At 44.0% G+C, this 230,686-nt stretch carries 198 protein-coding genes, 3 tRNA genes and 3 rRNA genes; 97 read left to right on the top strand and 107 right to left on the bottom strand.

The annotated features are described in order from the left end of the window. Positions 1-5 precede the first annotated feature (5 nt). The 5 genes from rrf to PATL_RS06830 all read right to left on the bottom strand — a co-directional run bounded on the left by rrf (position 6) and on the right by PATL_RS06830 (position 5,354). Positions 6-121 (bottom strand): 5S ribosomal RNA (rrf, locus tag PATL_RS06850). Between the two features lie 162 nt (positions 122-283). Then, positions 284-3,168: ribosomal RNA gene (locus PATL_RS06845) — 23S ribosomal RNA — on the bottom strand. Between the two features lie 379 nt (positions 3,169-3,547). Then, positions 3,548-3,624 (bottom strand) — tRNA-Ile (locus PATL_RS06840). Positions 3,625-3,642: 18 nt separating this feature from the next. Then, positions 3,643-3,718, bottom strand: a tRNA-Ala gene (locus PATL_RS06835). Between the two features lie 103 nt (positions 3,719-3,821). Continuing rightward, positions 3,822-5,354: ribosomal RNA gene (locus PATL_RS06830) — 16S ribosomal RNA — on the bottom strand. The 16S, 23S and 5S rRNA genes sit together here with 2 tRNA genes alongside, the layout of an rRNA operon. 137 nt (positions 5,355-5,491) lie before the next feature. Between PATL_RS06830 and PATL_RS06825 the strand changes: the two genes are divergently transcribed. Beyond that, positions 5,492-5,785: a hypothetical protein gene (locus tag PATL_RS06825; RefSeq protein WP_157043398.1), complete on the top strand. Its 294-nt coding sequence runs from the start codon at positions 5,492-5,494 to the stop codon at positions 5,783-5,785. Positions 5,786-6,223: 438 nt separating this feature from the next. Here the strand turns inward: PATL_RS06825 and pssA are convergent, their stop codons facing one another. Further along, entirely contained in the window at positions 6,224-7,048 is an 825-nt protein-coding gene (pssA, locus tag PATL_RS06820; protein WP_011574187.1) for a CDP-diacylglycerol--serine O-phosphatidyltransferase, read from the bottom strand. 378 nt (positions 7,049-7,426) lie between these two features. Between pssA and xdp1 the strand changes: the two genes are divergently transcribed. Both xdp1 and prsT (PATL_RS06810) read left to right on the top strand, forming a co-directional pair. Beyond that, a complete protein-coding gene (gene xdp1 / locus PATL_RS06815) occupies positions 7,427-8,191 on the top strand; it encodes an exosortase-dependent surface protein XDP1 (RefSeq protein WP_011574186.1) in 765 nt (254 codons plus the stop codon). 157 nt (positions 8,192-8,348) lie between these two features. After that, on the top strand, positions 8,349-11,144 hold the full coding sequence (prsT, locus tag PATL_RS06810) for an XrtA/PEP-CTERM system TPR-repeat protein PrsT (protein ID WP_011574185.1): 2,796 nt from the start codon (positions 8,349-8,351) through the stop codon (positions 11,142-11,144). 108 nt (positions 11,145-11,252) lie between these two features. On the opposite strand, the gene clpB is transcribed toward prsT (PATL_RS06810), so the two are convergent. From clpB to rluD, 3 genes are all read right to left on the bottom strand, one after another. After that, positions 11,253-13,829: an ATP-dependent chaperone ClpB gene (gene clpB / locus PATL_RS06805; RefSeq protein WP_011574184.1), complete on the bottom strand. Its 2,577-nt coding sequence runs from the start codon at positions 13,827-13,829 to the stop codon at positions 11,253-11,255. 120 nt (positions 13,830-13,949) lie between these two features. Beyond that, positions 13,950-14,684, bottom strand: coding sequence for a peptidoglycan editing factor PgeF (pgeF, locus tag PATL_RS06800; protein ID WP_011574183.1), 735 nt, complete (start codon positions 14,682-14,684; stop codon positions 13,950-13,952). Positions 14,685-14,690: 6 nt separating this feature from the next. Further along, complete coding sequence (gene rluD / locus PATL_RS06795; protein ID WP_011574182.1) at positions 14,691-15,674, bottom strand: 23S rRNA pseudouridine(1911/1915/1917) synthase RluD; 984 nt, start codon at positions 15,672-15,674, stop codon at positions 14,691-14,693. Between the two features lie 172 nt (positions 15,675-15,846). On the opposite strand from rluD, the gene PATL_RS06790 reads away from it, so the two are divergent. Continuing rightward, entirely contained in the window at positions 15,847-16,614 is a 768-nt protein-coding gene (locus PATL_RS06790; RefSeq protein WP_011574181.1) for an outer membrane protein assembly factor BamD, read from the top strand. A 79-nt stretch (positions 16,615-16,693) separates the two neighbouring features. On the opposite strand, the gene PATL_RS06785 is transcribed toward PATL_RS06790, so the two are convergent. From PATL_RS06785 to PATL_RS06775, 3 genes are read right to left on the bottom strand one after another with little or no spacing between them, the layout of a single operon-like run. Next, positions 16,694-17,365 carry a ChrR family anti-sigma-E factor gene (locus tag PATL_RS06785; RefSeq protein WP_011574180.1) on the bottom strand — a complete coding sequence of 224 codons (672 nt, stop codon included), beginning with the start codon at positions 17,363-17,365 and terminating at the stop codon, positions 16,694-16,696. After that, positions 17,358-17,972 (bottom strand): sigma-70 family RNA polymerase sigma factor, encoded by a 615-nt coding sequence (locus PATL_RS06780; RefSeq protein WP_011574179.1) that lies wholly within the window; start codon positions 17,970-17,972, stop codon positions 17,358-17,360. The genes PATL_RS06785 and PATL_RS06780 overlap by 8 nt, the downstream gene beginning before the upstream one ends. A gap of 55 nt (positions 17,973-18,027) precedes the next feature. After that, positions 18,028-18,594: an LON peptidase substrate-binding domain-containing protein gene (locus PATL_RS06775; RefSeq protein ID WP_011574178.1), complete on the bottom strand. Its 567-nt coding sequence runs from the start codon at positions 18,592-18,594 to the stop codon at positions 18,028-18,030. Between the two features lie 162 nt (positions 18,595-18,756). Between PATL_RS06775 and PATL_RS06770 the strand changes: the two genes are divergently transcribed. The 7 genes from PATL_RS06770 to PATL_RS06740 are packed head-to-tail and all read left to right on the top strand — an operon-like array spanning position 18,757 to position 24,257. Next, positions 18,757-19,179: a nuclear transport factor 2 family protein gene (locus PATL_RS06770; RefSeq protein ID WP_011574177.1), complete on the top strand. Its 423-nt coding sequence runs from the start codon at positions 18,757-18,759 to the stop codon at positions 19,177-19,179. After that, positions 19,176-19,892, top strand: a complete 717-nt coding sequence (locus tag PATL_RS06765; protein ID WP_011574176.1) for an SDR family NAD(P)-dependent oxidoreductase — start codon at positions 19,176-19,178, stop codon at positions 19,890-19,892. The genes PATL_RS06770 and PATL_RS06765 overlap by 4 nt, the downstream gene beginning before the upstream one ends. A gap of 16 nt (positions 19,893-19,908) precedes the next feature. After that, positions 19,909-21,180, top strand: a complete 1,272-nt coding sequence (locus PATL_RS06760; protein ID WP_011574175.1) for an NAD(P)/FAD-dependent oxidoreductase — start codon at positions 19,909-19,911, stop codon at positions 21,178-21,180. Beyond that, positions 21,180-21,908, top strand: coding sequence for a DUF1365 domain-containing protein (locus tag PATL_RS06755; RefSeq protein WP_011574174.1), 729 nt, complete (start codon positions 21,180-21,182; stop codon positions 21,906-21,908). Before PATL_RS06760 ends, PATL_RS06755 begins: the two co-directional genes overlap by 1 nt. Position 21,909: 1 nt before the next feature. Continuing rightward, positions 21,910-23,163, top strand: a complete 1,254-nt coding sequence (locus PATL_RS06750; RefSeq protein ID WP_011574173.1) for an SAM-dependent methyltransferase — start codon at positions 21,910-21,912, stop codon at positions 23,161-23,163. A 3-nt stretch (positions 23,164-23,166) separates the two neighbouring features. After that, on the top strand, positions 23,167-23,691 hold the full coding sequence (locus PATL_RS06745; RefSeq protein WP_011574172.1) for a chalcone isomerase family protein: 525 nt from the start codon (positions 23,167-23,169) through the stop codon (positions 23,689-23,691). Between the two features lie 8 nt (positions 23,692-23,699). Further along, a complete protein-coding gene (locus PATL_RS06740) occupies positions 23,700-24,257 on the top strand; it encodes a DUF3833 domain-containing protein (RefSeq protein WP_011574171.1) in 558 nt (185 codons plus the stop codon). Positions 24,258-24,370: 113 nt separating this feature from the next. Here PATL_RS06740 and PATL_RS06735 read toward each other — a convergent pair whose 3' ends face one another. After that, complete coding sequence (locus PATL_RS06735) at positions 24,371-25,288, bottom strand: flagellar motor protein MotB (protein ID WP_011574170.1); 918 nt, start codon at positions 25,286-25,288, stop codon at positions 24,371-24,373. Between the two features lie 3 nt (positions 25,289-25,291). Continuing rightward, positions 25,292-26,056 carry a flagellar motor protein PomA gene (pomA, locus tag PATL_RS06730; RefSeq protein WP_006992184.1) on the bottom strand — a complete coding sequence of 255 codons (765 nt, stop codon included), beginning with the start codon at positions 26,054-26,056 and terminating at the stop codon, positions 25,292-25,294. Between the two features lie 337 nt (positions 26,057-26,393). On the opposite strand from pomA, the gene xseB reads away from it, so the two are divergent. From xseB to dxs, 3 genes are read left to right on the top strand one after another with little or no spacing between them, the layout of a single operon-like run. Next, positions 26,394-26,645: an exodeoxyribonuclease VII small subunit gene (xseB, locus tag PATL_RS06725; protein ID WP_011574169.1), complete on the top strand. Its 252-nt coding sequence runs from the start codon at positions 26,394-26,396 to the stop codon at positions 26,643-26,645. After that, a complete protein-coding gene (ispA, locus tag PATL_RS06720; protein ID WP_011574168.1) occupies positions 26,645-27,535 on the top strand; it encodes a (2E,6E)-farnesyl diphosphate synthase in 891 nt (296 codons plus the stop codon). The genes xseB and ispA overlap by 1 nt, the downstream gene beginning before the upstream one ends. 45 nt (positions 27,536-27,580) lie before the next feature. Then, positions 27,581-29,446 carry a 1-deoxy-D-xylulose-5-phosphate synthase gene (gene dxs / locus PATL_RS06715; RefSeq protein WP_011574167.1) on the top strand — a complete coding sequence of 622 codons (1,866 nt, stop codon included), beginning with the start codon at positions 27,581-27,583 and terminating at the stop codon, positions 29,444-29,446. 84 nt (positions 29,447-29,530) lie between these two features. Here the strand turns inward: dxs and PATL_RS06710 are convergent, their stop codons facing one another. The 9 genes from PATL_RS06710 to nrdR form a co-directional block, all read right to left on the bottom strand. Then, positions 29,531-29,974, bottom strand: a complete 444-nt coding sequence (locus PATL_RS06710) for a YaiI/YqxD family protein (protein ID WP_011574166.1) — start codon at positions 29,972-29,974, stop codon at positions 29,531-29,533. A 102-nt stretch (positions 29,975-30,076) separates the two neighbouring features. Beyond that, complete coding sequence (locus tag PATL_RS06705) at positions 30,077-30,565, bottom strand: phosphatidylglycerophosphatase A family protein (RefSeq protein WP_011574165.1); 489 nt, start codon at positions 30,563-30,565, stop codon at positions 30,077-30,079. Next, complete coding sequence (thiL, locus tag PATL_RS06700) at positions 30,565-31,575, bottom strand: thiamine-phosphate kinase (RefSeq protein ID WP_011574164.1); 1,011 nt, start codon at positions 31,573-31,575, stop codon at positions 30,565-30,567. Before thiL ends, PATL_RS06705 begins: the two co-directional genes overlap by 1 nt. A gap of 72 nt (positions 31,576-31,647) precedes the next feature. Then, entirely contained in the window at positions 31,648-32,070 is a 423-nt protein-coding gene (gene nusB / locus PATL_RS06695) for a transcription antitermination factor NusB (RefSeq protein WP_011574163.1), read from the bottom strand. Continuing rightward, positions 32,071-32,547: a 6,7-dimethyl-8-ribityllumazine synthase gene (ribE, locus tag PATL_RS06690; RefSeq protein WP_006992174.1), complete on the bottom strand. Its 477-nt coding sequence runs from the start codon at positions 32,545-32,547 to the stop codon at positions 32,071-32,073. It abuts the gene before it with no gap. Between the two features lie 249 nt (positions 32,548-32,796). Continuing rightward, positions 32,797-33,894 carry a bifunctional 3,4-dihydroxy-2-butanone-4-phosphate synthase/GTP cyclohydrolase II gene (ribBA, locus tag PATL_RS06685; RefSeq protein WP_011574162.1) on the bottom strand — a complete coding sequence of 366 codons (1,098 nt, stop codon included), beginning with the start codon at positions 33,892-33,894 and terminating at the stop codon, positions 32,797-32,799. A gap of 95 nt (positions 33,895-33,989) precedes the next feature. Beyond that, positions 33,990-34,655, bottom strand: coding sequence for a riboflavin synthase (locus PATL_RS06680; protein WP_011574161.1), 666 nt, complete (start codon positions 34,653-34,655; stop codon positions 33,990-33,992). A 143-nt stretch (positions 34,656-34,798) separates the two neighbouring features. Beyond that, positions 34,799-35,917: a bifunctional diaminohydroxyphosphoribosylaminopyrimidine deaminase/5-amino-6-(5-phosphoribosylamino)uracil reductase RibD gene (ribD, locus tag PATL_RS06675; RefSeq protein WP_011574160.1), complete on the bottom strand. Its 1,119-nt coding sequence runs from the start codon at positions 35,915-35,917 to the stop codon at positions 34,799-34,801. Positions 35,918-35,975: 58 nt separating this feature from the next. Then, complete coding sequence (gene nrdR, locus PATL_RS06670) at positions 35,976-36,425, bottom strand: transcriptional regulator NrdR (protein WP_006992170.1); 450 nt, start codon at positions 36,423-36,425, stop codon at positions 35,976-35,978. A gap of 184 nt (positions 36,426-36,609) precedes the next feature. Here nrdR and PATL_RS06665 point away from each other — a divergent pair, with 184 nt between their 5' ends. The 9 genes from PATL_RS06665 to PATL_RS22200 all read left to right on the top strand — a co-directional run bounded on the left by PATL_RS06665 (position 36,610) and on the right by PATL_RS22200 (position 47,005). Continuing rightward, positions 36,610-37,206 (top strand): FlgO family outer membrane protein, encoded by a 597-nt coding sequence (locus PATL_RS06665; RefSeq protein WP_011574159.1) that lies wholly within the window; start codon positions 36,610-36,612, stop codon positions 37,204-37,206. Positions 37,207-37,215: 9 nt separating this feature from the next. Beyond that, entirely contained in the window at positions 37,216-37,992 is a 777-nt protein-coding gene (locus PATL_RS06660) for a FlgO family outer membrane protein (protein WP_011574158.1), read from the top strand. 932 nt (positions 37,993-38,924) lie between these two features. Further along, on the top strand, positions 38,925-39,632 hold the full coding sequence (locus tag PATL_RS06655; RefSeq protein WP_011574157.1) for a hypothetical protein: 708 nt from the start codon (positions 38,925-38,927) through the stop codon (positions 39,630-39,632). A 10-nt stretch (positions 39,633-39,642) separates the two neighbouring features. Next, positions 39,643-40,284: a hypothetical protein gene (locus tag PATL_RS06650; RefSeq protein ID WP_011574156.1), complete on the top strand. Its 642-nt coding sequence runs from the start codon at positions 39,643-39,645 to the stop codon at positions 40,282-40,284. A gap of 86 nt (positions 40,285-40,370) precedes the next feature. Beyond that, positions 40,371-41,135 (top strand): hypothetical protein, encoded by a 765-nt coding sequence (locus tag PATL_RS06645; protein ID WP_011574155.1) that lies wholly within the window; start codon positions 40,371-40,373, stop codon positions 41,133-41,135. Next, complete coding sequence (locus tag PATL_RS06640) at positions 41,135-41,893, top strand: hypothetical protein (RefSeq protein WP_011574154.1); 759 nt, start codon at positions 41,135-41,137, stop codon at positions 41,891-41,893. The genes PATL_RS06645 and PATL_RS06640 overlap by 1 nt, the downstream gene beginning before the upstream one ends. A gap of 13 nt (positions 41,894-41,906) precedes the next feature. Beyond that, on the top strand, positions 41,907-45,197 hold the full coding sequence (locus PATL_RS06635; RefSeq protein WP_011574153.1) for an SPOR domain-containing protein: 3,291 nt from the start codon (positions 41,907-41,909) through the stop codon (positions 45,195-45,197). Between the two features lie 96 nt (positions 45,198-45,293). Beyond that, entirely contained in the window at positions 45,294-45,710 is a 417-nt protein-coding gene (locus PATL_RS06630) for a hypothetical protein (protein ID WP_232283296.1), read from the top strand. Then, a complete protein-coding gene (locus tag PATL_RS22200) occupies positions 45,707-47,005 on the top strand; it encodes a hypothetical protein (RefSeq protein ID WP_011574151.1) in 1,299 nt (432 codons plus the stop codon). The genes PATL_RS06630 and PATL_RS22200 overlap by 4 nt, the downstream gene beginning before the upstream one ends. 182 nt (positions 47,006-47,187) lie before the next feature. Here PATL_RS22200 and PATL_RS06620 read toward each other — a convergent pair whose 3' ends face one another. The 4 genes from PATL_RS06620 to PATL_RS06605 form a co-directional block, all read right to left on the bottom strand. After that, complete coding sequence (locus PATL_RS06620) at positions 47,188-47,829, bottom strand: FlgO family outer membrane protein (RefSeq protein WP_011574150.1); 642 nt, start codon at positions 47,827-47,829, stop codon at positions 47,188-47,190. 378 nt (positions 47,830-48,207) lie between these two features. After that, positions 48,208-49,464 carry a serine hydroxymethyltransferase gene (gene glyA, locus PATL_RS06615; RefSeq protein WP_011574149.1) on the bottom strand — a complete coding sequence of 419 codons (1,257 nt, stop codon included), beginning with the start codon at positions 49,462-49,464 and terminating at the stop codon, positions 48,208-48,210. A 269-nt stretch (positions 49,465-49,733) separates the two neighbouring features. Continuing rightward, positions 49,734-50,783 carry a Gfo/Idh/MocA family protein gene (locus PATL_RS06610; protein WP_011574148.1) on the bottom strand — a complete coding sequence of 350 codons (1,050 nt, stop codon included), beginning with the start codon at positions 50,781-50,783 and terminating at the stop codon, positions 49,734-49,736. A gap of 23 nt (positions 50,784-50,806) precedes the next feature. Further along, positions 50,807-52,111 (bottom strand): M20/M25/M40 family metallo-hydrolase, encoded by a 1,305-nt coding sequence (locus tag PATL_RS06605; RefSeq protein ID WP_011574147.1) that lies wholly within the window; start codon positions 52,109-52,111, stop codon positions 50,807-50,809. A gap of 273 nt (positions 52,112-52,384) precedes the next feature. Here PATL_RS06605 and ettA point away from each other — a divergent pair, with 273 nt between their 5' ends. Both ettA and PATL_RS06595 read left to right on the top strand, forming a co-directional pair. Beyond that, positions 52,385-54,052: an energy-dependent translational throttle protein EttA gene (gene ettA, locus PATL_RS06600; protein WP_011574146.1), complete on the top strand. Its 1,668-nt coding sequence runs from the start codon at positions 52,385-52,387 to the stop codon at positions 54,050-54,052. 174 nt (positions 54,053-54,226) lie between these two features. Then, positions 54,227-57,898 carry a PAS domain-containing protein gene (locus PATL_RS06595; RefSeq protein ID WP_011574145.1) on the top strand — a complete coding sequence of 1,224 codons (3,672 nt, stop codon included), beginning with the start codon at positions 54,227-54,229 and terminating at the stop codon, positions 57,896-57,898. A gap of 140 nt (positions 57,899-58,038) precedes the next feature. On the opposite strand, the gene cyoE is transcribed toward PATL_RS06595, so the two are convergent. The 6 genes from cyoE to PATL_RS06565 form a co-directional block, all read right to left on the bottom strand. Further along, positions 58,039-58,929, bottom strand: coding sequence for a heme o synthase (gene cyoE, locus PATL_RS06590; protein WP_011574144.1), 891 nt, complete (start codon positions 58,927-58,929; stop codon positions 58,039-58,041). A gap of 13 nt (positions 58,930-58,942) precedes the next feature. Beyond that, complete coding sequence (cyoD, locus tag PATL_RS06585; RefSeq protein WP_011574143.1) at positions 58,943-59,260, bottom strand: cytochrome o ubiquinol oxidase subunit IV; 318 nt, start codon at positions 59,258-59,260, stop codon at positions 58,943-58,945. Next, entirely contained in the window at positions 59,260-59,904 is a 645-nt protein-coding gene (cyoC, locus tag PATL_RS06580) for a cytochrome o ubiquinol oxidase subunit III (protein WP_011574142.1), read from the bottom strand. The genes cyoD and cyoC overlap by 1 nt, the downstream gene beginning before the upstream one ends. Beyond that, entirely contained in the window at positions 59,901-61,895 is a 1,995-nt protein-coding gene (cyoB, locus tag PATL_RS06575; RefSeq protein ID WP_011574141.1) for a cytochrome o ubiquinol oxidase subunit I, read from the bottom strand. The genes cyoC and cyoB overlap by 4 nt, the downstream gene beginning before the upstream one ends. Before the next feature lie 2 nt (positions 61,896-61,897). After that, positions 61,898-62,806: a ubiquinol oxidase subunit II gene (cyoA, locus tag PATL_RS06570; RefSeq protein WP_041713461.1), complete on the bottom strand. Its 909-nt coding sequence runs from the start codon at positions 62,804-62,806 to the stop codon at positions 61,898-61,900. 202 nt (positions 62,807-63,008) lie between these two features. Next, a complete protein-coding gene (locus tag PATL_RS06565) occupies positions 63,009-63,410 on the bottom strand; it encodes a hypothetical protein (protein WP_011574139.1) in 402 nt (133 codons plus the stop codon). A gap of 359 nt (positions 63,411-63,769) precedes the next feature. Here PATL_RS06565 and PATL_RS06560 point away from each other — a divergent pair, with 359 nt between their 5' ends. From PATL_RS06560 to PATL_RS22375, 6 genes are all read left to right on the top strand, one after another. Beyond that, positions 63,770-64,405: a TetR/AcrR family transcriptional regulator gene (locus PATL_RS06560; RefSeq protein ID WP_011574138.1), complete on the top strand. Its 636-nt coding sequence runs from the start codon at positions 63,770-63,772 to the stop codon at positions 64,403-64,405. 80 nt (positions 64,406-64,485) lie between these two features. Further along, positions 64,486-65,769 (top strand): NRAMP family divalent metal transporter, encoded by a 1,284-nt coding sequence (locus tag PATL_RS06555; protein WP_011574137.1) that lies wholly within the window; start codon positions 64,486-64,488, stop codon positions 65,767-65,769. Between the two features lie 135 nt (positions 65,770-65,904). Next, entirely contained in the window at positions 65,905-66,315 is a 411-nt protein-coding gene (locus tag PATL_RS06550) for a GFA family protein (protein ID WP_011574136.1), read from the top strand. A gap of 548 nt (positions 66,316-66,863) precedes the next feature. Then, positions 66,864-67,625: a PRC-barrel domain-containing protein gene (locus tag PATL_RS06545; RefSeq protein ID WP_011574135.1), complete on the top strand. Its 762-nt coding sequence runs from the start codon at positions 66,864-66,866 to the stop codon at positions 67,623-67,625. A gap of 114 nt (positions 67,626-67,739) precedes the next feature. After that, positions 67,740-70,463 carry an aconitate hydratase AcnA gene (gene acnA / locus PATL_RS06540; RefSeq protein WP_011574134.1) on the top strand — a complete coding sequence of 908 codons (2,724 nt, stop codon included), beginning with the start codon at positions 67,740-67,742 and terminating at the stop codon, positions 70,461-70,463. A 363-nt stretch (positions 70,464-70,826) separates the two neighbouring features. Beyond that, entirely contained in the window at positions 70,827-70,988 is a 162-nt protein-coding gene (locus PATL_RS22375) for an entericidin A/B family lipoprotein (protein WP_232283295.1), read from the top strand. A gap of 747 nt (positions 70,989-71,735) precedes the next feature. On the opposite strand, the gene PATL_RS06535 is transcribed toward PATL_RS22375, so the two are convergent. The 4 genes from PATL_RS06535 to radA form a co-directional block, all read right to left on the bottom strand. Further along, positions 71,736-73,847, bottom strand: coding sequence for a putative bifunctional diguanylate cyclase/phosphodiesterase (locus tag PATL_RS06535; protein WP_011574133.1), 2,112 nt, complete (start codon positions 73,845-73,847; stop codon positions 71,736-71,738). After that, entirely contained in the window at positions 73,847-74,314 is a 468-nt protein-coding gene (locus tag PATL_RS06530) for a YfiR family protein (protein ID WP_301547053.1), read from the bottom strand. Before PATL_RS06530 ends, PATL_RS06535 begins: the two co-directional genes overlap by 1 nt. Positions 74,315-74,414: 100 nt before the next feature. Further along, positions 74,415-75,482 carry a hypothetical protein gene (locus tag PATL_RS06525; RefSeq protein ID WP_011574131.1) on the bottom strand — a complete coding sequence of 356 codons (1,068 nt, stop codon included), beginning with the start codon at positions 75,480-75,482 and terminating at the stop codon, positions 74,415-74,417. Positions 75,483-75,667: 185 nt separating this feature from the next. Continuing rightward, positions 75,668-77,032 carry a DNA repair protein RadA gene (radA, locus tag PATL_RS06520; RefSeq protein WP_011574130.1) on the bottom strand — a complete coding sequence of 455 codons (1,365 nt, stop codon included), beginning with the start codon at positions 77,030-77,032 and terminating at the stop codon, positions 75,668-75,670. Between the two features lie 213 nt (positions 77,033-77,245). Between radA and PATL_RS06515 the strand changes: the two genes are divergently transcribed. Next, a complete protein-coding gene (locus PATL_RS06515; protein WP_011574129.1) occupies positions 77,246-79,768 on the top strand; it encodes a PilZ domain-containing protein in 2,523 nt (840 codons plus the stop codon). A gap of 41 nt (positions 79,769-79,809) precedes the next feature. Here PATL_RS06515 and serB read toward each other — a convergent pair whose 3' ends face one another. Next, positions 79,810-80,883: a phosphoserine phosphatase SerB gene (serB, locus tag PATL_RS06510; RefSeq protein ID WP_011574128.1), complete on the bottom strand. Its 1,074-nt coding sequence runs from the start codon at positions 80,881-80,883 to the stop codon at positions 79,810-79,812. Positions 80,884-81,106: 223 nt separating this feature from the next. Here serB and tsaA point away from each other — a divergent pair, with 223 nt between their 5' ends. The 4 genes from tsaA (at position 81,107) to PATL_RS06490 (ending at position 85,953) form a co-directional block, all read left to right on the top strand. Then, positions 81,107-81,862 (top strand): tRNA (N6-threonylcarbamoyladenosine(37)-N6)-methyltransferase TrmO, encoded by a 756-nt coding sequence (gene tsaA, locus PATL_RS06505; RefSeq protein ID WP_011574127.1) that lies wholly within the window; start codon positions 81,107-81,109, stop codon positions 81,860-81,862. Between the two features lie 94 nt (positions 81,863-81,956). Further along, positions 81,957-83,672: a proline--tRNA ligase gene (locus PATL_RS06500; RefSeq protein WP_011574126.1), complete on the top strand. Its 1,716-nt coding sequence runs from the start codon at positions 81,957-81,959 to the stop codon at positions 83,670-83,672. A gap of 284 nt (positions 83,673-83,956) precedes the next feature. Beyond that, positions 83,957-84,796, top strand: coding sequence for an MBL fold metallo-hydrolase (locus PATL_RS06495; protein WP_011574125.1), 840 nt, complete (start codon positions 83,957-83,959; stop codon positions 84,794-84,796). 26 nt (positions 84,797-84,822) lie between these two features. After that, positions 84,823-85,953 carry a patatin-like phospholipase family protein gene (locus PATL_RS06490; protein ID WP_011574124.1) on the top strand — a complete coding sequence of 377 codons (1,131 nt, stop codon included), beginning with the start codon at positions 84,823-84,825 and terminating at the stop codon, positions 85,951-85,953. A gap of 47 nt (positions 85,954-86,000) precedes the next feature. Here the strand turns inward: PATL_RS06490 and PATL_RS06485 are convergent, their stop codons facing one another. From PATL_RS06485 to PATL_RS06465, 4 genes are all read right to left on the bottom strand, one after another. After that, the gene (locus PATL_RS06485) at positions 86,001-86,474 is read right to left on the bottom strand and encodes a DUF1456 family protein (RefSeq protein ID WP_011574123.1); all 474 of its coding nucleotides are present in this window, start codon (positions 86,472-86,474) and stop codon (positions 86,001-86,003) included. 104 nt (positions 86,475-86,578) lie between these two features. After that, the gene (locus tag PATL_RS22195) at positions 86,579-87,616 is read right to left on the bottom strand and encodes an AraC family transcriptional regulator (RefSeq protein ID WP_198136260.1); all 1,038 of its coding nucleotides are present in this window, start codon (positions 87,614-87,616) and stop codon (positions 86,579-86,581) included. Between the two features lie 86 nt (positions 87,617-87,702). After that, a complete protein-coding gene (locus PATL_RS06470) occupies positions 87,703-89,505 on the bottom strand; it encodes a carboxyl transferase domain-containing protein (protein ID WP_011574121.1) in 1,803 nt (600 codons plus the stop codon). A 108-nt stretch (positions 89,506-89,613) separates the two neighbouring features. Beyond that, positions 89,614-91,587, bottom strand: coding sequence for a monovalent cation:proton antiporter family protein (locus tag PATL_RS06465; protein WP_011574120.1), 1,974 nt, complete (start codon positions 91,585-91,587; stop codon positions 89,614-89,616). A 128-nt stretch (positions 91,588-91,715) separates the two neighbouring features. Here PATL_RS06465 and PATL_RS06460 point away from each other — a divergent pair, with 128 nt between their 5' ends. After that, positions 91,716-92,579: a GGDEF domain-containing protein gene (locus PATL_RS06460; RefSeq protein WP_011574119.1), complete on the top strand. Its 864-nt coding sequence runs from the start codon at positions 91,716-91,718 to the stop codon at positions 92,577-92,579. A 195-nt stretch (positions 92,580-92,774) separates the two neighbouring features. After that, positions 92,775-94,418, top strand: coding sequence for a response regulator (locus PATL_RS06455; protein ID WP_081429926.1), 1,644 nt, complete (start codon positions 92,775-92,777; stop codon positions 94,416-94,418). Between the two features lie 226 nt (positions 94,419-94,644). On the opposite strand, the gene PATL_RS06450 is transcribed toward PATL_RS06455, so the two are convergent. The 19 genes from PATL_RS06450 to rpsB form a co-directional block, all read right to left on the bottom strand. Beyond that, positions 94,645-95,430, bottom strand: coding sequence for a lipase family protein (locus tag PATL_RS06450; RefSeq protein ID WP_011574117.1), 786 nt, complete (start codon positions 95,428-95,430; stop codon positions 94,645-94,647). 159 nt (positions 95,431-95,589) lie between these two features. Then, positions 95,590-96,984 (bottom strand): tRNA lysidine(34) synthetase TilS, encoded by a 1,395-nt coding sequence (gene tilS, locus PATL_RS06445; protein ID WP_011574116.1) that lies wholly within the window; start codon positions 96,982-96,984, stop codon positions 95,590-95,592. Between the two features lie 96 nt (positions 96,985-97,080). Further along, positions 97,081-98,037, bottom strand: a complete 957-nt coding sequence (gene accA / locus PATL_RS06440; protein WP_006992121.1) for an acetyl-CoA carboxylase carboxyl transferase subunit alpha — start codon at positions 98,035-98,037, stop codon at positions 97,081-97,083. Positions 98,038-98,085: 48 nt separating this feature from the next. After that, complete coding sequence (dnaE, locus tag PATL_RS06435) at positions 98,086-101,553, bottom strand: DNA polymerase III subunit alpha (protein WP_011574115.1); 3,468 nt, start codon at positions 101,551-101,553, stop codon at positions 98,086-98,088. Beyond that, on the bottom strand, positions 101,554-102,147 hold the full coding sequence (rnhB, locus tag PATL_RS06430; protein ID WP_011574114.1) for a ribonuclease HII: 594 nt from the start codon (positions 102,145-102,147) through the stop codon (positions 101,554-101,556). Beyond that, positions 102,148-103,314, bottom strand: a complete 1,167-nt coding sequence (lpxB, locus tag PATL_RS06425; protein ID WP_011574113.1) for a lipid-A-disaccharide synthase — start codon at positions 103,312-103,314, stop codon at positions 102,148-102,150. A 3-nt stretch (positions 103,315-103,317) separates the two neighbouring features. Next, the gene (gene lpxA, locus PATL_RS06420) at positions 103,318-104,088 is read right to left on the bottom strand and encodes an acyl-ACP--UDP-N-acetylglucosamine O-acyltransferase (protein ID WP_011574112.1); all 771 of its coding nucleotides are present in this window, start codon (positions 104,086-104,088) and stop codon (positions 103,318-103,320) included. A gap of 1 nt (position 104,089) precedes the next feature. After that, positions 104,090-104,536: a 3-hydroxyacyl-ACP dehydratase FabZ gene (gene fabZ, locus PATL_RS06415; protein WP_006992116.1), complete on the bottom strand. Its 447-nt coding sequence runs from the start codon at positions 104,534-104,536 to the stop codon at positions 104,090-104,092. Between the two features lie 41 nt (positions 104,537-104,577). Next, positions 104,578-105,612 carry a UDP-3-O-(3-hydroxymyristoyl)glucosamine N-acyltransferase gene (gene lpxD / locus PATL_RS06410; RefSeq protein ID WP_011574111.1) on the bottom strand — a complete coding sequence of 345 codons (1,035 nt, stop codon included), beginning with the start codon at positions 105,610-105,612 and terminating at the stop codon, positions 104,578-104,580. A 42-nt stretch (positions 105,613-105,654) separates the two neighbouring features. After that, on the bottom strand, positions 105,655-106,170 hold the full coding sequence (locus PATL_RS06405; RefSeq protein WP_011574110.1) for an OmpH family outer membrane protein: 516 nt from the start codon (positions 106,168-106,170) through the stop codon (positions 105,655-105,657). A 54-nt stretch (positions 106,171-106,224) separates the two neighbouring features. Next, complete coding sequence (bamA, locus tag PATL_RS06400; RefSeq protein WP_011574109.1) at positions 106,225-108,699, bottom strand: outer membrane protein assembly factor BamA; 2,475 nt, start codon at positions 108,697-108,699, stop codon at positions 106,225-106,227. Positions 108,700-108,760: 61 nt separating this feature from the next. Continuing rightward, positions 108,761-110,113, bottom strand: a complete 1,353-nt coding sequence (gene rseP / locus PATL_RS06395; protein ID WP_011574108.1) for a sigma E protease regulator RseP — start codon at positions 110,111-110,113, stop codon at positions 108,761-108,763. After that, entirely contained in the window at positions 110,113-111,306 is a 1,194-nt protein-coding gene (ispC, locus tag PATL_RS06390; protein WP_011574107.1) for a 1-deoxy-D-xylulose-5-phosphate reductoisomerase, read from the bottom strand. Before ispC ends, rseP begins: the two co-directional genes overlap by 1 nt. After that, entirely contained in the window at positions 111,306-112,169 is an 864-nt protein-coding gene (locus PATL_RS06385; protein ID WP_011574106.1) for a phosphatidate cytidylyltransferase, read from the bottom strand. Before PATL_RS06385 ends, ispC begins: the two co-directional genes overlap by 1 nt. A gap of 49 nt (positions 112,170-112,218) precedes the next feature. Continuing rightward, positions 112,219-112,959, bottom strand: coding sequence for a polyprenyl diphosphate synthase (gene uppS / locus PATL_RS06380; RefSeq protein ID WP_011574105.1), 741 nt, complete (start codon positions 112,957-112,959; stop codon positions 112,219-112,221). 14 nt (positions 112,960-112,973) lie between these two features. Then, positions 112,974-113,531, bottom strand: coding sequence for a ribosome recycling factor (gene frr, locus PATL_RS06375; RefSeq protein ID WP_006992108.1), 558 nt, complete (start codon positions 113,529-113,531; stop codon positions 112,974-112,976). Positions 113,532-113,546: 15 nt separating this feature from the next. Next, positions 113,547-114,290 (bottom strand): UMP kinase, encoded by a 744-nt coding sequence (pyrH, locus tag PATL_RS06370; protein ID WP_011574104.1) that lies wholly within the window; start codon positions 114,288-114,290, stop codon positions 113,547-113,549. Between the two features lie 267 nt (positions 114,291-114,557). Further along, complete coding sequence (tsf, locus tag PATL_RS06365; RefSeq protein ID WP_011574103.1) at positions 114,558-115,430, bottom strand: translation elongation factor Ts; 873 nt, start codon at positions 115,428-115,430, stop codon at positions 114,558-114,560. A 132-nt stretch (positions 115,431-115,562) separates the two neighbouring features. After that, positions 115,563-116,294, bottom strand: a complete 732-nt coding sequence (gene rpsB, locus PATL_RS06360) for a 30S ribosomal protein S2 (protein WP_011574102.1) — start codon at positions 116,292-116,294, stop codon at positions 115,563-115,565. Positions 116,295-116,605: 311 nt separating this feature from the next. Between rpsB and map the strand changes: the two genes are divergently transcribed. From map to PATL_RS06340, 4 genes are all read left to right on the top strand, one after another. Continuing rightward, positions 116,606-117,397: a type I methionyl aminopeptidase gene (map, locus tag PATL_RS06355; RefSeq protein WP_011574101.1), complete on the top strand. Its 792-nt coding sequence runs from the start codon at positions 116,606-116,608 to the stop codon at positions 117,395-117,397. A 147-nt stretch (positions 117,398-117,544) separates the two neighbouring features. Further along, on the top strand, positions 117,545-120,157 hold the full coding sequence (gene glnD, locus PATL_RS06350; RefSeq protein ID WP_011574100.1) for a [protein-PII] uridylyltransferase: 2,613 nt from the start codon (positions 117,545-117,547) through the stop codon (positions 120,155-120,157). 135 nt (positions 120,158-120,292) lie between these two features. Further along, on the top strand, positions 120,293-121,111 hold the full coding sequence (locus PATL_RS06345) for a UDP-2,3-diacylglucosamine diphosphatase (protein WP_011574099.1): 819 nt from the start codon (positions 120,293-120,295) through the stop codon (positions 121,109-121,111). A gap of 110 nt (positions 121,112-121,221) precedes the next feature. Further along, on the top strand, positions 121,222-122,997 hold the full coding sequence (locus PATL_RS06340; protein ID WP_011574098.1) for a GNAT family N-acyltransferase: 1,776 nt from the start codon (positions 121,222-121,224) through the stop codon (positions 122,995-122,997). Between the two features lie 158 nt (positions 122,998-123,155). On the opposite strand, the gene PATL_RS06335 is transcribed toward PATL_RS06340, so the two are convergent. The 11 genes from PATL_RS06335 to PATL_RS06280 form a co-directional block, all read right to left on the bottom strand. Then, the gene (locus PATL_RS06335) at positions 123,156-123,446 is read right to left on the bottom strand and encodes a YebG family protein (protein WP_011574097.1); all 291 of its coding nucleotides are present in this window, start codon (positions 123,444-123,446) and stop codon (positions 123,156-123,158) included. A gap of 138 nt (positions 123,447-123,584) precedes the next feature. Next, positions 123,585-123,923 carry an ISC system 2Fe-2S type ferredoxin gene (gene fdx / locus PATL_RS06330; protein ID WP_006992099.1) on the bottom strand — a complete coding sequence of 113 codons (339 nt, stop codon included), beginning with the start codon at positions 123,921-123,923 and terminating at the stop codon, positions 123,585-123,587. 46 nt (positions 123,924-123,969) lie between these two features. Then, positions 123,970-125,838 (bottom strand): Fe-S protein assembly chaperone HscA, encoded by a 1,869-nt coding sequence (gene hscA / locus PATL_RS06325; RefSeq protein WP_011574096.1) that lies wholly within the window; start codon positions 125,836-125,838, stop codon positions 123,970-123,972. A 20-nt stretch (positions 125,839-125,858) separates the two neighbouring features. Next, entirely contained in the window at positions 125,859-126,386 is a 528-nt protein-coding gene (hscB, locus tag PATL_RS06320; protein WP_011574095.1) for a co-chaperone HscB, read from the bottom strand. A 134-nt stretch (positions 126,387-126,520) separates the two neighbouring features. Further along, entirely contained in the window at positions 126,521-126,844 is a 324-nt protein-coding gene (gene iscA, locus PATL_RS06315) for an iron-sulfur cluster assembly protein IscA (RefSeq protein ID WP_006992096.1), read from the bottom strand. Positions 126,845-126,869: 25 nt separating this feature from the next. Beyond that, positions 126,870-127,250, bottom strand: a complete 381-nt coding sequence (gene iscU, locus PATL_RS06310; protein ID WP_011574094.1) for a Fe-S cluster assembly scaffold IscU — start codon at positions 127,248-127,250, stop codon at positions 126,870-126,872. Between the two features lie 63 nt (positions 127,251-127,313). Further along, positions 127,314-128,537: an IscS subfamily cysteine desulfurase gene (locus tag PATL_RS06305; RefSeq protein WP_011574093.1), complete on the bottom strand. Its 1,224-nt coding sequence runs from the start codon at positions 128,535-128,537 to the stop codon at positions 127,314-127,316. Between the two features lie 16 nt (positions 128,538-128,553). Then, positions 128,554-129,039 carry a Fe-S cluster assembly transcriptional regulator IscR gene (iscR, locus tag PATL_RS06300; protein WP_006992093.1) on the bottom strand — a complete coding sequence of 162 codons (486 nt, stop codon included), beginning with the start codon at positions 129,037-129,039 and terminating at the stop codon, positions 128,554-128,556. Between the two features lie 125 nt (positions 129,040-129,164). After that, on the bottom strand, positions 129,165-129,968 hold the full coding sequence (cysE, locus tag PATL_RS06295; RefSeq protein ID WP_011574092.1) for a serine O-acetyltransferase: 804 nt from the start codon (positions 129,966-129,968) through the stop codon (positions 129,165-129,167). Between the two features lie 2 nt (positions 129,969-129,970). Beyond that, positions 129,971-130,696 carry a tRNA (cytosine(32)/uridine(32)-2'-O)-methyltransferase TrmJ gene (gene trmJ, locus PATL_RS06290; RefSeq protein WP_011574091.1) on the bottom strand — a complete coding sequence of 242 codons (726 nt, stop codon included), beginning with the start codon at positions 130,694-130,696 and terminating at the stop codon, positions 129,971-129,973. Positions 130,697-131,078: 382 nt separating this feature from the next. Next, a complete protein-coding gene (locus PATL_RS06280; protein WP_011574089.1) occupies positions 131,079-131,462 on the bottom strand; it encodes an SMU1112c/YaeR family gloxylase I-like metalloprotein in 384 nt (127 codons plus the stop codon). Positions 131,463-131,698: 236 nt separating this feature from the next. Between PATL_RS06280 and suhB the strand changes: the two genes are divergently transcribed. Further along, a complete protein-coding gene (gene suhB / locus PATL_RS06275) occupies positions 131,699-132,478 on the top strand; it encodes an inositol-1-monophosphatase (protein ID WP_011574088.1) in 780 nt (259 codons plus the stop codon). Positions 132,479-132,742: 264 nt separating this feature from the next. Here the strand turns inward: suhB and secF are convergent, their stop codons facing one another. The 6 genes from secF to PATL_RS06245 all read right to left on the bottom strand — a co-directional run bounded on the left by secF (position 132,743) and on the right by PATL_RS06245 (position 138,864). Beyond that, positions 132,743-133,684 carry a protein translocase subunit SecF gene (gene secF / locus PATL_RS06270; protein ID WP_011574087.1) on the bottom strand — a complete coding sequence of 314 codons (942 nt, stop codon included), beginning with the start codon at positions 133,682-133,684 and terminating at the stop codon, positions 132,743-132,745. A gap of 10 nt (positions 133,685-133,694) precedes the next feature. Then, entirely contained in the window at positions 133,695-135,539 is a 1,845-nt protein-coding gene (secD, locus tag PATL_RS06265; protein ID WP_011574086.1) for a protein translocase subunit SecD, read from the bottom strand. A gap of 77 nt (positions 135,540-135,616) precedes the next feature. Further along, positions 135,617-135,955 carry a preprotein translocase subunit YajC gene (gene yajC / locus PATL_RS06260; RefSeq protein ID WP_006992085.1) on the bottom strand — a complete coding sequence of 113 codons (339 nt, stop codon included), beginning with the start codon at positions 135,953-135,955 and terminating at the stop codon, positions 135,617-135,619. A 30-nt stretch (positions 135,956-135,985) separates the two neighbouring features. Next, the gene (gene tgt, locus PATL_RS06255) at positions 135,986-137,098 is read right to left on the bottom strand and encodes a tRNA guanosine(34) transglycosylase Tgt (RefSeq protein WP_011574085.1); all 1,113 of its coding nucleotides are present in this window, start codon (positions 137,096-137,098) and stop codon (positions 135,986-135,988) included. Between the two features lie 180 nt (positions 137,099-137,278). Next, entirely contained in the window at positions 137,279-138,319 is a 1,041-nt protein-coding gene (queA, locus tag PATL_RS06250) for a tRNA preQ1(34) S-adenosylmethionine ribosyltransferase-isomerase QueA (RefSeq protein ID WP_011574084.1), read from the bottom strand. A gap of 236 nt (positions 138,320-138,555) precedes the next feature. Beyond that, positions 138,556-138,864, bottom strand: a complete 309-nt coding sequence (locus tag PATL_RS06245; RefSeq protein ID WP_011574083.1) for a DUF6471 domain-containing protein — start codon at positions 138,862-138,864, stop codon at positions 138,556-138,558. 186 nt (positions 138,865-139,050) lie between these two features. On the opposite strand from PATL_RS06245, the gene PATL_RS06240 reads away from it, so the two are divergent. The 9 genes from PATL_RS06240 to PATL_RS06200 all read left to right on the top strand — a co-directional run bounded on the left by PATL_RS06240 (position 139,051) and on the right by PATL_RS06200 (position 145,710). After that, the gene (locus tag PATL_RS06240) at positions 139,051-139,440 is read left to right on the top strand and encodes a YjfI family protein (protein ID WP_011574082.1); all 390 of its coding nucleotides are present in this window, start codon (positions 139,051-139,053) and stop codon (positions 139,438-139,440) included. A 15-nt stretch (positions 139,441-139,455) separates the two neighbouring features. After that, positions 139,456-140,136: a PspA/IM30 family protein gene (locus PATL_RS06235; RefSeq protein WP_011574081.1), complete on the top strand. Its 681-nt coding sequence runs from the start codon at positions 139,456-139,458 to the stop codon at positions 140,134-140,136. 177 nt (positions 140,137-140,313) lie between these two features. Then, a complete protein-coding gene (locus PATL_RS06230; protein ID WP_011574080.1) occupies positions 140,314-141,363 on the top strand; it encodes a potassium channel family protein in 1,050 nt (349 codons plus the stop codon). 1 nt (position 141,364) lies between these two features. Continuing rightward, positions 141,365-142,012 (top strand): YjfK family protein, encoded by a 648-nt coding sequence (locus tag PATL_RS06225; RefSeq protein WP_011574079.1) that lies wholly within the window; start codon positions 141,365-141,367, stop codon positions 142,010-142,012. Between the two features lie 26 nt (positions 142,013-142,038). Beyond that, a complete protein-coding gene (locus PATL_RS06220) occupies positions 142,039-142,455 on the top strand; it encodes a DUF350 domain-containing protein (RefSeq protein ID WP_006992077.1) in 417 nt (138 codons plus the stop codon). An 8-nt stretch (positions 142,456-142,463) separates the two neighbouring features. Further along, the gene (locus PATL_RS06215) at positions 142,464-143,078 is read left to right on the top strand and encodes a DUF1190 family protein (RefSeq protein WP_006992076.1); all 615 of its coding nucleotides are present in this window, start codon (positions 142,464-142,466) and stop codon (positions 143,076-143,078) included. An 8-nt stretch (positions 143,079-143,086) separates the two neighbouring features. Further along, positions 143,087-144,250, top strand: a complete 1,164-nt coding sequence (locus tag PATL_RS06210) for a glutathionylspermidine synthase family protein (protein ID WP_011574078.1) — start codon at positions 143,087-143,089, stop codon at positions 144,248-144,250. A gap of 67 nt (positions 144,251-144,317) precedes the next feature. Next, positions 144,318-144,896 (top strand): rhomboid family intramembrane serine protease, encoded by a 579-nt coding sequence (locus tag PATL_RS06205; RefSeq protein WP_011574077.1) that lies wholly within the window; start codon positions 144,318-144,320, stop codon positions 144,894-144,896. Positions 144,897-145,011: 115 nt separating this feature from the next. Then, positions 145,012-145,710, top strand: a complete 699-nt coding sequence (locus PATL_RS06200) for a VC0807 family protein (protein WP_011574076.1) — start codon at positions 145,012-145,014, stop codon at positions 145,708-145,710. 168 nt (positions 145,711-145,878) lie between these two features. Here the strand turns inward: PATL_RS06200 and PATL_RS06195 are convergent, their stop codons facing one another. Beyond that, positions 145,879-147,168 (bottom strand): alkaline phosphatase, encoded by a 1,290-nt coding sequence (locus PATL_RS06195; protein ID WP_011574075.1) that lies wholly within the window; start codon positions 147,166-147,168, stop codon positions 145,879-145,881. 434 nt (positions 147,169-147,602) lie between these two features. Between PATL_RS06195 and PATL_RS06190 the strand changes: the two genes are divergently transcribed. From PATL_RS06190 to PATL_RS06180, 3 genes are all read left to right on the top strand, one after another. Next, on the top strand, positions 147,603-149,204 hold the full coding sequence (locus tag PATL_RS06190; RefSeq protein ID WP_011574074.1) for an isocitrate lyase: 1,602 nt from the start codon (positions 147,603-147,605) through the stop codon (positions 149,202-149,204). Positions 149,205-149,467: 263 nt separating this feature from the next. Further along, positions 149,468-150,412, top strand: coding sequence for a LysR family transcriptional regulator (locus tag PATL_RS06185; RefSeq protein WP_006991473.1), 945 nt, complete (start codon positions 149,468-149,470; stop codon positions 150,410-150,412). 98 nt (positions 150,413-150,510) lie between these two features. Beyond that, the gene (locus tag PATL_RS06180) at positions 150,511-152,685 is read left to right on the top strand and encodes a malate synthase G (RefSeq protein WP_011574073.1); all 2,175 of its coding nucleotides are present in this window, start codon (positions 150,511-150,513) and stop codon (positions 152,683-152,685) included. A gap of 21 nt (positions 152,686-152,706) precedes the next feature. On the opposite strand, the gene PATL_RS06175 is transcribed toward PATL_RS06180, so the two are convergent. The 4 genes from PATL_RS06175 to PATL_RS06155 all read right to left on the bottom strand — a co-directional run bounded on the left by PATL_RS06175 (position 152,707) and on the right by PATL_RS06155 (position 156,494). Then, entirely contained in the window at positions 152,707-153,843 is a 1,137-nt protein-coding gene (locus tag PATL_RS06175; protein WP_011574072.1) for a nucleotidyltransferase family protein, read from the bottom strand. Further along, a complete protein-coding gene (locus PATL_RS06170) occupies positions 153,840-154,751 on the bottom strand; it encodes an HprK-related kinase A (protein WP_011574071.1) in 912 nt (303 codons plus the stop codon). The genes PATL_RS06175 and PATL_RS06170 overlap by 4 nt, the downstream gene beginning before the upstream one ends. Before the next feature lie 274 nt (positions 154,752-155,025). Then, on the bottom strand, positions 155,026-155,568 hold the full coding sequence (locus PATL_RS06160; RefSeq protein WP_011574069.1) for a hypothetical protein: 543 nt from the start codon (positions 155,566-155,568) through the stop codon (positions 155,026-155,028). Positions 155,569-155,711: 143 nt separating this feature from the next. Then, a complete protein-coding gene (locus PATL_RS06155) occupies positions 155,712-156,494 on the bottom strand; it encodes a S1 family peptidase (RefSeq protein WP_011574068.1) in 783 nt (260 codons plus the stop codon). Between the two features lie 111 nt (positions 156,495-156,605). Between PATL_RS06155 and PATL_RS23035 the strand changes: the two genes are divergently transcribed. The 26 genes from PATL_RS23035 (at position 156,606) to PATL_RS06030 (ending at position 190,163) form a co-directional block, all read left to right on the top strand. Then, positions 156,606-156,776 carry an NAD-dependent epimerase/dehydratase family protein gene (locus tag PATL_RS23035; protein WP_011574067.1) on the top strand — a complete coding sequence of 57 codons (171 nt, stop codon included), beginning with the start codon at positions 156,606-156,608 and terminating at the stop codon, positions 156,774-156,776. Positions 156,777-156,849: 73 nt separating this feature from the next. Then, positions 156,850-157,605 carry a YdcF family protein gene (locus PATL_RS06150; protein ID WP_011574066.1) on the top strand — a complete coding sequence of 252 codons (756 nt, stop codon included), beginning with the start codon at positions 156,850-156,852 and terminating at the stop codon, positions 157,603-157,605. A gap of 91 nt (positions 157,606-157,696) precedes the next feature. Beyond that, positions 157,697-158,536 (top strand): patatin-like phospholipase family protein, encoded by an 840-nt coding sequence (locus PATL_RS06145; protein ID WP_011574065.1) that lies wholly within the window; start codon positions 157,697-157,699, stop codon positions 158,534-158,536. A gap of 31 nt (positions 158,537-158,567) precedes the next feature. Then, complete coding sequence (locus PATL_RS06140; RefSeq protein WP_011574064.1) at positions 158,568-159,377, top strand: PEP-CTERM/exosortase system-associated acyltransferase; 810 nt, start codon at positions 158,568-158,570, stop codon at positions 159,375-159,377. A 376-nt stretch (positions 159,378-159,753) separates the two neighbouring features. Then, positions 159,754-160,590, top strand: a complete 837-nt coding sequence (locus tag PATL_RS06135) for an Npun_F0296 family exosortase-dependent surface protein (RefSeq protein WP_011574063.1) — start codon at positions 159,754-159,756, stop codon at positions 160,588-160,590. Positions 160,591-160,828: 238 nt separating this feature from the next. Next, the gene (locus PATL_RS06130; RefSeq protein ID WP_232283294.1) at positions 160,829-162,445 is read left to right on the top strand and encodes an FAD-binding oxidoreductase; all 1,617 of its coding nucleotides are present in this window, start codon (positions 160,829-160,831) and stop codon (positions 162,443-162,445) included. Between the two features lie 109 nt (positions 162,446-162,554). Beyond that, entirely contained in the window at positions 162,555-165,353 is a 2,799-nt protein-coding gene (prsT, locus tag PATL_RS06125; protein WP_232283293.1) for an XrtA/PEP-CTERM system TPR-repeat protein PrsT, read from the top strand. Between the two features lie 36 nt (positions 165,354-165,389). Next, positions 165,390-166,526, top strand: a complete 1,137-nt coding sequence (locus PATL_RS06120) for a GNAT family N-acetyltransferase (RefSeq protein WP_011574060.1) — start codon at positions 165,390-165,392, stop codon at positions 166,524-166,526. Positions 166,527-166,533: 7 nt separating this feature from the next. Then, complete coding sequence (locus tag PATL_RS06115; RefSeq protein WP_011574059.1) at positions 166,534-169,146, top strand: hypothetical protein; 2,613 nt, start codon at positions 166,534-166,536, stop codon at positions 169,144-169,146. 30 nt (positions 169,147-169,176) lie between these two features. Next, a complete protein-coding gene (locus tag PATL_RS06110; protein WP_011574058.1) occupies positions 169,177-170,133 on the top strand; it encodes a glycosyltransferase in 957 nt (318 codons plus the stop codon). Between the two features lie 12 nt (positions 170,134-170,145). Then, on the top strand, positions 170,146-171,261 hold the full coding sequence (locus PATL_RS06105; protein WP_041713447.1) for a glycosyltransferase: 1,116 nt from the start codon (positions 170,146-170,148) through the stop codon (positions 171,259-171,261). Beyond that, positions 171,261-172,268, top strand: coding sequence for a polysaccharide deacetylase family protein (locus tag PATL_RS06100; protein WP_011574056.1), 1,008 nt, complete (start codon positions 171,261-171,263; stop codon positions 172,266-172,268). The genes PATL_RS06105 and PATL_RS06100 overlap by 1 nt, the downstream gene beginning before the upstream one ends. Then, on the top strand, positions 172,265-173,332 hold the full coding sequence (locus tag PATL_RS06095; protein ID WP_011574055.1) for a GNAT family N-acetyltransferase: 1,068 nt from the start codon (positions 172,265-172,267) through the stop codon (positions 173,330-173,332). The genes PATL_RS06100 and PATL_RS06095 overlap by 4 nt, the downstream gene beginning before the upstream one ends. Positions 173,333-173,405: 73 nt before the next feature. Further along, positions 173,406-175,310 (top strand): asparagine synthase (glutamine-hydrolyzing), encoded by a 1,905-nt coding sequence (asnB, locus tag PATL_RS06090; protein WP_011574054.1) that lies wholly within the window; start codon positions 173,406-173,408, stop codon positions 175,308-175,310. A gap of 13 nt (positions 175,311-175,323) precedes the next feature. Beyond that, complete coding sequence (locus tag PATL_RS06085) at positions 175,324-176,439, top strand: glycosyltransferase (protein WP_011574053.1); 1,116 nt, start codon at positions 175,324-175,326, stop codon at positions 176,437-176,439. A gap of 3 nt (positions 176,440-176,442) precedes the next feature. Continuing rightward, positions 176,443-177,492: a sulfotransferase gene (locus tag PATL_RS06080; RefSeq protein WP_011574052.1), complete on the top strand. Its 1,050-nt coding sequence runs from the start codon at positions 176,443-176,445 to the stop codon at positions 177,490-177,492. After that, positions 177,489-178,643, top strand: a complete 1,155-nt coding sequence (locus PATL_RS06075) for a glycosyltransferase family 4 protein (protein WP_011574051.1) — start codon at positions 177,489-177,491, stop codon at positions 178,641-178,643. The genes PATL_RS06080 and PATL_RS06075 overlap by 4 nt, the downstream gene beginning before the upstream one ends. A 25-nt stretch (positions 178,644-178,668) precedes the next feature. After that, the gene (locus PATL_RS06070; protein WP_011574050.1) at positions 178,669-180,141 is read left to right on the top strand and encodes an oligosaccharide flippase family protein; all 1,473 of its coding nucleotides are present in this window, start codon (positions 178,669-178,671) and stop codon (positions 180,139-180,141) included. Positions 180,142-180,235: 94 nt separating this feature from the next. Next, positions 180,236-182,116 carry a DUF5672 family protein gene (locus PATL_RS22190; protein WP_011574049.1) on the top strand — a complete coding sequence of 627 codons (1,881 nt, stop codon included), beginning with the start codon at positions 180,236-180,238 and terminating at the stop codon, positions 182,114-182,116. 43 nt (positions 182,117-182,159) lie between these two features. Beyond that, complete coding sequence (locus tag PATL_RS06060) at positions 182,160-183,242, top strand: glycosyltransferase (protein ID WP_011574048.1); 1,083 nt, start codon at positions 182,160-182,162, stop codon at positions 183,240-183,242. Continuing rightward, the gene (locus tag PATL_RS06055) at positions 183,239-184,705 is read left to right on the top strand and encodes a lipopolysaccharide biosynthesis protein (RefSeq protein WP_011574047.1); all 1,467 of its coding nucleotides are present in this window, start codon (positions 183,239-183,241) and stop codon (positions 184,703-184,705) included. Before PATL_RS06060 ends, PATL_RS06055 begins: the two co-directional genes overlap by 4 nt. 2 nt (positions 184,706-184,707) lie before the next feature. Beyond that, positions 184,708-185,625, top strand: coding sequence for a glycosyltransferase family 2 protein (locus PATL_RS06050; RefSeq protein ID WP_011574046.1), 918 nt, complete (start codon positions 184,708-184,710; stop codon positions 185,623-185,625). A 143-nt stretch (positions 185,626-185,768) separates the two neighbouring features. Beyond that, positions 185,769-186,827: an acyltransferase family protein gene (locus PATL_RS06045; RefSeq protein WP_011574045.1), complete on the top strand. Its 1,059-nt coding sequence runs from the start codon at positions 185,769-185,771 to the stop codon at positions 186,825-186,827. 50 nt (positions 186,828-186,877) lie between these two features. After that, complete coding sequence (locus PATL_RS06040; RefSeq protein ID WP_041713441.1) at positions 186,878-188,233, top strand: O-antigen ligase family protein; 1,356 nt, start codon at positions 186,878-186,880, stop codon at positions 188,231-188,233. Then, positions 188,230-189,822, top strand: coding sequence for a GMC family oxidoreductase (locus tag PATL_RS06035; protein WP_011574043.1), 1,593 nt, complete (start codon positions 188,230-188,232; stop codon positions 189,820-189,822). Before PATL_RS06040 ends, PATL_RS06035 begins: the two co-directional genes overlap by 4 nt. Then, positions 189,819-190,163, top strand: coding sequence for a hypothetical protein (locus PATL_RS06030; RefSeq protein ID WP_011574042.1), 345 nt, complete (start codon positions 189,819-189,821; stop codon positions 190,161-190,163). The genes PATL_RS06035 and PATL_RS06030 overlap by 4 nt, the downstream gene beginning before the upstream one ends. Here PATL_RS06030 and PATL_RS06025 read toward each other — a convergent pair. The 3 genes from PATL_RS06025 to PATL_RS06015 all read right to left on the bottom strand — a co-directional run bounded on the left by PATL_RS06025 (position 190,156) and on the right by PATL_RS06015 (position 193,268). Next, positions 190,156-191,361 carry a hypothetical protein gene (locus PATL_RS06025; protein WP_011574041.1) on the bottom strand — a complete coding sequence of 402 codons (1,206 nt, stop codon included), beginning with the start codon at positions 191,359-191,361 and terminating at the stop codon, positions 190,156-190,158. The two genes, PATL_RS06030 and PATL_RS06025, sit on opposite strands and share 8 nt — an antisense overlap. Positions 191,362-191,393: 32 nt before the next feature. Beyond that, positions 191,394-192,209, bottom strand: a complete 816-nt coding sequence (locus PATL_RS06020; RefSeq protein WP_011574040.1) for a sulfotransferase family protein — start codon at positions 192,207-192,209, stop codon at positions 191,394-191,396. A 132-nt stretch (positions 192,210-192,341) separates the two neighbouring features. Beyond that, the gene (locus tag PATL_RS06015; RefSeq protein ID WP_011574039.1) at positions 192,342-193,268 is read right to left on the bottom strand and encodes a glycosyltransferase family 2 protein; all 927 of its coding nucleotides are present in this window, start codon (positions 193,266-193,268) and stop codon (positions 192,342-192,344) included. 387 nt (positions 193,269-193,655) lie between these two features. On the opposite strand from PATL_RS06015, the gene PATL_RS06010 reads away from it, so the two are divergent. From PATL_RS06010 to PATL_RS06000, 3 genes are all read left to right on the top strand, one after another. Continuing rightward, entirely contained in the window at positions 193,656-194,897 is a 1,242-nt protein-coding gene (locus tag PATL_RS06010; protein WP_041713437.1) for a TIGR03087 family PEP-CTERM/XrtA system glycosyltransferase, read from the top strand. Between the two features lie 86 nt (positions 194,898-194,983). Continuing rightward, positions 194,984-195,475 (top strand): acyltransferase, encoded by a 492-nt coding sequence (locus tag PATL_RS06005; protein WP_367643727.1) that lies wholly within the window; start codon positions 194,984-194,986, stop codon positions 195,473-195,475. Positions 195,476-195,503: 28 nt separating this feature from the next. Then, positions 195,504-196,637, top strand: a complete 1,134-nt coding sequence (locus PATL_RS06000; RefSeq protein WP_011574036.1) for a right-handed parallel beta-helix repeat-containing protein — start codon at positions 195,504-195,506, stop codon at positions 196,635-196,637. A 35-nt stretch (positions 196,638-196,672) separates the two neighbouring features. On the opposite strand, the gene PATL_RS05995 is transcribed toward PATL_RS06000, so the two are convergent. The 5 genes from PATL_RS05995 to PATL_RS05975 are packed head-to-tail and all read right to left on the bottom strand — an operon-like array spanning position 196,673 to position 202,393. Then, positions 196,673-197,689 (bottom strand): acyltransferase family protein, encoded by a 1,017-nt coding sequence (locus PATL_RS05995; protein ID WP_011574035.1) that lies wholly within the window; start codon positions 197,687-197,689, stop codon positions 196,673-196,675. 17 nt (positions 197,690-197,706) lie between these two features. Next, a complete protein-coding gene (locus PATL_RS05990) occupies positions 197,707-198,606 on the bottom strand; it encodes an FkbM family methyltransferase (RefSeq protein ID WP_011574034.1) in 900 nt (299 codons plus the stop codon). A gap of 11 nt (positions 198,607-198,617) precedes the next feature. Continuing rightward, a complete protein-coding gene (locus PATL_RS05985) occupies positions 198,618-200,111 on the bottom strand; it encodes an EpsI domain-containing exosortase (protein WP_011574033.1) in 1,494 nt (497 codons plus the stop codon). 21 nt (positions 200,112-200,132) lie between these two features. Next, complete coding sequence (locus tag PATL_RS05980; protein ID WP_011574032.1) at positions 200,133-200,978, bottom strand: XrtA system polysaccharide deacetylase; 846 nt, start codon at positions 200,976-200,978, stop codon at positions 200,133-200,135. 2 nt (positions 200,979-200,980) lie between these two features. After that, positions 200,981-202,393 (bottom strand): TIGR03013 family XrtA/PEP-CTERM system glycosyltransferase, encoded by a 1,413-nt coding sequence (locus PATL_RS05975; protein WP_011574031.1) that lies wholly within the window; start codon positions 202,391-202,393, stop codon positions 200,981-200,983. A 173-nt stretch (positions 202,394-202,566) separates the two neighbouring features. Here PATL_RS05975 and PATL_RS05970 point away from each other — a divergent pair, with 173 nt between their 5' ends. Genes PATL_RS05970 through PATL_RS05955 form a run of 4 tightly spaced genes read left to right on the top strand, consistent with a single transcriptional unit; the run spans position 202,567 to position 207,321 of the window. Continuing rightward, the gene (locus PATL_RS05970) at positions 202,567-203,202 is read left to right on the top strand and encodes an XrtA/PEP-CTERM system exopolysaccharide export protein (protein WP_011574030.1); all 636 of its coding nucleotides are present in this window, start codon (positions 202,567-202,569) and stop codon (positions 203,200-203,202) included. A gap of 29 nt (positions 203,203-203,231) precedes the next feature. Beyond that, on the top strand, positions 203,232-204,815 hold the full coding sequence (locus tag PATL_RS05965; protein WP_011574029.1) for an XrtA system polysaccharide chain length determinant: 1,584 nt from the start codon (positions 203,232-203,234) through the stop codon (positions 204,813-204,815). Continuing rightward, positions 204,812-205,711 carry an XrtA-associated tyrosine autokinase gene (locus PATL_RS05960; protein WP_011574028.1) on the top strand — a complete coding sequence of 300 codons (900 nt, stop codon included), beginning with the start codon at positions 204,812-204,814 and terminating at the stop codon, positions 205,709-205,711. The genes PATL_RS05965 and PATL_RS05960 overlap by 4 nt, the downstream gene beginning before the upstream one ends. Then, positions 205,711-207,321 (top strand): outer membrane beta-barrel protein, encoded by a 1,611-nt coding sequence (locus PATL_RS05955; RefSeq protein ID WP_011574027.1) that lies wholly within the window; start codon positions 205,711-205,713, stop codon positions 207,319-207,321. Before PATL_RS05960 ends, PATL_RS05955 begins: the two co-directional genes overlap by 1 nt. 3 nt (positions 207,322-207,324) lie before the next feature. On the opposite strand, the gene PATL_RS05950 is transcribed toward PATL_RS05955, so the two are convergent. Continuing rightward, positions 207,325-209,082, bottom strand: coding sequence for a monovalent cation:proton antiporter-2 (CPA2) family protein (locus PATL_RS05950; protein WP_011574026.1), 1,758 nt, complete (start codon positions 209,080-209,082; stop codon positions 207,325-207,327). 172 nt (positions 209,083-209,254) lie between these two features. Between PATL_RS05950 and PATL_RS05945 the strand changes: the two genes are divergently transcribed. From PATL_RS05945 to PATL_RS22640, 3 genes are all read left to right on the top strand, one after another. Continuing rightward, positions 209,255-209,812, top strand: coding sequence for a hypothetical protein (locus PATL_RS05945; protein ID WP_011574025.1), 558 nt, complete (start codon positions 209,255-209,257; stop codon positions 209,810-209,812). Between the two features lie 227 nt (positions 209,813-210,039). Continuing rightward, the gene (locus tag PATL_RS05940) at positions 210,040-210,675 is read left to right on the top strand and encodes a peptidylprolyl isomerase (protein ID WP_011574024.1); all 636 of its coding nucleotides are present in this window, start codon (positions 210,040-210,042) and stop codon (positions 210,673-210,675) included. 205 nt (positions 210,676-210,880) lie between these two features. After that, positions 210,881-211,051, top strand: a complete 171-nt coding sequence (locus PATL_RS22640) for a DUF6435 family protein (RefSeq protein ID WP_011574023.1) — start codon at positions 210,881-210,883, stop codon at positions 211,049-211,051. Positions 211,052-211,064: 13 nt separating this feature from the next. Here the strand turns inward: PATL_RS22640 and PATL_RS05935 are convergent, their stop codons facing one another. Then, complete coding sequence (locus tag PATL_RS05935) at positions 211,065-211,985, bottom strand: histone deacetylase family protein (protein ID WP_011574022.1); 921 nt, start codon at positions 211,983-211,985, stop codon at positions 211,065-211,067. 102 nt (positions 211,986-212,087) lie between these two features. On the opposite strand from PATL_RS05935, the gene PATL_RS05930 reads away from it, so the two are divergent. After that, positions 212,088-212,780 carry a YceH family protein gene (locus PATL_RS05930; RefSeq protein ID WP_011574021.1) on the top strand — a complete coding sequence of 231 codons (693 nt, stop codon included), beginning with the start codon at positions 212,088-212,090 and terminating at the stop codon, positions 212,778-212,780. Positions 212,781-212,901: 121 nt separating this feature from the next. Here PATL_RS05930 and PATL_RS05925 read toward each other — a convergent pair whose 3' ends face one another. Continuing rightward, complete coding sequence (locus PATL_RS05925; RefSeq protein WP_011574020.1) at positions 212,902-213,468, bottom strand: phosphoribosyltransferase; 567 nt, start codon at positions 213,466-213,468, stop codon at positions 212,902-212,904. Between the two features lie 147 nt (positions 213,469-213,615). On the opposite strand from PATL_RS05925, the gene PATL_RS05920 reads away from it, so the two are divergent. Then, positions 213,616-214,197: a phosphoribosyltransferase gene (locus PATL_RS05920; RefSeq protein ID WP_041714273.1), complete on the top strand. Its 582-nt coding sequence runs from the start codon at positions 213,616-213,618 to the stop codon at positions 214,195-214,197. Positions 214,198-214,265: 68 nt separating this feature from the next. Here the strand turns inward: PATL_RS05920 and PATL_RS05915 are convergent, their stop codons facing one another. Both PATL_RS05915 and PATL_RS22635 read right to left on the bottom strand, forming a co-directional pair. Further along, positions 214,266-215,159: a sugar phosphate isomerase/epimerase family protein gene (locus PATL_RS05915; RefSeq protein WP_041713432.1), complete on the bottom strand. Its 894-nt coding sequence runs from the start codon at positions 215,157-215,159 to the stop codon at positions 214,266-214,268. A gap of 53 nt (positions 215,160-215,212) precedes the next feature. Further along, the gene (locus tag PATL_RS22635; protein ID WP_157043397.1) at positions 215,213-215,353 is read right to left on the bottom strand and encodes a hypothetical protein; all 141 of its coding nucleotides are present in this window, start codon (positions 215,351-215,353) and stop codon (positions 215,213-215,215) included. Positions 215,354-215,765: 412 nt separating this feature from the next. On the opposite strand from PATL_RS22635, the gene PATL_RS05910 reads away from it, so the two are divergent. Next, on the top strand, positions 215,766-216,512 hold the full coding sequence (locus PATL_RS05910) for an AraC family transcriptional regulator (protein WP_011574017.1): 747 nt from the start codon (positions 215,766-215,768) through the stop codon (positions 216,510-216,512). Positions 216,513-216,636: 124 nt separating this feature from the next. Here PATL_RS05910 and serA read toward each other — a convergent pair whose 3' ends face one another. From serA to PATL_RS05860, 10 genes are all read right to left on the bottom strand, one after another. Continuing rightward, on the bottom strand, positions 216,637-217,866 hold the full coding sequence (gene serA / locus PATL_RS05905; protein ID WP_011574016.1) for a phosphoglycerate dehydrogenase: 1,230 nt from the start codon (positions 217,864-217,866) through the stop codon (positions 216,637-216,639). A 133-nt stretch (positions 217,867-217,999) separates the two neighbouring features. Then, positions 218,000-218,665 (bottom strand): TlpA family protein disulfide reductase, encoded by a 666-nt coding sequence (locus PATL_RS05900; RefSeq protein ID WP_232283292.1) that lies wholly within the window; start codon positions 218,663-218,665, stop codon positions 218,000-218,002. 138 nt (positions 218,666-218,803) lie between these two features. Continuing rightward, on the bottom strand, positions 218,804-219,235 hold the full coding sequence (gene ruvX, locus PATL_RS05895) for a Holliday junction resolvase RuvX (protein ID WP_011574014.1): 432 nt from the start codon (positions 219,233-219,235) through the stop codon (positions 218,804-218,806). Positions 219,236-219,317: 82 nt separating this feature from the next. Beyond that, the gene (locus PATL_RS05890; RefSeq protein ID WP_033186426.1) at positions 219,318-219,875 is read right to left on the bottom strand and encodes a YqgE/AlgH family protein; all 558 of its coding nucleotides are present in this window, start codon (positions 219,873-219,875) and stop codon (positions 219,318-219,320) included. Positions 219,876-219,903: 28 nt separating this feature from the next. Next, a complete protein-coding gene (gene gshB / locus PATL_RS05885; protein ID WP_011574012.1) occupies positions 219,904-220,866 on the bottom strand; it encodes a glutathione synthase in 963 nt (320 codons plus the stop codon). 232 nt (positions 220,867-221,098) lie between these two features. After that, positions 221,099-221,929, bottom strand: coding sequence for a LytR/AlgR family response regulator transcription factor (locus tag PATL_RS05880; protein WP_011574011.1), 831 nt, complete (start codon positions 221,927-221,929; stop codon positions 221,099-221,101). Continuing rightward, positions 221,926-223,065, bottom strand: coding sequence for a sensor histidine kinase (locus tag PATL_RS05875; protein WP_011574010.1), 1,140 nt, complete (start codon positions 223,063-223,065; stop codon positions 221,926-221,928). The genes PATL_RS05880 and PATL_RS05875 overlap by 4 nt, the downstream gene beginning before the upstream one ends. Positions 223,066-223,092: 27 nt before the next feature. Next, positions 223,093-223,812, bottom strand: a complete 720-nt coding sequence (locus PATL_RS05870) for a LytR/AlgR family response regulator transcription factor (RefSeq protein WP_011574009.1) — start codon at positions 223,810-223,812, stop codon at positions 223,093-223,095. A 438-nt stretch (positions 223,813-224,250) separates the two neighbouring features. Continuing rightward, positions 224,251-227,274, bottom strand: coding sequence for a TonB-dependent receptor (locus PATL_RS05865; protein WP_011574008.1), 3,024 nt, complete (start codon positions 227,272-227,274; stop codon positions 224,251-224,253). Between the two features lie 269 nt (positions 227,275-227,543). Then, positions 227,544-227,858, bottom strand: a complete 315-nt coding sequence (locus PATL_RS05860) for a DUF3718 domain-containing protein (RefSeq protein WP_011574007.1) — start codon at positions 227,856-227,858, stop codon at positions 227,544-227,546. 277 nt (positions 227,859-228,135) lie between these two features. Here PATL_RS05860 and PATL_RS05855 point away from each other — a divergent pair, with 277 nt between their 5' ends. After that, positions 228,136-228,801: a hypothetical protein gene (locus tag PATL_RS05855; RefSeq protein WP_011574006.1), complete on the top strand. Its 666-nt coding sequence runs from the start codon at positions 228,136-228,138 to the stop codon at positions 228,799-228,801. Positions 228,802-228,918: 117 nt separating this feature from the next. On the opposite strand, the gene PATL_RS05850 is transcribed toward PATL_RS05855, so the two are convergent. Continuing rightward, on the bottom strand, positions 228,919-229,248 hold the full coding sequence (locus PATL_RS05850; protein ID WP_006991390.1) for a hypothetical protein: 330 nt from the start codon (positions 229,246-229,248) through the stop codon (positions 228,919-228,921). Between the two features lie 418 nt (positions 229,249-229,666). On the opposite strand from PATL_RS05850, the gene PATL_RS05845 reads away from it, so the two are divergent. Both PATL_RS05845 and PATL_RS05840 read left to right on the top strand, forming a co-directional pair. Then, positions 229,667-229,743, top strand: a tRNA-Ile gene (locus tag PATL_RS05845). A 489-nt stretch (positions 229,744-230,232) separates the two neighbouring features. Next, positions 230,233-230,610: a Dabb family protein gene (locus PATL_RS05840; protein WP_232283324.1), complete on the top strand. Its 378-nt coding sequence runs from the start codon at positions 230,233-230,235 to the stop codon at positions 230,608-230,610. The last annotated feature ends 76 nt before the right edge of the window (positions 230,611-230,686 follow it).

The following is a 230,686-nucleotide window of genomic DNA, read 5'->3' as shown; positions in this document are numbered from 1 at the left end:
TGGGAGTCTGGCAGTGTGCTACTCTCGCATGGGGAAACCCCATACTACCATCGCCGCTAATGCGTTTCACTTCTGAGTTCGAGATGGGATCAGGTGGGGCCGCATCGCTATGGCCGCCAGACATAAACTGTTATCTATCAAGCCGCAGCTTAATAAATCAATATGTAAAAGCTGATGCCGCGCCTATTAAGGTCTGGCTGTAATCATCGCTAAATCTCTTTAGTCTTACTCTTGATTTCAATACTTGTCATACAAACAACATCCAAAGTCATTTGGGCGTTGTATGGTTAAGCCTCACGGGCAATTAGTACAGGTTAGCTTAACGCCTTGCAACGCTTCCACATCCTGCCTATCAACGTCGTAGTCTTCAACAACCCTTTAGGACAGTTAAACTGCCAGGGATGACTCATCTTGGGGCTCGCTTCCCGCTTAGATGCTTTCAGCGGTTATCGATTCCGAACGTAGCTACCGGGCAATGCTTTTGGCAAAACAACCCGAACACCAGCGGTTCGTCCACTCCGGTCCTCTCGTACTAGGAGCAGCTCCCCTCAATCATCCAACGCCCACACCAGATAGGGACCGAACTGTCTCACGACGTTCTAAACCCAGCTCGCGTACCACTTTAAATGGCGAACAGCCATACCCTTGGGACCGACTTCAGCCCCAGGATGTGATGAGCCGACATCGAGGTGCCAAACACCGCCGTCGATATGAACTCTTGGGCGGTATCAGCCTGTTATCCCCGGAGTACCTTTTATCCGTTGAGCGATGGCCCTTCCATACAGAACCACCGGATCACTATGACCTACTTTCGTACCTGCTCGACGTGTCTGTCTCGCAGTTAAGCTGGCTTATGCCATTGCACTAACCTCCTGATGTCCGACCAGGATTAGCCAACCTTCGTGCTCCTCCGTTACTCTTTGGGAGGAGACCGCCCCAGTCAAACTACCCACCAGGCACTGTCCGCATTCCCGATAAGGGAACAACGTTAGAACATCAAACGTACAAGGGTGGTATTTCAAGGTTGACTCCACGCAAACTGGCGTTCACGCTTCAAAGTCTCCCACCTATCCTACACATGTAGGGTCAATGTTCAGTGCCAAGCTATAGTAAAGGTTCACGGGGTCTTTCCGTCTAGGTGCGGGTACACAGCATCTTCACTGCGATTTCAATTTCACTGAGTCTCGGGTGGAGACAGCGTGGCCATGGTTACACCATTCGTGCAGGTCGGAACTTACCCGACAAGGAATTTCGCTACCTTAGGACCGTTATAGTTACGGCCGCCGTTTACCGGGGCTTCGATCAAGAGCTTCGCTTGCGCTAACCCCATCAATTAACCTTCCGGCACCGGGCAGGTGTCACACCGTATACGTCATCTTTCGATTTAGCACAGTGCTGTGTTTTTAATAAACAGTCCCAGCCACCTTTTCACTGCGGCCCCCATTCGCTCAAAGAGCAAGTCTCATCACAAACAGGGGCGTACCTTCTCCCGAAGTTACGGTACGATTTTGCCGAGTTCCTTCACCCGAGTTCTCTCAAGCGCCTTAGTATTCTCTACCTGACCACCTGTGTCGGTTTGGGGTACGGTTCGATATATCATAAGTTTAGAGGCTTTTCCTGGAAGCAGGGTATTTGCAACTTCAATTCCGTAGAATCTCGTCTCGTGTCTCAGGCATGTAGAATCCCGGATTTACCTAAGATTCAACCCTACACACTTTCACATAGACAACCAACGCTATGCTTGCATAACCTTCTCCGTCCCCCCATCACTGATATACCAAGTACGGAAATATTAATCCGTTTCCCATCGACTACGCATTTCTGCCTCGCCTTAGGGGCCGACTTACCCTGCCCTGATTAGCATGGGACAGGAAACCTTGGTCTTCCGGCGTGCGGGTTTTTCACCCGCATTATCGTTACTCATGTCAGCATTCGCACTTGTGATATGTCCAGCAAACCTCTCAGTTCACCTTCAGCCACTTACACAACGCTCCCCTACCACGCAAAGTAAACTTTGCGTCCGCAGCTTCGGTATATTGCTTAGCCCCGTTACATCTTCCGCGCAGGCCGACTCGACTAGTGAGCTATTACGCTTTCTTTAAAGGGTGGCTGCTTCTAAGCCAACCTCCTAGCTGTCTTAGCCTTCCCACATCGTTTCCCACTTAGCAATAATTTTGGGACCTTAGCTGGCGGTCTGGGTTGTTTCCCTCTTCACGACGGACGTTAGCACCCGCCGTGTGTCTCCCGGATAGTACTCACTGGTATTCGGAGTTTGCAAAGGGTTGGTAAGTCGGGATGACCCCCTAGCCTTAACAGTGCTCTACCCCCAGTGGTATTCGTCCGAGGCGCTACCTAAATAGCTTTCGGGGAGAACCAGCTATCTCCCGGTTTGATTGGCCTTTCACCCCCAGCCACAAGTCATCCGCTAACTTTTCAACGTTAGTCGGTTCGGTCCTCCAGTTGATGTTACTCAACCTTCAACCTGCCCATGGCTAGATCACCGGGTTTCGGGTCTATACCTTGCAACTAAAACGCGCAGTTAACACTCGCTTTCGCTACGGCTCCCCTATTCGGTTAACCTTGCTACAAAATATAAGTCGCTGACCCATTATACAAAAGGTACGCAGTCACAGAACAAGTCTGCTCCCACTGCTTGTACGTATACGGTTTCAGGTTCTATTTCACTCCCCTCACAGGGGTTCTTTTCGCCTTTCCCTCACGGTACTAGTTCACTATCGGTCAGTTAGGAGTATTTAGCCTTGGAGGATGGTCCCCCCATGTTCAGTCAAGATAACACGTGTCCCGACCTACTCGATTTCACTTAAAATTCGCGTTCGTGTACAGGGCTATCACCTTGTATCGCTGTGCTTTCCAACACCTTCCACTCGCTTATCATTAGCTTAAGGGCTAATCCCCGTTCGCTCGCCGCTACTAGGGGAATCTCGGTTGATTTCTTTTCCTAAGGGTACTTAGATGTTTCAGTTCCCCTCGTTTGCCTCATACAGCTATGTATTCACTGTATGATACCGCCGAAGCGGTGGGTTTCCCCATTCGGACATTTGTGGATCAAAGCATTTTGTCGGCTCCCCACAACTTTTCGCAGACTTACACGTCCTTCATCGCCTCTAACTGCCTAGGCATCCACCGTATACGCTTAGTCACTTAACCATACAACCCCAAATAACCTTTAATATTTGACGTATAGACGTTACTCATAACCGAAGTTATCAGCGTATCTACTTTGTATGCGTGACAAGTATTCATTTTCAAATCAGATAGAGTAAGCTCTTAAAGAGTTCTCTTAGTTTTGATTACTTTTATCAGCTTTCCATATTGTTAAAGAACATGTGTTTGCGTTTGCACGCATTCACGTAGGGTTTAAAAAACCCTAATCAATAAATACTGAATCAGTACACATTGATTAAGGCTAATCTTTTCTACTAAAACCGAGTCTCCTATGCCGCTGTAATCTTTTCTAATCAAAGCATGTAGTGAGGACGTTTAGCCTGCTAAACGACGAACTACATAACGCAGAGTAGGAAAGATTTGGTAGGCTTGGGCAGACTTGAACTGCCGACCTCACCCTTATCAGGGGTGCGCTCTAACCAGCTGAGCTACAAGCCTATTATTGCGCAAGCAATTTGGTGGAGCTAAGCAGGATCGAACTGCTGACCTCCTGCGTGCAAGGCAGGCGCTCTCCCAGCTGAGCTATAGCCCCTCTTAAATCGACATCAGTCTTTTTAAAGAGTCTCTCGGTTCTTCTTTACTAACAACAAAACAATCTGTGTGAACACTCAGCCTGATGAGGCCTAACCTAATAGTAAGGAGGTGATCCAACCCCAGGTTCCCCTAGGGTTACCTTGTTACGACTTCACCCCAGTCATGAATCACAAAGTGGTAACCGTCCTCCCGAAGGTTAAACTAGCTACTTCTTTTGCAACCCACTCCCATGGTGTGACGGGCGGTGTGTACAAGGCCCGGGAACGTATTCACCGCAACATTCTGATTTGCGATTACTAGCGATTCCGACTTCATGGAGTCGAGTTGCAGACTCCAATCCGGACTACGACGAGCTTTAAGGGATCCGCTTACTCTCGCAAGTTTGCTTCCCTCTGTACTCGCCATTGTAGCACGTGTGTAGCCCTACTCGTAAGGGCCATGATGACTTGACGTCGTCCCCACCTTCCTCCGGTTTGTCACCGGCAGTCTCCTTAGAGTGCCCAACTTAAGGCTGGCAACTAAGGACAGGGGTTGCGCTCGTTGCGGGACTTAACCCAACATCTCACGACACGAGCTGACGACAGCCATGCAGCACCTGTATCTAGATTCCCGAAGGCACCAATTCATCTCTGAAAAGTTTCTAGTATGTCAAGAGTAGGTAAGGTTCTTCGCGTTGCATCGAATTAAACCACATGCTCCACCGCTTGTGCGGGCCCCCGTCAATTCATTTGAGTTTTAACCTTGCGGCCGTACTCCCCAGGCGGTCTACTTATCGCGTTAGCTTCGCTACTCACGGATTAAATCCACAAACAGCTAGTAGACAGCGTTTACGGTGTGGACTACCAGGGTATCTAATCCTGTTCGCTACCCACACTTTCGCACATGAGCGTCAGTTACTGACCAGGGAGTCGCCTTCGCCACTGATGTTCCTCCAGATATCTACGCATTTCACCGCTACACCTGGAATTCCACTCCCCTCTCCAAAACTCTAGCCTGCCAGTTCTAAATGCAATTCCCAGGTTGAGCCCAGGGCTTTCACATCTAGCTTAACAAACCGCCTGCGTGCGCTTTACGCCCAGTAATTCCGATTAACGCTCGGACCCTCCGTATTACCGCGGCTGCTGGCACGGAGTTAGCCGGTCCTTCTTCTGTTGCTAACGTCACAGCTAACGGGTATTAACCGCCAACCTTTCCTCACAACTGAAAGTGCTTTACAACCCGAAGGCCTTCTTCACACACGCGGCATGGCTGCATCAGGGTTTCCCCCATTGTGCAATATTCCCCACTGCTGCCTCCCGTAGGAGTCTGGACCGTGTCTCAGTTCCAGTGTGGCTGATCTTCCTCTCAGAACAGCTAGAGATCGTCGCCTTGGTGAGCCTTTACCTCACCAACAAGCTAATCTCGCTTAGGCTACTCTTTGCGCGGGAGCCGAAGCCCCCTTTGGTCCGAAGACGTTATGCGGTATTAGCTATCGTTTCCAATAGTTATCCCCCACACAAAGGCATATTCCTAAGTATTACTCACCCGTCCGCCACTCGTCATCTTCTAGCAAGCTAGAAATGTTACCGTTCGACTTGCATGTGTTAGGCCTGCCGCCAGCGTTCAATCTGAGCCATGATCAAACTCTTCAATTAAATATTTATCGAACATGAATTTTTTTTGGTAGACACTCATCAAGTGAGTGCCCACACAGATTGTCTTGTTATTAATTGTTAAAGAACAGTGCTACCGAAGTAGCGTGCTTCCTTGGAAGCGGCTTAAGATGCTGTCCGTGGACCCTCTTAAGCGGGAGGCGTATAATACGCTCTCAAGTTTCGATGTCAAGGCGTTATTTTTATTTAATTTTAAATCAATTTTTGACGTGGATCACAAACTGAAAAACCAAACTAAACTGCCTTACATCACGCTGATTAAAGTCTTTATAAAAGGCTTACATTACCTGGTGAAAACCAGTGTCGGTGCAGCTGTTTTAGCGGCTGTCCCGAAGCGAGAGGCGCATTATAGAGATCCCTTTTTTGATCGCAAGTGTTTATTTCAAAAAAATGTTCAACTGCTCAACTTATGACCATTAAGCACGCAGAAGGTACAAATTGGTCGATTTTCCAACGTTTTGCTTTTTGTCTTTTGTCTTAGAATCCCTAACTTGCAATCCACCCTATAACGCCAGATTTTTAGTATCAGATTTAGACAATTAACTGCCCTGTATTATCCAAAAAGCTGTGTATATAAGAACGCAAAACATGAATGAGTTTACTAGCGGGTTATGTCTTGTTGAAAATCAGGAAGAAAATGAAACGTAAATTAAGGAAAGTATGTGTGCGATCTGGAAAAGCTAACGACTAATCACTAGCCTACATACTACACGAGATAATTATTCTATTGAGAGTTAAAGAACACAGCGGTGGATTTTGAAGCAGACGACAGGGCTTAGTTCTCTAATTAGCCCTGCCATCTTTATATAAGATTATGACTTTGATTTTATGAACGTCATAGCCACAAAGCGCTACTGCTTGTTCGTTGGTTCCTCAACGTCATCATCTGTGGTGCTCTCAGATTGCTCATCACCTTGGGTAAAATCGGCATCGTTTTCATCTGCATCCCCTACTACATGTTCTAACTTGACCTTATCTACACTCCTAAAGGTGTTGATAGGCCCAGCGAGTGCGTATAAGGCAAAAACCACGAATAGAACTAAAGCAGGCTCAGTCGCTACCACTACAAAAATCAGCATCACTAGAAGTAAAGCAACAAATGGCACTTTACCGTGCCAGTTTACTTCTTTGAATGAATTGTATTTAAAATTACTCACCATCAATAGGCCTGCCAAGCTAGTGACCAAGGCAACTAGAACGCCGTAGTCGTCACCATTGACGTCATACTCTCCGCCTACCCAAACGAGACCTGCCACCAATGCAGCCGCCGCGGGGCTGGCTAAACCTTGGAAATAGCGTTTATCGGCAATACCAATTTGAGTATTAAAACGCGCTAAACGCAAAGCTGCTCCAGCTACGTATATAAAGGCAGCTAACCAACCTATTTTACCTAAACCGCTTAATCCCCAGTTGTAGGCAACCAGCGCTGGCGCCATACCGAATGACACCATATCTGCCATAGAGTCGTATTCGGCCCCAAATTCACTTTGGGTATTGGTCATACGAGCAACACGGCCATCAAGGCCGTCAAAAATCATTGCGATGAATATCGCTACAGCCGCAGCTTCGAAGTGTCCATTCATTGACGCAACAACAGCATAGAAGCCAGAAAATAAACCGGCAGTGGTTAATAAATTAGGTAAAAGGTAAATACCTTTACGCTTAGATTCGGGCATAACAGCTCCTTAGATAAAATAACGGCGCCAAGATAACATAAACGTTTGATGGTAGTTATTGGGCAATCCAAAAAAACTGCAAGATCAATCCATTACTAAATTTTCTTTCAAACTATGTTGGCGTATTTTTAAGCATACCTATTATACGTATTTCCTATATTCGCTCCCACAAATAAATGTATAATTAGCGTAATGTATATGGATTGAGTCACTGGTCAGCTCAGCTGTCGAACTTCTTTACAATAAAACTAAAGTGCGATTCTAAAATCAAACAACCAATTGAAATAGAAGCATTTTTATAAGTGGCTTAATTTATGCTTAGAGTGAAAATATATAATTGATAACACTCAGCATCTTTTACGGACTGGAAGGTTAAATATGAAAAAACAACTTATTTTGCGCAGTGCAGCGATTGCGGCATCGTTAATGACTATGTCATTTGCCAGCTTTGCTACCGATACCACCGAATGGAATTTTAGATCCTACGGTGGTAACGATTATGGGACTGGCAACAGCACTAGTTCATACGGCAATACTTTGAATTTTAGTTCATCAAGCAACAGTTTGTCGGTAACAGCTTGGGCAGATACTAATGAAATCAGTGGCCCGGATACTGTAGAGAACGCTACCGCAGCAAATAATGGTTATGGTTTGCTCAATTACAACCGTAACAGCGACGGACACACTGTTGATAATAGTGGTGATACAGACATGCTGTTATTTTCTTTTGATGATTTAGTGTCTATCACAGGTATTAACATTGGTTATTACTCTAACGATTCGGATATATCCATTGCTGCATTTGACGACTTACCTACACTTCAAGGGCAGAGTTGGGAAAGCGTTGCAAGCACAGCATCATTTAGTGCAAGCTTTGCCAATATAGGTAATGGTTGGAGTTCTTTAGATACTGAATCAACAGAAGCACAATACTGGATCGTTGGTGCCTATAACAGCTCCTTCGGTGGCGCAAGTGGCGCAGGCGCAGGATGGAGCGATAATCTTAAGATCGCAGGTTTATCTACCGTTGCCGGCATTGGCCCAGATCCTAAGCCACCTACAGATGTTGCAGAGCCAAGTTCATTAGCAGTGTTAGCTTCGTTTGGTTTATTCGCTGTATGGCGTCGTCGTAAAACTGCATAAACACGTTTAACGTTTTGAAAACCTCACCTTGTGAGGTTTTTTTTTGCCTTGAAATATACATTAGTATATTTGTGTCCATCAAATACCTAGGGTATTCAGGTAAAATATACCGTAGTATTTTAGCCATGCATTCTATGGAAAAGAGTCAATCCAATATATGAAACTTCGTTCACTTCCCATTTCGCTTCGTGCCATTGCTTTTTGCGCAGTATTACCTTCATTGGCGTTCGCCGATACATCTGAAAACTATGAAAAAGCGCTCTCTGCGTTTAATCAAGAAGCATTCTCTGATTCTTATATTCATCTTAAAAATGCCCTGCAAGAGTCCCCGTCTCATTTACCGTCGAAACTGCTAATGGGTCGTGTTTTATTAGTAGACGGTTATATCAATGACGCTATCACAGAATTTGAAGAGGTTATGGATGCAGGCGCAGATTTAAACTTAGTGCTAGTGCCATTGGCAAATGCTTACCTGATTAGTCGAAGATTTGACGCACTTATCGATTTGCCGACACCTCGCAGTTTATCTTCATCCGTAAAGCTCGATGTTCAGCTATTAAAAGCGGCGGCGCATATTCAGAAAAAGGAGTTAGATAAAGCAAAATCTATTTATCAGAATGCCCAACTTCAGCTCGGTGAAAACAGCAATGTATTAAACGGATTAGCGCAGATAGCACTTTTGAATAAAGAATATGCTCAAGCTAACCAATATCTAGATGAAGCCCTGTCAATTGACCATAACAATGCCAAAAGTCTAATGATGCGTGGCTTAGTGTTGCAAAGCCAGGGCAAAAGTGACGAAGCTCGAACCCAATTTGAGCTTGCCTATCAGTTTGATGACTTCGACCCAACCATTAAACGCGCTCTTGCCAATAGTTACGTAGAAGCGAATATGCTCAGTAAAGCACAGGAGATGATTGCCCTTATTGAAGAACAAACCTCTGGTGACTTGCAAACGCAACTATTAAAAGCCCGCGTATTAGCGATGCAAGAAAAAAGCTCAGAGGCTGATGCACTACTCGCTCAACTTAATCAAATGTTGAGCTTGGCCACCGAAGAAAATAAAGAACAAACAAGCTGGCTCAGCTTAGTTGCTGGCATAACCGCTTATATTAACAAAAATTACGAAGTCACCGTGCGAGAGCTAAGCCGCTATATTAAAAGTGGCTCAGCTCCTCCAGAATTATTAGGTATGTTGGCCGAAGCGCATATTCGTCAAGGTGACGCTAAAAAGGCCATGGAATTGCTCGAGCTCAACGAGCGTATCGTGCTCAGTAGTGTTCCTGTATCGTCTTTATTATGCGACCTGTATTTAGCAAATAACAAAGTATTTAAGTGCGATAGCCTAGTTGAAGAATTGAAACAGGTGCATGACAGTAATCATACGATTATTTTATTAGAGGCAAAGCTGCTAGTACGTAGAGACAAAATTGATGACGCCCTCGCTCTTTTAGGTAACAGCCTTCTTGATGCTAATGCACAAGACGTTCTACTTTTTAAAGCGACACTTGAAGCTAACAATCAACGCTATGAAGACGCATTACTGTCTGCTAATAAATTGATTGAATTAGCACCCGAAAATGTAGATTACAAAAATCTACATGCAGATCTGCACATCCGCTTGGGTCACTTTGCCCAAGCAAAATCCTCTTTAAACAAAGTGCTCGCGACAGATCCTAACAACATAGCGGCGCTAATGAATTTGTCCCGAGTTCAATTTGCACAACAAGCGCTATCAGAGTCTCGTCAAACAATTGAAAAAGTCATTACTATTCAACCGACGAATATATCGGCACTTGTTTTGCGCGCTCAAATATTAGTCAAGCAGGGAAATCTTGATGATGCAGTAGAGGCACTACTCACGGCGAAAGCCGCAGCCCCTAATAAGGCGGCTCCCCATGAACTTCTTGCCAATATTTATCGTGTGCAACAGAAGTACGCTATTGCATTAGATGAAATTAATGCTCTGCTGAAAATAGACCGGTTAAATTCAGCTTACATATTCGAAAAAGCGAATTTGCTGATAGCATTAGATGAACCGCAAAAAGCCAAGAACCAATTGGATATCTTATCCGCACAATGGTCAGATGATGCCTCTCAACTCGTTGAATTAAGTCGTGTTCAATTACAAGCAAACGACATAAGCGGTGCAAAATTGAGCTTAGAAAGAGCATCTGTTATTGCCCCGCAATATGCGTTAGCGAAACTTGAGTACGGTCAATTACTTATCAATCAAGGGAATTTAACCGACGCAAAATACGTTATTGATAATATGCAAAAAAGCTTTACTAATAACCCGAATGTATATGTATTACAGGGGAATTACTTTAAAGCCTTGAACGATGATGACCAAGCTTACAGCGCTTATTTTGAGGCCGTCACGCTTAACCCTAACTTTACCCTGCCGCTTATCGAGTTATATCAAATAGCCAGTCACGGTAAACATCAACAAGACTTTAAAGAGTATTTGAAGCAGCACTTATTGACGAATGAGGATGCACACTTTCAAAGACACCTTCTTGCGGATTTACTCTACATTGAAAAAAGTATGCAACGCGCAGAGGCTCATTACCTCAAACTTATCGCGGTTGAAGACTTGCCCAACAAAGCCCGTATATATAATAACCTCGCTTTAATCAAAGTCCGTTCCCAACCAGAACTAGGCTTAGAGTACGCTCAAAGCGCAGTCGAACTAGCGCCGAACTCTGCCGCTATCTTAGACACCAAAGGTTGGTTATTGGTTAATAACGCACGCTATCAAGAAGCACTAACGACACTGCGAACAGCTTTTACCATGCGTTCGAATGATCCCTCTATCCGATATCACTTAGCTACCGCATTAAAAGGACTGGGTAAAATTGACCAGGCGAAAAATGAATTGAAACAAGCATTGGCAAGTAATAAAACGTTTCCTGAAAAACGAGATGCTCAAGCGTTGCTTCAAACGCTGTAACCGCTCAAAGTTTTTTTAACCAATTGAGTTTTAAACATGAAAAACGGCTACCTAGGTAGCCGTTTTAGTTTTTATATGAAAATGATTGATTGCTCTACCGCAATATAGCTAGTCGATGATTAGCCCATTCTCATCGGCATCAATGCTTACCACACCTTCTGACACCAATTTACCTGACAGAATTTTTTGTGCTAATGGGTTTTCAATTTCCATCTGGATCGCGCGTTTAAGTGGGCGGGCTCCATACACGGGATCAAACCCTGCTTCAGCGATTTTCTTAAGGGCAGCGTCGGTTAACTCCAACCCAATCCCCTTCTCTTCTAAACGGTTGCGCAAAAACTGTAATTGCTTACTCGCAATTGATGTAATTTGCGCCAAGCCGAGTGGGTGGAACACAACCGTTTCATCAACACGGTTCAAAAACTCAGGTCTGAAGTGCGTGCTCAGCACGTTCAGTACAGATTGCTTCATTTTCTCGTAATCATTTTCACTGTGCTGCTCTTGAATGATGTCAGAGCCCAAGTTAGAGGTCATGATGATAACGGTATTTTTGAAATCAACCGTACGCCCTTGCCCGTCGGTCAAACGGCCGTCATCTAGCACTTGAAGCAAAATGTTAAACACATCAGGGTGGGCCTTCTCGATTTCATCTAGCAAAATGACTGAGTAAGGTTTACGTCTAACTGCTTCGGTTAAGTACCCCCCTTCTTCATAGCCAACATAGCCTGGAGGTGCACCCACTAACCTGGAAACGGAGTGCTTTTCCATAAACTCTGACATGTCGATACGCACCATGGCGTCTTCTGTGTCAAACAAGAAATTAGCCAAGGTTTTGCAAAGCTCAGTTTTACCTACACCGGTTGGCCCTAAAAACAAAAACGAACCAATCGGTTTATTCGGGTCCGCAAGGCCAGCTCTAGAGCGACGTATCGCATTAGACACCGCATTCACGGCTTCACTTTGCCCCACTACACGCTCATGCAAGGCCGCTTCCATACTCATAAGTTTGTCTTTCTCACCTTCAAGCATTTTCGATACTGGGATGCCTGTCCAACGTGAAAGCACATCAGCAATTTCACTTTCTGTTACTCGATTTTTAAGAAGTTGGTGCTCCAGTGGTTGCGATTCAGATTCTGTGGCTAGCTCTAACTTACTTTCAAGTTCAGGGATCCGGCCATATTGCAGTTCAGACATACGGCTTAGATCGGATGCACGGCGCGCAATCTCCAAATCTAATTTCGCTTGGTCTAACTCTGCACGAATATTTTGTGTCCCTTGCATGGCTTGCTTTTCTGATTTCCAAATTTTCTCTAATTCAGAAAACTTAATTTCCGCTTGTTCTCGCTCGATCTCGATCAGCTCTAAGCGTTTGTGACTCGCTTCATCCTTTTCTTTGGCCAGCGCTTGCTCTTCCAATTTTAACTGAATGATACGTCGCTCTAGCCTGTCCATGTCTTCAGGTTTAGAATCCATTTGCATACGAATGCTTGACGCTGCTTCATCGATAAGATCAATCGCTTTATCTGGTAATTGACGATCACTTATATAGCGGTGCGATAACGACGCCGCTGCCACAATAGCAGGGTCTGTTATCTCTACCGAATGGTGTAATTCATAACGCTCTTTTAACCCGCGTAATATCGCAACGGTGTCTTCAACACTCGGCTCATCTACCAGTACTTTTTGGAAGCGACGCTCTAATGCTGCATCTTTCTCGATAAACTGCCTGTACTCATCTAGTGTGGTAGCACCAACACAGTGTAGCTCGCCGCGAGCCAGCGCAGGTTTTAGCATGTTACCGGCATCCATTGCGCCTTCACCTTTACCTGCACCGACCATGGTATGCAATTCATCGATAAACAGAATAACGCGGCCTTCTTCTTTAGCCAGCTCGTTTAGAACGGCTTTCAAACGTTCTTCAAATTCACCGCGAAACTTAGCACCCGCGATTAATGCGCCCATATCAAGAGATAACACTCGCTTGTTTTTGAGCCCCTCAGGTACTTCAGAGTTAATGATACGCTGGGCAAGCCCCTCAGCGATGGCAGTTTTACCCACACCAGGCTGTCCAATCAGTACGGGGTTGTTTTTGGTACGACGCTGCAAAACTTGGATAGTACGGCGAATTTCATCGTCTCGACCAATCACAGGGTCTAGTTTGCCCTGCTCTGCGCGCTCAGTCAGATCAGTCGTAAATTTCTCGAGTGCTTGGCGCACATCTTCAGCATTCGGATCATTGACGGTTTGCCCGCCACGCATTGCTTCGATTGCTTTGTCGATAGACTCTTCAGTGGCGCCAACTTGGCGTAAGATCTCGCCGAGCTTGCCTTTATCTTGTACTGCAGCCAAAACGAAAATTTCAGAGGTAATGTATTTATCTTTACGTTTTTGGGCGATTTTGTCGCTCAAATTTAACAGCACTACCGTTTCTTTCGCTAACTGAACGTCACCGCCTACGCCTTCAACACGCGGTAGGTGATCTACAGCCTCTGCTAACGCCGATCGTAAGGTATTCACATTCAATTTGGCATGATCGAAAAGCGAACGCACTGAGCCGCCTTGTTGGTTTAACAAAGCCGTCATCAAGTGCACGGGTTCAATATATTGATGGTCACGCCCAAGCGCTATTGATTGAGCATCGGAAATGGCAAGTTGAAACTTGCTGGTAAAACTATCTAAACGCATATGCCACTCACTTTAATGGATTATTAATTAACCTATTAATGGTGCGTTGCCGTCAATATTCAAGCTGGAAATGCGACATTCGTCACTGAATATTGCGCTAGATCAATTTTTCCAAGGTCGTCAGGGCTGCAAACAAATGCCCGACACCATACGCCCTGTTTGAGAAAGGCCTTGATGGGTGGCACGTCGGTGAGAGAAGAATTGCTCTTCAAGTTCATAAGTACACTTATTGGCGGTAAATACGCCGCTCACGCCCAGACGCGACAGTTTTTCTATGGCGATTTGCTGTAGATCAGCGTGATACCTGCCAGCAACATTGCCTTGAGTAAAGCAATGGTCATATTGCTGAAAACGACTTAACACTGCTTCATTAACTTCGAAGTTCTTCTGACTAATATGCGGACCAATCCAAGCTATCAACTCTGAAGCAGAGCTGTTCATGTGATGGCAACAGTTTTCAATCACCCCGTCAGCCAACCCTTTCCAGCCAGCATGGACGGCCGCAACTTCACTGCCTTTTTTGTTGCATAACAAAATGGGCAAACAGTCTGCCGTCATGACTGCGCAGACAACACCGGCATCTAGCGTCGTACTGGCATCAACGCTTTGATTTTGTTCGCTGCTGGCGTCAACTGAAACGCATGCATTACCATGAACCTGATTCAACCATTTTATATGTTGATGCTTTGGCAGTAACGCGCGATTCCCCTCCACAGTGGATAGATCGTCTCCTACATGTGCTCCCACATTGAGTGAGTCGTATGGATCTTCGCTCAAGCCACCTGTGCGCGTCGTTGAGAAAGCCCGCACATTATGTGGTGCGGGCCACTGGGGGATAATCAGATCTAGTGCCATGATGTGTTAAACAAGATCATCCGGATTTTGTGCCGTGTCTTCTTTTAACACGTCCAACAAGTTAACAAAATCGTCGGGCAACGGCGCTTGAAAAGACATCCACTCTCCTGTGATTGGATGTTCAAGCTCTAACTGGATGGCGTGTAAAGCTTGGCGCTTAAAGCCACGAATCGTTTCTATCATCAATTCGCTTGCCGCTTTTGGTAATCGAGGACGACCACCGTAAGCTTGGTCGCCCACCAAAGGGTGACGTAAATGTGCCATGTGCACGCGTATTTGATGGGTACGACCCGATTCTAGTTTTAAGCGTAAATGCGTATGCGCCCGGTACTTATGTTTAACCCGATAATGGGTTAACGCTGGCTTACCAGATTGCACTACTGCCATGCTGGTGCGCTTAGTCGGATGACGACCGATAGGCTCATCAACACTGCCACCAGCAATCAAGTTACCGTATACGACAGCTTCATACTCGCGGCTGATTTCACGCGCTTGCAGCTTTTCAACTAAATGTGTTTGTGCTGGTATCGTTTTGGCTACCACCATCAAACCCGTGGTGTCTTTATCTAATCGATGGACGATACCAGCGCGGGGCACACTGGCAATCTCAGGCACGTGGCTTAGCAATGCATTTAAAATAGTGCCACTCGCATTGCCCGCCCCCGGATGAACAACCAAATTGGTTGGTTTGTTTATGACTAAAATATGCTCATCTTCGTAAACAATGTTTAGCTCAATTTCTTGTGCGCTGTGACGCTCTTGTATCTCAATACTGGCATCAATTTCAATTAACTCTTCACCAAGCAATTTTTCTCTTGGCTTGTTCACTATCTGACCATCAACGGCAACTTGATCCGCCAAAATCCAATCTTTTATACGAGATCGCGAATAATCAGGGAACATTTCAGCCAAAGCTTGATCCAAACGTTTACCTAATAACGTTTGCGGCACCACGGCCTGTAGTTGTATTTTTTCATAGCTGGTAGACATGCAAAGGAGACCCTAGTAGTGTTTCGGACGATTTATATGTGCATAGCCCAATACGCTGGGTTAGAATATGCAGTTGTTATCGGTTCGGTAAAACCCTATTCTAACGGATTTTTGCCAGCAATGAATCGGCGAACGCTTATCGCAAGCATAAATAAGAGCAAATAAGACAAATATGATGAGAAAGTTATCGTTACCCAAGATTTTTCTAGCCGCTGCGATCATCGCACTAGGTGGCTGTTCGTCCTCTCCAGATGAAGAAGAAGTCGTAGTCAACAACCGTAGTGCTCAGTCTTTGTATGAAGATGCGAAAGAAAAAATGGCAATTGGTAACTTCAATGCCGCGACTGCAACACTCAGCGCATTAGATTCCAGATACCCCTTTGGTCCTTTATCCAATCAGGTTCAGTTGGACTTGATTTATGCATATTACAAGTCAGGTAAAGTAAATGAAGCGATATCAACTATCGACCGTTTCACTCGCTTGAACCCAAACCATGCTGACGTTGATTACGCTATTTATATGCGTGGATTAACCAACATGGAATCCGATAAAAACCTATTCCAAGAATTGGTCGGTATAGACCGCTCAGATCGCGATCCAAGTAAGTCTCGTGAAGCTTTCGAAGATTTCAGGCGTTTAATCGACAAATACCCTGACAGCAAGTATGCCGCTGATGCACAAAAACGTATGTTGCATATCAAAAGTCGCTTAGCAAAATATGAAATTGCTATTGCACGCTTTTATATGCGCCGTGAAGCGTTTGTTGCTGCAGCCAACCGCGGGCGCTATGTTTTAGAGTACTACCCTGATACAGATCATGTACAAGAAGCACTAGAGATTATGGTGGAGTGTTACGACCAACTTAAGTTAGACGAATTGAAAAATAACGTCATGAAAACACTTAAGTTGAACTACCCTGATAGCAGCTTCATTAGCTAACAATCCGGTAAATTTCACAAAAAAAAACGCGCCATGAGCGCGTTTTTTATTGTCTGTTATTGGGTAAATCAGGCCAACTTTATTTGAAAAATAATTGACTGAACGGATTCAAAAGACGGGCTAAGCCTGACGTAAAATGTAACGGCTTGTCCACCATAGTAAACACCAAACATCCCTCGTCAGCTTCTGAAAACGGCATATGCTTCTTGGTGCTATCCATGATAGTGAAGTCTCCGCAATCGTAATCAGCTAATCCATCACTAAATTGACCATCAATCACTAACGTAAATTCGGTTCCCTTGTGAGTATGCTCTGGTACTTTGCCGCCCTTTTCCATGTAGATGAAGTTAGCTTGTCCGACCTGACCTAAATCAACCGGCGCCTGCCATAGCTTACCTACAAGCCGTGACCAATTACCCGTTTTGTGGGTGTATCGAGCAAGCGCTCTTGGCAGGGCAAAGTGCTTTCCATCCAACTCAAGCATGTTATTAACGGGCTGAAGAACCGGAGCTTCAACGTTGGGAGTTTGCATTATTTGCAACATCATATCGTTAAAATCAGGTTGTGGTTCAACCGCTTCTAGGTTGGTTGGAAAAACCTCAAGTCCCACCTCTTCTTGTGCCTGCATGGTTATTGCTTGGCAGCGAGGGCACATATCTACGTGGGCGGATATCATCAAAGCTAAATTTGTTGGGCAGGTTCCTTCAGCGAAAGCGCGAAGATGCGCCAAATCTGGGTGAAAATTAATCATTATCTTTTAACATCTCTTTCAATCGCTGCAAAGCAAGACGGGTTCTGGATTTGACCGTCCCCAGAGGGATGTCAAATTGGTCAGCGACTTCCTGCTGAGATTTACCTTCAATATAAATTGCTTCAATCACTTCGCGTTGCTTTTTCGGCAGGTCTTCGAATATAACCCCGAGCTGCTGAAGTGTTATTTGCTCATCTAATGAGACTTCGTTTACATCAGCGGTTTGCTCGCAAAGCACTGGCCATAGATCGTCAGCGCAGATATCTTCTTTACGGTTACGCTGTTTGCGCAACATGTCGAAGCGGATATTACGTGCAATAGTGAAAATCCAAGTGGAGGGAGCACCTTTCTCGGCATTGAATAAGTGAGATTTCTGCCACACATTCGACATGGTGTCTTGCACCAATTCCATAGCTAAAGCCTCATTACCCATTTGTTTTAGGGCATACGAGCGAAGACGTGGCGCGAAATAATTAAATATCTCTGCGAAAGAACGTTTGCAACGAGACTGCCCTACCAACACAAGATACGATGACATTTCATCCGCACAATCTTTTGGTACAACAGCATGTGAATGTTTTGATTCCAAAGGGATTCCGACTAGCATCACTTTCCACCGGTATTTAATAATAATCTTTATACTGGCTGTGATGCGAAAAAGATCATTTCACTAATTGTGTCAAATAATCGATCGTTTTGACATAGTCCCTTTGCTGAATAAAATGTTGTTTCTGTTCTGCTGATACTGGCAGTAATTCTAGCCAACGGTAGATGACCCACATGGGATCATTAAAAAGAGGCTCAGGATACAACTCTTGGATTTCCGGATACTTGTTAAATACATCCATCAAACGTTGCTTAACTAGCGCAACATTCGCTTCTGGCTCAGGTTGCCAAATTGGTGACCAACTGCACTGCCCTACATGCAAGCCGTCTTCCTCAGTGGTCACTTTTTCGATATTGAAACACCGGTCACCCTCAACGGTTATACCTAACAAACCATCACTAAGCATATCAAAGTCAACGACAGTTACATGCGTGCCTACAGGGTGAATATGCTCATTTCGGTCTTTGTCACCCTTTGCGTTTAACATGCATATTCCAAAACCAGTTTGTGTGGCGCAGGCATTTTTGACCATACGCACATAACGTGGTTCGAAAATGCGCAAATCCATACGTCCTTGGGGTAGAACGTGTGCTGATAAAGGAAATAAAGGTAGAGTTATCATATTCACTGTAAACAACGATTTTTTGTGGTTGATAGCAATAGTACGTCTGAGTTGAAATTAGGATCGCTCTTGTAACACGGCGCTATACGAGTGATCTAAAACGCGTCTATCGCGTTACTATAATATAGCTAACAATATTCATACTTTTGAAGAGCATAACAGATGGAAGTAGTAACGCTTTTTGTCAATTTTTATAAATCACTAGACACCCAATCACTCAGTGAGCTTAAAAACATATACAGCGATGATGTAGTGTTCGTTGACCCTGTCACTGAACATAAGGGTTTTGCTGCTGTTCATCGTTATTTCGAGCAATTATTAGCAGATGTCAATGAGTGTACCTTTGATATTTCACAGATAAAAGAAGCTGACTCAACTGTGTTTGTGAACTGGAAAATGTATTTTAGACACCCTAAATTAAAGGCAGGTAAGCTTATTAGCGTTGAAGGCATCAGCCAGCTGATAGTGAAGAAACAAAAAATTTGCTACCAGCGAGATTATTACGATTTGGGCAGTATGCTCTACGAACAAGTGCCGCTGTTAGGCACAGTGATTAAATATCTTAAAAAGCGACTCGCATCATGAAACGTATACTGATTACCGGCGCCACGTCAGGAATAGGCGAAGCCTTAGTAAAGCACGCCGCCCAAAGTGGATATGACGTTATAGCCTGTGGCAGAAATGCCGATAAACTAAAAACATTTGAGGGCGTTCCGGCTGTGACCACATTACAATTTGATGTCACTAACCGGCAGCAAACGAAGCTCAAATTAGAGGCGATCAGCGCCGACATTTATGTGTTAAATGCGGGGGTATGTGAATACGTCGAATTAGATTCATTCGACCCAGATATGTTTAAACGTGTATTCGAAGCCAATTTTTTTGGCGTTGTCCACTGTATTGATGCCCTGCTTCCAAAGTTAAGCACTGGCTCACAACTTGTACTAGTAGACAGTATGGCCAGATTCCTGCCGTTTACTCAAAGTCAGGCATATGGTGCCAGTAAAGCGGCACTGCATTATTTGACTAAAACCATGGAAGTGGATTTAGCGGACAAAGGCGTTGTCGTGCAAAGTATCTCCCCCGGCTTTGTAGAAACCCCGTTAACAGACAAGAATGACTTTGATATGCCGATGAAGATTTCCGTACATGAAGCAGCAAAAAGCTTGCTAAAAGGCATAGAGCGTCAATCTGCCAGTGTCTATTTCCCCACGATGTTCGGTTTATTACTGCGTTTTCTTTCCCGCTTACCAAGCTCACTGAAAGTCGCCTTAAGCAAAAAAATGAAAAATAATTAACAGGAAACGAACCAAGATGTCTAAACGAATTGCCATTATCGGCAGCGGTATTTCAGGTTTGACCTGCGGCTACTTATTAAATAAAAATCACGATATCACCGTGTTTGAAGCCAACGATTATATTGGCGGTCACACGGCCACCAAGGATGTCACCGTTAATGGCCGAGAATATGCTATCGATACCGGCTTTATTGTATATAACGATTGGACCTATCCGAATTTCATCAAGTTGATGGATTCACTCAATGTAAAAAGCCAACCCACCGAGATGAGTTTCAGTGTCAAAAATCCAGCGCAGAATCTTGAGTATAACGGCAATACCATCAACAGCTTGTTTGCCCAACGACGCAACATTTTCCGCCCGTTCTTTTGGCGTATAGTAAGTGATATTTTGCGCTTCAATAAATTATGTAAAGCACAAGATTTGGATGGCATCTCCGCTGACCAGAGCCTGTTTGGTTTTTTGACGGAACAGCATTTTAGCGACGCGTTTATTTATAATTACATATTGCCCATGTGCGCTGCGATTTGGTCCACTAGTGTCGAAGATATAAAAGCATTTCCATTCAAGTTTTTTCTACGATTTTTCAATAATCATGGCCTATTGAATGTGACGGATCGCCCTCAATGGCATACGTTAATCGGCGGCTCAAGAGAGTATATTGGTCCCCTGACCAGAGGCTTCACAAATAAAATATTATTGAATACCCCCGTCACGTCTGTGACCAAAACAGCGCAAGGCTATGAGCTGACCAGCTCTAAAGGCAGTGAATACTTTGATGATGTTATTTTTGCTTGCCACAGTGATCAGGCGCTTCGCCTATTAGACAATACCAGTATTGTGCAGCATGCTTCGGTGAAGAGCATTTTAGGCGCCATAAAGTACATGCCCAATGAGGTCATATTGCATACTGATGAAAGCGTTTTGCCCAAACGTAAACTGGCATGGGCCAGTTGGAATTACGCCATAGCCGATGAAAAACACGCTCATCAATCCCCCGCCGTGCTGACCTACAATATGAATATACTGCAATGTTTGCGTACTGATACGACATTTTGTGTGACGTTGAACGACCGAGCCTCAATCGCAGATGACAAAATACTAGGCGTGTACCAATACGCTCACCCCCAATTCGATAATGCAGCAATAGCCGCTCAATCCAGACGCAAGGAAATATCAGGTGTTGACGGCCTACATTTCTGTGGCGCCTACTGGTATAACGGCTTTCATGAAGATGGCGTGCTGAGTGCGTTAGACGTATGCCAGCACTTTGGTGAAAGTCTGTAATGCAAAGCGCTATTTACAAGGGCCGGGTGTTTCATGCCCGGCATTATCCCAAAAAGCATGCCTTTAATTACGATATTTTTCTTATGTGGTTAAAGCTCGATGAGATAGAAAAAGTCGAAAAAGACGTGCGTTTTTTTTCCGCCTCTCGCTGGGCGCCGCAACGTTTCAAACGAGAAGATTACTTAGGCGACAACAACACCACATTACAAGACAGCGTGCTGGAACGCATGTCTGAATTAGCCGAAAAACCGCTGCAAGGCGACGTCTATTTTCTTGGCCAAGTGCGCACGTTTGGATTGTATTTCAGCCCAGTTAATTTTTACTACTTACGTCAACCTGACGGCACATATAGCCATATGTTAGCTGAAGTCAGTAATACCCCTTGGAATGAGCGGCATCATTATTTGGTTGATTTACACGACCAGAAAAATTCACAAAAAGCGTTTCACGTTTCCCCCTTCAATCCGTTGGAGATGCAATATCAATGGTCGGTTATGCAACCAAATCAAAAACTTAACTTGACCTTGAAATGCGTGAAAGATATTACTCATTTAGACACCGGGTTAAATTTAACGCGGATTGAATTGAACTCAAAATCCCTCTTTCGCGTATTAGTATCAATACCCCATATGGCCATAAGAACCGTCGTTGGTATTTATTGGCAGGCACTAAAACTATTTATAAAACGTGTGCCGTTTTACGCTCACGCAACACAAGGTAAGAAGTAATATGGTTAACAGCGAACAGACACTCGAAGCGGTGGATTCTCTCTCTTGGCAAGACAAAATTAGCCGCCAAATCATGTTGAAAATATTTGCTAGCCTGCCGGAAGGCGAAATGGTGATAAAAGAAAATGGTGTGCTCGTCGATGTTTTCGGTGAAAAGGGCTCTGACTTGCATGCTGAGATAAACTTTATCGATTTACGCGCTTATCGCCATTTGCTTTTTGGTGGCAGCGTTGCTTCAGGGGAAACCTACACCGATGGCATGTGGACGACTCCCAATTTGACCAACGTTATTCGAATATTTGCCCGAAACCTGCCTATGCTTGACCGCTGGGAAGGTAAAATGGAATGGCTCGCCCTGCCCCTCAGGAAATTAAGCCACCTTGCAAGACGTAATTCCACCAGCCAGGCGAAGAAAAACATCGCAGATCATTACGATCTAGGCAACAAGCTTTATACACGCTTCTTAGATCAAACCATGATGTACTCCTCGGCAATCTATCCTCATCAAGATGCAGACTTACATCAGGCGCAACAACATAAACTAAAAACAATTTGTGAGAAGTTACAGCTGACCGAAGACGATCATCTTCTTGAAATTGGTACCGGCTGGGGTGGTCTAGCTGTGTATGCAGCCAAACACTACGGTTGCAAAGTGACCACGACCACTATTTCAGAGGAGCAATACCAGTTTGCCGAACAGTGGGTGGCTCGGGAAAATCTAGAGCAGCATATTACATTGCTAAAGAAAGACTATCGCTTGCTTGAAGGCCAATACGACAAATTGGTCTCCATTGAAATGATTGAAGCAGTAGGCAAAGAGTACTTACCCACTTTCTTTCAGCAGTGCTCAAACTTGCTCAAAAAAGACGGCATTATGCTGTTACAAGCGATCACCATCAGTGACCAACGCTTGAACAGTTACGCCAAGAGTGTTGATTTTATTCAAAAGCATATTTTCCCCGGCGGTTTTTTACCCTCACAGCTTTTAATCAATCAACATCTGAAAAAACATACCGATATGATGATCCGCGACCTGCATGACATAGGCCTGGATTACGCGAGAACCTTACAGCATTGGCATCAAGCGTTTAACGATAATATCGAAGCGCTAGCAAAAGACGGCTACGACGAACGCTTTGGCAACATGTGGCGCTATTACTTTAGTTATTGCGAAGGCGGTTTTCTTGAGCGCACCATTAGTACGGTGCAGCTAGTGCTGAGCAAGCCCGCTTACAATGCACAACTTAGTCGATAAACGATGAAAAAGTTGCTCACATTTACATTCATAAGCGCGTTGCTGTTGCCTTTGAGCTTAAGTGCGTCGCCCATCGATGCACTCAAACCTGTAGGCAGCGCTAAGTTGTCGGTCGTATTTTGGGATATATACCAATCAACGCTCTACAGTGATGACGGCACGTTTACCAGTGATGACCTGACGCAAGAAAGTCAGAGCCCTCTCGCCCTAAATATTCAGTATTTGCGGGATATTGAGGCAGATGAACTGGTAGAAGCCACTGCCGATGAATGGAACAAGCTAGGGTTAGGCGAAGCAATCTACCAACCATGGCTTACACAACTTACGGCAATATGGCCTGATATTCAGGAAAACGATGAGCTGTTGTTTGTCTTAAACCACACTGATGGTGGCGTCTTCTATTTTAACCAAGAAGAAATTGGGCGTATTGATGATCGCAGCTTTGGCGTCAATTTTTTGCGCATCTGGCTAGACAAAAAAGCCAGTTACCCGAAACTGCGTAATAAATTAATAGGCCAGTCACAATAGGAACGTATATGACGATATTAAAAACATTGGCATTAACCGCCGGAGCCGCCCTGCTTGCAGGCTGCAGTGCCTCTATCGATGATTATCGTGACACTAGGCCTACATTTTCACTCAAAAACTATTTTGATGGTGAAATAACAGCTTGGGGAATTGTGCAAGACTATTCAGGAAAGCTAACTCGCCGATTCTGCGTTGACATCGTCGCCACGTGGCAAGGTAACAAAGGGCAACTTCACGAGTCATTTTTCTTTAACGACGGTACCCGCCAGACCCGTATTTGGAAGGTAAATGTCGCGCAAGACCAAACAGTGACGGGCACTGCCGGTGACGTTGTGGGTCAAGCTTCTGGCTCATCCCAAGGTAGCGCGTTTAATTGGCAGTACACTTTAACCGTGCCCATTGATGGCACCGAGTATGATTTTGCCATTGATGATTGGATGTACGCTCTCGACGACCAGCGCATGATGAATCGTTCGTATATGAAAAAGTTTGGCGTGACGGTGGCAGAGTTCTCTATCTTCTTTGACAAGAGCGCACGTATTCCCTCTTGTGAATCACAAATGTAGGTTAGTACACAGAAATGAGGAAATCTAAAAAGCGGCATATGTGCCGCTTTTTAGATTTGAATTTATAGACTAAGCTAGCCCTACTCTACTGCCTCCGCTTAGGTCACTACCGGTTATTCTACGACCGAGATAGGCTCTGATTCTTTCGCCTTACCCTGTTTAATCGCAATTTCCACGCGGCGATTGCGGCTTCTTGCTTGAGCATCGTCTTCACCTAACAATGGGGCGGTATCCGCTTTCCCAATGACCGCCATGCGCCCCTCATCAAACCCTGGGGCTTTACGTAGCTCCTCAGCTACCGCAACTGCGCGCTGAGCTGATAAATCCCAGTTAGAACGATACAGCTCGTTAGAAATAACCAAACTGTCACTATGACCGGATATCTCAATATCCCCAGGCATATCAGCCAACAAGGTTCCAATTTTACGCAGGATAGGCTTAAACTGCGGCTGCAAGAAAGCAGAGCCCGCTGAGAAAGAGCCGTTCTCTCGAATACGGATGATCAGTTGTTGCCCAAGTGACTCCATCTCGATGGCACCATCAAGAATTTCTTTCTCAAGCTGCTGCGCCACCTTCTTCATTTGCTTATTGGCTTCTTCTTGACTCGCTGTGGTTTTGGCACTGGATTGTTCACTCGCCGTTTGCTGGGCAGCCCCGCCTTTTTGTTCACCACGTTGTTTTTGACGCCCACCAGCGGAATCTTCATTACCCGCTTGAAACTCCAACATTTGCTGAGTCATTTCTATGGTTTGCTGCTGAATGGTTTCAATAGGGGTAGGATCGGGTCGACCCGGTCTGAATTCCATGGCGATAACACTGGTGCCTTTGGGAATATCTTTGACTTCAATTTTATTTTGAACGCCAAACGCAAACTTCATCGAACCCGCGATCTGTTTGAACTTCAGTACATCCATTTCTGAAAACGACAGCAATAACACGAAGAAGCACATCAACAGTGACATCAAATCCGCGAATGTCCCCATCCACGCGGGTAATCCGGCGGGGGGGCATTTAGGGCATTCGTCTTCCATCAGTTATGCGTCTTCTGTCGCGCTACCGCGCTTACTGGCTGCAAGATAATTTTTCAAAATACCTTCAATAACACGAGGGTTCTGGCCGTCGGCTATGCCAATTATGCCATCGAGGATTAAGCTCTGGTTTAGTTTCTCTTCCACTGCTCTGTTACCTAGCTTCTCAGCAATAGGCAAACACACAACGTTCGCTAACACCGCGCCGTAAAGCGTTGTTAATAGCGCAACCGCCATTGCTGGTCCAATGGACTTAGGATCATCCATGTTTGACAGCATGGCAACCAAACCAATCAGCGTACCAATCATCCCCATGGCGGGAGCAACATCCCCCATCCCTTTAAAGATAGTAGCACCGAATTCATGCCGCTCTGTGGTCATAGATATGTCCTTGGCCATAGTGGCGCGCACAACGTCGACGTCGTGACCGTCAACCAACATATCAACGCCTTTTTGCATAAATTCGTTTTCTATTTGTGCTTCTTCTAGCGCTAAAAATCCGCCTTTACGCGCGGCATCCGCCATTTCAACGATTTTTTCAATCTGAGACTCAGGCGATTCGATTTTGAACATAAAGGCTTTACCGGCCACTTTACCTGCACCAAAGAATTGCCCAAGGGTGAATTGAGATAAAACGACAAAAAGACTACCGCAGACCACAATCAAAATGGATGGAACGTTAAAGAACATCCCCAAATCACCGCCCAGCACCATGGCCATGATCACGAAGCCGATTGCGCCAATCATGCCTATAAGGGTTGCTAAATCCACATTGTACTCCCATCAAAAAAGTGTGTTACGCGAAATATCAAATGGCCCAGCTCTAAAAACGCCTGCTTTAAAAAGCGAAAATTCGCAGGAGGTGCATTTAGGTTGTTGACTTGGTTAATCATTTTATCGACAAAGTTAAAATAATCTATAGTACTTAGCTATAAACCTGCCTAAAGAAATCCAAATTAACGCATTCGTCGTAAGATAATGATTCTATCTCGGAACAATCTTTTGTACGTTGGCCCTATGCGCCATGAAAAAGGTTTGACCACTATTTACCCCTCAGGTAAGGTGCGCTCAACTCGCAAAAGAGCAAGATATAAAAGAAGCAAAACCTATGACCAGTCGCAAAAAAACCGAAAACTTAAGCTTTGAAGAATCAATGCAAGAGCTCGATAGCATAGTCAATCAAATGGAAGAAGGTGAGCTAAGTTTAGAAGACGCTTTAGGGCGCTTTGAGCGAGGCATTCAATTAGCCCGCCATAGTCAAAATAAACTAAAACAAGCCGAACAGAAAGTTCAGATCTTAATGGGTCAAGACGAGCAAGCTCCACTGGCTGACTTCGACCCCAACAATACCCAAGACTAATGACATTTGAGACTCAACAGAAGCGTGTGCATCAACACGTTGACGCCTTACTACAAGCGCAGATTGGCAAACTTGGTGACCATGCCCCAACGTTAAAAAATGCCATGCAGTACGCCTTGCTAATGGGCGGAAAACGCATGCGACCTTTTTTAGTGTATGCTGTCGGCGAAGCTTTAGGGATTGAACAGTCTGATCTTGATGCCCCCGCCCTCGCATTAGAATGTATCCATGCTTATTCCTTGGTACACGATGACTTGCCTGCGATGGACGACGACGATTTACGCCGCGGGCACCCCACGTGTCACATTCAGTTTGATGAAGCCAACGCTATTTTAGCCGGCGATGCCCTGCAAACTTTGGCCTTTGAGATCATCGTTAATTACCCATTATCAGATTTTGCCAATGCGCAACGTATCGAATTGGTGCGTATTTTAGGTCAAGCATCTGGTTACGACGGCATGTGTGGCGGACAAGGAATTGATTTAGCGTCCACCAATAAGCTGATCACTCAAACACAACTGGAGTTGCTGCATAGCAAAAAAACCGGGGCGCTTATCACTGCAGCGGTAAAAATGGCATCCGTGTTGTGCCCGTCAGTTAGCGATGAAAGCAAATCGCTATTGCAGCAATATGCGTCCACCATTGGTTTGGCGTTTCAGGTGCAGGACGATATTTTGGATGTGGTCGGTGATTCACAAACCTTAGGTAAACCCCAAGGTTCAGACCAAGAGCAGAATAAAAGTACCTATCCTGCACTGCTTGGTTTAGAAGGTGCTCAGGGCTATCTCGCTCAACTTCATCAAGAAGCGCTTCAAGCTTTGGACGCTTTACCTTACAATACACAGGTGTTGAAATCATTTACCGATTTCGTCATTCATCGTAATCATTGATTACGAACGATACATCATCAAATAATAATAGTAGAAACGTACCTCATGACCCTGGATTTAGCCCACTACCCGCTTCTGGCTTTAGCGGACACGCCCGAGCAATTGCGCGAGCTTCCTCAAGACAAACTAAAGCAAGTCGCCAAAGAATTACGTCAATATTTGTTAACCAGCGTAAGCCAAAGTAGTGGTCATTTTGCCTCTGGGTTGGGCACAGTCGAATTAACCGTCGCCCTGCATTATGTTTACAACACCCCGTTCGACCGCCTTATCTGGGATGTGGGCCATCAAGCTTATCCCCATAAGATTTTGACAGGCCGTCGTGATCGTATGCCTACCATTCGCCAAAAGAACGGTTTGCACCCTTTCCCTTGGCCGAATGAAAGTGAGTACGATACCTTTGCCGTAGGTCACTCATCTACCTCCATCAGCGCTGCAGTAGGTATGGCCGTTGCTGCAGAAAAAGAAGCATTGGGTAGAAAGGTCGTTGCCGTTATCGGTGATGGCGCAATGACCGCAGGTATGGCATTTGAAGCGCTAAATCATGGCGGTGACATCGATAAAGACATGCTGGTTATTTTAAATGATAACGAGATGTCAATTTCAGAGAATGTGGGGGCATTAAACAGTCACCTAGCCCGTTTACTTACAGGTAACTTCTTTAACTCTATTCGTGACGGCGGCAAGAAACTCCTCAGCAGCGTTCCGCCTATTAAAGAGTTCGCCAGCCGAGCCGAAGAACATATCAAAGGCATGGTAGTACCAGGCACCATCTTCGAAGAATTAGGGTTTAATTACATTGGGCCGATTGATGGTCACGATGTAAACGGTGTGGTCGACACATTGAAAAACATGCGCAACATCAAAGGGGCGCAAATTCTTCACGTGGTCACCAAAAAAGGTAAAGGCTATGAGCTAGCCGAGAAAGACCCGATTAAATTTCATGCCGTGCCTAAATTCAACCCATCTGCTGATGGTTTGCCTAAGGCTGCGCCGAGCGATCCAACGTTTTCAAACATTTTTGGCCGTTGGTTGTGTGACATGGCACAACAAGATCCTAATTTAATGGCTGTTACCCCTGCCATGCGCGAAGGCTCAGGTATGGTCGAGTTTTCACAAAAATTCCCAGCACAATATTTTGACGTCGCCATTGCCGAGCAACACGCAGTGACATTCGCTGCGGGCCTTGCCAAAGAAGGCCAAAATGCCGTAGTGGCTATTTACTCAACGTTTTTGCAGCGCGCCTACGATCAGCTGATCCACGATGTGGCTTTGCAAAACTTACCCGTGTTGTTCGCTATTGACCGCGCAGGTTTAGTCGGTGCTGACGGGCCAACGCACCAAGGCGCATTCGATATCCCATTTTTACGCTGTATTCCGAACATGGTTATCATGACACCTGCGGATGAAAATGAATGTCGCCAAATGCTATACACAGGGCACAAGCTGAACAAACCGGCTGCAGTCAGATACCCAAGAGGTTCAGGCACAGGTGTTAAGCCCGATAACACCATGCAAGCATTGGAAATCGGTAAAAGCAGAACCATACGCCAAGGCGAAAAAGTCGCTATATTGAATTTTGGCGTGTTACTGCCTTATGCAGAAAAAGCCGCTGAAGTACTCAATGCCACTGTGATTGATATGCGCTTCGTCAAGCCCTTGGATACTGAAGCGGTGGCCAATGTGGCCAAAAATCATGAACTGCTTATTACCCTTGAAGATGGCGCTACCACAGGTGGTGCTGGCGGCGCGGTGGCTGAATACCTACTGAGTACAGTACACACCAGTCGCTTACTGCAAATCGGTTTGCCTGATGAGTTTATAATGCAGGGCACCCAAACTGAGATGTATGCTGAAATTGGAATGGATGACGCGGGTATAATCGCTAAAGCACACACTTTCTTGGCCCAGTAAAAGCCCTCTATTCCCAATCTATTAAGCCGCTTTATTGCTACTCAGTAAAGCTAAAAGCGGCCTTGGTATTAGCCACCCACAAACCTATCGCTGAGCCAGTAACCTATCTAGATTATTGGCAAACGCTTGTTTCTCTTTGTTGCCATAAGCGCCAGGACCACCTGTTTGAACGCCGCTGCTACGCATGGTGTCCATGAAGTCACGAATATTCAATATGCTACCGATACTTTCTTTGGTGTAAAGCTCACCACGTGGGTTGAGCGCATGAGCGCCCTTAGCAATGACCTCGGCGGCAAGCGGTATGTCGGCGGTGATCACCAAGTCGTTCGCTACGCATTGCTCAACAATATAATCATCAGCCATGTCAAAGCCACTTTGTACCTGAATACTGGTAATGTTTTTATCAGGCGGTACAGGAATGTGTTGGTTTGCCACCAAGGTCATTTCAACCTGAGTGCGCTGCGCCGCTTTAAACAAGATTTGTTTTACAAGAACGGGACACGCGTCCGCATCAACCCAGATTTTCATGGAGTACCTTTTCGATTAACAAACAACAAAGAATCAACAAAACAGAATAAAAAACAAAGAGTATGAAGCGTTAGCGCGCATAACTGTATCGTTTAGAAGCGGCTACAGCCAGCCAAAATACAGCGTGATGTGCATCAGAATGAGGGCGAAAAAACCTGCTAAAATATCGTCAATCATAATGCCGAACCCACCATGTACCCGCGCATCTAAATAACTGATCGGCCAAGGCTTCAAGATATCAAAAATACGAAACAGAACAAAACCGAGCAGCAATGTTTGCCAACTCAGCGGTACGGCAATCATAGTGATAAGTAAACCTGCAATTTCATCCCATACTATGGATGAATCATCATGCACCATCATGTCTTTGGCTGTTTTACCGCATAACCAAATACCGATGACTGAGGCTATCAAAGTCACCAGCAAATAGCCTGTTAGCGCAGTGCTATAAGCAAGCAAACACACCAATGGAACAGCCGCAACCGTACCGAATGTGCCAGGCGCTTTTGGCGCTAAACCGCTGCCAAACCCCAAGGCTAAGAAGTGAATGGGGTTGGCTAGTGAAACGCGCTTACGAATATGTCTATCCATTATGCTCGCTTCGCGTGGTTAGGTTGTTCTTTCGTTAATTCAGCTGAATTGAAATGCTCAAACCCCGTTTGGCTGTATGCATAGCTTTCATCATTGAGTTTCAAATCAATTTTGCCAACCGCACCGTTAATTTGGCCGATGCAGGTTGCTGGCACATTGCTGCAAGCCAATACACGCTCTACATTGTTTTTTTGCTCTTCACTCACAGTAAACAGAAGCTCGTAATCATCACCAGAACTCAAAGCGTAATGAAATGCGGCATCTCGATCTGCGGACTCGAGCATCGCTTTGGACAACGGCAGTTTATCGAGTTGCAAGCACGCCCCACATTGGGATGCCTTTAATATATGCTTAATGTCCGCTAATAAACCATCAGAGATGTCGATACAGGCACTCGCCACACGGCGTAAACTGGTGCCTGCAAATACTCTTGGTGTTGGGTAATGTAAACGTTTCAGCAAGTACTCACTGTGCTCGGTACTTTTAACCTCAGCACGATTAAGCAGAATATCGAGCCCTAAGCCAGCATCCCCTAATGAGCCCGTCACATAAACGAAATCCCCCGGTTTAGCACCAGAGCGCTTCAAAGCTTGATCAGCGGCAACAAACCCTTGCGCGGTAATGGTGATCGCCAGTGGACCTTGCACCGTATCGCCGCCAATAAGCTGAACAGAGTAATACTCAGTAAGTTCTCTAAAGCCTTCAGAGAACGCTTTAAGCCACTGCTCATCCACGTTAGGTAAAGATAAAGATAGACTCAACCAAGCTGGCTCAGCGCCCATGGCTGCCAAATCACTCAAATTTACCGCAATAGCTTTTTGGGCGATGGCTTTAGGGTCGGCGTCAGGCAAAAAATGCACACCACTCACTAAGGTATCAGTCGTGGTGGCAAGGGCTTGACCGGCAGGAATTTGGGTAATAGCGCAATCATCGCCTATGCCTAACAGTACATCCTTGCGCTGAAAGCTTACATCGCGAAAATAGGTATCGATCAAAGAAAATTCTTTCACATTTTTATTTTAATAACTCTAAGATTAAAGGGAATACATGGCCTGTGTAACTCCCTAAAATATAACGATCTTTTATGACAACTCGTGTTTACGAAGGGTTTTTATGGCTTTATCAAGCACCCCATTCACAAACTTGTGGCTCTCTTCAGCACCAAACGACTTAGCAAGCTCAATGGCCTCATTAATGACCACTTTATAAGGGACATCAATACGCTCAACAAGTTCGTAAGTAGCCAGTCGTAAAATAGCGTTTTCAACAGGATCAAGCTCTTCCGGTAAACGCCCCAAATAAGGTTTGATTTTCGCATCCAGCTCGGCCGTTCTGCGCACAACGGCGCGCAACAACTCTAGAAAGTACTCGGTGTCGACATCTTGCATGTTATTGCTCGTGACGATACTCAGTTCTATCTGGTCAAGTGGATTTTTTGACATCTGCCAAGAGTAAACGGCTTGAACCGCTAATTCTCTAGCTTTACGACGGGCTGCTGGTTTCACCTACTCTGCCCCTTCGATATTGGCCATAACGTTAACCATTTCAAGTGCACCTAATGCTGCTTCAGCGCCTTTGTTACCTGCTTTAGTACCAGAGCGCTCAATAGCCTGCTCGATACTGTCAGTGGTGATAACGCCAAAAGAAACCGGAATACCGAATTCAAGTGACACCTGAGCTAAACCTTTGTTGCATTCACCAGCAACAAATTCGAAGTGTGGTGTACCGCCACGGATAACAGCGCCTAGAGCGATGATCCCATCAAAGGTTCCTTTTTCCGCTAGCTTTTTAGCCGCGATAGGCAACTCGTATGCACCAGGCACGCGAACCAAAGTGATATCTTGGCTGTTTACTTCACCGTGACGCTCAAGTGTATCTAATGCGCCTTCAACCAAACTCTCAACAACGAAACTGTTGAAACGTGACACAACCAACGCAAATTTTTTGCCTGTTGCGCGAATATTACCTTCAATGATATTCATGCCTAATAAGCCTTATCTGTAAAAAATGGCGCGTATGATAGCACAGCACCATATGATCCCAAACAGCTTAATGCGCTGTTTATAAAATAGTCATTATCGATGGCAAAGTATTTTGCTGCTCAAGGCGAAATCAAACATCGAGGAGGCGTTTAAGCGGATAGCATTCATCAACCAATGTATAATGTGTAAAAACTAAAAAACGCCTGACAAGCAGGCGCTTTTTTAGCGTTTGTAATTAACTATATTTAGCTAATCTACGTATTCAACCACTTCTAAGCCGTAACCAGATAGGGCATGATATTTTTTAGGTCGACTTAGCAAGCGCATTTTTTTCACGCCTAAGCTGGCAAGTATTTGACTACCGACACCCACAGTGCGAGACGTGCCGCTCCATGCTGCGCCAACAGGCTTTTCACCATTATCTTCGGCTTCAAACTGTTTTACTTGCGTCAGCAAATCTTCATCTTTACCCAGTAATACTAGAACACCACCTTCGGCAGCGATGCGTTTTAGTGCTTGGGGTAAATTCATGCTGCGCTCAATTGCTCGCTCTGAACCCAGCAAATCACTCAAGGTATTGTGCAAATGTACACGCACCAACGTTGGCTCATCAGGACTAATTTCGCCTTTACTCAACGCGAAATGTACTTGGTTATCAATCGAGTCTTTAAAAGTAACCAAATCGAACTCACCGTACTCAGTCGGCAATTTGCATTTTGCCACTTGCTCGATGGTGGTTTCATTTAAGTTACGATATTCAATCAAATCAGCGATTGTGCCAATTTTCAGGTCATGCTTTTTAGCAAACTCTTGTAACTCAGGGCCACGGGCCATGGTGCCGTCTTCGTTGAGTATTTCAACGATAACTGAGGCAGGCTCCAAGCCAGCTAAACGCGGTAAATCAACACCCGCTTCGGTATGCCCAGCGCGATTTAGCACCCCACCTTCTTTGGCAATAAGAGGGAATATATGCCCGGGTTGCACAATATCGTTGGCCGTGGCATCCGTAGCAACCGCCGCTAAAATAGTGCGCGCACGATCCGCAGCAGAAATACCCGTGGTGACCCCTTCACGAGCTTCGATTGATACCGTAAAGTTAGTCGAGAACTGTGCACCGTTGTTATCCACCATCAAAGGCAAATTCAAGCGTTTACAACGCTCCGCTGTCATGGGCAAGCAAACCAACCCCCGAGCGTGAGTCACCATAAAGTTAATGTCTTTTGGGGTGACGCACTCAGCGGCCATAATTAAATCGCCTTCGTTTTCACGGTCTTCGTCATCCATCAAGATAACCATTTTGCCAAGACGAATGTCTTCGATAATTTCTGCTGTTGTGTTCATTGCCATAATATTGTGATTCTTTTTGGTTGTGTCTTAAATGAGCAGCTATCTGCAAATGTCATTGTGTGCAATAAGCCCACGACTGTTGTTCAGCATGTGTCCTAACGTAAAAAGCCATTTTCAGCTAAAAATACCATGCTGATATCTGATTTTTGTTGGCCTGTTTCAGCGGCTTTGTCGCCGAGCATTAATCGCTCTAGGTAACGGGCAACCACGTCCACTTCTAAATTAATTTTAGTGCCCTTCTTGTAGCCACCAATAATCGTTTCTTCCAGGCTGTGGGGAATAAGAGTAATCAAGAATTTGGCACCCTCTACAGCATTCACCGTCAAGCTGACACCGTCTACAGTAATCGAGCCTTTTTCCGCTAAGTAACGGGCTAAATCTTTTGGTGCTTGCACCCAGATTTCTACGTAACGCCCAACAGGGTTGACGGAAACGACTTCGCCCACACCATCAACATGCCCGCTGACGATGTGCCCACCAAAGCGGGATGTCGGTAACATGGCCTTTTCTAAGTTCACCTTACTACCCGCTTTATAATCGGCAAAACCGCTGCGCTTGATGGTCTCGTGCGACACGTCAGCACTAAAGCCGCTCGAGTTCATGTCTACCACGGTTAAACACACACCGTTATTGGCGATACTGTCGCCAAGGGCCACATCCGACATATCCAGTTTATTTACCCGTATGCGCAAGCGAATGTCATCGCCCGTTGGGGTTAAGGATTCGATGTGCCCCACATCTTCAATTATTCCGGTAAACATAATGTCTTTTCACTCATATTAACTGTGTAATCTGTTTGAACATCGCGCTGATTTGAAACGAACAGGCTAGGTTAAACGAACACCCTATATTAAACACGCCCGTTATTTCCGTTATGTACGGGTCACTTGGCGTGGGTAGTAAATTATGTAAAGCGCGCCGTCAGCTTTAAATCTGGGCCGACTTGGCGTACATCCTGCCATTGTAATTCAAAAGCTTGCTGCATTTGGGTTAATTCGTCCACAGCAAATAAATCTCGGCCTTTATCTCCTAATAGTTTGGGCGCTTGGTACAAAATCAATTCATCTATCAGTTTATTCTGTAATAACGCCCCTGCAAGCTTCGCCCCTGCCTCTACCCATATATGGTTAAACCCGCGCTGGCCAAGGTGTTTCATTACATCTTGCAGGTCAAGTTGCGCACCGTTTGATTGGGCTTGATATTGCTCAACATGATCTGGAAATTCAGCTGTATTTGGCTGGCTATTGATAATCACAATGGGAGACGATAAAGCAAATAAATGCAGATCAGGGCGCATCTGGTTGCGCCCATCGAGCAAAACTCGCACAGGTTGGCGTAAATTCACTTCTGCTAACGCATTTCTTGCAAAACCCAATTCGCTGTAACGCACATTCAATGAAGGGTTATCCGCCAGGACCGTGCCCGAGCCAGACAATATCGCGCAACTCTGCGCTCGGTGGCGTTGCACATCTTCACGGGCTAAGGGCCCGGTTATCCACTGGCTTTCACCATTATTTAACGCGGTTTTGCCGTCCAAGCTTGATGCCAGCTTAACAGTAACCCAAGGCTTGCCTGTTTGCATGCGTTTGATAAAGCCGCGATTAAGCGCTTTGGCTTCACTTTCAAGTAAACCACTGCTTACCTGAACACCCGCGTCACTGAGCTTTTGTAAACCACTGCCGGCTACGAGTGGGTTTGGGTCAACCATAGCGGCAACAACGCGTTTCACCCCTGCGTCTAATAATGCTTCGGAGCATGGGCCGGTACGCCCGTGATGATTGCACGGCTCTAATGTGACGTAAGCGGTCGCGCCTTTGGTGCGCTCACCCGCTTGGGCAATGGCATGAATTTCTGCATGGGGGGTCCCGGCTTTTTGATGCCAGCCTTGGCCGACAATATTGCCTTGGGCATCAGTAATAACACAGCCCACATTGGGATTCGGCGAAGTTGTGTATTGGCCTTTTTCAGCCAAGCGGATGGCCAAAGCCATCATTTTTGCGTCAAGCGCAGAGAATTGCGTCACTCTACAACCTTATCAATTTAACTCTAGGGCACAGGAAAAACGTAAATCATTCGGCATGTTAGTCACCCAAACGTGCGATTTCTTCGCCAAATTCGCGAATATCTTCGAACGAGCGATACACAGAAGCAAAGCGTACATAGGCCACTTTATCCAGCTCTTTGAGAGCGTCCATAATTAGATTGCCCAAGTATTCACTAGTGATCTCACGCTCGCCTGTGGCACGCATAGCCGATTTAAGACGACTGATACACTGCTCCACTTGCTCGGTACTCACGGGGCGTTTTTCAAGGGCACGCTGTAAACCTGCCCGCAACTTATCTTCGTTAAACGGCTCACGAGAGCCATCACGTTTAACCACGCGAGGCATCACCAATTCAGCCATTTCAAAGGTAGTGAAACGCTCTTTACACATAGTACATTCACGACGGCGGCGCACTTGGTGCCCGTCAGCCACTAAGCGAGAGTCAATCACCTTGGTTTCTTGGATAGAACAGAAGGGACAAAACATAAAATATTCTTCAACCAAGTAATAGTAAGGTCATAGTATGCCGACCCAATAAATAAAAAGCCAGATTTGCGCGCTTACCACGGCCTTAATTCACTAAAATCTGCTGCCAAAAGGTTATATGGCACAAAAATCGCTTTGTTCTAATGCAAAGCCATTTATGGTGTCAAATTCAAGGCGATAACCGGTGAAAAAGATTAGTGTATGTATCATAGGGGCAGCGGTATCATTTCTATCAGCTTGCTCTGTATTAAGCTCTGACGACGCTGACATCGAGCAAACAAAGGTAACCGGCCCACAGTACAGCACCCATCATTATGTTGCCGTATTGGCTAAGCAATTATTTTTTACTGCTAAACCTATTTACATGGAAAAGAGCGTTGCTGTCGGCACGTTTTTGCCAACAGAAAGTATTGATGGCAAGAACATGCCCTCAACCAATGAGTTAGGCCAGCAAATTCAAGAAAGCCTAGTAACCTTGGCAACCCAGGCGGGGTTAAACGTAATCGAATTTAAAACGGCTTCTGCCATTAAAATTCAGCACAATCAAGACCTGATGCTCTCTCGGCAAATTGACGAGATAAACGCCCAAGTACAAACCGATTACTACCTTACCGGCACCTACTCATTACAGCAAAAGAACATCGCCATTAACGCACGGCTTATTGAAGCCAGCTCACAAAAAGTGATTGCTGCCGCCACAGAAGTATTCCCCAGTAACGTGATGTGGGAACAAGAAAAAATCATGCTGAAAAATAACGGTTTATACCGTAACGCCTACTAGGAGCACCAGATGAAACCTCTACTATTAGCAACTTTATGCACGGGTCTTCTGGGTGGTTGCTCCTCTATGTCCTCAATCATGCCCTTTTCAGATGATGACGACGCAGGCCGAGACTACGCCAACGCATCTTCAGATGCCCAAGCTGTGCAAGCACAACCTCTTTCGCTTTCTGCCATCGAAACTAGTGCTGAATTTAATCAAGACGTGCAACAAAAACTCATCAGCAATCAGCCAGCAGCCGTGCAACATAAGTTGCTAGAAATGGCAAAAAAGCCCAAGGGATACGACAAAGACATTAATTTTTATGTACGTGGTTTAATGCAAGATTTAGCCGGCAATTTACAATACGTGAACAATACCACTCCTGTGGCCGTCACCAGCTTTGTATTACTAGACAGTGATTACAGCAAAACGAATTTAATCGGCACACAAATGGCCGAGAGCGTCATGCACGAAGTGCACAAATTAGGTATTCCTGTGATTGATTTTAAAACCACAGATTATGTTCGCGTGACGCCCGACGGGGATTTCATCTTTAGTAAGGACTACGAAGAATTAAACGGCGACTCACCTATTCGTTACGTGTTGGGCGGCACCCTAGTCAAATACAATGATGGCTATTTAATTAACGCCAGAATGGTCGGTATTGATTCAAAAGCCGTGGTCGGCTCGGCGCAGAGCTTCATTCCTAACAACGTAGTCAGCGCTATGATGTCGAATGAAAAAAGCATGCAAGACGTCGAAGCGGATAAAGGTATGGCTAAAAAGACCATTGTTCAGGGCTGACAACACTGCTATCAATTTGAATAACGCCAAGGCGCGTCATCAAGGTTAATACACTGCCGAAAATGTGCTTTGTATTTAATCGATTGGATTATTCAGTTGATTCAATATTTAATAATTTAAAACAATACTTTGTGTCGAATAGTCCCTCTAACTTACTTTTTAGATCGTTAAGAGACTTAGGGGTCGCGTCATCATTGGCCAGCGGCTGTTATGAGCATAATGATTCGCATGTTTAAAACAACAGCTCAACGTATGCTAATTAGAGCGCTTACGTTAATCAGATTTGTTCTTCAAAGCCTCTAACAACATAATACTCAGTCGCCTATTTCTATACGCATATCGGGCCTTATCCTCAGTATTCCCAGTTGCTCTAGGGCGAATATCTTTATTGCTCACGCCAAATAAAAGACAGTATCCGAACCCTAAATCAATAAAAATTTAATGTTATGAATAAAAATTCTCCAAATTTCAATAATAAGATTACATTTATGACTAAAGGCATTGTTTTGCCAATTACGAATAAAATCTAATCTGAAAGCGGCAAAATTTAACCTTTAGCTAACATAAGAAAAATATAATGCCGCCAACAATGCCGTACTAACTGACTAATTCAACTCAATAAATATTGATAGGTAATAATGGGTAAAATTGTAGGTCACAAGAGAAAATTGATTTTTATCAATGCCAATCAAACAGCTGTACAAAAAAACAACCTATTAATGAATAAAGAAAAATACTAAAAATCTGACAAATCGGTAACATCGTAAGTGTCTACCAATCGGTTTACACCTTTTATAGAGGTCAACAGCGCAAGTTATTTACAATAAAGACTAAAACTAATCAAAAAAGTGTCGATAACTTATTCGAGAAAGTTAAAAACGTCTTTTTACTTTCCAAGTCATTACTAAATTTTAAGAATCAGGAGGGTTGTTATGCAACCAAATAAAAGATTGAGGAAAACAGTACTAGCAGGCGCTTTTGTATTAAGCGCAGGTAATGCTTTTAATGCTAGTGCTGATCTTTTTCCCGTTACAGCAGGCGCTATCCCAGATGTAACAGCAGGTTTAGTCGCTGGATACACGGAGCTGTCATTCGGTGAAGGTATTATCGGCTCAAAAGTGGGAGAAACCTGTACATTGAGTGGATTTGCAAGCGTTCCTGAGGATGATTTGCAATTTGATATTGGCGCAAATGGCACCGATAATGCGGATGGAACGTACGGAGATTTGACAGGAGAGGCTTGTGTTGACTCAACTGGCGAAGGCTCATTAGTACTCATTGAGATAGAAGGAGCTGCTGGCTCAACCGTAGCTGTGAGCGTCCCCGATGTAACAGGTACTGGTTACACTTATTCAGCAACAGCAAATAGTTGCGTTATTGATTTCGATGGCGGCACTACTGATACACTGGACTCCTGCCAAACATTTTCGTCTGAGACAGTTATTAATGTCGGTGTGTCAGGCACCCAATCGGACGGTGTAAATACTAATGCAGATGAACTTCCGAATGCTGCAAAAGGTTATGCTGCAATGGTCGGTAAAACTCGCATGGTGCTAGCAGGCGCAATTACTGTTGACAGTGAAATTGCCGCAGGCACTACTATTAACGACAATATTATTGTTCAAGTGACGTACGAATAGGAAGCAGAAAATGAAATACGCAAATAAATTTAAGAAAGCCGCGCCTTTACTGTTATTACCTATAATGGGCGTTGCATCGGCAACCGATGTCACTGTCCCCCTTAGCTTTACCACTTTACCAGTGATAGAAATAGAAGAAATTCAGCCGCTAGCATTTGGTGACGTACTGACACTGGCTCAAGCCGCGACTTGCACAATGTCAACAAATGCTGGCACTGCATTGACCCCAGCTCAAGAAGGATCGGATTTAACAAGTGCAGCTATTTTCGGCACCGGCGCCTTACTGGCAAATAGCGCTGGTGAATTGTCGAATGGTTGCGATGGGGATGATGGCCAAGTTGGTATATATAAAATAACCTCCTTCGCAGACGCAGACATTACAGTTTCACTTTCTTCAGGAACTGATTCCGAGATTAACTTCGTTCCGGCTGGCTATGTGACAGACTTAGTTGAAGGAGCGCCAGGTACGCCTGCTAGGACTCCGATTGCTAACGGTGGTGATGTAGATGTAAACGCAAGTGCTGCTACAACGGCATTTGGAGCTGCAGGTACAAACAGAGCAATTATCGGTGGCACTATCACTAACTTTGCTCCCTTAACTGCTGGGGGGCAATATGCTACTGATTTTAACTTAAACGTGGTATATCAATAGCATAAAGTCAATTAAAAACTGGTTTACTTCTTGCTTCTCGTTGCCATAAGACAAAAAAATGGCAACGGTTTTTTTTTGAGGTAAACATGAAGAAGTGGATAGTATTAAGTTGTTTTATTGGTTTAGAGGTGCATGCCGCTTCTTTGGGCACCTACCGTATCTATTTAGACAGTGAGCATCGGCAAGAGAAATTCATTGTTAAAAACAGCAACGCTATTCCAGAAAAATGTGATGTTTCCTTTTCTTACATGGCATACGATGATAAAGCGGGCGTCAAAAAATTAACGGCTAATGAGCAAGCGGTTCTATCTCAACCTGCGATATCACATTTGCGCTTTTCCCCTAAGAAATTCACCATAGAACCAAAATCTTTTCAATACATCGCCTTTACCTATCGCCGTCAAATAAATGACGAACCGGCTGAGCATCGCACATACGCTAATATCCAGTGTGTTCAGTTAGACGAGCGAGCTAAAAAAGGTGTCAACCTCAAACCCACGATTATGCACTCGGTCCCCCTAGTCATCCGCACCGGAAAGCCTCAAGATTTAAACGCGAACCTAAATTTCAGCCACGTAGAGCAACAACAAGACACTATTTATTTTCGACTTAGCCATACAGGTAATCGCTCAGTTTACGGTGATATAAAGCTAGTGAGTGAAGAGGGGAAAGAGCTCAAAGTACTCCAGCGAAATGTAGTGATTTACCCTGAGATGAAATACAAGGATTTCAGTTTCTCGCTAGCAAGTGCGGGCGAAACATTAAGCAAAAAATTGAAAATCGTCTTTCAAGAGACCGGTGTATACAGCGCTAAAAAACAATTTGAATTACCGATAGAAGAGGTATTGTAATGAAAAGAATATCAAGTTGTATTCGCCATTTTACATTATTCTGTTTACTCAATATTGTAGTAATTGATGCTTTTGGGATATCTATTACTGCCCGAAGACTTTATCTGGATCCAAAAAGCGACTCAACCAATATACGAGTGCTTAACATGGACGCTGAAGCTCAGCGCTGCACAGTGCAAGTGAGAGATGTTCTTATTAATGAGAAAGGATTAATCGAATTAGCGGCTAACGGAACGACCACTGAAAACAGTGCCAAGCCATTAATCAGACTCGCCCCCAGACGCTTTGACCTTGGGATGCGAGAGCATCAAATGGTAAAGCTATTATACAGACGTAAACCTGGCATTAAAAATGGTGAATACCAAGGGGTATTAGCTATTAAGTGTATCGCGAAAAAGCGAAGTAATGATGAAGCAGTAAATATTGATGCGGCCTTAGTGCACAATGTGCCGGTTATCGTGCGCACTGGTAGGCTGCCTCTTCAAGCTGAGTTTACCTCCAGCAACATCCAAGGTGACCACCTACAGCTTGAACTAACAATAACGGGTAACCGCTCCCTGACGGGAAACCTTGAAGTGATTGACCGCTCTTCAGGTGACGTTGTTTATAAACGCAAAGACTTGTCGATTTATTCACAACAACCTAAAAAACCATTGGATGTGCCCCTCGGTGAATATCGAGACTCCCCTTTACTCTTAAAGTTCACAGAAAACGCTAATTTCGGTGGCGACCTCGTTATTCAAAAGCAAATTGATTAGTTAAGGACTATACGTGCTTTCTAAATTCCAAAGCATCGCTTGGTTGCTGGTTGTTGTGTCCTGTGCGTTGATCAGACCAGCAATAAGTCAACCGCTGGAAAACCTCGCGACCATCGACTTTGAGCAAGCTGACTTTTATTTGCTTGATGTAACCGATCATAACGCTAGAGTTGTCCCATCGGTGGATGCTTATGTGCATCAAGGGGATTTGTACTTGGCCATCGTCCCCCTATTTGAAGGGTTGCGGCTTAAATATTCGATAATTGGTGATACCTTGTCAGTCACTTATAACGACACCGTCTCTGAATTTGAATTTGAGGGTGTTCAAACTAGCAATGGGCAATGGTTCAATGATGGTAGCTTTTTGTTTGTTAAGGCCTCGGTGTTAGAGCAACTGTTTGCTACCAAAATCACGCTTAACACCAACAGCCTTAAAATGGATTTAGCGGGGCATAAAGCAGACTTTCCTTACAAAACTATTAAAAACCAGCAAAAGCAGCGTAAGCTCAACAACTATGTTATGGGCGAAACAGAGCCAGAAAAAAACAACCCTAGCGGCGCGGTGATAACCGTTAAAGACCAATATAGGTTAGCCACGGTACCAACGGGTTATGCCAGTATTGAATATCAAACCAACAACACTGACAACAGCTATGATGCAACCTTTCAAACTGAATCAGATTTAGCCTACCACTCGGCGAGTATTACTTTGGTGCACGATGATGAAGAAACCAATTCAAGGGTATTACTGTCACGTTACCCGCAATTTACTGGCGACAAAATATTAGGGATTTGGGATCAGTACAGTGTAGGTGATTTATGGCTTAGACAATCTGCGTCTACCAGCGGCACATCTAGAGGTTTAGGCATCAACTTTTCTGCCAATACCACCGACAATTACACTGAGAATATGACCACCAGTTTTGCTAAAACAGCAAGACCAGGATGGGATGCCGATATTTACCATAATGGCGTGTTCTTAGAAACACGTGTAGTGCCTGCAGACGGTTTGATGGAGTTTAATAATCTAGAGGTTTATTACGGCTCCAATGAATTTAAAATAGTGTTATATGGCCCATTTGGGGAACAAGACACACTTTTTGAACGAGTCGATGTAAGAAGCAATAGCTTAGGACGAGGCGACCTGTCATACGGTTTGTCAATCAAAGAGAATGACAGTTCTCTACTCGATGTTGATTTATCAGAATTTGACATTGACGCCATAGGCGGAAATATTAGTGTAGGTTTGCTAAATAACTGGCAACTAGGCTTGGCCGTCGACTTTAACGATATTCACGCCCCAGATGGCGGCAGTGAGTCATATTTGATTACTAACCAAGTCACCCTACCTGGCTGGTTTTTTCAAAATAATTTAGCCATCAACACCAATAGTATCGATCAAACCTCTTCTTTAGCCACGTCATTCTTAAATAATGATTCACTGACCTTGAGATACAATTCAGCTTGGCAGAAAGGGGATGATAATTCACAGCTTGATTTCAGTACTATTGAAGCAAACTACAATATCAACTTCGACTTTATTACTAACAATATTAATTATAGTTATGACGAATACGGTGATTCGAAAAGCGAGAGCTTCCGCTATTTACTGACCTTTTTTCACAAGTACTTAAATATATCTAACGCAATAAATTATAATCGTAGCGATAATTTTAATGATCGCTTTTTTGGCTCACTAAATATCACTACTCGTATCAATAATGATCTGCGCTTTGTAGCTTATATTCCCTATGACATCAATGGCGACAAGGTATTCGACTCAGAATTTATTACTGCCAGTGTTTTATATAATTACCGAACTGAAAATTATAATCACTCTTTTAGCGCGTCTAATAGTTCATTCTTCAAAGACAATTTATGGTCTCTCGGTTACAACCTGGCCTATAACGCCCCAACACATCAGTTCACGCTAAGAACCCAATACGATTCGCAGGATAACTGGACAGTTCGTGCTGGCATCACAGTTAATTTTGGTTACGATTATTTTAATGATGCCATGGTGTTTAGCAGTAAGACTCTACGAGGCGCGGGCTCTGTAGATGCCCATGCCTATTTAGATCGCCGATTAAACGGTATACCTGATGTACTCGATTATGACTTACCAGGTGTTACCTTTACTGGGGGCGCAGACTGGGAAAATGTGACAACCAATGAAGACGGCCGCGCACGTTTGTTTGGTGCAAATAATGGTACTACCGCCCTCAGTGCAAACTGGGAGTCTGGCGGAGCCACCTTAAATAACGACTATCTGATATACAGCCACCCAGGCTCATTGCAGCGTGTAAATTTGCCGTTTTACCTGACCACTGAATTAGAGTTATTTGTACTTCTGACGAGCGGTGATCAAACCACTACCTTGGCGCACGTACCATTGGTTGCCAGCAATATATCAACTGGTGATACTTACGCCTTAGAAAGTGATTTCGATGGTTACGCAAGCTTTACCGATTTGCTGCCGGGGAAATACCAAGTGTATGTGGACAAGGAATATATGTCGGAAAAAGGCCTACAAGCCGAAATAGGTGGCTTCGAATTTAGTAGCCCCCTCAAAGGCGGCTTTGTAGTACTCCCCAACATAGAATTATTCCGCAGTGAAAACGGCTCATTAGGGGAAAATAAATTACTTCAGGTGACATTAGATGAAACTAACTATGAACCGTTAATCAACACTGATAATGACAAATTAATTCACTTGCCGCCCAAAGGTGGTATGAAAGCACCGTATTCATCAGATGAGCTGGATCGAGCAGTTTTTAAAACTATTCGCATGGAAAGGACTGAGCAAGAACGCAAGGCACTTAGATCAAGGTTAACAGCTGCGTCCGAGTCATTCCAACAGCCTGAGCAAGTGCAACAGAAAGTTAACTCACCTGTGCAAGACGTCATTGTAGAGCCCGCGCAGGACGATAGTCGTTCCTTGATAGAAGTGCAGGAAGAGGTGAATGAAGAAACCCCGAGTGTTTTACCGGTTGTTGAAGCCGCTCAGATTAACACACCAAACTCTCAGCGAACGAGCACTCAAGCAATTGATTTATCAGCAGGCTTCGCAGTGCAAATTGCAGCATTTGGCAACCTGGATCGAGCAATCAATAAAGCACAAACCTTTACTCAGCTAGAAGAACTTTACATCGTACGCAAGGTAATGGATGGCGCGTCGTTTTATTGTTTAATCACAGGCGTGTACCCAGACTCAGCTTCTGCAAGAGCATCTTTAAAATCAGTTGATGTTGATGGTTTTATTGTCGATGCAACGAAATTTATTGAACCACTTTGGAGTAAGTAACAAGTGAAAATAGCGACTAGATATCAACTTTTTATATTACTTCTATTATTCGGTCTTGTTTCCAAGCAGGTGTTGGCAGCACCTTATGTTATTACCATGAGCGAATTAGACTTTTCAGATTTTCTCCCCATCACTGGTAACTGTGAGATGGATTTGACTGGTGATGTAACTGATTTACCAGGCTCTCAAATGTGCATTAGCCCAGAATCGGGTACCGTAGCTCACTACAGAATTATTGCTCCCAAAAACACCAACTTTAACATTAGAATTAACTCTAGACCCGCTGAAAATAGTGATGGATTGACCTTCACTCCCGTTGGGAAAATAACGTCAGAAGTAGATGATATCGATATTGTGCCAGGCCAAACACATGTTGCTAACAGTGGTTTGCTAGGCAGAATTGACATTCAGTTTGGCGGACAAGTTATCTTATCGAATGCATTCGCTTTTAGAGCTGACCAGTTTCACGAAATTGAAATGGAGGCCTTGTTAACATGGTCAGAAGTGCCATGAAACATTTAAAGTCTATTACCGCGATTGTTCTCTTCAGCGCAGCGTTAACTGGCTGTCAGTCGAATATCGACAAAATTGGACAAGAGCATGCAAAAGAAGTCATTAAATGGCAAGAGTTAGCCCGATATGCTGGAAACGAATTAAAATACCTAGGGTTAACGGTTACTGCTGGCGTGCAAATCGAACAAACAGTTGATGAAACGACATATTCTATTATTAATGTTCATCTAGACCGAAATACCAATAATACCGAGATTGATTTGTTATCCCCTGAGTTTGCTGAAAAGCTCGCATGTGGTGCTGAATGTCATAGACTGAGCATTTACAACGCGAGTTTTGCCACGCCAGAAACCCAACTGACCCATTTTTTTCTTGAGCAAGAAGGCAGATTTTTTGAGTTCTACGGTCGATTAACCTTGCTGAATGAAACATTGGCCTATTACCGAAAGAGCTCGCCTGATATTTTCAAGCAGTATATAAACTGGATGGTAAGTCAACAGCTCTCGTTTGACTCACTATCAGAGTTTTTTGACTACTTGGACACATACATCACAGAAGATAAACTGCTGGCATTTTCTAAAAATGGATTTATTTCCCCCGTGCAAGATAGGTTGAGCCCTGCATTTTTAGATGACATGATTGCTGCGCTTCCCCAAGAGCAGCAAATTTCCGCTGTAAAAACGCCTGATAGTGACTGGCAACTTGATAAATTGATCCCTCCAACAAGTGAAACTAAATTAGCAGCGGCACTGCCAGTAAAGATTAGTGTAAAGTCGATTGATACTAGCTCGGCAGATACAGAAAAGCGGTTAAAAGAATCGAAGCCTACAACTGTTCACTTGGATACACGTCGCCTTACAAGACCAGACCAAAACTGGAATAGCAGCGACGCCAAAATGCCGTCGGAAGAATGGAATGTTAGTCAATTAACCCCCGAATTGCAGTTCGTATCGAGCTCACGGTCGTCCATTCCTGTAGAAGAAAAGTGGCAACAAGCCAAAATGCGATCACTACAAGTCGGTTCAATCGCGTGTACATTTTCAGATAATAGCTTCGGCGTCGTTAAAGAAATCGAAAATAGCAATGCATTGCTGAAGGTAATCGGACGAACTCAAGATATGGTAGATGGTGTCAAACTTTCTCCAAAGCCGGGGCACCTATTCTCTTCTAATGAATCATTTTACTTTGTGAAAGATTCAGAAACACAGAGCTACCCTATCAGTGACATTGCCACTTGTGACATTCGCCGTCTGAAGCAGGCGCATTGGGTAAACAAAGTTATTGCCGCTAACTAGCTGCCACAGAAGCATTTTAGCTAAGTTAAATGTGCTGAGTTATATGATTAAACCAAAGGGAGAAAGCTAAAAATTGTCATCAGCTCTGATTAATAAGCGCTGAAGAAATTAGGCCTGTTGCAAAAGTAAGAGCACTGAACTTTGTACACGTGCACAAAACATTAAACAGCTAACAGGGCCACCTAATGAAATCCTGACGTGACCATAGAAGGAATTAACTTGCTGTTTGAAGCAACAACGCTATTGGTCTGCAGTGATATCACTCTTACATTAACCATGGTTCCCCGCGGATCTTGAATAAGAGAGCCTGTTAATACGTAGCCGATTTCATGTTTTTGCTCGACTCTTTTAGGGATAGCAAATGCACCACTTGTATTAACTTTAATAAAACCACTGCCCGTGTAGTCACTTACAGGTAAACCTACGTTTTTTAGTTCATTAGTGAAATACTCACTAAGGTGTATTCCTAGTATGCTGCTATCTACCGTTGGATCAAGATTTACAAACGTAGTCACTGCGATAGGGGAAGAAACAGTTTCCTCACCAAGACTATGTTTTAAGTCAATCGTTAGTTTCTCAATATATTCACTCAAAAGCTGAGAGTTTATATTCGATTTAGAGGCAACTTTTAGGTATTGCGTTTCATCATCAAATTCCTTCTCTAAGCTACTTGTAGATAAGTTTGAATAATTAGTAAATTCGCTACAATCCAGCGCCTTTCCGATATCGCTAAAACAAATATTACTGTCTGATACGAAGAATGAACTACATCCGGCAAGCTGCATTGAGGCAAGAATCGCTATATGCGAAGATCTAAATTTCATAAAATTATCCCAGTGAGTCAATCGTCATTCTTCTTTAGTTCTTAATAAAAGCAAAATACAGACCATTAGTAACGTTTAATTAATAAAGATTAAAATGAATATTCAGTTCCAGCGAAATGCCGTTTGTTTATTCCTTTGAAACCAATGATATATTCGCTAAACGCAGCGAATATACATAGAGTGCGTAGGTCATTGAATGCTTGGCTTAGAAGGTTTCACTCTAAAAATCACGTCTTAAGGGCTTATTTATGCACTTCAGTCAAATAATTGACATGCAACTCAATCAGTTGTCTAGGGAATTACAAAGCTTTTATACAAAAAAACGCACCTAAAAAGGTGCGTTTTTGGCTTGTTTACTCGTTAGAAACGAACTAAAACCTACGCGTATACCGGGAACTTACCGCAAAGGGTTAGTACTTCACCTTTTACGCGTTCGATCACCGCTTCGTCTTCGATGTTGTCGATAACGTCACAAATCCACGTAGCCACTTGCTTCGCTTGTTCTTCTTTAAAACCACGGCGGGTAATGGCAGGTGAGCCAATACGCAAACCACTGGTCACAAACGGAGAGCGTGGGTCGTTAGGGACTGAGTTTTTGTTCACTGTGATGTTAGCGCGCCCTAGCGCTGCGTCAGCATCTTTACCTGTGATATCTTTGCTGATCAAATCAAGCAAGAACAGGTGGTTATCGGTGCCGCCAGATACGATGTCGTACCCGCGCTCTTGCATCACGCTGACCATGGCTTTCGCGTTAAGCAATACTTGCTGTTGGTATGCTTTAAAATCTGGCTGTAATGCTTCTTTAAACGCAACGGCTTTCGCTGCAATCACGTGACACAAAGGACCACCTTGATTACCAGGGAATACTGAGCTGTTTAGTTTTTTGTAAATCGCTTCATCGCCACAAGCTGATAAAATCAAACCGCCACGTGGCCCAGCTAAGGTTTTATGCGTAGTGGTGGTCACCACATGCGCATGAGGTAATGGGTTAGGGTATAAACCAGCGGCCACTAAACCTGCAACGTGAGCCATATCCACTAATAAGTAAGCACCTACTTTGTCCGCGATTTCACGGAAACGCTGCCAATCAACAATACCTGAGTACGCTGAGAAACCACCGATGATCATTTTTGGCTTATGCTCAACCGCGAGCGCTTCAACTACGTCGTAATCGATTTTGCCAGTTTGCTCATCGATACCGTACTGCACTGCGTTATACGTTTTGCCCGAGAAGCTAACATGTGCGCCGTGGGTTAAGTGACCACCGTGTGCCAAGCTCATCCCTAGCACGGTATCACCAGCGTCAAGTAACGCCATAAATACCGCTGAGTTAGCTTGTGAGCCAGAGTGAGGCTGCACGTTAGCGTAGTCAGAGCCGAATAATTGGTTAGCACGCTCAATGGCTAAATCTTCTGCGATATCAACGTATTCACAACCGCCGTAGTAACGCTTGTGCGGGTAACCTTCAGCGTATTTATTGGTTAGTTGCGAGCCTTGGGCTTCAAGTACGCGCGGGCTACAGTAGTTTTCAGAGGCGATCAGTTCAATGTGATCTTCTTGGCGCTGGGTTTCTTGCGCGATAGCTTGACTCAACTCAGGATCAAAATCGGCAATATTCATGTCACGTGATAACATCAGTTCTCCTCGGGGCCGCTACAATTGCGCGATAAAAGTCGCTTAACTGCGTGCGCTTTGGCCTGTCAAAAATACATAATTTCAACAGACACTTAACGCCGTAGCTGCATTTTTCATCAAACGCTATGTTGGCTGGCAATTTAAGTGCTAACTAAAAAGAGCGCACATTCTAGTCATTTTGCACTTTTTGTACATAGCTTTTATGCAATGTTCTATAACCTAAAAGTGTAAAGAAGGATCACCACGGCTTAGGTGGTGAGCCAGTCGTGCTACATACGCTCTGCGTCAGGGCTGAATTTCAGGCCAATTTGGCGGCGAATTTCATCCATGGTTTGCATAACCGCTAGGCTATCGCCGTGGGGCATAAAATCACTGCATACTTGATTTTTCTCAATCATGTTCATGGCTTCTTCAATTTGATACTCAAAACCATTTACCCGATGGGCAAACTCAATCACCTCGTCTTGCACGTCTTCTTGCTGCAAAGTCGCTTTATTGCCGTTCCAAAACATATACGGCAATACAATACGGCCTTTACTGCCCATTAACGTCATTGAATTACTCGCCTGTGCAGCGATCGTGCAAGTAAACTGAGCGCAGCGCCCAGACGGATAGCGCATATTCACGATCGTGTTTTCATCTACTTGCAGGTTACCAAAATGGCTCATGGCGTTAATTTCACTGGGGTGCTCTTGCATCAAACATTGGCTCAAAGTAATGCTGTAAACGCCTAAATCGAGTAATGCGCCACCACCCAAGGCAGGGTTATGTAATCTGTGCCCTTCTCTGTCACCAAAAGAAAAACCAATGTCAGAGCAAATATATTGCAGCTCGCCAATTCGCCCCTCATCAAGCCATAATTTTACTTGCTCGAAGCATGGCATAAAGCGGCTCCACAGCCCTTCTTGCAGTAATAACTGCTTTTCTTGTGCTAGTGCTATTAGCGCCTCGGTTTGCGCCGCGTTAATAGTCAGTGGCTTTTCCATCAATACATGTTTGCCAGCTTCTAAGCACATTTTCGCTTGCTCATAGTGAAGGCTTTGCGGCGTAGCGATATACACCACGTCGACCTCAGGATCAGCCAGCATCTGTTGATAGCTGCCGTAGGGTTTCGGAGGGGTGCCGTCAGCTTGATGAAAAGTGCCGTCAGCTTTATTAGGAACGCCGTCAGCGCTGTATTTGTCAGCAAAGGCCTGTGCTTTATTAATATCGCGACTGGCCACAGCGTAAAGAATGCCTTTTTGTGACGGCATCAACGCTTCTGCAAACCTATCTGCAATCGAGCCTGGGCCCATAATGGCCCAATTAAATTTTTTCATGTTTCTTCCTAAATAATCTGCGACTAAGGATTGGATAAGCGATACATCAACACCGCGGTTTTCTCGATATTCTGTTTAAAGGTACGCATATCTGCCACTTCATCTTTGGTATGACCGCCCTCGCCCATCAGGCCTAACCCATCGATGGCCATTTTCACGTGCCCTGCGGTAAACGAGATATCTGCCGCCCCGGCATTTCGCGGGTTAACCGCTGTTACCGGACCATAGCCTAAATCAACGCTGACTTGACTGTACTGAGCCAGCAGTGATTTATTGCCTTTGGTTTCTTTCATGGGCGGGTAGCCCTCATCAAAGGTGAAAGTGGCATCGGTTTGCGCTAAGTGTTGCTCCACTACCTGGCTCATAATTGCTTTGGCTTGTTCTATCTGCTCTTGAGATGCCGCCCGCAGGCCGCCTTTTACCGAGGCATCTTTGGCGACAACGTTTGTTTTGCCAAAGGCGACCACTTCATCGCCGCCCTTACTCGTTGTTACCCGCGTACCACCTGCAATCACACCAGGGTTAAAGCTAAGCAAAGGCAAATCGGTCAGTTGTAAACGGAATTCTTGTAAAATACGCGCCATTTCAAATATCGCCCCATCACCCACTTTGTCGGTGAATATTTGTGACGAGTGGGCAGCGTTGCCAGATGTGGTCACTTGCCACGTAGATGCACCGCGCCGTGCAGTAACCGCTGTACGAATATCGCCATCGGCATCTTCAAAACCAAGGGCGACGTCAGCCCAAATAGCCGCATCGATTAAGGCTTTTTTAGATTGACTCAACGGGCGACCGCTGGACTCTTCATCACCGGTAAGCACCACTTTAATATTTAAGCGGTCAAGCATGCCTTTGGCTTTTAGGGCTTTAATGGCGGTCAGCATGATCACATTGCCGCCTTTCATATCTGAAATGCCCGGCCCGGCAATATGTTGCTCGTCTATTTCTTTGGCTTGCTGGAAGTCATCGTCTTTAGCAAACACCGTATCCAAATGGCCGATTAACAAAAGCTTTTGGCCGCTTGGATGAGTCGGAGATTCATAGGTAGCAACAAGATGCCCTGCCCGGTTAAATTCACTGCCATCGACCCACTGGGTGTCAAAGCCTAGGGCGTCATACTCTTTGCGCATGATGTCACCGACTTCTTTCACGCCAGCAAAATTCATGGTGCCACTGTTAATATTGACCGTTTTTAACAGTAACGCTTTGGCGCTCGCTAACTCTTGGCTTGTTTGCTCTACCAAGGCATTTTCAACCAGGCGGCTGGCCAATGCTGGCTGACAAAATAACCCAGCGCACATAAGTAAAACAGATGATTTTTTTAACATAGCACTCTCTTTTTAATCCCTAAGACGATGCAAATACTACGCGAGTGATGCAAGGGATGCACACCGAAATTTGTCAAGGAATGTGTGCTCATTCAGCGCGTTTAAATCAATCAGTAAAAGATAGAAATATAGTTAAATATCAATTAGATAAAAAACAAACTCTGTTTAGCTGCGAGCACAAAGTAAACAATTACAAAAATAGTCTCAGCTAGCGCTTTCATCGCTCATGTGCAGTGTTTACAATAGGCAAAATTTTATGGAGTTGTTTTCATCATGGCGCAATACGTATATAGCATGAATCGTGTGGGCAAAATCGTGCCCCCGAACAAGTTTATTCTTAAAGATATTTCACTGAGTTTCTTCCACGGCGCCAAAATCGGCGTTCTCGGTTTGAACGGCTCAGGTAAATCTACCCTGCTTCGGATCATGGCCGGAATCGATAAAGACATCGAAGGGGAAGCCATTCCTCAAGCGGGCTTAAAAATTGGTTACTTACCACAAGAGCCACAGCTAGACGAAAGCAAAGACGTGCGCGGCAATATCGAAGAAGCCGTCGCCGATGTAGCTCATGCCCTCAAGCGCATTGAAGAAGTGTACGCTGCCTACGCAGAAGAAGACGCCGACTTTGACGCACTGGCTAAAGAGCAAGGTGAGCTTGAAGCCATTATTCAAAGTAAAGACGGTCACAATCTTGAAAATGCTCTTGAGCGCGCCGCCGATGCCTTGCGTTTGCCGCCTTGGGATGCAGATGTGAGTAAATTATCTGGTGGTGAGCGCCGCCGCGTTGCTCTATGTCGCTTATTACTTGAAAAGCCCGACATGCTGTTACTGGATGAGCCTACCAACCACTTGGATGCAGAATCAGTAGCCTGGTTAGAGCGCTTCTTACACGACTATGAAGGCACAGTGGTCGCTATTACCCACGACCGTTATTTCTTAGATAACGTCGCCGGTTGGATTTTAGAGCTTGACCGTGGCCAAGGTATTCCTTGGGAAGGCAATTATTCTTCTTGGTTGGAGCAAAAGGACGCGCGTTTACAACAAGAAGAAAAAACCGAAAGTGCGCGTCAAAAATCGATTAAAACTGAATTGGAATGGGTACGTTCAAACGCCAAAGGTCGTCAGTCTAAAAGCAAGGCGCGTATGGCCCGCTTTGAAGAGCTCAACACCGGCGATTACCAAAAACGTAACGAAACCAATGAATTGTTTATCCCACCGGGCGATCGCTTAGGCGAGCAAGTCATTGAAGTAAACAATTTACGTAAAAGCTACGGTGATCGTTTGCTTATTGATGATTTAACCTTCGCCATGCCCAAAGGTGCCATTGTCGGTATTGTCGGGCCAAACGGCGCGGGTAAATCGACCCTATTTCGCATGCTAAGCGGCGAAGAAAATGCCGATTCAGGGGAAGTCATTGTCGGTAAAACAGTAAAACTGGCCAGTGTTGATCAGTTTCGCGATCACATGGATGGCAATAACACGGTTTACAAAGAAATTTCTGATGATTCTGACATTATTCGTATCGGCAACTTCGAGCTAAACAGCCGCGCCTATTGCAGCCGTTTTAACTTTAAAGGCAACGACCAACAGAAGTTTGTCAAAGACTTATCAGGTGGTGAGCGTAATCGTGTGCACTTGGCCAAGTTATTAAAAGCCGGCGGCAACGTGTTGTTACTGGATGAGCCAACCAATGACTTGGACGTTGAAACGTTACGCGCCCTTGAAAACGCGCTGCTTGAGTTCCCTGGTTGTGCCATGGTTATCTCGCACGATCGCTGGTTCTTGGATCGCATCGCCACCCACATCATGGATTACCGTGACGAAGGCAAAATCAACTTCTTCGCGGGTAACTACACTGAGTACGCCACTTGGCTCAAAGAAACCCAAGGTAAAGATGTGGTTGAGCCTCATCGCTTGAAATACAAAAAAATCAGTAAATAACAGGTTTTGCCGGTGTTTTAAGCGCACCGTTACCGCAATAAAACAACACGCCGCTGATGGGAAACCTAAGCGGCGTTTTTATTTACCAACAATGCTTGAATTAGTGGAAAAACAGTGCAAAATCGGCCAAATATTAAGACAGGGATCCCCCCTCTCTTCAAACGGATTTTGCTGATGTTTTTTAGCACTCATTTACGCTTTTCTACACTCAACTTTAATGGCTGGCTAAGTACATTTACCGCATTTTTTTTAGCCGTCATTCTTGCCTCTTTTTTGGCCAGTGTATTTAGCCCAGGTGAAGCGTTGTGGTTATTTTTACCTGCCGTATTACTGGCTGCTTATCGGAAAAATTCGGCGCTGGCCTACCTTAGTTTCATCGGCGCAATTTGCGTTGTGAGTTACCTGTTTCGCCACCATATTCCCTATGCGCTATTATCTGTTTTTTCATTGCAAATCAGCTGGTTTTCACTGCTCAGTATCGCCTTGATACAGCTGCTTACTAAATTGACACGACTTCAGCAACCCGTGTCAGCGTTTGACGACGACAGCAAAGTATTGACCACTGACAGCAACGGCAAAGTCGTCACTGATGTATTAGAGCGTTTTGCGGTGTTTATGGGCGTATTGACCCCCGACGGTATTTTGCGCGAAGCGAACAAGACCGCCCTTGTTTCAGCGTCACTGCAGGAAGATGAAGTCATCGGTCTGCCGTTCGAGCAAACGTTCTGGTGGTCACACAATAGCCAAGTGCAGCAATCGATCCGCAAAGCGATAAACAAAGCAAAGCACGGTGTGTCTTCTCGTTTTGATACCACAGCAAGGTTGGCTGACGATGTACTCATCGATATAGATTTTATGCTGCACCCCATTTTTGATGAACATGGCAGTGTGGTGCAGATTATTCCTTCAGGCATCGACATCACCACCAGAAAACGTGCTGAGCGTAATTCGGCCATGTTGACGCAAGTCAGTTCTGACTTACTCAGTGCTGGCAGTTTAAAAAGAATCAAATCAATCATTACCGAAAACTTAGCTGCACACCTAGATTTAAGTGCCTGCATTTTTTGTGAAACTCATCCCGTTTCAGGAAGGCTTGGGATCACGCATGTATGGCAGCACGCATCGCTAGCAGAAATGCCTAAAGCTAAGATGGAACTGCCCTTTGAAATTGCCATGTGCGAAAAAGAAAACCTCACCTTGATCGTGAATAATGTCGCCACGGATCCCAGATACACAGACGGTCAGTTTCAGGAAAGAGGCATAGGTGCATTTATTTGTGTGCCTATCAGCTTAGATAAGAAGAACCATTTTGTATTAAGTGTTTATCGTAGCGCTTCACATGAGTGGCGTGATGACGAAATTGAATTAGTGATCGAGTTTGCTCGGCGTTTTTGGGTACGCACAGAGCACTTAAGAATTCTTGAAACTTTGCGTGCCAGCAAAACCACCTTAGACATCACCCTTGAGGCCGCTCAAGTGGGTGACTGGGAGGTGGATTTAGTCACAGGCTTAACCCGACGCTCTTTGCATCACGACAAATGCTTTGGTTACGAAGCCCAAATACCTGATGCTCAATGGGGAATTGAAGGCTTTTACGCCCATATTCACCCCCAAGACAGAGATGAAGTGAAATATAAATTCGAAAAGTCGTTGAGAGACGGCAGCGACTTTCGCGCTGAATTTCGCGTTATCTGGCCAGACAAAAGCATTCACTGGTTAGCGTCATACGGCAGTTTATACGGCGACACGGACGGTAAACCTACGCGCGTGCTAGGTATTGTGGCAAACATAAGTGAGCGCAAACGAACCGAAGCGTTGCAGATTGCGCAAACCAACGCCTTGGAGCAAATGGCCCAAGAGGCACCACTTAATAATGTGCTGGAAACCCTCATATTGTCTTTAGAGGAGCATTCTAAAAATGGCATGATTGGCAGCATTATGCTGGTTGATGAACACGCCCAATGTTTGCACTTTGCTGCCGGGCTCAGTCTTCCAAAAGCCTATGTGCAACACATTGATGGCCTGAAAATAAACCAACAAAGTGGCGCTTGTGGTACGTCTGCGGCTACCAAGCAAGCTGTGTTTGTAGCGGATATTGCGTCTGATCCACTGTGGGTAGAGCACCGAGACTTAGCACTTGCTCACAATTTACGGGCGTGCTGGTCGTTGCCGATAATTTCAGGCAAAGACGTGCTGGGCGTATTCGCTATGTATTACAGTTCACCTCAAGCCCCTGCACAAATGGACTACGACAGCCTTGATATCATCATGCGTACCGCTGAGCTCGTTATTAAGCGTAGGCAAAATGAACAATCTGTCAGGTCAAGTGAAGAACGTTTTCGCGCGGTCGTCGACAATGTGCCCCAGCTAGCATGGATGGCCAATGCTCAAGGCGAAATAGAATGGTTTAATCAGCGCTGGTTGTCTTATACCGGTACCACCATGGAGCAAAACTTAAACGGTGGGTGGAAGGCGTACCATCATCCTGACCACCAAGAGGCGGTATTCAATAAATTTTCCGACTGTTTAGCCAAAGGTATCGACTGGGAAGACACCTTTCCGCTGCGGGGTGCAAACGGTAAATATCGCTGGTTCCTATCCCGAATGAATGCGATCTATGCCCAAGATGGCCAGCTAATCCGCTTTTTTGGTACCAATACCGATATCACTGAACAGCGTAAAATGGCTGAAAAACTCACCAAATTAACAAACAAGCTATCAGTGGCTGATAAGCGCAAAGATGAATTTCTTGCCACATTAGCCCATGAACTTCGAAACCCCTTAGCGCCCCTAAGAAACTCGATGGAATTGATACGCAATGTCAAGACCGATCCCGCCATGATGCAGACCGCAGTGGCAACCATGGATCGCCAAGTTGCGCAAATGGTACGCCTAATTGACGATTTACTGGATATTAGCCGTATATCAAAAGATAAACTGTCTTTGAAACGCCAACGTATTGATCTTAAAGACATCGTTGAGCAAGCAGTAGAAGCTGTGAGCCCCTACGCCAAACGCTTGGGCCACTCGGTACAGGTTAATATGCCACATGAAGCCATTTCTTTATTTGCTGACCCTGCACGTTTAGCGCAAATACTTGGTAACCTGCTCAACAATGCGTGCAAATACACCCCTAAAAACGGGTTTATTTGGGTCACAGTCAACTTAGGTGGTGAGCAACAAGTCAGCATTAGCGTGAAAGACAGTGGCTTGGGTATTGCTGAGCATATGCGCTCACAAGTATTTGAATTGTTTACCCAAGTAAGCAATCAGCTTGAGCAAGCTGAGGGTGGTTTAGGTATCGGTCTGTCATTGGTCAAACGCTTAGTTGAAATGCACGGCGGGCACGTCGAATGTAAAAGCGAGGGCTTAGGCCATGGTGCAGAGTTTATTGTCACCCTACCGAGCACACCTGCTAGACCAAGTGGCACGCCAAAAACTGTCGGCGTGAATCGCGCGGTGCAAACAGAAGCGTTAAATGTGCTGATAGTGGATGATAACCAAGACAGTGCAGACAGCATGCAGATGTTGCTTAACGTACATCAGCACACCACACACGTGGTTTATGATGGTGAGCAAGCAGTTATCGCTGCAGCGCAACACAAACCGGATGTCATTCTACTCGACATAGGCCTGCCTATTCTGGATGGTTACCAAGTGTGCAGCGCAATTCGTAAAGAGACATGGGGCAAAAATATAACGATCATTGCCCTAACGGGTTGGGGGCAGGATGAAGATAGACGTAAATCGAAAGAAGCAGGTTTTGACCATCATATGGTTAAGCCGATTTCATTAAACGCACTGTTAAACCTTTTGGCTCAAGTAAGCCCTGCTAACGGATCGTAGCAGAGGCGTTAAAAGGGCTTGTTCACAAGCTCAAGCTGATAGTTGCTAAGCCGATATTCGTTGGGCTGCGATTCACTCGGCTAAAAATAAAGGCCATTGAGTTAACGCGTTTGAATACGTTAACGTGATAGCCTTGATGTTCAGCTAAGCATCACTAGCAAACTCGGTGGCAAGGCCTGAAAATCAAAGGCCATGCCGATACTAAGAGCAGTGATGGTTAAGATAGAAAAGCCAAATACTTGCCTTGCCCAAACCACTAACTCGATGTTTTTGCGATAGCCACGCAATGCCATAAACAGCCACCACAAGCTAGTCACACAAGCCACCGCCATAAACGTCAGCCCGGTGTAACCGCTTAGCGGCAGAAGCGCGCTGACAATCGCAAATACAGCGATATACAATACAATATGCAATTTGGTTTTTGCGATCCCCTTTGCTACTGGCAATACCGGTATATTGGCTTTGGCGTAATCGTCAAAACGAAAGATGGCGATGGCGTAAGAATGCGGCATTTGCCACAAACTAAACATCAATAATAGGATAGCGGCACCGGCATCAAATTGGCCACTTGCGGCGCAGTAACCGACCACAGGTGGCACCGCGCCTGACAAACTGCCCACTAACGTGCCATACACTGATTTGCGTTTCATATATAAGCTATACACGCCCACATATACTGCGTAACCCAGTACAGCGAAACCCACCGCAATACTATTGGTATAACGAATAAGCAAACCAAAACCGAGCACCGCCAAGGCCAGACCAAATTGCAGCGCACGTGCAATGGACACATCTCCTGTGACAGTAGCGCGATTGCGGGTGCGCTGCATTTTGGCGTCAATGTCCGTATCAATACAATTATTGAGCACACAACCCGAGGCCACCACGAGCGACAAACCTAACACCGTCATGAGCATCAACAACCCGTCAACCTCCCCTCGCGAGGCGAGCAAAAAACCACCGGCAACAGAGATTAAATTACCCATGATGATGCCGGGCTTAGTGATGTTGATATAACGTTTTACTTTCATGGTGGCCTCCTTATTACATCATCATCGCGTTTGCGCTGTAGATAATCCAAATGGACAACCCAACCACCATCACAATAATCAGTGCGGTAAACAGAAACGCAAATGTGTCCAAACGCCCTTTGACTGAAAAATTCAAGTGCAAAAAGTACTTCAAGTGCACCACAATTTGCACCAACGCAAAGGACACCACACTGTAAAACAGGACTGATTTACCAAAGTGTCCACTCATCACCATCCAAAACGGAATAGCCGTGAGAATGACTGATAAAACAAACCCAATAAGATAGGACTTTACGCTGCCATGGGCAGTCGCTTCAGCAGAATGACTCATCACATTGCTCCTAATAAATATACGACTGTGAATACACAGACCCATACGATATCCAAGAAATGCCAAAATAAGCTTAGGCATCCAAGGCGCGTAACGGTTTGCGCACCTAAACCGCGCTTGAGTACCTCAAGCACCATGACCAGCATCCACACTAGCCCAGCGGTTACATGCAAACCGTGCATGCCGACTAGCGCAAAGAATGAACTTAAAAACGCACTGCGATCAGGGCCATTTCCTTCAACGATGAGATGATGAAACTCATACACTTCCATGGCAATAAACACACAACCAAGGGCCATAGTGACCAATAACCACAGTAACGTACCTGCACGTTGTTGCTTGTGAGCGCACAAGAGTGCAAAGCCATAGGTAATACTGCTCACCAATAACGCGGCGGTTTCAACCAGCACAAAGTTAAGGTCGAATATGTCTTTACCTGATACGCCACCGTCGGTGTTCATGTACAACACGGCGTAGGTAGCAAAAACAGAAGCAAATAAAATGCAATCGGTCATTAAGTACAACCAAAACCCGAACAGCGTATTGCCGCCGGTGTCATGGTGTTCGTCATGCCCGCCCCCATGATCATCTGCATGCAAGCCGTGATCAGAGGCGAGTTTTAGGGTGTCTGGTACGGCGCTCATAACGCTTCCTCCTTCACTGTGGCCACACTGGCTAAGTGTGCTCGTTCAATTTCAGCCACTTCTTGCGGCTCAACATAATAGTCCACGTCTTTGGCATAACAGCGTGCAATTAACGCGACTACCATACCCAGTGAGCCAACGATGGCTAACCACCAAATATGCCAGATCAAGGCGAATCCAACGACGCCAGCCGCCCCCGCGATTTGCATACCCGCAGCGGTATTCCGTGGCATGTGAATTGGCATATATTCATCGGGTGCCTGATACTCAATACCTTTTTCTTTCATGTCTGTGAACGCGTCTATGTCATGTACCTTAGGTAGAACGGCAAAGTTATAGAACTGAGGTGGTGACGCTGTTGACCATTCGAGTGTGTGACCATTCCATGGATCGCCATCTACATCTGGGTTTTGTTCACGATCGCGAATACTCACGTAAAGCTGCACAAATTGCAGAATGATACCTACAAAGATAATCACTGCGCCTAACGCCGCGATATACAACCAAATGTTCCAATCTGGGTTGTTGGTATGATTTAAACGACGGGTCATACCCAGGAAGCCAAGCACGTAAAGCGGCATAAACGCCACGTAGAAACCAATTTGCCAGCACCAGAAAGAGTATTTACCTAAACGCTCGTTCAAATGAAAACCTGTGGCTTTTGGGAACCAAAACGCAAAGCCCGCCATGTAACCAAACACCGCACCACCTATGATGGTGTTATGAAAATGAGCCACTAAAAATAAGCTGTTATGTAATACGTAATCAGCACCAGGCACAGCAAGTAACACCCCTGTCATACCACCGATACTGAAAGTAACCATAAAGCCTAAGGTCCATAAAACCGGCACTGTTATGCGTAAGCGACCACGGTACATAGTGAACAACCAGTTGAATAACTTCACCCCCGTGGGTATGGCAATGATCATGGTCATTACCCCAAAGAAGGCATTTACGTCAGCACTTGAACCCATGGTAAAGAAGTGATGCAGCCACACCACGAAGCCTAAAATCGAAATCGCGCCACTTGCCCACACCATTGAGGTGTAGCCAAACAAGCGCTTACCGGTAAAGGTTGAAATAACCTCAGAGAAAATACCAAATGCAGGCAGCACCAATATATACACTTCAGGGTGACCCCACGCCCAAAACAGGTTGATGTACATCATAGCGTTACCGCCACCATCATTGGTGAAGAAGTGAAAATCTAAATAACGGTCAAGTGTCAGTAAACCGAGCACCGCGGTTAGAATCGGGAACGAGGCCACAATTAATATATTCGCCCAAGTACAGGCCCAAGTAAAAATGGGCATTTGCATCAACTTCATGCCAGGGGCGCGCATTTTAAACACGGTGGCTAAAAAGTTGACGCCGGTAAGCAATGTTCCGATCCCGGATATCTGCAAGGCCCAGATATAATAATCGACCCCCACCCCAGGGCTAAAGGACATCTCCGATAATGGCGGATAGGCCAACCAACCGGTTTTGGCGAACTCACCTAAACCCAAAGAGATATTGATCAACACAGCACCTGCAGCGGCTAACCAGAAACTCAAGTTGTTCATAAAAGGGAATGCCACGTCTCGCGCGCCAATTTGCAGCGGCAGTACAATGTTCATTAAACCAATCATAAAAGGCATGGCCATGAAGATGATCATGATAATGCCATGGGCGGTAAATATTTGGTCGTAGTGCTCTGGGGGCAAATATCCCTCAGCACCGTTAGTCGCCATAGCGAGTTGAGTGCGCATCATTATCGCGTCAGAGAAGCCACGGATCAGCATGACTAATGCAAGAATAATGTACATGATACCTAAGCGTTTATGATCAACTGACGTCAACCAGTTGTGCCAAAGCACGCCCCACTTTCGATATTTAGTAATAAGACCAACAATGGCCAAGCCAATGACACCAATGACTGCCAGCGTTACCATGATAATAGGTTCGTGGTACGGAATGGCCTCCAGGGATAAATTTCCTAATAGCGACATAGTTACTCCTCCGCCTGCATGTGCATTTGAGCAGAATGCTCTTGATGGTCTTCATGCATATCATGGGAATGCATGTTGCCCATAAACTGCATCACAATATGTTGGAACAGTTGACTGTCCACCGAGCCGTAATAATTAACGGGATTATTTTCACTTGGCTTTGCTAACTGGGCATAACTCACATCACCCAGTTTTGCAGGGCTGTGTTTAACCGCGCTGACCCATTGCTCAAAGTCCTGTTCGCTGTTTTTAGCGATGGCTTTAAATTTCATTCCGGTGAACCCGGCACCACTGTAGTTGGCTGAAATGCCGTCAAACTCGCCCGCTTCGTTGGCGATCAGGTTAAGACGTGTCGTCATACCTGCCATAGAATAAATCTGGCTACCAAGCTGAGGAATAAAGAACGAGTTCATGGTGGTATCAGATGTGATCTTAAATTCCACGGGCACATCTTTGGGAAACACCACTTCGTTAACCGTTGCGATACCTTGCTCTGGATAGATGAATAGCCATTTCCAGTTCAAAGACACCACTTGAATAGTGATGGGTTTATGCTCGTGATCTAACGGCTTGTAAGGGTCGAGCTCTTGAGTGGAGTACCAGGTCAAGGTGCCCAATATCGCAATAATCACAATGGGGATTAACCACACAACCACTTCAATTTTGGTTGAGTGTGCCCACTTTGGGTCATAAATTTCATGCTCGCGACCTTCACGATAACGCCAAGCGAAATACAAGGTCATGCCAATAACAGGAATAACCACCAGCAGCATCAGTACCGTTGCTACAACGATCAAATACTTTTCATCGATGCCCACCTGACCTTTAGGATCAAGCACACCACCTTCACAGCCCGACAGCAATAATATGCTTGCCGTCAACGCTGAATAACCTAACTTACGGATCAACAAAGGATTTCCCCTACCCATAGTTTTCAAAGCACTGCCCAAGTGATTCTGGCAGCATTAAACACCGGACAAACCGGATTTATTGGGTGAGCGGGCTCAAGGTAGATAAGTGGTCAGACTGCTTAGCGCTAGCTGAACCTGTGCATGTGACTTGGTGCTATCGCTAGCACACTAACAACAGTGACTTATTTAATGACTTGAACCGCTACAAAAATAGGGGGGGAGCACGAGAGCCATGTGCGCTGGGCACAGGGCTGATAACAGCGGGAACAGTAAACAACGGCTTAGATTTAGCCGCCAAATGACGAAGTACATAATCAGGTACAAGATTCAAAAGCCATAAAGCATGTTTCGCGAAATAACCGCTTAGCGCCAATAACCAAAGAAAAAATGCACTGCTAAGCACATCGAAAGAAGAAAAGTCGAGGGCGAAGCCGACTAACTCAGCCCCCTCGTAGATGCCGCCAAGCAATACACTGAAACCGCTTAAAAAAGCCATTACCCCAGACACCAAGCACACTTTCGCAAAAAACGACGAGCTCGATAGGTTCACCAACGCCTTGCTGCGCTGAATGAAGTTATCTCTATGGTAAGTAATTCGGTTCAATGTAAAATCCGGCGTTTATCACACGTTAAATACTGGGTATTGAGCAAGATCAATTTGTGCTCAATTTTGATGCGCGGATACTAGCAAAAGCCATTCAAGGCTACAAAGCGATGTTAGTCTTAAATTGTAAATATTCATTATTAAAATCATGGCATTACAAAATAAATACATTTTTAACACATTATAAAAACAAATCAGTAGACACAGAGATCGCAACCTCATGAACATGGCCCCGTTCCTTAAAATCGGCAACAAGCCACATATCTTGTATTGCTGTTTTCGGTCAAAAACGGCATGATTCTGGCGCTCTTTCAGTCGCAAGCCTGTGATGTATATGTGATTTAAGGTAAAAGTTAATTATGCCAACCCCAAGTGTTATCCCAGCCAAACAAATACGCAGTCAAGACACTCAGCGAAAACTTATGGCTGCTGTGCACCACTGCCTGCAAAGTAAATTTTTTGAGCACATCAGCATCAAAGAATTGTGCGATCACGCTGGCGTTTCGGTTGGTACCTTTTATCGGCGCTTTAAAAACAAAGAAGCCCTACTACCGCTGCTATACCAAGATTTTGGCCGCGAGCTTACCCAGTGGATTGAACAATTAGAGCAGATGCCGTTTGAGACGTTAGCTGAAGCAGTGAAAGAGATAACCCGCAAGACCCATGATTTTTTCATCGCCAATCGTAGCTTGTTTCGCACCATTCACCTTAATTCACGCTTGCATACCCACATTGTGGCAGGTGAAGCTTTAATAGACAGACAAGTTATGTATAAGCGTATGAGTCAGATATTGCTCAGGTTCAGTGATGACATTAATGCTGCTGATAGATCATCGGTAGCGAATATGGTGATCTTCACCATGATCACTGCTCTGCTCGATAAAGTGCTGTACCCCGACATTACCCCATCGATCGCATGCGAGTTAGATTCTGTCGCTTTATGCGATGAACTAACAAAAATGTTGCTTTTGTATTTGGGTCACTCAAACGTGTAGTAGCCCGCGGCTCAGAGCAGTGGCAAAAAGCAAAATAGTGAATACCTCGAAACCATAATGATAACGTGAGAAAAACGAGCATGAAATTAGCGAAAACAATGGCCATATTAGGCCCAGGTATCGTTTGGGCCGCCACCAGTATTGGTGTATCACATATAGTGCAGTCAACCCGAGCAGGAGCAGATTTCGGTTTTGCCTTATTGGGCTTTATTTTACTGGCTCACGTGGTGAAGTACCCCTTTTTTCTATTTGGCCCTAAGTACGCTGGGTTAACAGGCAAGAGCTTACTCGATGGCTATCGCTCAGTAGGCAAATGGGCATTTTACCTGTTTCTCTGTTTGACCTTTATCACCATGTTTTTTGTTCAATCAGGGGTTACCATAGTCACAGCCGCATTAGCCATGAATCTATTTGGTGAGGTGCTTACCCTTTCCCAATGGGCAGCCTTGATATTGGGTGTGGTATGCGCGGTGCTCTTGATAGGCCATTACAAGCTTCTCAACACGCTATTAAAATGGATGATGCTGGTATTGGTCATTTGCAGCATTATCGCTTGGTTTGCAGCAATCGGGCGTTTGGGATTCAGCCCAGCCGAAGGGGTGCCGACTATCGAAGTTGGCTCTATGGCAAGTATCGCCTTTATCGTGGCATTGATAGGCTGGATGCCCACCGCCGTTGAAGTATCGGTTTGGCATTCGTTATGGATATTATCTCGCGGGGCCAAACCTGGTGTTCAAAACGCGAAAAATGCGACCTTAGACTTCAACATCGGTTATGCGGCGAGTTTATTGTTAGCCATCATCTTTTTATGGTTGGGCGCTTTGCTCATGTTTGGCCAAGGCGAAGGTTTTGCCAACTCAGCAGCAGCATTTGCTGGGCAACTTGTCGGGATTTACAGCAATGCCTTGGGGGACTGGAGCTGGTTGCTCATGGCCATTGTTACCTTTGTGGCGCTATTTTCATCTACCTTTGCGGTTGCCGATGGTTTTCCACAAGTATGGAAGCGTGCATATCAGCTCAACCACTCACATGATGCCCCCTTACCCCTTGATAGCGCCAGTGATACGCCGCACGCTCGAAAAGGAAATGTGGTTTATATCGCCGCACTTTGCGTACTCGCCTTAGGCAGTTGGTGGATAATTTCTGACTTTAGCGCTGACATTAAAGCCCTCTTGGATTTTGTGACGACAGTGTCTTTTGTCAGTGCGCCTATCTATGCTTGGCTAAATTATAAGGTCATGATGGGGGCAGATGTTGACGCCCAATATAAGCCCCAAGGTATATTTCGTATCTACACTTTATGCTGCTTAAGCGTGCTAACACTCTTCAGTATGTATTATCTTTTTTGGAAGTTTGTAGCTTAAATATAAGAGTTTTAGTCATAGGCTTTACTGACGTTACTTAGCCCAACTAGGTATTGTAAAAACGTCCTAAAATGACTGCGTTGCACGGGCAGCTATAGGCTGACGTGATGCACATATTCACCCTGAGGAAATAGAATGAAAGTAACCGGCCGTTGCCATTGTGGCGAACTTGTATTTGACGCCGTTATCGATCCTGAAAAAACCATGATTTGTCATTGCACAGACTGTCAGCTGTTATCAGCGACCGCATTTCGCACTGTGGTTGTCAGCGAAGTAGGCGGGCTAACGTTTTCTAGCGGTAAGCCGAAAGAGTACGTGAAGGTAGCGCAAAGCGGTAACCCGCGAGCCCAAGGGTTTTGTGAGCACTGTGGTACAGGAATTTATGCATCAGCTGTGGGCGATGAGCCCAAGGTATACAATTTGCGTATAGGGGCTATCGATCAACGAAATGACTTAATACCAAAGCGTCAAATTTGGTCAAGCTCTGCGCAAAAATGGCTGGCGGATATTGCTACGCTTCCTAGTTTTGAAAAAGGCCCTGTTTAACACTTTTCAGTGCTGGCTTAGCCATTCATAAAATGGGCGTTTGACTCATCTAAGCGCACCCAAAGCATCGCCCTCGACTAGCCCCTGCTACAGTGGTGATCCGCTCGAGGGAGATTGCCTTATATCGCAGTTCGTCCCTGAACTGAATGTGCTAGAAATATCGTGTATTAAAAGAGCCTAAACGCTTATAAACTCGCGCTGACATCCCCTACTCTTTCCTACGACTTCCCTAAATCAACGCCTGACTCGCAATACCTATAAGCCTCGTATTTTAACTTGTAATTCTTACAGCCTGAACGTAATAGTTACTGTTTATCAATGGCTTTGCATTGCTACACCTTTGTTTCTAAGCGCGTGAAGTACAGCAACCGCCGTTACTTAGGGCATAAAAATGAGCTGGCGTGCTCTTTGCGTAATCCTACTGCAACAGCTAATTTTAGAATAGCCAAGATGATTATTGTATTAGGCTAAATGTGCGCGCCATCTGTGCACAGCTACAGCCGATACCTTCCATCTTGCCTATCACATCTACGAGTAGGGAGAACATCATGTTAGCAGGCTTACGAGACATTCAACGATTCACTATTGCAGCCACAGACGGTGACATTGGCATCATCAAAGATTTCTTGTTTGACGACCGTGCATGGACAATTCGTTATATGTACGTCGATACCCATAAATGGTTACCCCTAGGGGAAAAGGTGCTGATCTCCCCTATTTCGTTACGAGAAATAGACACAGATGACGAAAAAATTCACGTTGCTTTGAGTAAACAGCAAGTGAAAGACAGCCCATCGATTGATGAAGAAAAAACTGTCTCCAGAGAGTACGAAGAAATACTGTTTTCTTATCTGGGTTACGGCTATTACTGGACGGGCCCTGGTGCGTGGGGCGAATATGCTCATCCAACAGCCTTGGTAAACCAACAAGCACTGGAGCAAGCAAACAGCAATTTAGAGGAGCATGACAAGAGCAAAGCTAACCACTTACGCTCAATCGATGAATTGCAAGGGTATGACGTCATCTCAGGTGGTGAAACGGTAGGCCACATCCATGACCTGATTTTAGACACGGACAATTGGGAAGTGCCTATGTTGATTATAGATACCCACAATTGGCTACCCGGTGGAGAGAAGCTATTACTGGCGCCAAAGCACATTGATGATATCAATTGGCTTGAGCAACGCGTGCACTGCACCCTATCAGCTGCGGATATTGAGCGTTGCCCCAAGTGCGATCATAACTTGCTAAATGACGCCGATTACAAACTCAAAGTGAGACGCGCCCTGCAGGGCTTGCCCAGCGCATAATTAACTGACTAACAGCCCCAACGCACAAGCTTGTGCGTTGGGGCTGACTCTCGAAGATATAAAACTATCGAAGATATAAATTTATCGCCAAACATCCCACAGCCGGAGATTATCATGCAACAAGCTTCCCCTTATCTAAAAACATTGACCCTCGAGGGTGAACAATTCTCTTATTATGCCCTTGATGCCCTCTCAGATACCCACAATATCGAGCGACTGCCTTTCGCCGCTAAAATATTGTTAGAAAACCTCTTGCGCCACAGTGCTGAAAACTTTGTTCAAGAAGAAGATATCAACAAACTCGCCACCTGGGATATTAATGACCAGTCAACGACTGAGATTGCTTTCGTTCCTTCTCGAGTGGTGCTACAAGATTTTACCGGCGTACCGGCGGTAGTTGACTTAGCCGCCATGCGCGATGCCATGGTTGATTTAGGAGGCGACCCGCAAAAAATTAATCCGTTAAAACCCGTGGAATTGGTTATTGACCACTCCGTCATGGTGGATTATTTCGCCCAAGACGATGCCTTCGACAAGAATACCGCGATGGAAGTGCAGCGTAATAAGGAACGCTATCAGTTCTTACGCTGGGGTCAGCAGGCGTTTGACAATTTTAAAGTGGTTCCGCCAGGTAAAGGCATTGTGCATCAGGTGAACTTAGAATATCTGGCACGTGTCACCTTTATTGAAGAGCAACACGAGCAGCCGTTACTTTATCCAGATACCCTAGTAGGCACAGATTCCCACACGACCATGATCAACGGCTTAGGCATTTTGGGCTGGGGTGTAGGCGGCATTGAGGCTGAAGCCGCCATGTTAGGTCAGCCAGTCACCATGCTGATACCTGAGGTAGTTGGCATGGAAATTACCGGCAGTTTGCCGCCCGGTACCACGGCGACAGATTTAGTATTGACCATTACTCAAAAGCTACGCGAATTTGGCGTCGTCGGTAAATTTGTCGAATTTTACGGCGAAGGGGTAAAACACCTCACTATAGCCGACAGAGCTACCATAGCGAACATGGCACCAGAGTACGGTGCAACGTGTGGTATCTTCCCGCTAGACGAACAAACCGAAACCTACCTGCGTTTGACTGGCCGCGAAGAGCGCAATATTAATGTGATCAAAGCGTATGCACAAGCACAAGGCATGTGGGGCAGCGAAGCTCAGCAAAGCGCAATCTATCATGCGAATCTACACATTGACCTTAGTGATGTAGTAACCTCGATTGCGGGACCTAAACGCCCCCAGGATAGGATCCCGTTAAGTGAAGCTGCAGACAAGTTCAGTACGTGGTTATCTGAGCAGGAAAAATTGATTATCACCACCGAAGATCCCGAGAAAGGGCGTTTCGAATCAGAAGGTGGCCATCAAGCAGAGAAAAGTGAGGACTCCTCAGAGGTCGAATACAATGGTCAGCGTTTCAGCCTTAACGACGGCGCAGTCGTGATAGCGGCCATCACCAGTTGTACCAATACCTCCAACCCTTCTGTGCTGATTGCTGCCGGCTTACTGGCCAAAAAAGCCAGTGAAATGGGTCTGACCGTAAAACCATGGGTGAAAACCAGCTTTGCGCCTGGCTCTCAAGTCGTCACCGAATACCTTAATAAGGCTAACCTAACCCACGAACTCGAAAATTTAGGCTTTCATCTAGTCGGATACGGCTGTACTACCTGCATAGGCAACTCGGGGCCACTGCCCGAGCCTATCAGCGCTGCTATTCGTAAAGAAAAGCTAAATGTAACTTCCGTGCTATCAGGCAATCGTAATTTTGAAGGTCGTATTCACTCAGACGTAAAAGCTAATTACCTTGCCTCTCCTCCGTTAGTTATCGCATATGCGCTAGCCGGAAATATGCAGATTGACTTGCTCAAAGAGCCCCTTGGCTCCAGTAAAGACGGTAAGCCCGTTTACTTGCGTGATATTTGGCCAAGCAATGAAGAGATTCAAGCGCTTGTGACTGATGTGGTCAATAGCGACATGTTCTCTGAACGTTATAGCCATATTTTTGAGGGTGACGAGACATGGAACAATTTAGACGTGGTCGATAGCGAGCAATATAATTGGCCTGAATCAACTTACGTTAAAAAGCCCACCTTTTTCGATGGCATTCAGCAACACCCCGAAGCGATCAGTGCTATTAAAGATGCTCGCTGCTTGTTGAAACTCGGCGACACGGTCACGACGGATCATATTTCTCCAGCCGGTAGCATTGCCCCTGATGGCCCTGCTGCGCAATACCTGCAAGCGCACGGTGTTGAGGAGCACGACTTCAACTCTTTTGGCTCACGCCGAGGAAATCACGAAGTTATGATGCGTGGAACATTCGCCAATGTCAGATTGAAAAATCAACTCGCCCCCGGTACAGAAGGCGGCTGGACGCGCTTTCAACCATCAGCTGAACAGATGTCTGTATTTGATGCAGCAATGAAGTATCAAGAACAAGGCACGCCAACGGTGGTAATTGCGGGCAAAGAGTACGGCACAGGGAGTTCTCGCGACTGGGCCGCAAAAGGTCCACTGTTGCTCGGTGTCAAAGCGGTAATTGCCGAGAGCTACGAACGAATTCATCGCTCTAATCTGATAGGTATGGGTATTCTACCCCTACAATTTAAATCAGGCGACAGTGCCGCCAGTTTGAAGTTAGACGGCACGGAGCAGTACTCGATTGACGCCATAGATGGAGATCAAAAAGAAGTAGTGGTATCGGTAAAAGGCGAACAAGGAGAATTCACCTTTGACGCGCAGATCCGCATCGATACCCCCAATGAGTTCAGTTACTTCAATGACGGTGGCATTCTTCAATATGTACTGCGAAGCCTGAATAAAAGTGTTTAGGAAAACGCTTAGAAAAGCGCGTAACGAGCAAAGCGCTTACCTATTCAGTTGAGGCTTGCCCCACTTAATCGAAGCCGACCATTTATACTGGTCGGCTTTTTTGTAAGCTATTAATGAACAGGTGTTGCTTGGAGAGTCTCACTGGGGCAAACGCTGTATTTCACCTTTCTGTGCTTTAGGAGTTGTTATAAATAGGTAAATTTTATCTCTTAGTTGGGTAACAATTACCCACTTTACATTAGCCATGCTAGACGGGTTTTTAAGTTATTGATTCTTAAGGCCTTTTATTTTTAAGAAGTTGGCACAAGAATCGCTTAGTAATATGTAAGCAAAGTGTGAAATCACTTAACCATAAGGAAGACAATGATGAAAACCCAGATAGCAAATTCGTTAAAAGCATTTTTAAACTCTGTTGTATTAGTTGGTATTCTAGTCGTTGGACTAACCTCGTGTGCCACGATTGACGGTGCAGGAGAAGACATAGAGAGTGCTGGTGAAGCAGTCCAAGACGCGGCTAACGACTAAGCATTTGGTTAGGGTTCAGACCGACCACTGAGTCTTTGCTGCTCAGCGATCTTTTTTTCGCTCTATTTACGCAAAGCATAAAGTCCATGATAAGCGCTTATTTGTCTGCTAATGCAGACACCAGATTGCTGTTTTTGAGTAGGAGATAGAAGAATGATTTACTCTAAAGATTCAACAAATCGTTTTGCAGAGCACTTACGCCGCATACAACAATCAATTCAGCCTTCAAGCCCAAATAAGGCAGTCGCGCGCATGAGCAACAACAGTTGGTTAAGCAAGTTAAACCCTAACCGCTAGACCACCAAGTATCGCATTGCTCGAAAGTCTTACGCCTCAGCGGACTGCTCGAAAGTCTTACGCCTCAGCGGACTGCTCGAAAGTCGCACGACTCAGCGGACAATGCAGGCGTGAGTCATGTGCTTACGTTCAAGCGTTCAGTAACAGGTTTCTTAATTGGCGCACTGTTTAGTGAGCAAGCTCATCGACTGACGCTCTTATTGGCTGATGCTCTTATTGGCCGTCGCTCCTACTGGCTGATGCTCTCATTAATTGACACTATTTGGATACGCTCCCCTCGTTAGCAGTCATTGCGACTTTGAACTTAACAAGCTGTTTATGGCGCATTCATAGCGTGTTAATAGCACCGAATTCACAGCCTTGAACTACATACTAGAGCCTTACGCTTTGGGCACTGTGTCAAATGTTCGCGCTATCAAGACGCCTGCTCAGTGAGAATACACATCAACGTTAAGATTCTTTAGCAGCCCGGCCATGCGCACCGAGATATGCTTCTAGTGCGACCACTTTTAAAGGTTTGCTATAGAAATAGCCTTGGATGATGTCACAACCCATCGATTTTAAGATCTGTACTTGGTAATCATGTTCCACACACTCAGCAACCGTACTTAACCCTAGGCTTTTGCCTAAGGTGATAATAGTGCGCACTATGCCTTCATCCCGTAAGTGATGGTCTTCAGCGTTCCCCTCATGAACACAATCTGGCGCAACTAAATCATTGATGAATATGCCGTCTATCTTTAATGTATTGATGGGTAGGTCGCGCAAATAACTCATACATGAGTAGCCTGTTCCAAAATCGTCAATGGCGATTTTCACCCCCAAACCGTGAATTGCACTCAGTACATCAACCGCTAACTCGGTAGATGCGATGAAGGTATTTTCAGTGATTTCTATTTCCAAATACTGCGCCGCTAAACCCGATTGATGCAATGCGCCTTTGATCAACTCGAGGCACTGGGGACTCATCAAAAACGATGCGGGTAAGTTCACGGCAACAGGTACAATATCAAAGCCCGCCCGCTGCCAATCTGCATTCTGCTGGCATGCCTGCTTTAACACCCACACACTGATGGATTCCATTAACCCTATGTCTTCTGCTATGGGTAAGAAAGTGGCTGGATTAATATATTCTTGGCCATTATTCCATCTTATTAAAGCTTCTAAACCAACCAGTTGTTCGTCGTTCACATTCACTTTAGGCTGATACACCAAAGCAAACTGCTGTTGAGCGGAGGCTTGGCGCAATTGGGTTTCTAGCTCTAATCGCCACACTGAGTCATTCAACATGTCTTGGTCAAAAAAGCGGAACCGCCCAGGGCCCAATTCTTTTGCCTTATACATGCTAGTGTCAGCATGTTTAAGTAAACTTGATGCATCGTCGCCATCATCAGGAAAACACGCAATGCCAATACTGGTAGAGATGTGTAATTGATGTCCAGATACAATAAGCGGCAGACTCAAAGATGCGATAATCTCTTTTGCCAAACTATCCACTGAGCTGAGTTCCTTCGGGTTTTGAATTAGCACAACGAATTCATCTCCCCCCCAACGACCTACCACGTCACTGTCGCTTAGTTTATGTTGGATCTTCTTGGCCACTTCAATTAACAGTTTGTCACCCATGAAGTGCCCTAAGCTATCATTTATGACCTTAAAGCGGTCTAAATCGAGAAACATCAAGGCTAGATTGGTTTTACGCTCACGGGCTATTTCAATCGCCTGACTAATTTTTTCTGTCAGGGAATGTCTATTTGGTAGTTGTGTTAACGCATCAAAATTAGCACGCTCGTACAATTGCTCTGTGCGCAACTCTACTAGCCCTTCTAGATGCTCATGATGTTCGCTCAACTTTGATTGGTGCTCTTCAATGGTATCTAGCATAGAGTTAATACCGTTGACCAAGCGCCCAATATCGTCTTGTCGACGATTGAAAATACGTTGATCGTAACGCCCTTCTTTGGCGACGTAATCAACTAAGTGAATAAGGCGTTTAACCGGTGACTGTAAGCGCTTTTGCATACGCCAATTCAGGAGGTAGGCTAACAAAGAACCCAATGCAAATACCCACAGTACAATGCGCCCGTACCGTCGCTGCTGAGCCTGTAGCGAATGAGTATCAGCCGATAAAACAATGTAGCCAAGTACGTCCTCCCCTAAGGTAATGTCTTGGGTCAGGTAAAGATTATCGTTTGTAAAAAAGTGTCCAGGTTTGATGTCATCTAACATAACATCCCAACTTGCATCGTCCCGGGTATAAGTCGCAAAGCGCTTTTTTTCAGAGTCTAGTAATTGGGCAAATCGCATGGCTGGGATCTTAGCTAAAGACGCCAGGATCGTCTGGCCTGCATGCTCATCATGAAAAAGTAACGCTGAGCGGCTTGCCGCTGACAGCAAAGAGGCGTTGCTGTCCATAGTTTTAACGAGGTTGTCGCGGTAATCATCAACAAACGCGGAATAGATAAGAAAGGCAGCAATGGCCAATATCAGCAAATTTGTGCCGATGATCGCCATTAATTGCTTTTGGAAAAATGATGCGCGCCTGAGCTTAGAAAAAAGCATTATCGAGCAATCCTAGCTAATTTAAGCAATTCAGAGCTTACTATCACGTCTACTCTGGCTAATTGTGCTAAATCAAACTCAAAGCGCACTCTTTGCTCTTGGGTATAAAACCTTATCGCGCTGTTCGCTTGTTTCACGTCCGTGGACTCTAGCACAATCACCGCCCGCCTCATTTGGTCTAGTGGTTGCTCAAGAGAAGAATGAAAGTATGCCATATGACATAGCGGCTCTTCCTGGACATGACCGATGGCGATATGCATCTTGTTGTTTCCCTGATTATGACGTGCCACAAGGGCCTGCATAAATTCAAAGAATGGCCGATCACTTTGCAGGCACAATTTGAAATCATTTTGCGCGCCACTATCTGTGGGCCAGCTCATATATTTAGTAAAATTCAGTAAATAGGCGGCCTTTAGTTTGCGCTCCTTACTCAACTCCTCTTGTGCTAAAGCCGAGTGTAAAACCACGATATAAGATAACAAGATGGCGCACAGAAAAAGCCACTTACTGATTTTCCTCTCCCCCCTGTTCGCTCTATTCACTTTGATCAAGTCAGACACAGTATCACTACATCAAACGGGATAAGGTTAAGCCAGATTGGAAATTTTCTTTTGGTTGCGGGCCATTCAAATTCTGATAGAGAGGCTTTGAAAATGCCAAACTCAGCGCATAAGACTCGCTGAATTTCCATCTGACACCGATCTCAGCACTGATTTTTTTGCCACCATACAATCTTGGATTGGTAATACTTGCAGGATAGGGAAATGCACCATTGAGGGTAATTTCATCGTCTTGCCCATCAATGGCACTGCGGTACTGGTAAGACAATCCAACAAAGGGTTTCAGGTCGTCTGATGTGTTAAAGCGATAAGTACTTGCAAGACTGTAACTATTACCCAGACGATAATCCCTATCATTTTTACCGGTGCGTATCATCGCTGACATACTCAAACTAAAATCGTGCTCGCCCATGCTTTGGTAACTAAATTCTAGAGGGAAATCATACGTACCCGAACCAAGCTGCATTGTATAAGGTAGCTGCTGGTCCCCTGCATCTCGTGGAGTATCACCTTTTTCGTCAATTGAGCCTGTAGGCAAGCTGATACCGGCGGTAAACCACCACACATCATCCGTTGTCGCGATAAGGCGACGACTCACAGACACCACAGCATCACCTATGCCATCACTATCGATTGTAAAATGATCATAGTCAGGCACGACGCTAATATGGTCAGTGCTCTGGGTGATATACGGCAAAGAAACGTGCACTCGCCAATCAGGGGTAATGCGATATCCCATCGAAAAAACATGCACTTGTTGGTCGATTATCGTAGGAAGAATAGGAAAGTTACTGTCCGTTCTTTGAGTGCCCGCACCTTGCCACAACACCTCAGAATCTGCGCGCTTAGCGTCACCATCAAGATAGCCTCGAAATTCAGCAAACTTAAAATTATATGCGAATGTCCAAGGGCTGCTCGCTTCACTGTTTTCGCTATCGTCCGCGATATTCATGTCAAACAGCTCATTCAGACTCAATTCGGCAAATTCAGAAGGAGTACTTTGTGCGTATGAGAGCTGGGTAAACCCGCTCGCTGCGATGAAAAAAGACAACGAAAAAGAAGAAAATTTAATCATGTTATTAGGCCATAAATTGAAAAAGATAAGTACGCCAATACGTTTTGTCACTTACTATCTGCAGTATCCATACTAATCTATCTATACTACTGTATTGGCTGCAATTATTCAGATAAGCGCATATAGCGTCCTGCATTAAGCCCTACGATTAACGGTAATATTTTTACCGTTAGTCGTCCAGTTAATTAAAGCACCTCAAGTGCTTCACTTAAACGAGATACCCCGATCACTTCGATCCCATTAATGTTTTGTTTTGGCATATTGGCTTTTGGCACGATAGCTCGCTTGAATCCATGCTTTGCTGCTTCGCTGATCCGTTCTGAGCCATTAGGCACGGGGCGTATTTCACCAGCAAGTCCCACTTCGCCAAATGCAATTAACTGTGAATCAAGGGTCTTATTTCTAAAACTCGAAACAATGGATAGTAAAAGCGCTAAATCAGCACTGGTTTCTGCGACCTTTACGCCGCCGACGACATTGGCGAAAACGTCTTGGTCGTTCATCTGCACATCACCGTGTCGATTCAATACTGCTAAAAGCATCGCCATTCGGTTTTGCTCAAGACCAACAGCGACACGACGCGGGTTTGCGGTCTGTGAATAATCCACCAATGCTTGTATTTCCACCAGCAATGGGCGAGTGCCTTCCCATACCACCATAACAATACTGCCAGGAGATTGCTCTTCTCCTCGACTTAAAAAGATGGCAGAAGGATTACTCACTTCCTTTAATCCTCTTTCGGTCATGCCAAACACACCCAATTCGTTCACAGCACCAAAGCGGTTTTTCTGACTACGCAACGTGCGATACCGGCTGTCACTTTCCCCTTCTAACATCATGGAGCAATCAATACAGTGCTCTAGCACTTTGGGCCCAGCCAGACTGCCATCTTTCGTAACATGCCCCACTAACAGCATGGCAATATGGTGCTGCTTTGCAAAGCGAGTTAAATATGCGGCGCTTTCTCTTACTTGCGAAACGCTACCGGGTGCAGATGCCACATCGGCCACATGCATCACCTGAATGGAGTCAATCACCATAATTTTGGGGTTGAGGGTTAATGCTAATTCACAGATAGTTTCAACACTGGTTTCGGCCAGCATATTCAGCTTATCGCTAGGTAGATTTAAGCGCTGAGCGCGCATAGCAACTTGTTGCAGCGATTCCTCCCCCGTGACATATAGCGCAGTGCGCTGCGCTGCTAGTTGGCACATGACTTGTAGCAACAAGGTACTTTTGCCTGCTCCAGGAGAACCGCCAATCAAAATTGCACTGCCCGGCACGATACCCCCGCCTAATACTCTATCGAGCTCACTAAAGCTTGAAGTAAAGCGCGGTAATTCAGCCACATCAATGCTGTTAAGGGTCTCAATTTTGGCCCCAGTTTGACCGGCGTAGCCGCGCAAATTGCGCTCAGGCTGGCTGCGAGCAGGGCTCACCACAAATTCTGTGATGGTATTCCAAGCATTGCAGTCATTACATTGTCCTTGCCAGCGCGGAAATTCTGCGCCACAGTCACTACAGACATAGGCGGTTTTACGTTTGGCCATATTGCTCCACAAACAGTGTTTACAGTGATAAAAACGACAAGGGTTACATTCAGTGTTGAATACGTTTTACTAGTTTTGAAAACGAAGAACCTTGAAGAAAGCCGCTTATAATAAGATAAGCTTGCGTATATTGCATTATGAAAACCGCACAGCGTGCCGATAAGTCTTTATGGCGTTCGTCTTTAACAATAAAAAATAAAGTACGTATTCATTATGAATCAAGATCTCGAACAATATCATGACATTATCGAACAATTAAAACCCATGATACATGAGCCAGAGTTTAGTCAAATTCTGGCTCAGGTTGCCGGTTCGGTGCCCAAGCAAAAGCGCTTCCTGCTCAAGATGGAACTGAAGCGTTTAGCGCGTCCATGTACTCGACTAATCGATTTACGCGGGCATGTGGACGGAAAATGTAAGCTTTATGAATACGAGAGCCAGAGGCACTATTTAGATGACACGGCGATAGAGGTCTTTGAACGTCAGGTGCGCTCATTTGGCGAGTACACGGTTGGCGTGTATGAAGCGGTATTAAATACCGAAAACAATTACCGCGTAATGCATAAAAAAGAACAACAAGCTTCTTCACAACCAAAGCAACCAGACAATTCAACCCTTCCGGTTAGCCATGGTTATTCAGCCCCTATCATGCCTTTTGGCGAATTCGCCCAACGGGGTGAAGAGCGCATGAATTATTCAATGAGTGTTGAACTGTTCACTGAAAATAACAAAAGCATGTTAGCCACAACGGTTGACGTATCCCTTAGTGGCTTAAAGCTCAAAATAAGCAAAGAGCATAGATTTAAAGCGGGTGACCGTTTAGCCGTTCAGTTCAGAGGGTTAGAACATGAGTACATGTTGGACAACCGCCAAGGTGTGCAATATGTCATTGAGTCGATTGACCGCAATGCACAAGACCAGCGATTACACCTGAAACGCTTATTCGATACATTAATGCCTAGTTTTGATCGCTTTCTTGAGCGCTTTATTCATGGCAACAAGCGCCGCTATAAAGTCAATATGGACAACACATTTGACGCCATACATAAGAAAACGTATGAGCAATATTACATCCCCAATTTCACCTCCATCCCCGTATATATTGACTCTACTGACGGAGTTTTCAAACCACGTTATGCATTAGCAAATGATTGCAATCGGCAAGATATTTTCTACTGGAATAACGAAATTAATGATCTCAAATTGGGCTACCTTTTTAAAAATGAGAGAATTAAACAATGCCTCATGTATCCAAAAGGAAGACAAGAAACCTACCTATACGCGTTCCATCATATTAAAAATGAAAAGGTGTATTTTTACTCCGCATCGCACGAAGAGCTATTAGCAAACCCAAGCCTACATGAGTTGTTTTTAAGTTACGGGTCACGCAAAGTGAGTTGGCGAGTATATAAGTTTCAAGTGCAAGAGGTTGAACCTAAGCAAAGTCACCGACCTCTCTCCATTGCCGATAGCATCAGCGAATCAGTCAAGCGTCAGAATCAACCACCAACCCCACGCTTAATGTCTCGTTTACGCCACTTAAGTCATATTGCATTACTAACTAATGTGACAGATGAATCAAACACACTGTGCTTTCAAAAACTGCCACTTAATCGCGCCAAGCTGCCCAGTTTAAAAGTGTTTGGTCATCCAAGGAATCGTAGCCCAGAAAATATCCAAGTCTTTCGATTTAAATATGCAAATCAGCGCCGAGAGTCCCGTTTTATGCTGCGCAGCGCTGTACAGCTCAAAGTGGAAGATATAATTATTGAAGGCCACACAGAAGATATATCCACACACGGTATTAAACTTGAGTTAAAAACGTTCTTTCATAAAGCCACCGATTGCCAAGTGCAACTGAGTTTTCCGCAATTGCAAAAAGTTACACGTAAATACGATCTGAGTAACCTTTCCTATCAAGTTCGTCATATTTCTAACGAACGAAATGTGCTGCACTTAAACGTATTAAATGACGAGAATAGCAGCGCTACTAAAGCTTTTTTTGAAGAGTTGATTAAAAATAATAAAAATAAACTTAAAGCATATCGAGATGAAGAAGATATTCCGGGTATCGGTGAAGCCTTGCGTAATATCTATGCAAATAATGTCCCTAACGTGGCGTTTTTTATCCGTAAAGAAGGAACCAAATTTGTACCTGATGCCACAGCGACCTGGGCGAACCAGAATCGATTGACCAATTTACTGAGTTTCCAAGCACCCCCTGGTGAGTTCAACTTACTGCCTCTGTTTGAAGGCTTCAATGGCCCGATTGATTTTGTGCAGCACACACTGACTCACATTAAGCCCCATCAGCGTCCCGTTATGAGTGAGCTATTTGTGGCATTTGATCCCAGCAAAAACAGTGCTTCAGAGGCGATAAAGAGCTGTTACATAGACCAATTCGCCAACGACGATCAGCGTCGTCAATTTATTGCGCAAGCCCTTGAGCAAGGACAGTTTATTGCGCTAAAAATATTTTTAGCGCGCACTGGACGCCCAGATATTGACCGCCTGCAATCAGAGATTAACTACGTAGGTGTTTATGCCGTTCACAGAGCGAAACAACTAGAAGAAAAACTGTGGAACATAAATGGTGTTGGCGATATTTTAGATATAACGGATTTGGTGATGAGCCGATACCAATTCGACACGCAAGCCATTGTGAATAACTATGAAAGGCAACTGCATCACCCGCAAAAAAGCATAGAGATAGAACAGTTATTAAACGCTGAATAGTATTAGGCTAAGCGCCAGTATTGGCGCTTAGCCCTAGTCGTTTATTTTTTACACGGTGTGGCCGCCGCCAATACCCACAATATAGAATCTAAACCGCCGTTTCGAATAGAAATATCCGCTTGGGCACGTACAACCGGCTTTGCGTGAAATGCAACGCCAAGCGCTGCAGCATTCATCATGACCAAATCATTTGCCCCGTCGCCCATGGCCATGGTTTGACAATCTGTGATATCGAATTCATTCGCCAGCTCTAGCAATGTAGCAGCCTTGACCTGAGCATCGACCACTGACCCCGAGACCCGTCCCGTCAGTCTACCATCAACTATTTCAAGCTCATTCGCTACAGCAGCATCAAGCTCCAATCTGTCAGCCAAATAGTCCGCAAAATAACTAAAGCCACCGGAGGCAATCGCTAATTTCCACTGGTGCTGCTTTAAGAATTTAACTAAGTTGAAAATACCCGGCATTAGCGGCAGGGCACGGCGCACTTGCTGCAATATGTCTTCATTTGCGTCCTTGAGGCACCCGACTCGGCTACGTAAGCTTTCCTCAAAATCGAGTTTTCCTTGCATGGCCTGCTCAGTGACACTGGAGACTTCCTCTCCTACCCCGGCAAGCTTGGCAATTTCATCGATGCATTCAATACTGATGACTGTGCTGTCCATGTCCATTAGCAATAAACCTGGTTCGTCCAAACGCGGCGCACTTGAAAATAAACATATTTCTACTGCATGCTCATTCGCAATACGCTCTAATAATGGCCTTAGGTCTTCTATGCTCAGCCGCTCTACGCGCAGCACGATACCGACGCCAGAAAGAGGCACATCTCGCAAAACTTGGTAACACAGCACATTTAACTTATCCGCAAAGGCCATGGACACAGCGAAGACTTTCGCGAGGCTTAACCCCTCAGCAAAGATAACCAAGCTACTGTGCTCTTTGGTTAAATCGAAGCCCTTTAAGCTGAGCTTGCTGGGGGTGAAATGCTCGTGAGCAATTGTGCTAACAATGCGATCATTGATGAAATGGAACTGATCGAACGTTTGATCTGCAATCAAACGTTCAAGGAAGAGGCTAGACGCCAATTGTTTAGAGTGCGGGCTAAATTCAAACACGTATTTGACCTAAATAGTAATTAGAGCTGAATGGTACCAAAGCGCAGAGTAAATGCCACCTGCATTGCTCTAGGCTTCAACACCTGCGGCGCTTTAACCGCAGGAATCCTCAAAGTAAAGCTCTCGTGCTGGCGTTAGGATAAAATTAACGTTTGAGATAGGCCTCGGGGCGCTTACCATAGATAAAATCTTTATAACTTTTGCAACAAAGTGACCCCACGTTATGAATCGAGTTGAATCCCTGCCGGTACAGGATCACATCAACCTAAGGCCATTGGGCGTAATTCGCACACCATACCAACAGAAGTTCGCTATTCCTAGGCAACCGAACCTGATTGATGCCGCCAGTGGCGAAATTATATTTCACACGGAATTTAGCGATCCGAACATGTTACGGGGTATTGAGCAATTCAGTCATTTGTGGCTGTTGTTTCAATTTCACCAAACAGTGGAAAAAGGTTGGTCCCCCATGGTGCGCCCTCCTCGTCTCGGCGGAAACAAGAAACAAGGCGTGCTGGCCACACGCAGCACTTTTAGGCCAAATGCTATTGGAATGTCTGTTGTTCAATACGATAAAGTCGAACATAAAGACGGGCGCTTAAGCCTGCATGTTAAAGGGGTTGATTTACTTGATGGCACGCCAATCATCGACATTAAACCTTACGTACCTTGGGCTGACAGCATCCCTGAGGCAAAAGGTGGTTTTGCCGCCGAGCGCCCTACACTAATGCCGGTATATTTTGAAAGTCAATCTGCCAAGCAGTTGGCCCACTGGCAAGCCAATTATCCTATGCTTAGCGCACTGATCGAACAAGTACTAGCGCAGGACCCACGCCCCGCTTATAAAGCCGAGCAAGACAGCAACGAAGAGTATGGAATGAGCCTTTATGATCTGAACATACGTTGGCGAGTCAGCGCTAAGGCCAACTATGTGGTGAGTATCACGCACAATTACGAGCCGCAAGCGCATAAAGATTAACAAGATTTACTGTTTAGGGACTTTAGCCCAGCCTGTGTGGCTGGTAGAATAGCCGCCGATTTCTAACCTATACCTAATTGAGAAGCTCACGCCAATGCGCACAAGCCAATATTTATTATCGACCCAAAAAGAAACACCTGCTGATGCAGAAGTCATCAGCCACCAGCTTATGCTACGTGCGGGCTTGGTTCGCAAGCTAGCATCAGGACTTTATACATGGTTACCCACCGGCTTGCGCGTGTTAAACAAAGTCGCTCAAATCGTTCGCGAAGAAATGGATCGTGCCGGTTCGTTAGAAATATTGATGCCTGTCGTGCAACCTGCCGATTTGTGGCAAGAGTCTGGTCGCTGGGACGAATATGGCCCTGAGCTTTTACGCATAAAAGACCGTCATTACCGAGACTTCGTATTAGGTCCAACTCATGAAGAAGTGGTCACCGCCTTAGTCAAAAATGAAGTAAGCAGCTATAAGCAATTGCCATTGAACGTTTACCAAGTTCAAACGAAGTTTCGCGATGAAGTTCGCCCGCGTTTTGGAGTCATGCGTGGTCGTGAATTCACCATGAAAGATGCTTACTCGTTTCATTTAAGCGATGAGTGCTTGAACAAAACCTACGATGACATGTTCGCAGCATATTGCCGTGTGTTTGAACGTATCAACCTAGAATTTCGCCCAGTGATTGCCGATAACGGCTCCATTGGTGGTAATGCCTCCCACGAATTCCACGTGTTGGCTGACTCAGGTGAAGATGATATCGCCTTTAGTAACGCATCAGATTATGCCGCTAACATCGAAAAAGCAGAGGCACTAGCCCCGCAATTTTCACGCCCAGCCCCCAGTGCTGAACTCACTAAAGTGGCCACGCCAAATGCGAAAACCATTGAGCAGGTCAGCGCGTTACTTAACATACCTGCTGAACAATCAGTTAAAACCCTAATAGTACTGGGTGAAGCAGATAACAAGGGACAGCAAGGACTTATAGCACTTGTGCTGCGCGGGGATCATCAATTAAATGAGCTCAAAGCAGAGAAAATAGACGGCGTTTATGCTCCGCTTACTATGGCCAGTGAAGCGCAAATTGAAGACACTATCGGTTGCTCAATCGGCTCTATTGGGCCGGTTGGTTTAAACATACCTGTTATCGCTGATCGCAGCGCGGCGGTATTAGCAGACTTTGTGTGCGGCGCGAATGAAAATGACGTGCATTACACAGGCGCTAACTGGGAGCGCGATGCAAAAGAGTTCCAAGAAGCGGACATTCGTAATGTACAAGCCGGAGATCCATCGCCAGATGGTCAAGGTACTCTTGAGATCAAACGTGGTATTGAAGTTGGTCACATATTCCAACTCGGCAGTAAGTACTCAGAAGCATTGAACTGCGGTGTGCTAGATGAAAACGGCAAGCATCAAGTGCTTAATATGGGTTGTTATGGCATTGGGGTTTCCCGTATCGTGGCCGCGGCAATTGAGCAAAATCACGATAAGTACGGCATTATTTGGCCTGATGCAATAGCACCTTTTAAAGTTGCGATCGTACCGATGAATATGCACAAATCCCACCGTATACAACAAGTTGCAGAAGATTTATACGCCCAACTCAAAGCCGCTGGAGTCGAAGTATTGTTCGACGATCGTAAAGAGCGCCCAGGCGTGATGTTTAACGACATGGAATTGGTAGGTGTACCGCACACGATTGTTATCGGTGAGCGTAACCTTGATGAACAAAAAGTCGAATATAAAAATCGTCGTAGTGGTGAAAAGCAGCTGATTGATATCCCGCAGTTGGCGGAATTTGTTTCCACGCTGTAATCGCCAATATAAGGCGTGCTTCAGCGACGGGGTCAAACGCACCCAACGTTGAACAAATCCAAAACAAATGCAGAACAATAAAAGCGCACTCACACTGCGCTTTTTTATTGCGTTTTTTTCAATCTGCCGCGTAAAAACTCCCAACATACCCGTGTATAAGATTAAGGCTTATTGAAAGCACCGTTTAGTGCTAATCTTCAACAATATCAACCGTGAGAAACACGCTACTTGCTGCGCTACCATTCGTTTTGCCCGCCTGTAGCACTGAATAATTGAGTATATAGATGCGATTAACTTTTTACGGCGTTAGAGGCTCGATACCTACCCCAGGAGCTGAGTATATTAAGTACGGCGGTAATACAGCCTGCGTACACATCGAGCTAAACGACGGCAATGACATCATCATTGATGCGGGCACAGGTATTCGCACTTTAGGCCAGAAACTCGCCGCGAAAGAAGGGGATATACACTTATTATTGACCCACAATCACTGGGATCACATCCAAGGCTTCCCCTTTTTTACGCCTATATACCAACCTCAGCGCAATATTTTTATCACCCCAGGACAAACGACTCTAGCTGAGCACGATAATATTTTACGCCAAATGAGTGGTAGCTACTTTCCCGTTCAGTTTAATACCTTACCTTCGGCTATTGCTCTTGAAGCAAAGCCTGACAATCTGCGCCAATGGCATATAGGTGAGGCAAAAATTCAGCGTCAAAAAATTAATCATCCAGGTGGAGGCAGCGCATATTGTATTACCGCCGATGGCAGTAAAGTGGTATACATTACCGACAATGAATTGTATCCCCCCTACAAGAAAAGCACTGACTTTCTCGATTGGGTAGAATTCGCTCGTGATGCAGACTTAGTCATTCATGATGCTCAGTACATGCTGACTGATATGCCAGGTAAAGCGGGATGGGGTCACTCAGTGGCCGAAGAAGCGGTAAAATTGAGTATGGCATGTCGTGCTAAACGTTTAGCTCTGTACAGTCACGATCATACACGCACTGACGATAATATTGCTGCCGTAGAAGCCCACTGCCAAGAGCTAGTGGAAATAGCTCAAGCTGATCTCGAGCTATTCGCTGCAGCAGAAGGTATGAGCATCGCTTTGTAATAGAAAAGGCAGGATCCTAATACACCATGCATGAACGTAATCATTACGCGTTGCTTTTATCCGGCGGCGGCGCAAGAGCCGCATATCAATTGGGCGTGCTGAAGTCTATCAGCACTTATTTACCTAGAAACCAAGGGATCCCCTTTCCCATTGTGTGCGGAAGTTCAGCTGGGGCTATTAATGCCACAGGACTCGCATGCTATGCATCTTGTTATCATTTAGGTATTCGCAAGTTAGAACATGTGTGGAAAAATTTCACCACTCGGCAAGTGTACGGGAGTGGAATACGAGATGTGTATTCACATCTAGCGCAAAGTTATTTCCGCAGTTTTCAGTCCACTTTAAATCAAAAGCAAGCCAGTAGTTTATTGAATAACCAACCTCTGCGTAAACTCATTCGTAACCGTTTGGATTTCAAACGCATTGATAATAACGTGGCAAGAGGATATTTACGGGCAATCAGTATCAGTGCGTCAAGCTATAGCACCCACGATTCAATTAGCTATTTTCAGGGGCACCAAGATATACAGCCTTGGCATAGGCAGCAACGCCGGGGAATAAAAACCGCTTTGCATAGCGAGCACTTAATGGCGTCATCAGCCATTCCGTTAGTGTTTCCTCCTGTTAAACTAGACGGGGAATTCCTTGGTGACGGCTCAGTCCACCAGCTTTCGCCTCTTAGCCCTGCTATCCATCTTGGCGCTCAGAAGATATTCGTAATAGGTGTGGAACAACCCGAACGTGCTCCGCGCTTTACTAACGTTATTCATTATCCCAGTAGCTTAGAAATTGCTGGGCATTTACTCGATACTATTTTTGCCGACACCTTGCGCTCTGATTTAGAGCGGTTGCATCGTATCAATCAAACGCTGGAACAATTAGATGCCGAGCAACGTCAAAAGAGCGCGCTCAAGACGATTGATTGTTTAGTGATTAATCCTAGTGTGACGTTTAACGACATGGCAGCACGGCACTTTCATCAAATGCCATCAGGCATTAAATCACTGCTAAAAATAATGGGATTACATAACAATGCGGATTCCTCGATACTCAGTTACCTTCTGTTTGAAAAAGAATACTGCAAAGAGTTAATCGCGCTAGGCTTTAAAGATGGCCTAGCAAGAGCGGAGGAAATCCGTCATTTTCTGACAATATAGCGCGTTTAGGATTTAGGTAAACCTGTGTCGCTAAGTTGAGTTTCGGGTTAATCTTTCTGGGCTTCACCGCGTAATTTTAGCTGTAACCCTTTAAGAAAATTGCGCAAGAACTGGTCTTGGCATTCGCGGTAATGGCGGTTACCGGGCTTACGGAACAAGGCACTCAACTCATGCTTAGACAGACGAAAGTCACTCTTGTCCATAATGGCCAGAATATCTTCAGCTTGCAGATTAAGCGCAATTTTCAGTTTCATTAAAATAATATTATTCGTTAGCACACGCTCTACCGGCGCAGGTGCACCCTCGCGTTTACCCCGTTTTAAGTTAATCAAACCGTTTAAAAATAGTGCGAACTGTAAATCTGTAATGCGAACAAATTCAGGCTCTTCTTCTTTTCGCAACCAGCTGTGTAATTGCGCAGTGGTGGCTGGGTATTCAGCCTGAGCGAAAACGTCAAGCATTTGTTTATCGTTAAAATCGAAAATATAGCGGATACGACGCATCACATCGTTATTGATCATGGGGAATTCCTATTTGTTCACTGGACTCAATGTGCTCATCGAGCTTTAATTGGCGCTATCATACGCATGTTGCCGCTAAAGCACGATCAAAAGTGTTTAGGGAGTTAAACAATTGGCAAATAAATATCTATGATGGTCTCATTTTCAGGTACGTCGGGGAACCCTTGGACTCGCTCCACAAATAGAGGTGCATTTCTTATCTCATAATCCTCATTTAGGGATATCGTTTTATACAACTCATCGATACTCTCGCTTAATAGCCTATCACTGCCATTATGTCGAAAATGGGCACATCGCCCGCTGCCGATAACGCCCTGCTGTACAGCATAATCATTCGGTTCAACGACCTTCCTTATGGAAGCTGCAACATCAAAACGATATTCCTCCTTGGGAACATCTCTAGGGTCATTGTATAAAATGTTGTATGTCTTGCTAGTGCGAGGTGAAGGTCCGTACTGCTTTCGCCATTGAATAAATTGTGCAACGGTTTTCATGACACCTTCAGGGTCGCCCTCATGAGTTAAAAATGCGATCGCCGTCCGAGGAAAATCAATAACCTGTATCTGCTGTAGTGGAATGTTCTTACTGCTTATGTCAGTCATGTAAGCACCTCGTATCTTTATTTCTTTTTTGTTGGCGTGTTTACCATTATTTTCGTTCACGGTGAGCATTTTTATACAGGATGAATGAGTCGTTGGGGTGAGCTCTTCGAAATAGCTAACATTGGCTGGCGCGCCCACAATAGCTTGATGAGTGGGAATTGCATGAGACTTTCTAACATACTCAACAAATTGCTTTCGAAATATCGAAGGGGCTTGACAAAACTGACGCTTAAATGCACGGGTAAAGCTCTGATGATGACTAAACCCGCAGCTAAGCGCAATATCAAGCACAGACATTGAAGGGCGATACCGCAACTCATATACGGCTTTACGTAACCGCGTTAATAACACATATTCGGCAACGTTATATCCTGTGTACAGAGTAAAAGCGCGTTGAAAATGAAAAACGGAAAAACACGCAACATCGGCCAAATCCGTTGCAAGCAGCGGGTGGTCAATATGCTCATTGATATACGTTAGAACGTTTTCAATTTTAACCTTGCTACCTTGTGGTCGCTTAATGCTATGCAAGCTGTCCATGAACACCAATGCCATATTGTTTAAGGTAAGCTAAGTTTGTCGCTTTATAACTGGTAAAACTTAACCATTTCTGCGCTTTACTATTATCAAAAGAGTGTTTGCAGGATTACTGCTCGCGTATCAGCTGGGTCAATTACCGCATCAATCTCAAGCACACTGGCCACTTCTGTAGCTTGGCCATTTGCATATTGCTTAGCAACGAGTTTTTCAAATAACGCTTGGCGTGCGATAGGGTCTTCTTGCGCCGCGAGCTCTTTACTGAAGCCCAATTTAACGGCCCCTTCTAGGCCCATTCCGCCAAATTCGCCAGTAGGCCATGACAACATATAGTGAGGTTTCATGGTGCTACCTCCCAATAACGCTTGAGCGCCTAGGCCGTAACACTTGCGTATTGCTACAGCCACTAACGGCACAGTGAGCTTAGCGCCGGAGGTAAACAACTTGGCTAATCTGCGCACGGCCCCGCGCTCTTCATGCTCTGGCCCCACCATAAAACCTGGGGTATCACATAAACTCAGCAACGGGATTGAGAACTCATTACAAAATTGCATAAATTCAGCCGCTTTCTCTCCTGCTTCTACGTCTATCGCTCCCCCGAGCACCTTGCAGTCACTCGCCAATATACCTACGGGCCGTCCCTTGAGTCGTATGAATCCTGTGATAATCGCTCCCCCAAATTGACGCTGTAACTCAGTAAAGCTGTCGTTATCAGCCAGTATATTGATAGCTTTTCGCATATCGTACACAAAGCGTCGGTCATCGGGCAGTACGTCTCGTAAACTGGCTTGCTGTGCGTCTTTATCAGCCTGCTCTTTCTCTGAGTATGTGATTGGGCCTTGAAAATACCCCAAACAGCGTTTTGCTAGGTAGGCGGCGTCAGCTTCATCCTCTGCGACTATGTCCACCACACCATTTTTAGCTTGAGTTTCTATAGGGCCAATTTCTTTTGCATTGACCACGCCTAGGCCACCACCTTCGATCATGGCTGGGCCAGCCATTCCTATCCATGACTTTTTGGTTGCGATTCGAATATCAGCCGCACCGAATAATGCCGCATTGCCGGCAAAGCAATAACCGTTGGCAACGCTAATACGCGGCACGACACCACTTAAAGCAGCCCAGCTTGAAAATGATGCGCACTGGAGCCCCGAATTAACTATGGTGATATCAGTATCGCCGGGCCGCCCGCCACCGCCCTCGGTAAACATAATGATAGGCAGAGTCTGCTCTTGCGCCACAGCCAAAATACGATCTAGCTTTTGATGGTGAAAGAACCCTTGGGTGCCTGCCAGCACGCTGTAGTCATTAACGATGAGGGCCGTTTTATAACATGCTGTCGCTTTCACTAATGACAACGTTTGACGATTGACCTCCCCTACACCTGTGATGATGCCATCAGCAGCGGTGGCAGTTTTCAATTCTTGGTAGTCTCGCCGCTGACGCTGCGCCGCTACCGCAAACTGGCCGTACTCCATAAAGTGAGCACCTTCGCACAGATCTTCAATATTTTGCCGGGCACTTCTAAAACCCAGTGCTCGTCGCTTGGCAATGTGCTGATCTCGAGCTTCGTCCGATGTCATGGTTTGGCGGGCTTCGAAAGCAAGCAGGGCCTTGTGCGTGCTAGACATAGCACTTGCCTGTGCTTCTGAGGTCACCATGTTGGGCTCATCCTCTATCTCTAACAATATCTGCTTAGTCACCACTTCATCCTCTATGTTGACGTGCAGTCGTTTGATAACGCCTGAGTGCGTAGCCACCACAGGCAACACCGTTCCCATGACCTGTAGAGTCAACAAAGGTTGGCCTTGAGTAACGGTTTGCCCTTGGATGATAAAAATGTCAGATATAACAGCGATAGAACTAGCGGTAATAGTATGAGAATGGGACATAATACTTCTTCAATAAAAGGTAAAAATCACTATAAAGCGGTAATGAGCAAAACGGGAACCGCACTTGAAAGCAAGTTGATTCCCAACGATTACATAACAAGGCAGCCATCAATCGCCTTCCAGTAAATAACGTTCAGCGCGTTCGACTCGCCTAGGCTTTCCACTGATCACCAACACATCGCCCGCTCTTAGCACCATATTCATCGGTGGACTTTCCATTTCAATATTGTCCCTGCGTAGGCCTTTAATTTTGACTCCGGAACGATTTACATTGAGATCAACCAATGCTCTACCCGCCGCATAGGCGTTAGGCGCAACGATCACGGCATGTAAAAACTCTAGCTTATCTTGCTTTTCGTAACTCAATTCGGTGGTTTCACCAGGAAAGAAACCGTGCATATTGCCATATTGTCCCTTTCGCTCTTTACGCACGCGCTTCAATATACGCGACATAGGGATACCCGATAAATGCAAGACTTGGGAAACCAACATTAAGCTCCCTTCGAGAATTTCAGGTACTACCTGGCTCGCTCCTGCCTTGTATAGCTCATTCATACGATAGTCTTTACGAGTACGCACCACTATCGGTAAATCAGGATATAAACTAGATATAAGCTGAATAACCGCCATGGCTTTGTTGTGCTCATCAAATGTGATCAATACTAACTTAGCACGCTCTATACCCACCGCCTTTAAGATGTCGTTTTGCCGAACATCTCCAAAGTAGACAGGCTGTCCAGCACTTTGGCTCTCTTGCACGCGCACGGGATCAGCGTCAACCACTAAATAAGGGATCGCCTCGCTTTTAAGTAACCGACCTACTGACTGACCGACTCGACCAAACCCCATGATAATCACATGGTCATGCATCAGTTCATGCTTTGCCGCAACCGAATCGATTGCTTCAAATTCAACTGGGGGCGCATTCACCATACGTTTTGCAAAATCGGAACTACGGGTCACTAACCAAGGGGTCATTGCCATGCTTAAAATCCCAATACTGAGGATCAAAGAACCCACTTGAGTTGATAAAATATTGTGATCAACCGCTAAAGCGGCGATGACGAAACTGAACTCCCCCATCTGGCATAACTTAAAACCAGCAGCCCAAGCGTCTTCTTTGGGTACACTGAATAATCCGCCAGCAAGACGAATAATGAAGACTTTAATCAACAACATACCGGCCAGCCCCAATAGCGCCCAATGCCATTGAGCCAGTAAATCGGTCAGGTTAAGGCGCATGCCAATTGTGATGAAGAACAGCCCCATCAAAATATCGCGAAACGGGCGAATATCCGCTTCTAACTGATATTTATATTGGCTCTCGCCTAACATCATTCCGGCTAAAAATGCGCCTAGGGCCATCGACAACCCAAAAGAATACGTTAGACCTGCTGCCATTAACGCTACCAAAATGGTGGTTAATACGAACAACTCATCCGTGCGAGTTTGCGCGACTTCGGTAAAGACTCTCGGTAGGATCCATTTACCCACGGACATAAGAATTAAAACCACCACTATGCCCTTCACGATAGAAAGCGCAATCGCCATACTTAAGCTTTGCCCGCCGTCCATTGCCAGAAGAGGCACAACGATAAGTAAAGGCACAACGGCCAAATCTTGAAAAAGTAGAATACTGACCGCCATTTGGGCGCGAGATGTATTTAGGATCCCCATGTCATTTGTTTGCTTAATAACGATGGCTGTAGACGATAACGCGACGATACTCCCGACTATGATGGCAGCTGGTAGCTCTACGCCTAAAAGCATACTAATCCCCATAAACGCAAGAGTAGTCAGGAGCATTTGTCCTAAGCCCACCCCAAACACCATTTGGCGCATAGCGATCATTTTTGGTAGAGAGAATTCCAAACCAAGAGAGAACAGCAAAAACACCACCCCGAGCTCGGCAAATGTTTGCATATCTTCAGGGTGTTCAAATAAAGCAAGTAAATCAGGGCCTGCGAGGATCCCGCAAAAGAGGTACGCCAAAATAGGCGGCAAATTTATGCGTTTAAATAACCAGACACTGGCAACCGCCACCGCCATCAAGAGTAAAATATTTGCAAAAATCCCATGCATTACAAGGGTTACCACCTCTTAGCTAGATCAATTCCATTTTTAGGCATGAATACTGCTAAGTATCCATCGTTATCGTAATCGGTGCGCTATTTTTAGCGGAAGCGCCAATATTTTGGCAGGAGTCAATAGTGGAACAACTCAATCAACTTTATGAACAGCATGTAGGTGAAAATGTGTTTAATCCGAGCCATTACGCGCCGGTTTTAAATCAACATGAGCTCAGTGCGTTCTTTCAAAAGTGGTTAACCACAATTGACTTAGCTGTTCTTAGCGAGTTGTTTTTCGAACAACTGCAAAATACGTTACCTCTGTGCGGATTAAAAATCCAGTGGAATCACAGTGATATCACCCACGGTACACTCACCAATAAACCGTATAATAAGCGCTTAGCCGTGCGTCAGGGGGATAAAGAAATCGCCATGATCCACTATTCACTGTCTCGCACTTTGGCCGTGCGTGAGTGGCAAATACTACAACAACTGCACATGCTGTTTAAGAACCCGCTAAAGAACGGTTTAGAGTACGAGCGCATCAAACTAGTTGCCACCAGAGATAACTTGACGGCACTGGGAAATCGCAGCAATTTTGATGACACCATGCACCGTTTATTCAGTCAGGCGAAACGCCAACCTTGTCAGTTCGCTTTGCTGGTTATTGATCTTGATAAATTTAAACAAGTGAATGATCAATTTGGTCATACACAAGGAGACAAAATACTCATCACCTGTGCCCAAACAATCTCAGCTTGCTTGCGAGAAACCGACTTTGCCTTTCGTTTCGGTGGCGACGAGTTTTGTTGCCTGTTAACCGACACATGCATAGATTCCTGCCAGCAAATAACTCAACGTATTCAGCTGGCCTTTAAAGAAGATAGCCTGCTTGCTCAGCACTACATTAGTTGCAGTATTGGTAGTGCCATTTATCAAGACGATGACACACAGCATAGCCTTTTCATGCGCGCAGATGCCGCCATGTACCGCAATAAAAAGTAACTCTTTTTTAGCTATCTCAAACCTTTATAGCTATATCAAACGTTGGTGTTATTAAACGCGCTGCAAAACACAAGCGCCACTTCACTTTCTGAATAGTTATCCATACCCAAAAAATGATTGAGCTTATTCATCGTTCATTATAACGTTGGGCATATAACAACGAGATAGAAATGAGCATCATAAAATGGATGTAGTTTGATTAAGATCCCCCCGCAGCCACCTGTCAAAGAACTGAATGTCTTGGTCATTGATGGGCAATCACTTGTACAAGATACGATAAAATCTGCTTTTCTAGAAATGGGCATCGAAAACGTTCGTTGTGCTCAAAATGCTTTTTATGCTCTGCGGCTCTGCGAACACATCTCTTTTGATATTATTCTCGTGGCGTTTGATGTGCGCAGTGATAAAGATGGGTTTAACCTACTCGAAGAAATGCGCTTTAAAGGGTATATCGCTAAGACCACCAGCGTTGTCTTTCTCAGCGCTGACACATCTGCCGAACTCGTTAATTGCGTGATAGAACTGCAACCAGATGATTTTTGGGTTAAGCCGTTGGACAAGTCCCGAGTGGCACAACGCATCAATTATATTCTGAAAGTCAAAAGTCAGCTGTATCGTTTGAATTATTGCTTCGATCAAGAAGAATACCCAAGCGCCATATACCTTGCCCAGCGTCAGCTCCAAGACGCATCTTTAGTGCAGTACTATCCACAGATTAATCGCTTGATCGGTCGTTGTTTATTCAATTTGCAAGAATATGCTGATGCAGAAGCTTTTTATCGGCAATTGCTCACGCAATATGATTATGGCTGGATTGTAGTAGGGCTATTAAGGTCTCTACTCAAGCAGGACAAAATAGACCAAGCAATGACCCTTGCAGATGAGTTGTTAGACCGAGACGACGCGCGCTTCGCCACCTATGACACACTCACCGAGTACTACATAGAAAAAGAGAATTACGAGAAAGGCTACGAGCTTATTAAAGAAGCGAGCAAACTGGCACCACGCAACATACAGCGTCACCGTAAAGCGTGGGATTTGGCTCGATTAAACCATGATCCCTTTGGCCAATACACTGCCACTCAGAACATGGCGAAATACGCTAAAAACTCTATACATGACACGCCTGATCTACAGCTCAATGTCATCCGTTCAGGTATTGATTTAGCCAGTACGGCTTCTAACACGCAAGCGCAAAAGTTATTAGCTGACATGGAACGAAAAGTAAGTAAATTTCAGCAAGATTTTACTCATGTTAATGACTTCAAAAGCCAATTAACGGTTTTACAAGCTCGTTTGCTGAGCTTGGGAGACAACAAAAAACAAGCGGAAGAGTTGATGCAAACTCAAGGCGAAGTCAATAGCTGGCACTCGGTTGAAGATAACTTAGACAAGGTAAAGGCGTTTCACGAAGTCGGCCAACGAGAGCAGTCCTTGGCGATCCTAGATAGAATGAAAGAACAAATTCGTGGTAATGAATTTGCCAATCAAGTCATGTCTGAATATATTGATCAAGAGCGTAATGAGCGTAGCGAAATTCATCACACCCCTAAAGAGCTCGCTGAGATGGCGTCTATTCATTATAAACATAAACGCTTTGCGCCTGCTTATAAGCTCTTAACCCAAGCGATGCAACTCGCCCCCAAAAACCCGAACATTGGTCTGAGTTTACTGAAGGTATTAGCGAGAATAGCCCAAGATGAGGGGTTAAATGAAGAACAGAAAAGCGGTTTAAAACACTGCAAATCGTTGTTGAAAACAGCTGAGCTCTCTGCCCAGCAAAAGCTTAAACAAGCGCAATATATTGACGCTATCAATCAGCACCTGTCACGACAATAGTGATGCGCCGCGCCAAAAAATGCGTCGCGCCAATAGTGATTTTTCTCGTCGAGAGTAGTCCGTCATGGCTTTAACAATAAATATTGAGCCTTTAAGCAAGGGATTACTAAAGCTAAGCTGTCGATTGAAAAGTGATGGCTAGAGAGAGTCGCTATGTTCACGTATCAGCCCCTTTTAGGATTACATCTAAGACAAGTTAATACGTTCCTTCCCCCACTCATGATACTCAGTGCTTATCAAAAAAGTCTTTGTTTCGTATGTACTTGTGCATGTAATGATAAGAAATAGGAGAGATAAGCCAGCTGGTGAGTGTTTTATATAGCCGCACTGACGGCCGAATGTTTTCGTATATTCGCTCATTATGCAGCCAAAGATTACGCCCCACATGTTTAAATATGCCCGGCAGAGGCGGTAAAAACGTAATAATGTCCAAATCGCAGCAAATGCGATAAGTACGGCGGTGCAACATATAATGCTTATTAAAGCTTCTGAATCCCGTAGATGGCTGTCCGAACGTCACGACTCTGCGCACGGGGGAGTCAAAACGCCGCTCAAGCCAGTCTGCGGTTAAAATAGCCATCGCCCCGCCGGATGAATGGCCTGTTAAACTGATCCGCTTACCGCTCGCGATTAAAGGGGTCAGTACCTTTTCAATCTGCTGATAAATACTCAATGCCTCTTCTTCAGGCACCGCTCCTGCTACTTTTTGATTGAGCAACCTATCGTAACCGTAATGAATGTAATAAACGGTCTTGTTGAAACGCTTGCGCTTAGGGAAGCAACACAAATTTGTCAGCCAGTCGCTCAGCACTTGAGAGCCGCGAAAGACAACTATTACTTCTTTCTTTTTGTCTTGCCACAAAATACGCGCCAATACATGCCCCTGCCTGTTTTTGATGGCGACGTGACCCTGCTCAGCGAATCCTAACGCCACATGATCAAAGGTTTTTGGATAAGCCAGCTTGCACAACACTGCATAGCGTTCGTATTGGTAGCGTTTGAGTTTTTTCAATCAATAAGAAGGCGTTAGTGAGTTAATGTTTGCAGGCTACCCGTGCATTGTGACACTTCCATGACTCAGCATGTCAATTGTGTATCCAATTGTTATGAATTAAAGATACGAACAAATAGATAGGCTGAATTCAACGCAGCGGACTTGCTGTTACCCACCCTACTTTTGGTATGTTAGGGTGCCTGATGAATCAAGTTTTTTTTGCGATACGGCTTTGTGCTGAATCGATTTTCCAGCAACAAACCGACCATGGATCAGCAAGCCAATGATCTGCTCGCCCTGCCTGATGATCGCGATGTTCGTGCGCTCCCAAGGAGGTATCTTCCACTCTTTGAACCATTGCTTCAACGGCTTAGATTGAGGTGCATCTTGCGGTGTAAAGCGCTGAGAAAAACCACCAAAGACCACGCTTACTGGGGCAACATCAAGATTATCTATGTTGAGGCTGTCATCGCTTACTTCGGTTAATTGCCCACGTTTTAGCTCTAATTCCCCTAAGGATAAGGGTAATTTTTTTACTTCACACGGCTGTATAACCGTTTCATATGGACTTATCTGCTCAGGAATGGTTATCACATAAAGCGCATTTTCAAAACGCCTGAATTGCCATTTTTGCCACTGTATCACTGGGCTAGCATCTTGCGCGGCTAACAGCAGCTCCCTGCTTAACTGTGCCAGTATTGCTTGGCTTGGACTGAGAATACTCTGGGTATCTAGCCACATGCGCACCACTTGCAAACGCCATGGCTCAGTCAACGCCAAGAGAAGCTCAATGGACAAGGTGTTGTTTGGGTTTCGCAGCGAGAGTAGTTTTTCTTGTGTTACTTCATCTAATAACGCTTGCTGCTGTGCGCATAACTGAGCGCTGCGGGAAACCGACTGAGCAAAGTGTGGCCAACGCTGATGTAAAAGCGGATTAATATCTCGGCGAATAAAATTACGCTCAAAGTCGACGTTTTGATTCGACTCATCTTCTTGCCACACCAGCGCGTGTTCATCAGCATAACGATGAATCTGCGCTTGGCTTATTTCTAGCAAAGGCCTAAAAAAATGTACTTGCTCTTGAGGTGTCGAAGGTTTAGCGCGAGAAAAAAGACGCCCCATACCACTTAAGCCTTTTGGGCCAGCACCACGTTTTAGTTGCAGTAATACGGTTTCTAACTGGTCGTTTTGATGCTGTGCTAACGCTACAACACTGCCTGGCGGCGCTACTTCGACTAATTTGGCATAACGCGCATCTCTTGCTTGTGCCTCAATCCCGTTCCCGCTCGCTACATCAACAAATACCTTGGCGCTATGAAACTCGACTTCAAGTTCACTGCACACAGTGGCACAGTGCTGCTGCCATTTATCGGCATTATCACTCAACCCGTGATGAATATAGAGAGCACTTAATTGAAACGACGAAATGTCAGCTTGTGTTAACTGCCACAAAGCATGTAACAGCACATGAGAGTCAATGCCAGCACTGTAAGCAACAACAAGGTGTAGAGGAGATGGGTGGGAGCGTTTCAGTGCAGATACTTGCGCTGCTAAATGGTCGAATAAAGACATATCTGCCAATGGGTTGCTAACAACGTCAGCGCGAGTACATGTTTGTAAAAGCGCTGAACATAAACAGCCTGCTTACACAGGCAGCTAATCAATTTTTTAACAGTAACCAAACGACATGAGTCGCTCGTACCGTTGATCGAGTAACTCTTCAACAGACAAGCTTTTTAGTTGAGCGAGTTGCTGTTTAATAGTCGCTTTCAGATTCGCCGCTGCAACGTCGTGGTCACGATGCGCGCCACCTAAAGGCTCCTCCACTATGCTGTTGATCAAGCCTAACTCTTTAATTTGTCCAGCAGCTACGCCCATCGCCTCTGCGGCTAAAGGGGCTTTGTCAGCACTTTTCCAGAGGATTGACGCACAACCTTCTGGTGAAATAACGGAATAGGTACTGTATTGCAACATATTAACACGATCGCCAACACCAATTGCCAATGCGCCACCCGAGCCACCTTCACCTATCACCGTACAGATAATGGGCACTTTGAGTCCTGCCATCACTTTTAAATTGCGGGCAATAGCTTCACTTTGACCACGCTCTTCAGCCCCCACACCAGGATAAGCACCAGGGGTGTCGATAAAGGTAATGATAGGCAAATTAAAACGCTCGGCCATTTCCATTAAACGCAACGCTTTACGATAACCTTCAGGCTTAGGCATACCAAAGTTACGTTTGATTTTCTCTTTGGTATCGCGGCCTTTTTGGTGTCCAATGACCATAATAGGCTGCTCATCTAACATGGCTAAGCCACCGATGATTGCTTTGTCATCGGCGAAAGCGCGGTCACCTGCCAATTCATCAAATTCGCTAAAAATACGGGGGATATAATCCAAGGTATACGGGCGCATTGGGTGACGCGCAAGTTGAGATACTTGCCATGCCCCTAAGTCTGCGAATATTTTTTTGCTCATTTCCGCGCTTTTTTCACGCAGTTTTGTGATTTCTTCCTCGATACTAATATCGAATTCACCGCCTTGATTAACCAAACGCAATCCTTCAATCTTTGCTTCAAGATCAGCGATTGGTTTTTCGAAATCCAAAAAATTCAAGCTCATTCCACACCTAATTTGTTTATTCGTGAACAGACGTTATATCTGTCAAAATCAATGAAACACCAGCTCTACATGCTCTTTACCGAACTGCTGCTGTAATTCAAAAAGTAACTGATCCTCAGGGGTAACGTACCACTGGGCACCTAACGCTAATGTTACCTCGGCATCCGGATGCACAACATGGGCTTGTACCGGACAGCTTCCGCCTTGATAAGGCGCTAATATTGCTTGCAGTTTAGCGAGTGTTGAGGCATTACACCAGCTCGATTCAAACTGCATACTTAACCATTTTGCGTTCTTTTCCCTCGCCTGAACTATGTCCATAGCGTCGCGGGCGCCTATTGTATTGCCCCCGGAAAATTCATCAAAGCTGACCTGTCCACTTACCACCAATATTCGGTCAGATTGCAGTATTTCCTCGTATTGTTCAAACAGATCGGGGAAAAAACGTACATCTATCCTAGCACTTTTATCATCTAATGTGACAATGCCCCAACGTCGACCTCGTTTATTGGTCATCACCCGTACGCCAATAACTAACCCTACCGCGTATGATACGACATCTTTATGGGTCGGTTTGAGATCAATCAAGCGACCCGTACAGTAATGTTTAATTTCTTGGGCATATTGGTTAATTGGGTGTCCCGTTAGGTAAAGCCCTAATGTGACCTTTTCGCCGTCTAACCAGACTTTCTCTGCCCAATGTGGCACTTTAGCAAACGCTTGCTCCACTTGCTCAGGCTCTGTGGTTAGCAGGCCAAACATATCACTTTGCCCGTGGGCTTCGGCTTTAGCGTGTTGATCTGCGGCAGATATTGCTTCCGGTAAGGTGGCCATAATAGACGCTCGATGTGGCCCAAGGTTGTCCAGTGCGCCAGCGTAAACGAGTTTTTCAAGCACTCGCTTATTGATCCGTTTAGTATCCACTTTTGCACAGAAATCGAATAGGTCTGTGAATTTTTCGTGGTTTTCCCGCGCTTCAATGATCGCGGCTATAGGGCCTTCCCCCACACCTTTGATGGCTCCGATGCCATAAACAATTCGCCCCTCGCTATCAACGGTAAACTTGTAGCTACCTGCATTGACATCAGGTGGCAATAAGGTAATTCCCATTCGCTGACATTCGTCGACTAAGGTCACGATTTTATCTGTGTTGTCCATATCAGCGGACATTACCGCCGCCATAAATTCAGCAGGGTAATGGGTTTTTAACCAAAGGGTTTGATAAGAGACCAAGGCATAAGCAGCAGAGTGAGATTTGTTAAAACCATACCCAGCGAACTTTTCTACCAGATCGAAGATTTTAATCGCCAACTCAGGGTCAATGTTGTTGTTTTTGGCGCCGGTCTCAAATGACTCTCGCTGTTTGGCCATTTCTTCGGGCTTTTTCTTACCCATAGCTCGGCGAAGTAAATCTGCCCCACCCAAACTATACCCAGACATTTCCTGAGCTATCTGCATAACTTGTTCTTGATACAAGATAATGCCGTATGTCGGCTCTAAAATTTCTTTCAAGCATTCATGTTGGTATGTGGCATCGGGATAGGAGATTGCTTCTCGGCCATGTTTACGGTCGATAAAGTTGTCCACCATGCCTGATTGCAAAGGACCCGGTCTAAATAGGGCTACCAGTGCGATAATATCTTCAAAACTATCGGGTCGAAGTCGCTTGATCAAATCCTTCATACCGCGGGATTCAAGCTGGAAAACGGCTGTGGTTTCAGAGCGCTGTAAGAGTTTAAAGGATTTCTTGTCATCCATTGGAATCGCCAAGATATCGATATCGACGCCTTTACCGGCGGAAATCATATCGATGGCCCACTGAATAATGGTCAGTGTACGTAAGCCCAAGAAATCAAACTTAACCAGACCTGCCGTTTCAACATCATTTTTATCAAATTGCGTGACTGGGTTTTTCCCCTCATCATCACAATATAAGGGCGCGAAATCGGTAATTTTATCTGGCGCGATAACCACACCACCGGCGTGTTTACCCGCGTTACGAGTTACCCCTTCAAGAATTCGCGCCATATCGATGAGATCTTTGACTTCTTCATCGTAGGCGTAAAGCTCCGGTAATCGCGGCTCTTCTTCAAATGCTTTGGTTAACGTCATACCTGGCGTAGGTGGAATAAGCTTTGAAATACGATCAACGAAGCCGTAAGGGTGACCCAAAACTCGCCCAACGTCGCGCACAACGGCCTTCGCAGCCATGGTACCAAATGTGATAATTTGCGATACCGCATCACGACCGTACATTTCAGCAACGTGATCAATCACTTCGTCGCGTCTGTCCATACAGAAATCGACGTCGAAATCCGGCATGGAAACCCGCTCAGGGTTCAAGAATCGCTCGAACAGCAAATCAAATTCCAGCGGATCCAAATCCGTTATCCCTAGTGCATATGCCACCAGTGAACCAGCACCTGACCCTCGTCCCGGACCAACTGGAATACCGTTATCTTTACTCCACTGAATAAATTCCATTACGATCAAGAAGTAACCGGGAAATCCCATTTGGTTGATTACCACTAACTCAATCTTTAATCGTTCATCGTATTCTGGGCGTTTAGCAAGGCGTTCTTCTTCGTCAGGGAAAAGAAACGCTAAGCGTTTTTCTAACCCCTCTTCAGATACTTTTACTAAGAAGTCTGCGATGGACATATCGCCCGTAGGGAAATCTGGTAGGAAATAAGTGCCTAGTAGTACTGATACATTACAACGCTTGGCAATCTCAACTGTGTTCTCAATCGCTTGGGGAATGTCGGCAAATAGCTCACACATTTCCTCGCTGGTGCGCATGTATTGTTGTTCACTGTACAACTTAGGACGACGTGGATCGTTCAGTGTGTAACCATCATGAATGGCAACGCGAATTTCGTGCGCTTCAAAGTTATCAGGTGAGATAAAGCACACTTCGTTTGTGGCCACTACGGGCAAGTCATGTTGCCCCGCCCACTCCACCGCTCGGTGAATATAGTCTTCTTCGCCTAAGCGCCCTGTGCGTGTTAATTCTAAGTAGAAACGGTCAGGAAAATGCTGCTGGTAAAAGGCGGTAGCCTTTTCAGCTAGGCCAACATTGCCTTTGGTTAGATAAACCCCTAAGTCGCCCATACGGCCACCTGAAAGGATGATCACCCCTTCACTATGCTCAACCAACCATTCTTGGTCTATAACGGCTTTGTCTTGCACACTGCCGCGCAGATACGCTTTAGAGATGAGCAAAGTGATATTTTTATAGCCTTTGTTATTAGCGGCTAACAACGTCAAGCGAAAAACATGATCTTCTAGGGCATCTGACTGCACCCAGAAGTCCGTACCAATAATGGGTTTAATGCCGTTTGAATGGGCCTGCTCATAAAATTTTACCAGGCCACACATGTTCATCTGATCGGTTAACGCAACCGCAGGCATATTGAGTGATTTTACATGGGCAATCAGCGGTTTTACTTTATTCAAACCGTCTAGCATTGAATAGTCGCTGTGGACTCTCAAGTGTACAAATTTACAATCAGACATTTAGTTTCCTGCCAACTGCCCGCCACGTTGCATTAACGATAATTGCACGGGTTTGAAGCTCATTCGGTACTGAGATAAAGGGCCAAGTTCAGCCAGTTTTTCTAGGTGCGCTTTTGTGGGGTATCCCTTGTGCTGAGCGAAACCGTATTCAGGGTGAGCATTGTGTAACTCGCTCATTTCCGCATCTCTGGTCACTTTCGCAATAATTGAAGCCGCTGAAATTTCAGCAAATAGGCTATCACCTTTTACCACCGCTTCACTGGCATAATCCCAATTAGGACAACGATTACCGTCTACGCGCACAAACGTGGGCTGGGTTGCTAGCCCTTGCACTGCTCGCTTCATAGCAAGCATGGTGGCATGCAGGATATTTAACTCGTCAATCTCTTGCGGTGACGCTCTGCCTACACAGACCGCTAATGCGTTCTGCATGATGATATCAAACAGGGCGAGACGTTTTTTCTCTGATATTTTCTTTGAATCTGCTAACCCGGCAATCGGTTTGGCTGGGTCAAGGATAACAGCGGCGGTTACCACATCGCCCACCAAGGGCCCGCGGCCAACTTCATCGACACCTGCAATTAACTGGGTCATTTACTTGCTCTCTTGATTGGGTTCTATTAGCGATAACACCGCTTTGGCCGCTTGGGCATCTGCATCTTGCTTGAGTAACCCATGAAGTTCAGTAAAGCGGGCGACTAACGCAGCTTTCTGATCTTCACTCTGGTTAAAGTAGTGCAATAATTTGCCGGCAATATTCTGAGGGTTAACGTCTTCTTGCAATAATTCGGGGACTAACTCTTCATCCGCTAAAATATTGGGTAATGCAAAATATTTAGCAATATATAAACGCTTCATCATTTGGTGGGTTAGCCAGCTCATACGATATGCTACCACCATAGGGCGTTTGCATAGCATGGCTTCTAGCGTCGCTGTCCCCGACGCTAGCAATACAGCGTCAGAAGCTGTCATCACTTCACGAGCATGGCCGATAACCACTCGGTAATTTACGTCAACCAAGTGCTCTCGCATATAGTCTTCAACTTGACGTTTGCGCTCTTTGTTAACCACTGGGATGAGCACACATAAATCGCTTACGTCTTTGGACAATAGTTCTGCGCTTTGCATAAAAATATCGAGCAGCAAGCTCACTTCACTGTGGCGACTACCAGGCAACAAGGCCAATACTCGCTCGTCTGGGTGTACTTTTAATGCTTTACGTGCAGCACCTTTATCAGGCACCAAAGGGATGCCATCTGCCATGGTATGGCCTACAAATTGGCATGGGATATTATGCTTATCGTAGACCTGCTTCTCAAACGGAAACAAACTCAAAACCAGATCGGTTGCTTTGGCAATATTGAACACGCGCTTCTCGCGCCAAGCCCAAACTGTGGGGCTGACGTAATGCACGGTTTTAATACCCGCTTTTTTAAGAGGTAACTCTAAGCGTAAGTTAAAATCTGGGGCATCAACACCGATAAAAATATCTGGGGGATTGGCGATAAAATGTTGATATAAACTTTTGCGAACAAACAACAATCTGCGAATACGCGATAACACTTCAACGAGTCCCATCACAGATAGTTCTTCCATGTCGAATATCGTTGTACACCCTTGCGCTTGCATGCGTGGACCGGCTATCCCTTCAAAAATGGCATTGGGATATTGCTGCTTAATACTGCTGATTAATCCGGCGGCTAGTATGTCGCCGGATGTTTCACCGGCAACTATTCCTACTCTAATGGCTTTTTCGCTCATGGCTTAGCGCACAATACCTCGTGAAGAGGTCGCCACAAAATCAGCCATGATCTTAACCTCAGGCGTGCTTTGCGCCATTTCGTTTAGCAACTCAACCGCTTCGTCTGCTCGATGACCATTTCGGTATAGCACCTTGTAGGCACGGCGTAATTGCATAATGACGTCTTTATCAAAACCGCGACGCTTCAAACCTTCACTATTGATACCATGAGGCGTGCTTTTATCACCGCCTATCATGACGTAGGGAGGTACGTCACGCAGCACGATTGCGCCACCTGCTACAAAGCTATGTGAGCCGATATGGCAGAATTGATGAAAGGCTGTCATACCGCCTAAAATAACGTGATCGCCAATGTGCACATGGCCTGCTAACGTCGCGTTATTTGCCAAAATAGAGTGATCGCCAATGACGCAATCATGGGCAACATGGGCATAAGCCATAAGCAAATTATGTGAGCCAATTTGAGTCAACGCCTTATCTTGAGCTGTGCCGCGATGGACAGTGACTGATTCGCGAAAAACGTTATTATCGCCAATGGTCAAATACGTATCTTCGCCAGCATATTTTTTATCTTGGCAATCTTCACCGATGGAACCAAACTGGAAGAATCGGTTGTTTTCGCCGATCTTAGTGTGGCCTTTTACGACCACATGAGACTCAAGCACGGTGCCTGAGCCAATTTCAACATTAGCGCCGATAAGACAATAAGGACCAATTTTCACATCATCGGCGATAATCGCCGAAGGATGAATGATAGCTGTAGAATGAATCACGTTATAGTTTCCGCATGGCACACATGAATTCTGCTTCACAGACGGCTTTGCCATCTACGCTGCCGACACCGTGGAATTTCCAGATCCCGCGGCGCTCTTTTATAAGGCGCACGTCCATATCTAAACGATCACCAGGCACAACAGGATGTTTAAAGCGCGCTTTATCTATCCCTGCATACAAATATAAATCGTCACTATTACCTGCAGTTTTAAAGCCTAACACGCCTGCGGCTTGTGCTAATGCTTCTAAAATGAGTACCCCGGGGAAAATAGGCTTACCCGGAAAATGGCCAGTGAAGCACGGCTCATTAAAGGTAATGTTCTTATAGGCTGTGATCGATTCACCTAAGGTGTAGTCCGTAACACGATCAAGTAATAAAAATGGGTAACGGTGGGGTAAAAGCTCAAGAATTTCTTCAATTCCAAGCTGATTGATATTATTAACCAACAGGTTATCTCCTCAATTAAGTCACCAATTGGCAAGGTAACTTACTTTAAATGCGATTTTTCGAGTGTTTTGACACGCTGATTGAGGGTGCTAAGGTTACGCAACGCCACTGCATTTTTTCGCCACTCTCGGTTTTCAATAGCGGGCATTCCGGAAGAGTAAACGCCAGGTTTGTCTATGGCTTTTGTCACCATACTCATCCCCGTAATATAAACGTTATCACAAATTTCCATATGTCCGTTAATTGCCACCATGCCACCAATTGTACAATTGCGGCCAATAGTAACACTTCCAGCGACAACTGTGCATCCAGCGATGGCAGTGTTCTCACCAATAATCACATTGTGTGCGACTTGACACTGATTATCGATAATTACACCATTACCAATGATGGTGTCATCAAGCGCACCACGATCAATAGTACTACTGGCACCCACTTCAACACGATCTCCTAAGATAACCGTGCCTAACTGAGGTATTTTAACCCAACGGCCTTTGTCATTTGCATAACCAAAACCATCAGCACCAATGACAGTGGCAGATTGTATTAAACAGTCTTGCCCTAGTACTACGCGATGATACAGAGTGACATTTGCCCACAGCTTAGTATTGGCACCAACACTTACCTCTTTACCAATAAAGCAGCCGGGGCCAATTTGTACGTTATCTGCTAGCTTAACACCCGATTCAATAACGGCATGCGCACCAATACTAACGTTATCCCCCAATTCAACATCATCAGCTATCACCGCTAAAGGTGAAATGCCGTCGGCCGAACGAGGAGTAGAGTCAAGTAATTGTGCTGCGAGTGCAAACCCAACATAGGGATTGTCCATCACTAATGCTGAGCACTGACAATGCGATAAATCTTCGGATTTTAAAATAACGGCCTGAGCGGCCGTTTTTTCAAGCTGGCTACGATACCGACTATTCGACAAAAATGAAATCTGACCATTGCCTGCTGACGCCAATGTAGACAGTGAATGGATTTGTGTCTCACCACTGTCGCCATCAGTAAGATGTAGCGAGGCTCCAATTTTATCAGCTAATTGCTGTAAGCTAACCGTTTGATTCAAAGTCAGACCTTATTATCGATTTTAACGCGCGTCCTGTTGGACTTATTTTACTTTACTGACCTGCTCTAATACTTTCTTAGAGATATCATCTTCTGGATTAATAAACGCAACTGCATTGGCGTTTAATATAACGTCATACTTTTCTTTCGCTGCAACAACGTCAATTGACTGCTTGATGAAACCAAGCAATTTATTTTGCTCTTCTTTCAAACGACCTTGTACTTCTTGTTGAAGCGGCTGCGCTTTAGCTGCATATTCTTCACGAAGAGCGTTGATTTTGCCTTCAAGTTCAGTTTTTTCTTTGCTGCTCATAGTCGCTGCATCACGTTGATTCTTCTCAATGTAATACTTAATGTCTTTTTCTAAGCGGCTAACTTCTTCAGTTTTGTCTTTAAACTCTGCCGCTAAGTCTTGTTGAATTGTGGCTGCTTGAGGCATAGATTGAAAAATACCTTGTACGTTAACCGCACCGATTTTTTGCTCTGCCAATGCTGCACTACTAAATGCTGCTGCGCCAATTAATGCCCCTGCTACAAGACTTTTAGTAAATGTTTTCAAAAGATACTCCTGATTTTTAATCGTTATTTTTCTCAGCACTAAACAATACTGGATTTAGAATGTTTGACCAATGTTAAAAGAGAAAAACTTCGTGTCATCCCCTTCTCTTGATTCAATCGCTTTAGAGAAGCTGAATACCATAGGTCCCATAGGCGACAGCCATTGTACAGAAAGACCACCAGAAGCTCTATACAACTTGTAATCACTGTAATCTTCTAATGGATCGTTGTTAAACTGTTGATTAAGCGTTAAATCTTTATAACGGTCATACCTAAATTCGGTATCCCAAACGTTACCTACATCCACGAACAAGCTAGTACGTACCGAATTATCGAAGTCAGCTTCTACAAACGGAGTAGGCACGATTAACTCGACTCCCCCTAAGATCATCGCGTTGCCCCCAAGCGAACGAGACGAAATAGTCACAGTGTCGTTAACTGGGCTGCCGTAAATAATATTGCCGTCAATATCTCGGATGACTGAAGGGGTAAGCTGCACACCACGAGGTCCAACAGTGTTGTTTTCAAAGCCGCGCAGTGAATCATTACCACCAGCACCGAAGTTTTGGTTAAACGGTAAGATTTGATCTACACCATTGGCGGTGCCATAACCGTTACCATAACCTAACTTCAAGCGAGCCAAGAACGACCAACGCTGGTTACGAGACAATGGGAAATAAAACTTGGTATCCACTTCGGTTTTAAAGTAGTTAACGTCAGAATTCGGCGTGGTGATACTGAACGACGCACGTTGCGACGAACCAGCCGTTGGAAAAACACCACGGTTTAGCGTTGAGCGGATCCAGGCAACTGACGCTAAGAAGCTATCGTATTTAATAGAATCATCAGGGTTGCTTTCATCCACAAACTGATTATAAAAGCGGGTTGTCTGTTCGTAAGAAGTGCTTTGGAACAACTCAACATTACTGTAGGTCAAACCAAAGTTAATGCGGTTGAACTCATCAATAGGATAACCGACGTTTGCGCCAACTGAATATTGTTTAGAGTTATATTGAATAAAACCAGCGCTTTCTCCATCAAACTCGCTGTAGCCAACCGAGCCACCTAAGCTGATACCATCGATGGTGAAATACGGGTCTGTATAAGAAATCTGAGCACTTTTTTGATATGACGTGGTACTTAAGTTAAGCGCGATACGTTTACCTGTACCTAAGAAGTTATCTTGTTGGATACCCGCTTGTAAGCTCAGCTTGGTTCTATCACCGTAACCGATCCCGGCATTGAATGAACCAGAAGCTTGCTCTTTTACGCTGAAGTTAACATCAACTTTGTCGTCTTCGCCAGGCAGGCGAACCGTTTCAAAATCAACTGATTCCATGTAGGTTAAGCGAGAAAGTGCATTCTTCGAAGATTCTAGCGTTGCATTTGATAGCCATGCACCTTCCATTTGTGTCACTGACTGACGCAATACTTCATCAGCAGTGCCAATGTTACCTTCGAAGTTAATACGACGAACGTAAATGCGTTTGCCGGGGTCCACGGATAAGGTCAATTTAACCGTTTTATCTTCTTCATTAATATCAGGAATGGTGGTAACCGTCGGATAAGCGTAACCAAAGCGACCAAAATACTTGCTGATAAACTCTTCTGTGTACGTTACTTCAGCCTGGTTATATAACTCCCCTGGCGTAATAGGCAATACGAGCTTTAAGTAATCCTCATGACCTAATAACTCACCGACCAATTCCACTTCAGAAACTTTATACTGCTCGCCTTCTTCAATATTCAAGGTGACGTATATACCCGCTTTCTCAGGCGTCATGGATACTTGCGTCGATTCAATATCGAACTTCAGATAGCCTCGGTCTTTGTAATAGCTTGTGACCGTTTCCATATCACCGGTAAGGGTCTGTTTCTGATACCGGGTTTCGGATAGGAAATCCCACCATGGGGCATCGAATTTCAGTTCCATTTGTTCGAACAAAGTAGCGTCGTCAAAAATGGTGTTACCAACAATGTTGATCTGCTCAATTTTGGCGGCGTCGCCCTCTTCGAAAAGCAGCTTTAGGTCAACACGATTACGTGGCAAAGGTGTAATGATCGCACTTACATCGGCATTATATTTACCAATACTGTAGTAGAAGTCTTTTAAGCCATTTTCGATAGAAGTCAGCACGGTTTTATCCAGTGGCTCACCTAAACGAATATTGCTGCCGTCTAAACTTTCTTGTAGCTGCTCATCTTTGATGTCGTCATTGCCTTCAAGAATAATATTACTGATAGTGGGGCGCTCTTTCACCTTGACCACCAGTACATCGCCGTCACGCAGCACTTCAATGCTCTCGAAATGCGTTGATGCATATAATGAGCGAATAGCCTGTGCTATACGGAAGCTATTCATTTCATCACCGACTTTGACCGGCAAGTAGGTTAATGCCGCACCAAGGGCTACACGTTGCAGACCTTCGACTTTAATATCAGAAACGACAAATTCACTTTCTTGGGCCGACTTTGCCATATTGGCAACGGATAACATCAATCCTGCAGCAACTAACTGTTTAAACTTCATTTATTACCATTCTTCCTAAGCGCACATATGTTTGTGCTTTGACCAATTTGGCCGATAAAAATTATAAACGCGTAATGTCGTTAATGATGGCGATACTCATAAACAGGAGTAATAATAAGCCACCTATTTTAAAACCAATCTCTTGTATAGAGTCCGGAACGGGTCGACCACGTAAAAGCTCTATAAAGTAATAGAGTAAGTGTCCACCATCAAGCACCGGAATGGGTAAAAGGTTAATAATTCCCAAATTGACGCTAATTAACGCTAAAAAGCTCAGAAAATACACTATTCCTGAACTCGCACTCATCCCAGCACCCTGGGCAATGGAAATCGGTCCACTGAGGTTTTTAACCGACACATCACCTGTAATTAACTTTCCTAGCATTTCGACGCTAAGCGTCATCAGACGCCATGTTTTGTCGCTCGCTTGGGCAACAGCATCAATCAGACCGTATTGGTGAGTGAATAAAACCCCTTTCGGCCATGGTGCTAACGTTGGGCTGACACCCAAGTAACCAATCTCATTTTCACCATCTTGGCGCGAGCCCAACAAGCCGCTCAACCTCACAACCTGCTCGTCTCTTAGCACCTCAATAACAACATCAGCATTGGGACGCTTTGCAACATAACTGACTATTTGTTCCCAATTTGCCATGGTAGTTCCATCTACCTGCTGAATTTTATCGCCAACCTTTAAACCAAGTTGCTCAGCAGCAGACTTTTCAGCCACCAAACCAACGATACTCAAGACTTCTGGCCGATACACAGACAAACCTAAACTTTCGATTGCGGAGTCTTTGTCCGGATCAAATTGCCAAGTGCTCAAATTTAACACTTTAGTTTGTTCAACTGGACTATTTGGCAATGTAATAGTGAGTGGCAGAGTATCATTGCCAATATATGAAATCAGCTCTAGATTCACCGCTTGCCAATCGATGGTGTCTCGCTCTCCCACTCGCTTGATGATAGAGCCCTCTAGCAATCCAGCTTGGCTGGCGATACTGTCTGGCTTTATTTCGCCTAGCATCGGCTTGATAGTTTGAACGCCGATAAGATACATCACAAATAAAGCAAATATGGCGAAAATGAAGTTGGTTAACGGGCCAGCAGCGATAATAGCAATTCGCTTGAGTACGTGCTGACGATTAAAAGCGTGAGGCAAATCTTCTTCTGCTACGTCGTCTACTCGCTCGTCGAGCATTTTTACGTAACCACCTAATGGTATGGCAGCAATAACGTATTCAGTGCCTAGCTTATCCGTGCGACGCCAAAGCGCTTTACCGAAACCGACGGAAAAACGCTCGACTTTGACTCCGCAGCGCCTTGCCACCCAGAAGTGTCCCCACTCGTGCACAGCGACCAAAATACCCAGCGCAATAACGAACGACGCTAAACTCCATAAAAAGCCTAACATTAGCGCGCCTCTCTTGAGTAAGATGAAATAATTTGTTGTGCCTGACGACGACATTCCTTATCCCACTCAACAATGGCATTGATGTCATCGAGCTGACACCCCTGCATTTTTGCTACGCATTGTTGATTGACTTGGGCTATTTGGCTAAATCCAATTTGGCCAGATAAGAAAGCTGCCACTGCCACTTCATTCGCTGCATTTAATGCGGTTGTAGCATATTGGCCTGCATCAGATGCTTCTATTGCCAAATATAAATTGGGATAGCGTTGTGGCTCAGGTTCGTCGAAACTAAAATTGCTCACGTTTTGGAAGTCCAGAGGTTTAACCCCAGAATCAATGCGTTTTGGAAACGCTAAGCCATGGGCAATCGGCGTGCGCATATCTGGGTTGCCCATTTGGGCTAACACTGAACCGTCGCAATACTGCACCATGGAATGAATAATACTCTGAGGATGTAATACCACTTTGATATCACTCGTTTGCAAGCCAAATAACCAACGCGCTTCAATAAACTCCAAGCCTTTATTCATCATAGTGGCGGAATCGACCGATATCTTTTGCCCCATATCCCAATTAGGGTGAGCACATGCTTGAGCAGGTGTCATCTCAGATAAACGATTTAATGGCGTTTCCCGAAACGGCCCTCCCGAGCCGGTTAATAAGATACTGCTGATCCCGGAGGCCGCCAAATCACCGTATTGAAAGTCATGAGGCAAGCACTGAAATATAGCGTTGTGTTCACTGTCAATGGGCAATATCGTCGCGCCATGCTCTTTAGCTGCATTAATGAATAACTCGCCTGACATCACCAACGATTCTTTGTTGGCCAATAGTACCTTCTTGCCCGCTTTAACCGCCGCGATAGTTGGTAATAAACCCGCACCACCGACAATAGCGGCCATCACTACATCAACCTCATCAGCGCTGGCAACATCAGCTAACGCTTGCGCGCCTGACAGAAGCTCTGTTTTTATTCCACTGGCGAGTAACGCTTGTTTGGCATTTTGATAACGAGTGCTGTCGGATAACACAAGATACTTAGGTTGGCACAGTTTGGCTTGCTCAAGGAGCTTATCTATTTGGCTATGAGCTGTTAACGCATAAACCTGATACAAACCAGGGTGGCGCAACACCACATCAATAGTGCTTTGTCCAATAGAGCCTGTTGCGCCTAATATACAAATATTTTGCATTAAGCCATCCACGAAACATAGCAAAAGGCAAAAACAGGAAATGCAGCCGTTAAGCTGTCAATGCGATCTAAAATACCACCGTGTCCCGGTAACAAGTTTCCACTGTCTTTGATACCCGCACAGCGTTTGAGCATACTTTCGTTTAAATCGCCTAATGCAGATACCGCAACCGTCAAACCGCCAATTAAAATGTTGATCCAAATTCGGCTGGGGTCAACGGCATAGTGAAGTGCCGCAAAAGCAATAATAAGTGAAGAAGCGCCAACGCCTCCCATTAAGCCTTCAAAGGTTTTGCCAGGAGAGACTCTTGGGCGCAGTTTAGTGCGCCCAAACTTAACCCCAACAAAGAATGCGCCAATATCGGCAGCCCATACTATGCCCAACACGTAAAAAATGAGTGACGCGCCGTAAAAGCTATCGACGTCATACAAACTGGTTCGCAATGAGACTATCGCGACCCAAGTTGGTATTAGCGTGAGTAGTCCGAATATCCCTTGAATCCCCCTACGCGTGCGCCAAAATGAACTAAAACGAGGATAGGCAATGATCATCAACAAAGATACGAACCACCACAAGGCGGCGATACCTAAAATATAATGGTAAAGGCTATTTAACTGGCCTTGATACCAGATATTTTCCACGTCTATGGTAAAGGTGAAATAGCTGCATATGGCCACCACTATAAGCGTATATATGGCTTTAGTTTGGCGGGTAACAAACCCAGACATATTTGCCCATTCCCATGCACCTAATCCAAGCACGCCAATCATGGCTATTTCGAAACCAAGCATAGGTAGAAATAAAATCGAACACAGTACCAGCGGTGCTAACACCAGTGCGGTCAGAATACGTTCTTTCAACATTGTGAGCCCTCAGAAGCGAAAGTGGAGATAACTGCAAACGAACCTGTCATTAACTGACCTGTTCGCCCGTCATCCCGTAGCGGCGTTGCCTATCGGCAAAGTTATCGATGGCAAGTTGGAAAGCATCTTCGTTAAAATCCGGCCAGTAGGTATCGGTAAAATACAATTCTGCGTAAGCAACTTGCCATAGCAAAAAGTTGCTAATACGGGTTTCACCACCGGTACGAATGAGTAAATCGAGTTCTGGAAGGTCAGCGCAACAGGTATAACTGTTGAGCATGGCTTCGTCGATTTGTTCACATTCGAGTGCGCCTTCTTTGACCTGCTCAGCCAACGTCTTGGCTGCGTTGAGAATATCCCAGCGACCACCGTAATTCGCAGCAATGTTGAGAATTAAACCATCGTTGTTTTCAGTTAATGTCTCAGCATCTTGAATTTGTGCAACCAGCTTTTTGTCGAAGCGACTGGTATCACCAATAACACGTAATTTAACGTTATTTTTGTGCAGTTTTTTAACTTCACTGCTCAAGACCATTTTGAACAGTTCCATTAGTACCCCCACTTCTTCTTGAGGGCGATTCCAGTTTTCACTACTAAAGGCAAATAAGGTTAAAACTTTGATGTTGTTTTTAAGGGAAAAAGACACAGAAGCACGAACACCTTTAACACCAGCACGATGCCCGAATGTTCGTATTTTGCCTTTCTTTTTGGCCCAGCGACCGTTGCCATCCATAATGATTGCAACGTGCTGGGGCACGAGTTTACTGGTCGATTGTGATTCTGAATTCATTTATCAGGCAACCACTATACTTCCATTAACTCTGTTTCTTTCGCTGCTAAGATGTCATCGATTTGTTTTACGAATTCATCAGTCAGCTTTTGAATAGCGTCTTCACCGCGGTGAGCATCATCTTCGCTGATTTCTTTTTCTTTCAATAACTCTTTGATATCGCCATTGGCGTCACGACGAATATTACGCACAGCGACACGGCCGCCTTCAGCCTCATTACGTACGACGCGGATCAAATCTTTCCGGCGCTCTTCTGTCAATGCGGGCATAGGAATACGGATAACCGTACCTGCACTCATTGGGTTTAACCCCAAATCTGACTGCATAATTGCTTTTTCAACGGCTTGTGCTGCGCTTTTGTCAAACACAGTTAAGGCAAGTGTGCGAGAGTCTTCAGCTATCACGTTAGCCAATTGCTTTAACGGCGTCGGTGCGCCGTAATATGGCACCATTATGCTATCTAATAAGCTAGGATGGGCACGACCGGTGCGAATTTTGGTAAATTGACCACGTAACGCAAGCACGCTTTTTTCCATGCGCTGACGCGCGTCTACATTGATTTCATCAATCATAAAATGTCTTCCTAATTAATTATCTTGTTTTTCTGGATGGCAAATTACGGTACCAACATCTTCACCAAGCACAACTGCGCGTAAGCATCCTGGGGTATTCATATTAAAAACGCGAATAGGGATATTGTGATCTCGGGCTAGCGTAAATGCCGCCAAGTCCATCACTTTTAATTCTTTGTCTAATACTTCAGAGTAAGACAGTTTTTTGTATAACACGGCATCTGGATTTTTCGCAGGATCTGAATCATATACACCGTCTACTTTAGTGCCCTTAAGCACAGCATCGGCTTCTATTTCAATACCACGCAAACACGCGGCTGAGTCAGTTGTGAAGAACGGGTTGCCCGTACCTGCAGCAAAAATAACCACGCGACCAGATTTTAATAAACTAATAGCTTCAGCCCAGTTATAGGCATCACATACGCCATTAAGTGGAATGGCTGACATTAGACGGGCATTAACAAATGCACGATGTAGCGCATCACGCATGGCTAGACCGTTCATAACTGTCGCGAGCATACCCATGTGATCGCCAACAACACGATTCATGCCTGCTTTTGCTAAACCTTCACCGCGGAATAGGTTACCGCCGCCTATGACTAAGCCAACTTCAATACCCAGTTCAACCAATTCTTTTATTTCTTGCGCCATACGCTCAAGAACTTTTGGATCAATTCCAAAGCCTTCTTCGCCCATTAAGGCTTCGCCACTTAGCTTTAGCAATATTCTACGATAGGCATGTTTAGGTGTTGTACTCATCGGCAGGCTGTTCCTTATTTAACGAATAATGGGGGTCAATAACTCTCGGTATAACAATGTACGTCTTAGCGTACAGGCATTACCTAAGTTGCTTTTGTGCGCACATAGTTCAACACTTAGCGCTAAACTTAGGCGTTAAGAACCTAAATGTACTGAATTTTACAGTACGTGCCGTTATACAGCTTGGTCCACATATAAAAAGGCACCTCAATTTGAGGTGCCAATAGTTTATATGACATTAGCTTTTCGCAAAAGCAAATGGCGCAATTATTTCTTAGCAGCGGCCATTTGTGCAGCTACTTCAGCAGCAAAGTCTTCTTCTTTCTTCTCAATACCTTCACCTACTTCGAAACGTACGAAGTTGATAACGTCAGCATTTTTCGCTTTAAGCAATTGTGCTACAGACGTTGAAGGATCTTTAATGAAAGCTTGACCTGTTAGGCTTACTTCAGAAGTGAACTTGTTCATGCGACCAGAAACCATCTTCTCAGCGATGTCAGCAGGCTTGCCTGACTGCATAGCGATATCAAGTTGAATTTCTTTTTCTTTAGCAACAACTTCAGCTGGTACATCAGTTGGCTTAACAAACTGAGGGTTAGCTGCTGCAACGTGCATAGCGATGTCTTTTGCAAGCTCTTCGTCGCCACCTTGAAGGATAGCGATAACGCCGATGCGGCCGCCGTGTACGTATGCGCCAAGGTTATCACCTTCAACAGAAATAACACGACGTGGAGAAATGTTTTCGCCAATTTTAGCAACCAAAGTGTCACGTGCGTCACTTACTTTAACGCCGTCAACCACTGAATCGTTCAACGTTTCAATGTCATTGATTTTGTTAGCAGACGCCACTTCGATCAATTTGCTACCGAATGCGATGAAACCTTCGTCACGAGCAACGAAATCTGTTTCACTGTTCAATTCGATCATTGTTGCTACACCGTTAGCAACTTTGGTCAAGATAACGCCTTCAGCGGCGATACGACCTGCTTTTTTAGCCGCTTTTGCTTGGCCATTTTTACGCATGTTTTCGATTGCTAGCTCGATGTCACCGTTAGCTTCAACTAGTGCATTTTTACAATCCAACATACCTGCAGCGGTACGCTCGCGTAATTCTTTAACTAGGGCTGCTGTCACTGCCATTGTCGTTTCCTCAGCAATATAATGTACTTAAATTAGGATTAAAAAACAGGGGCATTAGCCCCTGTTAGATTTTCGTGTCATGCACATTTGTGCATTAACAGACTGACTCAATAGGAATATTAAAGGGGCTGATTACTCAGCAGCTTCAACAAACTCACCTTCTTCAGCCTGTACTTCAATGTTCTTCTCACGACCTTCGATAACGGCGTCAGCAGCAGAGTTCAAGTAAAGTTGAACTGCACGGATCGCATCATCGTTACCAGGAATGATGTAATCAACACCATCTGGGTTTGAGTTTGTGTCGACGATAGAAACAACTGGAATACCAAGGTTACGCGCTTCGGTAATCGCAATGTGCTCGTGATCAGCATCAACAACGAAAAGACAATCAGGAAGACCGCCCATGTTTTTGATCCCGCCCAAGCTGTTTTCTAGCTTAGCCATTTCGCGTTGTAACATAAGCACTTCTTTCTTAGTGATTTTGTCGAACGTACCGTCTTGGCTTTGTTGCTCTAGATCTTTCAAGCGCTTGATTGATTGACGAACTGTTTTCCAGTTAGTCAACATGCCGCCCAACCAACGTTTGTTAACGTAGAACTGGTCACATTTAACTGCTGCGTCACGAACTGAATCACTTGCTGCACGTTTAGTACCAACAAAAAGGATTTTACCTTTCTTTGAAGCAACGCTGCCGATGTAATTCAACGCATTGTTGAATAACGGAACCGTTTTTTCTAAGTTGATGATGTGAACTTTGTTACGAGCGCCAAAGATGAAAGGTTTCATTTTTGGGTTCCAGTAACGAGTTTGGTGACCGAAGTGAACGCCTGCTTGAAGCATATCGCGCATTGATACATTTGCCATTATATTAGTTTCCTTAATATGGGGTTAGGCCTCCATACATCCCAGGTCTCGATCTGTGCAGACGAATCTTGCACAAACACCCCGAAAACTGTGTCGATGTATGTGTGTTATTAAATATAAGTTAGTCGCTGTAAATAACCGTTTTATGACAAGTTCAGAAGAACATATCAATGAACAGTTGTTTCAGCGGGGCGCTTTATATCACGAGAATGAGGGAAATTCAAGTTTAGGTATAGGCGCTATACACCAGCGCCTTGAAAAGTTAAGATATAACCACATTTATTAAGACCCGAAAAAATTAGGACATTGCTTTGCCAGCTACTATCAAAACCGCACAAGAAATTGAAAAAATGCGCGTTGCCGGGCGACTCGCAGCAGATGTATTACAAATGATTGGTCCTCACGTCAAAAAAGGCGTGACCACAGAAGAACTGAACCAAATTTGTCATGATTACATCGTTAATGAACAGCAGGCTATCCCTGCCCCGTTGAATTACGGTAATCCGCCGTTTCCTAAGTCTATCTGTACCTCTGTTAATCATGTTATCTGCCACGGTATTCCGGCCGACAAAAAATTAAAAGACGGCGACAGTGTAAATATTGACGTCACCGTTATAAAAGACGGTTACCACGGCGACACGTCAAAAATGTTTGTGGTTGGCAAACCAAGCATTATGACTGAACGCCTAATCCGCGTCACCCAAGAAGCCCTTTATATCGGCATTAAGATGGTAAAGCCGGGAGTGCGTTTAGGCGACATTGGGCACGCCATACAGCAACATGCTGAAGGCCATAACTATTCAATTGTACGTGAATACTGTGGCCATGGTATCGGCGCTAACTTCCATGAAGAGCCTCAGGTCGTTCACTATGGTCGCCCAAACACAGGTGAGGTATTGGAGGCCGGCATGTGTTTTACCATCGAACCCATGGTCAATGCAGGTAAACGTTACTCTAAAGTGTTGCCTGATGACTGGACCGTCGTCACTAAAGATCGCAGCCTTAGCGCTCAATGGGAGCACACCTTATTAGTGACCGAAACCGGGGTCGAAATTCTTACCCTGCGGGACGATGAGGAAATAGAGCGCGTCATTAATCATTAAGCGTCATTCGTAAACTCTTTTCTAAGCTTATGATAAATAATTAATTCTTACCGGAATTAGTTATTTGTCATCAGGCTTTAATTAGATGAACCTTAAGAGTATATCCGTGTAATTAAATCGTCATCCAATTGAATAAAGGACCGTATCTTGTCTTTGCAAACGTTAATAAATCAAATCCAACTTATTCAATCCACTGACGACATTCCTGCATTTAAAGCCTGCATCAGCGATAGTTATGACTGGTTAGAGAGTGAGTTTACTCGAGTAGATGTAGACAGCCTTGTTCTTGGTCGTGCCACCTTTGTCGATGCTCTTTTATGCCATGCATGGGAACTACTCGATTTACATAAAGAAACTAAAATAGCATTGGTGGCGGTAGGCGGTTACGGTAGAGGCCAACTGCAACCCTATTCAGATATTGACCTGTTGCTACTTAGCCCTAGTTCGCTCTCTCAAGCCCAGCAAAATACCATAGGTCAGTTTATCACCTTTTTGTGGGATGTTGGTTTAGACATAGGCCAATCAGTTCGTACCATAAAGGAAACCGTTTCCCTAGCCCGTGGTGATGTCACCATAGCGACAAATTTGGTCGAAGCTCGGCTTCTGACAGGTAATCAAGACACCTTTTTAACTCTGAATAAAAAACTTCATGGGCGCGGTTATTGGACTAGCAAAGACTTTTTTATCGCTAAATCAAAAGAACAACAAATACGCCATTCTAAATTTAAAGGCACCTCTTATAACCTTGAACCCAATGTTAAAGAGAGCCCTGGCTGCTTGCGTGACATACAAAATATTGGTTGGATAGCTAAGAAACACTTTAAGGTGATGAAGGGCACGGAACTGGTAGAACGCGGTTACTTCACAGAGCAAGAATTTCAGGAGCTACTAGAGTGTCGCTCTAATCTATGGCGCATAAGATTTGCACTGCATATGCAAGCTGGGCGCAGCGAAAATCGTTTGTTATTTGATTATCAAAATGATGTGGCCAGTCGCTTAGGTTATGGTGATGATGGTAAGGCATCTGTCGAGCGCATGATGAAATCGTTTTTCAGAACGGTAAGGCGTATTAGTGAGCTTAACGAAATGTTATTGCAACGCTTTGGACACGATGTATTGCATATCAAAGTCAAAGATCGCTCAATTATCAATCCAAGCTTTGAAATTGCCGATGGTCTACTCGCCACGCGGCATGACAACGTATTCAATGAGCCAGAAGACATTCTGCAATGCTTACTACTGATTGCAGATACGCCGCAAATTGAAGGTTTGCATTCAAGCGTACTTAGTCAACTACGCTTAGCGCGTCGTAAGTTCCATAGTCAATATTACTGTGAAATTCCTCGCTGTCGCACGCTATTCATTGAACTGATGCAACACCCAGATTTCTTTGGTTTAGGGTGGGACATCATGCATAAGCACGGTATTTTGCAGTCCTATTTACCGCAATGGGATCATATTGTAGGCATGATGCAATTCGACTTATTTCATGCATACACTGTTGATGAGCACACCCATCGATTAGTTAAGAACGTTTATCAATACAGTCAGGGCAACGCAGGCTTTCCTCGTTGTAGCCGTATCGTGCGTAACCTAGACAAACCTGAGTTGTTATACATTGCCTCTATCTTTCATGATATTGGTAAAGGCCGTAACGGTGACCACTCTAAATTAGGTGCTAAAGATGTCGCCGAGTTTTGCACCATGCATGACATTAATGACAAAGACGCCGAACTCATCGCTTGGTTAGTTGAAAGCCACCTAATGATGTCCGTTATTGCACAGCGCCGCGATATATACGACCCAGAGGTGATCAACGAATTTGCGGGTAATGTACGCACGCACAATCACCTTAATCACCTTTATGTGCTGACACTGGCTGATATTCGTGCCACCAATGACAACTTATGGAATGACTGGAAAGCCACTCTACTTCGTGAACTGTATTTGCTCACACAAAAAGCCTTAGATAACGGCTTGGAATGCAAGGTTGCTTTGCAAGATAGGATTGACGAACATCAGACCAAAGCAAAAAGACTACTGGTAAACCGCGGCGTAAATGAAAGCCAAGTTGAACAGTTTTGGAAACGCTTAACGGACGATTACTTTGTGCGTTTCAAGCCCGATCAAATTGCGTGGCATGCAGGCGTTATTCTAGCAGCTCATCCTATGACTGATGACTTTTTACTCGTTGAAGCCAATGAACACACCGCTAAATCGGGTACAGAATTACTGGTGTATGGTAAGGATAAAATCAACTTGTTCGCTCAGGTTGCTTCTGTACTTGATAGCCGCAACTGTTCGATTCATGATGCGCAGATCATGAAAACCAATGATGGCTACGTCTTTGATAGCTTCATTGTGTTGGAACAATCGGGAGACAGGATTGACTCGGCGAGTCGCTTAAGCAGTTTAAAAGAAGCTGTGACCAATCAGCTAAACAAACCGGGTGAAGAGCACCAGAACCGTCGTAAAATGTCCCGTCAAATGAAACAGCTGGACGTCCCCACTAAAGTGCGGTTCTATTCCAGTCAGCCTGATGTCACGCTGGTTGAACTTGAAGCATTAGATGCGCCAGGGCTGTTGGCTAAAGTGGGCAACTTATTGGTGGAAATGGAGTTTTCATTACGTATGGCTAAAATCGCCACGATCGGCGAGCGGGCTGAAGATTTATTCATCATTAGCAATAGTGACGACAAAGCCTTAACACAAAATCAGGAAATCGAGCTCAAAAAGCGCTTATCCGACACCCTAGATTAATACCCACCAACACCGGTGAGCTCTTTGCCATATATCGGTAATGAGAGCTCACTGTCATGATACTTTCAAATTAACGTCACTTTACTGTAAACCCCTGCTTTTAGCCTAAGCGCTAAACAGTTAAAGGGTTTTACCATGAAAAACACACTGGTTTATCGCGCGCACTACCGCACAGTTTGGTTGTCTGATATTCACCTAGGCAGCAAAGACTGTAAAGCTGAATACTTGCTCGACTTTTTAGAGCACTCAACTATTGAGACATTATACCTAGTAGGTGACATTATCGATATGTGGGCAATGAGCAAGCAATTCCGCTGGCCTGAGGCACATAATAAGGTGCTTCACAAACTCATGTGTTTATCAAAGGAAGACACTCGCGTTATCTTTTTGCCCGGCAATCATGATGCTCCATTGCAAAAATACGATGGCATCACATTTGGTGAAATCGAAATAGCCAGAGAAGCCGTTCACACTACCGCAGACGGTAAAAAATTATTGGTGCTTCATGGCGATCAGTTTGATCAAGAAGTTTGCTTCGGCCCTTTACAGTCATGGATAGGCGATAAGGCATATGACTTTTTATTATTTATTAATCGTTGGTATAACCGCGCTCGCGCGTCGCTTAAATTCCCCTATTGGTCATTGGCAGGCTATTTAAAGAGCCATATAAAAGAGGCTAATAAAGCCATTAGCCGCTATAAGCATGCGTGCATTAACCGCGCGACGGAAATGGACTTAGACGGCGTCATTTGTGGGCACATTCACCACCCCGAAGTTGATAATATCAATGGGAAAACCTATTACAACGATGGAGACTGGATTGAAAACTGCTCAGCCTTAACGGAATTAGCAAGCGGGGAAATGAAGCTGATTTACTGGACCCAGACGGCTCACGCCAGCAACCTATTCAACCTACGCATGAGCAAAGCAAAAGGCCAAAATAAAGCCGCCTGATGGTCTTTTTTTGTCCTTTGTACTGTAATTAAATTGCCATTTAACTGGCACCAAATCGTCATATATCGTCGCTAGTATAAGCCCTAATAACAGCAATAACGGCACTCTCTATGTTTACGGTTAATGACGTTTTACACAAGCACTACCCAAAAGTGGCTGAAAAGCCGTGGTTGTTTAAGTCAGCAGGTTTTGTACTAAGACATTTGCTTCATGAGCGAGAAATGAACGAGTTTGCTCAGAGCTATCCGCACCACCAAGGTCTGGAATTCGTTGAACAAGTTCTTGAGTACTTCAATGTTAGCTATTCGGTGCGTGATAACGAGCGTGAGCATATTCAAAGCCAAGGTCGCTTGGTTATTATTGCCAATCACCCCATCGGCTCGTTAGACGCCCTAGCCCTCATAAAATTGGTTAGCGAAATCAGAACTGATGTAAAAGTCGTGGCAAATCAAATGTTGATGACAATCGCCCCGTTACACTGCATGTTGTTACCGGTCAATAACATGGCCGGCGGCACCGCAAAAGATCATATTCACAACATTCAGCAGCATTTAGAGCAAGAAGGCGCACTACTGATATTCCCTGCGGGGGAGGTGTCTAGGCTGCGCCCTCAGGGAGTGCGAGATACCCATTGGCACAGCGGCTTTTTGCGTATTGCGCGTCAAGCAAAAGCCCCTATCCTGCCAGTATTTATTGATGCTAAAAACTCCCCCCTATTTTATGGTGTATCCATGCTATATAAGCCATTGGCGGCCATGCTACTGGTCACAGAAATGTTTAAACAAAAGCGTAAGCATTTGCCCATGCGTATTGGCGAAGTGATCCCATTTGAATCCTATGCCAATGATAAAATTAATCGCATCCAGCAAGTTAAATTACTCAAAAAGCATCTCTATCGGATCGGCACGGGCAAACAAGGCATTTTTGCCACCCAAAAAGCCATTGCTATGCCAGAAAACCGCACTGAACTAAGCCGTGCAATAAAACGTGATTGTGAGCATTTAGGGGAAACCACCGATGGCAAAGCAATCTACTTATATCAATACAAGGGTAGTTCACCCATCATGCGCGAAATTGGGCGCCTGCGTGAAATAGCGTTTCGCGCCGTAGGTGAAGGCAGTCACCGCAGACGCGATATTGATCAATACGATACCCAGTATTTTCATTTGATTCTTTGGGATCCAGACGATCTAGAAATTGCCGGCGCTTATCGTTTTGGTGATGCTAAAAAGTTACTGGCACAAACCGGAACCGATGGTTTGTACTCAGCCACGCTATTCAATTATACCGACGCAATGCAGCCGTATTTTGAAAAAGGACTTGAGCTCGGCCGAAGTTTTGTACAGCCCAGGTATTGGGGTAAACGTAGCTTAGATTACTTATGGTACGGCATAGGGGCATTTTTGCAGCGCCACCCTGACTATCGCTATTTGTTCGGACCTGTTTCCTTGAGCGATACCTACCCTAAAGCGGCCAAAGACTTGTTAGTACAATTTTACCGCTTGTATTTTACCCACAAAGACACTATTGCCACCTCTAAAACCCCCTATCATTTGGCGACCGATTTAGCTGAAAGTTTTACTGGCGGTGATTATAAGAAAGATTTTACCCAACTAAAGCATATGCTGGCCAACATGGGAGTGGCGGTTCCGACGCTGTATAAACAATATACGGAAACCTATGACAACGGTGGCATTCATTTCCTAGACTTTAATATTGATGCTGATTTTGGCAATTGTATTGATGGTCTAGTCTTAGCGGATATTCATATGCTCAAAGCGAAGAAAAAAGCGCGTTATATGCCGCACAATGCTGCTAAAGAAGAAAAAGATGCCCCTAACATCAAGGGAGAAACTAAAGAAATGACATTAAAAAAAGCAAGTTAATCTTATGCTTCTAAGTGATAAAGAGCCACCTACTGAACAGCCATAGGCGGCCTGACGGTCGCCTTTTAGCTTACATTTAAAAATTTTCGCTCAGCGATTCATTGTTTACTGGAGTGGGTATAAGTTCTCAGTATTGAGCCGTGATTGAGCCCTGATCCTTAGGCTTTCTTTTTACTAAGGGCGACTACTTCAGCTTTTTCGTCAGACAGTACAGACTTTGCCTCAGTACCTTTGAACATCTTGCCAACCGCATCTTTATTTTTAGACAGCATGATCGCCAAATCCTCTAAAACGTCAGCTTCGAACTTCATCCCCTTAGCTTCAATATACTCGGCTAGGTTGTCTGCTACTTCTAGCATTTTGTCGTACTTATCGGCTTCTTTTTTATCTGCGGTCACAAACTTTTCAACCCCTTTATGCTCAACGACGTATCTGGTAATAATGGCCATATTTGTATCCTCAATTGCGTGTCTGTACAAAATATAGCACAACACCTGTTTTTATGTACAGTTCATTTTTACCGCCGTGCACATATAAAAAAACCAGCCTATGGCTGGTTTTTGTTAAAGCAAAATCACAATTAGCGATTAGTGCCCTTCACTAACCTGATTAACGGTGTAACGAGGGATCTCAACCACTAAATCTTCATCTTTAATAATAGCTTGGCAACCTAAACGCGAATCAGGCTCTAGACCCCAGGCTTTGTCGAGTAAGTCGTCTTCTAACTCATCACTCTCGTCAAGCGATTCAAACCCTTCACGCACAATGACGTGGCAGGTGGTACAGGCGCATGACTTCTCACAAGCATGCTCAATGCCTATACCGTTTTTCAAAGCAACATCCAATACTGTTGTGCCAGAAGGCGCTTCGAGTACGGCACCATCTGGGCAAAGCTCAGCATGAGGTAAAAATATAACTTGTGGCATCTGTTGTTTCCTTAAATCGAAAAATTAATTCTGACGCTAAATAAAATTAAATGCTGTCGACCGTATGACCGGCTAATGCCTTTTTGATCGAGTGATCCATACGTTTTTCTGCGAATATTTGACTCGCTGCATCGGCCGCGCTAATCGCTTGCTTTATCGCATCGATATCATCATTTTTGCCTGCGATATCTAATACCTCTAAGCTAGCTTGAATAGTGCCGATTTCCGCCGCACTCAATAGCTCAGCTCCATCTGCATTCAGCGCAGCTTGTAGGGCTTCATGTACTCTTGCAGCTTCTACCTGTTGCTCTTTCAACATGCGGGCCTGCATGTCGCCTGTGGCGTTCTGCATGGACGCTTTAAGCATGTCGCTGATTTGTGACTCGTCTAATCCATAAGAGGGTTTAACTTGGATCTCAGCTTGAACGCCACTGGATTTCTCCATCGCCATCACGTTAAGCAGACCATCTGCATCTACCTGAAAGGTGACACGAATGTGCGCAGCGCCAGCCGCCATCGGCGGTATGCCGTGCAACGTGAATTTGGCTAGCGAACGGCAGTCGTCAACCAATTCGCGCTCACCTTGCAACACGTGGATCATCATAGCCGTCTGGCCATCTTTGAATGTCGTAAATTCTTGCGCTTTCGCCACAGGAATAGTGGTATTCCGGTGAATGACTTTCTCAACCAAACCGCCCATAGTTTCCAAGCCAAGAGACAGTGGTAATACGTCCAGTAACAGCATTTCACCGTCAGGCTTGTTACCTACTAGAATATCAGCTTGAATAGAGGCGCCAATGGCCACCACTTTATCAGGATCAATAGAGGTCAAAGGGGTTCGGCCGAAGAATTCGCCCACTTGCTCACGCACATAAGGTACGCGAGTTGAACCGCCAACCATGACGACTTCTAGCACTTCGTCTTTTTCTAACTCGGCGTCTTTCAGCGCCCTGCGACACGCGCGTAATGTACTTTTCGTTAAGTCAGCAATCAAACCTTGAAAGGTTTCTCGACTAATAGATAAGCTGAGAAGCTTTTGCTCGTCATCGGCAAAATCCACTGTAACAGTGTCATTGTCGCTCAAGGACTCTTTAGCAAACTTTGCTTTGTCCAATAGGACCCGATGCAAACGTTTTGACAACGCCCCCTCTAGGCCAAGCTGCTGGCGAAAATGCTTAACAATCATGTGATCAAAATCATCGCCGCCTAATGCCGAATCACCGCCAGTGGCTAATACCTCGAATACCCCTTTGCTCAAGCGTAAAATAGATATATCAAATGTGCCGCCACCCAAGTCATAAACGGCAATCACGCCCTCTTGGGCAGTGTCTAAGCCGTAAGCGATGGCGGCCGCTGTGGGTTCGTTTAATAGCCGCAACACTTTTAATCCCGCTAGTTGCGCGGCATCTTTAGTGCCTTGGCGCTGCGCATCATCGAAATACGCAGGAACCGTTACCACAGCGCCGCTTAGCTCTTCACCCAAGCTCTGTTCTGCACGTAAACGCAGGGTGGTGAGTATTTCAGATGACACCTCAACTGGATTCACTTGACGGCCGGTAACATTCAACAACGGCGAGTTCGGGTTTGACTCATCGAAATCATAAGGCAAGTCTGGATAACTGCGGCGAATATCATTGAGACTACGACCCAAGAAACGTTTTACTGAAACAATGGTATTTGCAGGGTCAAGGCTAGCATCATGCTTAGCCTGCTCACCCACCACCACTTGCTCAGCGGTGTAACTTACCACTGAAGGTAAAAGGTGTTGGTTATTGTTGTCACCCAACGTCTCTGCCTGACCACTGCGAACAGTCGCCACGAGAGAATTTGTTGTGCCTAAATCAATACCCACGGCAAGTTTACGTTGGTGAGGTGCCGCGCTCAGGCCAGGTTCTGCAATTTGGAGTAATGCCATTATAAAAACCGTTTAGTTGTTCAAAAGTCGCTTAACGCGTCTTCTTTGATTTCAATTTCGTGACGTAGCTTAAATAAAAACTTCAGCTTACGTACCAGATTTGCAGCATTTTCATTCGCTGCATCATCGGATTGCTCGAGAAAACCCCCAAGCTCACTCAACAACCGCTTAATATCCGCCGCTACTTCGTCGTCTAAAGACTCAAGGGCAGTAAGAGGATCGCTAGCATGTTGAGCATCGTCTAATTGTTCACGCCATTCCATTTGCTGCATTAAAAATGCACCGTCTTGCATGGTTTTTTGCTCATGCTGTAATTCTACACCGCGTAGCTCCAACATATGCTCAGCACGACTCAGAGGTGTTTTTAAGACTTGATAGCCGTCATTAACTTGCGCATTTTTTTGCAAAGCAATGAGTTTGTCGCGCTCGCTGGCGGTAGCAAACCTATCTGGATGCGTGAGTTTTTGTAGTTGTTGGTACGTCGCTGCAAGCGCCGCTTTGTCTACATCGAATGAAGGCGTCAGGTTGAATAGCGCAAAATAATTCATATCAATTAGCGTCTTTTGAGTTTGGCCTATGAAGGTGTAGACAATGGAAGCGTCTACATCGTGATACGTCTTAATCGTCGTTAATAAAAAGCAGGCCTGTTAGCCTGCTTCTTTGATAGCCACGTATAGCACACCTATACGTTAAAACTTTCGCCGCAGCCACATTCGCCGTTTGCGTTAGGGTTATTAAACTGGAACCCTTCGTTCAGGCCTTCTTTGGCAAAATCTAATTCGGTACCGTCTAAGTACACCAAGCTTTTACCATCGATAATGATTTTAACGCCATTATCTTCAAAAACATGGTCATCTTCGTTTAACTCGTCGACAAATTCCAACACATACGCTAAACCAGAACAACCCGTGGTTTTGACTCCTAAGCGCAAGCCTAGCCCTGAGCCTCTGTTTTGCAGAAAGCTAGATGCTCGTTGTGCCGCAGCCTCAGAAATTTTAATTCCCACTATGGTCTCCTCTTTCGTTTAACGTTTACTGGTGTTTCTTTTTGTAATCTTCAACGGCTGCTTTAATAGCGTCTTCTGCCAAAATAGAGCAGTGAATTTTTACTGGTGGTAAGGCAAGTTCTTCAGCAATGTCCATGTTCGATATCTTCACGGCATCGTCAATTGATTTGCCTTTAACCCATTCAGTAACTAGTGAGCTAGACGCAATCGCCGAGCCACAGCCATAAGTTTTGAATTTTGCATCTTCGATAATGCCATTAGCACCAATCTTCAATTGCAATTTCATTACGTCACCGCATGCTGGCGCGCCAACCATACCGGTTGCAATGCTAGGGTCATTCTTGTCAAAACCACCTACGTTACGTGGATTTTCGTAGTGATCGATTACTTTTTCGCTGTAAGCCATGATGGTTACCTCATTTGTGAAGACGATTTCGCCTTACTGTGAATTCTATAAATTATTCAAATACTAGTGGTGTGCCCACTCAACGGTATTCAAATCAATGCCTTCTTTGTACATATCCCACAAAGGAGACATATCACGTAATTTGTCGATTGCGTTACGTACTACGCTTATCACATGGTCGATTTCAGCTTCGGTGGTAAAACGGCCGATTGTGAAACGAATTGAGCTATGGGCCAATTCATCATTCAAACCAAGCGCGCGAAGTACATAAGACGGCTCTAAGCTGGCTGATGTACAAGCTGAACCAGATGATACGGCCATATCTTTAAGGGCCATGATCAAAGACTCACCTTCAACGAATGCAAAACTCACATTTAAGTTCGCTGCAACGCGTTGTTCAATGTCACCATTGATGTAAACCGCTTCAATATCTTTGATTCCATCCCATAAGCGATTACGTAGCATTAGAATACGTTCGTTCTCGGTGGCCATTTCTTCCTGTGCGATACGGAATGCTTCACCCATACCTACAATTTGATGAGTTGCCATGGTACCAGAGCGCATACCACGCTCATGGCCGCCACCGTGCATTTGCGCTTCAAGACGAACGCGAGGCTTACGACTAACGTAAAGTGCTCCAATCCCCTTGGGACCGTAAGATTTATGTGCTGAGAAGGACATCATGTCTACTTTCAGCGCTTGTAAATCGATTGCCACTTTGCCTGTGCTTTGCGCAGCGTCAACATGGAACAACACTTTACGCTCGCGGCACACTTCTCCGATAGCAGCGATGTCTTGGATCACGCCAATCTCGTTGTTTACGTGCATCACACTAGCAAGAATCGTGTCTGGGCGGATGGCTGCTGTGAATTTTTCGATATCAACCAAACCATTTGGCTCAGGATCTAAATACGTCACTTCAAACCCTTCACGCTCTAACTGGCGGCACGTATCAAGTACGGCTTTATGCTCAGTTTTCACTGTGATGAGGTGCTTACCTTTCTTGCCGTAAAAATGTGCAGCGCCTTTAATTGCAAGGTTATTTGATTCTGTTGCGCCAGAGGTGAAAACAATTTCACGAGGATCTGCATTGATCAAATCAGCAATTTGATTACGAGCAACGTCGACTGCTTCTTCTGCTACCCAACCGAAACGGTGAGAACGCGATGCAGGGTTACCAAAGTTGCCTTCGTTGGTTAAACACTCTGCCATTTTGGCAGCAACACGAGGGTCAACCGGGGTGGTTGATGAATAATCTAAATAAATTGGTAACTTAATGTCGCTCATTGTCTACTCCGCTTATTTACTGCAGGCTCACTTCGATTTCGTTGCCGGCAATATAATTGAGGTGTTTCGTTTTATCTTGTCTGTCTGCTACTAATTTCACGTCGTGCTGCGCCATGAGTTCTCCAAGAGTAATGCCATCGAGAAAAAGGCTGATCCGCTCACTTAAATCTTGCCACAAGCTGTGGGTTAAACAGCGCTCACCACCTTGGCAATCTGACTGACCTTGACAACGCGTTGCATCAACTGACTCGTCTACGGCACGAATGACCTCACCGATAGGAATGTCGCTGGGTTGGCGGCCCAACTTGTAACCGCCGCCTGGCCCACGCACACTGTCTACCAATTTTTCTCGGCGTAAACGTGAAAAAAGTTGCTCTAAATAAGATAACGATATTTCTTGGCGCTCAGATATATCTGCTAACGACACGGGACCGCGCTGTGAATGTAAGGCTACATCCAGCATTGCTGTAACAGCGTAACGACCTTTAGAAGTTAATTTCATTCTGAACACCTAGCTAAAAACTTGCAGCTATTGTCCCAAACCCGACTATTTTAGTCAAGTATTTATCCTACTGTTTTAGTCAAGTATTAGAGTGCTGGTTTTTAATGAGTCATTCATCAACAACGCTAAATTTGTGGATCGAATGACGCCTTTGCCGATTCTTTTTCCGCCGTCGTTAAATGATCGCCAAAGCTATCAATTTCAAGGGTGGGCAGTGATTTACCGCAAACAGTCCCTCCCATGTTATTGATCTCTTTACACATTTCTTCCACTTTGGTATCAATAAGGTGAACATGATCAAGCATTAATCCAATAGCATTTGCGACAGGATCAGGGTTTTCATCTGAAATAGCATAGGCATCGAAGCCATACTTACGGGCAATTTTAGCCCGGTGGCCGTTCTGTTCTTTGTTCGCGCTTGGCATCACGATGCGACCAGGTATACCCACAACAGTGGCGTTCTCAGGGGCATCCTTTACCACAACAGAATTGGAGCCCACCTTCACGCCTTTGTGCATAGTGATAGGCCCAAGAATCTTGGCCCCAGCCCCAATCACGACATTATCTTCTAAAGTGGGGTGACGCTTACCAGCGCTCCAAGAAGTACCGCCAAGGGTGACGCCATGGTATAGGGTAACGTTATCGCCAATCTCTGCGGTTTCACCTATCACCACACCCATACCGTGATCTATGAAGAAGCGTCTGCCAAGCTTAGCGCCAGGATGTATTTCCACTCCTGTCGCCCAACGGGAGAACGTTGATAAGCTGCGAGCTAACCAGCGCCAATTGGCCTTCCATAATCGATGACTTAAACGATGAAACCAAATGGCATGCAGCCCTGGGTAATTCGTCAAAACCTCGAACGTATTGCGTGCTGCTGGGTCGCGGTGAAATACACTCTGGATATCTTCTTTAATACGTTCGAACATTGTTATGTATTGTCTTTGCTGGACTTTTCGATAGATGCCAATATGCCGCGCAATATGTTCAGCTCCTGGGTTTCAGGACGAGCACGATTAAACAAGCGACGTAATTTGGTCATGACCATACCTGGATGTTGCGGAATGATGAAATTCGTTTTGTGAAGGGTTTGTTCCAAATGGCTATAAAAGCCTTCAAGATCATCCGCCAGCGGGTATTCTTCCTGCACATTCGCCTCTCGTCGCGTTTCATTAAGATGCGCCATGCGAATTTCGTAACATAGTGTTTGTACAGCAGCAGCCAAGTTCAACGAGCTATATTCAGGATTGGCGGGAATACATACATGAAAATGACATTGCTGTAGCTCCTCGTTACTCAAGCCGTTGTTCTCACGGCCAAATACTAAGGCAACAGGATATTTAGGTACTTCGGATACTAACTTTTCGCCGCATTCGCGAGGTTCAAGCATAGGCCAAGATAACGTTCGCGAACGGGCACTTGTGCCGACCACTAAACCACAATCCGCTACTGCTTCTGCCACGGTAGAGACAATTTTCGCGTTGGCCAGAACATCCCCAGCCCCAGCAGCTAACGCGCTAGATTTACCGTCGGGCGGTGATACTGGATCAACCAAAACCAATTGGCTCAAGCCCATGGTTTTCATGGCGCGCGCTGTTGAACCAATATTGCCGGTGTGGGATGTATTAACCAGTACGATTTTAATATTTTCTAGCATAGCAAAGGATTATCTGTGATTTATGGAGATTTTAGGGCGCGGATAATAGCACATTTTGCGTGCAAAAGTAGTGTTGGCACGGTGCGCAGAGTGAGCCACATGCTACAAAATATGTGAAGATGTTATAAGGGTGATTTTCCGGCCCGCTTAACTGCACGTAAGGATATTGGGTTACTTTCCAAAAGCCAAAAATCAACGTTTGCTGGCGGTTAAGTTGAGCTTTAATATGCTTGACCTCGTTAGCGCCTGCTTGAGGACTGTTAACAAGCATGTAGGTATCATCTGAATTTAGCAGCAACTGGGTATCTGCGTCACACGCTTTAGTGCAAATGCTAACGCCAACAAGCACTTCATCACACTGTCCTTAGGGGCAACATTGTATTTATGCTTGATAAAGCTCCAAGGGTAAACCATCTGGGTCGGCGAAAAAGGTGAATTTTTTGAGGGTATATTCATCAATCCTGATTTCCTCTACCTCAACGCCCTTCGCCGTCAAGAAAGCCGCTGTGGTTTCAACATCATCCACCACAAACGCTAGGTGCCGTAAGCCTTGTGCTTCTGGGCGACTCGGGCGCTCTGGAGCCCCAGGGAATGAAAAAAGCTCAATCTGCCCGCCATCAGGCAGCGCTAAATCTAATTTATAAGAATCACGATGCGCTCGGTAGTTTTCAGCAATAATGCTCAACCCTAGTGTTTCGGTATAAAAATGCTTTGAGCGTGCATAGTCTGAACAAATGACAGCGACGTGATGAATGCGTTGTAACATTGAGTACTCTCTATTGGCTATTATCAGGTACGAGTTATCAAGCGCCCTCACCCAGTACACTTGAAGATATCAAAGAGTGCTTACGCTAACATAGTTTGCTATAAATCCAGATTATGATTGCGAATATTCTGTAGTTTGGTAAACTGCGCGGCGATTTTTTGTTCACCTGCTAGCAAAAGCAAGGCGAGTGACAAATTCTTTATCTTAACGTTCTTTTAAAAATTGGTGGTTTTACTATGCATCCTATGCTGAATATAGCAGTGCGCGCGGCGCGTTCTGCGGGCAACGTCATTGCCCGTGGTTTTGAAAATCAATCTGAATTAATGATTGAAGCCAAAGGCAGTAACGACTTCGTTACTCGCGTCGATAAAGAAGCCGAGCAAGCAATTATTCGCAAAATTCAACAATCTTACCCTGACCATTGTTTCGTGGGTGAAGAAGGCGGCGTAGTAGAAGGTAGCAACACTGATTACAAATGGATCATTGACCCGCTAGATGGCACCACTAATTTTATCAAGGGTATTCCCCACTTCGCAGTATCCATCGCTTTAATGCATAAAGGTCGTTTAGACCAGGCGGTTGTGTTCGATCCTATTCGTGGCGAACTATTTACCGCAAGCAAAGGCGCTGGCGCTCAACTTAACGGTTTCCGTATTCGTGCTAGTAAAGCAAAAGAGTTGAACCAAACGATCCTTGCCACCGCACTTCCATACAAAAACAAAGATGCATTACCGACATATCTTGAAAGCTTCCGTAACATCTTTTTCCAAGCGGGTGATGTGCGCCGTAGTGGTTCAGCTGCTCTGGATTTAGCCTACGTTGCCGCTGGTCGTTACGACGGTTACTGGGAAAGTGGCTTGAAGCCATGGGATATTGCAGCGGGTGAACTTCTCGTTCGTGAAGCTGGCGGCCTGGTAACAGATTTCAAAGGTAATAACGACCCTATGCATAACGGTGACATCGTTGCTGGAAGCGCTAAAGTCGTGCAAACCTTAGTCAAGAATTTGAAAGCTTAAGGTTGTAATAGGTTAAGAGTGTAATGGCTTAAGAACGTATGACCTTTTTAAAGCGAGCCCTATGGCTCGCTTTTTTTGTGGCCCAAAAATACGACCAATCTTCGCATTCAAAAGCTGAGTACTAAGTACCTGGTACTGAATACTGAGTACTGAGTACTGAGTAGACAGTGTTAGCATAAACACACCACTAAAAAAGCCGCTTGATGGTTAATCAAACGGCTCTCGATGCGCAACTCTGTTTACCCTTATGGATAATCTAATTTTCTACAGCATTGACTCTTGGTCAGCGCCTTCTTTTTCTATCTCAGTTGGCATCAAGTCTTCGCGGCTTACACCTAACCATAGCGCCACTAAGCTGGCAACGTAGATAGACGAATACGTACCGATTATCACACCAAACAGTAACGCAGTCGCAAAACCATGAATGGTTGCCCCGCCCAAGAAGAACAATGACATCAATACCAATATCGTCGTTAACGAGGTAATAATGGTACGGTTCAAAGTCTGGGTCAGTGAAATATTAATGATCTCTTCGGTTTCTGAATTGCGGATTTTACGGAAGTTTTCACGGATCCTATCTGATACCACAATCGTATCATTCAAAGAATAACCGATTACTGCCAATACAGCGGCCAGTACCGTTAAGTCGAATTCCAGTTGTAGAATTGAGAACAAACCTAATGTGATGATCACGTCGTGGGCAAGTGCCACAACTGAGCCCAAAGCAAAACGCCATTCGAATCGCATTGCTACGTATACCAGAATACAAAGCAAAGAAACCAGCATGGCTAACCCGCCCTGTTCTGCAAGTTCATCACCAATATTTGGCCCAACAAAAGCGATACCGCGTTTTTCAACGCTTGGATCGGCAGCTTGCAACGCAGCAACTACCCTGTCGCCAATTTCAACGTTCTTCACGCCTTCCATTGGAGCAATGCGTATTAGTATGTCTTGACTGCTACCGTAGTTTTGCACTGTAGGCTCAACAAAGCCGGCTTGAGTTAACTCAGCGCGAACCGCGTCTAAGTTAGCCACACCTTCATATCGCATTTCAATCTGCGTACCACCGGTGAAGTCCAAACCCCAATTAAGCTGGTTAACACCAAGGGATACCAGAGAGCCGATAACCAGTAACGCGGATAGTATCGCTGCGGGAACGCGCAACGACATAAAGCCAACGGTTTCTTTCATGTTTAGCAATTGCATGTCAGCGCTCCTATATTGATAATTTTTTCAAAGGCTTACCACCACACCATGCATTTACAACAGCACGGGTAACAAAAATAGCGGTAAACATGGAAGTGGCAATACCAATCATTAACGTGATCGAGAAGCCTTTAATTGGGCCTGTGCCCACAGCAAACAGAATCAGACCCGCAATGAAAGTTGTAATGTTGGCATCAAGAATGGTCGAGAATGCACTGTCATAACCGTGATGAATTGCCTGTTGGGGGCTGCGCCCTTCCCGTAGTTCTTCTCGGATACGCTCGAATATCAGAACGTTTGCATCAACCGCCATACCGACCGTTAACACGATCCCGGCCATACCAGGTAGCGATAATGTCGCGCCCGGTATCATCGACATAATGCCAACGATCATCACTAGGTTTAGAGTCAGAGCAAGGTTCGCGACCAAACCAAATGCTTTGTAGTAAATCAGCATAAAGATTAGTACTGCGACAAAGCCCCAAATGATGGCTTGTGTACCCAGTGCGATGTTCTCTTTACCTAAGCTTGGCCCAACGGTGCGCTCTTCGACGATTTGAATCGGTGCTATCAGTGCACCAGCTCTGAGTAGTAGCGACAGGTTATGCGCTTCTTGTGGCGAGTCTAACCCGGTAATACGGAAACTACTGCCCAAGCGCGCTTGAATGGTAGCGATACTGATCACTTCACGCTTCGCTTCAAAAATCAGCTTGTCGTTAGCATCTCGCTCACCCGTTGATTTATATTCAATAAAGACGGTCGCCATCGGCTTACCAATACTGTCTTTGGTAAACTGTGACATCTTACTGCCACCTTTAGAATCAAGTGAAATATTCACCTGAGGAATACCGTACTCATCTGCGCTAGAGTTAGCATCAATGATGTGGTTACCGGTCAGAATGATTTTCTTTTTCAGCAGTTGCGGCTGACCTTGCTGATCGAGTACCAGTTCAGAGCCTGCAGGTACACGCCCAGCAACAGCATCACGTACATCATGGTCTAAATCTACAGAGCGGAATTCCAAGGTCGCCGTTGCATTTAGAATTTCTTTAGCACGGGCAGTATCTTGTATGCCAGGTAATTGCACAGCGATGCGGTCAACGCCTTGCTTTTGTACACTTGGCTCAGCTACACCCAGTTGGTTTACCCGGTTACGGATAATGGTGATGTTCTGCTTAACCGCGTAATCACGGGTTTCAGCAAGCTTCTGCTCTGACATACTGACCACGATTTTTAGGTCATTTTTCTCAGTGAAAACCAAGTCACGATTACGGTTACGTAAAAAGAACTCTGCCTTATCTAGGGTATCTTGGTCACGGAAGAATATTTCCACTCCACCTTCAACTTGGCGCACTGTGCGATAGCGAATACCTTCTTCACGAAGTGCACTTCTAAAATCGGATACCATATCTTCAAAAGACTTATTGACTGCTGAGTTCATGTCCACTTCCATTAGGAAGTGCACACCACCGCGCAAATCGAGCCCAAGCTTCATCGGTGCACCGCCAATGGCTTCAAGCCATGCTGGCGTGTCTGGGGCTAGGTTCATGGCCACGTAGTAGTCATCACCTAATGCTCGTTGCAGGGTTTCTCGCGCGATAAGTTGACTATCAGAATTGGTCAAGCGAACCAAGATTTGTTCATTATCTAAAGCGATATTTTTTGTTTCTATATTCTCGCTAGATAACGTTTCTGTGACTTTGCTTAACAGTGACTCATCGACACTGGCATTTCGGCCCGCAGAGATTTGAACGGCATAGTCTTCACCGTACAAATTGGGAGTAGCGTATAGAGCACACATACCGACGATAAAAATCAGTACGAGATACTTCCATAACGGAGTTTGGTTTAACACGTGAAAATCCTTCCATTTTGAATGTCGTAAACATAAATAAAGCGGGCAATCGCCCGCTTTATTTAAGGTAACTCATTTTAAATCGCTTTCATTGTGCCTTTTGGCAACACAGCTGAGATAGCAGATTTTTGTACAACGATGTTGGTTGTATCGTTTAGTGCAATCTCAAGAAAGTCCTTTTCTTCTGATACTTTCACGATACGACCAACCATGCCACCTTGGGTCAAAACTTCATCGCCTTTGCTCAACGAGCTAACCAAGTTTTTATGCTCTTTTACACGTTTTGCTTGTGGGCGGTATAACATAAAGTAAAAGATTAAACCGAATACGCCGAGCATGATCAGCATTTCAAAACCGCCGCCTGTTGCACCACCTGGTGCTGCCTGTGCATGTGCATCAGAGATAAATAAGCTCATAAATTCCCCATAGTTTGTTAAGTTTTGTTGTTATAGCGCCGGTACCGGCATATCTTTTTGTGCGTAGAAATCCGCAACGAATTCATCTAACTTCTGTTCGGCAATCGCATCACGCAACCCTTGCATAACACGCTGATAATATCGCAAGTTATGAATAGTATTTAAACGCGCGCCTAATATTTCGTTACATTTGTCCAAGTGATGTAGATATGACCGAGAATAATTTTTACAAGTGTAACAGTCACATTTATCGTCTAGTGGACTCGTGTCGGTTTTATGGGCTGCGTTGCGAATTTTGACAATGCCACTGGTAACAAAAAGATGACCATTTCGAGCATTACGAGTAGGCATAACGCAATCAAACATGTCGACTCCGCGGCGCACACCTTCTACCAGATCTTCCGGTTTACCCACGCCCATCAAATAACGCGGTTTGTGCGCTGGGATTTTGTCTGTGGTGTGATCCAAAATGCGGATCATGTCTTCTTTTGGCTCGCCTACTGACAAGCCACCAATGGCATAGCCATCAAAGCCAATGTCTTCTAAACCTTTAAGGGATACGTCACGTAATCCTTCGTACATACCACCTTGTATGATACCGAATAGCGCTGATGGGTTGTCGCCATGTTCCGCTTTACTGCGCTTGGCCCAGCGCAATGACAATTCCATCGACTGGCGTGCTTCGCTCTCGGTAGCCGGGTGCGGCGTACATTCGTCGAAAATCATCACGATGTCAGAGCCCAAATCACGTTGCACTTGCATCGATTTTTCAGGGGTCAGTAAGATTTTTTCACCGTTGATTGGCGAGCGGAAAGTTACCCCTTCTTCGGTGATTTTACGCAAATCCCCTAGGCTAAATACCTGAAAACCACCTGAATCCGTGAGGATAGGTTTTTGCCAATGCATAAAATCATGTAAATCGCCGTGCTGTTTAATGATTTCAGTGCCAGGGCGTAGCATTAAATGAAAGGTATTCCCTAAGCATATATGCGCGCCCGTTTCATCAAGCTCTTCAGGCGTCATGCCTTTAACCGTGCCGTATGTGCCAACTGGCATAAACGCAGGCGTTTCAACTATGCCTCGGTCAAATTTAAGACGGCCGCGGCGCGCCTTTCCGTCTGTGTTATCTAATTCAAATTGCATAAATACTTCCTGCTGACAGGGCATGCCCACCAGCGTGTTCTCGTCTTAGGTGATATTCAATGCCTAACAAGCGAGTTGCTGACAAAAAGTGGCCGGATTATATACGAATTGCGTCTACGAATAAAAACTAATAACGCACTATTTATTCGCCTAACGTAGGTATTGATAACAATCCGGATATCAGTCTTGGTTTTTCTCAATGAACATGGCATCGCCATAGCTGAAAAAGCGGTATTGCTGGGCAATAGCTTCTTGGTACGCATTCATCACATTTTCTTTTCCAGCAAAGGCGCTGACTAACATGATGAGCGTCGATTCTGATAGATGAAAGTTGGTCAACATGGCATCAATCACCTGAAATTTATAGCCAGGATAAATAAAAATGTCTGTGTCACTGAAAAACGACGCCAGCGCAGTGCCATTTTCTAATGCTGCTTTCGCTGCTGACTCTAACGATCTTACCGACGTAGTGCCCACAGCGATCACGCGTTTACCCGCCGTTTTGGTTTTAGCAATAGCATCCACAACGTTTTGCGGCACCTCTGCATACTCAGAGTGCATCTGGTGCTCTAGAATGTTATCAACCCGCACTGGCTGAAAGGTTCCAGCCCCAACATGCAAGGTCACAAATTCTGTGTTTACGCCTTTATCGCGTAATTGCTTCAAAATGACGTCGTCAAAGTGTAAACCTGCGGTAGGCGCGGCGACGGCTCCTGGTTTCTCGTTGTATACCGTTTGATAACGCTCTTTGTCAGACTCTTCATCAGGGCGATCAATATAGGGCGGTAGCGGCATATGCCCATATTGTTCGAGTATCTCAAGAATAGGCTCAGGGTTAAGCAGCTTTAATGTAAATAGTGCATCTTGACGCCCTACCATTTCCATTTCCACTTTGCCCTCAAGTAATAGTTGCGTGCCCTCTTTAGGAGATTTACTGGCGCGTACATGGGCTAAAACATGGTGTTCGTCAATAATGCGCTCAATCAACACTTCTACTTTACCACCAGAGGCTTTTTGCCCGAGTAACCGTGCAGGTATGACGCGAGTATTATTGAAGATCAGTAAATCGCCTGGATTAATCAAGTTCACCACGTCAGTGAATTGCAAATGCGACAAGCCTGTTGTGGCTAAGTGCATTAATCGACTCGCGGTCCGCTCTTTAGTGGGGTAACGCGCAATGAGGGCTTCAGGTAAATCAAACTGGAATTCAGAAACTTTCATATATTATCCTGGGAAATGTAGCCCGTTATTTTACGTATATTAATTAATACCTGCAATCACCTTGGTATACGCTAACCAACTTGTGACTTTGCATATTGCGGCTAAAATAACATCAACAGTTTATTTATTATTGACGTTTCTCCTGACTGTTATTTTGCCCAGCGACTTTTGCGTTGGGCTTTTTTTTGTCTGTATTTTTTGGTCGTGTTCTGCAAGCTCGGAAAATTTTTACATCGCTACCGCGAGAGATCTTGCCCCATGTCGCTAAACATATCCACGATATCATCCCGTTCGATACGGCGCATATTAAGCACATACATGATTTGTAACAACAAATCAGCACCTAATATTCCTTTATTCACTTTATTGCGCAGGTTGTCTGCGCTTTGGTTCACCCCAATTGATACTAGGCGTTCACTGAGATCCTGATACTTAACACCGCGCTTAGACATTTCCGCTTTTAATAGGCGCTGAACCACTTGACGCCAATCTGCGGAGGCACTATTTGTCTGTTTTGCTGTCAGACCATCCGAATGATTTTGCATAACTATTCCAACGATACAAATGTGACGTATAATTTACATTAGTGACAAATAAATATCAAATGTTGAAAATAACATTTGACTAATTGTTTTTCACCTGACTACACTAAGCCCGAGTTTTGCCAACAAGCTCAACGAAATGTTGAGACATATTCGAACAACGGCCATTAGCCATACAGGAGAGTAGCCATGACATGGGATCTTAATCAACTTGAGGCCCTTTTTAGTGACAACCAAGATCTCGTTGTTACCCGCGAAGAAAATTGTTTATTAATTGCCAACAGCGACGGTGTTGATGCTTGGTTAGCGATAAGCGGAGAACAAATTCTAGTTGAGTCTTTACTCTTTTCTGTCAAAGAGGTGAAAGACAAAATCGCATTGAACGAAGAGATTTTAAAAACCCATATGATTTTCCCGCTGACCACTGTGGGTATTTCGAATGTGGCTGGCGATGAGTATTACACAGCGTTTGGCTCTTTAAGTTCTCAATCGAAAGCACAGAGCATTACGATCGAAGTGCAAACCTTATTTCAAAATGTAGAAGCATTTTTAGATGCTTATGCAGAACATTTACTTTAATCGAGGAGTGACATTATGTCAGTTTGGAGAAAATTAGTAACTGCCGTTAAAGGTGGTGCCACAGAAGCAGCACAAACAGTGGTAGACAGCCAAGCAATCCGTATCCTTGAACAAGAGATCCGTGAAGCAAAAGACGAGCTGCGTAAGTCAGATCATGCACGCACGCAAATTTTGGCTAAGTGCAAATTGTCTGAGCAGAAAGTCGCCAGCTTGCAATCTTCTATTGAGCAATACGAAGCCCATGCTCGCAAAGCGATAGATTCAGATCGCCAACTAGCCCTTGACTGCGCTCAAAAAGTCAGTGACTTGAAAGCCGAACAAGAAGGTGAACAGAAATACTTAGATCAGTTTAAGCAATCTGAGAAGCAGTTGGCGGGCAATATCAGTCAAGCAAAAGCTAATCTACGACGTTTAGAGCAGCAGGTCGACATGGTAAAGGCCACTGAGTCTGTGCAAAAAGCACAGGTCGCTGTGTCGTCACGTCACTTGGGTGCGAACAGCAAAATGAAAACCGCCACCGAGTCGTTGCAGCGTATTCAAGACAAGCAGACATTGCGCGATGCAGAGCTACAAGCAGCGCAAGAACTTGCGACTGAAGAATCAAGCGACGACCTAGAGAAACGTTTGGCTCAAGCCGGTATCAAAGGCGGACAAACCTCTGCTGATGATGAGTTAAGCCGCATTTTAGGCAAATAGCTTGCGTATTATTTGAATGGCCAGCCCGCAGTTACAGGCTGGCCATTTTTTTATCTGTGGGTTTATTGTATCTATTACGTTTACACAGTTAGTGCTGACTGCGGAATGACTTACGTTGGCTAATGTCCTGGGATGTGAAAGAATATCTCGAAATAACAATAACCTGAATTTAACGCCATGTTTATAAAGATACGTAAAATGCTGTCTCAGTATTTTTCTGAGATGCGTTGGTACACCTTACTGATTGCGTTAAGTTTTTACACTGTTTCGAGCTGGTGCTTAATGGCGCTCGCAAATGAAGATGCACTAACAAACAGCACTGATTTCATTTATTGGTTGGTGGTAACAGGCTCAACAGTGGGCTACGGGGATTTGTCGCCGACAACCACAGCAGGAAAATACATAGTCTCTTTATATGTAATACCTGTTGGCTTGAGTTTTTTTGCATTAGTGATTGGTCGGGTAGCGTCTTGGGTATCATTTCAGTGGGTAAAAGGAGTAAAAGGTTTGCAAAGTTTATCAGTATCTAATCATATTCTGGTACTCGGGTGGAACGAGCAACGTACGCTTAGATTACTCGATTTACTGCTACGCGAGCGAGAAGCCGTGGACGAACGCCCGACGATTGTATTGTGTGTTCGCGCCGATATTACTAACCCGATGCCAGATAAAATCGAATTTGTGAAGGTTAATAGTTTTAGTAACGACAAAGACATGGACCGAGCTTGTATTGCCGACGCCAAAGTCGTTTTAATGGATAACCCAGAAGATGATTTAACCATGACCACTGCACTTTATTGCAGCCAACGTAATCCTAATGCGCAAATGGTCGCTTACTTCACTGATGAAACGTTAGCCAACCTCCTCCAGCGCCACTGCCCGAATGTTGAGTGCACGCCGAGTGTTGCGATAGAGATGCTGGCAAAATCTGCATTCGATCCGGGTTCAAGCGTATTACATCACGACTTACTTAGTGTGGCCGAAGGCCAAGCGCAGTATTCAGATACCCTTCCCCTTGAAATGTCTCCTGTGCAGGTTGGATTGGCATTCAATCAGTTGAAATCTCGTTATAATGCAACGCTTATTGGCACGGCTAAGCGCGATGATAGATTGAACATACAAGTCAATCCTGATCTGGATGAGCAATTATCGCCGGGTGACAAGGTGTTTTATATCGCGAAAGCCAGGATCAAAAAAATCGAATGGCAACGTTTTTCTGAGGAATAACATGTTCAGTAAATTATTTGGTAAAAAAGACACGTCGAAAACCCCAAAAGCCCCTGAGGTTATGGGCCTTTACTTGGGTGGTTCATTTCAAATTGATCCACTAAAACTCAAACTGATAGAGCCGAGCCTTATCATTGAGTCTGCTGCCAGCTCACATATCATTCAGGCGGTTGGTGAAGTCGATTTAGATTCAGGTGGCAAAATTCTGCGCTTTTACACCGATGACGATGCATTTTTACAAGTTGTTTTGGACGGCGGTGTGACAGAAAATCACATTACTGATGTCAAGTTATGGTATTTCTATGAAACCAAAACCGTCGGCACCGACACTCAATGGCAGCAATTGCTTAAAAATGACATCTCCCAAGCCCAATATTCACTAGAAGGCAATAGCTATCAGCGCGTATGGGACGCTGTCGGTGATGTGTCACCCGCTGTCGCTATGACCGAAAAAACCTATGAAGAAGACGGTGACGTGAGTGAAACCGACCAATTCATGATGCTGTACGAGCGCGAATTAGACGATAGCAACATAGAGGCCTTGCTGGTCAGCGGTGAAGAGAAACTAGTTGGTCAGAACTTCGATCGCTGCTTGGTTATCAGCAGTGGTTTTAATATTGAACAAGCCGACATCACGATAAACGGCTAACATCCCATTTAACGAAAGGAAAAACGATGGAAACAATACTTAACTCAATTGCCGGCCTTGGTCATTTTGCCGCTTATTTTGCGGTATCAATTGTATTGCTATTTATCTTCAAAATTGTCTATGCATTCGTGACCCCTCATGATGAATGGAAATTAGTTAAACAAGAGAAAAATCTGGCCGCAGCGATTGGCTTTGGTGGCGCTATCATCGGTTTTGCCCTAGCGTTATCAAGTGCGGTTGCAAACTCAGCGTCATTGGTCGACTTTATCGTGTGGGGTGTTGTGGCAATCATTGCGCAAGTCGTCGCATTCTTACTTTTGCGATTCACTTTTATGCCGAAAATTGCCGAGCGCATTATTAATAACGAAATTTCTGCAGGTACCATTCTTGGCGCTATTTCTGTTGCGGTTGGTTTGCTCAATGCCGCTTGCATGACCTACTAGGAGGACATATGACTCAGCGTAAACGCTCATCAAATATCAACCTAAAGAGCATGCGTAAAGGTTTTTCGGTTAAGCCTTTAGCCTTGGGTATTGCAGCAGTCATGCTTAGTGGTTGTGGTGAAGAAACGGAAAAAGCCACGGTTTATACCTCAGTAGACGACTGCACAAATCAAAACCCTGGGCAAGAAGAGCTATGTAAAACGGCTTATCAAGATGCGCTAGATGAAGCTCAGCGTACAGGCCCTAAATATGCGTCACGGCAAATATGTGAAGAGGAATTCGGGGCCAATCAGTGTAATTATACCCGCACCGAAAGTGGCTCGTTCTTTATGCCTTTTATGGCCGGTTACATGTTGAGCAACCTTTTGTCGCCGCGGGGCTATAATACTCAGCCCATGTTTACCTCATACTCCCCTTACTCTTCGTATCGCCAACGTTGGATGGGTGCAGATGGCAGTGACTATGGTGATTATCGCCGCCGTAATATGAACGTCAGCAAAGATGCGTTTAAGTCAAAACCGAGTGTGACCAAAACCATGAGCCGAGGCGGGTTTGGCAGTAGCGTGCGCGCAAAATCAAATTGGGGTGGCTCGAGCAGAAAGTCCAGTGGTTGGGGCGGCTAACCTTTCGTATGTTTCGCATTCCTATTCAGCAACGGGCAAATTGGCAGCGTAAAGCCGCTGATTTTGGTTTTAAGTTTCATACTATGCATGGCGAACCCTATTGGGATGAGTCAGCGTACTATCAATTTACCCTAAACCAAATTGAAAATGATATAGAGCAGCCAACTGCCGATATTCATCAGATGTGTCTGGCGGTGGTCGAGCGCGTCGTTAATGACGAGGCTTTGCTTGAACGTTTTCAGATCCCACAGGGGTTTTGGCAGCCCGTTGCCGATTCATGGAAAAACCGAGACCCGAGTTTATATTCACGTTTGGATTTTAGCTATGATGGCAGCGGCCCTGCTAAGCTTTACGAAAATAACGCAGACACGCCAACATCACTGTATGAAAGTGGATTTTGGCAATGGTTATGGCTTGAAGAACAAGTTAATAAAGGGCTAGTGCATAAAAAAGCCGACCAGTTTAACTCACTACAAGAGAAGCTTGTTGCCCGATTAGGCTACATCGCTAACCACTATCAATTAGACTTCATGCATTTCGCTTGCTGCAAAGATACTGACGAAGACAGAGGTACGGTGCAGTATCTACAAGATTGTGCGCGCGAAGCAGGGATCGCTGACTACTTCGTTTATATGGAAGACATTGGTTTGAGTGACAGCGGTGCGTTTACCGATCACGACGATCAAATCATTGAAACCTTGTTTAAGCTCTACCCTTGGGAATTTATGCAGCGAGAAGCGTTCGCTCAACATATTCAGCCTTCTGGCAGCCATTGGATTGAGCCCCTATGGAAATCAATATTGTCGAATAAAGCGTTGATGCCCATGTTATGGAAAATGTTTCCCGGTCATCCCAACTTACTGGCATCTTATTTTGAAGATGAACTGCAACTTGCTAACGAGACTAAATTGGTTAAGAAGCCAATATTTTCCCGTGAAGGCGCGAACATCAGTGTAATTGAAAACGGCAAGACGGTGCTCGAAGCACAAGGCCCCTATGGTGAAGAAGGGTTTATTTATCAAGCCTATTCGCCATTACCAAAGTTCGGAGAAAATCACACCTTGATTGGCTCGTGGTTGGTGGATGATCAGCCTGCAGGCATTTCGGTACGGGAAGACACCTCTCTTATCACCCAAGATATGTCACGTTATTTACCGCATATTATTTTGTGACAATTTGACATCTCATTCTCCAGCCTTTTACGTCAAAATATCGATATGACTTACCTAACACAGTTTTATGAATAGCAAAACACTCACTTCGCGCAATCCTTCTCGCTTAAGCCAGCAGTTAAAAACGGTAGGCATTATCTTCATTGTGATCACCGCCATAGAGATCTTTAATCTTCTCACTGGGCGCATGTTAAATCACTTTGGCAATATTCCACGTTACATTCCTGGGCTTGTTGGCGTCTTAACCGGTCCTTTTTTACACGGTAGTGTGAGCCATTACCTGTCGAATATTATTCCGTTGTGTGTGTTGAGCTTTCTAATGCTGCAATACGGTAATAAGCGTTTTTTTGGTGTCACGTTCTTTTGTATTGTCCTAACAGGGTTGTTGGTGTGGTTATTTGGCCGCTCAGCCAGTCATATCGGTGCGAGCAGCGTGATATACAGTTATTTTGGCTTTCTTTTATTAGCAGGGTTTTTAAGCCGAAAGTTTAAGCTCATTATTATTTCCTTGTTAGTGGCCTTTTTTTATGGCGGCTTAATATTCGGCGTATTGCCTGCAAGAACCTTTGTATCTTGGGAAGGCCATTTGTTCGGCTTTATCTCTGGCTTGATTGCTGCGAGATTGTGGGCCAAAAATGTGCGCTAATAAGCCTAATTCTCGCAATCAGGCTTTATCATCAATTTAACCTAAGGTAGTGCTAGAGCGTGAAGTGCAACTTCCCTATAATGCTGTCGTTATCTAAATACAAACCAAGGCCCAAATGAGTAATCAAGTCCCCAAAAAACAAAATGGATTTTTCGGAAATCTAGCATTTAATATCATTATCCCTGTGGTGATCATGAGCAATTTAAGCTCTGATGAATACCTAGGCCCAGCATGGAGTATTGTTGCCGCACTGATATTCCCTATCGGTTATGGGTTGTGGGATCTTAAAGAGTCCGGCAAGGTAAATGCCTTTTCAATATTGGGGATTGTCAGCGTTATATTAACCGGTGGCATTAGTCTGTTGGAACTTCCTGCTGATTATATTGCTATAAAAGAAGCGGCTATTCCGGCTGTAATTGGCATTGCCGTGTTAATTACCCAGCGCACTACCAAGCCATTACTAAAGGTACTTGTGCTCAACGAGCAAATTGTCAACTGGGACAGTTTGAGCCGAGCATTAGAAGCAAAAGGTACCACTAATGACTTTGAAGGCAAGATGGCGATCAGCTCTTATATTGTCGCTGGTTCATTCTTTTTATCTTCAGTTTTAAATTACGTTTTGGCCAAAGTGATTCTGGTAAGCCCCCCAGGGACGACCGAATATACAGAAGAGCTTGGTCGCATGACCGCACTGAGCTACCCAGTGATAGTGATACCGAGCATGATCATGTTAATGGGCGCCTTGTGGTACCTATTCGCTCAAATTAAGAAATTAACGGGTGAAGATTTAGAGAATTTCCTTGCCCAGCAGTAACAGCCAGCAGTGATAACCAGCAATAACTAACGATACTGTTAGCGTAGAACTATTGAAAACCAAAAAACGCTGATAGAGCAATCTATCAGCGTTTTTTTATTGGCGGCTTAAAAACTTAATCGTGAACATTGACGACCTGCTCACTCAATAATTAGCCGACTAGCTTGGTTATTCTCGGCCAAGCAAGGTGAAAATATTATCTGCGACCTGCGTGTTGTTTAACAAACCACGGAATTTTTCGCTGCCAGGCCCTATTGCATATACCGGCACGTCAACACCAGTGTGCCCACCCGTTGTCCACCCCGTATTGGTACGTATATCTAATAAAGTTTTCACTGTTTGATACGCTATTTCGTCATCTTGGGTATCTATTGCCTCGAGCATGGACTTTTCCTCATCGTTAAGAGAAAAGCCAAGAAGCTTAGCCGCTAACGCGCTTTTATTATTAGCTGTCATCAATTGTTTAGCAATAGCGTACGGCGATGCTTTAAGGTTATCGAGCCATTGCGGCTCCCAACGATAAATTTTGTTAGCACCAATGGTGAAACCACCTGTACTGTGGTCTGCGGTTAACACGACTAATGTATCAGGGTGCTGACTAACGTATTGCTCTAGCCACGTCATAGTTTGCGCTAAGTCTTGCATCTCTGTCATCGCTGCGCCGACATCATTGGAGTGGCCGGCCCAATCAATTTGGCTGGCTTCAACGAGCAAAAAGAAGCCTTTGTCGTTTTCAAGGTGTTTAACAGCGGTTTGAGTGAGCGTTTGCAAGCGTTGTTTCGCCGGCATATCTAACGCCCAATTTAAGCCTTGCTCTGCAAATAAACCTAACAATGGTTTATTTTTATCCGTCGTACTCAAGTCGGTTATCTTATCAACGTATTGATAACCAGCCCCCTTGAACTCTGCTACTAAATTGCGATCATCACGAATGAAGTAATTCCAACCACCTCCGAGCATGACATCAAGTACAAAACGGTTATCCACTTTGTCATCAAAGTAACTGTCAGCTATCTCGTTGTAATTCTTCCTACTCTCGTTATGTGCTGAATATCCTGCAGGAGTCGCGTGGTTAATTTGTGAGGTAACAGCAACACCTGTTTTCAATCCATGCTCTTTAGCCCACTCAAGTACCGTGAGAACAGGTTTTTTGTCTACATCCACAGCAATCGCGCCATTATAAGATTTTACGCCGGTGGCCAAAGCCGTTGCACCTGCCGCCGAGTCGGTGACATAACCAGAGACTTGCGCTGGGTACGTACTGGCCATGCCTACCAGCATGCGATCAAAAACGGTTTGCTCGACTACTGACGTATTTTTGTTATCTGCGAAGTAACGATATGCGGTGGTATACGCTGGCCCCATTCCATCACCAACGACCATAATTACATTCTTAGGCTCTTGCGCTACAGCTCCCATACACAGGGCTGATAGCAAAACGGTACTCACAAACTTCATCTCAATCCTATATTTGCTTAATATTTAAACCCTTGATTATACGCAGCCTTTTGCGACAAGGCGTAGTATTGGGTTCGATATTTAAAAAAAACATTAGCGTTTTTTGTCGCAAAATATTTGAATTGTAATTTTTAGGGACATCACGGTGTGGGAAAACCGTCCATATGGACAAAACGAGACAAACGTTGCTGGGATCTACATTCTTATTACGACGTTAAAAAGCCAAATGCATTCTGTTTCACTGGGCTTATTTATTCTCTTCGCCTTGATATTTAAAGCAAGCCAACAATTATTCACAATATAAATACTGAAAATCAATATCATTTCCTTTCGTTATTTGAATTCTGTTAGTAGGATTTGGTCATCGGTTAGCAGCAACATTCAGTTTACAACCTGCTAATCAAATTTTACCTACAAACATAAGGAACATCGTCATGTCTAACTACACAAATGACATTCAAGCTGCCCAAACCCTAACTGGCGAAAATAGCCAAACGTGGAGTGCTATCAACCCAGAGTATGTTGCACGTATGAAAGCACAAAATCGCTTCAAAACGGGCTTAGACATTGCGAAATACACTGCGGGTATCATGCGTAAAGATATGGCTGATTATGATAAGGACTCAAGCTCTTATACTCAGTCTCTAGGTTGCTGGCATGGCTTTATCGGTCAACAAAAAATGTTGGCAATTAAAAAGCATCATGGCACGACAGATAAACGCTACTTGTACTTATCTGGTTGGATGGTAGCTGCTCTACGCTCTGAGTTTGGTCCTTTGCCTGACCAATCAATGCACGAAAAAACGTCAGTGCCTGCGTTAATCGAAGAGCTTTACACCTTCTTACGTCAAGCCGATGCAAAAGAGCTTGGTGAGTTGTTTAGCGCACTTGATAGTGCCGAAGAAGCTGGCCAAGATACCAAAGAAATTCAAGCTAAAATCGATAACTACCAAACTCATGTCGTTCCAATTATTGCTGACATTGATGCAGGCTTTGGTAATGAAGAAGCAACGTACTTACTTGCCAAGAAGATGATTGAAGCAGGTGCATGCTGTATTCAGATTGAAAACCAAGTATCTGATGCCAAACAATGTGGTCACCAAGACGGTAAAGTAACCGTGCCTCATGAAGACTTCCTGTGTAAAATCAATGCCGTACGTTACGCGTTTCTTGAGCTAGGAGTAGATGATGGGGTGATTGTTGCGCGTACCGATTCTTTAGGTGCTGGCCTGACTCAAAAAATCCCAGTGTCTCAATCGCCTAACGATTTAGCTGCCCAGTACAATGCCTTTTTAGAAACCTCAGCAGTTGATTCTGTTGATGATTTGAAAGATGGCGATTCAGTATTGAAACTTGACGGCAAGCTAGTAAAACCAGTTCGTTTGCCTAATGGTTTGTACAAGTTCAAAGCAGACACTGGCTTCGACCGTGTAGTACTTGACTGCGTTACATCGCTACAAAATGGCGCTGACTTATTGTGGATTGAAACTGAAAAACCGCATGTTCAGCAAATTGGTGAAATGGTAAGTGCTATTCGTAAAGAAGTACCTGATGCGAAATTAGTTTATAACAATTCACCTTCATTCAACTGGACGCTAAACTTCCGCCAGCAAGTTTTCGATGCTTGGTCTGAAGCAGGTAAAGATGTGTCTGGCTACAGCCGTGATGAGTTAATGTCAGCACGTTATGATGCCTCTGAGCTGGCGCAAGAAGCAGATGAAAAAGTGCGTACATTCCAAGCGGATGCGGCTCGTGAAGCGGGTATTTTCCATCACTTGATTACGTTACCGACTTACCATACCGCAGCACTGTCAACTGACAACCTAGCGAAAGGTTACTTTGGTGAAGAAGGCATGTTGGCTTATGTGAAAGGCGTTCAACGTAAAGAGTTACGTGAAGGGTTAGCATGCGTTAAGCACCAAGCAATGGCAGGCTCTAACCTAGGGGATGATCATAAAGAGTATTTCTCTGGTGACCAAGCGCTTAAAGCGTCAGGCAAAGACAACACCATGAATCAGTTCGACGTTGCAGTGTAACGTCTAACTTTCAAAGTATAAAAATAGCAGGGTAACCTGCTATTTTTTTGTTCGTAAAACAGCATTCATTTGTAAAATGATTATTTCTTTAACATCAATTTTTTATATTGTTTTTTCTATAGAATTAATTAGCACACACAGTTAATTAATAAAATAATCCTTTTAATACATAAGCTTAAATTTTTTCACTCACCCACTAGCATCTTTTTCTCATCTGAGTACAATCTGGTTATACAATAGAAAACAATAAGTGCATTAATATTATGAATATTTCAAAAGTAGACCTCAATTTATTGGTGTATCTGGACGTCCTTCTACGAGAAGGCAGTGTTACCCGCGCAGCAAATCAACTCAGTATTACCCAACCCGCCATGAGTAACGGTTTAAAGCGCCTTCGAGATCTTTTTAAAGATCCCTTACTAGTGCGCACCAGTGACGGGATGACGCCGACTAAGCGTGCCCTGGAGCTGCAACCCGTTATACGCGATGTGTTATCAAAACTTGAGGCCTCGATTCAACCAGAGACAGACTTTGTACCTGAAACCAGTAAGCGTACATTTAGGATCATGGCCAGCGATTACGCTGAATCCACGTTGCTTCTTGAGGTCATACGCCAGTTGGCCAAAGTCGCACCAAACATAACGCTAGATATGATTACCCCTAGCGACGTGACCTTTCATGATGTTGAGCAAGGTAAAGTGGATATGGCCATTAACCGCTTTGAAGAGTTACCGTTATCGTTTCATCAAAAAGTCGTTTGGTACGATCGCTTTGCCTGTGTCGTTAGCAGTAACAATCCCATAGTAGATAACTTTACATTGCAAAATTACATCGACAGTAAGCATATTTGGGTAAGTAAAACCGGCTTTGGTGTCGGAGTCGGAATAGATCCGAATGAAGTGCAAAAATTAGGTTGGGTAGATGCCGAGTTGACTAAAATTGGCCAAAAGCGCGATATAAGAGTGTTTACTCGCCATTATCACGTCGCTTTGCAACTCGCCAAGGTGCAGAACTTAGTGGCAACACTGCCTAGTAAAGCAGCCGCGCTATATGAAAACGACCCAAATATTGTGATCCTAGATCCACCGTTTGATATACCACCGATTGGCCTAAAAATGGCTTGGAGCGCTTTGTTGCACCACGATGCTGGACATATTTGGTTACGTCGCCTAATAACAGATGTCGGTGAAACCTTGTCTGCCCAATAGTCATTCATAAGATAAATAGCTGAGATAGAAACCATAAATTAAACAAACTAAACATTAGTTCGTAGACTGGGTTCATAGCCTTATCAACGGAGTAGATCATGCAACAATATATTCAACGTGAACAATTACAGGTAGCGCCTCAGCTTGCTGCCTTTATCGAAGAGCAGGCTCTACCTAGCAGTGAAGTCGCCCCCACAGAATTTTGGGCTGGTTTTAGTAATATTCTAGCCCAGCTCACGCCAGTTAATGATGCCTTACTGGCTAAGCGCGACTTGCTACAACAAAAAATCGATGCGTATTGCCAGTCTCATCCGACCTTAGAGCCTGCGAGCTACAAAACTTTCCTTCAAGAAATTGGCTATCTAGAAACGCCACCAGCAGATTTTTCTATTACCACCGATAACGTTGACGACGAGGTGGCTACCATGGCCGGCCCTCAACTTGTAGTGCCTATCAATAACGCGCGCTTCGCTCTTAACGCTGCTAATGCCCGTTGGGGGAGCTTATACGATGCAGCCTACGGTACAGATGTTATCCCTGAAGATAACGGCGCTACGCGGACAAAAGCATACAATCCCGCAAGAGGGCAACAGGTTATACAGTATGCAAGAAAGTGGCTCGATGTAATCGCACCATTGACCAATGGCTCCCATACCACCAGTCAAGGTTATGATATTACTTCAGGTCAACTAGTGGTAACGCTAGCCGATGCGAGCACAGCGACCTTGTCTCACCCTACCCAGTTACTTGGATTTGTTGGCGATAAAAACAACCCTAGCGCCATTTTGTTACAACATAACGGCCTGCACGTAGAGCTGCAATTTGACCGCACTCATCAAATAGGGCAAAGCGACCCCTGTGGCATGAAAGACATATTAGTTGAATCAGCACTGACAACCATTATGGATTGTGAGGACTCAGTTGCCGCAGTGGATGCTGAAGATAAAACCTTGGTGTATCAGAACTGGCTAGGACTGATCAAAGGGACGCTTGAAGTGAGCCTAAGTAAACCAGGCGGCTCCTCCGTCAGACGTTTAAGTGCCGATAGAAATTACACGACGCTTACAGGCAAATCATTTTCGCTAAATGGTCGTAGTATGATGTTTGTGCGTAATGTGGGCCATTTAATGACGAACGACGCAATTTTGTTTCAGGGTAAGCCGATCTACGAAGGGATAATGGACGCGGTTATCACCAGCCTAATCGCCAAACATGACTTGCTAGGCAATGGCCAATATCGCAACAGTAAAGCGGGCAGTATATATATCGTTAAACCCAAAATGCATGGCTCAGAGGAAGTGGCATTCGCTGACACTTTGTTTAGTCAAGTAGAAGATGCTTTAGCACTGCCTAAAAACACATTAAAAATGGGCATTATGGACGAAGAACGTCGCACAAGTGTGAATTTGAAAGCGTGTATCAATGCAGCAAAAGCGCGCGCAGTATTCATTAATACGGGCTTTTTAGATAGAACTGGGGATGAAATCCATACCTCAATGCATCTAGGGCCATTTGCGTTAAAAGCTGACATCAAGCAACAGCCTTGGTTGACTGCCTACGAGTTAGCCAACGTGAAAATTGGTGTAGACGCAGGTATGTCAGGTAAAGCGCAAATTGGGAAAGGTATGTGGCCAATTCCAGATAACATGGCTGACATGATGCAAAGTAAAACCAATCACCCTCAATCGGGCGCCAACACTGCTTGGGTTCCCTCCCCAACCGCTGCGACCTTGCACGCCTTACATTATCACCAGATTGATGTGTTTAGTTTGCGAAATCCGATTGCAAGCAATGATTTTGATGGGTTAGATGATATCTTGACCGTGCCCCTCTTGGCTGACTGTTCCAGTTTGAGCCAGCAAGACATTCAGCATGAGCTAGACAATAACGTTCAAGGGATTTTGGGTTATGTGGTTCGCTGGGTTCATCAAGGGATTGGTTGCTCTAAAGTACCGGACATCAACAACGTGGGCCTAATGGAAGACAGAGCAACGTTACGCATATCCAGCCAGCATATCGCTAACTGGTTGTTACATGGCTTAATTAACGAGGCACAAATAAATGACTCAATGTTGCGCATGGCACAATTAGTCGATGCACAAAATAGTTCTGATAAGGAATACATCCCTATGATGCCTGACCCAATCAAATCAATTGCGTTTCAAGCCGCTCAAGAGTTAATACTGCAAGGAACGCAGCAACCAAATGGTTACACCGAACCTGTTTTGCACGCTAAGCGCAGGGAAATGAAAGATAAACTGGCCACTGTGTAGCGGCTCTTTCAAACGCAGACGTTAAATGCCTGGTGGCGTGTTGTTCTTCGCGCTACCTGGCTTATTCACTCCTTTACCAGCCACCCACTTCAAAATATTTCTGTAACCTTTGGCAGCCGTATGCATCAGCAAAATATGCACTGGCATTTTTATCCAATGCCCTCTCAGCAACGCCATCGTGTTGGCCAAGCCCAACCCTCTCACATTACATAATCTATGATGTGGCTGCAGTACTCTGCAGTACATCCAATCGAATATCTTTAGCGTAATTTTAGGTGGTAGCCAAAGCTGGCTTTTATGCAATTCAGCTTGTGGAATATCGGTATCGAACAGCGTATTTACATAACGTAATGCGAGGGCGAGCTCTAAACCAAACCCCGTTTTTTGCGCCAGAATAAATAGTTCATCCCAAAATGCTTGCTCAGTTCCAAACTCGCTAAACAGCAAGTGCAAATCTGACAAGTCGCGAAAGCCATGATGGTATTCTTCTTGATAAAACAAATGCACAGCGCTGTGCAATATCATTGCGCCTGGCGATAAGACGCGCGCGCCACAAGATAAGGTGCGAGCACCAGCGGTAAAATCATTTATATCTGGGGCTTTACCACTGATAAGCGGCACTAAATTATGGTGCACATCTAATATTGTGCCTCGCCCTGAATGCTTCAAAGGCGGAATTTCATGGGCCCACTGACGATAATACATGTCATCATAGTCATCTGTTGGCTGAGTAAACCACGCATATACGCTTAAACGTGCTTCGACTTCACGCAAATTAGCTTTTGATACCAACATATCAATATCAGAAAAAACACGCCCTCTACCTGCACTACATCCTGATAATGTGTAGGCCGCCCCTTTTAAATAAATAAGCTCAGTTTGCAGCTCAACAGGTAAAATTCGCTTGAATTCGCTGGCCTCAAATTTCACTTGCTGAGCGAGTAATTTTGCATGATATTTAGCGGAGATAAGGTGTGTCTGCGCGTACTCAGGAACCAATTCGATGACACTATCAAGCGCATAAGCAACTCTTGGTAAGACAGATGCTTCACGAGCGATCCGTATAAGAAACTCCCACTCCGTGTGTGTGATTGCCTTTGGCACGTTACCTGATAGCAGTGTGACTAAATGGTCAGTATACTTGGATATAGCATTCACGGTGCAAACTGTCCCTCGTCCAGAAATGCTGAGACTTCGGCTAAATCGTTATAATGAATTTCCACTGCGTCCGTACTTTCAACTAACTTTTGCAGTGCGAGAAAACCATCAGCACCTAATATTGAATCATTAAACGCGTTATCCGTTAACGCTTGAAACGCGTCAGCTTTGGTTAAGCTGTAGATATCTAACGTGACATCAGATGTGTATTTGGGTAGTACGACAGCCATCACCGGAGCTGTTTGCTTGATTTTATCAATACTTGCAATAGGGGGTTTAACATGAGCCACATCACCTTTATTGGTATCTCTGGCAATATTTGAAATAGTCACCTCTGGGAACCAAGATCTCACCAAATCTATTGAGTTATTCTTTACACAAATTGGACGAACAAAGGGGTGAACTAGGCCTGTTTCTAAATTAATAACCGTCATTTCGTCTGAGAGTAAACGCCACCCGGTATGGGCCAAGTAAGCTGTTAACGTGCTCTTACCTGAGCCCGGAGGAGCCGGAAAAATTATCGCTTTGCCGTCTTTTTCAAGCACTGCACCGTGGAGTAATAAATATCTGTGCATATGAGACGCCATACACCAGTTCATACCCCACTCTAACACTGGATACGCTTGCGAGCGTGGCAAGGGTAAAAACGGCACAAACTCATCAAGTAGAAAGTGAATTTGCGGCTTATACCACCGCCTCAAGGATTTAGGTGATTGCACGGCAACCCGAAAATCCGCAGGAGATACGTCATCAAGTAACTCATAGTCACCATATAGCTGATAAAACACGCGCTGCACATCGGGCAATGAAGATTGAACACCGAAGGCTGCCACGCCCAAATCGATATTGATTTCCCCCTTTATCAATCTCGCGGCGGCTTCATTTTCTGAAATATCCTTAAGTCTCAACGGATTCAACCTTCTGAATGACGCACTGGGATTCGAGGTGCCTGATTGATTGTTGAATATCAATCAACGAAGAATCGGGAAATAGAGCGAACATTTGCTCTTCATTGAAGGGAACACCAAAATGATACTGAGTAAAAAAAGCCTGAAATTGGCCACTCAATCTCAGAGAATTACCCGTGATAGGTACAAACACAAAAACGCCAGACGAATCGCTGGCGTTATAAATCAATATATTTGGGTTTACTTGGTACAAACTTAGCTGCAACAGGTTCAATTATCGCGTATAAGTTTGACTCAATGCATCCATAAGCGCACCCTGGTCATTCATCGCTTCTTCCTCAAGCATTGAAGCATACATCTCAGGGGTCACTTCCGACGACAATGGATAATTTCCATAATAAGCATTCAAGTATCCAGCGACTAAACTTTTGTCGATGTCAGAACCTTGCCATAAAACACGATACAAATGTGGACGACTCACAACTCCACCACCGCCCTTTGTATATGTACCCGTAGTAGAGATACTGAAAACAGTGTCCCATTTGACCGCTTTAAGCGAGTCTTTTAAATTTTGGTCATTATTAGCATCTTTTAACCAAGTAGCAGGGGATACTCCAGCAATCGTTGTGGTGGAGCATGCTTGTGATAAGTTTCCTGACAAATTCCCCGATACTGTACAACCATTCGCCGTTGTAGCCCACGTTGCTTTCGATGGAAGGCTCACTATGAGTGCAGCCGCAGATCCTTTTAACAGAAACTTACGTCGGTTAGAAACAGCGCCTTGGCTATTCTCAGATTTTTTGTCGACGACATTCATTGTTCTTAATACTCCATTAGTAACGCATATCAGGCAGATAAAGCAAAATTTAAGCCAAATCCCAACCAACTGATCTTACTGGATATATTTAACTTAAAATCAAAAACTGTAAAGTTTCGTGACACAATTCGATCAACTATTATTCAGTTTACCGCAATCCCTTTCTTTTTGCTTAATAATCTTAAATATTTAACAGGAATTGCATAGCTAATGCCGCTCGGTTTTTCTAAAACCGCTTCTTTGGTTTCTTTAATAAATACCTTGTTAATTATCCCCACCACACGGCCTGTCTCGGCATCATAAATGGCGCTACCACTATTGCCAGGGTAGGCAGTCATATCCAGTTGATAGATCATGAATGGACTCTCTAAACGATTGCGCATTTTCATGGTTAAGTTACGCGCATTGGCACTTGGGATCACGTCTGGGGTGAGTGCTGCAATCATTCCTTTATGGGTTGCCGGGTATAATCCTAATATTGACCCAATCGGGAATCCTGTCATTAGTATGTCTTGACCATCATCAACATACTCATCTGGGCCAAGCTGCAAAGCTGGCAGTGTGTCACGAATTTTCAGTATTGCTAAATCGTGCACCGGGTCCTTAGCGATAATTTCAGCTTTATGGATTTTAGGTTGTCGCCCCGTCCCCGAAAAAACAATATGATATTGGACAATCTGTGGATCAAGCGGTTCTGATACAACGTGGAAGTTAGTCGCAATGAGCGTTCCATCACCAAATACAAAGCCACTTCCCCGCAGCTGATGCGAAACAGCAGACATTGCATCATACAATCCTACCCCTACCACAGAGGGTTTAACTTTTTTAACCACGTTTGTTTTTTGCGAGGCGCTGACTGACGTCGTTAAAAACACCAAAGAAAAAACCACACAAATGATTTTATAAATATAATTTTTCGTTATCATAATAAGCTACTTACTATTTCGTAGGGCTAGTGTGAACAGAAACTTTGTCACAACAATAGCGTAACGTGATTAATATCTTAGGGTTATACACAAAATATTAGGATTAATGAAATGAAAGTATTAGTCACAGGGGCTGCCGGATTCATCGGTTTTCATGTTTGTCAGGTGTTGTTATCACGCGGTGACGAGGTCGTGGGTATCGACAATATTGGCGCACAAATTCCTGTCAATCTACTTGATTTTATTACAGCCTTGGAAGGCACACTAAGCAAACAAGCCTAAAACCCAATTAAATAAGGGATTACCAATTTTGTGGATTGGTATAAAAGCTTCTACAAGATATAAGGTGATGTAAATGCTGCAGTCATTAGCAAACAGTTTAAGCTCGCCGTTAGTTCATGGGCTTTTGTTGTTTGCTATCTTGCAGCTCTTATCTCGCCTGCCACTTCAAGGTCGGCGTATTTACCAATGGGCGTCATGCGTCCCAATCTTATGGGTACTTTTTTGTAGTCTTGTTTATCCCAGTGTTCTATTAATTAAGCCATTGGAAGACCAATATCCGACCATCAAACTCTCTTCAAATGAATGGCAACTGACGGATGGTATCGTAGTGTTAGCCTGCAATCATTTCGATGATGACGGCTTACCTTTTGTGAGTAAATGGCCCCAGTGCACGATGCAGCGCAATTTACACGCTGCGTTAATGTACAACGAAAAACCTCTGCCAATATACTTAGCCGCTGGGATCCTAAATGAGACGGACTTAAAATCTCAAGCCCAATATAACAAGGACTTTTTGGTCACTTTAGGCGTAAATCCAAAGGACATTCATACCTTTCCTATGGGGCATGACACAGAATCAGAAGTAGAAGCATTGGCGCCATATTTGCAAAACAAACATATGGCATTAGTAAGCTCGGCGAGTCACCTGCCTCGCGCAGTGGAATATTTCAGACTACACGGACTCTCAGTATTACCGATACCTGTAGAGCACCTCAGTCGGAAACACGTTTCATTCACCATAGGCTTGCCCAACGCGTATAGTCTTTATCGCAGCGAGCGAGCAATTCACGAGTACTTAGGTCTAATATACCAGCGCTACATTAAGTGATAAAACTAGTAAACAATGCATTGACGCTATAAATCACCAGTCAGATTGTAGGCCTTAATAGGTCCGGCGAAGGATAAGCAAGGAACTAAACATGAAATCAATAGTGCCGATTTTTTCGGGGGGCGGAACCCGCTTAACAGTGCATATTGGCGTGTTCGATGCTTTACAGAAGCTCGATATTCAGTTTCAACACATGGTGGGGGTTTCTGGCGGCTCCATCGTAGCAGCTCTTTATTGCTGTGGTGTGCCCTTAGCAGATATAAAACACTTAGCCATGACAACTGACTTCAAAAAGTTCAAAGGCTTTTCATTACTCAGATTATTACGCCAAGGCGGTTTAAGTTCGGGGGACCAATTTGAGGCGTGGATGGACAAACACCTTAAAGGTCTAACGTTCTCAGACATAGATAAAGACTTACACATTTTAGCGACCGATGTTAACGGCGGAGGCCCGGTGGTATTTAGCCGTAAAACGAGTCCCGATTTGAAGATATCGAAGGCGGTGCGCTTTTCAATGTCCATCCCACTTTTTTTCAGCTTTCAAGCCTATAAACAGCATGTTCTTGTAGACGGTGCTATTTTATCAGAAGATGCGTTGTATCAAGATTGGGCAGGTGATGGCTCACCAGTTATGTGTTTTAAATTAAAAAGCGAGCATGTGACAGATCCGAACTTTAAAAAAAGTTGGCTGCCATTACGGCAATATGTGATGATGCTGATTAGGACCTTCATGACGGCAATGTCGCGAGAGTATGTACATGCAGAGTACTGGCGTAATACTATAATCATCAATACGGGTAAATTATCTCCCGTCGATTTTAATATTACAGCGATACAAAAAGAGGAGTTGTACAATATTGGTTATAACACCGCATTTGAATTTGTGCCTAAACGAATGCAGATTTATACCGATACACAACTAAGGAACTAGATGTGGACTACCGTTTTAAAGAAATGAATCTATGAAACAACTTCGAAAGTACGCTGATCTCCCTATTATTGGGCCAGTGGTAAAAAAAGTAATGAATTTGGTGGTAAGCCAGAAGGCTAATCAGATCTCTAGACATTTCGCGGAATACCTCAGCCCTGTTGTTGCCCTGTCAGACGATCTTCGTAATGAATCTTATAAAATTAGGCACAAAGTCTATTGCGAAGAATTAAAGTTTGAAGATGAACGTTCAGACAAGATGGAAACAGATCAATTTGATAGTCACTCTACCCATTGTTTAATTAAGCACCTCCCTACTGGTGAATATGCCGGTACGGTTCGCATCGTGCGCTCTATGAGTGAAGAGCAACTCCTACCAATAGAGAAATACTGTATTAGTTCGATTGCTGATGACGCAGTACATCCAAGTGATTTTCCACGAAGTGAAATATGTGAAATATCTCGATTGGCAGTCCCCGCTCAGTTTCGAAAGCGTGCCACGGATAAATTTAAGGGTTCAGCCACAGGTGCTATCAATGAGCATATTTACTCTGAGCGCGAGCTACGCTGTTTCCCCTTTATTGCGGTGGGGCTATATTTGTGCGCCGCGTCTACCTCGCGTAAACACGATATTAAACATTGTTTTGTGATGATGGAGCCAAGACTGGCGCGCAGCTTACGCTTTGTGGGCATCCCCTTTCAACAAGTTGGCCCCGTTGTAGAATATCACGGGAAGAGAGCCCCATACTATATCAGCCGTCACCTATTAATGAGCGGCCTAACACCTGGCTTTAAGCGCATGCTGAAGAATATCGAAAAGAAAGTTAATTCACAATTCAACTGAAGCTCAAAACTTGGGCTTGCCGGCTGGGCCCTATTCGATGTCAAAAAATTTTACACGGTTCAATTAACCCAATCTATTTATAACAAGTGTTTTATCTATCCTTCTGTCTCTATTGAGGTGGAAACTAAATTTCCCGTTACAACGATAATACTTTGCCTATAAATTAGGCATGAACAACGAGATGTGTTTGATACCTTCGCCACTCACCGACAACCGCACTTTATTTTGTCAGTAAATTTTACATCTCCTCGCATACAAAAAATGGAAAAAACCTAACCATCTGAAAATAAAGAATATTTCAAACTTGGCATAAGTACTGCTTTACCTTCTACAGCAGTATCTTTGGTCTCATCTTTTGGTCTAAAAGGAATATCACATGTCAAACTTAGTTAAGAAAACAAAATTAGTAACACTAGCCGCTCTTTTAGCGTTTGGTGCAGCAAGTCAAGCAAGCGCTGCGACTATCAGTTTCGGTGGCCAGACAGCGACTGACGGCTCAGGTCAAACAAGCTCTCGTATAGATGCTAGCAACCAAATTACTGCAGCGACTGTTTCAAACGGATATTTCGTTGAAACCTTCGATAGTGCAACTGTTTTCCCGGTTGGTGCTGGTGGTGACACAAGTTATAATGTTGCTGGCGCATCTGATGGTTGTCAAATCAACTCGCCGTTAGCAGTAACTCCAAGCGGTGCTGGTGTATTGAATGTTCGTAATAATTCAGTACCTAACGTAGCAGCAGCGCCAGCTGGTGACAACACTTGTTACGCATACACCACACCAGAAAATATTGGATCAGATAGCTCGGTAGATATTAATTATACAACGTTCTTAGCGAACGTTGGTGGTATTGAAGCTAGCCTTGCTGGTTCAAAAATTAACTACTTGGGCTTCTACTGGGGCTCAGTAGATACTTATAACAGCTTTGAGTTTTATGATGGCGCTACTTTAGTTGCATCAATCACTGGTCCACAGTTGTTGGCACAATTAAACGGTAGCCCTGGTAACCAAACATCACCTGCATCTAACACTTATGTGAATATTGACTTCTCGGATGCCGAAGCGTTCGATAACTTCAAAGTAATTTCTTCTGGTATCGCTGGAGAGTTCGATAACGTTGTTGTTGGTTTAAAACAAGTTCCAGCTCCTGCAAACTTGGCTTTCTTAGGTCTTGGTCTTTTAGGTCTTGGTCTTGGTAGAAGATTTAAAAAATAAGAGTTAATTACTCTTCACAAAAAGCCGGCTTGCCGGCTTTTTTTATAACTCAAATTCAACGTATCATTTTCGTAATTTTTATTTCTCTTCTTTTCCGTGCTTAAACATCACCATGATTAATAATCGAATAACATATCGTCTAGTTGAAAAACAAATATTCCATTTACATTCGCAGGTCTGATGTTGTGTAGTAGACTGCTCCTATTGGATAAGTTATTTTGGATTTATGATGGATTTAATGAAACTGATACGCGAGGTAATACCTGATACTGAAGCTGTACTTTTTACTAAAGAGAGTGCGACTAAGCGTTTTGGTAAAACGACTTTCTCTGACGATGTTGTTATTGACTTCGCTGTTCAAATAACAAACGAGTCTGCCATACCCAAACTACTGCAGTTAGCGAATAAATATCAGTTCTACTTATACCCCATTAGCACCGGAAATAACTGGGGTTATGGTTCAATTCAAAATACTCCCATTAATGGCCCAAGAGTGGTTGTAGATTTAAGCGCACTTAAGTCTATTATCCCCAATAATAAAAAAGCGGGGTTAGTGACGGTTCAACCAGGTGTGACTCAGCAGGATTTATTTAATTTTTTACAAGAAAACGACTGGCCATTTATGGTGCCTGTTACCGGTGCGGGGCCCCACTGCAGTATTTTAGGAAATGCATTAGAACGAGGTTATGGTATCACCCCCAGAACGGATCATTTTGCTGCGGTCAACGCGTTAAAAGCATATCTTCCTCACCCTAATTTGTGTCATACGAAATTTGAATCGGCGGTTTCAGCCTTAGATGGTTCTTCCTATGACTATATTGATAAAACCTTTAAATGGGGTTTGGGTCCGTATATAGATGGTTTATTCACTCAAAGTAACTTTGGCATTGTCACCGAAATGACGATTCGTCTCGCCCCTAAGCCCCAGCATTTTAGTGCCTTCTACTTACAAGTCTTTGATTCAGAAAAATTCTCCGATGCAGTCGCCCTTATAGAGCAGAACTTGCTAGATTCAGAAGGTATTATTGGCTCTATCAACTTAATGGATCGCCGTCGTCTAGTATCAATGGTTGCCCAAAACCCAAACGGTCAAGGTCAGCACAATGTCATGAGTGATAAGCAAGTTGAAACGATAGCCAAAGAGCAGCGCTTACCCCAATGGATGATAGTCGGTACTATTTACGGCTCCAAAAAAGTGGTTTCAGCCACCCAAAAGCAGTTTAAGCGACGGGCAAAACACTTAGGTCAACTTAATTTTTCAAATAGCTGGCTGATTAACGTCGCCAAATTTATCCTCAACTTACCTTTGCCATCGAACGCCGCCATTGACAAAATAAAATCCCAATTAAGCACCCTGGATGAAGGAATCGAAATTATGTTGGGCAAACCCAATCAGGTTGCCCTGCCCCTTGCATACTGGCGCAACCCTAGGGTTGAGGTTGATAAAAGTAATGACCTTCTACCAGACAGGGACAAATGTGGCTTGCTGTGGTACGCACCGCTTATTAAAATGGCTCCAGAGGTGCTAACTGAATTCGTCTCATTTATCAGAGAAACCACACCTAAGTACGGAATAGAGCCTTTGATCACATTTACAAATCTGAAACATGACTGTATTGACTCTACTGTACCGCTTGTTTTTAATTTGGAGAGTCCTGAAGCGGTGTCCGCAGCACACCTATGTTTGAAAGAACTTTTCATCGAGGGATGTAAGAAAGGATTTGTACCTTATCGCATGAACATAACACAGCAAGCCGCTTTACCTGCTGATGGTATTTTCTGGCAGACAACGACTCTTTTAAAGCAAGCCATTGACCCAAATGGAATTTTAGCACCCGACAGGTATAACCCTTAACAAACACCAGTATTTTGCTAGTTTATGTTTTAACATCTCATATTGTTCCTAATATGATAATACAATACAGTGGTGATACTCTTTCGCTGTGCCACTGCCTCGCCGGTGAGTGAACCTAGAGCAGCAAGAAGAATTAACTAATGGAGTTAGTATGCGCATCAAAATTTTATCATCTCTAGTCGTAGTTTCAGCACTTACCCTGATAGGCTGCGACAGCAAGTCCGCAGAAGAATACATCGCGAGCGCTAAAGAGCAATATCAGAAAAACGACACGCAAGCCGCTATCATTGATTTGAAAAATGCCATCGCTTTAGCGCCCAAAAATAAAGACGCGCGCACGAACTTAGGCCAATATTACCTTGTCGCGGGGTTATTTGATGAATCAGAAAAAGAACTACGCAAAGCTTTAGAGTTGGGCGAATCCAAAGATTCTGTTTATCCAGCCCTAGTCAAAGCCATTTATTATCAAAATGACTTTGACCGCCTCATAAGATTAACACAAGATTTTACCAGTAATGATACTGAGGTACTTAGCAGTATCTCTTTGTTTACTTTCTTAGCTAACTTAAAAAACACCTCTGATAATGATGCTATTAATACTGATTTTTCAACATTAATCGGTGACGATAAAACATTAGCGCAGGTTTATTTTGATTTCTCTCAAGGCAACTACGAGCAAGCTAACAGCGATTTATCTAGCTTCGTGGATTTAGAACGGAACAAAATTGAGAAACTCATCGTTACAGGTTTAATTAAGGCGCAATTAAAAGATTACGATTCAGCTATCAGTGCTTTAGAAAAAGTCGTTAACTCATCTCCAGAATACTATGTTATTCAGTTTCAATTGGCAGAAATATTGATAAAAGCTGAAAAACTTGAGAAAGCTCGAGTACTTATCGATGGGCTTTTGAAGGTAAACGCCAGAAGCGCGTATGCGAATTTACTAATGTCACAAATTTACATTAGCGAAGATAATTATAAAGAAGCATTCGATGCAGCTGAGTTTGCGATACAAAACGGTATTAATAGTACGCAAAGTAATCTCCTTGCTGGTATCAGTGCTTACAAAATTGAGCGAACTGAAAGTGCTTACAAATATTTATCAAGAGCTTCTAGAAATATACCTCGCGATCATATGGCCAATAGATTATTGGCTGATGTTAAAATTAGATTAGGTGAAACTGATAATTTAGCTCAACTGCTTGAAGGTATCTCAGGCCAAGATATTCAGAAATCAAGCTTACTTGAGAATGCTGCGATGATTAAATTCCGAGAAGGAGACATCGAAGAATCTAAAAGTTTGTTCAAACAAGCGAAAGACGGCGATCCTAATAATGCGGTAACGCTCTTGCGAGAAGGATTGGTAAAACTATCTTCTGGGGATCAGTCAGGCATAGAGAGTCTAGAGTCAGCAATTGCGATTGATGCTACGTTGAGCGAGGCATGGAGCTTGCTCGCTCAGGCCCATATGCAGGCGAACGATTCAGAACAAGCGTTGTCTATTGCCAAGCGCTGGCAAGAAACAAACCAAATAGATGGGTTAGTGCTTGAATCCTACTTGCTGCAGCAGTTAAACAATAATGTTGAGGCTAGAGCAACTCTACAAAAAGTACTTGAGTTAGCGCCGGATAATTATCCAGCAATGCGTTTCTTGATGTTGATGAATGCTCGCGAAAAGCGTTTTGATGAAGCGCGAACGTTGGCTGAGAAGCTGTTGCTGTCGTCTAATAATGCCGAGGGTAAATTTCAGCTAGTCCTAACCATTATTAACCTAGCAATACAGCAAGATGACCTTAAGTCTATCGAGACGCTGCTTCAGTCTTTATTGGATAACAGACCTACTGATGTTGAGGAAGAACCTCTAGAGCTAAAAGTGGGATTAGCAACGATTTTTAACTATCAAGGTGAATATCAAAAAGCATTGACGGTCTTAAAAGACATCAAAAATCAGAAAGACTTCTTTGTATTATCTGAATTAGGTCAAACTTATATAGAGATGGATGATTTTAGGAACGCAAAATTAACTTTTGAGACGCTTGTAAATATCTTCCCGAGAAATACGCTTAGCTGGAACAAGCAAATAAACCTACTTAATCAGTATGGTTTACATGTTGAAGCAGCAGAGTTAGCTAGCCGTGCTGAGACTGCTATCCCGCATGATCCTCGCCTCACAGTACTTAATATTCGAGCACTTATTCGAGCGGGAGAAATCTCTAGAGCAAAACAAAAAATCGAAAAGATGAATTCTGAAGGGCACAGTTCCCCTATGTTTGAGCTATTTAATGGAGAAATTGCTCTTCACAATAAAGAATATCAGAAAGCGAGTGAGCTCCTCAGCCATTACTATTCAGAAAATCCATCATGGGACACGGCTATCCCTCTTGCGGAAGCCCTTGCGAAAGTGGGTAAGGTTCAACTTGGCGGAAATTATTTAGTACAGCAAACGGCGAAAAGGCGAGTTAAGTATAAAAACATCCATTACATTGCTGAGTACTATACTCGAAACGGCGCTCTTGACGCGGCGGAGATATATTATAAGGGCTTACTGGATATGAATCCTAAAGACTTTGTAACATTAAACAATTATTCAGCGCTTGCCATTAGAAAAGAGGAAATCCCTCTAGCTATCGAGCTAGCTCAACAAGCTATTCAGATACAGCCAAACTCCCCTTATGCTATGGATACTTTGGGTTGGGCACTGTTTAGAAACAATCAATTTTCAGACGCGCTAACCTATATCAAAAAAGCAAATGCGGAATTACCGAAAAACAATGAAATTACCCTCCATCTGATTGAGCTGTTGATCGCTACAGGCAGTAAAGATAAAGCTAAAGGGCTTATCAACCGATTTAAGCCTGCTAATGATACTGAGAAAGACACACTGTCGCGCCTCAGCACCAGTATTTAAGTCACGGCAGTCGCAGGCCTAGCAAATGTTTGTTGCTTGGCCTGTTTAGTATATTTCAACCGAGTAAATCGTATCTATACCATCACTCATTATCCACTGGAAGATATTGCGCTACATGAGGCGCTGTGGAGCGACCTTTATAAACAGTCTGATGCTAGCGTTTTTCTTAATTGGTCATGGATAAAAGCATGGTTAACGTCAATAAATTCTGTGCCGGTTGTGTTAGCTGCATATGAAAATACCCGCTGTGTAGGTTTAGCTTTTTTAATACAGCGAAACGCCCGTTCTTCGAGCAGAATAGATATCAAGCAACTATGGCTGCATAGAAAAGGTGAGCAGGCGTCAGATCAAATGTGGATTGAGCATAACGATTTTCTGTTGCATCAGAACAACAAAGAGCAGATTCGTTTAGCCATGTTGGAATATCTGTTTGCGCAAAAAAAACTGTGGCACGAATTGTATTTTGGATTAACGAATTCAAAAGTGATTAATTCACTTAAACTAAACTGGCCTTCTTGTCGAGAAGTCATTAGCTCTCCCGATTTCGAAGTCGACTTACGCTACAAAGCCAATTTAAATGATTACTTGGCTGATTTATCGAAAAACACTCGTTCGCAAATTAGGCGTACAGAAAAGCTATTAACACAATCAGGTGAATTAGCGCTTACCGTGGCTCAAACCGCAGCCCAGAAAGAAACGTTCCTAGAAGATATATCTCGACTACACAAAGATAAATGGAGAGATACAGAATTTGGCAGTGGATTTGATAACCCGATTTTTGAGCAATTTCATAGACATCTGATTTTTGAAGATGATGTAACGAATAAAACCCGACTTTACTGCCTCACTCTCGATAAAAAACCAATCGCCTACATATATCTACTAATAGATGATGACACTTGGTATTTTTACCTGTCTGCCATAAACGGCCATGACGACAACAGAGTCAAAGTCGGATTACTTGCACATGCATATATAATCGAACAAGCCATAGCTGAAAAAGTCAGTAAGTATAGCTTTTTAGCAGGGGAAGCACGCTACAAGCGTTCGTTATCAAACCTCCCTGAAACAAGCCAAACACTGGTTTGTTTTTATCAACCCACTGTGTTTATGCGTCTACGAGAATGTGCACGACGATATAAAAACGCACTACCAAACATATTGAGACATTAGAATAAAAATGATAACTGAAAATGCCGGTGACTACTCTGTTCCCATAAAATTAGACTCATTGCAAGACAGCGCTGTCACTTCTGTGAGCGTGCCTCTAGCACAAGGGGTGTTGTATGAACTTACAGCGAGTCAGCTACTAGCAAATGGAGGGCCAATATCGTGTGGGGCAAAAGCACTCGCCAATTGGCCTGATGGCAGTATCAAATGGCTACATTTAACCTTTGCCGTTCCCGAGCAGTTAAGAGAAGACCTAATATTTAAGGTTACTAAGGCCAAGCAAAGCGAGACCGCAAGTGTACCAAAGTGCCTAACTTATGTTTCGAATGACTCACACACTACAGTCACTCATTCTCTTTATCGCTTTACGTTAACCCATGCTGATGGCAGCTTTTCAATCGCGTCAGGCACAACAGATCACGCCAATAATGTTATCCGAGGTTGCCTGAACTTACATGACGCCCATAGCCATCCATGTGCCATTTCATCCTGTCTTGTATCCATAGACGACACCCTGTCCCTACTTGATGGCTCTATCTACGGTTTATCGGTGCAGGTCGACATGACTTATGCGCCCGTAGATGACGACACCGTTTCGAATATTTCATCAACGAGCGTTTTTCTATTAACCGCCGCCCACGAAGCGATAAAGTTAGATGTCACCCTACACAACGCGAATGCGGCAGTGCACTCAGGCGGGAGTTGGGATTTAGGGGATGCCAATTCGTTTTACTTTTCAGCCCTCAACCTTTCTATGAAAGGCGATGGAGCCTCAACTTTTCAATATCGAACAGAACAGGACAGCCCGTGGCAAACTCATCTAACAGAAGCGGCCACAAATACAAGTGACGTGAGTATTCAACAATTTTCAAGTGGTGGTAAGAATTGGCTAAGCCCGGTGCACGTTGATCATAGAAACACCCTCCCTTTTAGTGTTAATGGCTATCAAGTCGCTAAAGAAGGCGAGGTCATTTCTTCGGGTCAACGGGCGACGCCGTTAGTATATTGGGATAAGAAGGTAAGTTTTACGATTGACAATTTTTGGCAGAAATTTCCTACTTCGATAACCATGACACCTAAGGAGATGCTACTCAGCTTTTTTCCTGCCCAGAAAAACCACCTGCACGAACTTCAAGGTGGTGAAAAAAGCACACATTCAGTATGGCTCTCAACTAACGATAAACCTGACGCACTTGACGAAATCACTAGGAGTAGTAAAGGTGTCCGTCTTTGTGGTGAATATATACATAGTGAAATACCGCTGTATACAGAGTGTCAAAATACACATAGCACAATACAAAACTTGATAAATAACGGGTTGCAGTCACAAAATAATTTTTTTGAAAAACGTGAACAGCTCGATGAATACGGATGGCGGAATTTCGGTGATATTTACGCTGATCACGAAACGGCTGAACACAAAGACAGTTCACTTTTTGTGTCCCATTACAATAATCAATACGATCCTATATTTGGCTTCTTACGCCAATTCTTACTGAGTAACGATCCACGATGGTTTACCCTTGCGGATGACTTAGCCAAGCATGTCATTGATATCGATATTTATCATACTAAACAGGACAAAGACGAATATAATGGCGGCCTTTTTTGGCACACTGATCATTATTTGCAGGCTTTTACATCGAGTCATCGTTCATATTCAAAACTTCAAGGTAAAGGTGCGTATCAGGATCACGCTGGCGGCGGCGGACCAGGCGGCCAACATTGTTACACATCAGGCCTTGCGCTGTATTACTTACTGACTGGCAACCCAAACGCCAAAGAAGCCGTGCAAACACTAACCCAATGGATCACCTATGTGTATGAGGGCGGCAATACATGCCTAGAGTTGTTACTTGCTCTTAAAAACAGACATGTGCTCGGCTTAAAGAACCATTTTACCGGCCAGTATCCCCTTGATCGTGGTACCGCGAATTACATTAACGCGTTGCTCGACAGTTATGTGGTCACAAGCGAACGTGCATCCCTGCAAAGCGTTGAACATGTTATCCGACATACTATTCACCCAAATGAAGACATCACATTACGTCATTTGAGCAACGTCGAAGAAACCTGGTTTTACACAGTTTTTCTGCAATCTTTAGTGCGTTATCTGGACATTAAGTGCATTAGTAAGGAGTTTGATGACGCTTTTTATTATGCGCGAGATGGACTGCTACGTTTTGCTCAGTGGATGCTCGAACATGAATATATGTATCTCGATAAACCCGAAATTTTAGAATATCCAAATGATACGTGGACGGCTCAAGACTTGCGCAAAGCCCATGTGCTTAGCGCCGCGTATTTCTATGGAAATAAGCACGATCACTCACTTTTGCAAAAAGCTGAGTATTTTGAAAACGAAGTTTCGTCTCGATTACAGCAAAGTGACACTAAAACCTATACCCGTATTATGGTTTTGCTGATGCAAAACGACGGCCCAACGTCTTACTTCAAGCACGCTGTGCTACCAATTGAGTTTAACGAGCGAAAGATAGATTGGCCGGCCCCAGCTTATGCTAATGGTTCAAATGTGACGCGCATGGTAAAAGCATTTGGGAAACGTATGCTAGCACTTTCAATTCGCAATGAAGTAAACTGGCTCAAAAAAAGGCTAGGATAGCCAGTGACACACTCAGGAACACCTAACTAGATGCAGATTTCTTTTATCATTCCTCACAAAGGAAGGTTTGAAATGTTAATTCAAACCATTGAATCTATTGCTAAACAAACCTTTGACTTATCTCAAGTAGAAGTCATCGTCGTCAGTCAAACAAAAGAGGCGCTAAGCCACACCTTTTGTAACGACCATTCATTGCGTATCAACACATTTTTACGTTCTGAGTCAGACACCATATCGGCCCTTAGAAATTACGGCGAGACTCAAGCACACGGAGAGTTTTTAGCGTTTCTTGATGCGGATATCTACTTGTCAGAAAACTGGCTTGAGCAAATGTTGAACACCTTAGATTGCGATCCAACTCGAATTATTGCCAGTGCTATGCAAATTTGTCTACCAGAGGCTCCGCCGCTAGAGAAAATTCGCACGAGTTTGAGCAACGCAGAATTGGACACCAACGTGGCGTTTTTACCCGGTAGAAATTTATTTCTCACCCGAAACGCATTTCACAAAATTGGGGGGTTTCCAGAACACCTGCTGACCTGCGAAGATTACTATTTTACTGACAAAGCAGCGCAATTAGGCGCCCTGTTTTATACCTCAGCAGCTAATTACATTCATTTAGGTGAAGATAAAACCTTAAAAGGTATGTTTGACAAGGAGATATGGCGCGGGCAGTCAAATTTAAAGTCTATTGAAGGTAGACACATCCCTATTAGGGAATGGCCAAGCTTTATTGTTCCCCCAGCGATTTTTTTATGCATTCTGTGTGCGCTTATTCTAATATGCGCCGGGCAAATGGCCCTAGCCTTGCTTAGTTCGATACTAGCCCTGATACCTTTACTTGCATACACCATACGTTTATATCGCTTAGATACATTGAAGGTCTCTTTTGTAAACACATTCACCTTCTATGCGGTGTACTTTCCAGCTCGGGCGATCGGTACCTTTGCCGGCATATTTAAATCTATTAGCAATAAAAACCCTTAAGGCATGTTACCTATGATAAGAAAACGTAAAGTACTTCAATTTATCTGCCCAACAGGCTTTTACGGTGCAGAGCGTTGGGTGCTTGCCTTAGCGAAGCATTTAAATCCCGATACAACGATATGCGACTTAGCAGTCACCATGGAGCCTGGTCAAAAACCACTGGAGTTGGTCAAGGAGTACCAAAAGTTAAATTTAGCAACGCATATTATCGACATGAAGAATAAGTTTGATTTAGGGGCCGTGGATAGACTCGCCACGCTTATTCGTGAACAGAATATTGATATCATTCACACCCATGGATACAAGTCAGACATTATAGGCGTACTGGCGGCGAGGCGAGCAAAAATCCAGTGCGTGGTGACTCCACACGGCTTTGAGAATGCGAAAGACTTTAAATTAAAGACGTTTATCTGGCTTGGGTGTCAGTCGATGCGCTTTGCTCATAAAGTCGTTCCTCTTTCACAACAGCTTATGCAAGACGTGTTGAACATTGGCGTTAAGCCTGAAAAGACACTGTATATTCAGAACGGTGTAGATCTGTCTGAGGTGGAAGCAGAGCCCGTACCTGCGCGCGTGGAGCCCAACAAAAAACGCATTGGCTTTGTCGGCCAAATGATTAGTCGAAAAAATATTCACGATATTCTCGACATTTTTGAGAAATTACATAAAAAGCATCCTGATACTGAATTAATTTTACTCGGGGATGGGGATGCACGACAAGAATTAGAGCAGCATACTCAAACGTTAGCCAGTAAAGACGCGATACAGTTTTTAGGTTTTAGGGATGACAGATTAAGCCTGCTTAAGTCGTTTGATTTATTTGTTATGACCTCAACGTTGGAAGGGATCCCAAGATGCCTAATGGAGGCAACTGCTGCCAGTATCCCCGTAGCGGCTTATGACATAGCCGGTATTGACCAATTAATCAGCCATGAAAAAACAGGCTTACTCGCCACGTTAGGTGATAAAGAAACTCTACTTACCTATTGGGAAAAATTGTTGTACAACCAAACGTATGCAACAGAAATGGCTGAAAATGCTAAGCAATTCGTATACGATAATTATTCTGCTCAACGTATGGCAGCGCAATACAGTGATTTGTTTGACGAGATGACAAAGGATAGTTAATGCAACGAAGCAAATCGCCACCCATTATTTTTGTTCTCTCCATTGATACAGAGGAAGAATGGGACTGGTCAGGTGCATTCCCACAACAAAATGCTGATGTGAATAATGTGGCATTGTTGCCCAGTTTTCACGCGCACCTTGGTGCTTTAGGGGTTCGACCAACATACCTAGTCGACTATGCAGTTGCGGATTGCCCTACTGCTGCATCAACCATTAGAACAATTTCCGCTCAACAAAATTGCGAGATTGGTGCTCATCTTCACCCTTGGTGCAACCCTCCATATTTTGGTCCTGCAACAGATGAAAGCTCACACGTAGTTAATTTGCCTAAAGAGCAAGTATCGCAAAAGCTTGACGTGTTAATGCGCCGCATCGAAGAGCAATTCTCAGTTAAAGCCAAATCGTTTCGCACTGGGCGATGGGGAATTGACTCCAATGTTTTAAAGCTGTTGACCAATGTAGGAATAACCGTTGACTCGAGCGTTTATCCATTTTACAGCAACGACTATTTCAGTTGCCTTGGGGCACCATCACTCCCCTATTGGCCTGATTTAAACAATCCCCTTGTGTCATCACAACAGCGGGATATTTTTGAGTTGCCGGTAACTGTTGGCTTTAATCGTCCGAACTTTTCACGATGGAATGACATTCACACCAAATTTGCCTCTCCTCCGTATAGTTGGACGAGGTTTAATGGTATCGCTTGGCACACACATTTATTACGTAAACAATATTTGTGCCCCGAGTTATCAGCACCGAAAGACATGTTATCTCTGTGTGAAACCGTCATAAACAAAGGATACACAGTGCTTCACATGTACATGCACAGCTCAAGCTTATTGGATAACAACAACAGCTTACTAGGAAACCGTAACGCCTATGAGTTTTTAAGCGAATCCATAACTGAGGTGATCACAACGTTGCGCGCTAAATACGAACTGAATTTTTGTACGCTATCTGAAGCAGCTGAAAAAATTCAGCAACATCCACAGAAGAGTACAAAATGACGGTGCAAGTACGCTTAGTCACACAAGCAGACAAATCCATATGGAATGCTTACATCAATAACCACCCTAGAGCAACGCCATATCACTATTATGGTTGGGTCGAAAGTGTAGAACAGGCATACCAACACGAAAATACCTCAGCCATTGCCCTTTGCGGCGACGACGTTGTTGGCGTGTTCCCTTGTATCCTGATGCGTCGACCTTTGTTGCGCCCTGCATTTTGCTCCCTGCCCTATTGTGATTTGGGTTTCTTGCTCGCTGATGACAGCACAACTGCAGATAAACTGATGGCATTCATGAAGCAGCAATTATTGAATGTCACTGGGCGAACATTTCAATTAAGAGACTACATAGACGAACCCCCACCAGAGTCACAAATGGAAGGCCAAAAAGTACGCATGCTTTTGTCGTTGCCCGCCACTAGTGAAGAATTAATGAGCAACTTCAAATCAAAACTACGCAGCCAAATACGAAAGTCAGAAAAAAATGGCCTGCGCTATGAAATCCATAAAAACGGTAATGGCTTGGACGATTTTTACCACATATTCGCGATCAATATGCGTAAATTGGGCTCCCCTGTACATAGCAAAGCATGGTTTCAACATATCATTGAAAACTATAAAGAAAACAGTATATTATCCGTCGTTTACAGTGAAAACGTACCCGTTGGTGCTGGGATAACGCTGTCTACAGGGGGAGTGACTTCAATACCATGGGCATCGACAGTCGCCGAGTACAATCGTTTAGCTCCTAACATGCTGTTGTATTGGTCTTTACTAAAAGAAGCGTGTGACAATAACATGCAAACATTTGATTTTGGGCGCTCCACTTTTAATGAGGGGACTTATCGATTTAAAGCTCAGTGGGGAGCCACGCCCCAATTACTGAATTGGTATGATGCCACAACACAAATTCAACAAGATTTTAGCGCTCAGGATAACGATGAACGTGAAAACGTACCACAGGGTAAAATCAGACCCGTAATTGAGAAAGTTTGGGCAAAATTGCCTTTGCATGTAACGACCGCGCTTGGTCCTAAAATTCGTAAACATATCAGTTTGTAAAGATGACCAGCCATTTGGTATGCATCAAATGGTTTGTTCAATAAAGAACACCAACTACAGGGCCGAAATATCTATGTGTGGTATTGCAGGGTTTACACAATTTAGCGGGAACATGGGTAACCAGCAAACCCTTAAAAAAATGGGTGACAGTATTTATCATCGTGGTCCAGACGCTGGTCGCGAATATATCGATGAATACGTAGGTCTAGCCCATCGTCGGTTGGCCATTATCGACTTGTCAGAAGCCGGCACACAGCCTATGTACTCACATGACGAAAGATACATCATTGCCTTTAACGGTGAGATATATAACTTTCAGGCACTTCGTGATGACCTTGTCAGCGAAGGCTATCCATTTAAAACCCACACGGACACAGAAGTGATCCTTGCGCTCTATGCAGCGCACGGTGAAAAGATGCTTAGCATGTTAAATGGCATGTTCGCATTCGCCCTTTGGGACACTACCAGCAAGCGTTTACTCATTGCTCGAGATCGCGTAGGCAAAAAGCCCCTTTATTACCTTAAAACTGACACTCAGTTTGCGTTTGCCTCTGAAATTAAAGCATTACTTACACTCCCCAATGTGTCGCGGGAGGTCAGGCTAGACGCAGTACATGACTTCTTTGCTTATCAATATGTACCAGACCCAAAAACTATTTTCACCGATATTCACAAACTGCCTCCGGCACACTTTATGTGGGTCTCGCAAGATGGGATACAGATAGAACAATACTGGGATGTTTCCTTTAAGCAAACCAGCAATCAATCTCAGACCGAACTGACCAAAGCACTTTACGATTTAGCCACAGAAAAAACCTGTTCTCGTATGGTCAGTGACGTGCCCTTAGGCGCATTTTTGAGTGGTGGAATAGACTCCAGTGGTGTGGTCGCTATGATGGCGCTGAATAGCGATAAGCCAGTCAAAACCTGCTCAATAGGATTCGATGAAAAGCGTTTTAACGAAACCGAATTTGCCCAAATTGTCGCTGATCAATATAAAACCGAGCACCACGAATTTACCGTTCACCAAAATGTAAAAGACAACTTAGAAGAGATAGTCGGTTATTTTGACGAGCCTTTTGCCGACCCATCTTTAGTACCAACGTATTTTGTTTCTCAGTTGGCACGCTCTCAGGTAACGGTAGCGATTGCCGGTGATGGCGGCGATGAAGTATTTGCAGGCTATGAAAAATACACCACAGATGCACTGGAAAACAAACTACGTGAACGCTTTCCCGAAGCGCTGCGCAAGAAGGTATTCCCTAAACTCGCCAACGTATTCGCTAAAAGTGAGCATCCACTATTTAGAAAGGCTAAATCTCTGTTAACAAGTTTGAGTTTAGACCCCGCCATGGGGTTTTATGTGACTAACTCGATGATAGATGATCGCCTTTGGGAACGTTTAGCCTCATCAGATACCAAGGCTAAGTTAGGCGCTTACCATCCAAGTGAAGTAACACTCGAAAACTACCACAAGGCCGATGGGAAAGACCACTTGTCGAAGATTTTGTATACCGACATGAAGACCTACTTGCCCGGCGGCATTTTAGTAAAAGTCGATCGTATGAGTATGGCGCACTCCTTAGAAGTGCGTGCGCCCCTACTAGATAAAGACGTCATTGAATTCTCTGCTACCCTGCCATCGGATTTAAAATATCGTGACGGCGAGAAAAAATTCATCCTCAAAGAAGCCTTTAAACCAGTTTTGCCTGATGATATTTTATATCGCAAAAAAATGGGCTTCTCGGTGCCCTTAGCGACATGGTTACGATGTGAAATTAAAGAACTAACCGAAGATTACTTGTTTAATAAAGCTCAGGGCATCCAACAATATTTTGATATGAATGTGGTCAAGCAGCTTTGGCAGCAACATCAAGCAGAAAAAGCCGATCACAGCACGGTGTTATGGAGCATGTTGATGTTTCAAATGTGGTGGTTTCGTTATATTCAATCGACTGAAATGACAAAATCGCAATGATGAGTCGATTTTAATGAATATACTTCATCTTACATTTGATATGCGTATCGGCGGTACGGAGCAGGTAATTAAAAACCTAATTTTAGGAGCCGACGCTTCACGCTTTACTATGTCAGTGCTGTGCATTGAATCACCTCTTGGGCCGTTTGCTGAAGACTTGATCAATAATGGCATTCACATAGAAGCTCTAAGCCGCAAACCTGGCTTCGACATGAGCTTGATATCCAAAATACGCCAACATATTACAACGCATAAAATCGATATTATTCACTGTCATCAATATACCCCCTACGTTTACGGTGTGTTAGGTGCATTAGCAACGTCAGCAAAAATCGTTTTCACTGAACACGGTCGGTTTTACCCAGATTCAACCACCTGGAAGCGCAAAATAATCAATCCTATTCTGCACCGTTTCACGCATGCGACCACAGCTATTTCAGCAGCAACACGTGATGCTCTTGTGGAATTCGAGTATATCCCCAGTAACGATATTGACGTAGTTTATAACGGGATTAAGGGTGTTGAACCCGTGCCGGCGAAATTAGAAGATGTGCAACGACAATTCCCTCTGACTCAAGAGTGTATTTTGTTTGGCACTATTGCTAGGCTCGACCCGATAAAAAACCACAGTATGATGCTAAGGGCATTTAAACGGGTTATTGATGCTGGCGTAAACGCAAAGTTGATGATTGTTGGCGATGGTGAAGAGCGAGAAAACACAGAGGCATTAATAAGTACCCTAGATTTGTCACAAAGCGTAATCATGACCGGCTATGAGCCAAAACCTCATGCCCATTTAGCATTGATGGATATTTATCTACTGCCCTCACTCAGCGAAGGCACATCCATGACGCTGTTAGAAGCGATGTCATTGAGTAAGCCTTGCATTGTGACCCACGCAGGAGGCAACCCCGAAATCGTTTTACACGACGTCACAGGTCTTGTCACACCAAATGACGACGAGCAAGCTTACGCAGATGCAATGATAGCGCTGGCACAAAATAAGCAACTACAAGATACCTTCGGTAAAGCGTCCAAAATACGGTTTGAAAATACGTTTGATATTAAAAATATGACACAAGCATATGAAGCGCTTTATTTGCGATTATTCTCAAGCGTGCAGGCATAGACAATGAAAAAAGCACTGAAAAAGATGATGGTCAATGTGACCGCTAAATTATTGCAACAGCCTTCTATTGAGCAACAACTAGACGACAAAGCACTGCACTGCGCGCAATCTCTACCAGCCTTGAGTAACCTAGTCTCGCCTTATGCATCAAACCAAGCTCCATTGTCCCCTGTCACATCTGAACGGGACGACATTGTCTTTATCACCAGTCGGTTTAGAAGCGGTTCAACCCTGCTGTGGAATTTATTCAGGCAAACCCCCGAATGCAGTGCCTATTACGAGCCATTTAATGAGCGCCAATGGTTCAACGAGCAAATGCGCGGCGACAATGTGGATAACACACATCGCGGCGTAGATGACTATTGGGCTGAATACAACGGCCTTAGCCAGTTGTGTGACACCTATAACGAGGATTGGATCCGCAAGAGCCTATATATGTCTGCCCAATCATGGGATCCGCAGATGAAACGATTTATTGAGCAGATGATAGAAGCAGCACCAAGGCGCCCGGTACTGCAGTTCAATCGTATTGATTTTCGTTTGCCTTGGATAAGGCAGCATTTCCCCAACGCAAAGATTTTGCATCTGTACCGTCATCCACGAGATCAATGGTGTTCGTTTCTCACTGATCAACAGCTAATGAATAAAGATGATGTACATAGCACGTATCAGGATGCTTTTTACTTAGACGTGTGGTGTCGCGATCTCGCTAAACATTACCCTGTACTTGATATAAAAAATACGCCCCATCCCTATCAACGCTTTTATTATTTATGGAAACTATCCTACCTACATGGTCTAACGTTTTCGGACATGAGTTTAAGTTTTGAGAACCTCACGAGTGCTCCTAAAGCCGTCATTTCAGATATGTTTACTGCACTGAATTTGGACACAAACAAGGTTGCCCCCTTAGTTGATGTCATTCAAGCGCCGCCGACTGAGCGTTGGCGTAAATATGCCGACGAAGATTGGTTTGCGCAGCATGAATATATTTGTGAACAGAACCTGTCACTGATGCTCGAAGAGCGCTCTATCACGGACCCAGAACGATGAAAAAAACCTTGCTATTGAGTGAAATATTTCCCCCCGTTAAAGGTGGAAGTGGCCGTTGGTTTTGGGAGGTCTATACGCGCATAACAACAGGTAATGTCGTTGTAGCCGCTGGACAAGATGATAAAAGTGATGAAGTTGATAGCATAAGCCCACTTGAAACGTATCGTTTACCACTTAGCTCATGGAGCTGGGGCTTAAAGAGCCTAACGGGGCTAAAATACTACTTTCGCGCATTACGTGCCGTATTAAAAGTCGTCAAGCAAAATGACATTGAGGTCATTCACTGCGGACGTTGTTTACCCGAGGGCTTTATTGGTTTTCTCATCAGTAAAATAAAGGGTATTCCGTATATTTGCTATGTTCACGGTGAGGATGTGGAAACAGCAGCGACCAGCCGAGAACTAAGTTGGATCGTTAATAAAGCGCTCGGTGGCGCGACTCGACTTATCGCCAATAGCCAGAACACGGCTGACATATTACTCAATAAGTGGCATACCGACCCTGCAAAAACCATGGTATTCAATCCCGGTGTAGACGCTAGTTTGTTCATCCCCGCCCTCCCCTCACAAGAGGTAAAATCACAATTTGGCTGGGAAGATAAAAAAGTGGTTCTCACAGTTGGGCGCCTACAAGAACGTAAAGGGCACGACAAACTCATTGAAGCATTGCCCATCATCATAAAACGCTTTCCTACTGCCTTGTACGCGATAATAGGCGATGGCGAACGCAAGAGCGCCTTACATGCCCTTGTAAAAGACCTGAACCTTGAAGAGCACGTCTTATTCATGTCTGAGCTGAATGATGAACAAATGATCCAGTGCTACCAGCAATGTGATGTATTTGTTCTGCCAAATCGCACCGTAGGAAGCGATATCGAAGGCTTCGGTATGGTGCTAGTAGAGGCGCAAGCATGTGAACGCCCTGTCATTGCTGGGGATTCAGGAGGCACATCTGAAACCATGTTACTAGGTGAAACGGGTTTTATCGTTGATTGCACCCAGCCCCAAGTGTTAGCTGACAAGATATGCGACTTACTCGAAAACGATATCCTCAGAGAAAGAATGGGCAAAACAGGTAGAAAGCACGTTCAACAGACCTTGGACTGGCCAGTGCTGAGTGAAAAGATAGTGACAGAGTTCAATAAATTGTGAAAAATCCGGCGGATAACGTCATGTTATGAACAATGCATCCAGCAAACTTATTAATAGTGCATCTCTGTTAATAGCCGGTAAATTCTTTCAACGCTCTGTTGGTCTAATCAGCATTGTGATTTTAGCGCGCGTGCTCACACCACAAGATTTCGCTATCGCCGCAATCATATCTATGGTGATTTATTTCTTTGATGTCCTCTCTGACTTAGGCAATGAACAGTATATTATTCAGAAAAAAGAGGTATTTGATGGGGATTTAGACGCAGCCTGGACCATCAATATACTGATAAAAGGTTGCCTTACGCTCCTCCTCGTTCTATGCATACCATTCATCAATAGTTTCTACTCTGAAATGCAACTCACTGGCGCACTTTTGGCTGCGACGTGCGTTTTGCCGATACGCGCGTTGCGCAACTCTGGAATACTACTTTTTCAACGTGAATTAGCGTACAAGCAATTGTTCTTCTTAACGATATTTCAGCGTCTCGGTTCATTTTGTGCTGTGATGCTAATGATTTGGATTTATCCCAGTTTTTGGGCGCTCATCATCGGTGATATTACATCGGCGTTAATTTTCACTTTCGGCTCTTACCTTGTGCATACTTTTCGGCCTTCTTTTTCCCTGAAAAATATAAAGCAGCAATGGTTATTTTCAAGATGGCTACTGGCCAAAAATATCATTGGATATACCCGCTCTCAAATTGATACATTTATTGTATCGAGTCTTTTTAACGCTCGTGATCTTGGCAGATATTACCTTTCTCGTGATATTGTAATGTTACCAAGTCAAAACTTTCTGACCCCTGCAATTCAACCTTTACTTGCCACCTTCAGTGCCAAGCACCACAGTGGAAAAACCTTGAACGGGCAGATAGAATTGTCGCTCATGGCCACAACCGTGCTCACTTTACCCATCGTTTTTTATATTTGGCATTTCCCTGCTCCACTTATCGATACAGTTTTGGGCGAACAATGGAGCGATAGCTACTTATTGCTTAGCCGGTTATCTCTATTAGTGCTTTATATCCCCTTCATTGTATTGTTCGAACAAATCATGATTGCAAAAGGGTGGATATCCAAATTACTGATGTTTGACATCGCTAGCCTACTTTTAATATTTTTTGGCTTATTTACTTTCGGCGACACAGATTTGCCCGAATTTGCAAAACTTAGAGGGCTATTAGGTATAGGTGCAACTTGTGTGTTGATTTTATTTGTTCGATTGCAAGTTAACTTCTCCCTGTTAGCTTGGGGAATATGGTGTTTAATATGTGTATCCGTGGCACTTTTAAGCGTTATAGGGGCGCAGTACGTCAGTCGCATCATCGACTCATCAGGCCTTGCGATGCTTCTTTTATCTGGGGGAGTTTTTGCATTGTTATATATGTCCGCCATGGTATTGATTGTGCAAACTTTGGCGCCACGGAGTGAAAGATGTCTCTTTTTTAAACGTTTAATGCACAAATATATCGCCCAAATAAGAGAAAAATTAGGATGAAAGCGTGATCCGACTTACTATTCGTGCCTAAGCTGCTTTATGGCGAAACTGATAGTAAAAATGCAGGAGTGCATTTGTTAAGTGCAATGGAATTATGGCCGACATAAAAATAAAAAAAACGCGACGTATTGCTAATTTGATAAGCAATTTATTTGTTTTCGTTGGGTCTCCGGACGCTCATATAGCTCATATAAAGCAATTAACGGACACCCTAGATTACCCAGCTAGAATGAGGCAGTTTTTACACTACGCGGCAGCGCAAGAAAACAATGCACTCGATGAGCCCGTATTCATATTTTCAGCGGGCTGGCGATCAGGCTCAACTTTATTACAGAGGCTGTTGTCATCATCTCATGATCTGTTTTTATGGGGTGAGCCTCATGATAAATGCAATATTATACAATCTTTAGCCGCTACGATTAGGCCCTTCACACTGAAATGGCCGCCTAGAAGATACATAGTTGACAATGTCTCGAATGAGCAAAATGCAGACAAATGGATAGCAAATCTCTACCCAGATGAAGCTCATCTATTAGCCGCGCACAGGAACTTCTTAAGAACGCTTTTCACTCCACTTAGCGGTGAAAAGCGATGGGGGATTAAAGAAGTCCGTTTCGGTCTTGAAGAGGCCATATTTTTAAAAGCACTTTTTCCAAGGGCGAAATTCCTTTATTTGAAAAGGGATTTGAACGACGCGTACTTGTCTTACAAAAGCTTTAGCCAGCATATGAACTGGTATGCAAAATGGCCTACGAAACCGGTTTTCACTCCCTTCTCCTTCGCCAAACATCGAGCTCGACTAATTCGAGAGTTGTCATATGCACAGAAATTAACCGGTGGTTTGATCATTGATTATAGAGACCTTGTATCACAGCCTGAAGTGCTCCGTAACATTGAGGAGTATTGCAAGGTCAAAATCGATCAAAGTATTATTGAAAAAAAGATCGGCAGCGGTTTAAGTTATGTGAACACTGTCACACCCTCTCCAAACATTAGCTCAGTTGAGTCATTGCTACTCAAGCTAGGCAATATCAAAGGTAGCAAGCAAACTTTGAAGGTAAGCTTTTTATGCAACATGATGGATTGGCTTGATACACGTGCATTATTGCCTTCTTCGGCACAAAAACTAACAGTGAATCACACAAAAAATGCGGTAAAACCGTCTGACATTCATTCTTCGGATTTATCTCCTCTCTATCATTCTCTTCCCAAGACAGATGACCATCCTGATTTTAGTAACATTCCGTTTGTGTTAAAAGAATGCACCGAACAAACCGCACCGATCGAAAAAGCAAATATAGGCGTTATCATTGAAACAAGAGAGCACCCGCTATTAGAAAAGGTGGTCTTTGATTTTATTAAAATAACCGATTGTCGAGTTCAACTATTTCATAGTCAGCAAAATCTCGCTTTTATCCAATCAACCGAAATAGCGGATCTGGTTGCAAGCGGTAAAGTTTTATTAACCAAACTAAATATTCACGATTTAAGTGCGAAAAGTTACAATGCAATTTTCTTATCTCCTATATTTTGGAACTGCATTGCATCGCGTAGTAAAATTGTTGTATTTCAAACGGATTCCTTACTCTGTCCTAAATCTAAATTTGTGTTAAAAGATTTTCTCCACTTTGACTACATAGGCTCATGGTGGGAGCGCAAAAGACCTATCGGTTTAACAATAGATGGAGGGAATGGCGGTCTTAGCATACGAGATTGGCACTTAAGCTCTGAGTGCTTAACAAGATTTCCGCCACTAGATTGGCCTGGTGGAGAGGATGGATTTTTTGCTTTTCATATGGATTTACTGGGCGGGCGCGTCGCAAGAGGCACGGAATGCGCGAAATTTAGTACCCAGTATAAATACCTAGCAGACAGCTTCGGATGCCACAAAGTATCTTGCTTAAATAAAAAGAGTACTAAACAATTTTTGAAATACTTCCCAGATGCAAAATTATTATTAAAACAAAAACGCTAATGGCTCTAAATGATGTGTATTGAAATATGAAGAAAATGGCAAAATGAAAAACAATAAAACTTATGCTGTCCATTTACCGGACTACCGTAACGCGAATCCATATCAGTCCCTTCTGGCTAGTGCACTAAGTAAGGAGCACGTAGAAACGGCATTCATCCCTTTTTCACTCTCACTTTTGCCCTTAACCAAAAGCATCAAAGGAATGAAAAGTGTAGATGTAGTTCACGTACACTGGATTACAGATATACTGCAGCCACTGATGTGGACCAAGTCAAACTTAGTTTTTTATATCAAATTTTCACTCTTAATAATCGATGTTTTTTTGGTCAGATTAAGAGGCAAGAAAGTCGTATGGACCGTGCACAACAAGTTGGCACATCAGCAGTTAAATACTAAACGAGAGTTACTTGTACGAAAATGGCTTGCGAAATCTGTAAATCGCGTCATTTTTCACAGCATAGAAGCACAAGAATTAGTATCAAATATGCTTAATATTGATATCCGCTCTAAGTCAAAAATCATATTTCATGGTAACTATTTAGGCAGTTACCCAGCGCCAAGCAATAGCAAATTGGACCTGCGAGAACGCTACGGTCTGCCTAGTTCAGGGAGATTAATCAGTTATGTTGGCGTGCTGAGGCCATACAAGGGCATAGAAACCTTGATAGAGGCCTTCAGTAAAGTGCAGAGCAAAAGTATGCGTTTGCTTATCTCTGGCAACCCAAATTCGACACAATACAAAGCGCAATTAGCACAAATGGCCATAGACAATAGCAGGATAAGCACTGACTTTCAGTTTCTACCAGATCAGAAAATGGTCGATTATTTAGCAATGTCAGACGTTATTTGTTTGCCCTTCAGCGATACCCTTACCTCAGGCTCGACAATTTTAGCCATGTCTTACGCTAAGCCCCTAATTTTGCCAGAAACGGCAAAGGTGTTTGGCTGTGTTCCAACAAATGGGGCGTTCTATTTTGGTGAAAAAGAAAGCCTTGCTGATGTCTTAAATAAAGTCTCTAGCCTCACCGATTCAAAACTACACGAAATGGGAGAGGCTAATTTGTTACAAGCTAAGAAAATGTCTTGGGAAACGGTTGGTAAACTGACCGCGGTGGCTTATCTGTGAGTAAATTAAAATATGAGGGCTCTTTTAGATCAGCTCTGGCTTACTCATTTATAACGAAGTATCTAAACATCGGTTTGCAACTTATCAGCACTATTGTTTTAGTAAGGTTGATCACCCCTGAGGAATATGGCCTTTATACTATAGCCTTTATATTTATGGTTACGGCTTCAATCATAAAAGAGTTCGGTGTAAACAATTATCTGATTAAAGAGGAAAAGTTAACCCAAGAGATTATTCAAAGTGCCTATGGCACCCTACTTATAATCTCGTTTATTTCAGGAGCCGTGCTATTTTTTAGCGCTTCGCCTATAGCTGATTTCTATCAACAGCCTGAGCTAATCAATATACTGCAATTACTTTCATTGAATATATTCCTTGCTCCCTTTGGTTCCATCATTGATTGCCTATTAAAACGCGAGTTGAACTTTAAGCCAGCGTTAATCACAGGTACTTCGAGTCAATTTATCAGTGTACTGGCTATGATATGTATGGCTTACAGTGACTTCGGTGTGTATACGTTAGTATACGGCTCATTAATTCAAACCGTAGTTCAAGCTTTATTACTGCAATTTTACCGTCCTCAAAATATGCCTTTAATGCCCAAGTTAAGTCAAAGTCGTAAGATACTCAGCTATTCAAAATTTGTTGGTGTATACGGGATCGTTGGCCATTTTGGTACGTATATAGTGGAACTTCTTTCTGGTAAATTCTTCACCTTAGAGCTTACAGGACAATTTAATCGAGCTTCGTCAACGGCCTCACTATTTAATAAGCTTTTTACAGAAGCCCTGAACCCAGTTATCTCCCCCTATGCTTCAAAGTTAAAACGAAACGGAGAAGGGCTTATGCAACGCATGAGAGTCATCATCGTTTTGACGTTAAGCTGCGCTTGGCCTTTTTATGCTGTACTAGGGCTATGCGCGGAGCCAGTCGTATTGATTTTGTTTGGCGAAAAGTGGATGACCTCTAGTTACTTTTTGCAAATATTTTGCACTGCGCGTATTTTATCCTCGAGCGTGCAAACTCTAGAGCCGATCCTGATGGGCCTGGGAATGGCAAAGGCACTAATGAAGATAGTGTTGATTCTCAACGTTCTGCGAATATTTATCAGTATATTGCTCCTGCAATATGGACTAATGGTGATGATTATATGCACTTCACTCACCTTGCCATTACTAAGAATATCGCTGTTTGTCTTCGTACTACATCGTAAAAACTTAGTTGACTGGCATACCTACCTATCTTGGTTGAAGCCACCAGCCATACTACTCATCGCCAGTGCTGCTCCATTATGTTTAACAAAACTATATTTAGGTCCAAACTGGTGGCAAAGTTATATATATTTAATTCCGGCAATCATTTTTTCCGCAATTTTGTGGTTAATGTTATTGTCGAAACAGGAAGACTCTGCGATCGTGATCAAGGAAGTCAGAAGCAAATTATTTAATAAAGCTAAAAAGTAAAAATGAATCCAAAGTGTATTGATCAAGAAAAGTTCGATGTATCTATCGTAGTACCAGTCTTCAATCGTCGTGAACGCTTGCAAATTGTTGTTAATTCTCTCATGGCGCAAAATTTCACTGGCAACTATGAAATAATAATTGTAGATGACGGTTCAACGGACGGGACGGGCAAGGATTTACACGACCATGATGGAAAAACTCGTGTCATAAGACAAGAAAATCAAGGCGCAGCTGCAGCGAGACATACAGGTGTTGCTCACGCCAAGGGAGATATTGTTGTTTTTAACGATTCAGACGATATTGCTTACCCAGATAAACTGCAGGTACTCTTTGATGCACTACAAGCAAATCCCCATTGTGTTGCGGCTATCGCGGTTGTCAAAAACCCTTCGAAGGTAGATTGGTCTCCACCTCTGTGGGTTAACGAAATGGATGGAAGTTATCTAGTAAATAATGCTCCCTTAGATCACTTTTTCAATAATTATTACCCCATCGCAGCAGCAATGAACATCGCTGTAAAAAGAGACGTAGCTTATTTTGCATCGAAAGAGTCTGAATATTACCGCGCTGCCAATGATTTCCATTTTCAATTTAAGGTCGCGACTAAGGGTGCAATAGTCTGTGTATCAAAGATAACCAACGAATATTTTGTGGGGCAAGGCATAACAACAGTTCAAGGGATTCATACGCAAGCGGCATACGCATTAATATCTTTAGCTGATAACTATAGTGCGTTAGGCAAGCCCCCTCAATTTGCTCTATCGGTACAAAACCGTATTGAGAACGGGTCATCACATGTTTTAAAGCCGTTACTCAAGAGCCGTAAATTTGGACTTTTATTCGCGGTATGCAAAAACATGCTGCGATACTCCCGCTTAAAGCAAATCCCTAGAACCGTATGGTGGGCAATATCCTCATAACACCACTAGAAAATTTATTTTTGTATAGAAACAATAATGAAGAATTTTCACTATTTCTATCTTAATTCAACTGTATACTCGACATTTAAGGACGCTTTTGATGCTCCTTGATTGAATACTATAAACGCCATAAGGAATAGTTGATGTTTGGGGCATACAGGACAGTATTAGCATTGATGGTCGTTTTTTATCATATTGGCGGCATTCCTCATATTGGCTCGTACGCTGTATTCGGGTTTTATGCACTTAGCGGTTACTTGATGACATTTGTGATTCAGGAGACCTATGGTTACACGGCAACTGGGTTGAAAAAGTATACATTCAATCGGTTTTTACGTATCTACCCTATGTATTGGGCTTCCATTATATTCTCCATAATATTGATTATGTTAGTTGGCGAACAAAATTCATTCGAATACCATAAGGCACTGTTTCTACCAGATAATCTAATCGACTCCTTAAAAAACTTATTTCTATTTTTTCCATTCAGAGAAACACCTAGGCTAACTCCTCCAGCGTGGGCCCTTACGGTAGAGGTTTTTTATTATATTTTAATAGGTGTAGGAATTTCGAAATATAAAAAGGTAGTGATTTTCTGGTTCGTATTAAGTGTTATTTATCATGTTGCCGTAGGAGTTTTTCAATTCGGCTTTGAACATCGCTACTACACCATACCGGCCGCGTCACTTCCTTTTTCAGTGGGAGCACTCATATTTCATTACAGAGAGTCGCTGCAAACGAGCATGAATAGCAACCGGCTGACCAAGCATTCCTATTTTCCCTATTTTTTAGGAACGGCTATCTTGTTCAACTGGTATTTAGGCAGACAAGTGAAACAAGAATTGTTTGACTTAGACAGCTTATTTTTTTACGTCAATTTTGGACTTTGTGTCATAATGATCGTCGTTTTAAAAGAAAAAAAATCACTGCCATTTATAAGTAAGAAAGTGGATAACTGGTTAGGTAATTTTAGCTATCCCATTTATCTTATCCATTATCAAGTTGCATTTGTCGTACTCATTATTATGGAGTTTATGGGTAAGCAATATACTCGACCAAACTTTACTCTCATGCTAGTAAGCCTTCCGTTTTTATTTTTGTTTTCTTGGGTGTTAATATTTGTACTTGAAAGACCCATAGAACACATGCGCCAAAAGATTAAAAAAAAGAAAAGTCGACCCTGCACTCTCAGTAACAAGTAATCGCGTAGAGCACTGATAATTAATATGACGGAAAAGAAGATCAAATTGTAATGCGCGATATTATCGTTTTACTCATTTCGATGATTTTAATAATCACGGCAATAACTAGCCGTTTTGCTGGAGCAGTTGGCTATTGGTGGTTCGGTATATTTAGACCCCAGGATTGGGTGTGGGGGAATATAAACAGCCTTAAGCTCCCACTTATCGCGATAGCCTTATTCGTGATCCCGTGTTTCTTGCAAGGGTTATGGCCAAGGTTTAAAGACCCTATAAGTAAATTGTTACTTGTTTACTTAGTCCTAACCGTAGTGACTCAATTTACATCTTCTTGCATACCTATTGGCTTTAGAATTAGTTATTTTCAACAGTTCGCAGTATTACTACTAGCGATTTTCCTCACTATCAGAGTGACAGATAACGAACAACGTTTTTGCTGGATTATTGCAGTTGTAGGCTTATCACTCGCGTTTCATTCTGGCAAAGCTGGTTTGCTCGGAATGCTGGGCATGGGCGGCACCTATTACGGAGCCTCTACCATGCAGGGATTGTTTGCCGGCAGTAACGGTTTTGCATTTGGTTCTGCAGTATTACTATTCTTTAACCTTTTCATCGTAAGGATGGCTTATGCCCAAAATGCGCTGTTTTACTTACCAGAGATGGTTCGCTCACAAAGAACACTGAAACTTATAAAAATCTTCGGTCCAATCGTTTGCATAGGTATCATTTATAACGTGATAACCCTATTTTCAAGGGGTTCAGCCTTGGCCATGTTCTTAGGCCTTGCTCTTTGGTTTAGCTTATCGAGCTTATTGAAGTTTAAACACATTATCATCATGAGCATCATTGGTGTTTTAGGTTTGAGTGTCGTCGGATTACCAGATGGCTATAAGGATCGCATTGCGAGTGCATTCGTCGAAGATGAGGAGTTAGATGATTCAGCGGCTTCTCGGCCCCACTTTTGGGGCATAGCTATGGAAATGGTTGCCGATAATCCATTAGGTGTGGGACCTGGCTGCTATAACACCTACTACCCAATTTATGACAGTTCATTTGGTAAATATGGTATGTACAGAACCGTTCACAGTGCTCACTTTGAAGTGATATCTGAAATAGGCTATTTGGGCGCACTAAGTTGGCTCCTTTTGTACGTGATCTCCATTAAAAAATTATTCTACATTCGAAAATCGGTAAAGCTAACCCCTATTAATAAAGAACAAGACGAGTTTTATGTTAATGCTGCAAACCTACTTATTGCCGCCATTACGGTTTTTCTGATTGGATCTTCTTTTTATGCTATGGCATATAACGATATTATTTGGTTGCTATGGGGACTCACTGCAGTTTTAATCACCTTATTTAAGCAATATTCATCCCAGTCTCAAAAGGACCTGAAGGTAAAAACATGATTATCGACGCAAACACTTTGTCCGAATCCACAAAGCACGTATACCATTATTGCATTCTCGGAGGTGGCGTTGCGGGCATCACCCTTGCCAATGAATTATTAGCCTCAGGCAAACGCGTTTGTATTGTTGAAGGAGGCGATGAAACCTTTACAATGGACTCACAGAATCTTTATTCGCCCGCCGTGCAACCCACCGAATATGAAGATCCCACTTATGACCGATTACGATTTTTAGGTGGCTCTAGTAACCATTGGGAGAATAGCACATCTGAATTCCACCCCAGCGACTTTAAAACAAAAGATTGGATTGCCCACAGCGGATGGCCAATCAGCTTCGATGACGTTAAGCCGTTCTACAGCCGCGCAGCACTCTACTGTGGCACGGGCAGTGACGGTTACAATACAGCTCATTGGTCAAAGCACTTTGGCAAAACAGACATCTTCGAGTCGTCACAAAAAATCAACGCTAATATAGTTAAAGCAGCTATCCCTCCTGTACATTTTTTTTCCAAATATGGCATGCCTCTAAAAGAGTCGCAAAATGTCACAATATTTAAAAATGCAAATTTAGTCGACTTGAGCTTTAATGCACAAACTTTGGCTGTCGAATCTATCGACTTTTCTAATTATTCAGATGTAAAACATACTGTTGCTGCAGACACATTCATCCTATGTCTAGGTGGTATTGAAAATGCGCGTTACATGCTGATATTTAATGAAAAATATAAGGACGCTCTAGGGAACAAGTCTAAAAATGTTGGGCACTATTTCATGGATCATCCCGTTTTACGTGCTGCTAAGTTGTATCCAAAAAAGAAAGATGACTTTGCTCTTTTCACTATGCGCGAACACATTGACGAGCGCTTTATCAATGGCTTTATCGAGATGAATGAGTCCACGCTTAGCCAGGAAGAAATCAGTAATATACGTGTACCACTTTTTGAAAAGTCAAACTTCATTATTTCAGAAGGTATCGAATCGTTCCATGTTTTGGGCTCAGCGATAGAGCAAGAGGCTATTCCTGACTATTTTGGTCAACACATGATGAATGTGCTGGGTGACATAGACATGGTTGCTGAGGCAGTGTCACGTAAAACATTCAGTAATAAGTTGTTTGACTACGCTGATGACTTTGGTGGATATGATTTAGCCATAATGATTGAGCAAACCCCCAAGTATGATAACAAGGTATTTTTATCCGATGAGGTAGATAAGTTAGGATTGAAGAAAATTAAAATCGACTGGACTCTGCATGATGACGACATAAATAGAATGTGGAAAGCTTTAGATGTGATGGCCAAAGAAATAGGAAGGTTAAACGTAGGAAGACTTAAAGTAATGAAAGAATACGAAGAGCGTCTTCGCAGCGAGAAACTTTTCTTCAGCCATCACCATATGGGAACAACTCGAATGGCTGATAACATTCAAAACGGTGTAGTTGATAAAAACCTAAAAGTTTTTCATACAAACAACTTATACATTGCAGGTAGCTCTGTATTTCCTACAGGAAGTCATGTCCCTCCAACCTTGACCATAACTGCTTTAACCATCAAACTAGCTGAACACCTACTAACAGAGGCCGTCGTATGAAACACAACCAAACAGTTAATCGTACGCGTCGCTCCTTATGTCTTGGTTCATTATTACTAAGTACTTCAGGGGTCCCATTTACCTCTTCCGCTCACCAATCCAATACTCTGCCAAAGCCAAATGAAAGCGTAAACTACTACCAGTTTTATCTCGCATGGAAACAACTTTTTTCCCTTTCTCCTCAAGAATATATAAACAGACGTCAGTACGAACATAACGGATTGAAGAGCTCTGAAATAGTCAAGCTAGACTTTGAGCTGCACAACGTTGTTGAAATAGAGTCGTTTATTCTTAGTAAATATGAAGCCGCTTTTGTTGCACACATTGGCTCATTTACTTAGCAGATTGCAAAGGAGGAAGTTGATATATTCTCATCACTGGCAGTGTTACGTATTTGCTTCTGCGATCAGCATTTGATTCTAGTAAATAAAGCCTATTACGTTCTGCATCAAAATACCCACCTATTACCAGTCCATTGAGATGGGGTAGTGTCAGCTTTCCATAGCGGCTAGGTTGAATATTGTGACTTGAAGAAATTGCATCGTCTGGCGTAATGAGACGGTCCATTTCCCATATCCAAAAATAATTATACTCGTCTTTTGGATCGAGCGGACATGGCCCTCCGCATAGTCGTCCATTTAGTTGCTTTATTTTGTAGCCTAACCCCCTTTTATGGCCTGCTGATGAGCCAACAACGATATATTCTTCCGTTTGGGATATAAAACCCACAAAGGCTTTAGAGGTAATTGTCCAAATATCATTACTCTTTTTCTCATTATACAAATCTGCATGCATCGGATGCTTTAAAGAAAAATTCAATATTGTTTCAGTGACAATCATTCCATTGTTAATACGTTTATCAAGCACACCAAAAGGATTAAAGGTAAATAGAGAAGGGCCAACACTACTGCGGCTAGTGATAGGAAAATTACTAGCATTCCCTACTAGATATTCACTTTTAAGTGCCATTTGATACTGTTTCGGAACGGGTGAAATCCAACCTGTAGTGTGGGCAGCCCCCCTTGTTTCAAAAAAGCCTGCTACTTTCGATGCCTTTAAATTATCCGGTGTTCTAATTATTAAGGTAGTGTGAGTGTTATCTGAGCCACCATCGTAGTAGGTCATCACATTCACAAACAACTGCCCCTCAATGATTTTCATACCCGTAATGCGATTAATCTTCTGATTATTCCTATCTACTACCTTCGCAAATAGCTTGCTAAACCCCTGTTTAAATGAAGCTCTTTGCATATTTTGAATACTACTTCGACCAGTAAATTCAGGAATGTTTAATTCTGCAATAGCTTGGTCACGTGTATGACCCACAATGAAAACTGAATTACCGTCATCACTTATAGCAAATGCGCCAGCGGCATAACTGAAGTTCGATATAGGGTCATTAGGTACGTGCGGCAGCGTGAACCCGCCTAAATATTCGACGTTTTCCCAAGTTAATCCCTGTCCCGCGCTTTTAGGGACAGAGCAAAGTAGTGCTATCAATATAAATATTACATCGAAGGTGTCCCGTTTAAAATTCATCTCTAGCTCCTTGTATATTGAAAGTTAACAAGCTAACGCCAATGATTTAAGTCTATGTCTAGTATCTGTTCTATTAGTTTTATATCTTCATCGAATCGACCACTCAGAGCATTAGGAAAAGCAGATTTTCCTAGCTTATCTGACTTTTTGTGTGCAACTTCTTTCACCCACTCGGCTATTGGCGATGCTTTAACTAATTCGATCACCCAAGTCAGCTTCCATTTGGCTAATCGCGCTTGCAGATCAGGCAACACAACTCGATTGATCCGTTTATTCAAGGTGCTTGGCATAAAATCAGGATCTACTTGTAAGAACGCAAAAACTTTTTTTAGGAAAGTCTCAGGTGACTGAGATAGCTCATCATAGAACAAAACTAGCACCTGGGAGCTATCGAACAATGAATATAACCGTTGTAAATGCTTGCCCTGCATACTCAAATCCGTAACAAACTCTTTATTTGCGATCACTTCTTCGAAGCTCATTCCAGAAAACTGACCTTGTGAATAAAGTTGGTACTGAGAAAATGCGCGTTCCGCCGGCTGCCGAAGGATATAAATAATTTTTACGTCCGGAATGTCTCGTTTTATACGCTCAAGAGCTTGAGGTTCTTGATAATAATTGGGTGTTAATTCTCCCCAAGTTTTGGCCGATCCACGTTGTGTTAGCATGAATCGCTCTGTATAGCTCGCTAGTCCAGTATCGTAGAAGCGGTCAAAGAAGTGCAGCTCTTTCTCTGCAGGTACAAATACCTCAGGGTGCTCATCCAAACAGTTATGTAGCCACGTTGTACCTGCGCGCTGTGAGCCTATACAGATAAAATTAGGTAAGTCTCGAACCTTTAAATTCATTAATCCTTCTCTTTGGGTCTGTGAACGACTTCATATATACCTGAAGCGAAATGTTAAACTAATTTTGCGCTGGCCCCTAAGAATGCCATTTTGTATTTTGAACAATATGTCGCTAGGTTAATTTCTTTCTCTCTAAGACTTCTGAAACCGCGCATTCATCATTCTGAGTCTATCTTTGATTGAAAGTTTGGTATTGCTTTCCTTGGCATAGCTAACAGACTCTCGATACTGTCCTTGCCAATAGAGGTGTCTGAATGCTTGGATTTTAGATTTGTTAATAGCTGCAACTGTCCGCGATAGATACCTATCGGGTACAATGCCTTTTGCCACTATATCCTCAAGAATCAGAGCCTTGCCTTTCAAGTTAGCAACAAAATCATCAGACATGTTTTTTCCGTGACGACGCAATTTAACCGTCTTCTGATTTGTGCATGCTCCTTGCGCTACAAGTAATATACGCCTTGTAAAATCAGAATCCTCTGAATTCATTCGACTGTATTTATCATCTATTCCTCCAGCCTTGATATAGGCTTGTTTAGTAAACGCCCAAGTCGATGGGAAAGAAGGGTTAAATGTTAGAAAGTCTAAAAATGCATCTTCCGCTAGCAATATCTTATCCATATCAACACTTGCGGAAACACTTTCCCACCATCCAGAGGGCGCTGTAGAAAAATGATCGTAATTTGCTATTGCTCTGTCATCAAATTGCGTGTGATTGGAAAAAACGTATTCTACTTTCGGAAATGACTTAATCGTATTTGATAACGATTCTAAATGCGTTGGTAACCAAATATCATCGTCGTCATTGCATGCAATCCACTTATTCTGACAGCACTCAACCGCTACTTTACGCGATGTACCGCATCCTACATTCGCTATTTTTTTATACACAATCCGATCTAAATATGGTTCTAGTACAGCCTCTGTATTGTCAGATGAACCATCGTCTATCACGATGACTTCTTTCGGTGCTAATGTTTGATTTAAAACGCTTTCAACTGTTTCAACAATATATTCTTCTCTATTGTATGAGTGTATTGCGACAGAAAAATCGATCATTTTTCCTTTAATCCTTATCAGAGTAGTTTATCTACTTGGAATCCTTTGAAAGCTCTAAGTACTACTTTCTACTGGTTTATAACATTTTGCTAAACGGCAATTATCTACATAGGCTCATTAAATTGAACTCAGTACGAAATCAAATAACTTGCCCTTCACATTGCCATCTTAAGTGGTTCGATAAGGTAATACCAGAAACAGTTGTTACTCTAAAAACGATCTTGTTCTCTGCTTAGTCAATAGATTAAATTTTTTTCGCAATTATTAAAAAAACGCAAATTTAAGCGAGTTTTGCAAACTTTAATTGTACTTTTATATGCTGAACACTCCGGTTAGTATACGTCTAATCTACTGTTTTTCCGCCATTTTACTATTCGGAACTCTATTTTGAAAATACTATATTTGTCCCATCGCGTACCTTTTCCACCAAACAAAGGCGAGAAAATTAGGACCTTTCATCAAATTGAGTATTTGCTCCAAAAGGGTCATGAAGTAACTGTGATTTCTCCCTATGAACAATGCGACGAGTTACCCTACTTCACCGAGTTAAAATCTCAATACGGCGTTAACGTTCACAGCTTCAGGCTCCCACCAAAGCTTCTTCGCCTTATGTCGGGGTTCGTGCAAGGAAAGGCGTTGAGCGTCGCTAATTTTTCCAGTGCAGAGCTACAAAAAGGCTTAGATCAACTGCTGGACGAACACGACTTTAGTGCCTTAGTGTGCACAGCATCGAGCATGGCTGAGTATATTTTTAATAGCCAAGCCAAAGTGATTAAGGATAGAGAATTAAGACTTTTCATGGATTTTATGGATTTAGATTCTGATAAATGGCGCCAATATGCTCAGCGCTCATCTCTACCAATGAAACTGTTGTACTCTCGCGAAAAAAACCTAATTTCAGCATTGGAGGTCCAAGTTGCATCTCACTTCAATACATGCTTTTTTATTACGGAAACTGAAGTCGCATTATTTAAGCAAGGAGCACCAGACCTGGGAGATATTTGCGCAATTGAAAATGGTATTGATACAGTTGGATTTTGCCCCCCTGATGTTCCTCGTTTTCGCGAAAGCCCGATATTATTGTTCACTGGTGTAATGAATTATTCTCCTAATGTAGATGCTGTCCTTTGGTTCGTGGAAAATGTTTGGAAAGATATTGTGCAGATTTGGCCCAGTGCTGAATTTGTCGTTGCCGGTATGGATCCAACCGAAAAAATAATAGCATTGGGAAATATGAGAGGGATAACCGTAACAGGGTTCGTGGACGATATTAAACCGTATTTCAACAGAGCAAATGTGTTCGTCGCGCCTTTTAGAATAGCACGGGGAGTGCAAAATAAGGTATTACAAGCTTTCGCCTGTGGTCTACCTGTTATATCTACTCCTATGGGGGCTGAGGGTATACGTTGCACTGAGAACAAAGATATTCTACTGGCGGAAACAAGTAGTGATTTTATTCTACAGCTCGAAAAATTATTTCAATCTCCTGAACGTTACGCGCGCATTGCCGAAAATGCGCTGCAGTTAATTCAACAACACTATACTTGGGAAAGTATATTAGCCCCATTTGAAAATAAACTTTTAATAAATCAGACTGAGCTCATTTCGACGAGTCAAACTAATAAATGAAAATATTCTTGAAATGGGTAGCCGGTATAGTTTGCAAACTTCTAGTTACCCCTATATATCTATGCTATCGATTGACTTGCACTATCATGAATAATGACCGTGTGTTTTCAAGTTACTCGCACTTTTTTAGTCTTTTACCCGGTTTCTTTGGCAACCAAATACGACTCGCCTTTTATAAATTATCCCTCGAAAATTGCGGTCATGATGTCGTATTTTCGTTTTCTGCATTATTTTCACAATCAAACATCGAGATAGGCTCTGGTGTTTATATTGGACCACAGTCTAATATCGGAACCTGCAAAATCGGAGTGGATACCTTGATAGGCAGTGCTGTGCACGTATTAAGCGGTAAAGGCCAGCATAACTTTGATGACCTATCACGTCCCATAAAAACTCAAGGAGGCGCCTTTACCAAGATTTCTATTGGAGAGGATTGTTGGATTGGAAATGGTGCGCTAGTTATGGCAAACGTGGGTAACAAGGCCATCGTCGCAGCAGGCTCAGTGGTAATAGAAGATGTGCCTGATTTTGCTATTGTTGCTGGAAATCCTGCGAAAGTAATTAAAATGCGTAATTAACGCACAGTACATGTAAAGGTTTATTACCATGACATCAATAACTCGCTTCTGTACCGGAGAATTTACGTTGAATAAGATCAGACATCGTTTTTGCTTATTTTTGCTTATGTTAAGTATTTCAACCGTTACATTCAGCCAGAACAGCCATGTGGAAGCCGGGTTATCTGTCATCGAAGTATCGGATATTTCCTCTTTGTACAACGCGTTGAAACGGGCTAATAAGAATGGAAAAACCAAAATATTACTCGCCCCAGGCACTTATCAGCTGAACAAACCGCTACTTATATCAGCCGCACACATCAGTTTAATAGGCGATCAATTGAACCCTGCGGATACTCGAATAATAGGCCTAGGTATGCGTAGACGAGGTCAAGTAGAGAATATCATCACGGTTCACGCAAAATATTTTACACTCGACGGTATCACCTTAGCTGAGGCCGGCAATCATCTTATCCAAATTTCTGGAGAACGCGATGCTGACTTCCCCACCCTCAAAAATTGCATTCTACAAGACAGTTATCAACAATTAATCAAGGTTTCATCTGGGGGAAAATCAAAAAATAGCAGCGATTACGGTGTGGTCGAAAATTGTGAATTTGCCTACACAAAAGGGATCGGGCCAAACTATTACATAGGTGGGATCGATGCTCATGGTTCGCGCGGCTGGATGGTCGCACACAATCGTTTTAAAGATATTGCCAGCCCAGATAAACGGGTCGCAGAGTTTGCTGTCCATTTTTGGAATGGAGCAAGCAATAATACAGTACAAAACAATACAATTATTAATTGCGACCGTGGGATCGGCTTCGGCCTCAAGGGTAAACCAGCGTCCGGCGGTGCCATTATTGAAAACCTAATTATTCACTATGATGACAAGGATCCCAACGCTGATGTGGGAATTTCACTAGAGCAATCACCAGATACTCAGATTTTAGATAATAGAATATACCTCGGTCATAACTACCCCAACGCGATAGAATATCGCTTTACTGATACAAAAAATATTGTGATAGCAGACAATATTACCAACAAACCTGTGCGCAAGCGCAATGGGGCACAAGGGATGCTGATAAACAACACAAGGGTCAAAAATTTAAAAGAAATGCTTAGCAAAGAAGAACGCACTCAGTTCGAAGCTTTATTTTGGCCCGAAAATCAGTAACGTGTCACATAGAACAAGAGAAAAGTTCAGTGAAGCTAGCCTTGCCTTATATGGGCTCTTATCCTCTCAATATTCTCATTAACGTATTTATTGACTAATACGGATATAACAACGGTTATAAAAAGCCCCAACGTAAATACAAGAGCGCCTTTACTCATATCATCTGTAATTAACCACGAAGCTAAGGCCGCTCCCGACCAATGAAATAAATAAATGGGATATGATAAATCCCCAAGTACTCTATCAACTGTTCTACTAAAAAAACGAGCCCCTTGATCAAACAACAACACGGTCATCAAGGTGCTAAGCCCTAAATTTACCCAGCTTCCTATAAGGCTTACAAACCAAGCTTTATCGGTTATCAGAACTTGACATAGAACCACAATAGCAATATTGCCTATGTAAAGACATACGATCATGGGCACACCGATTTTATGAACTACACTGGTGACCCATTTTCGGTAATGATAGACCCAAGCTCCTAATGAAAACGGCAAGGCGGCCTGCAATACATTTCCATATCCTGTTGAAAATAAACCTGTCTGAAACATATTTCCCCCAACCCAACAAATACTAGCGAATAGCCAGATCGAAGTAATCATACGAGTTCTGGATATGCCCAATCCAATCAAAACATAGAACAGTATTTCAATACTCAGAGCCCAAGTAGCGGGAGAAATACGCACTGGGTAGGTGACAGGCTCAAATGCAGGATAGATCATAGTGACATTTGCTATCGCACTCGCAATGTCATTAGGTAACATCATTTTAGTGTGAAATACGCCTGAGACGTCATTTCCAATCAGTAATATTATGCAGATACCTAATAATAAAAGGCACCAGTAGACAGGATAAAGACGAAGAAATCGGTTCAAAGCATAGCGTTTGAAACCATCTAATGAATAACCGTAGGACTCATTCATTATCATGGTCATCAAGAAGCCGCTTAGTACAAAGAAACTATACACCGCGTACGGACCAATAGAAGCGACGTCTAGCACGTGATATATCACCACATTAACCGCTAATATAAACCGATACACCCCAAACATAGATTTCCCTTTGTTATCTACTGTTGCTCAATTGGAATCGAAATACCGATCACATCGTATTGTTTCATTTCATACTGCTTAAAAAACGCTGTCGTTCTATCGACTTTTTTATCTTTAGAAACAATAGGGACATACCAGTCGAACCCTCGTAATGCTTCAGCTTGGCGAAACAGTTCTTCTGGTGTAATGTTCGTTTTAACCAGCACATCAGGGTGAATTTCAAGCAACAAAATGACTGAACCTACATGGGTTAATAACTGAGCTGCACCGGCCAGTACTTGTTGTTCTTGCCCTTCGACATCAATTTTAACGACCACACGCGAACATAATTTCACCTGAGGATTCAATCTATACCAACTATCTAAACTGACAACATCGACAGCTCCCGAATCAGCTCTGATTATCTGGCCTTCATGGTCGTTAGCACGGCTCATATCAGCTTCAAGATCAGCCTTTCCATCAAAGTCAGACACCGCTGAATTTAGTGCCATTACATCGAGCGAAAATTGAGAAAAATTATGCTCTAGTACAGTGAAAGAGTTTGGATTTGGCTCAAATGCAATAATGTTACTTAAATTGGAACAGCGAGATGCAACTAAAGACGAGACTGTGCCGATATCTGCCCCTAAATCTAAAAGAGTGAAAGGCTTTTCTAAGTCACTGAGTAAATCGCAGAAGGGTATAAACTCTTCTAAGTAGTAATTATTAGGTCCACCTTCCAACCAAAAACATAATTCGGTTAACGGGACAGAAAAGAAACGCTCTTTGACTTTATAACGGATCAGTTTGTGCGGAAAATGCGCACTCATCCATAGATAAAAGCGATGCTTTCCTCGCCATTCATGCGTCTGCGCCCAAACCAAGCAACGATTAACAAGAGGATTAAAGTGCCGCTCAGCGAAATTGAAAGATTGCATATTATTAGTCGTTACGGAAATATCTGATTGATAGCGTTAAACTTGCTGCTCATCATTCTACTGAACCATGCCTTATCAGTGTCTAACGTACTGTACTCAATTTCTGCTGAGACCATAACAAGACCACTTCCATAATGTTGCCCTAACATTATTTGATAAATTTCATATAACTTTGCATGATTTTTATTTGAAAATATCTCGCCATCAACGAAATACCAATACCCAAGCAAGCGAACACCCCGAGCATTAACTATTTGCTCAACGTTAATCTTGTCCTCTGGATTTATCGTGACTGAATAAGCAGACTCTAATGTCCAAGAGTCTTCCAAATACATACGATTAGCAAAACTCACCAATTCTCCTCGTCCTTTAGGATACCAAACCGCATACATGTCAACCGCTTTGTTTTCGAACGCAAATCGAGAAGTATTTTTGTCATAAAAATCGACAAACTCAGGCGACCAGTTAGCAGTTACTTGTGCACTTGTAAAAGGCAATGCTTTGAGACGCTCAGGTGAGGTTCCTGCTACTAATTGGCTTTGGATAAGTTGGTACCAGAATAAGAAAAACAACATAGAAACCGATATTGTCACACTTGCCTTTATATAAACTTGATTAGAGGATACGAAAGGGATTGCAAGTGGTGTTTCTGGTTTTAGATCAGAAGACTTTTCTCTTATTAACTCGCCCAGCCCTATTAGGCATATGATTACTAAACTAAAAAACACCCATCCATAGATAAGGTGATCCGCACCGACAGCATGCTCCATGTTCGTTAGATGGCCAGTCAAAATGATGCCAAACACCCTTATAGCATTGGCTATAATAGGGAACAAAATGGATATACACACGAACGAAAATCTACGAACACTCGACTGCATATTCATATAGGCATACAACGAACCAATCACGACCGATGCGATGAAAAAGCTAATACCTGAACATGCTTCTGCCACAAGAAACCGGCCCTCAGGGATCTCTATGTATAAGCCACTTCGATAGATTGGCACATTGACCCACTGTAACATCATGACAGATAAGTCTGCGGTAACAGCTTGCAGCGTAGGAATTAACTCCTCGCCTACCGGAATACAAAAGACGATAAAGAATAAAGGAAATAAGATTCTTTTAGCTTGCTCGTTTCCTAATAGAAACCAAATGCTAAAGGGTAAGAAGGTAAATGTAGCAATATGCATGAAAAGCTGAACACCACCTGAGAGCCCAACCCCATATAGCCCTAAGCTACCAAAGCATAAAATTAAAACCCAGTAATTTGGTCTAATGGCTGAGAGCGAGAGTTGCTCTTTTTTACAATAAATAAAATAAATGCTGGCAGGAATAACAAATAAACAGTGATTAAAAATATCGGAAATAATCCAAATATCAATTGCGGAGACAAGCCCCTGCCAAAATGTAACCACCCAAAACGCGACAACAATTAGCAGCGCAATAATCCCTATTACTGAATGACGTTCTTCAGGGGCACGCATACTTCCATCATTCATTGGAAAGACTCCGTCCTATTCCTAGCTAGTGCTTTCAATATTATAAACACTCTTCATGGTGTCCCATGAAAAATCATTAAGTAATCGCTCCAGTTTTCCTTGAGTTTTATTCAAGTTCACATAGTGACGAAATCTTGATTTAAGGGGTGCATTCGTCATGCGAGGTTGATCAGCGTCTATTTCCCAGGGATGAAAATAGAAAGAGTACGGCTGTTTCTCTTTTTTCAGATAGCCGGTAATCAAAGACTTTGTCAAGGTATATGGGTACAAACGAAAGTAACCACCGCCACCTATGGGTGTTTGCCGGCCCATCACTTTATGGGTAGGGATTGGAATTTCTATAATGCCTTCTTTGCGCGTATAGGCAAAACGCGGCCAGTCCGGTGTACCGTACAAATCATGTTTCACAGGATAGGTGCTAGAACTATATTTAAAACCAAGTTCAGCTAATACCTCAAATGCCCACTCATTGTTGTAGCCTATGGAAAAGCTTGGGGCACGATAGCCCGTAAGAGCTTCCCCTAACAAATCCTCAAGATGCTCCTTCGACCGAGTTACATCAGCCGTAAACTGCTCTCGCGTTTGTTCTGTGGCGCGTCTATGCGCATACCCGTGGCTGGCGATTTCGTGCCCTTGGGCGTGAATTTCTTTTATTAATTCAGGATATCTCTCTGCAACCCAACCCAACACAAAAAAAGTTGATTTAACATTATGCTTGGCAAACATCTCAAGCAGGGTGCGTGTATTTTTATCTACTCTGGGTTGATAATCTTTCCATTGGTCAGGCGTAATAACTGACTCAAACGCAGAAACATGGAAGAAGTCTTCCACATCGACTGTCATCGCATTTAAACCTGTGACAGGCATCCCTATCTCCCTTTACCAAAAAGCACGACTTCAACGGTCCGAATTAAAATAAGGATATCCAACATTAAGCTTTGATGTTTAACGTAATACAAATCAAATTTCAGCTTTTCCATGGAGTCTTCAACGCTTGCTCCATAAGGATAATTCAACTGCGCCCAACCTGCTAAGCCAGGCTTTACATTATGTCTTTGATTGTAATACGGAATTTCTCGGATAAGTTGCTCAACGAATTGTGGACGCTCTGGCCGAGGATCAATAAATGACATCTCACCTCTGAACACATTCAACAACTGAGGCAACTCATCAATACGATATTTCCGAATAAATTGCCCCACTCTGGTTACTCGATCATCATTTGTAGTAGCCCACTTAGCGCCATCTTTTTCCGCGTCAGGGCGCATACTTCTAAACTTAATGATATTGAATAACTTGCCGTTTAACCCTACCCGCTCTTGCTTATAAAAAACTGATGCTTTAGCCCCACTGTTATCCTCAAAGTAAATAATCAGCGCAGTAAGCAACATAAATGGCCATGTAAACATCAGTACGACGAATGCCAACAAACTATTCATTCCGTAGTCTAAAGCATCTCTAAGGTAATTTTGAGAATTGAAACCGTTGGAATAGATAACCCAACTAGGGTACATCAAATTTACTACAATCTGCCCTGTTTCACGTTCCATAAAGTCAAGTAAATCAGTGACTTCAACTCCACGTAACCGGCAATCGAACAGGATCTCCACGGGTAATGTGCCACGTCTTTGGTCACACGCTATAACGACTTCATCGATATCATTATCAGCAATAAAATTGCGAAAATTTTCATCCACTTTGACGTGAACTAATTTCTCATTTTGAATCCCTTCTTCACGGTTATCACCAGGAATCGGAATAAAACCTAAAAGCTCAAATCCAAAACGATCCACTTCACGACGCATGCGTTTCTCAATAATCGACGCGCGCTCACCGGCTCCAATAACCACTATTTTAGTTTGCCCTAAACCAAGTAGTCCCAGCCGATTAATGAAATAACGAAAAATCACTAAGGCCACGATACACAAGCCTGCAGCTATGGGGAGAAAATACTGATGCAAATCGATATAGGCAAGAAACGTATTTCCCAAGATTTCCATGACGAAATACCCTAGGGCGACGCTGACGAATATGCGCCGGATAATGCCGCGGAATGTCTCTCTTAACTTTGATTCGTACAACCCTACTGATAGTGCAGATACAATCACTAAAAACGTAAATAAGCCGATATAGAGCGTCACATCACCTACAGTAGGGACAGATGAACCGGTAATCTCACTGACAATACCTAAGGTCAAATATAAAATATACGCCACAACTGATGCTTCTAATATCATCAGTATATTTGAGCGCCTAACTTCCTTTCGATTAACAAAACTCATTAATCATTTTCCTCTAATTGCAACAACTTCATCATTTACTGTTTCCCAAATATAAAATAGGTATTTGAGTTCGACTAACTTTTTATTATTGTTCATTATTTTATGTTTTGAAATAAGTCTAAATCTTGTTACATTGATGATCGATGAGTTCAACACACGGAGCTACAATTTACATGAAGACTAACAAAATAGCATTCTTCAATTTAGTATTTTTATTCATTTTAACCTTAGCAGGATGCTCAAGCAGTAATAGTAGCCTTCCTAATGCCTCAACCTATCCTTCATTGACTACTTCGGTAGGCAATTATCAGTATTTAATTGGCCCTGGCGATACTTTATCCATATTCGTTTGGCGAAACCCCGATATCTCTGGCAGCTTTATCGTTCGTCCAGACGGTAAAGTCACGACCTCTTTGGTAGAAGACATCGAAGTAACTGGTAAAACCCCATACGTACTTGCTCGAGAATTGGAAGAATCTCTAGGTAAATTTATTAACAGTCCTCGCGTGACAGTCAGTGTCACTCGTTTCGCTGGTCCTCTAAGTGAACAAGTTCGTGTCATTGGCGAAGCCACAAACCCAAGCGCGATTAATTACACCCAGCAAATGACATTACTGGATTTAATGATTTCGGTCGGTGGCCTGACAGAATATGCTGCTGGTGATAACGCCAAGTTAATTCGTACGATAAACGGTAAGCAACAAACTTTTGGTATTAATATCGACTCATTGATACGAGACGGCGACATTGCACAGAATATTGATATATTACCCGGTGACATCATTATTATTCCTGAAGCTTGGTTCTAGGCAATATTTCGAAGGATACGGAAATTTAGATGCAAGATTTACAGAAAACGATTGAGCTTCTGCTTGATTATCTTAGGGGCGTTTGGGTAAAAAAGCGTTATGTCATGATTTGTTCGTGGCTCATTTGCCCTTTAGGGTTCGCTTATGTGGCCTCCATGCCTGACACCTATGAGTCGCAAGCTCGCGTTTACGTTGATACGCGATCCGTCTTACAACCTTTGTTGCGTGGCTTAGCTGTTCAAACGAATCCACAGCAAGAGATTTCTATGATGGTTAAAACACTGTTAAGTAGACCCAACCTAGAAATTATCGCTCGAGAATCTGATTTAGACATCACCGCGCTCACACCCGGTGATTATGAAAATGTTATCAGCGAACTAGATAGCAATTTGAAACTTAGGGCTGTGGGCCGAGATAACTTGTACACTATTTCATATAGTAATAGCGATCCGCAGATGTCTAAAACAGTCGTGCAAGAGACGCTAGACTTATTTGTGGAAGGTGCCCTCGGCAGCTCGAGAAAGGACTCAGATTCAGCAAGTAGATTCATTGAACAACAGATCTCTGAGTATGAGGCTAGACTGACCAATGCTGAACAACGCGTTGCAGATTTCAAACGTAAGTATGCTACCTTACTTCCCAATAAAGGTTCTTTTTATCAAAACTACACACAATTAAAAGAACAAAAAGAGCAAACTGAATTATCGATAAAAGAAACTGAACAGCAAATCAAAGCATTAACTGGAGAGATAAATCAATCTAGTTCACGCATTGATGGTTTTGCTGTTAAACCCTCCGATTCTAATTCTTCTTTATCTACCCGTTTTGATGCCAGAATTCAAAATTTAGAAGAGCGCCTCGATGAATTAAAACTCAAGTATACTGAGCTCCACCCTGACGTGATTGAAGCCAATTCATTACTTGAGTCACTTCAAACATCTAGACAAGAGGAAATAGACGAGTACTTAGAATCAGCGAATGCAGGCGAGAGCGGCGGTGGAAGTTTAAATGCATTATCCACTGAAATCCGGATTGAAATAAGCCGCTTACAAAGCAACATCGCTTCTTTGGAGGTGCGACGGGACGACTTTGAGCAAAAAATTGAATCTCTGCAACAAAAAATCGATTTGGTACCTCAGGTAGAGGCTGAATATACGGCATTGAATCGGGATTACGGTATTACGAAACGAAAGTACGAAGAGCTACTGTCAAGAAGAGAGTCAGCGGATTTAGCACAAAAAGCTGATGTTTCATCTGAAGATGTTCAATTCAGAGTGATTGATCCCCCCCTAGCTCCATTGACCCCAAGCGGACCAAACCGGTTGATTGCGTACACGACGGTGGTGTTCATTGGTTTTGGAGCGGGTGTGGCGATCGCATTTTTAATAAGTCAAATTAACCCAATCCTTATCCGAGGTAGTCAACTAACCACACTAACGTCTTATCCGGTTTTAGGCGTTGTTTCTCATCTTAATGTCAAAGGGATACGCAAAGTTAACCGAGCTAGAATATTAGTCTTTGCGTTTTCTTCAGGTTTGATTTTAATGTTTTACGGCGCTTTGATGGTCACTGAAATAATGAATATCGATGTCATATCGAGGGTATTAGCATGAACACTATAGAACGCGCTCTATCCAAACAGGAAAAAGATAAAAAAGCTAAAACTGATGAGAATGATACGTCCAGTGACTCAATGTCTAAAGACGATGTTTTTGGCTCGAATCAAGTACCTACTGCCAATGCCGCTAAAGGTACGCCTAATGCATTGATCCCTCCTGAGAGCATTGAAATTGATTTGTTTAAAATGGAAGAAAAGGGCTTTGTTTCAACCAGTGCCAAACGTCGACTAATTAATGAAGAATACCGAGCGATAAAACGCAAAATCCTTGACAACGCTTTTGGTCCTCTTTCTAAATCCTTGAATAACAGCAATATAATCATGGTCACCAGCTCTCGTCCTGGTGAAGGGAAAACATTTACCGCAGTTAATTTGGCTTTAAGCATCGCACTCGAACAAGACAAAACCGTTTTACTCGTCGATGCTGACGTGCTGCGCCCTAACGTTATGCGCACCCTAGAGCTGCAAAACCAAGATGGACTAATGGAATATCTGCTCGGCGAAAAGTCTGATATTGCCGAAGTCATGTGCCAAACTAATGTGCCGAATTTACGCATCATTCCCGCTGGTAAGTCTCATCATCTTTCGACTGAATTGCTAGCGAGTGAGAAAATGTACGAAGCGGTACAAGAGTTTGCTAATCGTTATCCGGATCGTGTCGTTATCGTCGATACACCTCCATTATTGGGTATCAATGAGACGGCAATTTTGGCAAATCTAGCCGGTCAAGCGATTGTTGTGGCTGAAGAGCAGTCAACTAAAATCACCGATATACAAGAAGCCGTTGGGCATTTAAATCCTGACATGGCGATTGGTTTCGTTGTAAACAAAGCGCAAAACATTAGAAAAGACGGAACAGGTTACGGATACTACTACGCAGGAGCAAATTAATGATGCGCATGACAGCGTTTTCCAAACCGAATAAACTTGTAGTCGCTGTTTCTATTGCATGTTGGTTTCCTGATAGCTTATACGCTGCCGACCTCAAATTTATACCTTCTGTATCAGCCACTGGTTACGTATATGAGACGAAAACGGGAGATGATCCTAGTACAGGCACCGAGGCTGTATCTGTTTCTCCTAAGTTAGTTTCTTACTTTACTGGAAAGCGCGCCAACGGTTCTCTTGTAATTGAAAATACGACCGTTGAGCAAAGTAGTAGTGAGCCGAATACGGACAAGAGCTTTACGGAACTTTCATACTCTTCAGGCATGAGCTTAATCGAAAATGTTTTGTCTTTATCGTTGGCGGGAAGCCAAAATTATCGAGTTATTGATACCTCCCAGAGCTACATAAGCGATAAAGTTCTTAGTAGCGGTGATCTAAGTAAAGTATCGAGCCATAATGCACAATTAAGCTTTGTCACTCCTAATCCGCATTATATTGGTTTGGCGGTTCAAAGCGGGTATTCAAAAACAAAGTCGAATGAAACCCTCGGAAGTTTAACCAACTTAAACAGCGAAGGTTACACGGCATCCGCACAGATATATCAAGGCCGTCGCCTGCAAAGCTTGAGCTTTTTATTAAGCTCTCAATTCAGTGACACTAAGCGTGAAAGCACGAGTGATCTTACGTCAACTTTAACGAGCGCCAACATTGGCTTCAAATTCACCGATGACTACTCATTGATTCTTACTGCGACCGATAGAAAATACGATATCGATGAGAATTCAATAACCACAGCAAATAGACAGAACTTAGATACCACGTCCTACGGCGCGGGCGTTCGTTGGCAACCATCAGATGACCGTTTTATCGATATCACCTATAACAATTTGGACGAGGGTGATAATAATAGCCGATATGTAGGATTAAATACCCAATGGGCATTTTCGAAACGCACTTTTTTGGGTTTAACCTATGATAAGAATTTTTATGGCGATGCTTACGACATGGACTTCGCTTATAAGTTAAAGTCATTTAAGACCAAAGCTAGCTATTCAGAAAGTGTTACGTCTTATTCAAGATTAAGCATTGTAGAAGGCGTTAGTAGCTTATTTGTTTGCCCTATCGGCTCTACTGAGTTTGCTGAGTGTTTTCAACCAACATCAATAGATTATGTATTGCAAGCAGGTGAAGAATTCCGTAGCTTGAATAGTTTTACCACGGACATCACTGATGAAACCCTATTTAGAAAAAGTGGCCAGATTAGCTTTGGTTATAACAAACGTCGTCTTTCAGCCTCATTAAACCTAAATTATAATAGAACCGAATATCTTGAATCAGCCAGAGAACAAGACAGTAGAGTCGCTACCTTAAATCTTGCCTATGAGTTAGGCCGCCGCAATGATATTAGCTTAACGACGAGTTATTCGACCCTAGACTACAGTGATAGTGACCGCCAAAACGACGTGTTGAACATCAGAGCTAGTTTTACAAGAGCGTTAAGTAGAGATATGAAACTTACTGTAGCTGCACGCTATGTAGACCGAGAAACCGAAGACGAAAGTCGAGATATCACCGACTCTCGCCTAACGGTTAGTGTTAACTACCAATTCTAACTCTCATTTAATCCCTTTTTCGTCTCGCTCGAATAGGGATTGCAGCTCTGTCTTACCTTGCTCATTAATATCAATCATTTGCTGGAGGTTTAGGTTTTTAGTGGCGCTAATGTGCACTAATTTATCATCATGTTTCGCAAAAACTTCCACGGTACGAAGTGCTTTCTCCTCATCGAACCCATAAGCTTGTAACAGTTTTTCTGCAGCCTTTAAACCCGCAGGAAAGGCTTCCCGCACATAAGTATTCACACCTGCTCTTGCATAATTAATCACACTCATACGATTGCGTGCACGGGCGATAATTTTAATATCAGGGAAGTGATCACGCACCAAGTAGGCGATCTTAAGTGCCTCTTGCTCGTTATCTATTGCTATGAGTATAACCTTAACCTTGCTTATACCAGCCGTACGTAATAGATCCAGCCGACTAGCGTCTCCATAAAACACCTTACTGCCGAACTTTTTCAGAAACTCAATCTGCTCAGGATCTTTATCAAGCGCGATAAAAGGAATTTTGTTTGCCGTTAAGATACGTGCAGATACCTGACCGAAACGCCCGAGGCCCGCGATCAGAACTTTAGGCTCTTTCTCATCTGGCTCTGCATCATAAACCGCTGGGCAATTTTTACTGTTGAACCACACGCTATGCATTATGACCAGCGGAGATGTCAATGCCATTGAAATCCCTACAATTAGAGTTACTTGCTGAGAAATGAGTGTTTCAACAACACCCGTTACTTCCGCTTGTGACATCACTACAAAGGCAAATTCGCCACCTTGTGAGAGCATTAAACTTATTCTTACTGCATCAGTCGTGTTTTGCTTTGCCATTTTTAAAATGGTAAATATAACGCCGCCCTTGACCAATACAAGCACTGCACTCGCCCCCAGAATAAACAAAGGTTCTGAGACCAAAAGCGCTAGATTTAAGTTCATCCCAATCGCGATGAAAAACAACCCTAGAAATAGCCCTTTAAACGGTGCTATTTCCGTCTCAAGTTGATGTTTAAAGCTTGAGTTCGCCAGTAAAATACCCGCGACGAAGGCCCCCATCCCCATTGAAAGTCCAGCCTCCTGCATCCCCAGCGCAGTGGCGATAACAATTAATAAAGCCGATGCCGTCATCACCTCAGAATTGCCATACAATGAAATCAAGCTCAAGAAGGGGTTTATTAAGAAGCGCCCAACCACCAGCACCGCACACAAAGCCAATACACTTACCCACCAAGCTGGCCCAGTCGCTACATCACCTGAGGAAAGACTAGCAACAAGCAATAGTATCGGAATAACTGCCACATCTTGCATAAGCAGGATTGAAAAGCCCTGTTGACCAGGCGGCGTCTTTAATACTCCGTGCTCTTCCATTAGCTGTACAGCGAACGCAGTAGAAGAGAGTGCTACAGATAAACCAACCACCAATGAAGTGACGATTGATAAAGAAAGGATTGAAGAACACATTAGGGCGATAAAGGTTGCACTGAAAATAAGCTGTGAGCCGCCAGTTAGCATTATTTTTTTACGCATTTCCCAGAGCTGCTTGGGGTCGAGCTCTAAACCAATAATGAAAAGTAGGAAGACCACACCTAACTCAGCGACGTGCAAAATAGTCTGCGGATCGTTGACCCAATCCATGACAGATGGCCCGATTACAACGCCTGCAACAAGATACCCTAAAATAGCGCCTAATTTTAACTTTCTAAAAATAGGAACGGCCACCACTGCTGCCACCAAAAATACTACTGCCGAACCCATTAAACTCATCAATTTGCCCAGAAAATGTTATGCAGCCATGATCATATCAGAGCCTAAGCATTTAACACATCAGTTCAGCCGCGCCGGTAGTGTCCCCCCCAATACGTTTCTGCATGCTTTCTACCGGCACTGCTATACTTCACAGGTTAACAAGCGGTCAATAAACACTCTGGAGAAACCTATGTTTAGACATTACTACATAACTGATGATTTAGGAGATTTAGAACAAGTTGAAAGGGAACTAGTAGACAACGGCTTGACGGTACCTCAATTTCACGTACTCAGTGAAAATGACGCCGAGTTAGAAAAACACCATTTACATGCAATAGAATCCGTCTTAAAAAAAGACGTCGTTCACTCCACTCAGTTAGGCGCCGTTATTGGCATTATCGGCGCATTCCTCATTTTATTAGTGGCGTATTTATTTAATTGGCATATGACGGCTGTAGGCTGGATCCCGTTTGGTTTTTGTGCGGTGGTCGTTTTAGGGTTTTGTACATGGGAAGGTGGCTTGATAGGCATTCAAACACCTAATTACCAATTTAAGCGTTTCCAGCAACTCCTTGGGCAAGGCATGCATGTCTTTTTCGTTGATATCACCGCTGAGCAAGAATCCGTGTTACAACAGGTAACGAGTCAGCACCCCAGCTTGCGATACGCTGGTGCTGGCGAAGCCACACCAAGTTGGGTTGTTAACGGGCAACACAAGTTTAACCAAGCGATGAAAGCTATGCCGTAACAACACAAGTTGATTTTCGCTACTTCACAGTACTCTAATGCCACAGCATGCCTTATCGCTGCGGCATTGTTACCGACAAGCCTTAAGCGACAGCGATACTAATCGTACAGTTAGCAAACGGCCCCTAAAGTCATACCATTGAACAATACTCGAATTCGACTCTTCATTGAAAAATGCTTACTGATGCCTTCTAATGACATACCCCCATTTAAAAAGGAATTTACAATATGTCTCCCTACCCTCGCTCTATACTTCTTTCGTTAGTGTTGCTTAGTTTAACAAATTCACTTTTTGCATCTGCGCAAACCCCACTGACGTCACAAAAAGCAACTCAACAAGCTGTCATTCAAACCGCTTTAGGGAATATTGAAATAGCACTATTTGCACAAAAAGCACCTGTTACTGTGGCTAATTTCATTGCATATATTCAACAATCAGCGTTCACGGGAGGCGAATTTTACCGCGTAGTGGGCCCTGATAACGACCAAGGCACACCACCAATATCGGTTATTCAAGGGCGCACTAACCCTCAGTTCGAGGACTTCCCGCCTATCGTGCTTGAAACCACTAAACTCAGCGGAATAAAACACAAAGACGGAACCTTATCGATGGCCAGAGGTGGGCCCAACACTGCTACTCAACAGTTTTTCATTTGTGTTGGGGAGCAGTCTTCTCTCGATTATGGCGGCGCTAGGAATCCTGATGGTCAAGGTTTTGCTGCATTTGGGAGAGTGACTGCAGGAATGGATATCGTCAAAAAAATTCAACGTAATCGACAGGCAAAAGTCGTTGAAGATCCCTACATTAAAAATCAGATCTTAGCCCAATCTATCAAAATAATAGCCATAACATTGGCTGAGTAACATCGCGAACGTGACGACTAAGTTGACGATCAGCCCTTCTGTCACGTTCAGTTGGTGCGACCAAAAATTAAAAGAGTTGAGATAGGTGCCACATTCTAACTAGAGGCAGGTAATTGATCCCAAACACAATAACAACAGTAAGACTTTGACTCACTGATTAATGGCGTGTTGAATAACGTCTTCGTCACAACCAATAGGAAAATGTATGTTTGGCTTCTTAAAATCGTCTCCGTTAAATAAAATGAAAAAACAATACGACCAGAAACTTGAACAAGCCATGTTAGCCCAGCGCAAAGGTGATATACGTAGCTATGCAATGTTGACCGCAGAAGCTGAGGCCCTGTGGAGCGAAATAGAGACGCTTGAAAAAAAATAACAAGTAATTCGGGTCAAGCTACAACACCCGCAGCTCTATATAACTGCAAATGCACATCCACCAAAGCATCTATATCTCGTTGATATCCGCCTCCTATTACCGCGGCTACAGGGACACCGTATTTCTCACACGCTTCAAACACCATGCAATCGCGGGCGTACACACCGGGAGTCGAAATATGTAAATGTCCCAAATCATCGTTAATATGAATATCCACACCGGCATCATATATCACAGCATCGGGTTGAAACTCCGTAAACGCTTGGCTCAACGCGCGTTTCACTATCGCTAAATACTCGTCATCTGTCGTTCCCTTCGCCAAAGGAAAGTCTAAGTCAGAAACCTGCTTACGATGGGGAAAGTTCTTTTCTGAGTGAATGGATACCGTGAAAACACGCTTATTATTGGAAGCGAGCTTGGCCGTACCATCCCCTTGATGCACATCACAGTCGAAGATCAGTACTTTTCTTATGGTGGGCGTTTGCAACACATTCAGCGCCGCTAAATACAAATCATTGAACAAGCAAAAGCCTGAACCAAAATTTGCGAACGCATGATGATACCCACCAGTTAAATTCAGGGCTTTACCGTGCTCAAGGGCAAGTGAGGAGGTTAAAACCGTCCCCCCTACCGCTGTAAGCGAACGTGCAATCAGCTGCTCAGACCAAGGGAAACCAATCCTACGCATCGCTTTAGGATCCAGCATTCCTCGGGTAAGGTCATTCACATAGTCAGGACTGTAAACACGGTTTAACTGGCTAGGCGTGAGCGCGTGCGGCTGGTGAAATTGGCCTTGGGGGACACCTAAGCCGATAAGCTTATCGTAAATTGCTTGATACTTTTCAATGGGAAAGCGATGTTTGAACGGTAAATCTAGCTGACTGTAAATGGGGTGAAAAACTAAAGGTGTCGACAAAAGATGGCTCTCATTCATATACTTAACTTCAGCCACTCGTATAGGCCAAAGCGTTATTTACCTTATTGTCTCGCCGGCTTTCCTTCGCTGCAAGGCATAATTATTTTCTAAGGAGTTATCTTGTTAGTTACCTTAACCCAGTCCCAAGCGCGCGTTATCGGGGTGCTACTTGAAAAAGAAGTCACCACACCTGAACAATATCCCCTTTCATTGAACAGCGTGACCACAGCCTGTAACCAGAAAAGTAACCGTGAACCAGTGATGGAGCTCACTGAGCTTGAAGTACAAAATACCCTGGATGAATTACATGCCAAGAACTTGATATTTGAGCAAAGCGGCAGTCGTGCCACACGCTACAAACATCGTTTTTGTAATACAGAATTCAGCGATTTACAGCTCACGCCTCAACAGTTAGCCATCATTTGCGTGATGTTATTACGCGGTCCGCAAACACCCGGAGAGCTTCGCACCCGTGCCCAGCGTATGGCTGGTTTTACCCATGTGGATGAAGTCGAAAAAGCCCTAAATGAATTGATGGATGTAAACGGCGAGCAGCTGGTGGTGCGCCTTGAACGAGAGCCAGGTAAACGGGAATCACGCTACGCTCAGCAATTTTACAAAGACACTAATGAAGTCATTAGCCACGAACCTGCAATAGCGAGTAAAAGCAGTCAACCTAACGCCTCGAACACCACGGTCGCGACCAACGATACCGCTCAAGAAGCACGCATCTGCGCCCTTGAAGATACCGTGACTCAGTTACGCTGTGAACTAGAACAACTGAAACAAACCCTTGATGAATTAACCCGATAAGAAGCTCGTTGATATTCAGCATTAGATGCACGTTTTATTGTATCTATGACAACCAACGAGCTTTCGTTGATGGAGCCCATAGGTAATAGCCGTGATATAGACCATCGCCGATAACTTTGATTTACGGCTTTTTGGCACCTTTTATAATGTCGTAAAGTTCAGGTCGGTGTTTGGCAATTTCTTCTTCTGTCAGGCCTTCTAACGAATGGGGGTATTTTAACCAGCTCTCAGTGGCGTGCAGATAGTAGTCGGGAACCATATCGGTTTTGTTACGCGTAGGTTTAAAGTAAGGCACAGCGACGCGAATATCACTAGGGGCGTTAAGACGTGTTTTTTCTTTGAGGTGATTGATAACCGCTTGAATCGTCAACCCCGTATCGAAAACGTCATCAACAATAAGCAATCGATCTTCTGCTCTAATATTTTTGATGAGATAGTTCATTCCATGAACGCGTACCTCTTTAGCCCTACCATCGATACCGCTATAGGACGATGTACGTATCGCAATGTGGTCGCTCTCAATACCGTAGTATTGCAGAATCTCTTGCACCGCTACGCCAATGGGCGTTCCACCGCGCCAGATAGCGATGATATAATTGGGTTTGAAACCATCGTTAAATACTTTGGCTCCGAGGCTAAAGGAGTCTATTAGCAGATCTTGCGCGCTGAGGTAGATTTTTTCAGACATAATAGGCTTAACACAAACTTGATAAATAAGTGATTGAACGCGTATTGTACGCGATCTTCATAGAGAGATGAGTAGTTTATTGACTTTTGGCAGTCGGTGACACCGATGAACTGGCGTGGTAATAGCCGCGATGTTAAGGACAAAGGTATGGAAAAAACATTTATTAGCGAAGATGCCCTGATCCAAGACGCATTTAGACTAGGGGTAGAAATATTCAATAGCAACTACCGCCCCGACTTTGTGGTGGGTATTTGGCGTGGCGGCAGCACTGTCGGCATTTATGTGCAGGAATGCCTGCAGTATTTGGGCGTTGAGACTGACCATATTTCAATTCGTACCTCCTATCAGGGGCAACCTGGTTATCAACAGATGATTGATAGTGAACAAGGCATTAAAGTGCATGGTTTGCAGTACCTATTAGAGAACCTCAATCAAGATGATAAGTTGCTGATTGTTGATGACGTATACAGCTCAGGCTTGAGTATTAAGGCGGTTCTTGACCAATTATCATCGCGCGCTAAGCGCAATATGCCCAAAGATTTCAAAGTCGCGGTGCCTTGGTTCAAACCCGCCAACAACCGTACTGACAGGGTGCCTGACTATTTTATTAATACCTCAGATAAGTGGTTGATATTACCCTATGAAATGGTGGGGTTAACCCATCAAGAAATCATCGACAACAAGCCAGGTTTGAAAGCCGTTATGGATTCCATTGTCCCTACCCCATAGCGGACATAAATGGAGCCCAGCATGCATTTCACACGCGGGGCTACTGGAGATGCGTCGCCCATTCAACGCTAGCGCGCGTCAAGAAACTCCGCTAAGCCCTGCTTCGATATTTTAACCGCTTCTAGCGGTCTTAAATCGTTAGGATATTCTTCTTGCTCAACCACAAGCCAGTGTGTTCCGCCAACGGTCATATTGGCGTCAATCAGATTCGGCCAGTTTATGGTGTCTTGACCAATTAACGGCAGCTTCCCCTTTGCATCATCCGGTAGTTTGACCTTGTAATGAGTGGTAAAAGTGCGGCCAGGGTAGCGCTTAACATATTCAACGGGATCTTTACCAGCATAGGTCGTCCAGCCCACATCTTGCTGCAAAATGACGTTTTTATGGGTGTTTTGCGCAATGTAATCCCAATAGGTACTTTGCTGGTAGTCATCAAACTCTTTTTCGTGATTGTGATAACCAATCTTTATGCCCTCTGGCGCTAGCTTATCAGACAACCGATTCAAATCTGCTACGACAGCGTTAACCTGCTGAGCGTCAAACGCTCGAGCGTCGTAAGGTACTATCAAGCTATCGCAGCCAATAGCTTTATAAAACGCCACTGTGTCAGCAAATTGCTGTTCGTCTAGTTTTTCAAACGGAATATGCGCGCCGCTGACTTTTAAACCCAGTCCATCAAGAAATGCTTTCAGTGCTTTCGGGTTTTGCTCATATTTACCAAAGTCGCCTGCGAACTCAACACCATCAAAGCCCATGTCAGCCAATATAGTGAGGGTTCCTTCGAAATCACGCTTCACTTCATCTTTTACCGACCATAACTGCACACTCACTTGAGGTTCGATGGCTGAAGCTTTCTTTGCGCTTTTCTGTTTTTCAACTTGATCACAACCACTTAGCGTTATGGTGATAACGATGGCACTCATTATCAGAGCGACTCGTGATGTAAAATTTGCTAATTTCATTTCTATTCCTTTCTATATTTTACATTTTGCGTAATTTCTTACGTTGCGAAAAACTAAATGCGCCCTTGCCGCATTTCAGCGCCAGCAGCCCCGACTAATGCACCTAACCCCAGAAGGAACGAGCGCTTCTTTGGGCTCTTAATGGGCGTGCCTTTATCGCCTGATTGATTGGCGTCTTGTGACACCTCACCCATAATGCGTGTTGATCATTTATCCATAGAAAACGCTTTTACCTTCAAAATTGTGTTCAGTCGCTGTGAACTAATTTAACACCAAAATTTGTTAATCAAAGCGACTATTGCCCGGTTAGTCCGAGTCTTTCTCTTAGCTAAGTGGTTAATCTTGTGCATGAGTTCAAACCAATATTAGATAAGCTCAGTAAAAGGGAAATAAAGTTAACTAAGTGTTAATTATTGTAAGACCATAAGTTAAGTTCAGATAACGTAAAATCGGATTAAACTAGGATTAAATCAGCGTTTGAAAAGAGACGTTGTTAATGTAAATCGCTATAACGCTAATAGTGAGTAGACTTTATGACTATACAGTGTGCGCTTATCTACCTATATTAAGCCTTCGGAAATATTTGACACGAGCAAGCCATTCACCATGACGACACACCACATAAGCAGTGAACAAAGCGCGCAATTTATTCAGCGCTGCAATATCAGTCAGCTGTTATCTATGTTTGATCTGCTACCGGACATTCTGTTTTGGATAAAGGACACCCATAGTCGATTAATACACGCCAACCAATGCTTTTTGGAGCACGTGGGTATTCACACACTTGAACAAGCGCTTGGTCAGACCGATGCCGATTTTGCCCCAAGGCATATTGCCAAACAGTTTTTAAATGATGACCAGCGGGTGGTAAAAGGAGAAACGGTAACAGAACGTCTTGAAATGAATGTGCTTGAATCCGGTGAAGTGTGCTGGTTCACCACATCAAAACGCCCACTTTATGACGCTGACGGCACCATTATCGGCTCGTATGGGACGTCGCGCCATTTGGAGAAAACCTCAGTGGCGCTAAACAGCATGGACGCTCTCAAAACCCCTATGAGCCATATTCGCCAGCACTATATGCAGAACTTGTCTATGCAAGAGCTAGCATCTTTATCGCATCTGTCGATAAGCGCCCTTGAGAGACGGTTTAAAAAGTACTTGGGGCTCACCCCAAGGCACTACATTATTCAAGTCAGATTAGAAAATGCGAGGCGCTTATTAGTGGAAACCACCCTACCCATAAACGTGATTGCCGCAGAAGTAGGCTTTCAAGATGCCAGTTATTTCAGCCGTAAGTTTTACCAGCTATTTGAAACAAAACCGTCTGAATTTAGGCAAAGCTATCAGTAGTTTTTGTGTACGAAACTGCGCAAAGAGCGCGTAACAAGTATAAAAAAGCGCTACAGGTTGCCCTGTAGCGCTTGTTCTTTGTTTAAGTTTGACCCGCTATTCTGCATAACTAGCCTTTTAAGCACTACAACAAAATACGTGACTTAATGGTGCCATCAATCAAGTTTAGCTGTTCTAACGCTTCATCTGCATCGTCAGTTTCAACATCAATCACCACATAACCAATGATGTCGTCGGTCTGCAGATACTGAGCTGCGATGTTGATATTCTTTTCTGCGAACGCTTGGTTAATCTGGGTTAATACACCCGGCGCATTCTTATGGATATGTAACAAACGTGAGCGGTCAGCATGAGAAGGCAGGGATACTTCAGGGAAGTTAACCGCTGACAAGGTCGAACCATTGTCGCTGTATTTCGCAAGCTTACCTGCCACTTCGATACCAATATTCTGCTGCGCTTCTTGCGTGCTACCCCCCACATGAGGGGTCAAAATCACATTGTCGAATTTACGCAAGGGTGACTCGAATTCTTCTTTGTTTGACTTAGGCTCAACAGGGAAAACATCAATGGCCGCGCCACTTAGCTTACCCGCTTCAAGTACATCCACCAACGCAGCGATATCAATCACAGTACCACGTGCCGCGTTGATAAGAATAGCGCCTTGCTTCATCCACGATAACTCGGTCGCGCCAATCATGTTTTGAGTCTGTGCGGTTTCAGGTACATGCAAGCTCACGACATCAGAGGTACTCATCAATTCTTTCATCGATTTGACTTGCGTCGAGTTACCCAACACCAATTTATCTTCGATATCAAAAAATTGCACGCGCATGCCCAAATGCTCAGCCAAAATACTCAGCTGAGTACCAATATGACCGTAGCCAATAATGCCTAACGTTTTGCCACGGGCTTCAAACGAGCCATTTGCGCTCTTGTCCCACTCACCGCGATGGGCTTTAGCGTTGCGCTGAGGCACACCGCGTAATAATAAAATCAGTTGACCTAGTACCAACTCAGCCACAGAACGCGTATTAGAGAATGGCGCGTTAAAAACAGGAATACCGCGCTTCTGGGTAGCTTTAAGATCGACTTGATTAGTACCAATACAGAAACACCCGACCGCAACTAATTTGTTCGCCGCTGCGATAACCGCCTCGGTTAGCTGAGTACGTGAGCGAATACCGATGAAATGCACATCTTTAATTTTTTCAATTAATTCGTCTTCAGGTAACGACGTTTTCAAGTACTCAATATTCTCATAACCATTTGCTTTCAGTGTATCCAAGCTGCTCTGGTGTAAACCTTCGAGAAGTAAAATTTTAATCTTGTCTTTTTGAAGCGAAACTTTGCTCATTGCGGTATCCAAGTTGATGAAGAATAAGAAGACATCTGGACGTCTATTTGCCAACGCAAAAGTAGCAGAAATCCGCCTTATAAGAAAGCAGATCTCTTAAAAACAACGATAAATAATGAACATAAGCCAGACGTTATTTAACCAAGATAGATTTCACTACTTGCTCCAAGCGCGGATCATGAGGATCAGACAATTGAGTCGCCACCACCACTTGCCCTTTTGCATTAATAAAAAAGGTAGTTGGCGTACCTCGCACATAGAATTTATCCATGGCAACTTGGTCGCCATTGACTAACGTTTTAAACGTCATACCTCGTGCATTCAGCGCTTCTTGTGGCTTGGCGTCTTCATCTTCTCGCAAGCTAATAGCGATCATCTGTAGGCCCTGTTGTTGGTATTTCACATAGAGGCGCTCTAGCCCAGGCTGCAACTTTTTGCAGTACGGGCACCACGTCGCCCAGAAGTGAATAATCAGTGGTTTACCTGCAAAATCTGTTGAAGACACTTGATTACCGTCGGCATCTTGTAGGCTCCAGTTAGGTGCCATTTTGAGCGGCGCTGCTGACGCTGCACTTTTCTGCTCTGGCTTTGACTCTGGCTTTGGCTCAGTTGCATAGGTCAGTGGCGAGATAAACATCATGAGCAGTAAAACGCACAACACCGCGCTCACCCTTATAGTGCATGCGCTGTTGGTTTGTTTTAAGTCTTTTTGTAGGATCTGTTGTTGCTGGATATTCTTGAGTGGGGTACTCGTTTGCTGAGTGTTATTTGAGGTCAGAGATATAAGAGCGTGTTGCATTGGGCTTTCTCATTAACGTTGATGTAAACAAGAAAGCCAATCGGCCTTTAAACTTTCGTCACGCGATGATGTTTTATGCGTTTTCTTAACGCCGCGCACTTTCTCTACGCCTAGGTGCTCGGTACACACTAATAGAACTTAGGAGTAGGATTGCTCCACCCAACTCTCAAAGATTAGACAGGCAGATGCACTATCAATCTTCTGCTTATCGAGCTTTTTGAAACCGCCCATTTCAAACAAACGAGCTTTAGCATCGACGGTTGTCAGACGCTCGTCTACTGTTTCAACTGGGACTCTGTACTTCGCGCTTAATCGATTGCCAAACTTTTTCGCTGCAAACGTTACCTGTTGAAAGGTACCATCCATATTCAAGGGTAAGCCCACAAGCGCTAGGTCAGGTTGCCACTGCTCAAACACCTTAGCGACAACGTCCCAATTTGGTATCCCATCTACGGCTTTGATCGCATCTAGTGGCGAAGCCGTACCCGTCACCTCTTGGCCTACAGCAACGCCAATACTCTTTGTGCCAAAATCAAATGCGAGAACAGTACGCTGTCCAGTTTTTGCCATAGTTACACTCTAATGGGTTAATAAAGCGGCACACTCACACCGCTCTATGTTTGAAGGGGTTGTCATTTTGGCCAGTACTGACCTAAGCATTACCTGCGGTGGGGGCGATCTGCCAAGTATCAATACCAAGCTTATGCACGGCCGCTTCCCATTTTTTATGGATAGGCGTGTCGAATAATAATTCAGTATCCGCTTCTACCATCAACCACGAGTTGGCACGAATTTCCTCTTCCAGTTGCCCAGCTGACCAACCTGCATAGCCCAAGGTGACAATAGACTTCTCAGGTGCTTCGCTGTTACCCAGTGACGACAAAATATCTTTTGAAGTGGTAACCATGATCTCTGACGTCAACGCTAAACTGGCACTCCAACCTGGTTGGGTGGTATGCAAAATAAAACCACGATCCTGACTCACTGGCCCGCCTGCTAAAACAATATTTTCGGCCTTTTCATCATCCACTATCGCTTCTTTATCAGTCTGGTTAATAAGCTCTTTCAAACTCATGCCTGCCGGCTGATTAATCACTAGGCCCATTGCGCCCTGCTCGTTGTGCTCACAGATGTAAGTCACCGAGCGGGAAAAATACGGATCTTCCATGCTAGGCATCGCAATCAGCAGATAGTTTTGAAAGCTATTCATTTTGTTATCACTCGTAGTGGGTAACATATTAGTGGCCATCTCGGGCACTGAGACGCTTCTCTACGGCGTCAAACAACATGCCAATAATATCAACTGGGAAGGCCGCTTCAATTTCACGCACGCACGTTGGGCTGGTGACATTAATTTCCGTAATGCGGTCACCAATAACGTCTAAACCAACAAAAATTAGCCCTTTCTCTACCAACAAAGGTGCGATGGTATTAGCCAGCTTCAAATCACTTTCAGACAGAGGCTGCGCACGCCCCGTGCCGCCAGCCGCCAAGTTACCGCGGGTTTCGCCTTTCTGCGGCAAACGCGCTAAGGCATATGGCACAACTTGTCCGTCCACGATCAAAATGCGCTTGTCGCCATCTTTTATCTCAGGCAAATAACGTTGGAACATGGCGTACTGTGTACCCAAATGCGTCAACGTCTCAATAATAACGCCCAAGTTATTACCGTCAGGCTTAACACGAAAAATCGACGTACCACCCATGCCATCAAGTGGCTTACAAATCATGTCTTGATGCTGTGCATGAAATTCGCGAATAAGCTTTGAACTGCGCGTTACCAAGGTATCGGGGATCAGTTCTGGGAACCAAGAGGTAAATAGCTTCTCATTAAAGTCGCGTAAACTTTGCGCTTTGTTCACCACCAACGTACCGGTTTGTTCCGCCAATTCGAACATCTGCGTGGCGTACAAGAACTCACCATCGAAGGGCGGATCTTTGCGCATTAAAATAACGTCAAGCTCGCCTAAGCCGCGATTTTCTTCGTCTTGCAACTCAAACCAATTACTTGCATCTTCCTGCACCGTTAACCTGCGCATCTGCGCCATTGGTTTGCCGTTATTAAGGTACAAGTCGCCCATTTCCATATAAAAAATTTCATAGCCACGGGCTTGTGCACCCAACAGCATCGCAAAGCTAGTGTCTTTCTTAATGTTGATCGATCCAATCGGATCCATCACTACGCCAAGTTTAATGGTCAAGGTCAGTCCTTAAAACGTTAGAAGGCAATCGAGAATAGGAGTTGCCATAGATTAAGCTAATTTTGAGGTAATTATCGTAATTTCAAGTACAAGATAAATAAACAGACAGGATTTTTAGATTTTAGCTTACACCGAATCAGCAATAAATTATCAGGACGTCAGAACATATAACTCGACACTCCCTAAGTCCCAATTGACTATGCCTGAAAAGGAAAGGAATTTATGCCGTTAATCATTGCGGTCTTAGTTCGTCGATACTGAACTTGTACTTACGGCCAACTTTCACCTGAATATCATTACCCAATTGTGCCACGTACTCTCCGTTTGAATTCGGAGTTAACGTCGTTAATTTTGCAATATTGATGATGGCTGAGCGGCTAACGCGAGGAAAATGTACGCTATCAAGCTCTTGTTCAAATTGCTTTAGGGTCTTGCGAATAATGTGGGTGTCACCGGTGGTATGTACACACATATAATCCCCCGCCGCTTCTATCCATACAATATCGTCTAACTTCACCCTGATCCAAACAGAACCACTTTTAAGGGATATAACTTGCTGTAATTCGTTTAACTCGTGCGTGCTAGATAACTCGTTACTTACCTCTAAACTATGAATAAAACTGTCTATGGAATTACCGGTTTTACGACTCAGTAACCTTCCTAGTTTTTCATGCTGGCGCACGACTCGGGTAACATCACCAGCACAGGATAACTTTTCGATACACTCTTTCAATCGTTCGTCGGAAAATGGCTTAAGCAAGTAATCAGAAGCTTTAAAGTCGAAGGCGTTTACGGCAAATTCGCGAAAGGCAGTGACGAAAACAATCGTCGCGGGGTTTCCTTCTAAACGAAGTTGTTCCGCTAGTTCCAAACCTGTTTTACCGGGCATTTCGATATCTAGGAATATAACGTCAGGTTGCTTAACGCTAAGGACATCGTATGCTTGGCTTGCATTGTTACAACACCCCAACACTGTGATGTTTTCATACTCAGCTAAACGCAGCGCTAGCCCTTCTCTTGCAAGAGGCTCATCGTCCACAACTAGGGCTGAAAAAACGCTCAAGCGCGCAGTTCCACAGGCAACACAATATTTACAGCGCAACCTGAATGCGGGCTTTTTTGAATAGAAAATTGATGATTCTCGGCATAAAGTACCTGCAAACGTTCCATTACGTTTTTCAAACCGACTCCGCCTCGTTGGCCTTCTTCGCGCAATTGCGCCGTTGATGAGGGGATACTATGTGAATTAGGACCGTTAACTGCAACCGTAAGATGTAACAAGTTGTTGTGGATTCTAGCATTGATTTCAATAATCCCTCCGGTTTCCATCTGCGCAATAGCATACTTAATCGCGTTCTCTACTAATGGCTGTAATAACAAGCCGGGTACCAGTAGATTATTAGTGGCCGCTTCAATATCAAAATGAACATTGAGTCTCTCAGCAAAGCGCTTTTTCTCAATATCCAAATAAAGCATCAAAGCTTTTATCTCGTCACGCAAACGGATTTTCTGCTCAGGGTCGTTATCCAGTGAAAAGCGTAAAAAGGTCGCTAAGCCGACTAGCATTTTATTCGCAGTACTTTTATCACCGCGCAAAACCAACGTCGAAATAGCATTCAATGTATTAAATAGAAAATGCGGATTAATTTGATAGCGCAACATTTTAATTTGGGCCACATGAGACAAGCGGATAGCTTCTAAATGCAGCTGTTTTTCATGTAATAACTTGAAATGATAATTAATCCCAAAGTACAAACAACTCCATACCATAATCATAAAAAACGAATAGGTAACGGTTAAAAACAACTCCCCTACATGAAAACCTTCGGGCTGATTGCCTAAATACAAGTCGTACAAGGTTACGTGATCGAAAAAGTACATCAGCAGTAAGTTTTTGATGGGCGTCCAAATTACGGCAATCAGCATGCAAACAGTAATAATCACTAACAATACTTGCAGTGGTGCACCCTTTGATAAATGCCCATAAATATAACGCAGCGGCCATGTCAGGAGCCCACCAACTAATCCTGAAAACAACAGAGGCATTACGATTAAGTAGTTAGCATTCGCCGCATAAGGATTGAATGCTGCATACTCAATGGTAAAAATCAGCACATAAAACGACCAGCCAAATAAGTGCAATGTCCAGAAACTAGGTTTTGCTTCCCCTATTTCGCCAAGGGATTTGCGAAAACTCAAGATTCTTCTGCTGTATTAAACGATTGGCTATTCGGCATCGACGCCCAACGCAGAAAGTAATTGCGCCTTATATGATTGGCCGATTTTGACCTCATCGCCATTATCTAATTGAAGTAAAGAGAAACGACCTAATTCACTGTTCAGAGAATGGACATAATCTATATTAACGATAGCACTACGATGAACTCGGATAAACTGGGTAGGATCGAGTGTCTGCGCAAGTGCTGATAGGGTTTCCCGGTGCAAATGCATTTTCCCTTCGCAATATAATTCAACATAATTTGCCGAGCCCTTCACCCAAATAATATCTTGGGTATTAATGAATTTGACGCTGCCTACGGATCTAATAGGCAGTTGACGCCGAGTTTCGTATTTCGGTGTAATCGACTGGTGTTTTCTATGAATTTTCGCAATCACTTGCGCCAGGCGGCTATCTTGAAAGGGCTTCAATAAATAGTCGGTTGCCTCTAACTCAAATGCGGCTATAGCATATTCGCTATGGGCCGTGGTAAACACCCAATGACACGAAACACTATTGTGCAGCTCTTTTGCTAGTTCAACTCCGCTGCCACCGATGATCTGAATACCCAAAAAACAAATATCAGGTTGCTGTTCCAGTATCAGCTGTTTGGCATTTTCAAAGCTACTTGCTTCTGCTACGACCTCACAAAGCGGAGAACGGGAAATATATTGAGCAATTCGCTCACGGGCTAATGCTTCGTCATCTATTACCACACATCGATACATCAGAGTCGCTCCATGCACTCAACTAAAATGGAATCGGAATATACTAGGTAAAAAAAAGATACAAAACTGCGGTGAGACAAACAACGGAAAAACAAGACGAAGTGTAAAGAAAGAGTAAAGATTAGTAAGTAAATGCAAGCAAGCATCATAGATACTGTTACATCAATACTAAGAATAAAAGGACGATGCCAGAGGCAAAGTCCCCCATCCAGGATGCGATACATGTTTACTGAATGTATCGATCGGGTCACTACTCCGATGTACAAAGTATAGAGCAACAGATTGCACATTTAATAAGCTTTGTGACCAATCTCGCATTTTTTGGGATGAACGCACTCAGTTACCCCCGGACACACTTAGAAACATTTATTTGTTCAGACAAAAGATAAAAACGGCAACCGAAGTTGCCGTTTTATTAATTTCGAATAATCAGCTTAACTAAAAGCGAGCTTCGAATCCTAGTTCAACATAACGAGGCGATTGCCATGTATATGCAGCACCATAGTATTGATTAAATGAACCTTCAGAACGTCTATTCTCATAATGCTCATTTTGCGATGTCACGGCTTGACCATTTAACACATTGTAAACGTTCAATGTGGCGCGCATATCTACATCACTAAAGGTAAAGTTGTAGTTTGCTGACAAATCAAGGTTGAATGTCCAAGGGGTACGCCCTTTTGAACCACGGGGGCTGTACTGATAAATTTTCTCACTTTGTTCACACGTACCATTGCCATTGGCGTCTGGGCACTCATTGGTGTATAGGTAGAATGTATCACCGTAGCTTCCATAGATAGCCGGATCATCAGATGGATACCCTTGACCGAATGCACTTAGAGGACGACCACTAGAAAGGGTTGAGTTAAAGCCCACGGTTAAATCTTCAGTCACGTCATATGAGCCAAAGAATTTAAATACGTGACGTCGGTCATTGGCTTGATACCCATCAGAACCGTCTTGCAAAGCAGGAAAATCGAAGTCTTGAGTAATACCCGCATCAGCTTGGCCAATATCGGATTTAACCGCACCTTCAAAATTCCCTACACTACGACTCCAAGTATATATTAGTGACATACGCATGCTATCACCGCGATAATTAATCTGAGGTTGTAAAGCGGTATATTCGTTGACGGCTTCAGGCAATCCGATTTCTTCAGCTGTGTAAGTTCTGCGACTTCCGGTGTCAACGATACTGTCAAAGTCATTATCCAGCTGCCACGTTGAATCATTACCTGGGTTGAGCAAAGTACACGTAGCTTGCGACGCGAATGGACCACAATAATCATCTAATGCAGTGGCAACTTCACGATAGATAGCGCGAACTGAGAATGAAAACTCATCGTTAATGGCTGTTTCATATCCCACGATATACTCATCTTTACTAAAGGGTTCCGCTTCTTCCGCTTGGAACGTCTCTTTCGTTGCAGGGTTAGGAACAGAATTAACAATTTGCGAATCAGCAACTGTTCCAGAAACGGGCGAAGTACCTGTAGGTGCCCCCGTTGCATCTGAACCAGTGAAGGTATAATAAGTGGTTGTGTCACTTACACCTGAGGCTGCTCGGTAGTTCGTGTTATTAGGCACTGGTAGGTAGTATGTACCATAGGTACCGTATACTTTAGAGTCGCCCTCTCCAGTAGGATCCCAACTGAAACCTAAGCGCGGAGCAACATCGGTTTTAAATGAAGAGAAAACTTTGCCAGTAACACCAGAGTTTTCAAATTCATCGCGACGAAGGCCCAGTGACAGCATCAAATCTTCTGTTACTTGCCATTCATCTTCGATGTACCAAGCGTTCAAATCTGTGCTGAAGCCGCCACCACCCGCGAATATGCGATCCGCGACGACATCAATTGCAGCGCCCGTCGTGTTAGTAAATAAGGGGCCATCATTACCAGTAATAACACCGTTTGGATTAACTGACGAGTATGTCCAACTATGACCTGTAATGGGGGCAGAAGTGTGGAAGGTTTCACGTTCTTGCTTATCGTAGCCCACTCGTACTAGGTGATCTTCAAATGCATATTCAATATCAATACGCGTTTGCTTATTCTTATCTTGATTCACCCCCGTCGAACCACCTGAACCACAACTTGTGATCTTTTGGCTATCAGACACGTTTCTTGTGTCTAGTACTGTTGGGCAGTCCAAGTTACTAGGCGTATTAGTGTAATCAGTTTCAATTTCACCGTACATGGCAGATACGGTTAACTCATCGGTGAAATTACCTGTGTAGCTAATACTTTTAAGATCACCGCCTCGTTCACGAATCGTTGTTTGCAAAGCATCCCCGATTTCCCCAGTACTGCGATCGAACTCATAAGCCGTAGACTCTGTGTCGCTTTTATTTGAGTAACCAAATAGGCTGATCTTGTGATCATCGTTGATAAACCAATCAACTTTTGCTCCCCAGAACAAATTGTCTGAGCCGCTTGAGTCACGTTTTATGTAGTTGTCGTCCACTGCGTATTGCTGTGTTCCACTTGACTGGGATGCAAAGTTATTTTCAACATCACGTGGGTTAACGAGTGCGTAGAAAAACAAGGTGTCTTCGATTAAAGCACCTGATGCTGACAAGGCGAATTCGGTTTTACTGTACTCGTCTTGGGTCTGATTACGGAATACGACAGGACCACCCGCGCCACCTGCTGAGTATGAAATTTGACCATCTTCGCGAAGCGATTTAGGGGTAAACAAAGCAGTGGCAGCAAATTCCCATTCGTTTGAACCACTTTTAGTCACCGCATTTAATACGCCGCCCGTTGTTCTGCCGAATTGAGCAGAATATCCACCGGTTTTAACTTGAAACTCTTTATAAAACTCAAAGGGAACTGTACCGCAGCCCAAGCCTTGGCTGGTGTTTGTAACTTCCATGCCATTAATATAACAAGAGTTTTCAGCTACTGAAGCGCCACCGAAAGACGCAGTGCCGCCTGAGTTAGGTGAGCTGAAGCTTGAATCGCCCATGACTGTTCCAGGGGCAAGTAAAGCGACTGCCGTAATATTACGAGAAACAGGCATTCTGTCCAACTCGACTTCATCAATGACTAATCCAGAGTCAGTGGAGCTTAAATCGATTGCTGAAATTCTTGCCCCGGTCACTTCAATGCGCTCGGTACCATCGTTATCGATAAAATCAAATGCTAAAGAGGTGTTTGAGCCCAAGCTAATACGCGTTTTTTGCTCCGCAACAACAGCGTCACCTTTCTTAACGGTGATGTCGTATACGCCAGTAGGTAATTTAGCGAAGCGGAAACTTCCTTCGTCGCTCACCGAGATAACGCGCTCTAATCCAGTGGCCGGGTCTTTCGCGATAACGGTGTATGCTGAATAATCGTTTGCGTTAATTGAACCCGAGATATTTGCTGTTGTGTTATCCGCTAATGCAGGTAATGCAAAACCAAGTGACGCCGCTACCGCAAGAGCAGTAATACTTCGTCTAAATGATACTTGTTTCATGTGTGACTCCCTGAATTGAATTTTAATTGTTATTAATCGGTAAATTGCATACGCAATAACCCGATATTTCGAAATTAACAAAAAGTTCAACTAGGAAACTAAATGAGGGATGAAACTGACACTTGATGGTGTGAAAGCAACGTAACACAGCGGTATGATTAGAGCGTAGACACCAGCTACTTGTAGAATTTATCGTTCGCGGATGGGAAATTAACGTTACTGGCTGCGCTAACGTATCGTTAACACATCCAGTAAACAGGCTTCAATACTCATAATTTTGCCAACAACTCCTGGTAATCCACATTTAATCTGCTCGCCATTAAGGCGCCGGTTTTATTCGCGTTATTCAGTGCTGCAAACGTCACTGGATCGTGCCCATTGCAAACTAGCCCTTTGGCCAAGTGACGTGCGTTAACGCCCGTGCGCTTCATCGCAACATGCAACCTAATGCGACTATCACTTTTAATGGCTTCACACACCCTCACTAGCTTCTTTTCCATAACCGGATCCATATACTCTGCGCTAACTGAAGTCGCACACAAAGCACTTAGTCCAACAACACCCGCAATCATTACATTTTTCATGACATTCCTCTTTATATTAGTTTTTATCGACAACCGAAATATTAAAAAGCCACACAATTGGCTGGTTCAGCTAATAAGTAGATGATGAATGTGACATGGTTGTTTAAATATTGCTTAAGCGCGGTAAAATGAGATAAAGCGATTAAGTAAGGATTGTTCGGGTTCAACCGTCTTACAGTTAACAGCGTTCAACTGAATACATATTTATCTTGTTACGTGTCAGAATTTAGCTAGTATGAAAAACATACATGGATGTAGATATTTTTAGGGATAAAACATGACAATCTGCCAGCAACATCAACAAAGAAGCTATGCTCAAATTCGTGAAAAAATGCAACCTGGCGACATCATCGCCTTTGGCGGCAATAGTCTTTTTTCCAAATGGGCAAAGCTCACTACCCGTTCTGTGGTTACCCACGTTGCAGTTGTTATCAAAACTCAGATTTTGGATGAAGGTAGTGGCCGGTATTTCAACCAAGCCATCGAAGCTACCAGTTATAACGGAAAATGCGGCGTCATGCTTACTCGATTGAGTGAGCGTGTTGCCACCTACGATGGCGACATGTGGTGGCTTCCTTTAGGTGATAAGGCTCGTGCCAATCTAGAGAAGAATAAAAATGCTTTCTTCGACTTTTTATTTCAACAAAATCATAAACCCTACGACATATGGCAACTATTTGGCTCTACTGTTGATGCAACAGATTCCATTCCCCTGCTTAAAGAAATGAGTTTAAACTCAGAAGACTTTTCCAGCTGGTTTTGTTCGGAGTTGGTAGCCGAAGCCATGGAAAGAGGAAAAATCATCGGTAGTGTTAATGCATCCGAGGTCACCCCAATTGATGTCTGTCGCTTTAATGTATTCGACGAGCAGTACGTACAATTCAGAGGGGAATCGAAAACAATTACCGGCTACAACTCTCTGCCGTTCGATACATGGCAGTAGCAGATTGAACAGGTTGAACGTGAAGATGTGCTAGGTGAGTTGAATGCGTAAGAACAGCGCGGATGTCCAAACATAAACACTTTATGCTTGGACTTGGGCCTTAAAAAGAAGAGTTGCTTAAAACGCGTTGTCCTGATGGATTTTTATAAACAAGGGAGTGCCGTGCTTACTGTAATCAATTTTGTATTCTTTACCATTAATCGTTTGGATGAACAGTAAGGTTTTTTCCTCACCAAATACGTCACCGACCGTCACATCAACCAGTTCCATATCTTGCTGTTTAGCTTCACGTTTATTATCGGGGATCGTCCCGGTAAACTCTTTAATACTTTTGTGGCTCACAATAATCGCTGGATTATCTTCCCCATTTGTGACTAACAAATCTAACTTTCTGATTTTATGGATTAAGGTATTACGCCCACTGACGAGGAAAGGTTTTTCGGTCATGCTTATCTCCAACTGCCCTTTTGATTTTTTTGCTAAGGCCCACTCTATACCCTGCAAGATAACAAAGTTTATTTATCCTTGCACAACTTTGTTATGTGCTTGTTAAGTTTATAGTTAAAGCGCGATTTAAGTGTATATAAAACCGTCAAACGCCTTTCATTTAATAACGCCTGCTAATGGATACTATAAACCAGTTGGGCATATCTTATTGAGTGGTATAAACAAAGCGGCTAAAGCACAAACAAAGCACAGTGAAAAAGCTCTGATCCAATGCTAAAAACAGTCGTTTGCACATTTTTCCAGCAAACTATCCGACAAAGCTTCGCAAACAGATGACAAGCCTAAAAAAACTGCTTATACTGCGCGTCGTTTTATACCTTCGCTCAATTCTTTGGCGAGTAAAACGGCGTTTCAGAATGGCCCAATAGCTCAGTTGGTTAGAGCACCCGACTCATAATCGGTAGGTCCCCTGTTCAAGTCAGGGTTGGGCCACCATTTTTTCTTATTTAAAACCAATCAGTTACACCTCTCCCTACCTTGCGTAGAAAGAAGAATTTAGGACCCCATCGCACCTATATCGCATAGGAAAAATGTTTTTCATACAAAACTGACGTTTCACATTCGATGTTACTCTTGTGCTGGCTTTAAGGGCTTTGCTTCAATTATCTAACGCACACTACCTCCCGTATTCCTTACAATCCACGCAAGCAAGTCTGCGTAGAAGGTAAACAAATGGCCTGCGGTCAGCATTGAAAATACAAAAAATATATACCGCTAAACCACTTCTATTGTCTTTACAAAAGGCGCCACCTCGCGGTTAAATTGAGCGCCTCTCTTGTGTCCAGCAAGAGAGCTCAATGTTTAACCAACCACGAAAGGGAGATGAACATGCAGCAAAGTAACGGGTTCGGTGTTTTTATAACGTCGCTCAAGAATGTGAGCAAGAATACAATTAAGACTGCCGGTAAGAGCGCAGCCCTGGCGATGGGTTTATTGATTGCTGTATCGCTACCGGCAAAGGCAGACACAAAACACGAAATTAGCGCAGCACCTGCGGTTATTCATTCGGTGTTTTTCTGGCTTAATAATCCTGAATCAGTTGACGATCGCAAATCCCTGATTGAGGGGCTAAACAGTTTGCGTGACATTCCGCAAATCCAAGCGCTACATGTTGGGGTACCCGCATCTACCGTTTCTCGGGATGTAATTGACAGCAGCTATCAAGTCTCAGAGCTCATGTTCTTCAATAGCGTTGAGGATCAAGACGAATACCAACGTCATCCTATTCATAAGAAGTTTGTGAAGGACTACGCGCACCTGTGGCAGAAAGTAGTTGTATACGACTCGCTAAATACGTTTTAGCTAGCCCTTGAAGCGCGGATTGTAGGTCAACTGATATGGCCTACAACACTGGTTCAAAACATACCTTAGAGATAAC

It is taken from the genome of Paraglaciecola sp. T6c (assembly GCF_000014225.1).
Classification (GTDB): domain Bacteria; phylum Pseudomonadota; class Gammaproteobacteria; order Enterobacterales; family Alteromonadaceae; genus Paraglaciecola; species Paraglaciecola atlantica_A.
The sequence above is the reverse complement of the archived record's forward strand: the minus strand, read 5'-3'. Positions and strand labels throughout refer to the sequence as shown.

Bases quoted from the DNA above. Each gene is read 5' to 3' on its own strand.
- pssA (WP_011574187.1), bottom strand. From the start codon at position 7,048: ATGCCCGAATCTAAGCGTAAAGGTATTTACCTTTTACCTAATTTATTA.
- xdp1 (WP_011574186.1), top strand. From the start codon at position 7,427: ATGAAAAAACAACTTATTTTGCGCAGTGCAGCGATTGCGGCATCGTTA.
- prsT (WP_011574185.1), top strand. From the start codon at position 8,349: ATGAAACTTCGTTCACTTCCCATTTCGCTTCGTGCCATTGCTTTTTGC.
- clpB (WP_011574184.1), bottom strand. From the start codon at position 13,829: ATGCGTTTAGATAGTTTTACCAGCAAGTTTCAACTTGCCATTTCCGAT.
- pgeF (WP_011574183.1), bottom strand. From the start codon at position 14,684: ATGGCACTAGATCTGATTATCCCCCAGTGGCCCGCACCACATAATGTG.
- rluD (WP_011574182.1), bottom strand. From the start codon at position 15,674: ATGTCTACCAGCTATGAAAAAATACAACTACAGGCCGTGGTGCCGCAA.
- PATL_RS06790 (WP_011574181.1), top strand. From the start codon at position 15,847: ATGATGAGAAAGTTATCGTTACCCAAGATTTTTCTAGCCGCTGCGATC.
- PATL_RS06785 (WP_011574180.1), bottom strand. From the start codon at position 17,365: ATGATTAATTTTCACCCAGATTTGGCGCATCTTCGCGCTTTCGCTGAA.
- PATL_RS06780 (WP_011574179.1), bottom strand. From the start codon at position 17,972: ATGCTAGTCGGAATCCCTTTGGAATCAAAACATTCACATGCTGTTGTA.
- PATL_RS06775 (WP_011574178.1), bottom strand. From the start codon at position 18,594: ATGATAACTCTACCTTTATTTCCTTTATCAGCACACGTTCTACCCCAA.
- PATL_RS06770 (WP_011574177.1), top strand. From the start codon at position 18,757: ATGGAAGTAGTAACGCTTTTTGTCAATTTTTATAAATCACTAGACACC.
- PATL_RS06765 (WP_011574176.1), top strand. From the start codon at position 19,176: ATGAAACGTATACTGATTACCGGCGCCACGTCAGGAATAGGCGAAGCC.
- PATL_RS06760 (WP_011574175.1), top strand. From the start codon at position 19,909: ATGTCTAAACGAATTGCCATTATCGGCAGCGGTATTTCAGGTTTGACC.
- PATL_RS06755 (WP_011574174.1), top strand. From the start codon at position 21,180: ATGCAAAGCGCTATTTACAAGGGCCGGGTGTTTCATGCCCGGCATTAT.
- PATL_RS06750 (WP_011574173.1), top strand. From the start codon at position 21,910: ATGGTTAACAGCGAACAGACACTCGAAGCGGTGGATTCTCTCTCTTGG.
- PATL_RS06745 (WP_011574172.1), top strand. From the start codon at position 23,167: ATGAAAAAGTTGCTCACATTTACATTCATAAGCGCGTTGCTGTTGCCT.
- PATL_RS06740 (WP_011574171.1), top strand. From the start codon at position 23,700: ATGACGATATTAAAAACATTGGCATTAACCGCCGGAGCCGCCCTGCTT.
- PATL_RS06735 (WP_011574170.1), bottom strand. From the start codon at position 25,288: ATGGAAGACGAATGCCCTAAATGCCCCCCCGCCGGATTACCCGCGTGG.
- xseB (WP_011574169.1), top strand. From the start codon at position 26,394: ATGACCAGTCGCAAAAAAACCGAAAACTTAAGCTTTGAAGAATCAATG.
- ispA (WP_011574168.1), top strand. From the start codon at position 26,645: ATGACATTTGAGACTCAACAGAAGCGTGTGCATCAACACGTTGACGCC.
- dxs (WP_011574167.1), top strand. From the start codon at position 27,581: ATGACCCTGGATTTAGCCCACTACCCGCTTCTGGCTTTAGCGGACACG.
- PATL_RS06710 (WP_011574166.1), bottom strand. From the start codon at position 29,974: ATGAAAATCTGGGTTGATGCGGACGCGTGTCCCGTTCTTGTAAAACAA.
- PATL_RS06705 (WP_011574165.1), bottom strand. From the start codon at position 30,565: ATGGATAGACATATTCGTAAGCGCGTTTCACTAGCCAACCCCATTCAC.
- ribE (WP_006992174.1), bottom strand. From the start codon at position 32,547: ATGAATATCATTGAAGGTAATATTCGCGCAACAGGCAAAAAATTTGCG.
- ribBA (WP_011574162.1), bottom strand. From the start codon at position 33,894: ATGGCAATGAACACAACAGCAGAAATTATCGAAGACATTCGTCTTGGC.
- PATL_RS06680 (WP_011574161.1), bottom strand. From the start codon at position 34,655: ATGTTTACCGGAATAATTGAAGATGTGGGGCACATCGAATCCTTAACC.
- nrdR (WP_006992170.1), bottom strand. From the start codon at position 36,425: ATGTTTTGTCCCTTCTGTTCTATCCAAGAAACCAAGGTGATTGACTCT.
- PATL_RS06660 (WP_011574158.1), top strand. From the start codon at position 37,216: ATGAAACCTCTACTATTAGCAACTTTATGCACGGGTCTTCTGGGTGGT.
- PATL_RS06655 (WP_011574157.1), top strand. From the start codon at position 38,925: ATGCAACCAAATAAAAGATTGAGGAAAACAGTACTAGCAGGCGCTTTT.
- PATL_RS06650 (WP_011574156.1), top strand. From the start codon at position 39,643: ATGAAATACGCAAATAAATTTAAGAAAGCCGCGCCTTTACTGTTATTA.
- PATL_RS06645 (WP_011574155.1), top strand. From the start codon at position 40,371: ATGAAGAAGTGGATAGTATTAAGTTGTTTTATTGGTTTAGAGGTGCAT.
- PATL_RS06640 (WP_011574154.1), top strand. From the start codon at position 41,135: ATGAAAAGAATATCAAGTTGTATTCGCCATTTTACATTATTCTGTTTA.
- PATL_RS06630 (WP_232283296.1), top strand. From the start codon at position 45,294: ATGAGCGAATTAGACTTTTCAGATTTTCTCCCCATCACTGGTAACTGT.
- PATL_RS22200 (WP_011574151.1), top strand. From the start codon at position 45,707: ATGAAACATTTAAAGTCTATTACCGCGATTGTTCTCTTCAGCGCAGCG.
- PATL_RS06620 (WP_011574150.1), bottom strand. From the start codon at position 47,829: ATGAAATTTAGATCTTCGCATATAGCGATTCTTGCCTCAATGCAGCTT.
- glyA (WP_011574149.1), bottom strand. From the start codon at position 49,464: ATGTTATCACGTGACATGAATATTGCCGATTTTGATCCTGAGTTGAGT.
- PATL_RS06610 (WP_011574148.1), bottom strand. From the start codon at position 50,783: ATGAAAAAATTTAATTGGGCCATTATGGGCCCAGGCTCGATTGCAGAT.
- PATL_RS06605 (WP_011574147.1), bottom strand. From the start codon at position 52,111: ATGTTAAAAAAATCATCTGTTTTACTTATGTGCGCTGGGTTATTTTGT.
- ettA (WP_011574146.1), top strand. From the start codon at position 52,385: ATGGCGCAATACGTATATAGCATGAATCGTGTGGGCAAAATCGTGCCC.
- PATL_RS06595 (WP_011574145.1), top strand. From the start codon at position 54,227: ATGTTTTTTAGCACTCATTTACGCTTTTCTACACTCAACTTTAATGGC.
- cyoE (WP_011574144.1), bottom strand. From the start codon at position 58,929: ATGAAAGTAAAACGTTATATCAACATCACTAAGCCCGGCATCATCATG.
- cyoD (WP_011574143.1), bottom strand. From the start codon at position 59,260: ATGAGTCATTCTGCTGAAGCGACTGCCCATGGCAGCGTAAAGTCCTAT.
- cyoC (WP_011574142.1), bottom strand. From the start codon at position 59,904: ATGAGCGCCGTACCAGACACCCTAAAACTCGCCTCTGATCACGGCTTG.
- cyoB (WP_011574141.1), bottom strand. From the start codon at position 61,895: ATGTCGCTATTAGGAAATTTATCCCTGGAGGCCATTCCGTACCACGAA.
- PATL_RS06560 (WP_011574138.1), top strand. From the start codon at position 63,770: ATGCCAACCCCAAGTGTTATCCCAGCCAAACAAATACGCAGTCAAGAC.
- PATL_RS06555 (WP_011574137.1), top strand. From the start codon at position 64,486: ATGAAATTAGCGAAAACAATGGCCATATTAGGCCCAGGTATCGTTTGG.
- PATL_RS06550 (WP_011574136.1), top strand. From the start codon at position 65,905: ATGAAAGTAACCGGCCGTTGCCATTGTGGCGAACTTGTATTTGACGCC.
- PATL_RS06545 (WP_011574135.1), top strand. From the start codon at position 66,864: ATGTTAGCAGGCTTACGAGACATTCAACGATTCACTATTGCAGCCACA.
- acnA (WP_011574134.1), top strand. From the start codon at position 67,740: ATGCAACAAGCTTCCCCTTATCTAAAAACATTGACCCTCGAGGGTGAA.
- PATL_RS22375 (WP_232283295.1), top strand. From the start codon at position 70,827: ATGATGAAAACCCAGATAGCAAATTCGTTAAAAGCATTTTTAAACTCT.
- PATL_RS06535 (WP_011574133.1), bottom strand. From the start codon at position 73,847: ATGCTTTTTTCTAAGCTCAGGCGCGCATCATTTTTCCAAAAGCAATTA.
- PATL_RS06525 (WP_011574131.1), bottom strand. From the start codon at position 75,482: ATGATTAAATTTTCTTCTTTTTCGTTGTCTTTTTTCATCGCAGCGAGC.
- radA (WP_011574130.1), bottom strand. From the start codon at position 77,032: ATGGCCAAACGTAAAACCGCCTATGTCTGTAGTGACTGTGGCGCAGAA.
- PATL_RS06515 (WP_011574129.1), top strand. From the start codon at position 77,246: ATGAATCAAGATCTCGAACAATATCATGACATTATCGAACAATTAAAA.
- tsaA (WP_011574127.1), top strand. From the start codon at position 81,107: ATGAATCGAGTTGAATCCCTGCCGGTACAGGATCACATCAACCTAAGG.
- PATL_RS06500 (WP_011574126.1), top strand. From the start codon at position 81,957: ATGCGCACAAGCCAATATTTATTATCGACCCAAAAAGAAACACCTGCT.
- PATL_RS06495 (WP_011574125.1), top strand. From the start codon at position 83,957: ATGCGATTAACTTTTTACGGCGTTAGAGGCTCGATACCTACCCCAGGA.
- PATL_RS06490 (WP_011574124.1), top strand. From the start codon at position 84,823: ATGCATGAACGTAATCATTACGCGTTGCTTTTATCCGGCGGCGGCGCA.
- PATL_RS06485 (WP_011574123.1), bottom strand. From the start codon at position 86,474: ATGATCAATAACGATGTGATGCGTCGTATCCGCTATATTTTCGATTTT.
- PATL_RS22195 (WP_198136260.1), bottom strand. From the start codon at position 87,616: ATGGACAGCTTGCATAGCATTAAGCGACCACAAGGTAGCAAGGTTAAA.
- PATL_RS06470 (WP_011574121.1), bottom strand. From the start codon at position 89,505: ATGTCCCATTCTCATACTATTACCGCTAGTTCTATCGCTGTTATATCT.
- PATL_RS06465 (WP_011574120.1), bottom strand. From the start codon at position 91,587: ATGCATGGGATTTTTGCAAATATTTTACTCTTGATGGCGGTGGCGGTT.
- tilS (WP_011574116.1), bottom strand. From the start codon at position 96,984: ATGTCTTTATTCGACCATTTAGCAGCGCAAGTATCTGCACTGAAACGC.
- accA (WP_006992121.1), bottom strand. From the start codon at position 98,037: ATGAGCTTGAATTTTTTGGATTTCGAAAAACCAATCGCTGATCTTGAA.
- dnaE (WP_011574115.1), bottom strand. From the start codon at position 101,553: ATGTCTGATTGTAAATTTGTACACTTGAGAGTCCACAGCGACTATTCA.
- rnhB (WP_011574114.1), bottom strand. From the start codon at position 102,147: ATGACCCAGTTAATTGCAGGTGTCGATGAAGTTGGCCGCGGGCCCTTG.
- lpxB (WP_011574113.1), bottom strand. From the start codon at position 103,314: ATGAGCGAAAAAGCCATTAGAGTAGGAATAGTTGCCGGTGAAACATCC.
- bamA (WP_011574109.1), bottom strand. From the start codon at position 108,699: ATGAAGTTTAAACAGTTAGTTGCTGCAGGATTGATGTTATCCGTTGCC.
- rseP (WP_011574108.1), bottom strand. From the start codon at position 110,113: ATGTTAGGCTTTTTATGGAGTTTAGCGTCGTTCGTTATTGCGCTGGGT.
- ispC (WP_011574107.1), bottom strand. From the start codon at position 111,306: ATGCAAAATATTTGTATATTAGGCGCAACAGGCTCTATTGGACAAAGC.
- PATL_RS06385 (WP_011574106.1), bottom strand. From the start codon at position 112,169: ATGTTGAAAGAACGTATTCTGACCGCACTGGTGTTAGCACCGCTGGTA.
- uppS (WP_011574105.1), bottom strand. From the start codon at position 112,959: ATGAATTCAGAATCACAATCGACCAGTAAACTCGTGCCCCAGCACGTT.
- frr (WP_006992108.1), bottom strand. From the start codon at position 113,531: ATGATTGATGAAATCAATGTAGACGCGCGTCAGCGCATGGAAAAAAGC.
- pyrH (WP_011574104.1), bottom strand. From the start codon at position 114,290: ATGAGTACAACACCTAAACATGCCTATCGTAGAATATTGCTAAAGCTA.
- tsf (WP_011574103.1), bottom strand. From the start codon at position 115,430: ATGGCAGTGACAGCAGCCCTAGTTAAAGAATTACGCGAGCGTACCGCT.
- rpsB (WP_011574102.1), bottom strand. From the start codon at position 116,294: ATGGCAAATGTATCAATGCGCGATATGCTTCAAGCAGGCGTTCACTTC.
- PATL_RS06345 (WP_011574099.1), top strand. From the start codon at position 120,293: ATGAAAAACACACTGGTTTATCGCGCGCACTACCGCACAGTTTGGTTG.
- PATL_RS06340 (WP_011574098.1), top strand. From the start codon at position 121,222: ATGTTTACGGTTAATGACGTTTTACACAAGCACTACCCAAAAGTGGCT.
- PATL_RS06335 (WP_011574097.1), bottom strand. From the start codon at position 123,446: ATGGCCATTATTACCAGATACGTCGTTGAGCATAAAGGGGTTGAAAAG.
- fdx (WP_006992099.1), bottom strand. From the start codon at position 123,923: ATGCCACAAGTTATATTTTTACCTCATGCTGAGCTTTGCCCAGATGGT.
- hscA (WP_011574096.1), bottom strand. From the start codon at position 125,838: ATGGCATTACTCCAAATTGCAGAACCTGGCCTGAGCGCGGCACCTCAC.
- hscB (WP_011574095.1), bottom strand. From the start codon at position 126,386: ATGAATTATTTTGCGCTATTCAACCTGACGCCTTCATTCGATGTAGAC.
- iscU (WP_011574094.1), bottom strand. From the start codon at position 127,250: ATGGCTTACAGCGAAAAAGTAATCGATCACTACGAAAATCCACGTAAC.
- PATL_RS06305 (WP_011574093.1), bottom strand. From the start codon at position 128,537: ATGAGCGACATTAAGTTACCAATTTATTTAGATTATTCATCAACCACC.
- iscR (WP_006992093.1), bottom strand. From the start codon at position 129,039: ATGAAATTAACTTCTAAAGGTCGTTACGCTGTTACAGCAATGCTGGAT.
- cysE (WP_011574092.1), bottom strand. From the start codon at position 129,968: ATGTTCGAACGTATTAAAGAAGATATCCAGAGTGTATTTCACCGCGAC.
- trmJ (WP_011574091.1), bottom strand. From the start codon at position 130,696: ATGCTAGAAAATATTAAAATCGTACTGGTTAATACATCCCACACCGGC.
- PATL_RS06280 (WP_011574089.1), bottom strand. From the start codon at position 131,462: ATGTTACAACGCATTCATCACGTCGCTGTCATTTGTTCAGACTATGCA.
- suhB (WP_011574088.1), top strand. From the start codon at position 131,699: ATGCATCCTATGCTGAATATAGCAGTGCGCGCGGCGCGTTCTGCGGGC.
- secF (WP_011574087.1), bottom strand. From the start codon at position 133,684: ATGCAATTGCTAAACATGAAAGAAACCGTTGGCTTTATGTCGTTGCGC.
- yajC (WP_006992085.1), bottom strand. From the start codon at position 135,955: ATGAGCTTATTTATCTCTGATGCACATGCACAGGCAGCACCAGGTGGT.
- tgt (WP_011574085.1), bottom strand. From the start codon at position 137,098: ATGCAATTTGAATTAGATAACACAGACGGAAAGGCGCGCCGCGGCCGT.
- queA (WP_011574084.1), bottom strand. From the start codon at position 138,319: ATGAAAGTTTCTGAATTCCAGTTTGATTTACCTGAAGCCCTCATTGCG.
- PATL_RS06245 (WP_011574083.1), bottom strand. From the start codon at position 138,864: ATGCAAAATCATTCGGATGGTCTGACAGCAAAACAGACAAATAGTGCC.
- PATL_RS06240 (WP_011574082.1), top strand. From the start codon at position 139,051: ATGACATGGGATCTTAATCAACTTGAGGCCCTTTTTAGTGACAACCAA.
- PATL_RS06235 (WP_011574081.1), top strand. From the start codon at position 139,456: ATGTCAGTTTGGAGAAAATTAGTAACTGCCGTTAAAGGTGGTGCCACA.
- PATL_RS06230 (WP_011574080.1), top strand. From the start codon at position 140,314: ATGTTTATAAAGATACGTAAAATGCTGTCTCAGTATTTTTCTGAGATG.
- PATL_RS06225 (WP_011574079.1), top strand. From the start codon at position 141,365: ATGTTCAGTAAATTATTTGGTAAAAAAGACACGTCGAAAACCCCAAAA.
- PATL_RS06220 (WP_006992077.1), top strand. From the start codon at position 142,039: ATGGAAACAATACTTAACTCAATTGCCGGCCTTGGTCATTTTGCCGCT.
- PATL_RS06215 (WP_006992076.1), top strand. From the start codon at position 142,464: ATGACTCAGCGTAAACGCTCATCAAATATCAACCTAAAGAGCATGCGT.
- PATL_RS06210 (WP_011574078.1), top strand. From the start codon at position 143,087: ATGTTTCGCATTCCTATTCAGCAACGGGCAAATTGGCAGCGTAAAGCC.
- PATL_RS06205 (WP_011574077.1), top strand. From the start codon at position 144,318: ATGAATAGCAAAACACTCACTTCGCGCAATCCTTCTCGCTTAAGCCAG.
- PATL_RS06200 (WP_011574076.1), top strand. From the start codon at position 145,012: ATGAGTAATCAAGTCCCCAAAAAACAAAATGGATTTTTCGGAAATCTA.
- PATL_RS06195 (WP_011574075.1), bottom strand. From the start codon at position 147,168: ATGAAGTTTGTGAGTACCGTTTTGCTATCAGCCCTGTGTATGGGAGCT.
- PATL_RS06190 (WP_011574074.1), top strand. From the start codon at position 147,603: ATGTCTAACTACACAAATGACATTCAAGCTGCCCAAACCCTAACTGGC.
- PATL_RS06185 (WP_006991473.1), top strand. From the start codon at position 149,468: ATGAATATTTCAAAAGTAGACCTCAATTTATTGGTGTATCTGGACGTC.
- PATL_RS06180 (WP_011574073.1), top strand. From the start codon at position 150,511: ATGCAACAATATATTCAACGTGAACAATTACAGGTAGCGCCTCAGCTT.
- PATL_RS06160 (WP_011574069.1), bottom strand. From the start codon at position 155,568: ATGAATGTCGTCGACAAAAAATCTGAGAATAGCCAAGGCGCTGTTTCT.
- PATL_RS06155 (WP_011574068.1), bottom strand. From the start codon at position 156,494: ATGATAACGAAAAATTATATTTATAAAATCATTTGTGTGGTTTTTTCT.
- PATL_RS23035 (WP_011574067.1), top strand. From the start codon at position 156,606: ATGAAAGTATTAGTCACAGGGGCTGCCGGATTCATCGGTTTTCATGTT.
- PATL_RS06150 (WP_011574066.1), top strand. From the start codon at position 156,850: ATGCTGCAGTCATTAGCAAACAGTTTAAGCTCGCCGTTAGTTCATGGG.
- PATL_RS06145 (WP_011574065.1), top strand. From the start codon at position 157,697: ATGAAATCAATAGTGCCGATTTTTTCGGGGGGCGGAACCCGCTTAACA.
- PATL_RS06140 (WP_011574064.1), top strand. From the start codon at position 158,568: ATGAAACAACTTCGAAAGTACGCTGATCTCCCTATTATTGGGCCAGTG.
- PATL_RS06135 (WP_011574063.1), top strand. From the start codon at position 159,754: ATGTCAAACTTAGTTAAGAAAACAAAATTAGTAACACTAGCCGCTCTT.
- PATL_RS06130 (WP_232283294.1), top strand. From the start codon at position 160,829: ATGAAACTGATACGCGAGGTAATACCTGATACTGAAGCTGTACTTTTT.
- PATL_RS06115 (WP_011574059.1), top strand. From the start codon at position 166,534: ATGATAACTGAAAATGCCGGTGACTACTCTGTTCCCATAAAATTAGAC.
- PATL_RS06110 (WP_011574058.1), top strand. From the start codon at position 169,177: ATGCAGATTTCTTTTATCATTCCTCACAAAGGAAGGTTTGAAATGTTA.
- PATL_RS06105 (WP_041713447.1), top strand. From the start codon at position 170,146: ATGATAAGAAAACGTAAAGTACTTCAATTTATCTGCCCAACAGGCTTT.
- PATL_RS06100 (WP_011574056.1), top strand. From the start codon at position 171,261: ATGCAACGAAGCAAATCGCCACCCATTATTTTTGTTCTCTCCATTGAT.
- PATL_RS06095 (WP_011574055.1), top strand. From the start codon at position 172,265: ATGACGGTGCAAGTACGCTTAGTCACACAAGCAGACAAATCCATATGG.
- asnB (WP_011574054.1), top strand. From the start codon at position 173,406: ATGTGTGGTATTGCAGGGTTTACACAATTTAGCGGGAACATGGGTAAC.
- PATL_RS06085 (WP_011574053.1), top strand. From the start codon at position 175,324: ATGAATATACTTCATCTTACATTTGATATGCGTATCGGCGGTACGGAG.
- PATL_RS06080 (WP_011574052.1), top strand. From the start codon at position 176,443: ATGAAAAAAGCACTGAAAAAGATGATGGTCAATGTGACCGCTAAATTA.
- PATL_RS06075 (WP_011574051.1), top strand. From the start codon at position 177,489: ATGAAAAAAACCTTGCTATTGAGTGAAATATTTCCCCCCGTTAAAGGT.
- PATL_RS06070 (WP_011574050.1), top strand. From the start codon at position 178,669: ATGAACAATGCATCCAGCAAACTTATTAATAGTGCATCTCTGTTAATA.
- PATL_RS22190 (WP_011574049.1), top strand. From the start codon at position 180,236: ATGGCCGACATAAAAATAAAAAAAACGCGACGTATTGCTAATTTGATA.
- PATL_RS06060 (WP_011574048.1), top strand. From the start codon at position 182,160: ATGAAAAACAATAAAACTTATGCTGTCCATTTACCGGACTACCGTAAC.
- PATL_RS06050 (WP_011574046.1), top strand. From the start codon at position 184,708: ATGAATCCAAAGTGTATTGATCAAGAAAAGTTCGATGTATCTATCGTA.
- PATL_RS06045 (WP_011574045.1), top strand. From the start codon at position 185,769: ATGTTTGGGGCATACAGGACAGTATTAGCATTGATGGTCGTTTTTTAT.
- PATL_RS06040 (WP_041713441.1), top strand. From the start codon at position 186,878: ATGCGCGATATTATCGTTTTACTCATTTCGATGATTTTAATAATCACG.
- PATL_RS06035 (WP_011574043.1), top strand. From the start codon at position 188,230: ATGATTATCGACGCAAACACTTTGTCCGAATCCACAAAGCACGTATAC.
- PATL_RS06030 (WP_011574042.1), top strand. From the start codon at position 189,819: ATGAAACACAACCAAACAGTTAATCGTACGCGTCGCTCCTTATGTCTT.
- PATL_RS06025 (WP_011574041.1), bottom strand. From the start codon at position 191,361: ATGAATTTTAAACGGGACACCTTCGATGTAATATTTATATTGATAGCA.
- PATL_RS06020 (WP_011574040.1), bottom strand. From the start codon at position 192,209: ATGAATTTAAAGGTTCGAGACTTACCTAATTTTATCTGTATAGGCTCA.
- PATL_RS06015 (WP_011574039.1), bottom strand. From the start codon at position 193,268: ATGATCGATTTTTCTGTCGCAATACACTCATACAATAGAGAAGAATAT.
- PATL_RS06005 (WP_367643727.1), top strand. From the start codon at position 194,984: ATGAATAATGACCGTGTGTTTTCAAGTTACTCGCACTTTTTTAGTCTT.
- PATL_RS06000 (WP_011574036.1), top strand. From the start codon at position 195,504: ATGACATCAATAACTCGCTTCTGTACCGGAGAATTTACGTTGAATAAG.
- PATL_RS05995 (WP_011574035.1), bottom strand. From the start codon at position 197,689: ATGTTTGGGGTGTATCGGTTTATATTAGCGGTTAATGTGGTGATATAT.
- PATL_RS05990 (WP_011574034.1), bottom strand. From the start codon at position 198,606: ATGCAATCTTTCAATTTCGCTGAGCGGCACTTTAATCCTCTTGTTAAT.
- PATL_RS05985 (WP_011574033.1), bottom strand. From the start codon at position 200,111: ATGAATGATGGAAGTATGCGTGCCCCTGAAGAACGTCATTCAGTAATA.
- PATL_RS05980 (WP_011574032.1), bottom strand. From the start codon at position 200,978: ATGCCTGTCACAGGTTTAAATGCGATGACAGTCGATGTGGAAGACTTC.
- PATL_RS05975 (WP_011574031.1), bottom strand. From the start codon at position 202,393: ATGAGTTTTGTTAATCGAAAGGAAGTTAGGCGCTCAAATATACTGATG.
- PATL_RS05970 (WP_011574030.1), top strand. From the start codon at position 202,567: ATGAAGACTAACAAAATAGCATTCTTCAATTTAGTATTTTTATTCATT.
- PATL_RS05965 (WP_011574029.1), top strand. From the start codon at position 203,232: ATGCAAGATTTACAGAAAACGATTGAGCTTCTGCTTGATTATCTTAGG.
- PATL_RS05960 (WP_011574028.1), top strand. From the start codon at position 204,812: ATGAACACTATAGAACGCGCTCTATCCAAACAGGAAAAAGATAAAAAA.
- PATL_RS05955 (WP_011574027.1), top strand. From the start codon at position 205,711: ATGATGCGCATGACAGCGTTTTCCAAACCGAATAAACTTGTAGTCGCT.
- PATL_RS05950 (WP_011574026.1), bottom strand. From the start codon at position 209,082: ATGAGTTTAATGGGTTCGGCAGTAGTATTTTTGGTGGCAGCAGTGGTG.
- PATL_RS05945 (WP_011574025.1), top strand. From the start codon at position 209,255: ATGTTTAGACATTACTACATAACTGATGATTTAGGAGATTTAGAACAA.
- PATL_RS05940 (WP_011574024.1), top strand. From the start codon at position 210,040: ATGTCTCCCTACCCTCGCTCTATACTTCTTTCGTTAGTGTTGCTTAGT.
- PATL_RS22640 (WP_011574023.1), top strand. From the start codon at position 210,881: ATGTTTGGCTTCTTAAAATCGTCTCCGTTAAATAAAATGAAAAAACAA.
- PATL_RS05935 (WP_011574022.1), bottom strand. From the start codon at position 211,985: ATGAATGAGAGCCATCTTTTGTCGACACCTTTAGTTTTTCACCCCATT.
- PATL_RS05925 (WP_011574020.1), bottom strand. From the start codon at position 213,468: ATGTCTGAAAAAATCTACCTCAGCGCGCAAGATCTGCTAATAGACTCC.
- PATL_RS05920 (WP_041714273.1), top strand. From the start codon at position 213,616: ATGGAAAAAACATTTATTAGCGAAGATGCCCTGATCCAAGACGCATTT.
- PATL_RS05915 (WP_041713432.1), bottom strand. From the start codon at position 215,159: ATGAAATTAGCAAATTTTACATCACGAGTCGCTCTGATAATGAGTGCC.
- PATL_RS22635 (WP_157043397.1), bottom strand. From the start codon at position 215,353: ATGGGTGAGGTGTCACAAGACGCCAATCAATCAGGCGATAAAGGCACG.
- PATL_RS05910 (WP_011574017.1), top strand. From the start codon at position 215,766: ATGACGACACACCACATAAGCAGTGAACAAAGCGCGCAATTTATTCAG.
- serA (WP_011574016.1), bottom strand. From the start codon at position 217,866: ATGAGCAAAGTTTCGCTTCAAAAAGACAAGATTAAAATTTTACTTCTC.
- PATL_RS05900 (WP_232283292.1), bottom strand. From the start codon at position 218,665: ATGCAACACGCTCTTATATCTCTGACCTCAAATAACACTCAGCAAACG.
- ruvX (WP_011574014.1), bottom strand. From the start codon at position 219,235: ATGGCAAAAACTGGACAGCGTACTGTTCTCGCATTTGATTTTGGCACA.
- PATL_RS05890 (WP_033186426.1), bottom strand. From the start codon at position 219,875: ATGAATAGCTTTCAAAACTATCTGCTGATTGCGATGCCTAGCATGGAA.
- PATL_RS05870 (WP_011574009.1), bottom strand. From the start codon at position 223,812: ATGTATCGATGTGTGGTAATAGATGACGAAGCATTAGCCCGTGAGCGA.
- PATL_RS05865 (WP_011574008.1), bottom strand. From the start codon at position 227,274: ATGAAACAAGTATCATTTAGACGAAGTATTACTGCTCTTGCGGTAGCG.
- PATL_RS05860 (WP_011574007.1), bottom strand. From the start codon at position 227,858: ATGAAAAATGTAATGATTGCGGGTGTTGTTGGACTAAGTGCTTTGTGT.
- PATL_RS05855 (WP_011574006.1), top strand. From the start codon at position 228,136: ATGACAATCTGCCAGCAACATCAACAAAGAAGCTATGCTCAAATTCGT.
- PATL_RS05850 (WP_006991390.1), bottom strand. From the start codon at position 229,248: ATGACCGAAAAACCTTTCCTCGTCAGTGGGCGTAATACCTTAATCCAT.
- PATL_RS05840 (WP_232283324.1), top strand. From the start codon at position 230,233: ATGGGTTTATTGATTGCTGTATCGCTACCGGCAAAGGCAGACACAAAA.